The organism is Bradyrhizobium sp. CIR18 (assembly GCF_014198295.1).
In the GTDB taxonomy this organism is placed as follows: domain Bacteria; phylum Pseudomonadota; class Alphaproteobacteria; order Rhizobiales; family Xanthobacteraceae; genus Bradyrhizobium.
On record NZ_JACIHF010000010.1, the window covers coordinates 56,691 to 281,931 of the forward strand.

General features: G+C 64.7%; 218 protein-coding genes, 1 tRNA gene and 1 pseudogene. 90 read left to right on the forward strand and 130 right to left on the reverse strand.

All coding sequences use genetic code 11. From position 1 onward, the window contains the following. The first annotated feature begins 104 nt into the window (after window positions 1–104). Both GGD65_RS26940 and GGD65_RS26945 read left to right on the forward strand, forming a co-directional pair. A complete protein-coding gene (locus GGD65_RS26940) occupies window positions 105–338 on the forward strand; it encodes a hypothetical protein (RefSeq protein ID WP_092252911.1) in 234 nt (77 codons plus the stop codon). Between the two features lie 17 nt (window positions 339–355). Then, window positions 356–1,057 carry a Crp/Fnr family transcriptional regulator gene (locus GGD65_RS26945; protein WP_018317563.1) on the forward strand — a complete coding sequence of 234 codons (702 nt, stop codon included), beginning with the start codon at window positions 356–358 and terminating at the stop codon, window positions 1,055–1,057. Between the two features lie 51 nt (window positions 1,058–1,108). Here the strand turns inward: GGD65_RS26945 and GGD65_RS26950 are convergent, their stop codons facing one another. Together GGD65_RS26950 and GGD65_RS26955 are read right to left on the reverse strand one after the other, a co-directional pair. Next, window positions 1,109–1,723, reverse strand: coding sequence for a cupin domain-containing protein (locus GGD65_RS26950; RefSeq protein WP_183237165.1), 615 nt, complete (start codon window positions 1,721–1,723; stop codon window positions 1,109–1,111). A gap of 122 nt (window positions 1,724–1,845) precedes the next feature. Next, complete coding sequence (locus GGD65_RS26955) at window positions 1,846–3,468, reverse strand: hypothetical protein (RefSeq protein ID WP_246783413.1); 1,623 nt, start codon at window positions 3,466–3,468, stop codon at window positions 1,846–1,848. Between the two features lie 1,349 nt (window positions 3,469–4,817). Here GGD65_RS26955 and GGD65_RS26960 point away from each other — a divergent pair. Next, window positions 4,818–6,050: a hypothetical protein gene (locus GGD65_RS26960; protein ID WP_179730702.1), complete on the forward strand. Its 1,233-nt coding sequence runs from the start codon at window positions 4,818–4,820 to the stop codon at window positions 6,048–6,050. Here the strand turns inward: GGD65_RS26960 and gmk are convergent. From gmk to GGD65_RS27005, 9 genes are all read right to left on the reverse strand, one after another. Continuing rightward, the gene (gene gmk, locus GGD65_RS26965; RefSeq protein WP_183237166.1) at window positions 5,983–6,642 is read right to left on the reverse strand and encodes a guanylate kinase; all 660 of its coding nucleotides are present in this window, start codon (window positions 6,640–6,642) and stop codon (window positions 5,983–5,985) included. The genes GGD65_RS26960 and gmk overlap by 68 nt on opposite strands. Window positions 6,643–6,645: 3 nt before the next feature. Next, window positions 6,646–7,533 carry a YicC/YloC family endoribonuclease gene (locus tag GGD65_RS26970; RefSeq protein ID WP_018317568.1) on the reverse strand — a complete coding sequence of 296 codons (888 nt, stop codon included), beginning with the start codon at window positions 7,531–7,533 and terminating at the stop codon, window positions 6,646–6,648. 114 nt (window positions 7,534–7,647) lie between these two features. After that, complete coding sequence (gene mltG / locus GGD65_RS26975; RefSeq protein ID WP_018317569.1) at window positions 7,648–8,922, reverse strand: endolytic transglycosylase MltG; 1,275 nt, start codon at window positions 8,920–8,922, stop codon at window positions 7,648–7,650. Window positions 8,923–9,047: 125 nt separating this feature from the next. Further along, on the reverse strand, window positions 9,048–10,313 hold the full coding sequence (gene fabF / locus GGD65_RS26980) for a beta-ketoacyl-ACP synthase II (RefSeq protein WP_092252899.1): 1,266 nt from the start codon (window positions 10,311–10,313) through the stop codon (window positions 9,048–9,050). Between the two features lie 108 nt (window positions 10,314–10,421). Next, a complete protein-coding gene (locus tag GGD65_RS26985; RefSeq protein ID WP_008130699.1) occupies window positions 10,422–10,661 on the reverse strand; it encodes an acyl carrier protein in 240 nt (79 codons plus the stop codon). A gap of 313 nt (window positions 10,662–10,974) precedes the next feature. Beyond that, on the reverse strand, window positions 10,975–11,712 hold the full coding sequence (gene fabG / locus GGD65_RS26990) for a 3-oxoacyl-[acyl-carrier-protein] reductase (RefSeq protein WP_183237167.1): 738 nt from the start codon (window positions 11,710–11,712) through the stop codon (window positions 10,975–10,977). 100 nt (window positions 11,713–11,812) lie between these two features. Then, window positions 11,813–12,772 carry an ACP S-malonyltransferase gene (gene fabD, locus GGD65_RS26995; protein ID WP_183237168.1) on the reverse strand — a complete coding sequence of 320 codons (960 nt, stop codon included), beginning with the start codon at window positions 12,770–12,772 and terminating at the stop codon, window positions 11,813–11,815. A 173-nt stretch (window positions 12,773–12,945) separates the two neighbouring features. Beyond that, window positions 12,946–13,971: a fatty acid desaturase family protein gene (locus GGD65_RS27000; protein WP_183237169.1), complete on the reverse strand. Its 1,026-nt coding sequence runs from the start codon at window positions 13,969–13,971 to the stop codon at window positions 12,946–12,948. 3 nt (window positions 13,972–13,974) lie between these two features. Next, window positions 13,975–14,679, reverse strand: a complete 705-nt coding sequence (locus GGD65_RS27005) for a TetR/AcrR family transcriptional regulator C-terminal domain-containing protein (protein ID WP_092253091.1) — start codon at window positions 14,677–14,679, stop codon at window positions 13,975–13,977. Window positions 14,680–15,014: 335 nt separating this feature from the next. Here GGD65_RS27005 and rpsF point away from each other — a divergent pair, with 335 nt between their 5' ends. The 4 genes from rpsF to rplI all read left to right on the forward strand — a co-directional run bounded on the left by rpsF (window position 15,015) and on the right by rplI (window position 17,531). After that, window positions 15,015–15,518: a 30S ribosomal protein S6 gene (gene rpsF, locus GGD65_RS27010; RefSeq protein ID WP_026201876.1), complete on the forward strand. Its 504-nt coding sequence runs from the start codon at window positions 15,015–15,017 to the stop codon at window positions 15,516–15,518. Window positions 15,519–15,523: 5 nt separating this feature from the next. Next, window positions 15,524–15,763 (forward strand): 30S ribosomal protein S18, encoded by a 240-nt coding sequence (gene rpsR, locus GGD65_RS27015; protein WP_007592020.1) that lies wholly within the window; start codon window positions 15,524–15,526, stop codon window positions 15,761–15,763. A 131-nt stretch (window positions 15,764–15,894) separates the two neighbouring features. Continuing rightward, a complete protein-coding gene (locus GGD65_RS27020) occupies window positions 15,895–16,881 on the forward strand; it encodes a hypothetical protein (protein ID WP_092252820.1) in 987 nt (328 codons plus the stop codon). A gap of 50 nt (window positions 16,882–16,931) precedes the next feature. Beyond that, entirely contained in the window at window positions 16,932–17,531 is a 600-nt protein-coding gene (gene rplI, locus GGD65_RS27025; protein WP_018317577.1) for a 50S ribosomal protein L9, read from the forward strand. Between the two features lie 117 nt (window positions 17,532–17,648). Here rplI and GGD65_RS27030 read toward each other — a convergent pair whose 3' ends face one another. The 3 genes from GGD65_RS27030 to GGD65_RS27040 all read right to left on the reverse strand — a co-directional run bounded on the left by GGD65_RS27030 (window position 17,649) and on the right by GGD65_RS27040 (window position 19,803). After that, window positions 17,649–18,116, reverse strand: coding sequence for a PaaI family thioesterase (locus GGD65_RS27030; protein ID WP_018317578.1), 468 nt, complete (start codon window positions 18,114–18,116; stop codon window positions 17,649–17,651). A 10-nt stretch (window positions 18,117–18,126) separates the two neighbouring features. After that, on the reverse strand, window positions 18,127–18,723 hold the full coding sequence (locus GGD65_RS27035; RefSeq protein WP_183237170.1) for a TetR/AcrR family transcriptional regulator: 597 nt from the start codon (window positions 18,721–18,723) through the stop codon (window positions 18,127–18,129). Window positions 18,724–18,831: 108 nt separating this feature from the next. After that, the gene (locus tag GGD65_RS27040; RefSeq protein WP_183237171.1) at window positions 18,832–19,803 is read right to left on the reverse strand and encodes a hypothetical protein; all 972 of its coding nucleotides are present in this window, start codon (window positions 19,801–19,803) and stop codon (window positions 18,832–18,834) included. 279 nt (window positions 19,804–20,082) lie between these two features. Between GGD65_RS27040 and GGD65_RS27045 the strand changes: the two genes are divergently transcribed. From GGD65_RS27045 to alr, 3 genes are all read left to right on the forward strand, one after another. Continuing rightward, window positions 20,083–21,333, forward strand: a complete 1,251-nt coding sequence (locus tag GGD65_RS27045; protein WP_183237172.1) for a cyclopropane-fatty-acyl-phospholipid synthase family protein — start codon at window positions 20,083–20,085, stop codon at window positions 21,331–21,333. A 796-nt stretch (window positions 21,334–22,129) separates the two neighbouring features. Further along, window positions 22,130–23,638, forward strand: a complete 1,509-nt coding sequence (locus GGD65_RS27050; RefSeq protein WP_018317583.1) for a replicative DNA helicase — start codon at window positions 22,130–22,132, stop codon at window positions 23,636–23,638. Window positions 23,639–23,684: 46 nt separating this feature from the next. Further along, window positions 23,685–24,962 (forward strand): alanine racemase, encoded by a 1,278-nt coding sequence (alr, locus tag GGD65_RS27055; protein WP_183237292.1) that lies wholly within the window; start codon window positions 23,685–23,687, stop codon window positions 24,960–24,962. A gap of 145 nt (window positions 24,963–25,107) precedes the next feature. On the opposite strand, the gene GGD65_RS27060 is transcribed toward alr, so the two are convergent. Next, on the reverse strand, window positions 25,108–25,329 hold the full coding sequence (locus GGD65_RS27060) for a cysteine rich repeat-containing protein (protein ID WP_092252808.1): 222 nt from the start codon (window positions 25,327–25,329) through the stop codon (window positions 25,108–25,110). A gap of 40 nt (window positions 25,330–25,369) precedes the next feature. Here GGD65_RS27060 and GGD65_RS27065 point away from each other — a divergent pair, with 40 nt between their 5' ends. Next, window positions 25,370–26,140: an exodeoxyribonuclease III gene (locus GGD65_RS27065; protein ID WP_183237173.1), complete on the forward strand. Its 771-nt coding sequence runs from the start codon at window positions 25,370–25,372 to the stop codon at window positions 26,138–26,140. A 292-nt stretch (window positions 26,141–26,432) separates the two neighbouring features. Here GGD65_RS27065 and GGD65_RS27070 read toward each other — a convergent pair whose 3' ends face one another. Both GGD65_RS27070 and GGD65_RS27075 read right to left on the reverse strand, forming a co-directional pair. After that, window positions 26,433–26,801: a GFA family protein gene (locus GGD65_RS27070; protein ID WP_038946492.1), complete on the reverse strand. Its 369-nt coding sequence runs from the start codon at window positions 26,799–26,801 to the stop codon at window positions 26,433–26,435. 203 nt (window positions 26,802–27,004) lie between these two features. Next, a complete protein-coding gene (locus tag GGD65_RS27075; RefSeq protein ID WP_026201879.1) occupies window positions 27,005–27,781 on the reverse strand; it encodes a potassium channel family protein in 777 nt (258 codons plus the stop codon). A 464-nt stretch (window positions 27,782–28,245) separates the two neighbouring features. On the opposite strand from GGD65_RS27075, the gene GGD65_RS27080 reads away from it, so the two are divergent. From GGD65_RS27080 to GGD65_RS27150, 15 genes and pseudogenes are all read left to right on the forward strand, one after another. Next, complete coding sequence (locus GGD65_RS27080; protein ID WP_183237174.1) at window positions 28,246–28,986, forward strand: FadR/GntR family transcriptional regulator; 741 nt, start codon at window positions 28,246–28,248, stop codon at window positions 28,984–28,986. Window positions 28,987–29,037: 51 nt separating this feature from the next. After that, window positions 29,038–29,940: pseudogene (locus GGD65_RS27085) on the forward strand (NAD(P)-dependent oxidoreductase); the annotation flags it as partial. 10 nt (window positions 29,941–29,950) lie between these two features. Then, window positions 29,951–30,634, forward strand: coding sequence for an amino acid ABC transporter permease (locus GGD65_RS27090; protein ID WP_183237176.1), 684 nt, complete (start codon window positions 29,951–29,953; stop codon window positions 30,632–30,634). Window positions 30,635–30,641: 7 nt separating this feature from the next. Beyond that, window positions 30,642–31,310 (forward strand): amino acid ABC transporter permease, encoded by a 669-nt coding sequence (locus tag GGD65_RS27095; protein WP_026201880.1) that lies wholly within the window; start codon window positions 30,642–30,644, stop codon window positions 31,308–31,310. 1 nt (window position 31,311) lies between these two features. Then, window positions 31,312–32,067: an amino acid ABC transporter ATP-binding protein gene (locus tag GGD65_RS27100; RefSeq protein ID WP_183237177.1), complete on the forward strand. Its 756-nt coding sequence runs from the start codon at window positions 31,312–31,314 to the stop codon at window positions 32,065–32,067. 20 nt (window positions 32,068–32,087) lie between these two features. Continuing rightward, the gene (locus tag GGD65_RS27105) at window positions 32,088–32,882 is read left to right on the forward strand and encodes a transporter substrate-binding domain-containing protein (protein WP_092252796.1); all 795 of its coding nucleotides are present in this window, start codon (window positions 32,088–32,090) and stop codon (window positions 32,880–32,882) included. A gap of 67 nt (window positions 32,883–32,949) precedes the next feature. Next, window positions 32,950–33,396 (forward strand): ribose 5-phosphate isomerase B, encoded by a 447-nt coding sequence (gene rpiB / locus GGD65_RS27110; protein WP_018317596.1) that lies wholly within the window; start codon window positions 32,950–32,952, stop codon window positions 33,394–33,396. 13 nt (window positions 33,397–33,409) lie between these two features. Continuing rightward, the gene (locus tag GGD65_RS27115) at window positions 33,410–34,327 is read left to right on the forward strand and encodes a ribokinase (protein WP_179730710.1); all 918 of its coding nucleotides are present in this window, start codon (window positions 33,410–33,412) and stop codon (window positions 34,325–34,327) included. Window positions 34,328–34,384: 57 nt separating this feature from the next. After that, on the forward strand, window positions 34,385–35,113 hold the full coding sequence (locus tag GGD65_RS27120; RefSeq protein WP_183237178.1) for a sulfite exporter TauE/SafE family protein: 729 nt from the start codon (window positions 34,385–34,387) through the stop codon (window positions 35,111–35,113). A 16-nt stretch (window positions 35,114–35,129) separates the two neighbouring features. Continuing rightward, window positions 35,130–36,578 carry a DNA repair protein RadA gene (radA, locus tag GGD65_RS27125; RefSeq protein WP_092252790.1) on the forward strand — a complete coding sequence of 483 codons (1,449 nt, stop codon included), beginning with the start codon at window positions 35,130–35,132 and terminating at the stop codon, window positions 36,576–36,578. 167 nt (window positions 36,579–36,745) lie between these two features. Further along, on the forward strand, window positions 36,746–37,375 hold the full coding sequence (locus GGD65_RS27130; protein WP_018317599.1) for a CvpA family protein: 630 nt from the start codon (window positions 36,746–36,748) through the stop codon (window positions 37,373–37,375). Window positions 37,376–37,402: 27 nt separating this feature from the next. Continuing rightward, window positions 37,403–38,926, forward strand: a complete 1,524-nt coding sequence (purF, locus tag GGD65_RS27135) for an amidophosphoribosyltransferase (RefSeq protein ID WP_018317600.1) — start codon at window positions 37,403–37,405, stop codon at window positions 38,924–38,926. A 154-nt stretch (window positions 38,927–39,080) separates the two neighbouring features. Continuing rightward, window positions 39,081–39,821, forward strand: coding sequence for an SDR family NAD(P)-dependent oxidoreductase (locus GGD65_RS27140; protein WP_183237179.1), 741 nt, complete (start codon window positions 39,081–39,083; stop codon window positions 39,819–39,821). 78 nt (window positions 39,822–39,899) lie between these two features. Then, the gene (locus GGD65_RS27145) at window positions 39,900–41,042 is read left to right on the forward strand and encodes a hypothetical protein (protein WP_183237180.1); all 1,143 of its coding nucleotides are present in this window, start codon (window positions 39,900–39,902) and stop codon (window positions 41,040–41,042) included. A 169-nt stretch (window positions 41,043–41,211) separates the two neighbouring features. Beyond that, window positions 41,212–42,438 (forward strand): ABC transporter substrate-binding protein, encoded by a 1,227-nt coding sequence (locus GGD65_RS27150; RefSeq protein ID WP_018317603.1) that lies wholly within the window; start codon window positions 41,212–41,214, stop codon window positions 42,436–42,438. 155 nt (window positions 42,439–42,593) lie between these two features. Here the strand turns inward: GGD65_RS27150 and GGD65_RS27155 are convergent, their stop codons facing one another. The 8 genes from GGD65_RS27155 to GGD65_RS27190 form a co-directional block, all read right to left on the reverse strand. Next, window positions 42,594–43,850, reverse strand: coding sequence for a TCR/Tet family MFS transporter (locus GGD65_RS27155; RefSeq protein WP_183237181.1), 1,257 nt, complete (start codon window positions 43,848–43,850; stop codon window positions 42,594–42,596). Next, window positions 43,847–45,229: a ribosome biogenesis GTPase Der gene (gene der / locus GGD65_RS27160; protein WP_018317605.1), complete on the reverse strand. Its 1,383-nt coding sequence runs from the start codon at window positions 45,227–45,229 to the stop codon at window positions 43,847–43,849. The genes GGD65_RS27155 and der overlap by 4 nt, the downstream gene beginning before the upstream one ends. 49 nt (window positions 45,230–45,278) lie before the next feature. Continuing rightward, window positions 45,279–45,827, reverse strand: a complete 549-nt coding sequence (locus GGD65_RS27165) for a hypothetical protein (RefSeq protein WP_183237182.1) — start codon at window positions 45,825–45,827, stop codon at window positions 45,279–45,281. Between the two features lie 59 nt (window positions 45,828–45,886). After that, window positions 45,887–46,540: a tetratricopeptide repeat protein gene (locus GGD65_RS27170; RefSeq protein WP_179730716.1), complete on the reverse strand. Its 654-nt coding sequence runs from the start codon at window positions 46,538–46,540 to the stop codon at window positions 45,887–45,889. 166 nt (window positions 46,541–46,706) lie between these two features. Further along, window positions 46,707–48,299, reverse strand: a complete 1,593-nt coding sequence (locus GGD65_RS27175) for a class I adenylate-forming enzyme family protein (protein ID WP_183237183.1) — start codon at window positions 48,297–48,299, stop codon at window positions 46,707–46,709. Between the two features lie 73 nt (window positions 48,300–48,372). Then, window positions 48,373–48,957, reverse strand: a complete 585-nt coding sequence (locus tag GGD65_RS27180) for an NnrU family protein (protein WP_092252774.1) — start codon at window positions 48,955–48,957, stop codon at window positions 48,373–48,375. 70 nt (window positions 48,958–49,027) lie between these two features. Further along, window positions 49,028–49,606 carry a hypothetical protein gene (locus GGD65_RS27185; RefSeq protein WP_183237184.1) on the reverse strand — a complete coding sequence of 193 codons (579 nt, stop codon included), beginning with the start codon at window positions 49,604–49,606 and terminating at the stop codon, window positions 49,028–49,030. Window positions 49,607–49,835: 229 nt separating this feature from the next. Continuing rightward, a complete protein-coding gene (locus GGD65_RS27190) occupies window positions 49,836–51,458 on the reverse strand; it encodes a peptide chain release factor 3 (RefSeq protein WP_018317611.1) in 1,623 nt (540 codons plus the stop codon). A 166-nt stretch (window positions 51,459–51,624) separates the two neighbouring features. Here GGD65_RS27190 and sugE point away from each other — a divergent pair, with 166 nt between their 5' ends. Next, the gene (sugE, locus tag GGD65_RS27195; RefSeq protein WP_018317612.1) at window positions 51,625–51,939 is read left to right on the forward strand and encodes a quaternary ammonium compound efflux SMR transporter SugE; all 315 of its coding nucleotides are present in this window, start codon (window positions 51,625–51,627) and stop codon (window positions 51,937–51,939) included. On the opposite strand, the gene GGD65_RS27200 is transcribed toward sugE, so the two are convergent. The 7 genes from GGD65_RS27200 to GGD65_RS27230 all read right to left on the reverse strand — a co-directional run bounded on the left by GGD65_RS27200 (window position 51,932) and on the right by GGD65_RS27230 (window position 58,432). Beyond that, window positions 51,932–52,939, reverse strand: a complete 1,008-nt coding sequence (locus tag GGD65_RS27200; protein ID WP_092252770.1) for an inorganic phosphate transporter — start codon at window positions 52,937–52,939, stop codon at window positions 51,932–51,934. The two genes, sugE and GGD65_RS27200, sit on opposite strands and share 8 nt — an antisense overlap. Before the next feature lie 11 nt (window positions 52,940–52,950). Next, complete coding sequence (locus tag GGD65_RS27205; protein WP_018317614.1) at window positions 52,951–53,595, reverse strand: DUF47 domain-containing protein; 645 nt, start codon at window positions 53,593–53,595, stop codon at window positions 52,951–52,953. Window positions 53,596–53,751: 156 nt separating this feature from the next. Beyond that, a complete protein-coding gene (locus tag GGD65_RS27210; protein WP_092252768.1) occupies window positions 53,752–54,720 on the reverse strand; it encodes a branched-chain amino acid ABC transporter permease in 969 nt (322 codons plus the stop codon). 1 nt (window position 54,721) lies between these two features. Then, window positions 54,722–55,585: a branched-chain amino acid ABC transporter permease gene (locus GGD65_RS27215; protein WP_018317616.1), complete on the reverse strand. Its 864-nt coding sequence runs from the start codon at window positions 55,583–55,585 to the stop codon at window positions 54,722–54,724. Between the two features lie 76 nt (window positions 55,586–55,661). Beyond that, the gene (locus tag GGD65_RS27220; protein WP_179730720.1) at window positions 55,662–56,882 is read right to left on the reverse strand and encodes an ABC transporter substrate-binding protein; all 1,221 of its coding nucleotides are present in this window, start codon (window positions 56,880–56,882) and stop codon (window positions 55,662–55,664) included. Between the two features lie 55 nt (window positions 56,883–56,937). Further along, window positions 56,938–57,684, reverse strand: coding sequence for an ABC transporter ATP-binding protein (locus GGD65_RS27225; RefSeq protein ID WP_018317618.1), 747 nt, complete (start codon window positions 57,682–57,684; stop codon window positions 56,938–56,940). Continuing rightward, complete coding sequence (locus tag GGD65_RS27230) at window positions 57,677–58,432, reverse strand: ABC transporter ATP-binding protein (protein WP_018317619.1); 756 nt, start codon at window positions 58,430–58,432, stop codon at window positions 57,677–57,679. Before GGD65_RS27230 ends, GGD65_RS27225 begins: the two co-directional genes overlap by 8 nt. A gap of 355 nt (window positions 58,433–58,787) precedes the next feature. On the opposite strand from GGD65_RS27230, the gene GGD65_RS27235 reads away from it, so the two are divergent. Beyond that, window positions 58,788–59,435 carry a hypothetical protein gene (locus GGD65_RS27235; RefSeq protein ID WP_179730721.1) on the forward strand — a complete coding sequence of 216 codons (648 nt, stop codon included), beginning with the start codon at window positions 58,788–58,790 and terminating at the stop codon, window positions 59,433–59,435. Window positions 59,436–59,438: 3 nt separating this feature from the next. On the opposite strand, the gene GGD65_RS27240 is transcribed toward GGD65_RS27235, so the two are convergent. Then, window positions 59,439–59,798 carry an ArsC family reductase gene (locus GGD65_RS27240; protein WP_183237185.1) on the reverse strand — a complete coding sequence of 120 codons (360 nt, stop codon included), beginning with the start codon at window positions 59,796–59,798 and terminating at the stop codon, window positions 59,439–59,441. A 104-nt stretch (window positions 59,799–59,902) separates the two neighbouring features. Between GGD65_RS27240 and GGD65_RS27245 the strand changes: the two genes are divergently transcribed. From GGD65_RS27245 to GGD65_RS27255, 3 genes are all read left to right on the forward strand, one after another. Beyond that, window positions 59,903–60,274 carry a tRNA-binding protein gene (locus GGD65_RS27245; RefSeq protein WP_183237186.1) on the forward strand — a complete coding sequence of 124 codons (372 nt, stop codon included), beginning with the start codon at window positions 59,903–59,905 and terminating at the stop codon, window positions 60,272–60,274. A gap of 214 nt (window positions 60,275–60,488) precedes the next feature. Next, entirely contained in the window at window positions 60,489–61,121 is a 633-nt protein-coding gene (locus GGD65_RS27250) for a TetR/AcrR family transcriptional regulator (protein WP_179730724.1), read from the forward strand. A 3-nt stretch (window positions 61,122–61,124) separates the two neighbouring features. Beyond that, window positions 61,125–61,907, forward strand: a complete 783-nt coding sequence (locus GGD65_RS27255; protein WP_183237187.1) for a sulfite exporter TauE/SafE family protein — start codon at window positions 61,125–61,127, stop codon at window positions 61,905–61,907. A gap of 2 nt (window positions 61,908–61,909) precedes the next feature. Here the strand turns inward: GGD65_RS27255 and GGD65_RS27260 are convergent, their stop codons facing one another. The 3 genes from GGD65_RS27260 to GGD65_RS27270 form a co-directional block, all read right to left on the reverse strand. Then, window positions 61,910–62,614 carry a glutathione S-transferase family protein gene (locus tag GGD65_RS27260; RefSeq protein WP_183237188.1) on the reverse strand — a complete coding sequence of 235 codons (705 nt, stop codon included), beginning with the start codon at window positions 62,612–62,614 and terminating at the stop codon, window positions 61,910–61,912. A 125-nt stretch (window positions 62,615–62,739) separates the two neighbouring features. Continuing rightward, the gene (locus GGD65_RS27265; protein WP_018317626.1) at window positions 62,740–62,886 is read right to left on the reverse strand and encodes a hypothetical protein; all 147 of its coding nucleotides are present in this window, start codon (window positions 62,884–62,886) and stop codon (window positions 62,740–62,742) included. 369 nt (window positions 62,887–63,255) lie between these two features. Continuing rightward, window positions 63,256–63,921, reverse strand: coding sequence for a DUF429 domain-containing protein (locus GGD65_RS27270; protein WP_183237189.1), 666 nt, complete (start codon window positions 63,919–63,921; stop codon window positions 63,256–63,258). A 1,173-nt stretch (window positions 63,922–65,094) separates the two neighbouring features. Between GGD65_RS27270 and GGD65_RS27275 the strand changes: the two genes are divergently transcribed. Continuing rightward, on the forward strand, window positions 65,095–66,420 hold the full coding sequence (locus GGD65_RS27275; protein WP_183237190.1) for a TROVE domain-containing protein: 1,326 nt from the start codon (window positions 65,095–65,097) through the stop codon (window positions 66,418–66,420). Window positions 66,421–66,536: 116 nt separating this feature from the next. After that, complete coding sequence (locus GGD65_RS27280; RefSeq protein ID WP_183237191.1) at window positions 66,537–67,877, forward strand: RtcB family protein; 1,341 nt, start codon at window positions 66,537–66,539, stop codon at window positions 67,875–67,877. A gap of 74 nt (window positions 67,878–67,951) precedes the next feature. On the opposite strand, the gene GGD65_RS27285 is transcribed toward GGD65_RS27280, so the two are convergent. From GGD65_RS27285 to GGD65_RS27315, 7 genes are all read right to left on the reverse strand, one after another. After that, window positions 67,952–68,473 (reverse strand): RNA polymerase sigma factor, encoded by a 522-nt coding sequence (locus tag GGD65_RS27285; protein WP_092252748.1) that lies wholly within the window; start codon window positions 68,471–68,473, stop codon window positions 67,952–67,954. Next, window positions 68,470–68,679 (reverse strand): DUF2892 domain-containing protein, encoded by a 210-nt coding sequence (locus GGD65_RS27290; protein ID WP_092252746.1) that lies wholly within the window; start codon window positions 68,677–68,679, stop codon window positions 68,470–68,472. Before GGD65_RS27290 ends, GGD65_RS27285 begins: the two co-directional genes overlap by 4 nt. A 96-nt stretch (window positions 68,680–68,775) precedes the next feature. Further along, complete coding sequence (locus GGD65_RS27295; RefSeq protein WP_183237192.1) at window positions 68,776–69,960, reverse strand: serine hydrolase; 1,185 nt, start codon at window positions 69,958–69,960, stop codon at window positions 68,776–68,778. A 66-nt stretch (window positions 69,961–70,026) separates the two neighbouring features. Further along, window positions 70,027–70,719, reverse strand: coding sequence for a GNAT family N-acetyltransferase (locus tag GGD65_RS27300; protein WP_183237193.1), 693 nt, complete (start codon window positions 70,717–70,719; stop codon window positions 70,027–70,029). Between the two features lie 4 nt (window positions 70,720–70,723). Continuing rightward, entirely contained in the window at window positions 70,724–71,071 is a 348-nt protein-coding gene (locus tag GGD65_RS27305; protein WP_092253069.1) for a Lin0512 family protein, read from the reverse strand. 48 nt (window positions 71,072–71,119) lie between these two features. Then, window positions 71,120–72,922: a chloride channel protein gene (locus GGD65_RS27310; RefSeq protein ID WP_183237194.1), complete on the reverse strand. Its 1,803-nt coding sequence runs from the start codon at window positions 72,920–72,922 to the stop codon at window positions 71,120–71,122. A gap of 119 nt (window positions 72,923–73,041) precedes the next feature. After that, on the reverse strand, window positions 73,042–74,697 hold the full coding sequence (locus tag GGD65_RS27315; protein WP_183237195.1) for an acetolactate synthase large subunit: 1,656 nt from the start codon (window positions 74,695–74,697) through the stop codon (window positions 73,042–73,044). A gap of 204 nt (window positions 74,698–74,901) precedes the next feature. On the opposite strand from GGD65_RS27315, the gene GGD65_RS27320 reads away from it, so the two are divergent. The 7 genes from GGD65_RS27320 to GGD65_RS27350 all read left to right on the forward strand — a co-directional run bounded on the left by GGD65_RS27320 (window position 74,902) and on the right by GGD65_RS27350 (window position 83,609). Continuing rightward, window positions 74,902–75,267 carry an MmcQ/YjbR family DNA-binding protein gene (locus GGD65_RS27320; protein WP_018317635.1) on the forward strand — a complete coding sequence of 122 codons (366 nt, stop codon included), beginning with the start codon at window positions 74,902–74,904 and terminating at the stop codon, window positions 75,265–75,267. A gap of 101 nt (window positions 75,268–75,368) precedes the next feature. Beyond that, window positions 75,369–76,757 (forward strand): SWIM zinc finger family protein, encoded by a 1,389-nt coding sequence (locus tag GGD65_RS27325; RefSeq protein WP_183237196.1) that lies wholly within the window; start codon window positions 75,369–75,371, stop codon window positions 76,755–76,757. Window positions 76,758–76,788: 31 nt separating this feature from the next. Then, a complete protein-coding gene (locus GGD65_RS27330; protein ID WP_246783414.1) occupies window positions 76,789–78,180 on the forward strand; it encodes a DUF5691 domain-containing protein in 1,392 nt (463 codons plus the stop codon). Then, window positions 78,177–79,253: an AAA family ATPase gene (locus tag GGD65_RS27335; RefSeq protein WP_183237197.1), complete on the forward strand. Its 1,077-nt coding sequence runs from the start codon at window positions 78,177–78,179 to the stop codon at window positions 79,251–79,253. The genes GGD65_RS27330 and GGD65_RS27335 overlap by 4 nt, the downstream gene beginning before the upstream one ends. Window positions 79,254–79,267: 14 nt before the next feature. Beyond that, window positions 79,268–81,493, forward strand: a complete 2,226-nt coding sequence (locus tag GGD65_RS27340) for a DUF5682 family protein (protein WP_183237198.1) — start codon at window positions 79,268–79,270, stop codon at window positions 81,491–81,493. Then, window positions 81,490–82,671, forward strand: a complete 1,182-nt coding sequence (locus tag GGD65_RS27345) for a VWA domain-containing protein (RefSeq protein ID WP_183237199.1) — start codon at window positions 81,490–81,492, stop codon at window positions 82,669–82,671. The genes GGD65_RS27340 and GGD65_RS27345 overlap by 4 nt, the downstream gene beginning before the upstream one ends. A gap of 65 nt (window positions 82,672–82,736) precedes the next feature. After that, window positions 82,737–83,609 carry a bifunctional helix-turn-helix transcriptional regulator/GNAT family N-acetyltransferase gene (locus GGD65_RS27350; protein ID WP_183237200.1) on the forward strand — a complete coding sequence of 291 codons (873 nt, stop codon included), beginning with the start codon at window positions 82,737–82,739 and terminating at the stop codon, window positions 83,607–83,609. A gap of 15 nt (window positions 83,610–83,624) precedes the next feature. Here the strand turns inward: GGD65_RS27350 and GGD65_RS27355 are convergent, their stop codons facing one another. Beyond that, window positions 83,625–84,350, reverse strand: a complete 726-nt coding sequence (locus GGD65_RS27355) for an SDR family oxidoreductase (RefSeq protein ID WP_183237201.1) — start codon at window positions 84,348–84,350, stop codon at window positions 83,625–83,627. A gap of 104 nt (window positions 84,351–84,454) precedes the next feature. Here GGD65_RS27355 and GGD65_RS27360 point away from each other — a divergent pair, with 104 nt between their 5' ends. Beyond that, window positions 84,455–85,345, forward strand: a complete 891-nt coding sequence (locus GGD65_RS27360) for a LysR family transcriptional regulator (RefSeq protein WP_183237202.1) — start codon at window positions 84,455–84,457, stop codon at window positions 85,343–85,345. A 16-nt stretch (window positions 85,346–85,361) separates the two neighbouring features. Further along, window positions 85,362–85,748 carry an ester cyclase gene (locus GGD65_RS27365; RefSeq protein WP_183237203.1) on the forward strand — a complete coding sequence of 129 codons (387 nt, stop codon included), beginning with the start codon at window positions 85,362–85,364 and terminating at the stop codon, window positions 85,746–85,748. Between the two features lie 21 nt (window positions 85,749–85,769). Here GGD65_RS27365 and GGD65_RS27370 read toward each other — a convergent pair whose 3' ends face one another. Continuing rightward, window positions 85,770–86,990 (reverse strand): MFS transporter, encoded by a 1,221-nt coding sequence (locus GGD65_RS27370; RefSeq protein WP_183237204.1) that lies wholly within the window; start codon window positions 86,988–86,990, stop codon window positions 85,770–85,772. A 380-nt stretch (window positions 86,991–87,370) separates the two neighbouring features. On the opposite strand from GGD65_RS27370, the gene GGD65_RS27375 reads away from it, so the two are divergent. Next, window positions 87,371–87,829, forward strand: coding sequence for a cupin domain-containing protein (locus GGD65_RS27375; protein ID WP_183237205.1), 459 nt, complete (start codon window positions 87,371–87,373; stop codon window positions 87,827–87,829). 4 nt (window positions 87,830–87,833) lie between these two features. Here the strand turns inward: GGD65_RS27375 and GGD65_RS27380 are convergent, their stop codons facing one another. Continuing rightward, complete coding sequence (locus tag GGD65_RS27380) at window positions 87,834–88,412, reverse strand: DUF308 domain-containing protein (RefSeq protein ID WP_246783415.1); 579 nt, start codon at window positions 88,410–88,412, stop codon at window positions 87,834–87,836. A gap of 87 nt (window positions 88,413–88,499) precedes the next feature. Then, window positions 88,500–89,084: a TetR/AcrR family transcriptional regulator gene (locus tag GGD65_RS27385; protein ID WP_183237206.1), complete on the reverse strand. Its 585-nt coding sequence runs from the start codon at window positions 89,082–89,084 to the stop codon at window positions 88,500–88,502. Window positions 89,085–89,162: 78 nt separating this feature from the next. On the opposite strand from GGD65_RS27385, the gene GGD65_RS27390 reads away from it, so the two are divergent. Then, window positions 89,163–89,663, forward strand: a complete 501-nt coding sequence (locus GGD65_RS27390; RefSeq protein ID WP_183237207.1) for a peptide deformylase — start codon at window positions 89,163–89,165, stop codon at window positions 89,661–89,663. Window positions 89,664–90,001: 338 nt separating this feature from the next. Here the strand turns inward: GGD65_RS27390 and GGD65_RS27395 are convergent, their stop codons facing one another. After that, window positions 90,002–90,655 carry a hydrolase gene (locus tag GGD65_RS27395; protein WP_179730745.1) on the reverse strand — a complete coding sequence of 218 codons (654 nt, stop codon included), beginning with the start codon at window positions 90,653–90,655 and terminating at the stop codon, window positions 90,002–90,004. Window positions 90,656–90,805: 150 nt separating this feature from the next. Here GGD65_RS27395 and GGD65_RS27400 point away from each other — a divergent pair, with 150 nt between their 5' ends. After that, entirely contained in the window at window positions 90,806–91,687 is an 882-nt protein-coding gene (locus tag GGD65_RS27400) for a LysR family transcriptional regulator (RefSeq protein WP_183237208.1), read from the forward strand. 103 nt (window positions 91,688–91,790) lie between these two features. Here GGD65_RS27400 and GGD65_RS27405 read toward each other — a convergent pair whose 3' ends face one another. Both GGD65_RS27405 and GGD65_RS27410 read right to left on the reverse strand, forming a co-directional pair. Further along, window positions 91,791–92,669 carry a GyrI-like domain-containing protein gene (locus GGD65_RS27405; RefSeq protein WP_183237209.1) on the reverse strand — a complete coding sequence of 293 codons (879 nt, stop codon included), beginning with the start codon at window positions 92,667–92,669 and terminating at the stop codon, window positions 91,791–91,793. Between the two features lie 178 nt (window positions 92,670–92,847). Continuing rightward, window positions 92,848–94,104, reverse strand: coding sequence for a serine hydrolase (locus GGD65_RS27410; protein WP_183237210.1), 1,257 nt, complete (start codon window positions 94,102–94,104; stop codon window positions 92,848–92,850). Window positions 94,105–94,344: 240 nt separating this feature from the next. On the opposite strand from GGD65_RS27410, the gene GGD65_RS27415 reads away from it, so the two are divergent. Then, on the forward strand, window positions 94,345–94,695 hold the full coding sequence (locus GGD65_RS27415; protein WP_183237211.1) for an AraC family ligand binding domain-containing protein: 351 nt from the start codon (window positions 94,345–94,347) through the stop codon (window positions 94,693–94,695). A gap of 24 nt (window positions 94,696–94,719) precedes the next feature. Here the strand turns inward: GGD65_RS27415 and GGD65_RS27420 are convergent, their stop codons facing one another. From GGD65_RS27420 to GGD65_RS41010, 3 genes are read right to left on the reverse strand one after another with little or no spacing between them, the layout of a single operon-like run. Then, the gene (locus GGD65_RS27420; RefSeq protein ID WP_183237212.1) at window positions 94,720–95,082 is read right to left on the reverse strand and encodes a helix-turn-helix transcriptional regulator; all 363 of its coding nucleotides are present in this window, start codon (window positions 95,080–95,082) and stop codon (window positions 94,720–94,722) included. Further along, window positions 95,082–95,510: a hypothetical protein gene (locus GGD65_RS41005; protein WP_312017732.1), complete on the reverse strand. Its 429-nt coding sequence runs from the start codon at window positions 95,508–95,510 to the stop codon at window positions 95,082–95,084. Before GGD65_RS41005 ends, GGD65_RS27420 begins: the two co-directional genes overlap by 1 nt. Further along, window positions 95,402–95,743: a hypothetical protein gene (locus GGD65_RS41010; protein ID WP_312017734.1), complete on the reverse strand. Its 342-nt coding sequence runs from the start codon at window positions 95,741–95,743 to the stop codon at window positions 95,402–95,404. The genes GGD65_RS41005 and GGD65_RS41010 overlap by 109 nt, the downstream gene beginning before the upstream one ends. A gap of 301 nt (window positions 95,744–96,044) precedes the next feature. On the opposite strand from GGD65_RS41010, the gene GGD65_RS27430 reads away from it, so the two are divergent. Next, complete coding sequence (locus tag GGD65_RS27430; protein WP_183237213.1) at window positions 96,045–96,392, forward strand: hypothetical protein; 348 nt, start codon at window positions 96,045–96,047, stop codon at window positions 96,390–96,392. A 35-nt stretch (window positions 96,393–96,427) separates the two neighbouring features. Here the strand turns inward: GGD65_RS27430 and GGD65_RS27435 are convergent, their stop codons facing one another. Both GGD65_RS27435 and guaA read right to left on the reverse strand, forming a co-directional pair. Further along, window positions 96,428–97,327: an HNH endonuclease gene (locus GGD65_RS27435; protein WP_183237214.1), complete on the reverse strand. Its 900-nt coding sequence runs from the start codon at window positions 97,325–97,327 to the stop codon at window positions 96,428–96,430. A 51-nt stretch (window positions 97,328–97,378) separates the two neighbouring features. After that, window positions 97,379–98,977: a glutamine-hydrolyzing GMP synthase gene (gene guaA, locus GGD65_RS27440; protein WP_179730755.1), complete on the reverse strand. Its 1,599-nt coding sequence runs from the start codon at window positions 98,975–98,977 to the stop codon at window positions 97,379–97,381. Window positions 98,978–99,127: 150 nt separating this feature from the next. On the opposite strand from guaA, the gene GGD65_RS27445 reads away from it, so the two are divergent. The 3 genes from GGD65_RS27445 (at window position 99,128) to GGD65_RS27455 (ending at window position 100,487) form a co-directional block, all read left to right on the forward strand. After that, window positions 99,128–99,499 carry a nuclear transport factor 2 family protein gene (locus tag GGD65_RS27445; RefSeq protein WP_183237215.1) on the forward strand — a complete coding sequence of 124 codons (372 nt, stop codon included), beginning with the start codon at window positions 99,128–99,130 and terminating at the stop codon, window positions 99,497–99,499. A 179-nt stretch (window positions 99,500–99,678) separates the two neighbouring features. Further along, window positions 99,679–100,011: a DHCW motif cupin fold protein gene (locus GGD65_RS27450; RefSeq protein WP_183237216.1), complete on the forward strand. Its 333-nt coding sequence runs from the start codon at window positions 99,679–99,681 to the stop codon at window positions 100,009–100,011. Between the two features lie 266 nt (window positions 100,012–100,277). Beyond that, the gene (locus tag GGD65_RS27455; protein WP_008141931.1) at window positions 100,278–100,487 is read left to right on the forward strand and encodes a cold-shock protein; all 210 of its coding nucleotides are present in this window, start codon (window positions 100,278–100,280) and stop codon (window positions 100,485–100,487) included. Between the two features lie 204 nt (window positions 100,488–100,691). Here GGD65_RS27455 and GGD65_RS27460 read toward each other — a convergent pair whose 3' ends face one another. Together GGD65_RS27460 and GGD65_RS27465 are read right to left on the reverse strand one after the other, a co-directional pair. Next, window positions 100,692–101,993 (reverse strand): RsmB/NOP family class I SAM-dependent RNA methyltransferase, encoded by a 1,302-nt coding sequence (locus tag GGD65_RS27460; RefSeq protein WP_183237217.1) that lies wholly within the window; start codon window positions 101,991–101,993, stop codon window positions 100,692–100,694. A 32-nt stretch (window positions 101,994–102,025) separates the two neighbouring features. Beyond that, a complete protein-coding gene (locus GGD65_RS27465; RefSeq protein ID WP_183237218.1) occupies window positions 102,026–102,448 on the reverse strand; it encodes an MAPEG family protein in 423 nt (140 codons plus the stop codon). A gap of 171 nt (window positions 102,449–102,619) precedes the next feature. On the opposite strand from GGD65_RS27465, the gene GGD65_RS27470 reads away from it, so the two are divergent. Further along, window positions 102,620–103,234: an acriflavin resistance protein gene (locus tag GGD65_RS27470; protein WP_183237219.1), complete on the forward strand. Its 615-nt coding sequence runs from the start codon at window positions 102,620–102,622 to the stop codon at window positions 103,232–103,234. 69 nt (window positions 103,235–103,303) lie between these two features. Then, window positions 103,304–104,146: a metallophosphoesterase gene (locus GGD65_RS27475; RefSeq protein ID WP_183237220.1), complete on the forward strand. Its 843-nt coding sequence runs from the start codon at window positions 103,304–103,306 to the stop codon at window positions 104,144–104,146. A 10-nt stretch (window positions 104,147–104,156) separates the two neighbouring features. Here GGD65_RS27475 and GGD65_RS27480 read toward each other — a convergent pair whose 3' ends face one another. The 3 genes from GGD65_RS27480 to guaB all read right to left on the reverse strand — a co-directional run bounded on the left by GGD65_RS27480 (window position 104,157) and on the right by guaB (window position 107,387). Continuing rightward, a complete protein-coding gene (locus tag GGD65_RS27480) occupies window positions 104,157–104,456 on the reverse strand; it encodes a hypothetical protein (protein ID WP_092252700.1) in 300 nt (99 codons plus the stop codon). A 170-nt stretch (window positions 104,457–104,626) separates the two neighbouring features. Continuing rightward, entirely contained in the window at window positions 104,627–105,649 is a 1,023-nt protein-coding gene (locus GGD65_RS27485; RefSeq protein ID WP_179730763.1) for an NADP-dependent oxidoreductase, read from the reverse strand. Between the two features lie 244 nt (window positions 105,650–105,893). Then, the gene (gene guaB / locus GGD65_RS27490) at window positions 105,894–107,387 is read right to left on the reverse strand and encodes an IMP dehydrogenase (RefSeq protein ID WP_018317668.1); all 1,494 of its coding nucleotides are present in this window, start codon (window positions 107,385–107,387) and stop codon (window positions 105,894–105,896) included. A gap of 451 nt (window positions 107,388–107,838) precedes the next feature. Here guaB and GGD65_RS27495 point away from each other — a divergent pair, with 451 nt between their 5' ends. Next, a complete protein-coding gene (locus GGD65_RS27495) occupies window positions 107,839–109,329 on the forward strand; it encodes a DHA2 family efflux MFS transporter permease subunit (RefSeq protein WP_183237221.1) in 1,491 nt (496 codons plus the stop codon). Between the two features lie 495 nt (window positions 109,330–109,824). On the opposite strand, the gene GGD65_RS27500 is transcribed toward GGD65_RS27495, so the two are convergent. The 3 genes from GGD65_RS27500 to GGD65_RS27510 form a co-directional block, all read right to left on the reverse strand. Next, complete coding sequence (locus tag GGD65_RS27500) at window positions 109,825–110,913, reverse strand: hypothetical protein (protein ID WP_183237222.1); 1,089 nt, start codon at window positions 110,911–110,913, stop codon at window positions 109,825–109,827. 84 nt (window positions 110,914–110,997) lie between these two features. Beyond that, entirely contained in the window at window positions 110,998–111,678 is a 681-nt protein-coding gene (locus GGD65_RS27505; protein ID WP_183237223.1) for an RlmE family RNA methyltransferase, read from the reverse strand. 1 nt (window position 111,679) lies between these two features. Continuing rightward, the gene (locus GGD65_RS27510; RefSeq protein WP_183237224.1) at window positions 111,680–112,753 is read right to left on the reverse strand and encodes a Ppx/GppA phosphatase family protein; all 1,074 of its coding nucleotides are present in this window, start codon (window positions 112,751–112,753) and stop codon (window positions 111,680–111,682) included. Window positions 112,754–112,963: 210 nt separating this feature from the next. Here GGD65_RS27510 and GGD65_RS27515 point away from each other — a divergent pair, with 210 nt between their 5' ends. Continuing rightward, entirely contained in the window at window positions 112,964–115,336 is a 2,373-nt protein-coding gene (locus GGD65_RS27515; RefSeq protein WP_018317672.1) for a xanthine dehydrogenase family protein molybdopterin-binding subunit, read from the forward strand. Window positions 115,337–115,502: 166 nt separating this feature from the next. On the opposite strand, the gene GGD65_RS27520 is transcribed toward GGD65_RS27515, so the two are convergent. Then, a complete protein-coding gene (locus tag GGD65_RS27520; protein WP_183237225.1) occupies window positions 115,503–116,300 on the reverse strand; it encodes a hypothetical protein in 798 nt (265 codons plus the stop codon). A 104-nt stretch (window positions 116,301–116,404) separates the two neighbouring features. Between GGD65_RS27520 and GGD65_RS27525 the strand changes: the two genes are divergently transcribed. The 3 genes from GGD65_RS27525 to GGD65_RS27535 all read left to right on the forward strand — a co-directional run bounded on the left by GGD65_RS27525 (window position 116,405) and on the right by GGD65_RS27535 (window position 119,868). Then, complete coding sequence (locus GGD65_RS27525) at window positions 116,405–116,908, forward strand: YaiI/YqxD family protein (protein WP_183237226.1); 504 nt, start codon at window positions 116,405–116,407, stop codon at window positions 116,906–116,908. 1 nt (window position 116,909) lies between these two features. Next, window positions 116,910–118,721, forward strand: coding sequence for an ABC-F family ATP-binding cassette domain-containing protein (locus GGD65_RS27530; RefSeq protein WP_179730777.1), 1,812 nt, complete (start codon window positions 116,910–116,912; stop codon window positions 118,719–118,721). A gap of 67 nt (window positions 118,722–118,788) precedes the next feature. Continuing rightward, window positions 118,789–119,868 (forward strand): D-TA family PLP-dependent enzyme, encoded by a 1,080-nt coding sequence (locus tag GGD65_RS27535; protein ID WP_183237227.1) that lies wholly within the window; start codon window positions 118,789–118,791, stop codon window positions 119,866–119,868. A 97-nt stretch (window positions 119,869–119,965) separates the two neighbouring features. Here GGD65_RS27535 and GGD65_RS27540 read toward each other — a convergent pair whose 3' ends face one another. The 8 genes from GGD65_RS27540 to GGD65_RS27575 form a co-directional block, all read right to left on the reverse strand. Next, window positions 119,966–121,186, reverse strand: a complete 1,221-nt coding sequence (locus GGD65_RS27540; RefSeq protein WP_183237295.1) for a TIGR03862 family flavoprotein — start codon at window positions 121,184–121,186, stop codon at window positions 119,966–119,968. Then, window positions 121,183–122,100, reverse strand: coding sequence for an SDR family NAD(P)-dependent oxidoreductase (locus tag GGD65_RS27545; RefSeq protein ID WP_183237228.1), 918 nt, complete (start codon window positions 122,098–122,100; stop codon window positions 121,183–121,185). The genes GGD65_RS27540 and GGD65_RS27545 overlap by 4 nt, the downstream gene beginning before the upstream one ends. A 230-nt stretch (window positions 122,101–122,330) precedes the next feature. Beyond that, complete coding sequence (locus GGD65_RS27550; RefSeq protein WP_092252682.1) at window positions 122,331–122,810, reverse strand: MaoC family dehydratase; 480 nt, start codon at window positions 122,808–122,810, stop codon at window positions 122,331–122,333. Next, a complete protein-coding gene (locus GGD65_RS27555; RefSeq protein ID WP_183237229.1) occupies window positions 122,811–124,526 on the reverse strand; it encodes an AMP-binding protein in 1,716 nt (571 codons plus the stop codon). A gap of 128 nt (window positions 124,527–124,654) precedes the next feature. After that, window positions 124,655–125,563, reverse strand: a complete 909-nt coding sequence (mmsB, locus tag GGD65_RS27560) for a 3-hydroxyisobutyrate dehydrogenase (RefSeq protein ID WP_312017733.1) — start codon at window positions 125,561–125,563, stop codon at window positions 124,655–124,657. A 6-nt stretch (window positions 125,564–125,569) separates the two neighbouring features. Next, the gene (locus GGD65_RS27565; protein ID WP_183237231.1) at window positions 125,570–126,637 is read right to left on the reverse strand and encodes an enoyl-CoA hydratase/isomerase family protein; all 1,068 of its coding nucleotides are present in this window, start codon (window positions 126,635–126,637) and stop codon (window positions 125,570–125,572) included. Further along, on the reverse strand, window positions 126,634–127,779 hold the full coding sequence (locus GGD65_RS27570) for an isobutyryl-CoA dehydrogenase (protein ID WP_183237232.1): 1,146 nt from the start codon (window positions 127,777–127,779) through the stop codon (window positions 126,634–126,636). Before GGD65_RS27570 ends, GGD65_RS27565 begins: the two co-directional genes overlap by 4 nt. Before the next feature lie 22 nt (window positions 127,780–127,801). After that, complete coding sequence (locus tag GGD65_RS27575) at window positions 127,802–129,298, reverse strand: CoA-acylating methylmalonate-semialdehyde dehydrogenase (protein ID WP_018319880.1); 1,497 nt, start codon at window positions 129,296–129,298, stop codon at window positions 127,802–127,804. A gap of 102 nt (window positions 129,299–129,400) precedes the next feature. Between GGD65_RS27575 and GGD65_RS27580 the strand changes: the two genes are divergently transcribed. Next, the gene (locus GGD65_RS27580) at window positions 129,401–130,309 is read left to right on the forward strand and encodes a LysR family transcriptional regulator (protein WP_092252671.1); all 909 of its coding nucleotides are present in this window, start codon (window positions 129,401–129,403) and stop codon (window positions 130,307–130,309) included. A gap of 110 nt (window positions 130,310–130,419) precedes the next feature. Here the strand turns inward: GGD65_RS27580 and GGD65_RS27585 are convergent, their stop codons facing one another. Then, the gene (locus tag GGD65_RS27585) at window positions 130,420–131,037 is read right to left on the reverse strand and encodes a TetR/AcrR family transcriptional regulator (RefSeq protein ID WP_183237233.1); all 618 of its coding nucleotides are present in this window, start codon (window positions 131,035–131,037) and stop codon (window positions 130,420–130,422) included. A gap of 64 nt (window positions 131,038–131,101) precedes the next feature. Then, window positions 131,102–131,635 carry a PaaI family thioesterase gene (locus GGD65_RS27590; RefSeq protein WP_018319877.1) on the reverse strand — a complete coding sequence of 178 codons (534 nt, stop codon included), beginning with the start codon at window positions 131,633–131,635 and terminating at the stop codon, window positions 131,102–131,104. Between the two features lie 154 nt (window positions 131,636–131,789). On the opposite strand from GGD65_RS27590, the gene GGD65_RS27595 reads away from it, so the two are divergent. From GGD65_RS27595 to GGD65_RS27605, 3 genes are all read left to right on the forward strand, one after another. Beyond that, window positions 131,790–132,560 carry an enoyl-CoA hydratase gene (locus GGD65_RS27595; protein ID WP_183237234.1) on the forward strand — a complete coding sequence of 257 codons (771 nt, stop codon included), beginning with the start codon at window positions 131,790–131,792 and terminating at the stop codon, window positions 132,558–132,560. A gap of 320 nt (window positions 132,561–132,880) precedes the next feature. Continuing rightward, entirely contained in the window at window positions 132,881–134,077 is a 1,197-nt protein-coding gene (locus GGD65_RS27600; protein WP_018319875.1) for an acetyl-CoA C-acyltransferase, read from the forward strand. Window positions 134,078–134,190: 113 nt separating this feature from the next. Beyond that, a complete protein-coding gene (locus GGD65_RS27605) occupies window positions 134,191–135,486 on the forward strand; it encodes an MFS transporter (protein WP_092252663.1) in 1,296 nt (431 codons plus the stop codon). Here the strand turns inward: GGD65_RS27605 and GGD65_RS27610 are convergent. From GGD65_RS27610 to GGD65_RS27620, 3 genes are all read right to left on the reverse strand, one after another. Then, window positions 135,483–136,829 carry a carbohydrate porin gene (locus GGD65_RS27610; protein WP_183237296.1) on the reverse strand — a complete coding sequence of 449 codons (1,347 nt, stop codon included), beginning with the start codon at window positions 136,827–136,829 and terminating at the stop codon, window positions 135,483–135,485. The two genes, GGD65_RS27605 and GGD65_RS27610, sit on opposite strands and share 4 nt — an antisense overlap. A 54-nt stretch (window positions 136,830–136,883) precedes the next feature. After that, complete coding sequence (locus tag GGD65_RS27615) at window positions 136,884–137,900, reverse strand: transporter (protein ID WP_183237235.1); 1,017 nt, start codon at window positions 137,898–137,900, stop codon at window positions 136,884–136,886. Between the two features lie 109 nt (window positions 137,901–138,009). After that, on the reverse strand, window positions 138,010–138,789 hold the full coding sequence (locus GGD65_RS27620; protein WP_183237236.1) for an acetoacetate decarboxylase: 780 nt from the start codon (window positions 138,787–138,789) through the stop codon (window positions 138,010–138,012). Window positions 138,790–138,987: 198 nt separating this feature from the next. Between GGD65_RS27620 and GGD65_RS27625 the strand changes: the two genes are divergently transcribed. Beyond that, complete coding sequence (locus GGD65_RS27625; RefSeq protein ID WP_183237237.1) at window positions 138,988–140,163, forward strand: patatin-like phospholipase family protein; 1,176 nt, start codon at window positions 138,988–138,990, stop codon at window positions 140,161–140,163. 608 nt (window positions 140,164–140,771) lie between these two features. On the opposite strand, the gene GGD65_RS27630 is transcribed toward GGD65_RS27625, so the two are convergent. Next, entirely contained in the window at window positions 140,772–141,038 is a 267-nt protein-coding gene (locus GGD65_RS27630) for a hypothetical protein (protein ID WP_157644352.1), read from the reverse strand. Between the two features lie 184 nt (window positions 141,039–141,222). Between GGD65_RS27630 and GGD65_RS27635 the strand changes: the two genes are divergently transcribed. Both GGD65_RS27635 and GGD65_RS27640 read left to right on the forward strand, forming a co-directional pair. After that, a complete protein-coding gene (locus GGD65_RS27635; RefSeq protein WP_246783418.1) occupies window positions 141,223–141,648 on the forward strand; it encodes a DUF4440 domain-containing protein in 426 nt (141 codons plus the stop codon). Between the two features lie 156 nt (window positions 141,649–141,804). Further along, the gene (locus GGD65_RS27640) at window positions 141,805–142,080 is read left to right on the forward strand and encodes a DUF3303 domain-containing protein (RefSeq protein ID WP_018319867.1); all 276 of its coding nucleotides are present in this window, start codon (window positions 141,805–141,807) and stop codon (window positions 142,078–142,080) included. A gap of 294 nt (window positions 142,081–142,374) precedes the next feature. On the opposite strand, the gene GGD65_RS27645 is transcribed toward GGD65_RS27640, so the two are convergent. After that, window positions 142,375–143,169, reverse strand: coding sequence for an IclR family transcriptional regulator (locus GGD65_RS27645; protein WP_183237239.1), 795 nt, complete (start codon window positions 143,167–143,169; stop codon window positions 142,375–142,377). 239 nt (window positions 143,170–143,408) lie between these two features. On the opposite strand from GGD65_RS27645, the gene GGD65_RS27650 reads away from it, so the two are divergent. The 5 genes from GGD65_RS27650 (at window position 143,409) to GGD65_RS27670 (ending at window position 147,844) form a co-directional block, all read left to right on the forward strand. Next, on the forward strand, window positions 143,409–144,569 hold the full coding sequence (locus GGD65_RS27650) for an aminotransferase class V-fold PLP-dependent enzyme (protein ID WP_183237240.1): 1,161 nt from the start codon (window positions 143,409–143,411) through the stop codon (window positions 144,567–144,569). Between the two features lie 29 nt (window positions 144,570–144,598). Continuing rightward, the gene (locus GGD65_RS27655) at window positions 144,599–145,507 is read left to right on the forward strand and encodes an amino acid ABC transporter substrate-binding protein (protein WP_183237241.1); all 909 of its coding nucleotides are present in this window, start codon (window positions 144,599–144,601) and stop codon (window positions 145,505–145,507) included. A 62-nt stretch (window positions 145,508–145,569) separates the two neighbouring features. Beyond that, window positions 145,570–146,364: an amino acid ABC transporter permease gene (locus tag GGD65_RS27660; RefSeq protein ID WP_183237242.1), complete on the forward strand. Its 795-nt coding sequence runs from the start codon at window positions 145,570–145,572 to the stop codon at window positions 146,362–146,364. Then, window positions 146,361–147,053: an amino acid ABC transporter permease gene (locus GGD65_RS27665; protein ID WP_183237243.1), complete on the forward strand. Its 693-nt coding sequence runs from the start codon at window positions 146,361–146,363 to the stop codon at window positions 147,051–147,053. Before GGD65_RS27660 ends, GGD65_RS27665 begins: the two co-directional genes overlap by 4 nt. Window positions 147,054–147,076: 23 nt before the next feature. Continuing rightward, window positions 147,077–147,844: an amino acid ABC transporter ATP-binding protein gene (locus GGD65_RS27670; protein WP_210317291.1), complete on the forward strand. Its 768-nt coding sequence runs from the start codon at window positions 147,077–147,079 to the stop codon at window positions 147,842–147,844. Between the two features lie 52 nt (window positions 147,845–147,896). On the opposite strand, the gene GGD65_RS27675 is transcribed toward GGD65_RS27670, so the two are convergent. The 6 genes from GGD65_RS27675 to GGD65_RS27700 form a co-directional block, all read right to left on the reverse strand. After that, window positions 147,897–148,391 (reverse strand): hypothetical protein, encoded by a 495-nt coding sequence (locus GGD65_RS27675; protein WP_179730806.1) that lies wholly within the window; start codon window positions 148,389–148,391, stop codon window positions 147,897–147,899. A 356-nt stretch (window positions 148,392–148,747) separates the two neighbouring features. Next, entirely contained in the window at window positions 148,748–149,494 is a 747-nt protein-coding gene (locus tag GGD65_RS27680; protein ID WP_183237244.1) for a CoA-transferase, read from the reverse strand. Beyond that, entirely contained in the window at window positions 149,491–150,324 is an 834-nt protein-coding gene (locus GGD65_RS27685; protein WP_409362762.1) for a CoA transferase subunit A, read from the reverse strand. Before GGD65_RS27685 ends, GGD65_RS27680 begins: the two co-directional genes overlap by 4 nt. A 29-nt stretch (window positions 150,325–150,353) precedes the next feature. Next, window positions 150,354–151,568, reverse strand: a complete 1,215-nt coding sequence (acdA, locus tag GGD65_RS27690) for a 3-sulfinopropanoyl-CoA desulfinase (RefSeq protein ID WP_183237246.1) — start codon at window positions 151,566–151,568, stop codon at window positions 150,354–150,356. A gap of 56 nt (window positions 151,569–151,624) precedes the next feature. Then, the gene (locus GGD65_RS27695) at window positions 151,625–152,200 is read right to left on the reverse strand and encodes a peroxidase-related enzyme (RefSeq protein ID WP_183237247.1); all 576 of its coding nucleotides are present in this window, start codon (window positions 152,198–152,200) and stop codon (window positions 151,625–151,627) included. A 4-nt stretch (window positions 152,201–152,204) separates the two neighbouring features. Next, on the reverse strand, window positions 152,205–152,891 hold the full coding sequence (locus GGD65_RS27700) for a TetR/AcrR family transcriptional regulator (RefSeq protein ID WP_183237248.1): 687 nt from the start codon (window positions 152,889–152,891) through the stop codon (window positions 152,205–152,207). 192 nt (window positions 152,892–153,083) lie between these two features. On the opposite strand from GGD65_RS27700, the gene GGD65_RS27705 reads away from it, so the two are divergent. Further along, complete coding sequence (locus GGD65_RS27705) at window positions 153,084–154,559, forward strand: FAD-binding oxidoreductase (RefSeq protein WP_183237249.1); 1,476 nt, start codon at window positions 153,084–153,086, stop codon at window positions 154,557–154,559. 997 nt (window positions 154,560–155,556) lie between these two features. On the opposite strand, the gene GGD65_RS27710 is transcribed toward GGD65_RS27705, so the two are convergent. The 3 genes from GGD65_RS27710 to GGD65_RS27720 form a co-directional block, all read right to left on the reverse strand. Then, window positions 155,557–157,254, reverse strand: coding sequence for a GMC oxidoreductase (locus GGD65_RS27710; protein WP_183237250.1), 1,698 nt, complete (start codon window positions 157,252–157,254; stop codon window positions 155,557–155,559). A 107-nt stretch (window positions 157,255–157,361) separates the two neighbouring features. Beyond that, window positions 157,362–158,921 (reverse strand): acyl-CoA carboxylase subunit beta, encoded by a 1,560-nt coding sequence (locus tag GGD65_RS27715; RefSeq protein ID WP_183237251.1) that lies wholly within the window; start codon window positions 158,919–158,921, stop codon window positions 157,362–157,364. Continuing rightward, window positions 158,851–159,825 (reverse strand): IclR family transcriptional regulator, encoded by a 975-nt coding sequence (locus GGD65_RS27720; protein ID WP_183237252.1) that lies wholly within the window; start codon window positions 159,823–159,825, stop codon window positions 158,851–158,853. The genes GGD65_RS27715 and GGD65_RS27720 overlap by 71 nt, the downstream gene beginning before the upstream one ends. A gap of 94 nt (window positions 159,826–159,919) precedes the next feature. Here GGD65_RS27720 and GGD65_RS27725 point away from each other — a divergent pair, with 94 nt between their 5' ends. From GGD65_RS27725 to glsA, 4 genes are all read left to right on the forward strand, one after another. Then, window positions 159,920–160,141, forward strand: a complete 222-nt coding sequence (locus GGD65_RS27725; protein ID WP_091954359.1) for an acetyl-CoA carboxylase biotin carboxyl carrier protein subunit — start codon at window positions 159,920–159,922, stop codon at window positions 160,139–160,141. A 168-nt stretch (window positions 160,142–160,309) separates the two neighbouring features. After that, window positions 160,310–161,476: a TAXI family TRAP transporter solute-binding subunit gene (locus GGD65_RS27730; protein WP_183237253.1), complete on the forward strand. Its 1,167-nt coding sequence runs from the start codon at window positions 160,310–160,312 to the stop codon at window positions 161,474–161,476. Between the two features lie 240 nt (window positions 161,477–161,716). Further along, window positions 161,717–163,792, forward strand: coding sequence for a TRAP transporter permease (locus GGD65_RS27735; RefSeq protein ID WP_183237254.1), 2,076 nt, complete (start codon window positions 161,717–161,719; stop codon window positions 163,790–163,792). Between the two features lie 21 nt (window positions 163,793–163,813). Next, a complete protein-coding gene (glsA, locus tag GGD65_RS27740) occupies window positions 163,814–165,661 on the forward strand; it encodes a glutaminase A (RefSeq protein WP_183237255.1) in 1,848 nt (615 codons plus the stop codon). A gap of 6 nt (window positions 165,662–165,667) precedes the next feature. Here the strand turns inward: glsA and GGD65_RS27745 are convergent, their stop codons facing one another. From GGD65_RS27745 to GGD65_RS27810, 14 genes are all read right to left on the reverse strand, one after another. Beyond that, window positions 165,668–165,970, reverse strand: a complete 303-nt coding sequence (locus GGD65_RS27745; protein ID WP_179730823.1) for a nucleoside triphosphate pyrophosphohydrolase family protein — start codon at window positions 165,968–165,970, stop codon at window positions 165,668–165,670. A gap of 26 nt (window positions 165,971–165,996) precedes the next feature. Continuing rightward, window positions 165,997–166,524: a carboxymuconolactone decarboxylase family protein gene (locus GGD65_RS27750; RefSeq protein WP_018319845.1), complete on the reverse strand. Its 528-nt coding sequence runs from the start codon at window positions 166,522–166,524 to the stop codon at window positions 165,997–165,999. Between the two features lie 481 nt (window positions 166,525–167,005). After that, on the reverse strand, window positions 167,006–167,365 hold the full coding sequence (locus GGD65_RS27755; RefSeq protein WP_183237256.1) for a Zn-ribbon domain-containing OB-fold protein: 360 nt from the start codon (window positions 167,363–167,365) through the stop codon (window positions 167,006–167,008). Next, window positions 167,362–168,498 carry a thiolase family protein gene (locus GGD65_RS27760; RefSeq protein WP_183237257.1) on the reverse strand — a complete coding sequence of 379 codons (1,137 nt, stop codon included), beginning with the start codon at window positions 168,496–168,498 and terminating at the stop codon, window positions 167,362–167,364. Before GGD65_RS27760 ends, GGD65_RS27755 begins: the two co-directional genes overlap by 4 nt. Window positions 168,499–168,508: 10 nt before the next feature. Continuing rightward, a complete protein-coding gene (locus GGD65_RS27765; protein WP_183237258.1) occupies window positions 168,509–169,708 on the reverse strand; it encodes a CaiB/BaiF CoA-transferase family protein in 1,200 nt (399 codons plus the stop codon). A gap of 126 nt (window positions 169,709–169,834) precedes the next feature. Next, window positions 169,835–170,041: a hypothetical protein gene (locus GGD65_RS27770; protein ID WP_018319840.1), complete on the reverse strand. Its 207-nt coding sequence runs from the start codon at window positions 170,039–170,041 to the stop codon at window positions 169,835–169,837. A 123-nt stretch (window positions 170,042–170,164) separates the two neighbouring features. Then, window positions 170,165–171,334 carry an acetyl-CoA acetyltransferase gene (locus GGD65_RS27775; protein ID WP_026202261.1) on the reverse strand — a complete coding sequence of 390 codons (1,170 nt, stop codon included), beginning with the start codon at window positions 171,332–171,334 and terminating at the stop codon, window positions 170,165–170,167. A gap of 61 nt (window positions 171,335–171,395) precedes the next feature. Then, window positions 171,396–172,046: a bifunctional 4-hydroxy-2-oxoglutarate aldolase/2-dehydro-3-deoxy-phosphogluconate aldolase gene (gene eda, locus GGD65_RS27780; protein WP_018319838.1), complete on the reverse strand. Its 651-nt coding sequence runs from the start codon at window positions 172,044–172,046 to the stop codon at window positions 171,396–171,398. Window positions 172,047–172,072: 26 nt separating this feature from the next. Beyond that, window positions 172,073–173,047, reverse strand: a complete 975-nt coding sequence (locus GGD65_RS27785) for a sugar kinase (RefSeq protein WP_183237259.1) — start codon at window positions 173,045–173,047, stop codon at window positions 172,073–172,075. 24 nt (window positions 173,048–173,071) lie between these two features. Next, window positions 173,072–174,058 (reverse strand): D-erythronate dehydrogenase, encoded by a 987-nt coding sequence (gene denD, locus GGD65_RS27790; protein ID WP_018319836.1) that lies wholly within the window; start codon window positions 174,056–174,058, stop codon window positions 173,072–173,074. A gap of 67 nt (window positions 174,059–174,125) precedes the next feature. Then, on the reverse strand, window positions 174,126–175,061 hold the full coding sequence (locus GGD65_RS27795; RefSeq protein WP_018319835.1) for a carbohydrate ABC transporter permease: 936 nt from the start codon (window positions 175,059–175,061) through the stop codon (window positions 174,126–174,128). Further along, on the reverse strand, window positions 175,054–175,971 hold the full coding sequence (locus GGD65_RS27800) for an ABC transporter permease subunit (RefSeq protein ID WP_018319834.1): 918 nt from the start codon (window positions 175,969–175,971) through the stop codon (window positions 175,054–175,056). The genes GGD65_RS27795 and GGD65_RS27800 overlap by 8 nt, the downstream gene beginning before the upstream one ends. Window positions 175,972–176,071: 100 nt before the next feature. Beyond that, window positions 176,072–177,391, reverse strand: a complete 1,320-nt coding sequence (locus GGD65_RS27805) for an ABC transporter substrate-binding protein (RefSeq protein ID WP_018319833.1) — start codon at window positions 177,389–177,391, stop codon at window positions 176,072–176,074. A 46-nt stretch (window positions 177,392–177,437) separates the two neighbouring features. Further along, window positions 177,438–178,505, reverse strand: coding sequence for an ABC transporter ATP-binding protein (locus GGD65_RS27810; protein ID WP_091954325.1), 1,068 nt, complete (start codon window positions 178,503–178,505; stop codon window positions 177,438–177,440). Window positions 178,506–178,707: 202 nt separating this feature from the next. On the opposite strand from GGD65_RS27810, the gene GGD65_RS27815 reads away from it, so the two are divergent. The 5 genes from GGD65_RS27815 to GGD65_RS27835 all read left to right on the forward strand — a co-directional run bounded on the left by GGD65_RS27815 (window position 178,708) and on the right by GGD65_RS27835 (window position 183,790). Continuing rightward, a complete protein-coding gene (locus tag GGD65_RS27815) occupies window positions 178,708–179,808 on the forward strand; it encodes a LacI family DNA-binding transcriptional regulator (protein WP_183237260.1) in 1,101 nt (366 codons plus the stop codon). Between the two features lie 122 nt (window positions 179,809–179,930). After that, window positions 179,931–181,760, forward strand: a complete 1,830-nt coding sequence (locus GGD65_RS27820) for an IlvD/Edd family dehydratase (RefSeq protein ID WP_183237261.1) — start codon at window positions 179,931–179,933, stop codon at window positions 181,758–181,760. A gap of 135 nt (window positions 181,761–181,895) precedes the next feature. Continuing rightward, complete coding sequence (locus tag GGD65_RS27825; protein ID WP_183237262.1) at window positions 181,896–182,627, forward strand: SDR family oxidoreductase; 732 nt, start codon at window positions 181,896–181,898, stop codon at window positions 182,625–182,627. Window positions 182,628–182,643: 16 nt separating this feature from the next. Further along, entirely contained in the window at window positions 182,644–183,390 is a 747-nt protein-coding gene (locus GGD65_RS27830) for an SDR family NAD(P)-dependent oxidoreductase (protein ID WP_183237263.1), read from the forward strand. A 7-nt stretch (window positions 183,391–183,397) separates the two neighbouring features. After that, a complete protein-coding gene (locus GGD65_RS27835; protein ID WP_183237264.1) occupies window positions 183,398–183,790 on the forward strand; it encodes a GFA family protein in 393 nt (130 codons plus the stop codon). 2 nt (window positions 183,791–183,792) lie between these two features. Here GGD65_RS27835 and GGD65_RS27840 read toward each other — a convergent pair whose 3' ends face one another. Then, a complete protein-coding gene (locus tag GGD65_RS27840; RefSeq protein ID WP_183237265.1) occupies window positions 183,793–184,704 on the reverse strand; it encodes a DMT family transporter in 912 nt (303 codons plus the stop codon). 89 nt (window positions 184,705–184,793) lie between these two features. Here GGD65_RS27840 and GGD65_RS27845 point away from each other — a divergent pair, with 89 nt between their 5' ends. From GGD65_RS27845 to GGD65_RS27855, 3 genes are all read left to right on the forward strand, one after another. After that, window positions 184,794–185,657 carry a LysR family transcriptional regulator gene (locus tag GGD65_RS27845; protein ID WP_183237266.1) on the forward strand — a complete coding sequence of 288 codons (864 nt, stop codon included), beginning with the start codon at window positions 184,794–184,796 and terminating at the stop codon, window positions 185,655–185,657. A 75-nt stretch (window positions 185,658–185,732) separates the two neighbouring features. Beyond that, window positions 185,733–186,413, forward strand: coding sequence for a site-2 protease family protein (locus tag GGD65_RS27850; RefSeq protein ID WP_183237298.1), 681 nt, complete (start codon window positions 185,733–185,735; stop codon window positions 186,411–186,413). 64 nt (window positions 186,414–186,477) lie between these two features. Further along, complete coding sequence (locus tag GGD65_RS27855) at window positions 186,478–186,900, forward strand: hypothetical protein (protein ID WP_183237299.1); 423 nt, start codon at window positions 186,478–186,480, stop codon at window positions 186,898–186,900. On the opposite strand, the gene GGD65_RS27860 is transcribed toward GGD65_RS27855, so the two are convergent. The 6 genes from GGD65_RS27860 to GGD65_RS27885 form a co-directional block, all read right to left on the reverse strand. Then, window positions 186,888–187,700: an energy transducer TonB gene (locus tag GGD65_RS27860; RefSeq protein WP_018319822.1), complete on the reverse strand. Its 813-nt coding sequence runs from the start codon at window positions 187,698–187,700 to the stop codon at window positions 186,888–186,890. The two genes, GGD65_RS27855 and GGD65_RS27860, sit on opposite strands and share 13 nt — an antisense overlap. A gap of 9 nt (window positions 187,701–187,709) precedes the next feature. After that, window positions 187,710–188,168: a TonB system transport protein ExbD gene (exbD, locus tag GGD65_RS27865; RefSeq protein WP_018319821.1), complete on the reverse strand. Its 459-nt coding sequence runs from the start codon at window positions 188,166–188,168 to the stop codon at window positions 187,710–187,712. Window positions 188,169–188,171: 3 nt separating this feature from the next. Further along, the gene (gene exbB, locus GGD65_RS27870) at window positions 188,172–189,173 is read right to left on the reverse strand and encodes a tonB-system energizer ExbB (protein WP_183237267.1); all 1,002 of its coding nucleotides are present in this window, start codon (window positions 189,171–189,173) and stop codon (window positions 188,172–188,174) included. Continuing rightward, complete coding sequence (locus GGD65_RS27875) at window positions 189,170–189,859, reverse strand: Fe2+-dependent dioxygenase (RefSeq protein ID WP_018319819.1); 690 nt, start codon at window positions 189,857–189,859, stop codon at window positions 189,170–189,172. The genes exbB and GGD65_RS27875 overlap by 4 nt, the downstream gene beginning before the upstream one ends. A 2-nt stretch (window positions 189,860–189,861) precedes the next feature. Further along, complete coding sequence (locus GGD65_RS27880) at window positions 189,862–192,261, reverse strand: TonB-dependent siderophore receptor (RefSeq protein WP_018319818.1); 2,400 nt, start codon at window positions 192,259–192,261, stop codon at window positions 189,862–189,864. A gap of 226 nt (window positions 192,262–192,487) precedes the next feature. Beyond that, on the reverse strand, window positions 192,488–192,727 hold the full coding sequence (locus GGD65_RS27885; protein ID WP_018319817.1) for a hypothetical protein: 240 nt from the start codon (window positions 192,725–192,727) through the stop codon (window positions 192,488–192,490). Between the two features lie 375 nt (window positions 192,728–193,102). Here GGD65_RS27885 and GGD65_RS27890 point away from each other — a divergent pair, with 375 nt between their 5' ends. The 3 genes from GGD65_RS27890 (at window position 193,103) to GGD65_RS27900 (ending at window position 198,059) form a co-directional block, all read left to right on the forward strand. Beyond that, window positions 193,103–194,284 (forward strand): efflux RND transporter periplasmic adaptor subunit, encoded by a 1,182-nt coding sequence (locus GGD65_RS27890; RefSeq protein WP_179730845.1) that lies wholly within the window; start codon window positions 193,103–193,105, stop codon window positions 194,282–194,284. Beyond that, the gene (locus GGD65_RS27895; protein WP_092252580.1) at window positions 194,281–197,427 is read left to right on the forward strand and encodes a multidrug efflux RND transporter permease subunit; all 3,147 of its coding nucleotides are present in this window, start codon (window positions 194,281–194,283) and stop codon (window positions 197,425–197,427) included. The genes GGD65_RS27890 and GGD65_RS27895 overlap by 4 nt, the downstream gene beginning before the upstream one ends. A 65-nt stretch (window positions 197,428–197,492) precedes the next feature. Then, a complete protein-coding gene (locus tag GGD65_RS27900; protein ID WP_018319814.1) occupies window positions 197,493–198,059 on the forward strand; it encodes an invasion associated locus B family protein in 567 nt (188 codons plus the stop codon). Between the two features lie 210 nt (window positions 198,060–198,269). On the opposite strand, the gene GGD65_RS27905 is transcribed toward GGD65_RS27900, so the two are convergent. The 9 genes from GGD65_RS27905 to GGD65_RS27945 form a co-directional block, all read right to left on the reverse strand. Then, window positions 198,270–198,632: a DUF1428 domain-containing protein gene (locus tag GGD65_RS27905; protein ID WP_026202257.1), complete on the reverse strand. Its 363-nt coding sequence runs from the start codon at window positions 198,630–198,632 to the stop codon at window positions 198,270–198,272. A 168-nt stretch (window positions 198,633–198,800) separates the two neighbouring features. Beyond that, window positions 198,801–198,874 (reverse strand) — tRNA-Gln (locus GGD65_RS27910). Between the two features lie 176 nt (window positions 198,875–199,050). After that, window positions 199,051–200,184, reverse strand: coding sequence for an acyltransferase (locus tag GGD65_RS27915; protein WP_183237268.1), 1,134 nt, complete (start codon window positions 200,182–200,184; stop codon window positions 199,051–199,053). Between the two features lie 16 nt (window positions 200,185–200,200). Then, on the reverse strand, window positions 200,201–201,172 hold the full coding sequence (locus GGD65_RS27920; protein ID WP_049814951.1) for a tripartite tricarboxylate transporter substrate binding protein: 972 nt from the start codon (window positions 201,170–201,172) through the stop codon (window positions 200,201–200,203). A gap of 60 nt (window positions 201,173–201,232) precedes the next feature. Then, entirely contained in the window at window positions 201,233–202,420 is a 1,188-nt protein-coding gene (locus GGD65_RS27925; protein WP_183237269.1) for an iron-containing alcohol dehydrogenase, read from the reverse strand. Further along, window positions 202,377–203,414: a 4-hydroxythreonine-4-phosphate dehydrogenase PdxA gene (gene pdxA, locus GGD65_RS27930; RefSeq protein WP_092252572.1), complete on the reverse strand. Its 1,038-nt coding sequence runs from the start codon at window positions 203,412–203,414 to the stop codon at window positions 202,377–202,379. The genes GGD65_RS27925 and pdxA overlap by 44 nt, the downstream gene beginning before the upstream one ends. Next, window positions 203,411–204,517, reverse strand: a complete 1,107-nt coding sequence (locus GGD65_RS27935) for a four-carbon acid sugar kinase family protein (protein ID WP_183237270.1) — start codon at window positions 204,515–204,517, stop codon at window positions 203,411–203,413. The genes pdxA and GGD65_RS27935 overlap by 4 nt, the downstream gene beginning before the upstream one ends. Window positions 204,518–204,519: 2 nt before the next feature. Then, window positions 204,520–205,959 (reverse strand): FAD-binding oxidoreductase, encoded by a 1,440-nt coding sequence (locus tag GGD65_RS27940; protein ID WP_183237271.1) that lies wholly within the window; start codon window positions 205,957–205,959, stop codon window positions 204,520–204,522. A gap of 24 nt (window positions 205,960–205,983) precedes the next feature. Further along, on the reverse strand, window positions 205,984–206,904 hold the full coding sequence (locus tag GGD65_RS27945; RefSeq protein WP_183237272.1) for a dihydrodipicolinate synthase family protein: 921 nt from the start codon (window positions 206,902–206,904) through the stop codon (window positions 205,984–205,986). 103 nt (window positions 206,905–207,007) lie between these two features. Here GGD65_RS27945 and GGD65_RS27950 point away from each other — a divergent pair, with 103 nt between their 5' ends. Together GGD65_RS27950 and GGD65_RS27955 are read left to right on the forward strand one after the other, a co-directional pair. Continuing rightward, entirely contained in the window at window positions 207,008–207,859 is an 852-nt protein-coding gene (locus tag GGD65_RS27950; RefSeq protein WP_246783420.1) for an IclR family transcriptional regulator, read from the forward strand. Window positions 207,860–207,993: 134 nt separating this feature from the next. Continuing rightward, window positions 207,994–208,725, forward strand: coding sequence for a DUF3750 domain-containing protein (locus GGD65_RS27955; protein WP_183237273.1), 732 nt, complete (start codon window positions 207,994–207,996; stop codon window positions 208,723–208,725). A 41-nt stretch (window positions 208,726–208,766) separates the two neighbouring features. Here the strand turns inward: GGD65_RS27955 and rnz are convergent, their stop codons facing one another. Genes rnz through GGD65_RS27975 form a run of 4 tightly spaced genes read right to left on the reverse strand, consistent with a single transcriptional unit; the run spans window position 208,767 to window position 213,353 of the window. Next, window positions 208,767–209,672, reverse strand: coding sequence for a ribonuclease Z (gene rnz, locus GGD65_RS27960; RefSeq protein WP_183237274.1), 906 nt, complete (start codon window positions 209,670–209,672; stop codon window positions 208,767–208,769). A 53-nt stretch (window positions 209,673–209,725) separates the two neighbouring features. Further along, window positions 209,726–210,709 (reverse strand): antibiotic biosynthesis monooxygenase, encoded by a 984-nt coding sequence (locus GGD65_RS27965; protein ID WP_183237275.1) that lies wholly within the window; start codon window positions 210,707–210,709, stop codon window positions 209,726–209,728. Between the two features lie 14 nt (window positions 210,710–210,723). Beyond that, window positions 210,724–212,121: a guanine deaminase gene (gene guaD / locus GGD65_RS27970; protein WP_183237276.1), complete on the reverse strand. Its 1,398-nt coding sequence runs from the start codon at window positions 212,119–212,121 to the stop codon at window positions 210,724–210,726. Continuing rightward, a complete protein-coding gene (locus GGD65_RS27975; protein WP_183237277.1) occupies window positions 212,118–213,353 on the reverse strand; it encodes a multidrug effflux MFS transporter in 1,236 nt (411 codons plus the stop codon). The genes guaD and GGD65_RS27975 overlap by 4 nt, the downstream gene beginning before the upstream one ends. A 520-nt stretch (window positions 213,354–213,873) precedes the next feature. Here GGD65_RS27975 and GGD65_RS27980 point away from each other — a divergent pair. Continuing rightward, window positions 213,874–215,355 carry an amidase gene (locus GGD65_RS27980; protein ID WP_183237278.1) on the forward strand — a complete coding sequence of 494 codons (1,482 nt, stop codon included), beginning with the start codon at window positions 213,874–213,876 and terminating at the stop codon, window positions 215,353–215,355. Between the two features lie 33 nt (window positions 215,356–215,388). Here GGD65_RS27980 and GGD65_RS27985 read toward each other — a convergent pair whose 3' ends face one another. Beyond that, complete coding sequence (locus tag GGD65_RS27985; protein WP_028145193.1) at window positions 215,389–215,994, reverse strand: TetR/AcrR family transcriptional regulator; 606 nt, start codon at window positions 215,992–215,994, stop codon at window positions 215,389–215,391. Window positions 215,995–216,192: 198 nt separating this feature from the next. Between GGD65_RS27985 and GGD65_RS27990 the strand changes: the two genes are divergently transcribed. Beyond that, a complete protein-coding gene (locus GGD65_RS27990; protein ID WP_183237279.1) occupies window positions 216,193–217,437 on the forward strand; it encodes an efflux RND transporter periplasmic adaptor subunit in 1,245 nt (414 codons plus the stop codon). 165 nt (window positions 217,438–217,602) lie between these two features. Then, on the forward strand, window positions 217,603–220,803 hold the full coding sequence (locus GGD65_RS27995) for an efflux RND transporter permease subunit (RefSeq protein WP_183237280.1): 3,201 nt from the start codon (window positions 217,603–217,605) through the stop codon (window positions 220,801–220,803). Here GGD65_RS27995 and GGD65_RS28000 read toward each other — a convergent pair. The 7 genes from GGD65_RS28000 to GGD65_RS28030 form a co-directional block, all read right to left on the reverse strand. Further along, window positions 220,800–221,528, reverse strand: coding sequence for a sulfite exporter TauE/SafE family protein (locus tag GGD65_RS28000; RefSeq protein WP_018319795.1), 729 nt, complete (start codon window positions 221,526–221,528; stop codon window positions 220,800–220,802). The two genes, GGD65_RS27995 and GGD65_RS28000, sit on opposite strands and share 4 nt — an antisense overlap. A gap of 14 nt (window positions 221,529–221,542) precedes the next feature. Beyond that, window positions 221,543–221,761 (reverse strand): hypothetical protein, encoded by a 219-nt coding sequence (locus GGD65_RS28005; RefSeq protein ID WP_246783423.1) that lies wholly within the window; start codon window positions 221,759–221,761, stop codon window positions 221,543–221,545. Then, window positions 221,715–221,951, reverse strand: a complete 237-nt coding sequence (locus GGD65_RS28010; RefSeq protein ID WP_246783421.1) for a hypothetical protein — start codon at window positions 221,949–221,951, stop codon at window positions 221,715–221,717. The genes GGD65_RS28005 and GGD65_RS28010 overlap by 47 nt, the downstream gene beginning before the upstream one ends. A 253-nt stretch (window positions 221,952–222,204) precedes the next feature. Next, window positions 222,205–223,323, reverse strand: a complete 1,119-nt coding sequence (locus GGD65_RS28015; RefSeq protein ID WP_183237283.1) for a helix-turn-helix transcriptional regulator — start codon at window positions 223,321–223,323, stop codon at window positions 222,205–222,207. Window positions 223,324–223,427: 104 nt separating this feature from the next. Beyond that, window positions 223,428–224,546, reverse strand: coding sequence for a helix-turn-helix transcriptional regulator (locus GGD65_RS28020; RefSeq protein ID WP_183237284.1), 1,119 nt, complete (start codon window positions 224,544–224,546; stop codon window positions 223,428–223,430). Between the two features lie 145 nt (window positions 224,547–224,691). After that, window positions 224,692–224,883: a hypothetical protein gene (locus tag GGD65_RS28025; RefSeq protein ID WP_179730888.1), complete on the reverse strand. Its 192-nt coding sequence runs from the start codon at window positions 224,881–224,883 to the stop codon at window positions 224,692–224,694. Further along, window positions 224,880–225,128, reverse strand: coding sequence for a DUF6894 family protein (locus GGD65_RS28030; RefSeq protein WP_018319790.1), 249 nt, complete (start codon window positions 225,126–225,128; stop codon window positions 224,880–224,882). Before GGD65_RS28030 ends, GGD65_RS28025 begins: the two co-directional genes overlap by 4 nt. Between the last annotated feature and the right edge of the window lie 113 nt (window positions 225,129–225,241).

Sequence of the window (225,241 nt, forward strand, 5' to 3'; positions counted from 1 at the left end):
GCGGACTAGAACGCGAGACGGACGCACTGGTTGCTAATCCGTTTGCGATCATTCGGGTCGCACCCACACCATCACCTCGACCACCAACCGAGCCCGCCCTTCTCATGAGTCCTACGACGATCCTGGAGCGCATCCGCGGCCTGTTCGCATCCGATACCAGCGAACACCTCGACTGCATCAGCGATGCTTTCAAGAACGGCACGCTGCGCGAGCCGGCGCATCCGATGTCGGATCAGGAACTCGCCCACGCCATCCGCGAGTTCCGCAGCACTGAGGTCTCCGACTGGACCATCGCAAAGCTTTCGCGGCGCTTCATCGACGCGCCGCGAGAGGGCTGAAGCGCGCCACGAGACTCATGCCGCATCCGAAGTTCATCGCGCGTCTCCAGGCCATCGAAGGCCTGTCCGAGGACGAACGCCAGCAGATCGCGGGCCTGCCGTCCACGCTACGCCAGGTCGCGGACGGCGAGATCGTGCTGCGTCAAGGCGAGGCCGCCTCGCGCTGCGTCTTCGTCGTCAGCGGCTTTCTCTACCAGGCCCGCATCGTCGGCGACCGCAGCCAGATCCTCGCGTTCCACGTTCCCGGCGACATGCCCTGCCTGCACACGCTCCTGGTCACGCCGATGGATGCGGATCTCGTCGGCCTCGGCCCGACCATCGTCGGCTACGTCGCACACAGCCAGCTCCGCCAGCTGCTCGACGGCTCGATCCATCTGACCCGCGCGTTCTGGCGCGAGACGCTGATCGATGCGGCGATCTCGCGGCAATGGATCGCCCGCCTCGGCGCGCAGGCGGCCCTGCCGAAGGTCGCGCATCTGATCTGCGAGCTCGCGGCGCGGCTGGAGATCGTCGGCCTTCTCAAGGACGCCTGCTTCCAGATGCCGATGACGCAGCGGCACGTCGCCGATGCCTGTGGCCTGTCGATCGTGCACGTCAACCGCACCATTCAGGAACTACGGCATCGCGGGTTGATCGCATGGGAGGGCAGCGAGATCGAGCTGCTGCAGCCTGAAGAATTGCGCAGGCTTGCCGATTTCACGCCCGACTATCTGACCTGAGCGCGGAGGGCGAGCGCAGAGGAATGGGTGAGCGGACCGCTCTCCCTCGCGTCACGATCGCGGCCGCGCGGTCCGCCATGATGTGAGCAGCGGACCACCGCGGCCGAGGACGGGATCCTTTTTCGGCCTGCGGACCTTGGCGATGCGCTTGACGGCATCGGGACGCTCGCGCGTGTCGGTGCACTCGTCGTACGTTCCGTCGTGCGGATACGCTCCGACGACCCCAAAGTCCCGGCTGGACTCGATCATCCTGTGTCCGGTACCGGCGGGCAGCACCAGAACGTCGCCGGCTTTCACGCGGAGGACGCGTCCCTTGACGCCGCCGCACTCGAGCCTGGCCGTGCCGCGCGCCACGCCCATCACTTCGTGGACCTGCGAATGATAGTGGACGAAGTCATACACGGTGTCCCGCCACGACCGGCCCCAGCCGTTTGTATCGAACAGCGTGTCGATGATGACCTCAGGGGGATAGCGCCTGGACTTCAGATTGACCGCGCCGCGATAGAGCAACACCGGAAAACGCGGATTGTTCGGCACGATGCCATCGTCGCGAAAACGGATGGCTGCCGGCTTCCGGGCCCGCACCAGCGCCCGCAGCGTTGCCGCATCCGGATGGTCCTCCACGAGCTTCTTGGCGAGATTCTTGATCTGGTCCTTGATCGGCATGGCCTGTCCTCAGCCACGATTCAACGACGGCGGAGGTGAGAAGTTTCCAGGCGAACGGGCTTGATCGGCAGCAGGCCCCACTCTGATCTCTCTAGCGATGCCTTGCACCTCCTGAGATCGCGCTACGGCGTGATGATATCCAGCCTGTCCCGCGACGGGAGCGTTGCCTTGAAGGCCCGAAGCGCGGCGTCAACCGCCGCCGCATCGGCCAGCGGCGTGCGGTAGAAATCGACGTTCTGCCGCGACAAGGTTACGCTTCTTGTTTGGAGCACGGCGACCTTCGTCCAGCTCGATGGCACGCCTTTCTCGAACCAGCCCTCGTAAATCATGACGAGACCGACGTCGTGATCGTGGGCAAGGGCCGCCATCTCTGCCGGCCCATAATCTCCCGCCATTCTCGCCTTGCGCACCTGCTCCGAACCAAGGCCCCAGAGATCGAGCGTATAGTTGGTATTGCGATATGCAACCAAGCCGAGATCGTTGACCCCAACCGCATCTCTGTAAAACGATTGGGCGAAACGAGCCATCTGGTATTGCTGCTCGTAGATATCGCTTGCGCCTAGCGGCGAGACCACTGCCGCTGTCATGTAGGGAATCGCCGCGGTGCCGAGCCCGAAGACCACGCCGACCTTCACACGAGACCATTGCAGCGCAGAGAGCCGTGGCTTGAGTTGTGCGATGCCCCACAGCAACGCGGCTGCCGCGAGAGCCATGATGTATACCTCATACCGATTGAACCAACCGTATTGACCGCACACCAGATGGGCTCCGACGGCAACAAGAACAGCCAGAAGGACGATCAGTACCTTGCGATCGGCGCGTAGCAGACTGGCGCACCAGGCAACAGCGAGACCGAGTGCGATGAGCCGCAATCCATACGACGTCATCACGCTCCGCAGCATGTTTCTGACGATAGCGGGTAGCTCGCTCGCGGGCTGATCAAGAGTCGTCAGATAGCCCTTCAACAAGACGGAGCTCGGCAGCAACGGCAGGCCACGCGAGGCCATGAGAACGGCATAGCCCGATAGAGTGACGACAATGACTAGCGCTGCGCCGGCCGCGAAGCGGCGCTGGTCCAGCAGCGTGAACGCCGCGATTGCGGCACCGGCGAATGCGATCCCTTCGAAGCGGATGAGCGGAAGCAGCACCAGGGCGAGGAAATGGAGTGATGTTGGTGCGAACCCGCGCGCAGCCGCCACGAGACCAGCAAAGGTCACGATTGAGGCCCAGACGTGAATACTGTGCTCCATGCCGGTCATGGGCAGCGCGACGGCGCTGACACTGAAGATGAGGAGCAGCGCGATCACGCAAGCGAACGGAAGCTCGCCCACACCATCGAACAGGGCATTCGCCTCCAAGAGGCGTATGATAGCCAAGATTGTCGCACCTGCGGCTGCAACATTGATCAACAACGGACCAAACGCACCGAGATGAAGCGCTTCCGTCAGAGCCAGAAAATATGGCCAGATGATCGATGAGCTAGGCGATGAATATTCCCCGGCGTTGACCCCATATCCGCCGGACAGGATCTGGTCGGCGACCGCAAGGTGGATATACGCATCGTCGAGCGTGAAGAAGAGCCTGAAGTCGCACAGCGCCAGGACTGCGATGAGCTCCATCGCAAGCAATCCCAGCCAAACGAGTATGGCTGCAGTTGAGGGTTGAATCCAGGTATCGGCACCCAATTGTCCCGACGACGCCCTGCCTGTCTTGTCGGGGCAATCGCATTGATCGACGACAGCCATCACACTCCCCTGTCAGTCGCTCGATCACGATTGACGCCTTGCCGGGGTCCATTCCCACATCCTGCGGTTTATCTTAGCCTTCCTAACAGTCGGTGACTGCAAGGCTTGAAATTCAGGTTTCCCTTGGGCAGTCGCAGAGGTAAAGGTTTGGAACTAGGGAACGCTGGTCCGCTAGGCCGCTTGGGTCATTTGCGGTGATGGGGCGCGTTTCCGCGATGTACACGACAAACGGAGCTGACGGCGGTTCCTTGAGAGGCGTCGGGCAAAACACCCGGTCAAGCCCACCGCGCAAAAATATTCCACTTTCCCGAATTTCGGATTTGTGGCATAAGCGCCTCATCCCGGCCCTGCCAAAGGGGCGCTTCGCGATCGTCACGAGATGCGGGCCGGGTGGCGGTGGACGCGGTAGCGCCGGCGCGATCAGCCTGATGACAGGGCGGGCAACCGTGAGTCTTCAGGGGACGCGATACGACCCGGCGCGGTCACAGCGGTTTCGTCGATGCCTGGGGGCGAGCACACGCAAGCCTCCGGATATTCCGGCGGGATTGTCCGCGGACGGAGAAGTCGTGTGGTCCTGACGCCCGGGGTCTGTGCGTCAAGGCTTGCGGTGATGCGGCGGCCCGACCGGGCACGTGCATCGATCATTCCCGCAAGGCGACGGGGGCAATAGTGCATCGCTCCCCGAGGAGAGCACGAAGGACACCGTTAAAACCATCCGCGCAGGGAAGGCCGGGCGACCGGCATCACCTGTGGTCCACCCCGTGTGCATCTTCGTCGCGCACGGACTTGCGGGTGCCGCCGGCGCCCGGCCTTCCCTGCGCCCTTTGGTCTTCATGGGGCGCGACGACAGCAAGCCTCGGGCGAGATGCGCCGCGAGAACGGGAAGGCGTGTGTGCTGATGAGGAAGAGCCGTAAGATGGGTAGAGCACTTGCGAAACCCATCATGCATCGGCGCAAGCAAGAGCACGATGGGTTTCGCTTCGCTCTACCCATCCTACCGAAGTCGGCTCTCGTGCCCTCCACCGCCCGGTCTGCGCCGCCCCTCTCTCACGCACCTTTCGCCCCGTCACTGGAACCGTCAGCCGAGCGGGTTGCACGGTCGGTGAAGGCGACGATGTGACCTTCACCGGCTCGGCTGTCTCGGCGCCCGCAGCGGCTCCGGAACCTGGGGGCGCTCCGATGGTTGCGGCGGAACCTGGAGCTCGGCGAAGCAGTAACGCCCAGGAAAATGCCTGATCTCGCGCCGGAACGAACGCGCCGCAAGCCCAATTCAAGCCACATCCTCTCCGGATTTGCGGCTCATTGCCACCCAAGTCTTTGATGACAAAGGGCTGGTTGAGAGTTGCGTCATGCGTAACCGGGAGACCAGGATGGGCAACCGCACCGCAAAATTCGTATCCGCGCTAGTCGGCAGCATCATTGCCGGCGCGCCACTGGCCGCCGTGTCGCAGAATGCGCCGGCGCCATCGAGCACAGCCAACGCGGCCGCCGACTGCCTCGCCTCCCCGAAGGGTGCCGCGCCGCAGGGGCAACACTGGTACTATCGTCTCGACCGCACCACCAAGCGGCAATGCTGGTATCTGCGCGCCGCAGGCGGCAAATCCTCCCAGACCGCGCAGGCGACGACCGACGCACCCGAGGCGGATTCAGCCGCGCCGCAAGCAATGCAGAACGCGCGCGCCGAATACATCGCTCCGCAGACGAGTGCCGCACCAGGCATGCCTAACACGAGCGCGCCCGCGCCCGCCGCAACCAATGCGCAGCCGGTCGCCCAGCAACCACCAAGCGGCGCGCCCGAGACCAACGCGCAGCAGCCGGCCGTGACCGCGCGCTGGCCCGAGGCCTCCCCGGCGTCCGCCGCGCCCGCCCCGCGGCCAGCTCCCGTTGCGGCCACCGCGCCACCAAGCGCGAAGCCGGCAAAGCCTCCCGCGCCGATGGCGCTGGCCGGGGCAGACGGCACCGCCGACAAGCCGGCCGGCTCGGTGCAGATGCTGCTGCTCGTGATCGGCGGCGCGCTGGCGCTCGCCGGCATCCTCGCCAGCGTCATCTACCGCTTCGCCGGCGGACGCGTACGCGTTCAGGCCGCCGCCGACCGCCGCGGGCATTGGGACGATTGGGCGCCTCAGGACCAGGACGGAAGCCGCGCACCCTGGCTCGGTGCGGAGCCCGCCGTCACGCCGCGCGCACAGCAGGGCCCCGTCGACTTCGATGAAGTTCGGCCGCCGCAGACCGCGCAAATCGCAGCCTTCACCAGGGAGATCGGCAGGATCGCGGCGCAATCCGCGTCCATTCGCAACAAGGCCGCCGAACTCGACAAGGCCGACATTTTCAACGGAAAGTTCGAGATCGAGGCATCGCCCCCGCGGCTCGCAGCCAAGGACATCGGCGACGAAAAGGCCGTCGATCACCATGAAGATGCGCCGGTAGATGCGCAGGCCGGAGATGCCGTCGACGTCGACGTGATCACCGCGATGCTGGAACGGCTTGCGAAGCAAGGGCCGCGGCTGCCGCAGCCTAGCCCTGCAGCTGCCCTTGCAAACCTCGCACGAAGCCAACGAGGCCAATCCGCCGCTCGCGCTTGAGGCGCTCGGCTTTCAGGATCGACTGCACCTCGGCAAACGCCTCGTCGACGTCGTGGTTGATCACGATGTAGTCGTACTCGGCCCAGTGACTCATCTCGTGGCTGGCGCGGCTCATGCGCTTGCGGATCACCTCGTCGGAATCCTGCGCGCGCGAGTGCAGACGCTTTTCGAGATCCGCCGCCGAGGGCGGCAGGATGAAGACGCTGACGACGTCGGCGCGGGCTTTTTCGCGCAGCTGCTGCGTGCCCTGCCAGTCGATGTCGAACAGCACGTCCTGCCCGGACGATAGCGCGGCTTCAACGGGGCCACGCGGCGTGCCGTAGCTGTTGTCGAACACGGTGGCCCATTCCAAAAGCTCGTCACCCTTCACCATCGCCTCGAAGCGCGGCTTGTCGACGAACAGATAATCCTTGCCGTTGACCTCGCCCGGCCGCATCGGCCGCGTAGTCGCGGACACCGACATTTTCAGGCCGGACATACGGTCGATCAAAAGACGCGACAGCGTCGTCTTGCCCGCGCCCGAGGGCGAGGACAGCACGAACATCAATCCGCGCCGCTCGACACCGTCAGTTCCCTGACCGCCGCTCGTCATCGATCACTCCAGATTCTGGACCTGCTCGCGGAACTGCTCGACCACGTTCTTCATGGCGAGGCCCGTATTGGTCAGCTCGATGTCGTTCGACTTCGAGCAGCAGGTGTTGACCTCGCGGTGAAACTCCTGCGCCAGGAAGTCGAGCTTGCGGCCGATCGGGCCGCCCTTGCCGATCAGCTCGCGCGCCTGCGCGATGTGGGAAGCGATGCGGTCGAGCTCCTCGCGGATGTCGGCCCTGGTGGCGATCAGGATCGCCTCCTGCATCAGGCGGTCGGAATCGAAACGGTCGGAGGTGTCGAGCAGGCTCGCGATCTGCTCGGCGAGCCTCGCCTTGATCGCCTCCGGCTTGCGCCCCGGTGCGACTTCGGCTTTCTTCGCGAGTTGCTCGACCTCGTCGACCCGCTGGGTCAGGATCTGCCCGAGCGAAGTGCCCTCGCGCTTGCGCATCTCGACGAGATCGGCGAGCGCCTTGTCGAAGGCTTCGGCTGCGGCAGCGCGCGCGGCCTTGTCCTCCTCCTCGTCGCCCTCGGGCTCGGCGACCTCGACGACGCCCTTGATGGCGAGCAGGCCGTCGATGCTCGGCGCCACCGCGTCGACCTTGCCGGCGATGACCGCGGCGGCCTTGAGCACGGCGTTGAGCACGTCCTCGTTGACGCGAACGGTGGCCGCAGCGTTGGCGCGCTTGACGGTGAGATTGGCATAGACGGTGCCGCGCGACAGCAGCTCGCCGGCGCGTTTCTTGGCGTGGGCCTCGAGCTCGTCAAACCCCTGCGGCAGCCGCACCCTGAGGTCAAAGCCCTTGGCGTTGACCGATTTCAATTCCCATTCGAACGTATACGGCCCGCTTGCGCCGTGGCATCTCGCAAAGCCGGTCATGGACGACAGCGCCATCAGGTCAAATTCTCCAGAAACACGGGATTCGCGAGGCATCAAGCCACGCGAATCTTAAGACTATTTTGCAGGAAAGTGGAATCCGCAAAGCCGGCAAGCAGGTCTGCAACGCGCCTAGCGCTGGACCACCGGCGGCGAAGGCTGGACGGCGCCCTGCCGCGCCGGTGCTGGAGCAGCGGGGCGTGCCGCCGGCGGCTTCTTCTGCTGATTGGGCCGGGCCGGCGTGGTCGCCGTCGGCGTATCGGCGGCTCCGGGCGCGACGGCGGCGGGCGGCGGCGCATCCTCGGCCGGCTCCACCGTGTCGTTCTGGATCTGCTTTTCCATGGCGCGGAGCTTGGCGACGTTCTTCTGATGCGCGTCGTAAGTCTCGGTGAAGGCGTGCCCGCCGGTGCCGTCGGCGACGAAATAGAGGTCGCGGGTGCGGGCCGGATTGGCGGCGGCCTCCAGCGAGGCGCGGCCGGGATTGGAGATCGGGCCCGGCGGCAGGCCTTCGATCACATAGGTGTTGTAGGGCGATGGCTGCGTGATCTCGCTGCGCTTGATCGGCCGGCCCAGCGTGCCCTTGCCGCCGACGAGGCCGTAGATGATGGTCGGATCGGACTGCAGCTTGATCCGCTGCTTCAGGCGGTTGACGAACACGGCGGCGACGCGGCTGCGCTCGTCGGGCTTGCCGGTTTCTTTCTCGACAATGGAAGCGAGCGTCACCAGCTGCTCCGGCGACTTGACCGGAATGTCCTGATTGCGGCGTTCCCAGATCTCGGCGAGCACGCGCTTGTGCGCCTGCTGCATGCGCTGGACCACCTGCTCGCGCGGGGTGCCGCGCGGGAATTTGTAGGTCTCGGGCAGCAACGTGCCCTCGCGCGGCAGCTCGCGCACGCTGCCGGTGAAGATGTCGTTGTCGGACAGGCGCGCCACGATCTGCTCGGAGGTGAGCCCTTCCGGAATCGTGACGGCGTGCTGCACCACCTTGCCCTCGACGATGGTGGCGATGACGTCGCGGAGCGAGGCGTTCTTCTGGAACGAATATTCACCCGGCTTGAGGTCCGAGCTCGCCTTCAACGCGGCAACGCTGGCGATGAACACCCACGGGTTGATGTCGGTCACGCCTTCCCGGTTCAGCGTCTCGGCGATGTCGCGCTTGCCCGCACGCTGGGGGATGTTGACGATCTTGTCATCCTTGAGCGGCCCGGGCGCCTCGAGCACCTGCCGGCCGTAATAATAGACGCCGCCGGCGCCGAGCATGGCGATCAGCAGGAGGGTGATGATGGCGTTGCCGACGATCACGAAGGGATTGCGCGCACGGTCCGATCGCTTCGGCGGCGGCGGGACCTGCTCGGGCTCGAGCGCTGCCCGCGGACTCCGGGGCGAAATGGGCGGCCTTTCACTCATCGAAACAACCTGAATCCTGCCGGTTCAATCGCGGCCCGACAATCGCTTGCCCTGCCAAATGCACGCGCCCACTTCCATGACTATCGCCGAATACGGCAAAACGGTGGATTCGTCTCAAACTTAAACTAACTGGCGAGGCGCCGCACGATCACCGACGCATTGGTACCGCCAAAACCAAACGAGTTCGACAAGGCGACGTTGACCTCTCGCTTCTTCGCCGTATGCGGCACGAGATCGATCGCAGTCTCCACCGACGGATTGTCGAGGTTGATCGTCGGCGGCACGACATTATCGCGAATCGCGAGAATGGCGAAAATCGCCTCGATCGCACCCGCCGCACCCAGGAGATGGCCCGTCGACGATTTGGTCGAGGACATCGCAACCTTGGAGGCAGCATTGCCGAGCAGACGCTCGACGGCACCGAGCTCGATCTCGTCGCCGAGCGGCGTCGAGGTGCCGTGCGCGTTGATGTAGTCGAGATCGGAGGCGGTGAGGCCAGCGCGCTTGAGCGCGGCCGACATGCTGCGGAAGCCGCCATCGCCATCGGGCGACGGCGAGGTAATGTGATAGGCATCACCCGAAAGACCGTAACCGATCACCTCGGCGTAGATCCTGGCGCCACGGCGCCGGGCGTGCTCGAGCTCTTCCAGCACGAGGACGCCGGCGCCCTCGCCCATCACGAAACCGTCGCGGTCCTTGTCGTAGGGACGCGAGGCCTTTTCGGGTGTCTCGTTGAAACCGGTCGACAGCGCGCGCGCGGCGTTGAAGCCGGCAATGCCGATGCGGCTGATCGGCGATTCGGCGCCGCCTGCGACCATCACGTCGGCATCGCCCAGCGCGATCAGGCGGGCGGCATCGCCGACGGCGTGCGCACCGGTCGAGCAGGCCGTGACCACCGAATGGTTCGGTCCCTTCAGCCCGTGCGCGATCGAGACGTAGCCGGAAGCCAGGTTGATCAGGCGGCCCGGAATGAAGAACGGCGACACCCGGCGCGGTCCGCGCTCCTTGAGCAGGATCGCGGTCTCGGCAATGCCGTTGAGGCCGCCGATGCCCGATCCGATCATGGTGCCGGTCGCGCATTTGTCCTCTTCGGTCTCGGGATGCCAGTTGGCATCGTCGAGCGCCTGGCCGGCGGCGGCCATGCCGAAGATGATGAAGTCGTCGACCTTGCGCTGGTCCTTCGGCTCCATCCACTTGTCGGGATTGAAGGTGTCGTTGCTGCCGTCGCCGCGCACGACCGTGCAGGCGTATTTGGTCTGAAGATCGGAGACATCGAAGCTCTCGATCCTGCGCGCACCGCTCTCGCCGTTGAGGATGCGCTTCCAGGTTGGCTCGACGCCGCAGCCGAGTGGCGACACCATGCCGAGACCAGTGACGACAACCCGCCTCATATCCGAAAACTCCGCATCGAAAGATTCACGGCCAATAACAAGAAACCGGCTGACCGCTGGGAAGCGGCCCGTCCGGTTTCAATGTTGTCCCCGCGAAAATGAAGAGCCTTAGCTCTTCGCGTTCTTCTCGAGAAACTTCGTGGCGTCGCCGACGGTGAGAATCGTTTCCGCAGCGTCGTCCGGAATCTCGCAACCGAATTCTTCTTCGAACGCCATCACCAGCTCGACGGTGTCCAGACTGTCGGCGCCGAGGTCGTCGATGAAGCTCGCGGCGTCGACAACCTTCTCGGGTTCAACACCAAGGTGTTCGACCACGATCTTCTTAACCCGTTCGCCAATGTCACTCATTGCATAACCTCGTGTTGTTCCCTGTAGACCCGACCCCCCGGGACGATACGAGCCGTCGTGGTCGTGTTACTTGCCTTCGCTTACGAACTTTGATTTGGCCCCATCCTAACCGATACAGGGCCCGGCGAACGACGGCCAAGGCTCCGCATCGCCAATATACAGGGTTTCAAAAACCTGCAATGGCGTTCTTTGCCCATCCGTTGAGCGTCCGGTTATCATACTTCAACTGCCTTGACTATAAGCCTCATTTCTCTCCGGAAACGGCCGTTTGCCGCATCCGCACAGCCCATGTGGGCAGTGCGGAACGAGCGCTTCAGATCATGGCCATGCCGCCGTTGACGTGAATGGTCTGGCCGGTGACGTAGGCTGCTTCGTTCGAACTCAGGTAGACGGCAGCCGCCGCGATATCCTCGGGCGTCCCCAGGCGGGCGGCCGGAACCTTGGTCAGAATCGTTTCGCGCTGCTTGTCGTTGAGCGCATCGGTCATCGGCGTCTTGATGAAGCCCGGCGCGATGCAGTTGGCGGTGACGCCGCGCTTGGCGTATTCGGCACCAAGCGTCTTGATCATGCCGATCAGGCCCGCTTTCGACGCCGTGTAATTGCCCTGCCCGGGATTTCCGGTGACGCCGACCACCGAGGTGATGGCGATGATGCGGCCGAAGCGCTTGCGCATCATCAATTTGGTGGCGGCGCGAGCCAGGCGGAAGGTCGCGGTCAGATTGACGTTGATGACCTCCTCCCAATCCTCGTCACGGAGCTGCACGAAGAGATTGTCGCGGGTGATGCCGGCATTGGCGACGAGGATGTCGACCTGGCCCATTGCCGCTTCCGCAGCGGGCACCAGCGCCTCGACCTCGTCGGCCTTGGAGAGATTGCAGGGCAGCACATGGGTGCGCTCGCCGAGCTTGCCGGCAAGCTCGTCCAGCACCTCCTTGCGCGTTCCTGATATCGCAACGGTCGCGCCCTGCGCGTGCAGCGCCTGCGCGATCGCACCGCCGATACCGCCGGTCGCGCCGGTGACGAGCGCCTTTTTGCCAGTCAGATCGAACATCGAAAACTCCTCCAAAGCACGATCCGGAAAAGTGCGCAGCGGTTTTCCGAAGATCGTGCGTAAACTGAAAAACTCAAGCGCGACGAGAAATCATCGCGCTTCAGCCCTGCTTGGCAGCGGCCAATGCATCCTTGGCGGCGGCAATGTCGTTCGGGCCACCGACCGAAACGCCGACGGCGCCGTCCGCGATGCGCTTGACGAGACCGGATAGCACCTTGCCGGCGCCGATCTCGAAGAACCGGGTGACGCCTTGCCCCGCCATATAGGCAACCGACTCGCGCCAGCGCACGGTGCCGGTGACCTGCTCGACCAGGCGGCGACGGATCTCGTCGGGATCGGTGATGGCGCTCGCCAGCACGTTCGACACCAGCGGCGAAGCCGGGGCCTTGATCGTGACCTTCGACAGCGCTTCGGCCATGGCGTCGGCAGCGGGCTGCATCAGCTTGCAATGGAACGGGGCGGACACCGGCAGCAGCATCGCGCGCTTGGCGCCCTTGGTCTTGGCGATCTCGACGGCGCGATCGACCGCGGCCTTGTCGCCCGAGACGACAACCTGCCCGCCGCCATTGTCGTTGGCGGCCTGGCAGACCTGCCCCTGCGCCGCCTCCTTGGCGACCTCCATGGCGGCCTCGTAGTCGAGACCGAGCAGTGCGGCCATCGCGCCGGCGCCGACCGGGACGGCCTTTTGCATTGCGAGACCGCGGATGCGAAGCAGGCGGGCGGTATCCGAGACCGTCAGACTGCCGGCCGCGGCCAGCGCCGAATATTCACCGAGCGAGTGGCCGGCGACGAAGGCCGCATCTCGTCCCACGGAAAATCCAGCCTCAGCCTCCAGCACGCGCAGGGTGGCGACGGACACCGCCATCAGCGCCGGCTGGGCGTTTTCGGTGAGCTGGAGGGTTTCGGCCGGACCATCCCAGATGATCGCCGTCAGCTTCTCCCCGAGCGCGGCATCGACCTCGTCGAACACGGCGCGCGCCACCGGAAAGGCATCGGCCAGGGCCTTGCCCATGCCGACCGCCTGGGAACCCTGCCCAGGAAATGTGAATGCAGCCGTCATCGGCGCTCCCTGCTTGTCGGACACGATCCCCGCGAGAACCGGCAGCCGATTACGCACGGCGTTAGGCCATGGTTCCGGATCGTGCTCCAAAGGGGGCCGTAGACACTGTCCGGGGCCGGACTGTCAAGCCGAGATGGGAACTTCGAGCAGCACTCAACTGGGGATGCGCCCCCTCAAAACCCACCGGCGGTCTGGTTGGCGTCGACCTCCGCTCCGGCCTGCGCACGGCGCGCGCTGCTCGCCAACTGCCCCGGCCGATCCTCCCTGTCAGGCTTTGCCGTCGCCAGCCGCAGCACCGCCGCGTAGTTCGGCTGCACCTCCATGCGGCCGGCGTGCCGGCTCTCGCTCAGCAGGCGATGGACCTTGGGCAGATTGTAGCAGGGCACGTAGAACAGCAGATGATGCTCGAGGTGATAATTGACGTAGTACGGCGCGATGAACAGGCGCTCGAGAACATTGGCATGCGTGGTGCGGGTGTTGCGCAGGGGATCGCTGCTGTCGGGGACGACGGCATGCTCTGCAATGTTACGGATGCGGGTGATGACCATCATCCAGGTCAGAAGCGGCACCAGCCAGAGCAGCGGATAGGCCCACCATATGCCGGCCGCCGCGAGCGCGGCGAACATCGCGGCGTTGAGGAGGCATTGCGGGCCGAGCTTGTCCCAGAAATGCGCCAGACGCTGCCGCCACGGCCAGCCCTTCGGACCGAGCGCGTTCAGCAACTGCGCCTTGCGCTGCTGGTAGCCGGTCTGTCCGGTGATATCGCGAATGAACTTGCGGCGATAGCTCAGCTTCGTAATCGGAAACGGTGCCGACAGCACGAGATCGGGATCATCCTCCTGCTGCGTGCGCGCATGGTGCTGCAGGTGGTAACGCCGGTAGCTGCGCGTCTCCGCAAACAGCGGATAGGCACAGAGCCACTGGCTCAGGGCCAGATTGGTTTTCTCGTCGGCGGACAGGCAGCCATGTGCGCCATCATGCATCAGGATCGCGAGGCCCAGCTGGCGCGAGCCGATGATTGCGACGGCAAGGACATAGGTGACCGGATTGGGCCACCACGCGACCAGGGCGATCGCGCCAATGATCAGCGCCCAGGCGTGCACGATCAGCGCAACACCTTTCCAGGTCACACGCTCTCGCACGTCGGCAAGCTGGTCGTCGGTCAGGAAATCGCGGGCACGCATGCGAAGAGCGGTCATGGCCTAGCCTTCCTCGTTCGAATTGCTTGATGCCTCGCGGCCCTCGACAAGACGCAGGCGCGCTGCGTCATCAGATTTCGCTTGCTCGCCCAGCACGCGCAGCATCTCGGCACAGAGCGCCTCGGGCGAACGGCCCATGGCGTAGCCTTCGAGAATGACGCCGATAGCGACGGCCCAGAACCGCCGCGAGCTTTCGTCGGGCGCGCGCAGGGAGCGCCAGCCGTGCCGCGCCACCTGGCTCGCATAGGCGCGCGCGCCTTCGCCGTGCAGGCGCTCGATCGTGCGCTCGACCAGCGGTGCAAGATCCTGGCGGCGCCGCGTCAATGTCAGCGCCTCGGCGAAGAAAGCCACTGAATCGCTCGCCGTCACGGTCTCCGCCAGCGCATGCGTGTATTCCCGTGGCGTGCGCGCCTTCAGCGCCGCCTGCTCGGTCGCACGCGCCAGATACAAGAGGTCGCGGCAGGCGCATTCGACGAACAGCGCCTCCTTGGTGCGGAAGTAGTAGGTGATCTGGCTTGGGAAGGCGTCCGCGGCGGCCGCGATGTCGGTGATCGCCGTGCCCGACAGCCCGCGCTCCCGGAACAGCGGACTTGCTGCATCCAGCAGCAGCGAGCGCATCTTGCGGCCGGCCGACCGTGTGGCCCGCGCAGCGTGCTTCGGATCACCCGCCGACGCCTCAAGCGGAGCCTGGACCGATTCACCCGCCATCAGCACCTCCCGATCCATATTTGTATGACATACAAACAAATAGGTCAAGCTGGTGCGGGAGGGTGGTTTGGACGCGCCTATCAGCACCGTCTGGCCGAAAACGAGGCGCTCCAACCTTGCCAAGTCAGCCAAAATCCGTATAAGGCGCGCATCCGCAGACCCCGGCCGGGAGCTGAACGGACGGTCTCAGCAAGTCATTCGTGATTTTGGTGTGGCAGGGCCAGTCGGCCCGTCGTCCCGTGTTTCCGCCTTCTGAGCTTAATCCCAGAGTCCTTTCCGAAGGCCTCTTAAGGGCTTGACGCCGGGCGATGCGCCAACATGAGGAAAGGACCACCATGGCTCTTTATGAGCATGTCTTTCTCGCGCGTCAGGACGCGAGCACGCAGCAGGTCGAAGAGCTGACTGCGCAGATGACCGGTATCGTCGAGGGTCTCGGCGGCAAGGTCACCAAGACCGAGAATTGGGGCGTACGCTCCCTCACCTACCGCATGAACAAGAACCGCAAGGCGCACTTCGTGCTGCTCAACATCGACGCGCCGTCCGCGGCGATCGCCGAGATCGAGCGCCAGGAGCGCATCAGCGAAGACGTCATCCGCTATCTCAGCGTCCGCGTCGAGGAGCTCGAGGAAGGCCCGTCCGCGATGATGCGCAAGGCCGACCGCGACCGCGAGCGTGACGATCGTGGCGGCGGCTTCCGCGGCGAGCGTGAAGGCGGCTTCCGCGGTGACCGCGAGGGTGGTTTCCGTGGTGGCGATCGTGAAGGCGGTGGCTTCCGTGGTGACCGCGGCCCGCGTCGTCCGCGCGAAGAAGCTGAAACCACCACGACGGATGGGGAGTAAGAACAATGGCTGAAGCTGGTGCACGCCGCCCGTTTTTCCGTCGTCGCAAGAGCTGCCCGTTCACGGGCGCCAATGCTCCCAAGATCGACTACAAGGACTCCAAGCTCTTGATGCGTTACGTCTCCGAGCGCGGCAAGATCGTGCCGAGCCGCATCACCGCGGTGTCCGCGAAGAAGCAGCGTGAGCTCGCCCGCGCCATCAAGCGCGCGCGGTTCCTGGGCCTGTTGCCCTACGTCATTCGCTGATACGACCAATTCGACCGGCGGCGCCAAGCCGCCGGTCGCGACTTTTCTGAACTCATAAGGCTTCCGGATCGTCCGGTCGCCGATGGTTGGGGCGAGATGCCTCTAACCGCTCGAAGGGAGCGGGACAGCTGATGATGGCCTTTGTGCTGATAGCCTTGATCGCCGGGGCTGCGTCGGCCCTGATGTTCGCCTCGATCATTTCGGGCGCGCTGATCTCGCTCGTCCTGTTCTATCTCGCACCGCTGCCGCTGATGGTCGCCGCGATCGGCTGGGGACCGCTTTGCGCAAGCCTCGGCGGCATCGCTGCTGCAATCGGCCTCGGTGCCCTGTTCGGCCTGCCCTATTGCATCGCATTCGCCCTCACTGTCGCGCTGCCGGCGTGGTGGCTCGGCCATCTCGTGCTGCTCAGCCGTCCTGTGGGAAAGGTTGCCGTGGGACATGTCGCGCCTGACGCCACCGCGCCCGCCGAGCCCGAGCTCGAATGGTATCCGGTCGGCCGCATCCTGCTGTGGCTCGCGGGCTTCGCCACGCTGACCACGCTCGCCGCCCTGCTCACGCTCGGGACCGACGCCGAGACCATCATCGGCACGCTGCGACGCGGCCTGATGCGCCTGCTCCGGGCCACCGACCCGCAAAGCTCCGGCGAAGCCGGACAGTTCGTCGACGCGCTGGTGCGGATCGCACCAGCCGGAGCCACCATCATCGCGATGATGACGCTGACCCTCAACCTCTGGCTCAGCGCCAAGGTCACGGCGACGTCGGGCCGGTTGCGACGCCCGTGGCCGGATATGAGGACGGCCGAGCTGCCGCCGATGACGCTGGTGGCGCTGTGCATCGCGCTCGCCTTCTGCTTCACCGGCGGGCTGCTCGCGATCGTCGCCCAGATCACCGCGGCCGCGCTCATGATGGGCTATGCGGTAACCGGCTTTGCCGTGCTGCATACGCTCACGCTGGCACTGAAGAGCCGCACCTTCTGGCTCGGCTCGGCCTATGCCGCCGTGGTCGTGTTCGGATGGCCCGTGATCGCGATGGTGATCCTCGGCCTTGCGGATGCCGTGTTCGGCTTCCGCGAACGCTTCCTGCGCAGCCGGCAACCGCCGCCGCTGCCGACCCCTTGAGTTCAACCCGAAACCGAAACCTTACAGAGCACTTCAAAAGGAGAACGAATATGGAAGTCATTTTGCTGGAACGCGTCAACAAGCTCGGCCAGATGGGCGAAGTCGTGAAGGTTCGCGACGGCTATGCCCGCAATTTCCTGCTCAAGCGCGGCAAGGCGTTGCGCGCCACCGCCGACAACCGTGCCAAGTATGACGGCATGAAGGCCGAGCTCGAGGCCCGCAACCTCGCCTCGAAGGGCGAAGCTGCCAAGGTCGCCGAGAAGATCGAAGGCAAGAACATCATCGTGATCCGTCAGGCCTCGGAAGCCGGCCAGCTGTTCGGCTCGGTCAACGTGCGTGACATCGTCATCGCGTTCGAGGCCGATGGCGTTTCGCTCGCCCGCCCGCAGATCCAGCTCGACGCGCCGATCAAGACCATCGGCAAGCACGCGATCACCGTCGCCGTCCACCCCGAGGTCGAGGTCGAGATCACCGTGACGGTCGCGCGCAGCCAGGACGAGGCCGAGCGCATCAACCGCGGCGAGGACATCTCGACCCGCAACGAGGACCGCGACGCAGCCGCCGAGGCGATCGCCGCCGCCGGCGAGTTCTTCGATCCGGAAGCCGAGCACGACGACGTCGCGCCGGCGCCGGCCGCGGAAGAGAAGTAAGCGGCTCAACTCGTCATTCCGGGATGGTCCGAAGGACCAGACCCGGAATCTCGAGATTCCGGGTCTGGCGCTTGCGCCCCATCCCGGAATGACGGGCACGATTAAGGCCCGGTCGCCTCAGGCGGCCGGGCTTTTCGTTTTGGCGGCGACGTCCTCGCTCAACATCGCGATCGAGGCCAGCGCCGTTGCCGTGTGCTTCTCGACACCGCCGCTGACACAGAACACGTCGGCCGCAACCACCGACACCTGGCGGCCCGGCTTGATCACCCGGGCACGGCAGATCAGCTTCTCGCCGACCGCGGGCGACAGCAGGTTGAGCTTGTATTCCGCCGTCAGGGCCGGCTGGCCGCGCGAGGTCGCGGCTGCGATCGTCGTGGCGTTGTCGACCAGAAAGGCGGTGACGCCGCCGTGGAAGAAGCCGTGCTGCTGCAGCAGTTCCGGCCGGCGGTCCACGGCGATGGTGCAGGTGCCGCGCGACAATTCCGAGAGCTCGGCGCCGACCAGGTTCATGAAACCCTGCCGGCCGACATTGGCATGGATGTGCTCGGCGATCGGTGCAAATTCAGGATCTGCGTCGTTGCGCATGCGGCTCTCCTTATTGTTTGTTGATGCGATCGGGCGGGACCAGCGCGCGGACTGCGCAGGCGATCAGCGTATCGGCCTCGACGCGCGGATCGGCGCGGTCGCGTCCCGACAGGAACGCACGGCAGAAGATTTGCGCGGGACCGATGAGCTGGCTGACGAACATCACCGGCGTCATCGGCAAGAGCTCGCCATTTGCAACCAGCGGCGCGCGCCAGCGCTCGATGCCGTCGGCGAGCCGCGCATTCTGCGCGCGCTGGGCGTCGCGAACTTCCTCGCCCCACTCGCTCCGCGAAATCTCGAACAGGTAGCGCGCCTCGCGCCGGCTGGTCACGACCCACTCAAGATGTGCCCGGATCAGCCGGTCGATGCCCTGCTCCGCATCGGGCACGGGATCGAGCGCCGCCAGCACCGCGGCGTGATAGTGCCGCAAGACCTCAAGAAACAGCGCACCGGCAAGCTCCTTCTTCGAGCCGAAGGCGTGAAAGAAGCTGCCATTGGAGGCGCGCGCCCGGGTGCGGATCGCCGCCACCGTCGCGGCTTCGAAGCCGACGCGGTCGAACACGATCAGCCCGGCTGCCAACAGGTCGTCCCGCACGCTCGCTGTCATTGAGGCCCCCTAGAGTAGCACTCTAGAGCAATACTCTAGGAGCGGTCAATGCAATGCGGAGGCCGCGATGAACGCGGCCTCCGCATGTCGATCAAAAACGTCGCTGGCTTAGCGCGAGATAGGCGGCGTTGGCGGACCGGACTGCTCGGCCGGCGCAGCAGGTGGAGCTGCAGCGGTCGCGGGCGGTGCGGGCTGCGGCTTGGCCGCCGGTTCGGAGCTGGCCGCAGGCGCGGCCGGCTTGGGAGCAGCCTCTTCCGCCGGCTTGGGTGCGACTGGCTCGGCAGGCTTCGCGGCGGCCGGAGCAGCCGGCGTTACCGCCGGGACCGGATCGGGCCGCAGCGCCGGAGCTTCGCTGCCGCGGGGCTCGACCTTGGCGCTGTCGGGCCTGGTCTCAACGGGCTTCTCGGATGCCTTGCCGCTGTCGGGCTTGGCCTCGTCGCGACCGGGCTCGACCTTGGCCGTGTCGGGCTTGGACTCGGACTTGGATTCAAGCTTGGGCTCGCTCTTCTTCTCGTCAGTGGCTGGCGCGGCGGCATCGATCTTCGGCGCCTCCTCGGTGCCGGGCTTGGCGCGGCGCTTGCTCTTGCGTCCCTCGGGCGCAGCCTGTCCCTCGGGCTTCGTGCCCTCCTCGGCCGGGCGTGCGGCGCGCTTCTGGCGCGCACCCTCGGCTGCGGGAGCAGCAGCCTCGCCGTCCGGCTTGGCCGCGTCCTGGGCGCGCGGGCGGCGGCCCTGATGCTCGGGATTGGTGCTGGCGTCCTTCTCCCTGGCGCCGTCCTTCTTGCCGTCCTTGGCCTGGTAGCGGGTGTCGGTGGCACCGTTGGAGACGAGATAGGAGGCGAGGATGCCCGCCATGTCCGAGCTCGTGGTGTAGTGCTGGCGCAGGAAGCCCGGCAGCGAGCCCGGCGCGACGGACTTCAGAAGTCCGCGCGGGCTCTTGTGGCACGCATTGCAGGTCTGCGCGAAAAGCTGGGACGGGGTTTTGCCGGCCTCGAGGTTAGTCACCTGCGCAAAAGCGGTATCGGCCGCGCCGAAGCCGATCAGAAGCAATACCGTCGCGAGGCTGAGCGCTCGGCTCGACATTCCCATCATCTCCATTGAATTCCGAGAGGTGCAGCCGGCGTCCGGCGCGGCAGCGGTCACCTTTTATCCGATTGAGCCACGAATGGAAGCAGGCACCACGCGCAAGGATGTGATTAAGCGGTTTGCGAATATCGGCTGTGAACTCAGCGCATTAGCGTAGCCGATCCTGCCTCCCTAAATTTGGATGCAAGCGCATAGGAACCGCTGCGTCACCTGGGCGTCAGAAGTGAAGGCCGGGTTAGTCGCATCCCTTCGGGTTCGCTCGAGAGGAAGGTGTCGATGGACCTCTTGTTGCGTAGATTTCTATCTCAATTCATCCGCCGCGGCACGATGACGGTGACCGGCTCGCGCGGATCGAAGTTCACCGTCGGCGACGGCACTGGCGAGCCGGTCGCGGTGCGCTTCGTCACCGCGGAGGCGGAGCGGAAGATCCTCGTCAATCCCGAGCTCGGGCTTGGCGAGGCCTATATGGACGGCGAGTTCGTCGTCGAGCGCGGCACCATAGCTGATGCCCTCGCGATCCTGCTCGATCAACCCGACCTATTGCCGCAGTGGGCAAAACCCTGGTGGCGCCTGCGCTACCTGACGCGGCATCTGAAGCAATTCAATCCGCGCTCGCGCTCCCGCCACAACGTCGCGCATCACTATGATCTCGATGCCCGGCTCTATTCGCTCTTCCTGGACGCCGACAAGCAATATAGCTGCGCCTATTTCGAGACGCAGGACGCGACGCTCGACGACGCGCAGCTCGCCAAGAAACGGCACATCGCCGCAAAGCTGCTGGTCAGGCCCGGCCAGCGCGTCCTCGACATCGGCTCCGGCTGGGGCGGGCTCGGGCTCTACCTCGCCGAGATCGCCGGCGCCGACGTCACCGGCGTGACGCTGTCGAGCGAGCAGTTGCAGCTCGCCAACGCGCGCGCGGCCGAAAAGCGCCTGACCGGCTCGGCCAGATTCCTGCTCCAGGACTATCGCGACGTCGAAGGCCCGTTCGACCGCATCGTCTCGGTCGGCATGCTCGAGCATGTCGGCGCCCGCTTCTACGACACCTACTTCCAACGCTGCGCCGAGCTGTTGAGCGAAAACGGCATCATGCTGCTACACGCGATCGGCCGTTCGCAGGGCCCGGACTCGACCAATCCCTGGATCGCCAAATACATCTTCCCTGGCGGCTACATCCCGGCGCTGTCGGAGGTGCTGCCGGCGATCGAGCGCGCCGGCCTCCTGGTCTGCGATATCGAGATCCTGCGCCTGCATTACGCGGAGACGCTGAAGGCCTGGCGGGAACGTTTCATGGCGCGGCGCGAGGAGGCCGTGCAGCTCTACGACGAGCGCTTCGCGCTGATGTGGGAATTCTATCTGGCGGCCTGCGAGATGACGTTCCGCAAGCAAGCCATGATGAACTTCCAGATCCAGCTCACCCGGCGCCAGGGCGTGGTGCCGATGACCCGCGACTACATGCCGCGTGAAGAAGCCCGGCTGCGAGCTCGCGAACGCACGAGCAAGCCCAGGCTGAAATTGGCTGGTGAATAGGTCCTGGTCTGGTGAACAGGTCCTAGTGACGCAGGGTCGAAATTTGGGAGGAGCGGAAACTGGCTGTTAACGCCAGTTGCGCCTTCAGCTCAACCAGGATTTCCCGGGCGACAGGCTGGCGACGTATTTCCGGCCGTTCCGCGTGCTCCATGGCCGCAATCAGCCCTGAGAGCCAAAGCCGGCTACCTGCCTCGCTCCGCCAAATCTGGTGCTGCCGTTCTGGCCGCATCGCCTGCCTCGTTCCCTGTTGACGGATCGCGGGAGACAATTCCCTCCCCCGCCTGCCTGTTCCCGTCTTACCCCCGAAAGATTCCGGGGAGATGTGATCCAATTCACATAAGTCTGGTCGGGCCTGGCCTAGACCGTCGCCATGAGCAAAGAGACCCAAACCTCATTCGACGTGCAGGACGACCTCCGCACCGATTACGCCCTGATCGTTACCGGCGTCGGGGCGGCTCTGGTTGCGCTGGTCTACCTCCTGCTGGTCTGAAGGCGAGCCCAAGGCCGCCAGCGTGCGTCATTTCGCGCGCCTCTGGATTCGTCTGCGCGCCAATCCATCAGGTTCATGCCATAAGGTTCATGGTTCAGGATTTTTCCATGGCGCGGTCGCGGCCGCATCCTGGCCGGGACGAGTTCCGCAAAAATCCGTCAAGCGCGACGCGTGCTGCGAGCGCAAATCATCCACCATTTTAACTGAGCGGTTGATAGCGGTCAGCTTTCGCTTCCGCTTTGCACCGAGGCGGCGCTTTATCCCGGCCCCGCATCCGCCCAAGAAAATTGCTAAGCACGTCCGACCATGGCCCTGACTGATTCGAACGTCCTCAAACTCGCACCCGAGCCCGGAACTCCCGCCTATCGGAGCGCGCCGCATAATATCGAAGCGGAACAGAGCCTGCTGGGCGCAATCCTGGTCAACAACGATGCGTTCTACCGTGTCTCCGACTTCCTCGAGCCGAAGCATTATTTCGAGCCGCTGCACCAGACCATCTACGAGACTGCCGGCAGCCTGATCCGGATGGGCAAGATCGCCACGCCCGTGACGCTGAAGACGTTCCTGCCCGCCGACACCGATGTCGGCGGTATGACCATCGGGCAGTATCTGGCGCGCCTCGCGGCCGAAGCGACCACCATCATCAATGCCCAGGACTACGGCCGCACCATCTATGACCTGGCGCTGCGACGCGACCTCATCGGCATCGGCGAGGACATGGTCAATGTCGCCTATGACGCCCCTGTCGATTTCGCGCCGCGAGCGCAGATCGAGGACGCAGAGCGCCGTCTCTACGAACTCGCCGAATCCGGCCGCTATGACGGCGGATTCCAGAAATTCTCGCAGGCGCTGGCGGTCGCGGTCGATCTCGCTGCGAAGGCGTTTCAGCGCGACGGCAAGCTGTCCGGCATCTCGACGGGCATGCGCGACCTCGACACCAAGATGGGCGGCCTGCAGCACTCCGACCTCATCATCGTCGCGGGCCGTCCCGGCATGGGCAAGACTTCGCTGGCGACCAACATCGCCTACAATGTCGCGCAAGCCTATGTTCCGGAACTCCAGGCCGACGGCACCACGAAGGCCGCCAATGGCGGCGTGATCGGCTTCTTCTCCTGTGAAATGTCGGCCGACCAGCTCGCGACCCGTATCGTGGCCGAGCGCACCGGCGTTCCCTCCTCCCACATCCGCCGCGGCGGCATCTCGGAAGCCGATTTTGAGAAGATCCGGGAGGTCTCGATCGAGCTGCAATCGCTGCCGTTCTATGTCGACGCGACCGGCGGCCTTTCGATCGCGCAGCTGATGGCGCGCGCGCGCCGGCTGAAGCGGCAGAAGGGCCTCGACCTGCTCGTGATCGACTACATCCAGCTGCTGTCGGGCTCGGGCAAGCGGAGCGATAATCGCGTGCAGGAAATCACGGAGATCACGACCAGCCTGAAGGCGCTGGCGAAGGAACTCAACGTTCCCGTCATCGCGCTGTCGCAGCTTTCACGACAGGTCGAATCCCGCGACGACAAGCGGCCGCAGCTCTCGGACCTTCGTGAATCCGGCTCGATCGAGCAGGACGCCGACGTCGTGCTGTTCGTGTATCGTGAGGAATATTACCTCGCCATGAAGGAGCCGCGCCCGGGCACGCCTGAACACGAGAAGTGGCAGCTTGACATGAGTCTTGCGCACGGAAAGGCCGAGGTCATCATCGGCAAGCAGCGTCACGGCCCCACAGGCACCGTCGACCTGGCCTTCGAAGCCTCGGTCACGCGGTTTGGCGACCTCGCCCCTGACAGTCAGCTTCCGGTTCGCAGCGGCAACGACTACTGAGTTCCTTGAACAGGACCTGCCTCTTGCGTAAAACGGCGTCATGACAATGGCGTCCGACCCGAAAACCATCTCACAATCTGGCCTTCTCTCCGCGGAGGCCAACCAGGCTGCCGCGCTCGCTGCCTATGGCGGCGTACTGACCGTCGACCTCGACGCCATCATTGCCAATTGGCGCAAGCTCGAGAAGACCGCGGTGCCGGCCGAATGCTCGGCGGTGATCAAGGCCGATGCCTATGGCTGCGGCGCCGCCGAGGTCGCGCGCGCGCTGAGCAAGGCCGGCTGCAAGACCTTTTTCGTCGCCACCATCGAGGAAGCGCGCAAGGTGCGCGCAGCCGTGCCGGAACCCACGATCTACGTGCTCGGCGGCTATTTCCAGAACACCGGCGAGCACTACGCCAAGATCAATTGCCGTCCTGTCATCGGCGACCTCAACGAGCTCGCCGAATGGGACGTGTTCTGTCGCCGCACCGGTTGGACCGGGGGCACGGCGGTTCACATCGACACCGGCATGAACCGGCTCGGCCTGACGCTATCGGAAGCGCAGGCCATCATCCCCCGCATCAATGCCGGTGATCACGGCATCACGCTGGTGATGAGCCATCTGGTCTCGGCCGAGCAGCTCAACAGCCCGGTGAACGCCAAGCAGCTGGCGTCCTTCCGCGGCATCGCCAGCGAATTCTCCGGCGTGCCGGCGGCGCTCGCCAATTCCTCCGGCATCTTCCTCGGCGCACCCTTCCAGTTCGATATGGTGCGGCCGGGCGCTGCGCTCTACGGCGTCAACCCGACGCCGGAGGCCGACAATCCGATGCAGCCGGTGGTCGACCTCAAGGCGCGCATCGTGCAGATCCGCACCATCGAACGCGGCGAAACCGTCGGCTATGGCGGCACTTGGACCGCGCGGCGGCCGACGAAACTGGCGATCATCGCGGTCGGTTATGCCGACGGCTATTTCCGCGCCGCCAGCTCCAATGACGGCACCCGCGGCGCCGAGGTTATCGTCGCCGGCAAGCGCTGCCCGGTCGCCGGCCGCGTCTCCATGGATCTGATCGCGATCGACATCACCGATCTGCCGCCGAATGCAGCGCGGCGCGGCCACATGGTGACGCTGCTCGGCGAGGGCATCACCGTCGACGAGCTCGCGCATCATTTCGGCACCATCGGTTATGAGGTGCTGACCAGCCTCGGCCACCGCTACGCCCGCCTCTACAAGGGCGGCAATGTGGAGGAGCCGCTGGTGAAGCCGGCGGCCGCGCAGACCGCCGAGCAGCCGCCCTCCCCGCCGCCGCTCGAGCAGCCGGCGGCCCCGCCGCCGCTGCCGGGCTGAACTCTCTTGCTTCGGACGTGGCGCAGCGCGCCGCACTTCACGGCGTAATGCGCTGCAGAGCCGGGGCCCATCTCTCTACATCTGACCGTGTCGCCTTCCGTGTCCCGGCTCGCGCTGCGCGCGTCCGGGACACGGAAGGGATCGCTTACTTCTTCTTCCTGTTGTCCAGCGCCGCCTTGCAGGTCGCGCTGAGCTGGTCGTGCTTGTCGGTGAGGCAGGCGACGACGCGCCCTCCACCCGGCGCGATGCCGGCGCAGAATTTGTCATAGTCTGCCTTGCACGCGCCGCGCGGGTCGGACGATTGTGCCGACGCGGCCCCGGAGAACGCGAGGGCGACGATGATGGCGGCAAAGTTCAACTTGGACATTGTATCTCCGGGTACGGAAGGCAGGAGCCGGTAGCTCTACATGAAGATCGCGACATTCAACATCAACAACGTCAACCGCCGCCTGCCCAATCTGTTGGCATGGCTGCGCGCCGCAAAGCCCGATGTCGTCGCGCTTCAGGAATTGAAGGCAAGTGATGGCGAATTTCCGGCGGCCGCGATCGAAAAGGCCGGCTATGGCGCGGTGTGGCGCGGACAGAAGGCCTGGAATGGTGTCGCCATCCTCGCCCGCAATGCAGAGCCCATTCTCACCCACGACCGCCTGCCTGGAAAACCGAGCGATCTCGAAGCCCGCTACATCGAAGCCGCCGTGCGCGGGATCATCGTCACCAGCATCTATTTGCCGAACGGCAATCCGCAGCCGGGACCGAAATTCGACTACAAGCTGGACTGGTTCGCGCGCCTCAGGCGCCACGCCAAGAGCTTCATCAAGCAGGATCTGCCGGTCGTGCTCGCCGGCGACTACAACGTCGCGCCTACAGAGATCGACATCTATCCGACGCGCTCATGGGACAAGGATGCGCTGATCCAGCCAAAGAGCCGCGCAGCCTTTGCTTCGCTGGTCGAGCAAGGCTGGTGCGATGCGATCCGCGAGCTGCATCCGGAGCAACGCATCTACACGTTCTGGGACTACAAGCGGAACCGCTGGCCGCGCGATGCGGGGCTGCGGCTCGATCATCTCCTGCTCAGCCCTGCCCTCGCCCCGCGCCTGGCCAAGTCCGGCGTCGACAAGAAGGTCCGTGGCGAGGATGGCGCCAGCGATCACGCGCCGGCGTGGGTGGTGTTGAAATAGCCTCAACGTGAGGTGCCGTAGGGTGGGCAAAGCGACTTGTCCGCCGTAGCTCGACGAGCGAACGCGGAAGCGTGCCCGCGCAATCCCGGCTTACGGAGACAGATGGTGGGCACGGCGCAAGTGCGCCTTTGCCCACCCTACGAGATCACGCGAGTTCAGCGCCCGTAATAGTCCTGCACCGTCTCCCACGCCGCCTTTTGCAGAAGCTGCGCCGTCCCCGCATCCAGCCCCATGGTGTAGGAACTGTCGACAAGAGCACGAACGTGCTGCGGACATCGGCACGCATGCATGCTCACCACAAGTTCTTGCCGTCGATCATGTTGACCGGCACCGCCTCCAGATCGAAATCGTCGAACAGACGCGCGTTCACCGCGACCTTGGGATTGTCGAAATCCGGCTTGCCGGTCGACCAGTCCGGCGACTCCGAATAGGTGCCGCAGCCGCAGCTTGCACAGAAATGATGTTTGACGGTGCGGCTACCCCAAAGATAGGTCGCGACATTGTCCGGCGGTGACAGCAGACGAAACTGCGCCGGCGTGTAATAGGCCCACAGCGCGCCGCGCTTGGCACAGAGCGAGCAGGTGCAGCGCGTCACGCTCGAAGGCACCTCCGTCACCTCGAACACCGTCTCACCGCAATGACAACTTGCCTCGATCGGCATGACCCGCTCCCCGTTGTGTCAGAGCTGGGGCATAGCCAGCTCCTGCTGCCAACATGCTGTCAGCAGCAGGACGCCTCAACCAAAATATGAAAAACAACCCCATGCACAGTAGCCGACCGCTGTCGGATCAATGAGTTACTGATTCCGCAATTCGACCTGCCTGCCGTCGGGCAAAACACCGGCACGATGCCTCCGTCGGGGATTCAGGTGGCGCCTTCGTCGGGAATATTGAGAACAACGCCACAGGCCTTGCAATGCACGGCGTCGGCATCGTGCCTCTGGAGCCCGCAAGCCGGGCACGGAAATCGCACCTTGTGGGGACTGAGGAGAGCGCGTGCGAGATTGAAGAACAGCGTCACGCCGAAGATCATGATCACGACGGTGATGAGACGACCGAGCGTGCCCGGCAGGGTAATGTCGCCAAAGCCGGTCGTTGTCAGCGCCGTGACGGTGAAATACAGCGCATCGGCATAGTTCCGGATCTCATCGTTGCGAAACTTCTGAGTCTCGTAAACGATCCCGGTCATGACGAAGATGAAAACGGCCAGGTTCGTGACGGCGAAGATGACGTCTTCGTTGCGGCGGAAGAACGGAGAATCGATGCGCAATCTCACCAGCATCTGGTAGTCGCGAAGCAGGCCCAACGTTCGCAGGATCCGGAAAAAGCCGCCCGCCTCGCCGGCAAGCGGTGCCAGGAACGATACGATCGCAACCATGTCAGCCCAAGTCGCGAGTTGACTGAATTTTCGAAACGGATGCCGATCGACCAGAAGCCGCGCCGAGAAGTCGGCAAGTAACGTGACGCCGAACAGGACATCGAGCGTTTCAACGATCTCGCTGGGCGGCAGGAACGAGGTCGCGATGATGAACAGCACCGTCACGATGTCGAAGGCGAGCAGCGCGTAGCGGAAGCGCACGCCGCTCGGCGTTGCGCCCTCGTAGAGGCGACGGACATTGCTTCTGAGAGAATTGAGAGTCACGGCATCATGATCGCGGTTTGCACGGATGATGGCAACTCGGAGAGCGCGCCGCAACGTGACCAATGACCATTTCTTCAAGATGCGTTTTCCGAAACTCCGCCCCGCAATGGGTGTCAGTATCGCTGCGAGGATCGTCCGCTGAATTGAAGCCGACGCGATCGACATTGTTGCGGGTGTCAGATCGGTAACTCGTCGTTGTCGAGAATGAACGTCTTCGTCGAATAGGTGCTGCCAAGGTCGATGTGGAGATAGTCGAGCTTCGCCGTCCAGTTTGCCGCGAGCGCCGCCTCGATGCCGCCCCGACGACCCGATCACGGACTGGGCGATGTCGACATCGACGGCCAAAAAGCCGCTCCGCCGGTGGACCAAGGCCGGAACCGAGGCCGGCTTGAGAGCTGAACCTCTTGACCTCAGCCCATTGGTCAGCATACTGGTCTGACCAAGATCAGACCAGTGGGACGGGAATGGAGCTGAAGCGGGCCACCGAAGGCGAAAAAGGGTTCGAGAAGGTGTTCGCCTTCCTGCGCGAACGCCTGCTTGCGGGCTCGCTCAAGCCCGGCGACCGCCTCATCTCGGAACGCGAGCTGGCAACGCTCCTGGGCGTCAGCCGGCCGATCGTGCGCGAGGCGCTGCGCGCCCTCACGGTGCTCGGCATCGTCGAGATCCGCGACCGCATCGGCACAGTGGTGACCCGGCCCGATGTCTCGGTGCTGAACGACTTCTTCACCTTCGCGCTGGCCCAGCAGGCCGACATGCTCGACGACGTCATGCAGGCGCGCGTCGCGATCGAATGCCAGGCGATCCGCCTCGCCTGCGAGCGTGCCAACATTGCCGATTTCGAACGCCTGCAGCGTGCGCTCGCGAGGATCGGCGAGACGATCGACGAGGCCGATGCCGGCGGCATGGCCGACTTCGACTTCCACCGTGCCATCGTCGTCGCCTCGCATTCGGAGACGCTGACGGTCCTGCATGGTTCGTTGGCCGGCCTGTTGACCCATTCGCATCGCAGCCGCCGTGAGCTGGTGCAGGCCTTCCCGTCGATGAAGACCTATCTGATCGACGATCACCGCCGCATCTTCGAGGCCGTGATTGCGCGCGACCCGGAGCGGGCGGACGCGACCTTGCGCAAGCATTTTGCCATCGGCGACGAGTACCGGCGGCGCGCCATCGTCGGCGACATCGACAAGACCAGCGCCTCGGGATGATCGCGGCAGCGCGGTCAACCAAGAAGCCAATCAACCAAGAAACGGACTGATCACATGGGACGGAACGACAAGGGCAATGTCGGCTTCATCGGCATCGGCACGATGGGCCGAGAGATGGTGCGCAACTTGCTGAGGGCCGGCCACGCAGTTCGCGTGTTCGATCTCAATGAGGCGGCACTTGCCGACAGCGCCAGGGAAGGCGCGACTCGCGCCAACAGCCCTGCCGATGCCGCGCAAGGCGCCGACATCGTCATCACCATGCTGCCCGACACGCCCCATGTCGAGGCGACCATCTACGGCGAGCACGGCCTGCTGAAGTCGCCGCCATCAGGCAAGCTCATCATCGATATGAGCACGATTTCGCCGGTCGCGGTCCGCAAGATCCACGCCGACCTGCAAAAGGGCGGCGTCAGCTTCGTCGACGCGCCGGTCTCGGGCGGGCCGGTGGGCGCCAAGAATGCCGCGCTCTCGATCATGGCCGGCGGCGACGCCGACGCGTTCGCCAAGGCCGAGCCGTTCTTTCGTGCGATAGGCACCACCATCACGCATGTCGGCGCATCGGGCGCCGGCCAGACCGTCAAGCTCTGCAACCAGCTGATCTGCGGCATCAACATCCAGGCGATCTGCGAGGCGCTGGCGCTTGGCCGCGCCTCGGGCCTCGATCTCAATCTGCTGCGCCGGGTGCTGCTCGGTGGCTCCGCCGCCTCCTGGATGCTCGACAAGCTCGGCCCCCAGATGATCGCCGGCGACGTCTCCGCCGGCTTCCGGATCGATCTCCAGCTCAAGGACCTTCGTCTGGTCCAGGAGCATGCGCAGGCGCTCAGCGTGCCGCTCCCCGGCACCGCGCTCGTGACCAGCCAGTATGTCGATGCGCGCGCGCATGGCGAAGGAAGCAACGGCAACCAGGCGCTGTTCCGCGTCTACGACCGCATGACCAACCAGACAACCGGCTGAACGGGCGCCGATGAGCCTTCAACTCGACTTTCCCGCAGTGCTGGAGCGTTGGCCGAGCTTTCTCGCCGGCGCCGTCCTCACGCTGGAGCTTGCCGCCTTCGCGACGGTGCTCGGCGCCCTCCTCGGCACGCTCGCGGCGGTCGGGCGCGGAACGCACAACGCGCTGATATCAAGCGCCTGCAAGGTCTATGTCGAGACCATCCGCAACACGCCGCTCTTGGTGCAGATCTTCCTGGTCTATTTCGGTCTTGCCAGTCTGGGGCTGAAATTCTCCGCTTTCGCAGTGGCCGTGGCCGCGCTGACGATCAATGTCGGCGCCTACACCGCCGAGATCATGCGCGCCGGCTTCGAGGCGATCCCGCGCGGACAGATCGAGGCGGCCGAGGGCCTGGCGCTGTCGCGCCTCCAGATCTACTGGCACATCATCCTGCTGCCGGCGATCGAGAAGGTCTATCCGGCGCTGACCAGCCAGTTCGTGCTGCTGATGCTGGCCTCTTCGGTCTGCTCGCAAATCTCGGCCGAGGAGCTCACCGCCGTCGCCAACTACATCCAGTCGGATACCTATCGCGCGTTCGAGACCTACATCATCGTCGCCGTGCTCTACGTCATCCTGTCGCTGGTGATGCGCGCCGGCTTCTGGGGCCTCGGCCTCGTGCTGTTTCCGCGCCGTCGCCGGCTCGGCACGCCATTGTGAGATGATCATGGGCGGACATCTCAACATCAATCATCTGATGTTCCTCGGCCAGGGCGCGCTGTGGACCATTGGCCTGTCGGTGATCGCGCTGATCGGCGGCGGAATTGTCGGCTTCGTGATCGCGCTCGCGCGGATATCGCCGCTGAAATCGGTGCGGATTGCCAGCGCCGTCTATGTCCAGCTCATCCAGGGCACACCGCTGCTCGTCATCCTGTTCCTCGGCTATTTCGGCCTCGCCGCGATCGGCCTCAAGGTCTCGCCGCTCGCTGCTGCCGGCGCCTCGCTGACGCTGTACGTCGCCGCTTATCTCGGCGAGATCTGGCGCGGCTGCATTCAGTCGGTGCCGAAGCCGCAATGGGAGGCCGCCGAAGGCCTGGCGCTGAGCCGGACCCAGCGCATGATGAAAGTTATCCTGCCACAAGCCATTCGCATCGCGACGCCGCCCACCGTCGGCTTCATGGTGCAGATCGTCAAGAACACCTCGCTCGCCTCCGTCGTTGGCTTCGTCGAGCTGATGCGCTCCGGCCAGATCGTCAACAACTCGCTGTTCGAGCCGTTCGCCATCTACGCCATCATCGCCGTCATCTATTTCGCCATGTGCTATCCGCTGTCGCTGTTCAGCCAGAGGCTGGAACGGCGGATGGGGCGTGGTAGATCCAACCTCGCGCCAGCCTGACATGCAACAGAACCCCTCCTCTGATTCAATCGTGTCGCTCCGCGACGTGCAAAAGAGCTTTGGCTCGCTCCGGGTCCTCGATGGCGTCAGCTTCGCAGTCGAGCGCGGCGAAGTGCTGGCGCTGATCGGCCGCTCAGGCTCCGGCAAAAGCACAGCGCTGCGCTGCATCGACCGTTTCGAGAAGGTCGACGGCGGCGAGATCGTCGTTTGCGGGCATCGGGTCGACCGTCCCGACGTCGATCTGCGCGCGCTACGCCAGGACGTCGGCATCGTGTTCCAGAGCTATAACCTGTTTCCACACCTGACAATCGAGCAGAACATCACGCTGGCGCCCTGCGCCGTGAAGGGCCTGGCGAACTCGCAGGCCAAGGACCTCGCACGAAAGGTGCTGGCGCAGGTCGGGCTCGAAGAGAAGCTGCACGCCTATCCCGAGCAATTGTCGGGCGGCCAGCAGCAGCGCGCCGCGATCGCGCGCTCGCTCGCCATGCAGCCGAAGGTGATGCTGTTCGACGAGGTCACCTCTGCGCTCGACCCCGAGCTCACCGCCGAAGTGCTGAAGGTGATCGAGCAGCTGGCGGCGGACGGCATGACCATGGTGATGGTCACGCACGAGATGGGCTTTGCCAAAGGGATCGCCGACCGGATCGTGTTCATGCACCGCGGCAAGGTTCACGAAACCGGCCCCGCCTCGATCCTGATATCGCCGACGACGCCGGAACTCACGCAATTCGTGGGCACCGGAAATCTAAAATCATAACAGGGAGAGGAGAACTAGGGATGACCAACAAGACACTGCTTGGGACCGCCGCCGCGCTACTCGGCCTCGTCATTTTGTCCACCACGCCGGCATCGGCCGACCTGCTCGACGACGTGATGAAGGCCAAGAAGATTCGCATTTCAACCGACCTTGCGATTCCGCCCTCGGGCATGATGGATTCCAGCATGAAGCCGACCGGCTCCGACGTCGAGGTGGCCCAGCTGCTCGCCAAGGACTGGGGCCTCGAGCTCGAATTCATCCAGACCACCGGCGCGACCCGCATCCCGAACGTCCTGACCGGCAAGGCCGACATCATCATCTCGACCCTGTCGGTGACGCCCGAGCGCGCCAAGGTCATCGACTTCACCAAGCGCTATGCGACGCTGCAATCCGACGTCGGCTGCCTGAAGTCGATGAACGTCAAGGACTGGCCCGACCTGAAAGGCAAGACCATCGGCGTTTCGCGCGGGACCACGCAGGATACCACCCTGTCCAACATGAAGGACAAGGAGCTGACGATCGCCCGCTATGACGACGACGCCACGGAAGTCACTGCGGCCGTCTCCGGTCAGGTCGATTGCGTCGGCACATCGGCCACGATCATCAACCAGATCGGCGTCAAGAATCCCGCCCGCATCTTCGAGTCGAAGATTCCGCTCGCAACCTTCGACCTCGCCATCGGCCTGAAGAAGGGCGAGCAGCGCCTGATGGACAAGCTCAACGGCTGGATCACCGAGAACGTCAAGAACGGCAAGCTCAACGCGATCTACAAGAAATTCCACGGGGTCGAGCTGCCGCCCGACATGCGTAGCTGAACGAAGGGAAGCCGTGACAGCCGCTTTCCGGCTGTCACGGTCAATGCAAAATCAAGAAGGACACCACATGCGTCTCGTCATCGGATCCGACCACGCCGGCTGGCCGCTCAAGCAGACCGTCATCGACCACATCCGCAAGCTCGGCCACGACATCGTCGATGTCGGCTCCCATGACGACAAGCCGGTGGACTTCCCCGACATCGCGCGGGCCGTGGCGCAGAAGGTGACGTCGGGCGAAGCCGCGCGGGGCATCATGGTCTGCGGCACCGGGGTCGGAGCCTCGATCGCGGCCAACAAGATGAAGGGCATCCGCGCCGCGGTCTGCCACGACGTTCATTCCGCCCATCAGAGCGTCGAGCACGACGACGTCAACGTCATGTGCATCGGCGCGCAGATCGTCGGCGCCTGGCTCGCCGTGGATCTCGTCTCGTCCTACCTCTCCGCGGAATTCTCGACCGACGAGGATTTCCGCCGCCGGGTCGAGAAACTGCGCGTCATGGACGAGCAAGGCTGAAGGCCTCTCCGCCATGATCCTGGTGTTCGGATCGCTCAACATCGATCTCGTCGCGAAGGTCCCGATCATTCCCGGCCCCGGCCGGACGGTGCTCGCGCCGTCCTACCAGATTCATTTCGGCGGCAAGGGTGCCAACCAGGCCGTTGCCGCCGCGCGGATCGCGCGACCGGGACAAGTCCGGATGGCGGGCCGCGTCGGCCGGGACGGGTTTGGCGACAGCGCGATCGAGAACCTCCGGACAAACGGTGTCGACACCGGTCTCGTCGTCGCGGCCGACGAGCCGACCGGCTGCGCCTTCATCACGGTCGATCAGGCCGGCGAGAACGCGATCACGGTGGCGAGCGGCGCCAACATGGCCGCGAGTGCCGGAGATCTTGGTGCCGCACTCTTCACGCCCGACACGGTGCTGGTGCTTCAGATGGAAGTGCCCTTCGCGCAGGCGCTCGAGGCTGCGCGCAGGACGACATTGGCCGCCGGCACCGTCGTCTGGAATCTCGCGCCCGTCCCGGAGAGGATGACCCGCGAGATGGTGACAAAGCTTCTTGCCGTGACCGACCATCTCCTCGTCAACGAGCACGAGGCGCTGGACGCCGCCGCAGCCATCGACCTCGCTACGTCCAGCTACGAGGCCGCTGCCGCGGACCTCGCCAGGGCCGGCGACCTCACCTGCATCGTGACCGCCGGTGCGCAAGGCGCGCTGGCCGTAACGGCCGACGGCACCCGCCTGCGTGCGCCCGCCCCGCGCATCACGCCGGTGGACACGACCGGCGCCGGCGACACCTTTGTCGGCGCGTTTGCGGCCATGCTGAGCGAAGGCGTGTCGCTGCAGATTGCGCTCGATGTGAGCTGCGAAGCGGCCGCATTGAAATGCCTCAAAGCCGGCGCCCAGACCGGCATGCCGATGCGCAGCGCAATAGGTTCCCTCGCCTAGCACGAATCGCCCATATCGCTGCCCGCGGCTAAACTCTCCCGATTCGTGGAGAGCGTTTTGGCCTTCCTCTTCGTCCTCACCGTCGGCCTCGTCGCCGGCACCATCTCAGGCATCGTCGGCACCGGCTCGTCGATCATGCTGATGCCGGTGCTGGTTTACGCCTATGGGCCGAAGGAGGCGGTGCCGATCATGGCGGTGGCGTCCGTGATGGCGAACTTTTCGCGGATCCTGGCCTGGTGGCGCGAGGTCGACTGGCGGGCCTGTGCGGCCTACTCGGTCACGGGCATTCCGGCGGCCGTGCTCGGCGCACGGACGCTGCTGGCGCTGCCTTCGCATGCGGTGGACCTCGCCATCGGCATCTTTCTGATCGCGATGGTGCCGGTGCGGCACTGGCTGGCGCGGCACGACCTCAAGGCCAATCTCTGGCATCTCGCCGTCGGCGGCGCCGTGATCGGCTATCTCACCGGCATCGTGGTCTCGACCGGCCCGCTCAGCGTGCCGCTGTTCCTGTTCTACGGACTCAGCAAGGGCGCTTTCCTCGCCACCGAGGCGGCCTCCTCGCTCGGCCTCTACTTCGCGAAATCCGTGACCTTCGAGCGCTTCGGCGCGTTGACCGGCGATGTCTTCATCAAGGGGCTGATCGCGGGCGCCTCACTGATGTCGGGCGCCTTCATCGCAAAACGCTTCGTGCTGCACCTGAAGCCGGACATGTTCCGCCTGCTGATGGACGCGATCATGGTCGCGGCCGGGCTCTCCATGCTATGGAACGCGACGCAATCTCCGTGAGCACGATTGACGCCCCATGGCCAAGAACACCCTTTCCTTCGTCTGCCAGAACTGCGGCGCGGCCTATAACCGCTGGCAGGGCAAGTGCGAATCCTGCGGCGAGTGGAATACGCTCGCGGAAGAAGACACCAGCGGCAGCGTGCCGGTGTCGATCCGCTCCAAGCGCAAGGGACGAACGTTTGCGTTGGAGAGCCTGTCGGGGAAAACCCAGGATGCGCCTCGCCTGTCCTCCGGGATGACCGAGCTCGACCGTGTCACCGGCGGCGGCTTCGTCCGCGGCTCGGTGCTGCTGGTCGGCGGCGATCCCGGCATCGGCAAGTCGACATTGCTGACGCAGGCCACCAGCATGATGGCGCGCGCCGGCCACCGCATCGTCTACATCTCCGGCGAAGAGGCGGTCGCGCAGGTGCGGTTGCGCGCCGAACGGCTGGGGCTGTCGGATGCGCCGGTGCAGCTCGCCGCCGAAACCTCGGTCGAGGACATCGTCTCGACGCTGTCGGAGGGCGCGGTCCCGCGGCTGATCGTGATCGATTCGATCCAGACGATGTGGACCGACACGGTGGAATCCGCGCCCGGCACGGTGACCCAGGTGCGCGCCTCGGCACAGGCGCTGATACGTTTCGCCAAGAAGACGGGCGCTGCCATCATCCTGGTTGGCCATGTCACCAAGGACGGCCAGATCGCCGGCCCCCGCGTGGTCGAGCACATGGTCGATGCCGTGCTGTCGTTCGAGGGCGAAGGCTCGCAGCAATTCCGCATCCTGCGCGCCGTGAAGAACCGTTTCGGCCCGACCGACGAGATCGGCGTGTTCGAGATGACGGGCCTTGGCCTGCGCGAGGTCACCAATCCCTCCGAGCTGTTCCTGTCCGAGCGCGATCTCGGCACGCCCGGCACCGCAGTGTTCGCAGGAATCGAGGGCACGCGGCCCGTCCTGGTCGAATTGCAGGCACTGGTGGCGCCGACCTCGCTCGGCACGCCGCGACGGGCCGTGGTGGGCTGGGATCAGAGTCGGCTCTCGATGGTGCTGGCGGTGCTGGAGGCCCATTGCGGGGTCAAGCTGTCGGGCCACGACGTCTATCTGAACGTGGCGGGAGGTCTGCGCATCCACGAGCCCGCGGCCGACATGGCCGCCGCGGCCGCGCTGGTGTCCTCCCTGGTTAATGCGCAGTTACCCACCGATGCGGTCTATTTCGGCGAGATTTCACTTTCTGGCGTGATCCGGCCGGTGGCGCAGACCCCGGCCCGGCTCAAGGAGGCGGTCAAGCTGGGCTTCAAGCGCGCCGTGCTGCCCGAATCGGCCCGAGGCGGGGATGCCGGCGGTGACGCCGGACTGGCCCTGAACGCGGTCAACAGCCTGACGACATTGGTCGCAGAGATTGCCGCCAAGGGCTCCCGCCGGGGCGAATCGAACGCGCCGGCAGAGAAAAATGCCACACCGGCAAGATTCCGCCGTGGAGAGGGTTAGGTGGAGGTGACGTCGGAGGCCCCCGCCGCTATACAGCCGTCACAAAAGCAGCATGGGATTGCGTGGTTGCGGCCTTGCCGGGAACGCCGTCTGCCCCTCTTTTAGGGCAGCGGCCAAACACCGATTCGCTAGAGCACCTTCGACGTACGAGCGGACCAGACCAGCCGATGCCAGTAACACTCCTCGACCTGATCCTGCTCGGTGTGATGCTGATCTCGGGCCTGCTTGCCATGGTCCGCGGCTTCATGCGCGAAATCCTGTCGATCGCGGCCTGGGGCGCCGCGGCGATCGTGACGCTGTACTCGTTCTCGAAGCTGCTGCCGACCGCCAAGACCTATTTCAACAACGACACCGTCGCGAGCGTGGTCGTGGTCGCCGGCGTGTTCGTGGGCACCCTGGTCGTGGTTTCCGTGATCACGGTCCGGATCTCCGACATGATCCTGGATTCCAGGATCGGCGCGCTGGACCGCACCCTCGGCTTCCTGTTTGGCCTGGCTCGCGGGCTTTTGATCGTCGTGGTCGCCTTCCTGTTCTTCACCTGGCTGGTTCCGGACAAGCAGCGCCCGGACTGGGTGACGGGGGCCAAATCCCGCGTCGTGCTCCAGGGAACCGGGGATTGGCTGATGGCCCTCTTGCCTGACGACCCCGAGAACACCATCTTGAAGAGATTCAAGAAAAACAAACCAGATGATGATCAAGCTGAATCCGAGCAGCAGCCTTCGGGCAGTGGTGACGGATACAGTAAACCTGCTCGTGACAGTTTGAAGAAACTGATCGAGAAACCTGCGGCGCGTTGATTGCCCTTAAAGAGAGGCGCGGACGAGATGCGACACCCTGACCAGGACGCCCAACTTGATCTCGATCCAAACGCCGGTCCGGGCCCGGCCGCACTAGAGGTTCAGGACGACCTGGAAGGAGATACGCTGCGCGAGGAATGCGGCGTCTTCGGCATCTATGGCCACCCCGACGCCGCCGCCATCACCGCGCTCGGTCTCCACGCCCTTCAGCACCGCGGCCAGGAAGCCGCCGGCATCGTCTCCTACGACGGCAGCCGCTTCCACAGTGAACGCCGCCTCGGCCTCGTCGGCGACACCTTCTCCCGCCGCGAGGTGATCGACCGCCTCCCCGGCAATATGGCCGTCGGCCATGTCCGCTACTCCACCACCGGCGCCACCATCCTGCGCAACGTGCAGCCGCTGTTCGCCGAGCTCAATGCTGGCGGTCTCGCGGTCGCCCATAACGGCAATCTCACCAACGGCCTGACGCTGCGCCGCGAGCTCGTGAAGCACGGCGCGATGATGCAGTCGACCACCGACACCGAGGTGATCCTGCATCTGGTCGCGCGCTCCAGGCGCGCCCGCTTCATCGAGCGCTATATCGACGCGCTGCGCGAGATCGAGGGCGCCTATGCGCTGGTCTCGCTGACCAACAAGAAGCTGGTCGGCGCGCGCGATCCGCGCGGCATCCGTCCCCTGGTGCTCGGCGAGCTCGACGGCTGCCCGATCCTGACCTCGGAGACCTGCGCGCTCGACATCATCGGCGCGCGCTTCATCCGCGACATCGAGCCGGGCGAAGTCATCGTGTTCGACGAGAACGGCCAGGACATCCACAAGCCGTTCCCGCCGATGGCGCCGCGTCCCTGCATCTTCGAATACATCTATTTCGCCCGCCCGGATTCCATCGTCCACGGCCGTTCGGTCTACGAGGTGCGCAAGGCCTTCGGTGCGCAGCTCGCGCGCGAGAGCCACGTGCCGATCGACGTCGTCGTGCCGGTGCCGGATTCCGGCGTCCCCGCCGCGGTCGGCTACAGCCAGTATTCCGGTGTGCCGTTCGAGCTCGGCATCATCCGCAACCATTATGTCGGCCGCACCTTCATCCAGCCGACGCAGGCGATCCGCGAATCCGGCGTGCGCATGAAGCATTCGGCCAACCGTGCCGCGATCGAAGGCAAGCGCATCATCCTGATCGACGACTCGCTGGTGCGCGGCACCACCTCGAAGAAGATCGTGCGCATGATGCGCGATGCCGGCGCCAAGGAAGTGCACTTCCGTCTCGCCTCACCGCCGATCCTCTATCCCGATTATTACGGCATCGACCTGCCCGATCGCGGCGGTCTTCTCGCGGCGACGCATTCGCTGGAGGAGATGCGCGAGATCATCGGCGCCGACTCGCTCGCCTTCCTGTCGATCGACGGCATGTACCGCGCCATGGGCGAACCCGGCCGCGATCCTGCCAATCCAAAATTCTCGGATCACTGCTTTACCGGGGCCTATCCGACCCACCTCACCGACCAGACCCAGACCGAGCAGCAGCCCCGGCAGCTGTCTCTGCTGGCGGAGGCGAGCTGACCCTCGGCTGTCATTCCGGGGCGTGCGCAGCGCGATCCCGGAATCTCGACGTAGTCCTGTAAGCTCTGGATTCCGGGTTCGATGCTTCGCATCGCCCCGGAATGACGGCGTGATGGGGGCTTGTCCCGGCCATCCACCCCTGTAAAACCCCGCCATGACCAATCCTCTCGCTGACTGCATCGCTCTCGTCACCGGCGCCTCGCGCGGCATCGGCTATGCCACCGCCATCGCACTCGCCAAGGCCGGCGCGCATATCGTGGCGGTGGCGCGCACGCAGGGCGGGTTGGAAGAGCTCGACGACGAGATCCGGAAACTCGGCGGCAGCGCCACCTTGGTGCCGCTCAATCTCACCGATTCCGACGGCATCGCGCGGCTGGGCGCCGGCCTGCACGAACGCTACGGCAAACTCGACATCCTCGTCGGCAATGCCGGCGTGCTCGGCCCCTCCTCGCCGATCGGCCATATCGAGCTGAAGACCTTCACCGACGTGATGGCCCTCAACGTCTCCGCGAACTTCCAGCTGATCCGCTGCATGGAGCCGCTGCTCAGGCAATCCGATGCCGGCCGCGCCGTGTTCATCACCTCGGGCGCCGCCAACAAGGCGACCGCCTATGTCAGCCCCTACGCGGCGTCCAAGGCCGCGCTGGAAACACTGGCCCGCGCCTGGGCGCAGGAGACCGCGAACACGAAGCTGCGCGTCAATCTGTTCAACCCGGGACCGGTCCGCACCCGCATGCGCGCGACGCTGATGCCGGGCGAAGACCCGGCGACGCTCGACACACCCGAGCAGGTCGCCGAATTCATCGTGCCGATGTGCGCGCCTGACTGGACCGAGACCGGCAAGTTCTACGATTACAAGACCCGCAGCCTGATGAGCTTCCGCTCCCCAGCCTGATTGACTCGACTGCCTCCCCGCGATTGACTGCCCGCGCGCAAGCGGCAGCAAGCCGCACGCCAAAAAAGGGAGGTTGCCATGGCGCCATGGCATGATCGCGCCGGCCCTACGTCCGCGCTCGCACGTCACGCTCTCTCCATTCTGATCGCAGCCGTCGCCTTCGCTCTTCCGGTTGCGTCGAATGCCGGCGACGTCCCGACTTTTGCGGTCGATCCCTCCTGGCCAAAGCAGCTGCCGAACAACTGGATCCTCGGCCAGGTCGGCGGCATCACCGTCGACTGGCAGGGCCATATCTGGGTGATCCATCGCCCGCGCTCGCTTACCGACGACGAGAAAGGCGCAAGCCTCAATCCGCCGCGCTCGAAATGCTGCGTGTCGGCGCCGCCCGTGCTCGAATTCGACGTCGACGGCAATCTGCTGCGCTCATGGGGCGGTCCCGGGCAGGACTATGAATGGGTCGGCCGCGAGCACGGCATCGAAGTCGACGAGCGCGGCTTCGTCTGGGTCGGCGGCAATGCCGACAACGACAACGCCATCGTGAAGTTCACGCTCGACGGCAAATTCGTCGCCCAGATCGGCAAGTTCGCCCCGAGCCTCGGCAGCAACGATACGACGCAGCTCGGCAAACCCGCCGAGACCGCGCTCGACAAGGAGGCCAACGAAATCTACGTCGCCGACGGCTATGGCAACCGCCGCGTCATCGTGTTCGATGCGACGACGCTCGCCTACAAGCGGCACTGGGGGGCCTACGGCAACAAGCCCGACGACGCCAAGCAGGCGCCCTACGATCCCAAGACGCCGGCGTCGCAGCAATTCGGCAACCCCGTCCACTGCGTGAAGCTCGCCAATGACGGCCTCGTCTATGTCTGCGATCGCATCAACAACCGTATCCAGGTGTTCAAGAAGGACGGCAGCTTCGTGAAAGAGTTCTTCTTCGAGAAGAACACGCTCGGCAACGGCGCGGTTTGGGACATCGCGATCTGGCCCGATCCGAAGCAAACCTATCTGCTCAGCGCCGACGGCGAGAACAACGAGATCCGGGTCATCAAGCGCGAGGACGGCAGCGTGGTCGGCAGCTTCGGGCATAACGGCCGCAACGCCGGTCAATTCCACTGGGTGCACGCCATGGCGATCGACGCCGGGGGTAACGTCTATACCGCCGAGGTCGATACCGGAAAGCGCATCCAGAAATTCAAGCTGACATCGGACGCGCTCAAATAGCGTCTCAACGCATTTTTCCCAAAAAGTTAACCGACGGATGACGCTACGACGCAGCGTCATCCGGCTTTAGGCGCATTGCCGCCGGCCCTGGGACAGGCTAGAGCCAATCAGCCGGAACAAGGCTCCGCAAGAGAGCCGTCCGCATATTTGACAATGGAGGAAACCTTTTATGACGACGACGTTCGCGCGCCGCTCCGCCGCCCTTCTGGCCTGTGCCGCCTTCGGTTTTGCAACATCCGCCTACGCGCAGGACAAGACCGTCAAGATCGGCGTGCTCAACGACATGTCGAGCCTCTATGCCGACATCGGCGGCCCCAACTCCGTGGTTGCGATCAAGATGGCGGTCGAGGATTCCGGCTTACTCAAGAAGGGCTGGAAGATCGAGGTGCTGAGCGGCGATCACCAGAACAAGCCCGACGTCGGCGTCAACATCGCCCGGCAGTGGATCGACAACGACAAGGTCGATGCGATCGCGGACACGCCGAGCTCCGGCGTCGCGCTGGCGGTCAGCAACCTCGTCAAGGAAAAGAATGCGGTGCTGCTCAATTCGGGCGCTGCCACCGCGGATCTCACCGGCAAGGCCTGCACGCCCAACACGGTCTCCTACACCTATGACACCTACATGCTCGCCAACGGCACCGGCAAAGCGCTGACCAAGGCCGGCGGCGACAGCTGGTTCTTCCTCACCGCCGACTACGCGTTCGGTCATGCGCTGGAGCGCGATACCAGCGCCGTCGTCACCGCCAATGGCGGCAAGCTGCTCGGCGGCGTCAAGCACCCGCTCAACACCGCGGACTTCTCCTCCTTCCTGCTCCAGGCGCAATCGTCGAAGGCCAAGATCATCGGCCTCGCCAACGCCGGCGGCGACACCACCAATGCCATCAAGCAGGCGGCCGAGTTCGGCATCGTCCAGGGCGGCCAGAAGCTTGCGGCGCTGCTGCTGTTCATCAACGACGTGCACTCGCTGGGGCTCAAGACCGCGCAGGGCCTGACCTTCACCGAATCGTTCTACTGGGACCTGAACGACAAGACCCGCGAATGGTCCAAGCGCTTCTCGGCGCTGGCCAGCAAGAACGCGATGCCGTCGATGACGCAGGCCGGCAACTACGCGATGGTGCTGCACTATCTCAAGGCGATGGACGCGCTCGGCGGCAATCCGCATGACGGCGCCAAGGTCGTCGCCAAGATGAAGGAGCTGCCGACCGACGATCCGCTGTTCGGCAACGGCCCGCTGCGCCAGGACGGCCGCCGCCTCATCCCGGCCTACCTGTTCGAGGTGAAGAAGCCGGAAGAGTCGAAGGGACCGTGGGACTATTACAAGCAGATCGCCACGATCTCGGCGGAAGACGCCGCCAAGCCGCTCAAGGACAGCGATTGTCCGCTGGTGAAAAAGTGACCGCGTAGCGGTCATCCCGGGGCGATGCGAAGCATCGAACCCGGGATCTCGCGCGGCATTCTCCGCTGCCGTAGGGTGGGCAAAGCGAAGCGTGCCCACGACTTCTTGCTATCACGAACAGATGGTGGGCACGGCGCTGCGCGCCTTTGCCCACCCTACGATCCCGTCTTCGCCGCCCCCAACGTCCGCACCGCGATCGCTACGCAGACCACCATGAGCGCTGCCGCGAGCAGGAACGGTGCGCCGGGCAGATGCAGCGGCGCGCCGGCGCTGATGAAATAGGAAAAGGTCAGCGTGAACAGGAACGGGCCGACGAGCTGCGACACGCTCTGCACGCTCGCGGTTGCGCCCTGGAGCTGGCCCTGCTGCTCGGCCGCGACCAGCCGCGTCATCAATGCTTGCGAGGCGGCACCCGAGATGCCCCACAGCGCCAGAATGGGAATCCCGATCCAGGACAGCGGCCCGGTCGGCGCAGCGCCCAGGACGACGAAGCCGAGCGCGCCACAACACAGGCCCAGCAACAGCGCGTTCCGCTCGCCGAGCACGCGCACGATCGGGCCGATCGCAAGCCCCTGCACCACCATGGCGCAGATGCCGACCATCGCCAGCGTCAGTCCCACGGTCTTGGAATCCCAGCCGTAGCGATAGGTCGCATAGAGCACGAAGGTCGAGGGCAACACGACATGCGCGACCTGCGCGATGAAATTGACGACGGACAACGCAGCGAGCACCGCATTGGAGCGCAACAGGCGGAGCGCGCCGAGCGGACTGGCACTTCGCCAGCGGAACGGCGCGCGCTTGTCGGGCGCGAGCGATTCCGGCAGGACGAACAGACCGTAGAGGGCATTGGCGAAGCTGAGGGCCGCCGACGCCCAGAACGGCAGGCGCGGATCGATGTCGCCGAGCAGACCGCCGAGCGCTGGCCCCAGGATGAAGCCGGCGCCGAACGCCGCTCCAATCCGGCCGAAGACCGCCGCGCGCCGCTCCGGCGGCGTGATGTCGGCGATATAGGCAAACGCCGTCGAGATGCTGGCCGAAGTGATCCCCGAGATAACCCGGCCGACGAACAACCACACCAGGGACGGCGCCAGCGCCATCAGCACGTAGTCGGCCGCGAGCCCGAAATTCGACAGCAGGACCACCGGCCGCCGCCCGAAACGATCCGACAGCGCGCCGAGCAACGGCGAGAACACGAATTGCATCAGCGCCCAGGCGGTGCCGAACAGGCCGAAGATGCGGGCGGCGTGGGCGGTATCGTTGTCGACGAAGCTCTCGATCAGCTTCGGCAGGATCGGCATGATCACGCCGAGCGCGAGCATGTCCAGGAGGATGGTGACGAAGATGAAGGCGACCGCGCCGCGCCGGACCGGCACAGAGCCTTGCGCCGTTGCCTGGCCCGCGCCGTCACTCACGACGGCCGCTTGCGCTTGTGCGCGAAGGGATTGGCCTTCTCGCGCAAGGTGATGCGCACCGGCGTGCCCGGCAACTCGAAGGTCTCGCGCATGGAATTGATGAGGTAGCGCAAATAGGACTGCGGCACCGCGTCAGCGCGCGAGCAGAACAGCACGAAGCTCGGCGGGCGCGCCTTGGTCTGCGTGATGTAATTGAGCTTGAGCCGACGGCCGGACACGGCCGGCGGCGGATTGGCCTGAACCGCCTGCTCGAACCAGCGGTTCAATGCCGACGTCGACACGCGCCGGTTCCAAAGCGCGTAGGCGTCCTGGATCGCCTGCATCAGCCGATCGATGCCCTCGCCCATCAGGCCCGAGACCGCGACGATCGGCACGCCCTTGATCTGCGGCAGCCAATGGTCGGCATCGCGACGCAGACCCGAGATCGCACCGCCCCCCTTGCTCTCCATCAGGTCCCATTTGTTGACGGCGAGCACCACCGCGCGGCCCTCGCGCTCGATCAGATCGGCGATGCGCAAATCCTGCTCCTCGAAGCGGTTCTGCGAATCCATCATCATCACGACGACTTCGGCAAAACGGACCGCGCGCAGGGCGTCGGCGACCGAGAGCTTTTCCAGCTTCTCCTCGATGCGGGAGCGCCGGCGGAGACCTGCTGTGTCGAACACGCGAAACTCACGGCCCTTCCAGTTGATCTCGACCGCGATGGAATCGCGCGTGGTGCCGGCCTCCGGGCTCGTCAGCAGGCGTTCCTCGCCGAGCAGATGGTTGATCAGCGTCGACTTGCCGGCATTGGGCCGGCCGACGATGGCGACCCGGATCGGGCGCGTGGCGGCCTCTTCCTCGGTGAGCGGCTCGTCGTCCTCGGTCTCGTCGTCGTCGACGGGCTCCGGCATCAGCTTGGCGAGCTCATCGTAGAGCTCGCCCATGCCCTCGCCATGCTCGGCCGAGATCTGGATGGGATCGCCAAGGCCGAGCGCGAAGGATTCCATCGCGCCGGCATCGCCGTGCTTGCCCTCGCTCTTGTTGGCGACCAGCAGCACGGGCTTGTTGGCCTTGCGGGCGAAATCGGCGAAGGCGCGGTCGGTGGGCGTGAGGCCGACGCGGGCATCGATGACGAAGAACAGCGCGTCGGCCTGCGCGATCGCGGTCTCGGTCTGCTCCTGCATGCGCGCGGTCAGCGAGCCCTTGGCGCCCTCGTCGAGGCCTGCGGTATCGATGATGGTGAATTCGAGATCGCCGAGCCTCGCCTCACCCTCGCGGCGGTCGCGGGTGACGCCCGGCAGATCGTCGACGAGCGCGAGCTTCTGTCCGACCAGGCGGTTGAACAGCGTCGATTTGCCGACATTGGGCCGGCCGATGATGGCGATCGTGAAGGACATCGGTCATTCGTGCGCTGCCGGGGCTGCGCCTGTCAATCAAAGGAAAAAATTAGCGCGAGAAGCTGCCGCTCGGCAGCGGCGCCGGGAAGCCGCCCTGCGTCTGCTGCTGCGTGGTCTGGGTCGGTTGCGCCTGCTGAACCGGCTGATCCGGCGGCGGCGCAGTGGTGCGCTTGCGGACAATCTTGTGCTTGGGCGGCGGAGCGGCCGTGGCCGGCGCAGCCTCCGGCTGGGCCTCGCCGTCGACTTCGCCAGCGGGCGCTTCAGGCGGCGCTGCGGCTGCGGCGGCCGGCTGCCTCGTGTGCTTCGCCTTGGCACCCTTCGCCGGCTTGGCCTCGGGCGGCGGTTCGGCGGGCAGAGCCGCGACGGCGGGCGCGTTCGGATCGGGCTGCTGCTGCGCGCCCTTGTACAGGTCCTTCGGAACGCCCTGCTCGAGGCCCGGCACACCCTCCGGGAAGACCGGCTTGCGGTCGCCCGGCAGCTTCTTCTTGGTGTCGAGGAAGTCGAGCATGTCGCTTGGATCGAAGCTGGAGCAGCCGCCCAGGACGCCCGTGAAGGCGATCAGGACGGCGGCTGCGATCAAGCGTGGCGTGCGGCGCATATCGTGTCTCGTCTAGGTCAGGGAGCCGTCGTCAGCTCTTCTTGCTCAGCTCTTTTTGCTCAGCTCTTGGCGACGGGCGGCAGCAGGGCCTGGAGCGCCTCGGCGCGCGAGCGCAGGCCGGGCGGCGTTTCGCCGTCTTCACCAATCGCGTCGAGCCATTTGCGGGCCGCCGTCATGTCGTTGTTGCGCCAGGCCGACAGCGCCAGCATCTCGCGGGCGGTGTGGCGGAAGGTCGATTTGGGGGCGGCGGAAGGCTCCAGCCGCTGCTGCATGTCGGCATAGCTGGCGCTGTCGAGCAACAGGCCGGCGGCGCGGATCTTGGCCAGATCCTGCCATTCACCACCGACGCTGCGGTCGGCAGCGATGTCGTCGTACATCTTGGCAGCAGCCTTGGCGTCGCGGGGCGCCGCCTCGGCTGCGGCGCGCAGCCGCGCCAGGGTGCGATAACCCGAGGGCGCCTTGGCGGCGAGCTCGGTGAAGGCGGCCTCGGCTTCGGCATGCTTGTCCTGGTCGGACAGCTCCGCCGCCTTCTCGAAGGCGGCGCCGGCCTCGGCGGCCTTCTTGGCCTCCAGATATTGATAACCGCGCCAGCCGCCGACGCCGGCAACGACCAGCACCATCAGGGCGATGAAGTAAACCGAATATCTATCCCACAGCTTCTTAAGCTGTTCGCGACGTACTTCCTCGTCGACTTCGTCAAATAATTCAGACACTTATGCTAATCCCATGCCCGTCCGGGTACGCGCGCCGAAGCGTTCGCGTCAGGAATCCCGTCCCCCACGTGGCGGCGAGGTACCCTAACGATATGGCGGTGGCAAGGCAAAGCGAGCCCGATCAAGGCGTTAACCACCCGGGAGAGCCCGGATGGCCCTGCCCGGCTCAAGGGCCCAGGAGCTCACGGAGCTGCCGCTTCAGCACCTTGCCGTTGGCATTGCGCGGCAGCGGCTCAGATGTGATCGCCAGGGTCTCGGGAACCTTGTAGTCGGACAGACGCTCCGCGCACCAGGCGCGCAGGGCCTCGCCTGCGACCGGCGCGCGCGTCACCACCACGGCGTGGACGCGCTCGCCCAGCACCGGGCACGCCTTGGCGATGATCGCGCTCTCGATCACGGCGGGATGGCCGGCCAGCACGGATTCCACCTCGGCTGAATAGATCTTCAGGCCGCCGCGATTGATCATGTCCTTCTGCCGGTCGAACACGCGGACGAAGCCTTCCGCATCGACCGAGCCGAGATCGCCGGAGTGCCAGAACCCGCTGGTGAAGCTCTCGGCGGTGGCTTTGGGGTTATTCCAATAGCCCTTGATGACGGAGGCGCTCTGGATCCAGAGCTCGCCGATCTCCCCGTGCGGCAGCTCGCGCCCGCTCAGATCCATCGCGACGATGCGCGCGCCGGGACAGGGCAGGCCGACGCTGTCGATATGGCTCTCGGTCAGCTCGCCCGGCATGATCGTCGAGGGCGACGTCGTCTCGGTCGCGCCGTAGCAGTTCATCAGCTTCAGGCCGGGAATTGTCGCCTTGAGCTTCTCGATGGTCGCGACCGGCATCGGCGCCCCGCCAAAGCCGCCGATGCGCCAGCTCGACAGATCGTAGCTGTCGAAATCCGGCTGCAGCAGGCAGAGATTGTACATCGCCGGCACCATCACTGTGTAGGTGACGCGCTCGCGCGCGGCGAGCTTGAGGTATTCGGCGGCCTTGAACTCGGGCATGATGATCAGCGCCCCGCCGCAGCGGATCATCGTCGTGATGTTGGCGACGACACCCGTGACATGACCGAGCGGCACCGCCGCGATCGAGCGATCGGTTTGCGTCAATTGCAGGCAGGACACGAACACCATCGAGGAATGGACGATGTTGCAATGGGCCAGCATCGCGCCCTTCGGCCTGCCTGTCGTGCCCGAGGTGTAGAGGATCATCGCGGTGTCCTCTTCGCTCACCGCGATCGGCGCAGGCGCCGACAGGTTGTCGGCGAGCGCGGCGAAACGCGAGCGAGCCGGATCGTCGCCGACGGCGATGCGGTGGATCACATCGGGCACCTCCTCCGCATCGGGCAGCCGCTCTGCGAGGCCTGCTTCGTGGATCAGGATCTTGGCGCCGCAATCGGCGAGGACATAGGCGATCTCCGGCTTCTGCTGGCGCGTGCTGAGCAGCACCGTCACCAGCCCCTCATGCGCGGCGGCAAACAGCAGCAGCGGGAATTCGATGCGGTTGCCGAGCAGGATCGCGACGCGGTCGCCCCGTTGCAGGCCAAGCTTGCGGAAGCCCGCGGCGATCCGCGCAGCCTGCTCCACGGCCTGCCGCCAGCTCAGCCGGACATTGCCTGCGATCAGTGCCTCGCCTTCGGCATTGCGATCGCGCGCATCTGCGATCATCGCCCACACGCTCGCCGGCCGATCCGAAAATGCCGGCACCACCCGATCGCCGAAGCGCGCCTCGAACCGCATCGGCGGGATCTGAGATTGCGACCAGTCCATCGAAGGGCCCTCGGTTTGTTGCTCTTATCAGCTTCCGCGCATGGACATCGGGGTTTGGTCTTGTGCTGACCGGCTAGACCCCGATCACGGGAACACCGATCACGACCGGATGGAACGCGAAGGCCAGCGCGAGATAGGCGACGACGCCGACGACGACCGCAATCAGATCATTGCTGACGCCGCCCACCGGGATCGGGGGGCCGCCGGCGTCGGTGCGATGCTTGAGCGAAATGCGGTCATACACCGCCCAGCCCAGGAACGAGCCGAACAGAATGATGGAGCCGAGATCGCCGTTGGCCAAAAGATGCGCCGCCGCCCACAGCTTGATGCCGGCCAGCATCGGATGCTTCAGCGTCGCGTAGATGCGGCCGCGCAGATAAGAGGCGACCACCAGGATGACCGCGGGCAGCATCAGCGCGAGCGTGATGTGCTTCATCGCCTTCGGCGGATACCAGACGTCGATCCAGCCGGAGCTGCGGTAATGCGCAAAGCCCCAGATGATCAACGCGAGACCCGCGAGCGAGACCACGGTATAGAGGATCTTGTAGGTCCCCTCGCCCAGCCTTGCGATTGCCTGCGCACGCGCCTCACGTTTGGTGGTGAAAACATGGGTGGCGAAGAACAGCACCAGCCCCAGGATCATGACCAGCAGACCCACGACATCCTCCCCGCAATGCAGCCCCCGCCTCTGAGGTATCATCGATTGGCGGCTGCTCGCAACTCGTGCGCTACTGGCCGATCTGCCGATTGTCGACATATCGGATCGCGATCGGCCGCCCGGCCAGGGCACCGGCGAGTCCGCCAGTGAATTTCAGCGGCAGGCAGGCGTTCAGCGAGGCGTTGATCGCCTTCAGATAGGTCGCGCGGGTGTCGGCCGGAACGCCGGTGGTTGCGAATGTCAGGCGCGGCGGACCGATCAGGCCGCCCGCCTTGTTGAAACTGAAACGCACCGACATCTGCATGCCCGCGCGCGCACCGTTTGATGGCGGCGACCAGCAGGTGCGTAGCTCGGCGAAGAGATCGCCGATCGTGTCGAGATCGTGATCCGGCTTCCGATACTTGGCGCGATCGGCTTCGGAGGGCACGCTCTCGATCGTCAGCTGAAGATTTTGCCCATAGGGATAGTCGATCTCGGGAATGCAGGGGCCGGGCTCGAGGGGACTGCAATAGGACGGCGTGCAGGGCCGATAGTCGAGCACGCTGCACGGCTCGTGCGCAAACGGGATTGGATTGATCTGGCGTCGCTGCGCGTCGGCGGCGATCGTCGAGATCGTCAGCAGGAGAAAAACAAGGAAGCCGCGCCACATGGAGTAAGCTCGCAATGACACCGGAAAAGGTGGCATTGTCCATGAATGCGTCAAGTCCGCGCGCGTTCACATGCGCGCGTTCAACACCGGGGTCGTCGTCCGGCTTGACCGGGCGACCCAGTACTCCGTGACGGCGGTGATGGAATCGAGAGGCTGCGGCGTACTGGATTCCCCGCCTTCGCGGGGAATGACAGCGGAGGGCGCCTGCAAAGCTGGCGGAGCGCCCACCCTACCCCTTCTTCTTGACGTCCTTGACGTTGGTGAATTCGATGCCCTCGGCGCGTTCTTTGGTGTAGCCGAGATAGAATTCGTTCCGCGCCAGATACACGGGATCGCCGTCGACGTCGTCGGCGATGCTGGAGGTGTTGGCGGCGATGAAGGTGTCGAGCTTCTTGCGGTCCTCCGAGGAGACCCAGCGCGCGAGCTGGAATTCGCTGACCTCGAACTCGACCGGCAGTGAATATTCCGCCTCCAGCCGTGCCTTCAGCACGTCGAGCTGGAGCGCGCCGACGACACCCACCAGCGCCGGCGCTCCGTCGCGCGGGCGGAACACCTGCACCACGCCCTCTTCCGACATCTGCTGCAGCGCTTCCTTCAGCTTCTTGGCCTTCATTGCGTCGGTGAGACGGACGCGGCGGACGATTTCCGGCGCGAAACTCGGCACGCCGACGAAGTTGAAATCCTCGCCCTCGGTCAGCGTGTCGCCGATGCGCAGCGTGCCGTGATTGGGAATGCCGACGACGTCGCCGGCGAAGGCTTCATCCGCGACCGAACGGTCCTGGGCGAAGAAGAATTGCGGGCTCGACAGCGGCATGCTCTTGCCGGTGCGCACCAGCTTGGCCTTCATGCCGCGGCTGAGCTTGCCCGAGCAGAGACGCGCAAACGCGATGCGGTCGCGGTGGTTGGGATCCATGTTGGCCTGGATCTTGAACACGAAGGCGCTCATGCGCGGATCGGTGGCCTCGACCTTGCGCTGGTCGCTGTCCTGCGCGCGCGGCTCGGGCGCGAACTTGCCGAGGCCTTCCAGCAGGTCGCCGACGCCGAAATTGCGCAGCGCGCTGCCGAAATAGACCGGCGTCAGATGGCCCTCGCGGAACGCGTCGAGCTCGAACGGTTTTGACGCTTCGGTGACGAGCTCGAGCTCGTCCTTGACCGCGGAGACATCGAGATTGGCATTGAGCTTGGCGAGCTCGGCGATCTCGATCTGCTGCGCCGCGCCGGTCTTGGCACCGCCGCCTTCGAGCAGGCGCACGCCGCCATTGGCGACGTCGTAAGTGCCGAGGAAGTCGCGGCCGCGGCCGACCGGCCAGGTCATCGGCGTGGTGTCGAGCGCCAGCGTCTTCTCGATCTCGTCGAGCAGCTCGAACACGTCGCGGCTCTCGCGATCCATCTTGTTGATGAAGGTGATGATCGGGATATCACGAAGACGACACACCTCGAACAGCTTTCGGGTGCGCGCCTCGATGCCCTTGGCGGCGTCGATCACCATCACGGCGGAATCGACCGCGGTCAGCGTGCGATAGGTGTCTTCCGAAAAGTCCTCGTGGCCCGGCGTGTCCAGCAGGTTGAACACGAGCCCTTCGAACTCGAAGGTCATCACCGAGGTCACGACAGAGATACCGCGCTCGCGCTCGATCTTCATCCAGTCCGAGCGCGTGTTGCGCCGCTCGCCCTTGGCCTTGACCTGGCCGGCCAGGTTGATGGCGCCGCCGAACAGCAGCAGCTTTTCGGTCAGCGTGGTCTTGCCGGCGTCGGGATGGGAGATGATCGCAAACGTGCGCCGCCGCGCCACTTCAGCGGCAAGCGGGGAACGGGCCGGCGATTCGGCTGTGGTGGTGGCGATGTCGGACATGGCGGGAGCGTGTGGCAGGGAAAACGGGCCTGATCAAGCCTCATTTGGTGATTGCGGAGCCTTCCGGCCAGCCCCATATCGGCCTTGGCCATACTGGCCTTGGGGGGAGGACGGCCTCCCCGCCCATCAGCCGCGGGGACGACCCTGCCTTGAAGGGAGGGTCGTCATGGCCTGGAGCATCCTGTTCGTCGCGGGTCTTCTCGAGATCACCTGGGCGATCGGCCTGAAATACACCGAGGGTTTTAGCAGACTTGTTCCGTCCGTCGTCACGCTCGCGGCCATGGCGGGCAGCGTCATCCTGCTCGGCCTCGCCCTCAAATCGCTGCCCGTCGGAACCGCCTATGCGGTGTGGACCGGCATCGGCGCGGTCGGCACCGCAACGCTGGGCATTGTCCTGTTCGGGGAGCCGGCCACCGCCCTTCGTCTTGCCAGCATCGCCCTGATCGTCGCCGGGATCGTCGGGCTGAAGCTGGTTACTTGACAAAGATCTTGACCGCCCACCAGGTCAGCGCCGCCACGATGGCCGAGGCCGGGATCGTGATCACCCAGGCGTAGACGATCGAGCTGGCAACGTTCCAGCGCACCGCCGAGACGCGGCGGGCGGCGCCGACGCCGACGATGGCGCCGGTGATGGTGTGCGTGGTGGAGACCGGAACCCCGAGATAGGTCGCCATGAACAAAGTCGCGGCCCCGCCGGTCTCGGCGCAAAAGCCCTGCATGGGAGTCAATTTGGTGATGCGCAGGCCCATGGTGCGGACGATGCGCCAGCCGCCCATCAGCGTGCCCAGCGCCATCGCCGCCTGGCAGGACAGCACCACCCAGAACGGCACCGAGAAGTCGCTGCCGAGATGGCCCTGCGAATAGAGCAGCACCGCGATGATGCCCATGGTCTTCTGCGCGTCGTTGCCGCCATGGCCGAGCGAATAGAGCGAGGCGGAGGCGAATTGCAGGATGCGGAAGGCGCGATCGACCGCGAACGGCGTCGAGCGCACCGAGGCCCAGGACACGATCGCCACCAGCATCATCGCGAGCAGGAAGCCGATCAGCGGCGACAGCACGATCGCCAGCACCGTCTTGCTCAATCCGCTCCACACCGCAGCCGAGATCCCGGCTTTGGCCATGCCGCCGCCGACGAGCCCGCCGATCAGCGCATGCGACGACGAGGACGGGATGCCGAGCGCCCAGGTCACGAGGTTCCAGACGATGGCGCCGACCAGGGCCGCGAAGATCACCTGGGCATCGACGATCGAGGGATCGATGATACCGGTGCCGATGGTCTGGGCGACGTGCAGGCCGAACACCATGAAGGCGACGAAATTGAAGAACGCGGCCCAGAACACCGCGAATTGCGGCCGCAGCACGCGGGTCGAGACGATGGTCGCGATCGAATTGGCGGCGTCGTGCAGGCCGTTCAGGAAATCGAACAGCAGCGCGACGGCGATCAAGCCGACCAGGACGGGAAGACCCAACGCGGCATCCACAGCGGCCTGCCCTAAACTTGCTCGATGACGATGCTGTTGATCTCGTTCGCGACGTCGTCGAAGCGATCCGCCACCTTCTCGAGGTGGTCGTAGATCTCGACGCCGACGATGAAGTCCATCGCATTGCCGTCGCGATGCTTGAGGAACAGCTCCTTCAGGCCGATGTCGTGGAGATCGTCGACGCGGCCCTCGAGCTTGCCGAGCTCCTCCGTGATCGCGGTCAGCATGGCGACGTTCGGGCCGATCGACTGCATGAGCGGCAGCGCGCGGCCGACCAGATTGGCGCACTCGATCAGAAGCCCGCCGATCTCGCGCATGGGCGGCTCGAAGGTGCGGACCTCGAACAGCATCACCGCCTTGGCGGTCTGCTGCATCTGGTCGATGGCGTCGTCCATCGACGTGATCAGGTTCTTGATGTCGCCGCGGTCGAACGGGGTGATGAAGGTGCGGCGCACCGCCGTCAGCACCTCGCGGGTGATGTTGTCGGCATCATTCTCGAACTGGTTGACGCGCTGGCAATAGACCGGCGTCTCCTCGCCCCCGTTCAGCATGCCCTGGAGCGCGATGGAGCCCTGGATCACCGTCTGGGCATGCCGGTCGAACAGGTCAAAGAACCGTTCTTCCTTGGGCAGGAAAGCACGAAACCATCGCATCATGGGGGTAGGCTACCGGTTGGAAATGGCCCGGCCCTGTCAGGCCGTCATGAAACTGTCATAGACCATTTTCGATCCGCGCGCGTGTCATCTCACGCCCGCGGAGCCGGATCATCCACCGCTTTCAAGCGGCCGGCAAACCGATTTCAAATCAACCAGTTAGAGCGATCTCCGGAAGTAATGCGCGATTTCGCCGATGACGCCGCGGCGGAAGGTGAGCACGCAGACCACGAAGATCGAGCCCTGGATCACCGTCACCCATTGGCCGAAGCCGGCGAGATATTGCTGCATGGCGATGATCGCGAAGGCACCGACCACGGGGCCGAAGATGGTTCCGAGGCCGCCAACCAGCGTCATCAGCACGACCTCGCCCGACATCGACCAATGGACGTCGGTGAGCGAGGCGTTCTGCGCCACAAAGACCTTCAGCGCACCGGCAAAACCGGCCAGCGTTCCCGACAGCACGAAGGCCAGGAACTTGTACTGGTCGGTGCGGTAGCCCAGCGAAATCGCGCGCTGCTCGTTCTCCCGGATCGACTTCAGCACCTCGCCGAACGGCGAGTTGATGATGCGGTAGATCAACAGGAAGCCGGCAAGGAACCCGACCAGCACGACGTAATAGAGCACCGTCGGCTTGGAGAGATCGAAGACGCCGAACATGCGTCCCTGCGGGATGCCCTGGATGCCGTCCTCACCGTGGGTGAACGGGGCCTGGAGGTAGATGAAGTACAGGAGTTGTGACAGAGCCAGGGTGATCATCGAGAAATAGATGCCCTGGCGGCGGATCGAGATGTAGCCGGTGATGATCGAGAGCACGAAAGCCGCGGCGATGCCGACGAGGATGCCGAGCTCAGGCGGCAACGCCCACACTTTCAGCGCATGCGCGCAGCAATAGCCGGCGGTCCCCAGGAACATGGCGTGGCCGAACGACAGCAGGCCGCCATAGCCGACCAGCAGATTGAAGGCGCAGGCGAGCAGCGCAAAGCACAGCGCCTGCATCACGAAGAACGGGTAGACGCCCGTGAATGGTACCGACGCCAGCAGCAGCGCCATCACTACGAAAGCGATCATCTCGTCGCGCATCGCGCGAGGGGTCACCGGCAGCGTGTCGTCCGTCAGGGTTGTCATATCAGGCCGCCCTTCCCGTCAATCCCGTTGGCTTCACCAAGAGCACCAGCACCATCAGCACGAACACGACGGTGTTGGAGGCCTCGGGATAGAAATACTTGGTCAGACCCTCGATCACGCCGAGCGCGAAGCCGGTGATGATGGAGCCCATGATCGAACCCATGCCGCCGATCACGACCACCGCGAACACCACGATAATCAGGTCGGCGCCCATCAGCGGTCGCACCTGGTTGATCGGCGCCGACAGCACGCCCGCGAGCGCGGCAAGGCCGACGCCGAGGCCATAGGTCAGCGTGATCATGCGCGGCACGTTGATGCCGAAGGCGCGCACCAGCGTCGGATTTTCGGTGGCGGCGCGCAGGTAAGCGCCGAGCTGGGTCTTCTCGATCAGGAACCATGTCGCCAGACATACGACCAGCGAGAACACGACCACCCAGCCGCGATAGATCGGCAAGAACATGAAGCCCAGATTCATGCCGCCCTTGAGCTGGTCCGGAATGGCGTAAGGCAGACCGGAGGAGCCGAAATAGTTCTGGAACACGCCCTGCACGATCAGCGCGATGCCGAAGGTCAGGAGCAGGCCGTAGAGATGGTCGAGCCCGGTCAGCCATTGCAGCATGGTCCTTTCCAGGATCATGCCGAAGATGCCGACGATCACGGGTGCGATCAGCAGTGCCCACCAGTAGTTGATGCCACCGAGGCTCAACAGGAAATAGGCAACGAAGGCGCCCATCATGTAGAGCGCGCCATGGGCGAAATTGATGATGTTGAGCATGCCGAAAATCACGGCAAGCCCGAGACTGAGCAGCGCGTAGAACGAGCCGTTGATCAATCCCACCAGTAGCTGAGCGTATAGAGCCTGCATCGATCCCGCACCCGGTCCCTTCTCGTCGTTCCCCAAGAGCAAGCCGGCGCCGTTGCGCCGGCTCGCATCGTCACACTTACTTCTTCACGAGCGGACAGACGCTCTCGGACAGCGGCCGGAACGCCTGATCCGCGGCCGTCGTGCCGATCAGCTTGTAATAGTCCCAGGGCCCTTTGGATTCCTCGGGCTTCTTGACCTCGAACAGATAGGCGGGATGCAGCTTGCGACCGTCCCCGCGGATCGTCCCCTTGCCGAACAGCGGATCGTCCGTCGGCATCTCCTTCATCTTGGCGACCACCTTGGCCCCGTCATGCGGATTGCCGCCCATCGCCTCCAGCGCCTTGAAATAGTGCAGCAGACCCGAGTAGACGCCGGCCTGCACCATCGAGGGCATCGCCTTGTTCTTCATGCGCTCGGAGAAGCGCTTGGAGAACGCGCGCGTACCGTCGTTCATGTCCCAATAGAAGGTCTCGGTGAAGTTCAGGCCCTGCGCCACCTTCAGACCGAGCGAGTGCACGTCGGTGATGAAGAGCAGCAGGCCCGCAAGCTTCTGGCCGCCCGAGACGATGCCGAACTCCGCCGCCTGCTTGATGGTGTTGGTGGTGTCGCCGCCGGCATTCGCCATGCCGATGATCTTGGCTTTGGAGGCCTGCGCCTGAAGCAGGAACGACGAGAAGTCGGCAGTATTCAGGGGATGCTTGACATTGCCGATCACCTTGCCGCCCGACTTCACCACAACCGCGGCGGTGTCGCGTTCGAGGGCATGGCCAAAGGCGTAGTCCGCGGTGAGAAAATACCATGTGTCGCCGCCCGCCTTCACCAGCGCCTGCCCGGTACTGTTGGCCAGCATATAGGTATCATAGACCCAGTGGATCGTGTTCGGTGAGCATTGCGCGTTGGTGAGATCCGACGTCGCCGCACCCGTGTCGATCAGGATCGAATTCTTCTCCTTGACGACATTGTTGACCGCCAGCGCAACGCCGGAGTTCAGGACATCCATGAAGATGTCGACCTTCTCGACGTCGATCCATTGCCGAGCAATCGTGGAGCCGATGTCGGGCTTGTTCTGATGGTCGGCGGAGATCAGGTCGAGCTTCCAGCCCTTGGCAGCGAGCCCGGAATCCTCGATCGCCATCTGTGCGGCGACGGTCGAGCCAGAGCCACCGAGATCGGCATAGAGTCCCGAATTGTCGGTCAGCACGCCGATCTTGATGTTCTTGTCCTGCGCAACCGCGCCACCTGCCGCGCCGAGCGCCAGGGCCGTCCCGAGCAACATTGCCGAAATGCTGTGCTTCATAATCCGCCTCCCAATATTCCTTTGATAGTTACTCTTGCACGTCCGGTCTGCTCGGCTACACACCGAGATAGGTGTGGAGCTTGTCCATGTTGGCGGCAAGATCCGCATTGGAAAATCCGTCAATGATCTTGCCGTGCTCGACCACGTAGTAACGGTCGGCGACGGTGGATGCGAAGCGGAAATTCTGCTCGACCAGGAGGATCGTGAAACCCTCCTTCTTGAGCCGCGCAATGGTGTGGCCGATCTGCTGGATGATGACCGGCGCAAGGCCCTCGGTCGGCTCGTCCAGCATCAGGAAGCTCGCACCGGTGCGCAGGATGCGCGCGATCGCGAGCATTTGCTGCTCGCCACCGGACAGCTTGGTGCCCTGGCTGTTGAGCCGCTCCTTCAGGTTCGGAAACAGCTCGAAGATCTGATCGAGCGGCAGCCCGCCTTCGCGGACCACCGGCGGCAGCATCAAATTCTCCCGCACGTCGAGACTGGAGAATATGCCCCGCTCTTCCGGGCAGAATGCGATGCCCATGCGCGCGATCTTGTCGGAGGTCGCGCGGATGATCTCCTGGTTGTTGAACTTCACCGAGCCGGTACGCTTGCCGATGATGCCCATGATCGACTTCAGCGTGGTCGTCTTGCCGGCGCCGTTACGCCCGAGCAGGGTGACGACCTCGCCCGCGTTCACGTCGAAGTTGATCCCGTGCAGGATGTGAGACTCGCCGTACCAGGCTTCCAGGTTGCGGATTTGAAGGATGTTTCCGCCGGTCGCAGCCTTGGCCGGAGCCTCGGCGATCGCAGTGTCAGGCATGACCGGCTCCCAGATAGGCTTCCTTGACGCGCTCGTCCTTGGTGAGCTCCGAGTAATGGCCCTGCGCGAGCACCTGGCCGCGCGTCAGCACGGTGATGATGTCGGACAGGTTGGCCACGACGCTTAAATTATGCTCCACCATCAGGATGGTGTATTTCGCCGAGATGCGCTTGATCAGCGCCGCGATCTTGTCGATGTCCTCGTGGCCCATGCCGGCCATCGGCTCGTCCAGCAGCATCATCTCCGGGTCGAGCGCGAGCGTGGTTGCGATCTCCAGTGCACGCTTGCGCCCGTAGGGCATCTCGACCGCGGGCGTGTTGGCAAACTCGTTCAGGCCGACATCGTTCAACAATTCGCGCGCGCGATCGTTGAAACGGTTGAGCACCGACTTGGAGCGCCAGAAATCGAACGAAGAGCCGTGCTGGCGCTGAAGCGCGACACGGACGTTTTCCAGCGCCGTGAGATGCGGAAACACCGCCGAAATCTGGAACGAGCGAACCAGCCCCATGCGGGCCACGTCGGCCGGCGCCATCGCGGTGATGTCCTGCCCCTTGTAGAGGATTTTTCCGGCGGACGGTTTCAGGAACTTGGTCAGAAGATTGAAGCAGGTCGTCTTGCCGGCCCCGTTCGGGCCGATCAACGCATGAATGCTCCCACGGCGAACCTTGAGCGCAACGTCGCGGACGGCGAAGAAGCCCGCGAACTCCTTGGTCAAGCCTTCCGTTTCGAGAATAAACTCATCGGCCAAACAGATTTCCCCCTGCCCGCGCGAGCCGCGTGGCTATCCTTGTTGCTTCGGCTTTCCGGGGGCCTTGGAGCCTATCCTTGGAGCCCATCCGGAACGCCGCCTCCGGGCGCGGAATATGCCGGAGGTGACGGGGGTTAGGCAAGGCGGAAAGCTGAGCAGATCAGGTCTCCGGCTGGGATACAAATGCTCCCTTAGTCGGAGATGTTTTGATGTCGTGCCTGCCCGGCCTCCCGGTTCGCAAGGCACCGGTCATCAAGCCGTCGTTAACGGTCTTTCGTCCGGCACGCCAGCCTTCATAGAAAATTTTCCCGCACACGGCATCATGTGCGGGTTTTGACGTTCCGGGATTATCGTTTTGGATTTCGCCAGCGCCGCTCCGTCCGTCGTCAAGTCGATCAGGCAGCGTGATCTCCTGAACACGTGGCTGCGACTTTACGCGAGCCAGCAGATCGCGCCGGCGGTTTGGGAATATCAGCCTGCGCGGCTCGAGGAAGAGCTGTCCGATCTCATCTATTATACGGTGGACGCTTCGACGCCGGCGCCACGCCTCACCATCCAAAGCGAAGGCACGCGCATCTCCCGTGCTTATGGGCATACCGGCAAGGGTGTTCTGCTCGACGATTATCTCGGGCCGCGGCTCGCCCCCTTCGTGATGCCAGTTTACTATGAATGCGTGGCACGCGGGCTTCCCGTCTACAGCGTTGCCGATGTCGACGACATCTACGGACGCATCGTCGCGTATGAACGGCTGCTGCTGCCTTTCCAGACCGGCGGCCAAGTCTGCCACGTCATCGCCTCGGTCAAGACCTTCTGCGAGGACGGCGGCTTTGAGATCAAGAATCTGATGCGCGGAAATGACGCGCTGCCGCGCCCGAAACTGCGCGCCGTGATCGATCGCGATCTCTTCCATCGCGCGCCTGGCCGCATCGCGACGGCCGACGTGGTCGAATTCGCGGACCAGCCGGCTCCCGGCGTCACCAACGAGATCATCGAGCTGAACTAATCTCTAACGCGTCTTGGCGCCGACTTCCTTGGCATAGATGTCCGGCTTGAAGCCGACCAGCAGCTTGCCGCCGATTTCCAGCACCGGCCGCTTGATCATCGATGGTTGCGCTAGCATCAGCGCCAGCGCCTTCTTCTCGGTGACGCCTTCCTTGTCGGAATCGGGCAGTTTCTTGAATGTCGTGCCGGCGCGATTGAGCAGCGTCTCCCAGCCGACCTTGTCGCTCCACTGCTTGAGCTTGTCCTTCTCGACGCCCGCCGCCTTGTAGTCGTGGAATTCATACGCGACGCCATGGGTATCGAGCCAGGCGCGCGCCTTCTTCATGGTGTCGCAGTTCTTGATGCCGTAGATGGTGTTGGGCAAGATGTTCCTCGCGCATGGCGTATCGTGATGTTCGCAGCGTTGTACGAAACTCCGCTTCGCGCGACAATATTGCGAACGAAGCCAACTCTCCGAACGGACACTTTATGCACGTCACTCACGATCCCGCAGCCACCGCCACGCCGACCATCGACTTCAACAGCTTCCTCGCGGTCGATATCCGTGTCGGGACCATCGTCGAGGCAAAACCGTTTCCGGAAGCGCGCAAGCCGGCCTTTCGACTGTGGATCGACTTCGGCCCGGTGATCGGCGTGCGGAAGAGCTCGGCCCAGATCACCGAAAACCATCCGCTCGAGACTTTGGTGGGACAACAGGTCGCGGCCGTCGTCAATTTCCCGCCGCGCCAGATCGGACCCGTCATCTCGGAGGTGCTGACGCTCGGCTTCCCCGATGCCGACGGCAAGGTCGTGCTGGTGCAGCCGAGCAGGCCAGTGCCGAACGGCGGACGGCTGTTCTAGCCGGGCGCGATCGAGTGCAGCGTCGCCTCTGTCGACGCATTCGCAACGGACATCATCTCCTCCTTCCCGGCCCGAGACCGGCCAGACTTGACCAAAATCCTCTTCTACAATAAAAATGACTGACTGATCGTTTTTTATCGCGATCGGTTGGTTCTCGGCCCAATATGGATCGAGGATAAAACGATCGACCTGTCAGTTATTTAAGGACGGCGAGATGCCCAAGATCAGCGACAAGCAGCGCGAAAGCCGGCGGCAGCAAATTCTCGAAGCTGCCCTCGCCTGCTTCTCCGAAGACGGTTTTCACCAGACCGGCATGGCCGACATCGTGAAACGGTCCGGACTGAGCCACGGCGCGGTCTATCTCTACTTCCAGAGCAAGGACGATCTGATCGAGGCGCTCGCCGACGACCGGCATCGCCGCGAAGCCGTGCTCAATTCGGTCGCGCAAGGATCCGGCGATCCGATCGAAGGGCTTCACGCGCTGATCCGCGTTTACGCGCAATGGCTGACCGACCCCGCCGGCGAAGCGCGCCGCCGTGTCGGCATTCACGGCTGGGCCGAAGCCCTGCGCAACCGCCGCGTCCGCGCCAGCGTCGTCGAGGGCATCGACATGCCGCGCGCCTTGATCGTGGCGCTGATCGAGCGCGGCCAGCATGACGGCCTGATCAGACGCGACCTCGGTGCGGAAGCGATCGCACGCGTGCTGATCGCGATCTTCCAGGGTTTTGTGCTGCAAAAATGCTGGGGCGACGCATTCGACGTCGAGGCCTGCATGGCGGCCGTGGCCGGGGTGATCGACGGCTTTCGCACGACCAGGCCCGACATCAAGCGGCGAACCAGGACGTAAGCGATGTCAGGGATCCACGACCTGCTTGCTGGCGCCGGCGTCGGCCTGATCAGCGGCCTGGCATCGGGCTTCACGGGGACGAGCCCGGGGGGCGGGCTCGTGATCTTCAGCGTGCTGCTGCTCGGCGCGGAACAACACGTCGCACAAGGGACGTCACTGATCACACAGGTCCCGCCGACGGGCCTTGCCGGCGCGCGCCGCTATTGGCAGAGCGGCAATCGCAGCCCCTTGCCGTGGATTATCTGGATCGGCATCGGATTTCTCGTCGGCGGCGCTGGTGGCGGCTACGCCGCGGCGGCGGTTTCCGACCAGGTCTTGCAATGGACTTATGTCGTCTATCTCCTCGCGCTGATCGTCCTGCTGATCCTGCGTCGCGATCGCAAGGACGGCGGCCGTGAGCCCGGCGACCAGGACCAACTGCCCCGGTTACCGCTGCTGCTCATCGGCCTGCTTGCCGGATTTTCCTCCGGCTTCATGGGCATCGGCGGCGGCCTTGCAATCACCGTCGGCCTTGCTGCAGGCCTGCGCGTGCCGCAGCATCAGGCGCAGCTTGTCAGCCTCGTCTTCTCGATCCTCCCGACCAACCTTCCAGCGGCCTGGATCTACTGGAGCAAGGGCCTGCTGGTCGGATGGCCGGCCATCACAGGCATTCTGGCCGGCCTCTGGATCGGCACCGATCTCGGCGCACGCCTGGCCAATGGCGTCAGCAAATCGGTGCTGCGCCGGGTCATGATCGCCTTCGTCTCCCTGATGGCGCTCTACATGACCCACAAGGCGCTAACCTGATCTTACGGCCGCGGCGGAATGTTCAGCCCGCGCTGCACCGCCGGACGCGCGAGGCCGCGTTCGAGCCAGGTACCGACCGATTTGAACTGGGTGAATTCGACGAGATCGCCGGCACCGTAGAAGCCGATGAGATTGCGCACCCAGCCGAGCATCGAGATGTCGGCGATGGTGTAGTCGTCATCCATGAACCATTGCCGCCCCGAAAGATGCGTCTCCATCACGCCGAGCAGGCGCTTGGCCTCGGCGACGTAGCGCTCACGGGGCCGCTTGTCCTCAAAATCCTTGCCGGCGAATTTATGGAAGAAGCCGACCTGGCCGAACATCGGTCCGATGCCGCCCATCTGGAAGTGCACCCACTGGATGGTCTGGTAGCGGCGCGCGGCATCCTCGGGCAGCAGCTTGCCTGTCTTCTCGGCGAGGTATTGCAGGATCGCCCCGGACTCGAACAGCGGCAGCGGCCTGCCGCCCGGACCATTGGGATCGAGGATCGCCGGGATCTTGCCGTTCGGATTGAGCGAGAGGAATTCAGCCGTCTTCTGATCGTCCTTGCCGAAATCGACGAGATGGACCTCGTAGGGAAGTCCGATCTCCTCCAGCATGATCGAGACCTTGACGCCGTTCGGCGTCGGCAGCGAATAGAGCTGAAGCAGTTCGGGATGCTTGGCCGGCCAGCGTTTGGTGATGGGAAAGGCGGACAGATCAGACATCGGCACTCCGGCTGCGTTGGTGAGATGCCGCCTAATCTAGGCGAGCAAGCGAACGGCGCAAGGCCAGCCGATTATCTGGAAGATCAGGGGAAGGCGTGGATTAGCAATTGACGCCCTTGAAGGGACTAGAGCGGCAGCGTCGCGATCTTGACGACCGGCGTCATGGTTTCATGCTGCAGTCGATACTGGATGAACCATTGACCCGTGATCAGCAGCGCAGCCGTGAAGGCAATCGCGAGGGTCGCGGTCGCCCATTGGCAGACATCGTGCATGGTATTTGTCCCTCAACTCCTGTGGCTTAAACGCCCGCTGACATGCCGTGTTCCAACTCGGCAGGAAAATTTTGCCGGTTTTTCCCGTTTTCTCAGACGAGACGTTGCGTTGTTTCGAGGGACCATCGAGCAACTTGCGCGTTGTGACGGGATGAACATTGAGAAGCGCGCCCTGCTCGATCACGCTCAGCGCTGTCGCCGCGTCGCGGACGATCTCGCCCATCGCGAAGCCGCACGAAGGCTGCGAGCAATGGCCGATGTGTACGAAGCGCGAGCAGCAAGGCTGGGCGATGAGGGTGGCTCCTTGAAGCCGAGCCGTTGTGATCGTGGTCACCTTGCCGGTACAAGCGATCGGCAGAGTTGATCTGGTCAGTAGTTGATCTCCATCCGCAGTCCGCGCGGATCGATCTCTTCGCCCCCGACACGCTGCGTGCTGTCACGCGCCGCCACCGCGCAGGCACAGGCGTCGATGAGATCGTCGCGACCGATGCCGGTACCGTGGCGAAGCGTCAGCCATCTTTCGACCTTGGTAAAACCCCGAGCTCTCAGCAGCGCGACGCGCTGCTCGCGGCCTTGCGCCGACGTCTTCGGTTCAAGCCGCACTCGCCCTGCGAGATTCCAGAACACCAATTCCGGATGCGCTTCGCCGATCGTCGACTGCCGTGCCGGAGTCATGATCTCATCGACGTCCCTGATCTTCTCCCTGATATTCCAGAGCTGCGCCGACACGCCCCTGCCCTTGCCTTCATGCGTCCAGTAGTGACGATTGGCCGCCGCCATATCGGGAAATGTCCAGAGATCGCGGCGCGCACCGAGAAACACGGCGGGGCCAATCAGCTCGCGCGCATGCAGGTCGCACAGGCGATAGCCGGCCGGATTCAATCCGATCGGCATGTCGATCATCGCGCGCGCATGCGGCAACGCGAGCAAGCGTATCAGGCCCGGCGAATAATCGAAGCCATGATTGTCGCGCTCGTCGATCCAGGCCGCGACCCAGCCGAAACGAAATCCGTCGAGGCCGAGATAGTTTGGCACGTCATCCGTCCGTCATTTTCATTTTTCCACGCGCGCGTCGCTTGACATCCGCAAGTTGCGGGCGTATGTCCCGCGCCCTCGCAGAACACTTCCGTTTGCGACAAGCACACCATGAACCGAGCGATGTCACACCGCTACGAAAGAATTGTCCGCATGCCGAATAGCTCAAAGCTATTCGACGTCGCATGCCCGGCTCATGGGAGCGATCTTGCCTGACCGCAAGATCGACAGTCCGCTTCTCACGGACCCTCCCGAGCCTGCCGCTCCGGAGGGTTTTTTATTGCTCGCCGCGCGGCCCAACCGAACATCCCGGCAATCGCCGGAACGAGAGACCCGGATCTCGGGGCTCGCGCTGGAGAGGCGCGCGCCCAAGCGCGCGGGGCCTCCCGGAGGGAACGAGGCGATGAGCCGGACACCGATGGCAGAGCGAACCCTGATGGTTCGCAACATGCGGCGCGTCGACAGCGCCGCGATAGAATTTTTGTAGTTCGGTTTGCCGCTGTCGTCGCGGCTCAACCGACGCTGGTGGTGAAGATCTCGGATACTTCTCCACACGGCAAAGCGGGTATGCCTCCCGCCTTTGACACACGCACCGGGATGCGGCCTCGGAAAAGGTTCGCACGCGGCCCGGCGCAGGATCCGTTCGCAAGAAGGGTCCTGTGTTGTCGTCACTGAAAGCCGAGATCGCCCGTTCCCCAGCGTACCCATCAACGGCCGACGCGAGAGCGTCGGCCTGGCGGTGGTGAAGATGTCTGTTACTTCGGACCGCGCAGGTTCGACTCCTGCAAGAGCAAGGGGCGGATCGCCCGCAAGGGCAGCAACAGCATCGCTCGTTCCCCGCCAAACCATCACGGTCCGTGGTGAAGATTTCTGTTACTTCGCCTATCACGCGAGAGGTCGCGGGTTCGAATCCCGCCCGGTGTACGATGCACCGGTAGCTCAGTGGCCAGAGCGCTTTCCGGCGGGCTTTCGCTCGCCGGGTCACAGAATCGCCTGTTCCCGGATCGTGTCCCTTCGTCGCCACCGCCGGTGGTGAAGAGCGCTGTTACTTCGCGGTCGGAGGTTCGAGCCCTCCCGGACATCAGTCCGTAGCTCAGTTGGTAGAGCACGTTCAGCCTCGCTTGTTCCCCGGCACCCGCTTCCATTCCATCATCAACCCAAGAGGAGGCCGTCATGGTCAGGCTCAACAAGATCGTTCGCGCCTTCACGCGTCAGCGCGTCCGTGCCGTGCGCTTCACGCCCGAGATGGAGCTGAAGCGCGCGCTGATGAACTGCCTCCTGTGGGAGGACCAGTTCTACGAGGACGGCGTCGCGATCGCCGATCGTATCAGGGCCCTGGTGCCGAAGGTTGCTCCGGCGCGCGTGGCACAGCTTGCAATCGAGGCGCGCGAGGTGATGAAGCTGCGGCACGCGCCGCTGCTCGTCATCCGGGAGATGGCGCGGAGCGAGAAGCACCGCGCCCTCGTGGCCGACACACTTCACCGGGTGATCCAGCGTCCCGACGAGATGACGGAGCTGCTTGCGATCTACTGGGCGGATGCGCTCGGCCCTCAGCAGCAGCGCAAGCGTCAGCCGGTCTCGGCGCAGGTCAAGAAGGGCCTTGCCCGCGCGCTGACCAAGTTCGACGCGTACCAGCTCGCCAAGTGGGACCGCGACGGCGCGGTGCGGATCAGGGACGTGCTGTTCCTGGTGCACGCCAAGCCGAAGGACGCCGACCAGGCCAAGGTGTGGAAGCAGCTCGTCGATGGCGAGCTCGCCTCCCCCGACACCTGGGAGGTTTCGCTCTCGGCCGGCAAGAACAAGCGCGAGACCTTCGAGCGGTTGATCGCCGAGCGCAAGCTCGGCGGGCTGGCGCTCATGCGCAATCTGCGGCTGATGCAGAACGCGCAGGTCCCGCGCGAGACCATCGCAGGCGCGATCGACGCGATGCGGACGGATCGCATCCTTCCCTATCGCTTCATCACGGCGGCGCGCTATGCGCCGGACTTCGAGCCCGAGCTCGAGGCTGCGATGCTCAAGTCGGTCAAGGATCATGTGCGGCTCCCGGGCCGCACCCGGCTCCTGATCGACGTGTCGGGCTCGATGTTCGCGACGCTCTCCGCGCAGTCGGATATGACGCGCGCGGAGGCGGCGTGCGGCCTGGCCATCCTCGCCCGCGAGATCTGCGACGAGGTCGAGATCTTCACCTTCTCCGACAGGGTGGTGAAGGTCCCTCCCCGCCGCGGCTTCACGCTTCGAGATGCGATCATCAACTCGCAGCCGCATAGCGGAACCTGGCTCGGCAAGGCGGTGGCGGAGATCGACCGCAAGGGCGATCGCCTCATCGTCTTCACCGACGAGCAGAGCCACGACCAGGTGCCCGAGCCCAGGGCGCGCGGCACCATCGTGAACGTGGCCTCGTATCAGCACGGTGTCGGTCACGGCGCCTGGACCCGCGTCAACGGCTTCTCTGAGGCCGTGGTCGCGTGGATCGCGGCGTCGGAAACGGCGTTGAACTGATGCGCAACGACAACGGCCCCGGACGCAGGGTACTGCGCCCGGGGTTTTCAAAATCTCTGAAATGATCCGTCCGCCCGGCTATGGTGCGTGCGGAATGCAAAGCAGGACACACGACCATGCGACGATCCGATCCCTACATGGAACGCGCCCGCGAGCTTTGCCTCGCCGCCGGCATCGATCCCGACTCGCGCGTCGGCGAAGGACGCGGCCAGCCGGCCTGGTGCTTGTACAAGGACGCCGCTCGCAAGGAGCATCTTGCCCGCGAGGCCAATGCGACCGCGAACTCGATCGCCGAGTTCCGGATGCAGGACGCCCGCTTCCAGAATGCGCCGCTGAAGGTTTTCGGCCCGCACGAGGACGCGACGATCGCGCAGATGCGCAACTGCATGGCGGTCGGCAACGTCGTATCCGGCGTGATCTGCGCCGACGGCCATCTCGGCTACGCCCAGCCGGTCGGCGGTGTCATCGCCTATGAGAAGCAGATCAGCATCTCCGGCGTCGGCTTCGACATCGGCTGCGGCAACATGGCCGCCCGGCTCGACACGCGCTTCGACGACATTGCTGGCCTCGTCCCCACGATCATCCGCGACGTCGCCAAGGTGATCTCGTTCGGGGTCGGCCGCGCCAATGCCGAGCGGGCCGAGCACGACCTGTTCGACGACGCAGATGCCTGGCGCGAAAGCGGCATGGAGGCCTACCGTCAGAAGGCGGTGAGTCAGCTCGGCACGGTCGGATCGGGCAACCACTATGTCGACCTCATGCGCGACGAGGAAGGCTTTGTCTGGATCGGCGTCCACTTCGGAAGCCGCGGTCTCGGGCACACCTCCGCGACGCGCTACCTCAAGGCCGCCGGGGGCAAGGACGGTATGAACGTCCCGCCCGCGGTCGTCGACGAGGATTCCGAGCTCGGCCGCCGCTACATCGCGGCGATGCAGCTCGCCGGGCGTTATGCCTATGCGGGCCGCGAGTGGGTCGTCGAGCGCGTCCGCCAGATCATCGGCGGCAGCGTGACCGAGAGCGTGCACAACCACCACAACTATGCCTGGCGTGAGACCCACGACGGCAAGGATCTGTGGGTGGTGCGCAAGGGCGCGACGCCGGCGTTTCCCGGCCAGAAGGGATTCGTCGGTGGCTCCATGGGCGACGACGCCGTCATTCTCGAAGGCGTCGACAGTCCGGAAGCCAAGGCTTCGCTCTATTCGACCGTGCACGGCGCCGGCCGCCTGTTCGGACGCAAGGAGGCGAAGCGGCGCTTCTCGCGCGCGGAGATGGACCATTGGCTCAACGAGCGCGGCGTCACCTTGATCGGTGCCGACCTCGACGAGAGCCCGATGGCCTATCGCCGCCTGCCGGACGTGCTGGCGCAACACGCCGGCACCGTGCGCGTGCTGCACACTCTGCGGCCGTTCGCCGTCGCCATGGCCGGCGAAGGCGAGTTCGATCCGTGGAAGGACTGACGCAAGCAGCGGGCGGGAGGCACCACCTCCCGCCCCCATCATTCGATTCTCCTCCTCCGGTATTCACTCATGTCTCATCTCGTCAGATACTCGCGCATCAAGGCGCGGGCGCGGTGCAGTCGCGCCTTCACAGTCTGCCGGGACGCGCCGAGCGCGGTGGAGATTTCGTCGATGGTCATTTCCTTGACGTCGCGCATCAGGGCGACATCGCGGTAGTGCGGCGGCAGCGCCTCGAACGCCGCGGCCACATCGAGCCGCAGATCGGCTTCGGGGCGAGCCAGCAGCAGCGCCTCCGCCTCGCCGTCGTCGATGGCGGCGACGACACCGGCCCGACGCGCCAGCCGCAGGCATTCGCGGCGAACGACGCTGAACAGCCAGGCCGAAAACGCCAGCAGCGAGCGGATCGTGCCGACATGGCGGAACAGGATCCACAGCGCCTCCTGCGTCGCATCCTCGGCATCCGCCGAGCTGCGACAGGTGGCGCGCGCGTAGCGGCGGATATCCGGCTGCGCCGTCTCGAGCAGCGAGGCGATCGCGTGGGGATCGCCGAGCCGAGCGGCTTCGAACAGGTTTGGCGAGATCGCAGCCGCACTCACGAGACGCCCCCTCGCCCGATCCCCGCCATCGCGCACATCGGGCAATAGCCGACGAAGCCGGTCAGCGCGAAGCCGGCGCCGCCCAGCGCGACCAGCCACGCCGTCGTACCCGCCAGAGAGACGAATGCCGCGACCATCACCGCGACGCCCAAGGCGATCCGCACTGCCTGATGCAGGCCGCCGATGTTCTTCCTGTAAAACGCCATCTCATCCTCCGAGTTAGGCCGAGGCAAAATGCCTCGACCACTAAGAGGACGCCCCGGCCGAAAAGGATTCGCGGGCGCGTGCAATTTTTTCGCGGGTCAGCCTCCGACGGCCAGATAGGCCAGGCGCTTGAACTCGAAGAAGTATGGATTCCAGAAGCCCATGTAACGCTGGGCCATCAGGACTCCCGCGGTATTGGCCTCAGGGCAGATCCACCAATGGGTGCCGGCGAGCCCGCCCCACTGGAATTCCCCGGTGGAGTTCGGCGGATCGAACGGCGTCGGCGCGAAGGTGACGGCGCCGCCGAGGCCAAAGCCCTTGCCCGGGATCGGACCGAGATTGGCGAAGCGGATGGTCTGCCCTGCCGGGAGCTGGTTCGTCATCATCTGCCGCAGCGTCTCCGGCTTCAGCAGCGCATCCGAACCGGGCAGCAGCGCGCGGACCAGTGCGAGCATGTCTGGCAGGGTCGAGACCAGACCACCACCGCCCGAGAGCCGCGGGAACGGCCGCCGATAGGCTTGCGGAAACGGCAGATTGTCGGCCCGCGTGAGGCCGGGCTTCATCGGATCGAGCACATCAGCGCCATTGTAGAGCGCAACCAGCCTGCCCTGCTGCGCTTCCGGAACATGGAAGCCGGTATCGGTCATGCCGAGCGGATCGAAGATGCGCGCCTTCAGAAAAGCGTCGAGCGCCTGGCCGGAGACGACCTCCACGATACGGCCGAGCACGTCGGTGGCCACCGAATATTCCCAGGACGTCCCCGGGTGATAGGACAGCGGCAGGCTGGCGAGCTGGTCGATCATGTCGGCGAGCGGCGTCAGCGGATTGAGCACGCGCGCCTCATTGTAGGCTTTGAACAGCACCGTGCCGGGATCGAAGATGCCATAGCTGAGGCCGGAGGTGTGGGTCAGGAGCTGGCGGATCGTGATCGGGTTCTTCGCCGGCTCGACATCGGCAAGGCTCGAAGCGTCCGGCTTCAGCACCTTGCGACCAGCGAGCTGCGGCAGGAATTTCTCGATCGGCTCGTCGAGCCCGATGCGGCCCTCCTCGACCAGCAGCATGATCGCGCAAGTGACGAAGATCTTGGTGTTGGAGAACGCGCGGAAGATATGGTCGGGACGAAGCGCGGACTTGGCTTCGCGGTCGGCAAAGCCGACGCATTGCTGGTCGACCACCTCGCCCCCGCGCAGCACGGCCCAGGATGCGCCCGGAATGATCTCCTGATCGACGTAGCGCTGCATCGCCGTCCGTGCGGCGGAAAATTCCGTAACCTTGGCGTCCATGAGTCTCCCCCAATTGTGGTTCGGACGGATATAGCGCGCTTTCGCGGGAAATGAAGGCCGCAGCGCCTATTGCTGCTTCATGAACGCGGTGACGTGCAAGCAGCGCCGGATGCGCATGCCCTGCCGCTGGTACAGCGCGATCGCCGACACGTTGCTGGAAAACACGTGCAGGAACGGAATTTCCCCGCGCGCCTCGATCCCGCGGGCGACGGCCGCAAGCAGCGCCTGCGCATAGCCGCGGCCGCGATAGTCGGGATGCACGCACACGGCCGTCATTTCCACGAACTTACCCGGCTTCATGCGCTCGCCCGTCATCGCGACCAATTGGTCCCCGGCGCGGATGCCGAGGAACGTGCCGAGCTCATGGGTCCGCCGCGCGAACGGACCGGGCTTCGTCAGCTCCGTCAGCGCCATCATCGCGGGAACGTCGTTGGCACCCAGAGTGACGATCTCGGCATCGCGGAGCGGACTGTCGGCGGGCGAGCCAATCATCTGCTCGCAGGGCCCGGCGATCACGACCTTGAAACCGGCGGGTACGTCGACAGGATCCGGCGTGAATAATGCGGCGACCTGCGAGCCCGACAGCAGATCGCGGAGCGCGGCAAAGCTCGCCGCGGACATGTCGACCATGTCGGCGAACGGCGTCATGTCGACGGGATAGCGCAGCGCCCGCGGGCCGCCTTCGGCCAGATGCTTGTGGCTGGTCGTCAGCGCGCTCCAGATCGGACGATCCAGCAGCGCCTCATCGCTCTCTGACACCGGCCTAGTCCTTGTCGAAGCTGACGATGACAGCAGCATTGGCGATGAGGATGGGATCGTTGGCCACTTCGGTCGCCGATGGAATCTCCAACCCGCCCTTGACGGCGGTGACGGTCACGGTGCCGTAAGGAAGCTCCTTGGCCACAGCCTCCTTGTCGACGGCTTCCGGATTGGGCACCGCGATCGTGACATCGACGAACATGTCGTTCGCAGTCTTGCCGATCATCCGGAAGAAGCCGAGGCTCGAATGCCTGATGGCATCCGCCACCGCGCGCCTGGCCGCCTTGGTGGCGTCCCGGCCGTGGACATCGACGCCCATACCCATTTCGGTGACGCAGCGAACACGAGTCATGTTCATTCCCATCAGTGCTGGAGTTCTAGAGGCCCGACCTTCCGCGATCTACGCCTCCGGCACAAGCGCCTTTTCGCGCAGGAAATATGCGTTGCGGTCCTCCTCCTGCGCGTTCACGACCGCGCGAATTCGCAGCAAATCCTTGCGCGCAACCAGGCCCACCACGCGATGAGTGCTGCGTTCGACCACCGGCAGGCGCCCGAGATCGGAGGCGACCATGAGATCGGCGACACGCCCCAGCACGTCGTCGGGATGCGCCATCAAGGCCGATGAGTCCGAGACCACGTCGTCCAGCGTTGCGGCCTGATGATCGCCCTCGGTGCGCCAGCGCAGCACATCGGCGCGCGTGACCATGCCGGCCAGCCGTCCATCGGCGGTGACGACGGGATAGGATTTGTGACGGCGCTGGTCCGAGGTGAAGAAAGCGACCGCTTCGTCGATGGGCATGTCGACCGGCAGCGTGTCGACATCAGTGACCATGACATCGGCGGCGCGGAGCAGCTCGAACGGATCGATCGCGTATTCGCGCGTGATATGCTGGCCGCGGCGCGCGATCTTCTCGGTCAGGATCGAGCGCTTCAGCAGCAGCACAGTGACGGCATGCGCTGCGCCGGTCGCCGCCAGCAGCGGCAGCAACATGTCGATATTGCCGGTCAGCTCGATGGCGAACATCACGCCTGTCAGCGGCGAGCGCATCGTGCCGCCCATCATCGCGGCCATGCCGACCAGCGCCCAGAATGACGCGCCACCGGGCAGCGCCAGCCCCTCCATCCAGCCGGCCGTGCCGCCGAGGATCAGCAGCGGCGCCAGCACGCCGCCCGACGTGCCTGAGCCGAGCGCAATCACCCAGACCGCGGACTTCACCAGCAGCAGCCGGATCGCCTCATCGCGCGCCATGTGGCCGGACAAGAGATCGGCGATGACGTCGTAGCCGACGCCAAGCGCGCGCGGATCGACGAGGCCGCCGAGGCCGACAATCAGACCGCCAAGCATCGGCCACCACATCCAGTGCACCGGCAAGCGGTCGAACAGGTCTTCGATCGCGTAGAGCAGCCGCGTCATCAGCCCGGATTGCAGGCCGGCGACGATGCCGACGCCGATCGCTGCCGCCAGCCCCCACCACGGCAGGTCTGGCCGCTCGGCAAACGGAAACAAGGGTCCCGTCCCGAACAGCAGCGGCCGCCACGCCGCCGAGATCACCGCCCCGGTCACCACGGGCAGGAAGCTGCGCGGTTTCCATTCGAACAGCAGCAGTTCGATCGCGAGCAGGACGGCCGCGATCGGCGTGCCGAAGATCGCGGTCATGCCGGCGGCAGCCCCGGCAACCAGCAGGGTCTTGCGCTCGGCGGCGGTGAGATGAAAGCACTGGGCGAAGATCGACCCGATCGCGCCGCCGGTCATGATGATCGGCCCCTCGGCGCCGAACGGACCGCCGCTGCCGATCGACACCGCCGAGGACAGCGGCTTCAGGACCGCGACCTTCGGCTGTATGCGGCTGCCGCCGATCAGGATCGCCTCGATCGCCTCGGGGATACCGTGTCCCCGGATCTTCTCCGATCCGAAGCGCGCCATCAGCCCGATCACGAGACCACCGAGCGCCGGCGCCAGCACCATCCAGATCCCGGGACGGGCATTCGCCAGCGAAACGTTCTCGGTGCTGAAATGACCGAACCAGACCAGATTGGTGACGAGCACGATGAGCTTCAGCAGCACCCATGCGGCGCCCGCCCCGAGGCTGCCGACCAGCAGGGCCATGCCGATCAGGATCAATACGCGGCGGTCGGCGGTGAAGTCTCCGGGCTTGCCGCGAGGACGCGGGAGGCCGCCGGTGATGTCCAGGGTCTGGCGCATGGATAGCTCTTGTCGGGAGAATTTGACGGGAGGGTTCTTGGCGCCTGCCAATATATCGTGTCACGATATATATCAAGGAATGGCTGGTATGATCCTCCGGGCAAACGCCGGCCGGAGCGCTACCTCTCCCGCGCCCGCAGCTCGTCCACGAGCACCCGCACGTTCTCCGAATAGTCGATCGGGACCACGACCAGATGCACGCCGCCCTCTTTGAAAGCTGCATCCAGCGTCGGGACAAAGCTGTCGATGCTCTCGATCCGATGCCCCTTCGCCCCGTATGCCTTCGCGTAGAGGACGAAATCGGGATTGCCAAAGGTCATGCCGTAGTCGGCGAAATGGTCGACGGCCTGCTTCCAGCGGATCATGCCGTAGGCCTTGTCCTCCAGCACCAGCACGACGAGATTGAGCTTGAGGCGGACCGCAGTCTCCATTTCCTGGCTGTTCATCATGAAGCCGCCGTCGCCGGCGACCGCGAGCACGCGGCGGTCGGGATAGAGCATCGCGGCCATCATCGCAGACGGCAGCCCGGCGCCCATGGTCGCCAGCGCATTGTCGAGCAGCAGCGTGTTGGCGACGCGGGTGCGGTAGTTGCGCGCGAACCAGATCTTGTACATGCCGTTGTCCAGCGCGACGATGCCGTTCTCCGGTATCACCTGCCGGATGTCGTGTACGATCCGCTGCGGCGTCGGCGGCCAGCGCGCCTCGGTGGCGCGGTCGGCGATGTGGCCAAGAATCTGCTCACGCAACGGCAGCAGCGCCGCAGCCTGCGGCAGCTTGCCTTCGAGCCGGTCTGCGAGCAGCTCCAGGCTGGGGCCGACGTCGCCAATGACCTCCGCGTCGGGAAAATAGACCAGCTCGACGCTGGCCGATGTGTAGCTGACGTGAATGACCATCGGCCCTGACGGCCCCATGATGAAAGGCGGCTTCTCGACGGGGTCGTGACCGATCGCAATGATCAGGTCGGCGGCATCGATCGCGTCATGAACGTAGTCGCGTTCGGACAGCGCGGCGGTCCCCATGTAGAGATTGGTGCCACCGGGCACGGTGCCCTTGCCCATCTGCGTGGTGAAGAACGGAATGCCGGTCCGCCGCACGAAGCTCGCGATACCGTGGGTCGCGCGCGGCCGGCTGGTCGCAGCGCCCATCATGACCAGCGGATGTCTCGCCGACAGAATCATCTCGGCGGCACGGTCGAGCGCGGCGCGATGGGCGACCGGGATTTCGATCGGATGGACCGGGATCACGGGGACATCAGGCACTTCGTCACCCGCGATGTCCTCGGGCAATTCGAGATGCACCGGCCCCGGCCGCTCCTCCATCGCGACGCGAAAGGCATCGCGCACCACGGTCGGAATGCTGGAGGCGCTGACGATCTGCCGCGACAGTTTGGTCAGCGGCTTCATGGTCGCGACCACGTCCACAATCTGGAAGCGCGCCTGACGGCTGCTCATGATCGGCTTCTGGCCGGTGATCAGGATCATCGGCATCGCGCCGAGATGTGCATAGGCCGCGCCCGTTGACAGATTGAGCGCGCCGGGGCCGAGCGTCGAGAGGCAAACGCCGGGCTTGCCGGTCAACCGCCCATGCGTGGCCGCCATGAAGGCGGCGGCCTGCTCGTGACGGGTCAGGACCAGCTCGATCTTGGAGGTGCGGAGCGATTCCACGAGATCGAGATTCTCCTCGCCGGGAACGCCGAAGATGCGGTCGACGCCTTCGTTCTCAAGCGCCGCGACAAACAGATCCGATCCCTTCACCTTGCGCTCCTGTCCGCTCATGTCGCCTCCGCTTGTGCTCGCTCCCGTGTTCCACGGCAGTTGGCACATGGTAGCGGCCTGCGGCGCCGGCACAACTCACAAAGGGCGGCACACGGCATCAACTTCGCCATCACCGTGCGAACCGAGCGAAACAATCGAACGTCTCGCCGCGCGGCCGCCGGCACGCACGTTGCAAGCCGCGCGCAACCTGCTATCGCTCCGGCAATGACACCCAAATCCTTCGAAACCCGCTGCCTGCGCCTGCCCGCCGTCACCAAGGTGGTGCAGTGGGAGGGCACCTCCGTCTTCAAGGTCGGCGGCAAGATGTTCGCGCTCGGCGGCGGCTTTGCTGCGCGCTCCGGCGGCTACATGTTCAAGACCGCGAACATGGCCTACGCCATGCTGATCGAGCACGGCCTGGCCCGGCCTGCGCCGTATTTGGCGCGCGCCAAATGGGTGCAACTCGTCAGCAACAACGCCCTACCCGATGCTGAGCTCACTCTGTATCTGGCGCAGGCGCACGCGCTGATCGCGGCAAAGCTGACGCGGAAGGCACGCAAGGAACTCGGCCTCGCCTCACCAGGGCAATGATGACCATTCCCGCGTGCAGCACACGGATCGCTCGCGGCGACATTGAGCTTTCATTGTTCCCCGTTATACTGCCGGTTCTGGATTCGATTTAGGACATCGGCGTGGCGATTGATCTGAAGGCGGTCGAGCAACTCGCTACCGATCAATCCTCGCTCAAGGCCGCCGCCGGCCTTGCCAAGCCCGCCAAATGGTCCGGTGTCGGCACGAGCCGTGATGCCGCGCTGATCTGGGGCGAATGCGCGGGCTCCGGCGCCAATCCGTACCGCGTGATGGCCGATCTGCGCGACCTCGGCAACAAGTGCACCTGCCCCTCACGCAAATTCCCCTGCAAGCACGTGCTCGGCCTGTTGTGGCTGAATGCGGAAGCGGTCGTGCCGTTCACACCCGCCGACACGCCGGCCTGGGTCAGCGATTGGCTCGGCCGCCGGCGCGGCCCGTCCGCGGCAAAGCCTGCGACCAATGCGCCGCCCGGCGGCGACAAGGATCTGGGTGCCGCGCGCGCCGCCGAGCCTGAGGTCGCAGACGACCCGAAGGACGTGGCGCGGCGCGAAGCCCAGGCAGCCAAACGTAATGATGAGACCGAGCGCGCCATTCTCGATGCGCTGGATGCACTCGAGCAATGGATCGGCGACCAGCTTCGCATGGGATTGTCAGGCTTCATCGATGATGCCACGGCGCGATGCCGGCGGATCGCGGCGCGGCTTGTCGATGGCAAGGCCGCGGTGCTCGCCGGCCGGATCGACGAGCTGCCGTCCCGCCTCCTCGCGCTCTCCGCAGGCGACCGTCCGCGCGGCGCCGTGGTCGAGCTCGGCAAACTTGTTCTGCTCGCGCGCGCCTTCCGCGCCACCCCGCGCAATACAGAGATCCGGCGCGCGGTCGCCGCCTCGGAGACCCGCGAGACGGTGCTGGTCGATCCAGATGCGCTACGGGTCGATGCGGACTGGGAGGTTCTTGCCGAGCAGGTGCAGACGCGCCGCGACGGCTTGGTATCGCAGACCACATGGCTGCTCAACCTCGCCGCGGCCGGTCCACGCTTCGCAATGCTGCTGGATTTTTTCCCGGCCAGCGCGGGAAGGCGCGGTTCAGTCTTCACGCCCGGCGAGCGCTTTCACGGCGAGCTCGTCTTCTATCCGTCGGCGCAGCCGCTTCGCGCTTTGCTCGTCCGGCGCGACGCCGCGCACGAGATGCCGGCGCCGGCATGGCCCGCGCCGGATGACACACTCTCCGAGGCGTTGACGCGACCGTTGCTGGCAGAGCCCTGGATGATCGACATTCCGCTGCTGCTGCCGCAGGGGCGCATCGCGCGCGACGCTGCCGGACACACATGGTGGCGATCGGCCGATGGCCTTGCGACGCTGCCGGTCGCCTCCGAAGTCAACGGCATTCTGTGCGGCACCGATCTCACGCGCACCGCTGCAATCTGGTCGGGCAATCGGCTCGCGATCCTCGCCGCGCAGACCCCTTGGGGGCGGATCGGCGGCCATGACTGAGGCGACAGGGGCCGAAGCAATCTTTGATGCCATGAGCGCAGTCCTGACGCGCTGGACCATGGGATCGGCGGCCGCGCCCGCAGCCAATTTCTGGCGTACCGAACTCGGCAATGATCCCGCCGAAGCGGAATTGCGGCTGCTTGCGCTTTCAGGCCAGTTTCTCGGCACCTCGGTGACAATGGAGCCGGCCTCGGTGCTCCGCGTCCTGCCCGATATCCCGACGCTTGCATTGCCGACGGTGCCCGAACAGCTGCGTCCGCTCGTGCGCCGGATCCTCGCGGCGAAGAAGCAGGCGCAGGCCGGGACCGAACTCGTCCACTTCCTCGCGGCGCGCGGCTGGACAACGCATCCGGCCGACTGGATGCCCGGAGCCGATGATGACGACGCGCCGGACGTCTATGCCGTCTGGCGCGACTGGGCGGCGCTTGCAAACTCCGGCGGCGCCGGGCGGCAGCAAACCGGTGACGATCTCACCGCCGAGAACTGGGACGATTTCTGGCCCGCTGCGCGAAAGGCGGCACTGGCCGAACTTAGGCGGCGCGACCCGTCCGCTGCACGCGCGGTGCTCGAGGCCAAGCTCGCGAGCGAGACTGCCGACGCACGCTTGCGCCTCTTATTGCTGCTGTCGGAGCGGCTATCCGACGACGACGTCGCCTTTCTCGAACGCATCGCGACTGATGATCGCGCCCCCAAGGTCAAGGCGCTTGCGGCCTCGCTGCTCGCGCGTCTTGGCCGAGGCCCTGCGGCCGGCGAGGACGTCGCCGAACTTGCCCGCTTCTTTTCGGTCAAGACCAAGGGGATTCTGCGTCGCTCGCGCGTGATCCAGGCCGAACCACTCAAGACACCAGCGCAAGTGCAACGCCGCAAGGCGCTGTTCGACGGCGCCAACCTCGCCTCGTTTTCCGCAGCGCTGGGGCTTGCGCCGCAGGAGCTGATCGCCGCCTGGGACTGGAACGCGGACCATGCTGCCGACGTGTCACTGATCAACCTGATCGTCGCGACCGGGACGGATGCGCTGGTCACGCAAGCGGCGGATACCATCGGCGAACGCGATGCCGCCGGCCTCGTTACCGCGCTCGCGCCGCGCCTTGCGCCCGCCGCACGCACAGGGCATGCCGAGGCGGCGCTGCGCACCCACGGCATCAGCTTCGAACTGGCCCAACAACTAGCAGGCGCAGCGGCACGGCTGGACGATCCGCTCTCCGCGCCCGCCGGCAAGACCCTGCTCGCCGCGCTTCAGCGCGATGACGCGAGGCCCGGCGATCAGGTCTCGGAGCTTCACGCGCTGGGCCTCATCGCCTCGCGCGACGGCGCGCAACGATCACTGCAACGACTGACGGCTGCGGGCCTGCTGCAGGGTGACCCGCGCCTCGACATGCTGCGGCTCAACGCCGCGTTGGACGATAACGGAGCGAAACCATGAGCGAGAAACTGCGCTTGCCCGCCGAGGACAGCTATGCCGCCGAGTTGAAGGCGCTTGCCGCGGGCGACGGGCATCGTCCGCCGGGCTGGGCACTCTCGCCGCGGCAGGTCGCGACCTACCTCATGGGCGGCAAGGCAACCGACGGGACGGTGATCACGCCGAAATATGTCGGAGACAAGCGGCTGATCGAGACCGCGGTTGCGACCCTTGCGACCGATCGCGCATTATTGCTGCTGGGTGTGCCCGGCACCGCCAAATCGTGGGTGTCCGAGCATCTCGCCGCGGGCATCACCGGCGACTCCACACTCGTGATCCAGTGCACCGCGGGGACCGACGAGAACCAGATCCGCTACGGCTGGAACTATGCCCAATTGCTCGCACACGGGCCGAGCCGCGAGGCGCTGGTCCCCACCCCGCTGATGCGTGCCATGGAGAGCGGCAAGCTCTGCCGTTTCGAGGAACTGACGCGGATGGGCAGCGACGTGCAGGACACGCTGATCACCGTGCTGTCCGAAAAGATGATGCCGGTCCCGGAGCTCAACACTGCCGTCTATGCCCAGCGCGGCTTCAACATCATCGCCACCGCCAATAACCGCGACAAGGGCGTCAACGAATTGTCCTCCGCGCTCAAGCGCCGCTTCAACGTCGTCGTGCTGCCCCTGCCCGACAGCGCCGAGGAGGAAGTGGCGATCATCATCAAGCGGGTCGGCGAGATGGCGCAGAACCTCGATTTGCCGGCACCGAAGAACGTCGCCGACGAGGTCGCGCGCGTGGTCTCGATCTTCCGTGAGCTGCGTTCGGGTTCGACCGAGGACGGCAAGGTCGCGCTGAAGTCGCCCTCGGGCGGGCTGTCGACAGCCGAAGCGATCGCGGTGATGGTCGGCGGCATCAGCCAGGCGACCTTCTTCAACGACGGCAAGCTGACACCGGAAACGCTCGCCAGCAACATGATCGGCGCGGTCGTGAAGGATCCGGTGCAGGATACGGCCGTGCTCGGCGAATATCTCGAAACCGTGCTGAAGAAGCGGCGCGGTTTCGAAGGCTATTATGCTTCGCTGACCGACCTGATCTGACGGCACGGCGCCCGATGGCAGGCCAGGTCTCTCTGTTCGGCATCCGGCATCACGGCCCCGGATCTGCGCGGCGGCTGGTGGAAGCGCTCGACGCGCTGAAGCCCGCCGCAGTGCTGATCGAGGGCCCGGCGGATGCATCCGAGCTGCTGCCGATGCTCGCCGACCCTGACATGGTGACGCCGGTGGCCTTGCTCACCTACGCCGAGGACAATCCGGCCAACGCCAGCTTCTTTCCCTTTGCCGACTATTCACCGGAATACCAGGCCGCACGCTGGGCAGTGCGCCACGGCGCGACCCTGCGCTTCATCGACCTGCCGGCGTCGGACCGGCTGGGTGCCACCGACGGTGACATTGCGGAGGAAATTGCGGCAAGGGCCGAGGCCGATCCAATCAGCCACGACCCGATCGGGGCGCTCGCGACCGCCGCAGGCTATGATGACGGCGAGTCCTGGTGGTCCGACGTCATCGAGGAGAACCCCGCGACGGGGCCGGTGTTCGCAGCCGTCGCCGACGCGATGACGGCGCTGCGCGCGGACGAAAAATCGCTGTCGGCCCGCGAGGCCGCGCGCGAGGCGCATATGCGGATCGAGATCGCGAAGGCGGCAAAGGAATACGACGGCGCCATCGCGGTCGTCTGCGGCGCCTGGCACGTGCCGGCGCTCGCCGAACGTCGCAGCCTCGCCGCGGATCGCGAATTGCTCAAGGGCCGGCCCAAGACGAAGATCAAGGCGACCTGGGCGCCTTGGACCGCGCCGCGCCTGGCGCGCGCGAGCGGCTATGGCGCGGGCGTGGTGGCGCCGGGATGGTGCGCACATGTCTGGGACACGCGCGAGCGCGATCGTGCCGCGGAGTGGCTTGCCAAGGCGACGCGCGTGCTGCGCGATCGCGGTCACTTCGTCTCGACCGCTTCGGTGATCGAGGCGCAGCGGCTGGGCACGGCGCTTGCGGCGTTGCGCGGCCGCCCGGCAGCGGGTTTCGCGGAGCTGCGCGAGGCAGCGATCGCCTGCCTGTGCAACGGCGAACGCGCCATGTGGGACGACATTTCGGCCGAGCTGCTGATCGGCGCAGGTGTCGGCGCGATCCCGGCGGCGACACCGCTCGCGCCGCTGCTCGAAGATCTCCAGCGCCAGCAGAAGGCGACGCGGCTCAAGCCGGAGGCGCTCGATCGACCGCTGACGCTCGATCTGCGCAGCGAAAGCGGGCTGATGCGCTCCACGCTGCTGCACCGGCTGAACGCGCTCGACGTGCCCTGGGGACGGCTGTCCGATGCGGGCCGCAGCCGCGGTACGTTTCGCGAGAACTGGCAGCTGCGCTGGGAGCCGGAATTCGCAGTCAGGCTCGTGGAGAATCTGCTCTATGGATCGACCATCGCCGAGGCTGCCGGGGGACGCCTGATCGAAGCGATGGGCAAGGAGGCCGAGCTTGTTCCGCTCGCGACGCTGGTGCGCAACGCCATGATCGCCGATCTGTCCCGTGCCACCGCGTTCGGCATCGCGGCCCTGGAGACCAAGGCGGCGCTGACCAGCGACGGACAGTCTCTGCTCGGTGCGCTGCCGCCGATGGCCGACATCCTGCGCTATGGCGAGGCACGCGCCGGCACGGCGGAGCATCTGGCGGTGCTGATGCCGCGCATTGTGGTGCAGGCCGCGCTCGCTTTGCCCTATGCGGCGCGCAATCTGGACGGGCCCGCGGCGGCCAAGCTGCGCGGCGCGCTGCTCGCAGCCGACGCCGCGATCCAGCTTGCCCAGATCGAGCCCGAAATCGTAGCCAGCTGGCGCGACGCGCTGAGCGCGCTGCTGAACGACGATCAGGCGACCCGGTTGATCGCCGGCACCGCGGCACGGCTGCTCTACGAGGCCGAGCTCTTGACGGCCGATCGCGCGGCCGACCTGCTGACGCGGATGCTCTCGCCCGGCACGCCCGTCGCGGAAGCCGCCGGGTTCTTCGAGGGCTTTTTCGAGGGGGCCGGCCAGCGGCTGATCCACGATGCCACGCTGCGCGGCGCCGTCGACGCCTGGTTGATGGCGCTGGACGAGGAAGCCTTCGCCGCCAGCCTGCCGCTGTTCCGCCGCGTGTTCTCGGCGCTGGACCGGACCGAGCGCAGGCGATTGATGGACGCGCTGTTCGCGCGCCGCACTGATGCCGCCAAGGGATATCGGCTGCTCGCCGGCGCAGGCGATATCTGGCCCGCGCATCAGGCCCGCGTGCTCGAGCTTCTTATCCCGGGAGCTGCGCGATGAGTGAAGCCGATGAACGCAGCCGCCGCTGGACGCTCGCGCTCGGCGTTGACGCCGAAGGCGCCGAGGGCGGCCCTGCCCTGTCCGCCAGCGACCGCCGCATGTCCGAGGCGTTGACGGCGCTCTATGGCGACGGCGAGGAGGCACCGAAGAAGGGCCGCGGCGGGCTCGGAGGCTCGGCGCCGCGTGTCGCAAAATGGCTCGGCGACATCAGGGAGTTCTTCCCCGCGCCCGTGGTGCAGGTGATCCAGAAAGACGCCTTCGAGCGCAAGGGCCTGCGCCAGATGCTGCTCGAGCCCGAATTCCTCGCGACCGTCGAGGCGGATGTGGGCCTGATCGCCGATCTGGTCGCGCTGCGCGGCGTGATGCCGGAGAAGACCAAGGACACCGCCCGCATCGTGATCGCCAAGGTGGTGGCCGAGCTGATGGAACGGCTCGAGCGACGCACCGCGGACGCGGTCCGCGGCGCGTTGAATCGCTCGCTGCGCACCCATCGCCCGCGCTTTGCCGACATCGACTGGCCGCGCACCATCAAGGCCAATCTGCGCCATTATCAGGCGGAACATCGCACGGTCGTGCCCGAGCGACTGATCGGCTTCCTGCGCCAGCAGCGTCGCATCGTTGATCTCGACGAGGTCACCCTGTGCGTCGACCAGTCGGGCTCGATGGCAACCTCGGTCGTCTATGCCTCGATCTTCGCGGCGGTGATGGCCTCGCTGCCGGTGGTCGCGACCAAGCTCGTCTGTTTCGACACCGCGATCGTCGACCTCACCGAAGAGCTCGCCGATCCCGTCGAGGTGCTGTTCGGCGTCCAGCTCGGCGGTGGCACCGACATCAACCGCGCCGTCGCCTATTGCGAGGAGCGCATCGAACGGCCGGCGAAAGCGCATCTGATCCTGATCACCGACCTCTATGAGGGCGGCGATGCAGACGCGCTGGTCGACCGGCTGGCGCGGCTCGCAACGCGCGGCATCAACGTGATCGTGCTGCTGGCGCTGACCGACACCGGCCACCCCTCATACAATCCCGCGCTGTCTGCGAAGGTCGCAAGTCTCGGCATTCCCGTGTTCGCCTGCACGCCGGATCAGTTTCCGGATCTGATGGCAACCGCGCTGAAGCGCGAGGATGTTGCTGGTTGGGCCGCCGACCAGGACATCAAGCTGATCCGGCCGGAAACCTAGCATCCAGGCCCTATCAGCTCCCCGCCCGATTGACAGAGCATGATATCTGACTAAAGTCAGACATCATGCTCGACCCCGTTTCCCGCGTTCGCCGCTTCAACCGTGCCGTCACCTCCGCCGTCGGCGCGCTCGATACCTCGTTTCTTGGGCGCGGCCGCCCGCTCGGCGCGGCGCGTGTGCTCAATGCGATCGGGCACGGGCGTTCGGACGTGGCCGATATCCGCGACTATCTCGGCCTGGATTCCGGTCTGATGAGCCGGCTGCTCCGCAGCCTGGAAGAGGACGGTCTGGTCGAGACCGCCGCGCATGAGGACGATGCCCGCCGCCGGGTCGCGACATTGACGCGTGCGGGCCGGCGCGAGTTCGCGGCCTATGAGGCGCTGTCGAACACGCAGGCCGAGGGCTTGCTCGCACAGCATTCGCAGGCTGACGTCCTGCTGGCGGCGATGGACCTGATCGCGTCCGCATTGACGCGCGAGCGTGTTGCGCTGGAGGAGATGGATCCCCGAAGCGAACAAGCGCGCTACTGCCTCGGCGAGTATTATGCCGAGCTCGGCCGCCGCTTCAGCCAAGGCTTCGACGTCTCGCTGTCGCGCGACCCTGACGCCAAGGACATGCGCCGCCCGCGCGGCAGCTTCATCGTCGCGATGTCGGACACGCTGCCGATCGGCTGCGTGGGCCTGAAGGGAACCGATCACGGTTACGCCGAGATCAAGCGGCTGTGGGTGGCGCCCGCCGCGCGCGGGTTGCGGCTCGGCCGGCGCCTGATGGACGCGGCCGAGAACGCCGCGCGCGAGCTCGGCATCACGCTGCTGCGGCTCGACACCAACAGCGCGCTGCCCGAGGCCGGCCAGCTCTACCGCACCACGGGCTGGCGCGAGATCCGTCGCTACAATGACGATCCCTATCCGGACCTGTTTTTCGAGAAGCGCATCTGATGCGGACGGGTATCGTCACCTCGTCCGCGTCGGGCGCACTACGATCTCGTTGACGTCGACGTCATCGGGCTGCTCGATGGCGAATCGCACCGCGCGGGCAATGGCGTCTGGCTGAAGCGCAATCGCCCGATACGTCTTCATCGCCTCGGCGGCCACGGGATCGGTGATAGTGCCGGCAAGCTCGCTTTCGACCACGCCGGGATGGATGCAGGTGACGCGGATATTGTCGTGCTCCTGGCGCAGGCCATCCGAGATCGCCCGCACAGCATATTTGGTGGCGCAGTAGACCGCAGCCGTCGGCGACACGCTCAGCGCTCCGACCGAGGCGATGTTGATGATCTGGCCGGAGCCGCGCGCCACCATCTCCGGCAGCACGGCGGCGATGCCGTAGAGCACGCCCTTGATGTTGACGTCGACCATCCGGTCCCACTCCTCGACCTTGAGCGAGGCCATCAGCGACAGCGGCATCACGCCGGCATTGTTGACGATGACGTCGAAGCGGCCCCACAGGCCACGCGCGGCGTCCGCAAAGGCGGCAACGCTGGCGCGGTCGGTGACGTCGAGCGGATGCGCGAGCGCCGTTCCGCCCCGACCGTTCAACTCGGCCGCGAGCGCGTTCAAATGGTCGGTACGCCGCGCGCCGAGCAGAATCTTCGCGCCGGCCGCGGCCAGCTCGCGGGCAATGCCTGCGCCGATTCCGCTGGAGGCACCGGTGATGAGAATGACTTTGTCGATTGGCATGAGATTCTTCCCGTTGCTTTCGGCGTGATTGCGGAAAGATGGACCGGCGCCATCGCTGTGATAAGACGACGATACCTAACCACACTGACAAGCTACGCTAACCGATGGAACCAGACCTCAACGCCCTCGCGGTCTTCGCGCTGGTCGCCGAAGAGCGGAATTTCCGCGCCGCCGCCGACCGTCTCGGCGTGACACGCTCGGCGGTGAGCCAGACGATCCGGCGGCTGGAGGAAACGCTCGGCATCGCGCTGGTCCAGCGCACGACGCGCAGCGTCAGCCTGACCGAAGCCGGCGAGCGGCTGCATGCGGAGGTCGCGCCCGCGATCGCGGACATGCGCGCCGCGCTCGACGGCACCGAGGCGCTGCGCGGGCGGCCGCGCGGATTGCTGCGCCTCGCCGTCTCCTCGATCGCCGAGCATTTTCTCTCGGGGCGCTTTCTTGCGGCCTTCACCGACGCCAACCCGGAAGTGCAGCTCGACATCACCGTGACGGATGCGGAATTCGACATCGTCGCCGCCGGCTATGACGCCGGCGTCCGCCTTGGCGAGGTCATCGAGCAGGACATGATTGCGGTGCCGATCGCCGGCGAGGAACGCCAGCTCGCCGTCTGCGCGCCGGACTTCCGCGACCGCTTCGGCGTGCCCGCGCATCCGTCCGAGTTGGCGTCCTTTCGCTGTATCGGCTGGCGTCCGGCGCCAAACGCCCCGCCCTATCGCTGGGAGTTTGCCGACGGCGGCAAGGAGTTCAGCGTCGCGGTCGCGCCCGAGATCACGACCAACGACATGGCGCTGATGATCAAGCTGGCGGCGGCCGGCGCCGGCATCACCTTCGGCATGGAGGCGAGCTTTCGCCCCGCGATCGCGCGCGGCGAGCTGGTGCCGATCCTGGAGGACTATTGCCCCCGCTTCGCCGGATTCTATCTCTACTACCCGAGCCGCCGCAACGTCGCACCGAAGCTGCGTGCGCTGATCGAGCATCTGCGGCGGCGCGCGTGAACCGGAAGGAGCCCGCATGGAGAGAGAAGAGCTCGCCGGCATCTACCGTGCCTACATCGCCTGCCTGAACCGGCAGGATTGGCCGGCGCTCGGCCAGTTCGTGCATGATGAGGTCGCCCACAATGCGCGGCCGCTCGGGCTCTCCGGCTATCGCGCGATGCTGGAGCAGGATTTTCGGGAGATACCCGACCTGCAATTCCACATCGAGATGCTCATCATCGATCCACCCCGCATCGCGGCACGATTGAAGTTCGATTGCACGCCGGTCGGGACGTTCCTTGGGCTAGCCGTCAACGGAAGGCGCGTGTCGTTTTGCGAGAACGTGTTCTACGAATTCGACAACGACAAGATCCGGCAGGTCTGGTCGGTGATCGACAAGACCGCGATCGAGGCGCAGCTCTGACCTTGCGCCTCGATGCCGAACCTACGCTGCCGCCGGCGCCACCTCGCCTTGCGGCTTCGCAAACGGCCTGAAATTCATCGCCATCAGGAAGGCACCCAGGCCCATCGCCCAGGAAGCGATGTAGAGCCAGGCGTAGCTGGAGAAGGCGTCGTAGATCAGGCCGCCGGCGAGCGGGCCCGTCGCCATGCCGAGGCTGCCGGCCATCGCCGTGCCGCCGATCACCGTGCCCATCATCCGCAGCGGAAAGTTTTCGCGGATCAGCACGGCATAGAGCGGCATGGTGCCGGCATAGATGAAGCCGAACACGGCGCCGACGGCGTAGAAGGTCGCGAGCTGATGGGCGAAGACGTAGGCGAGCGCGCCGAACGACTGGAGCAGCAGCCCCGAGACCAGCACGCGCTTGGCCCCGAAGCGGTCGCCCATCAGGCCGAACGCGATGCGCCCGCCGAGACCGGCAAAACCCTCGATGCTGTAGATCGTCACCGCCGCGACCAGCGGGATGCCGCAGCTCACGGCATAGCTGACGGTGTGGATAATCGGACCGGAATGGGTGGCGCAGCAGAAGAAGTTGGTCGCGAGCAGGATCAGGAATTGCGGCGAGCGCAGCGCCTCGCCCATCGACATCTCGCTCTGCGCGGCGCCCTCGCCTGTCGGTGCGACCGCCGCATTGGTGAGCGCCGGCGGGCGGCGCACCAGGAACGAGACCGGAATCATGATGGCGCCGACGACGAGCGCGATGATCTGCATCGAGGTGCGCCAGTCTTGGTTCGAGACGAGCCAGGCGGCGAGCGGCGCCATCGTCATCGGCGCCACGCCCATGCCGGCCGACACCAACGAGACGGCAAGGCTGCGATGGGTATCGAACCAGCCGGTGACGGTCGCCATCATCGGCGCGAAGATCGCCGCACATGAGGCGCCGACCAGAAGGCCGAACACGAACTGGAACACGATCAGGGAGGTCGCATGGCTCGCCGCGAACAGGCTGAGCGCCAGCACCGTCGATCCCGTCAGCACCACCGGCAGCGGCCCGAACCTGTCGGACAGCGTGCCCCAGACCATGCTGGTGAAGGCCATTGCCAGAAAGCCGATCGTCATCGCGCTGGAGATGCCGGTCACCGACCAGCCGGTGTCCTTGGCGATCGGCTGCAGGAACACCGGCAGCGAGAACATGCCGCCGATCGCGACGCAGCCGAGCAGGCCGCCGGCGGCGACGATCACCCAGCGATAGTGGGAAGAAGTCATTTCGGTCTCCCGTCAGGTCTGTCTCACGTGGAAGACGAATGGGAACAGTGCCGGCCGACATCGAACGTCATTTTTGACGCACGCTTTTGTGAGCTGCCAACAGAAAGTCGAAAAACAACCCCATGCACAGTAGCTGGCGGCTGTCGAATCAATGACTTACGAGGCAGATGATGTGCGACAACCATGCCGCCATTTGACTCGTCGGGCAAAACACCGGCACCATGCCATCATCCCGCTCTTCCAGCTCCCGTGTACCCCTGCGATCGTGACGTCCGCGATCCCAGGCTCGCCGCGCGATAGCGGCGAGGTCTGCGGCCGTATTCCCTCTTCATCGCAGCGCGCACGCCCCATCCCATATCGCCAACTCCAGGGACGCATCCATGCCGAAGATCGACATCGCCGCCGTGCCAACGCGCAAAGGCTCCGGTTATCCGGCGCCCTTCAATGTGCCTTGCACTGATCGCATCCGCCAGCGGCTCGGCGATGCCGGGGGCCTGAGGGATTTCGGGATCAACCTGATGCGCCTGCCGCCGGGCAATTGGTCGAGCCAGCAACACTGGCATTCGCACGAGGACGAGTTCGTCTATGTGCTCGAAGGCGAACTGACGCTGATCGAGGACGGCGGCGAAACCGTGCTGCGTGCGGGCGACTGCGCCGCCTTCCCCAAGGCTAGCGGCAACGGCCATCACATGGTCAACCGGTCGGATGCAACGGCCGTCTATCTCGAAATCGGCTCGCGCTCACCCGACGACCTCATCACTTGCTCCGACGTCGACATGATGAGCCCGGCGTCCGACGGCCGCTTCCTGCACAAGGACGGCACGCCCTATCCGGCGTGACGTCTCACAGCGCCACGCCACGGCGCCACGTGCTGACGGTGAGCCAGACCGCCGAGACAAGGAAGTACAGTGCGCCGACCGCAGCGTAGCCCGCGACGTTCGCGATCGACGGGATTGCGGGCATCGTAGCCTGAAAGATGAAGAAGCCGCCCGCCAGCGCCGACTGGCCTCCGCTGAGCACCATGGCCCATTGCGCGCCGTAGCTCCTCCAGCGCCGGACCGCCGTGCCGAGCTGAAGCAATCCGGCAAGGATCGCCCACGCACCGAAGATCCCGAGCACCCAGTTCATGCTCACACGCAAGGCGAGGATGACCGCAAGGGTGGTCGCCAGGCTGACCAGCACGTTCAGGACTTGGGTACGGTTTTGATTCAATCCGCCGCTGCAGAACGCGTCGAGATAATTGGCCGCGGCGTCCCATGCCGGATAGGCGACGAGCAAAGTTGCCGCGATTGCCGCAGACGACGGCGCGACGGCAAAGGCGGCAATGACCCAGGCAACGGAAAACGCGGCGCGAAGGAAATAGTATTGCTTCAGCCATTGCGCACGCTCGGACGTATCCGAAGCCATCTCAAGATTTCTCATCTTCTCTTCCTTACCTACTAGTTGGTAGTTTGCTTGCGAAACGAGATCGCCTCTCCATTCGGGTTGATTGCAGCGGTGCCGGTTGCGTCAGTGCCTGGGGGAAAGCCGATCCAGCAGCGGCCGGGAGATGATCCCGAACATCTTCGGATCGCCATAGGCCCGCGTCGACAGCATCGCGCCGTGAACGGTCGCCATGAATCCTTCAGCCTCGACCCGAGCCGTACCGGAGAGCTGGAGCCGCCCCTGCCGCTTGCCGCGCTCCATCACCGATGTCAGCCACGACGCCAGCGAGCGGAAGTGAGCCCGGACCTCGAGCGCGACCTCCTCAGGCAGGATCGGAAGCTCGCTGGCGAGCAGCGCGCAAACGCAGAACGGAGCCGTCGCGTCCTTGATGCACGCTTCCCAATACGCGACATAGCTCTTGAGCTGCTCGCCGGGGTCCGGGACGTTGCGCTCCATGGCCGCCAGCCCCGCCTGGGCCTCCTCGCGATATCGCGACACGAGGGTGCGGACCAGATCGACCTTGCTGGCGAAATGGTGATGAATGCTCGGTTTGCGGATGCCGACGATCTCGGCCACATCGGCGTAACTGAAGCCGTTGTAGCCGCCTGCAATGATCAGCGTACGGGCGCAGTCCAGAATGTCGTCGGCGGTCGAGGAAATCTTGGTCATGGCAGGTTAACTACCTTCCAGTTGGTAGGTCGTCAAGAACGGCGTGCTTCAACCCTCCGTGAGTGGTAGGAGCCCTGCATGACCATCCGCCCCATCGTCCGCTACCCCGATCGCCGGCTCGCGATGCCGGCACGACCGGTTACCGCATTCGACGACGGTTTGCGTGAGCTCGCGCAGGACCTGCTCGACACCATGCGCGCCGCGCCCGGCATCGGCATCACCGCGCCGCATATCGGCGTGCCCTTGCGCGTCGTCGTGCTCGAGCTCGACGCCAAGGATGGCCCCCTCACCTACGTCAATCCGGTTATTGAATGGACGTCACCCGAGATGATCCTGCACCGCGAAGGCAGCGTCTCGATGCCCGGCGTCAATGACGAGGTACAGCGCCACGCCCGGGTGCGGATCAGCTACCACGATCTCGACGGCAATTCGCAGAGCGAGGAGTCGGACGGCCTGCGCGCCGTCTGCCACCAGCACGAGATCGACCAGCTCGACGGCATGTTCTGGATCCAGCGGCTGTCGCGGCTGAAGCGCGAGCGGCTGGTGAAGAAGTTCGAGAAGATGTCGCGCGGCTCGTAGAGGACTGGCGGAAGCGCAATCCACCCGCCCTACCGCCAGGGTAATCGCATATGGCGCTTTGAGCGAGCTGAGCGCACGCCTCGTCCTTCGAGACGACCGCTGAGCGGTCTCCTCAGGATGAGGCTAAGCAGCATCGGTGCTCGTTGAAGCGAGTGCCGAACGTCCGGTCCTCATCCTGAGGGCCCGCCAACGGCGGGCGTCTCGAAGGATGGCCACAGGCGAAATCGCGGTCATATGCAATTGTCCTGCCCCGGCGCGACGGGCAAGAGCTGCTGGATGACGCCAGCGGCCTTTGCTTTCGCGCAGCCGCTGGCGAGTCCTTCGCACCCTCGCTCAGATCATCCTGCGTTGCCGGGTACCGGCGTGTTGAGCAGCTGCTGCTCCCACAGGTACGCAATGCCGCTACCGCCGGCATGCTGCGTGATCACCTCCGTCAGCGCGGCAGCTTGATCGGTCCGAGCCCAGTCGCGCTGCCATTCGGCAGCCAGCGCCAACCAGGTCATCATATTCGCCCCCGCCGCAATCATCCGCTGGATTGCGACCTCGTGGGCCTCCACTGACACGGCGCCAGAGGCATCAGTGATCACCGTTACATCCCAACCTTCGCCGAGGGCCTGAATCGCCGGCATCGCAACGCAAATTTCGGTCCACAGGCCGGCGATGATGAGCTGCTTGCGGCCCGTGGCCTTGACCGCGTCCACCACCTTTCGGTCCTGCCAGGTGTTGATGAACGTCCGGTCGATCACGTCCTGGCCAGGAAAGACATCCGTGATCTGAGGGAACAGAAGACCACCCCGCTCAGCGATCACCGTGGTCAGGATCGTGGGGACACCGAAGGCCTTCGCGGCCTTGGCCAGACCCGTCGTATTGTTGATCACCATCTGCGGTTCGTGGCTGTTCACGTTCGCGAGCTGGTAAGGCTGGTGGTCAATCAGAACGAGTACCGAGTCTTCGGGACGAAGAAGCGAAGCAAGGCCGTTACGAAAGTTCATCGTTGCATCCTCTATTGCCGTTGTGAGCGGCACTGGTTTTTTAAAGACGTACGCCAGCAGCGACGTAGCCAACGCCGAGATTGGTGTTCCCGAATGCGATGCGGTAGTGTCGCATTGCGAACGCTGTGTCGCCGAATGAGGAACGCTGAATTGGATATCGAAGAGATACAGACGTTCGTCGAAGTCGCTGATGCCGGGGGAATTTCATCCGCCGCGCTTCGGCTGGGCGTCGCCAAATCGATCGTCAGTCGTCGGCTCCTCCGGCTTGAAGAGGAACTTGGCGTCCAGCTCCTTGCACGAACGACCCGTGGGGCTGCGCTCACGGAAGCTGGCGTTACCTTCCGCGATTATGCAGCCAGAGTCAGCGCCGAGATCGATGCAGCGAGGGAGGCGATCCTACCCGCTGGAGAGCTGCGCGGCCGCTTGCGGGTTGCAGTGCCGTTTTCCTTCGGCCCGACCCACTTCGCTCCCATCCTGGCGGAAATGGCTCGGCGCCATCCCCAGCTCCAGATCCACACCTGCTATAGTGATCGCTTCGTCGATCTCATCGCAGAAGGATATGATTGTGCGATACGAGTTGGTTATCTTCAGGACTCCAATTTGATCGCAAGACGCGTCGGCGCCGTCTATGGAAAGCTTGTCGCGAGCCCGGACTACATCAAGGCCCATGGGTCGCCCAAGTCGCCGGAGGAACTCCTCGCCCACGAGGCCCTCATGCAAAGTACCGAAGCGTGGCAGCTCATGGATGGCGACAAGATCATCACGGTTCGTCCGCAGGGGCGCTTCAAGGCCGACAACGGCACAGCTCTCCTCTTCGCAGCAACGGCAGGACTCGGGATCGCCTATCTTCCCGACAGTCTCACCCATGAATATGTCTCTTCCGGAGGGCTTGTGCCCGTAATGACACGATATCCCCCGCCTCCCGCGGGTGCATATGTGATCCGCCCGCCGGGCCAGCATCCCGCGCGGAAGATACGGGTGCTCACAGAATTGCTGATCGAGTATTGTGAGCCCGCTCGGCCCCCTGCGTGACCTCCTCCGCCGGCGCGGTCTTCTGATCTGGATCACGAAGGCGACGACTGACGGTCGTTGCTGGATCCAGCGGCTGTCGAGGCACGCTGGGGTCCTAGCAGCGCTATTTCAGCGGCAAAAACAAATCCGCGACCGTTTCATGCTCGGGCACTTCCGGGAAGAAGCTCAGCCGCTGGCAATAGATCGGGAAGTCGCGTGCCTCCTCGCCGCTGGCCGGAAGCCAGTCGCGATAGAGATAGAGCGCGGCGGGCTCCAGATTGTCGGTGTAGCCGACGATCCGCAGCACGGCGCAGCGTCCGCCGGGGATCTCGCCAGCCTTGATCTCTTCGCCATTCGCCTCAATCGGCTGATCGGTCCCGACACAAAGGTCCGTGCTATAGTCGGCCGACGACGCAGGACGCCGCTCGGATCGCCAGACGTTGAAGGTCGGGCTTGTCCTGGGGTGCAGGCCGGCGGCCCTGCGCCAAGCGATGAACCGCTGGATGGTGGCGCCGAGCGTCGCCGGGTCGCCCCGATGCTCCATGATCGCCACCCGCGTGGTGGGCACGTCGCGTATCGTCACATCGTCACTGCTAAAAGTCTTCATGAGCTTGTTCCTCGCGTTATCGAGAGGCCCGAAGGCCGCAAGCCACGGCTCCCAGTCGGGAGACTTCCGGAACGACGACGGCGATTGCCCGAACCGTTGCCGAAAGGCGCGGGCGAAGGCGTCTGGCGTGTCGTAACCGGCATCCATCGCAATATCAGTGACGCTTTGGGCTTTGCCGTAGGCCAGCTGATGCGAAGCGCGCTTCATGCGGGCCAACTGGACATAGCGATGCACTGACAACCCGAAGGTCGCGGTGAATTGCCGGTGGAAATGAAACTTCGAGAACGCGGCAACAGCGCTTAACGCGTCGAGGTCCAGATCATCGTCGAGATGCCGGTCGATATGATCCAGCACCCGTCGCATCCGGTCCTGATAGTTTTGCAGCGCCGCCTTCATCGTCCCTCCTCCGTGGCGGCTCCATCTAGTCGCAGACGGCGATAACGCGCTCGACCGATCTTGCGGTTTGAGAGGATATCGCGGCATTCGCCGGCCCCGTAGGGCGGATTACGAAGCGTAATCCGCGATCTGAACGAGAGCGGCGGATTACGCCTTGCGGCTAATCCGCCCTACGCACCTATCCCGCCATCAGCGCCTTCGCCAACGCCATATAAGCCGGCAACGTCACGGGATCGTTGGCGGCGTTGCCCGCGACGGGGTGCGATGCGTAGCGTGCGATCACCATCTCGGCCTTGGGATCGACATAGATGCTCTGGCCGTAAACGCCGCGCGCCATGTAGGCGCCGTGGGCGTTGTGGCTGACCCACCATTGGTTGCGGTAGGAGGCGCCGGGCAAGGTGATGTAGCCGGCGGGCTTGAATTTTTCGGGATCGCCGCCGCGCGCGATGTCCTCGACCACGGATGAAGGCACGATCTGCCGGCCGTTGAAGCGGCCATGGTTGCGCATGGTCTCGCCGAAGCGGGCAAGATCGCGCAGTGTCGTGGAAAGACCGCCGCCGCCGCTTTCGGTGCCGATGCGGTCGACGTGATAATATGCATCCTCCTCCGCACCCATCGGCTGCCAGATGCGCTCGGACAGAAAATCGGACAGCGTCATGCCGCTGGCGCGCCTGATGATCCAGGCCAGCACGTCGGTGTTGACGGTCTTGTACGCAAAGACCTTGCCGTGCTCGCCCTGCTTCTTCTGCGCCACGAGGAAATCGAAGATGGTGGTCGGGCCATCATAATCGGGCTCGATCGGCGCCATGCCGTTGGCACGCCGCAAGCCCCACACGGCGGAATTCTTGTCGGTGTAGACTTCGGTGTATGCGAGCCCCGTGGTCATATCCATGACCTCGTGCACGCGCGCATCTCCTAACGCGCTGGCCTTCAGCTCCGGCACGTACTCCGTGACAGGCGCCTGCGGATCGATCCTGCCATCGGCCACCAGGATGCCGGCAAGCACGCCGGTAAACGACTTCGTCACCGACATTCCGATGTGCGGCTTGTGCGGTTTCAACGCGCCAAAATAGCGCTCATAGATCAGCTTGCCCCGATGCAGCACCGCGATGCCGTCGGTGTAGGTCTCCTCCAGCATCTTTGCGAAGGTCATCGGGCGGCCATCCATCGTGGTGGATGCGACCGCGCCGATGTCGTGGTCCTCGCGCGGCAGCGGCGAGGCCGGCCCTACCCCGCGCCAGACGTTCACCGTCGGTACCAGCTGCCGGACATTGCTCCACGCCCAGCGCAGCTCGGGAAAGCTGCGGAACGAGCCGTTCTGGAAGGTGATGGTGCGGTCCGGCGCCGGCGGGAAACCCTTCATCCAGCCGAGGGTTTCGGGGTCGGTCTCGGCGGCGGTTGCGGGCTGTTGGCTGGGGGCGATCGCAGTGGACATGCAAGCTGGCTCCGGAGAGGACGATGCGGATGTCGTATCACGGCAGAACGTGACGGAGATCCGACGTTTGCGCCGGGTCCCTGCGCGCCGATCGGGCAATCGTTCATCGCCAGAGGTGCGGCAAAGATCTCCTGATGCATGGCGCTGCGTCAAACCGCCCCGCGGCGGTGTTGAACAAACACCGGCTTCAGGCGTCTACCGTCCCACCCTGTCAAGTCAGGCGCAGAACGGAAGGATCCCATGAAGGTTCGCAAGTTTGCCGTGGCGGATGCGTCGTTCGAACGCTCGCCCGGGCAGGACGGAGACATTTTCGCAGGCAATGTGATCGACCAACGCCACGGCGGCCCGATCACCATCGGATTCGGCCGCTATGCGCCGAACCAGAACCTCGATGAAAAGCTCGCTGTGGACGATGTCATGCTCGTGCTGGAGGGCGAGCTGTCGGTGTCGAGTGCAGCCGGCACCGTCACCGCCGGCCCCGGCGAGATCGTCTACATGCCCAAGGGCGAGAAGGTCACCATCCGCTCGCACGAGCAAGGCGCCGTCACGGCCTATGTCACCTATCCACATTGGCAGGAGGCGCATGAGTGAGACGTTTCGGGATCGGTACAGCTCTCAGGCCCTCTTGCCGCTCCGCTTTGTCAGCGGTGCATTGCGCCGCTCCCGCTTGCCGCGCGCGATCTCCGTCGCCAGCGCGTCCAGCTTCGGCTCCCAGAAAGTCCTGAACCGACCGACCCACACATCCACCGCCTGAAGTCCGGCCACGTCGACCGAGTAGAGGCGTCGTTGCGCGTCCGCCCGAACGGTCGCAAAGCCGCTCTCGCGCAGCACCTTCAGATGCTGCGACACGGCGGCTTGCGTGATGCCGAATTCGGCGCCGATCGCCTCCACGACCTCCCCGGAGGCCATCTCTCTCGGGGCGAGCAGTTCGAGGATGCGTCGGCGCACGGGATCGGCGAGGACTTCGAAGACGTGCATCAGCTTCCTGTGCCGGGGTGAGCGGTGTCAGGCGGCATCTCGCCGCGATAAAAGGCAATGGTGCGGTCCGAGCGCTCCTTCGCCGAGGCCGCATCGACCCCGCTGGCGACATGCGCAGCGCGCCACAACTCACCGCTCCCGGTCATGAATTCCTTGCCCTCGGCCGAGCCCATCCACGCCTCGGCCGTCTCGTGGTCGACCGATGCCCCCGTCGCAACGTATCGCTCGAGCCCGGCAATGGCGAGGTCCCAACCGATGCCGACCGCACCCGGACCGAACTGATTCCAATGATCCTCAATGATCGCGCTGTGCTCAAGCGTCAAGCGCGCCTGGCTCCGTTCTGCCGCCAGCGTGACGTCGATCCAGCTGACCGCGCCTGCAAACTCCCACGTCGCCGCGAAATGAGTTGGCGGCGCACAGGCCGTGATGGTGCCGCCCGCATTGCCCTTGAGCTGATATCTTCCGCCGAGCTGGAGATCTCCCCCACCGGCAGAAACCAGCGCGGGATGCGTTCCCTGCTCGTCACCGCATCCCAGAGGTCGTCGACGCTGGTGTCGTAGAGCCGCGTCAAGGTGACCGCACTGGCCGCCTTCCCGTCCTTCTCGAAATTGCGCACCGAACGCGTGACAAGTCCCAACACCCTGGCAACGTCGATCTCCATCCCGGACCTCCCGTTTGGTTTCGGGGAAGGAATATCGGCATATGCTTATATAAGTCAATACTTATATTAAGATCGCGTCTCGGTTAGCGCGCAGGGTTCCGCTGCGCAGTTTGAGCGCGAGCGCGCCGAACTTCGAGCGCTTCATCCTCGACCTCGTGGACTTCAACCGTGGTTGATGCGCCCCCGGCGGCAAAGCGCGCTTGCGCTGGCGTTACCTCAGTACCGATGCTACGAGGCTGCACGCACAGGATGAATCACGGATGACTTCTCATGGAAGTCCATTCTCGAACGGAATCCAGGAATGAATGTAACGGTGTCGATCGTCGTCCTCGCTGCCGAGCTTGTCGTCAGCGCGCTGAGTGCCTTCATCTCAATTGCCGCGCTTGGCTTTGCAGGAGAGGCCACCCGATCCAGGGACCTGACGGCCTTCGGCTGGATCCTCGGGGCTCTCTACATCATCGTCGCCCTGACGCCCCTCATCGCAACCGCATGGGTGGCTTACAGGCGGTTCGTTTCGGACAAGGCATTTCCGGCGCTCGAAGTCATCTCGTCGCCATACCTGGTCCCGGTGGTGCTGTTGGTCGGTGCAGCGATTTTCTGTGTCGGGCTGCTGGCGTTCCAGAACGGCGCGGGGTTGGCGCCAAGATAGGTGCCCATCCTACGCGTTGACCTCGCTCGCTTTCCCTATTGCTTGAAGCAATGTTCGCGATGCCATTTCAGGAAGTGCGGGTGTGGGCGATCTGATATTCGCCGCGGCGCAAGTGCGTGCCCCGTCTTATTGATGATTGATCGCGCGCCGTCCGGGTCGTTTGTCTGGCGCGAGATCAATATCTTCAAATCGTCCGCCAGGCTAATGAGGCCGCGATCGAACATCCAATGCGCGGTACCACAAACTGCGATGCCATTGCTGATGATGTCAGGTCCACGCGCCTCGACCGGTCGTATGTGAGCGGCTGCGACCTCGGCACGCCCCATTCCATTGATAAGCTTTAGCCCGGTGATGGCACAACGCTCATCGTAGGCGCGAAGCACGACGCGACGGAAGACTCGATCGCGCAAAATCCTAGATACCGTCACGTTGATGCGCTCGCGCTGCTGTTCGAACCTGAACGGCACCGCCTCCTCGTTAAGGTCGAGTGGACGGACATCGTCATCGCGTCGCGGCAACAGCAGCGCATTCTCCGCCAAACCAAGTTCACATATTCTGTTGAAGTCGCCGGGGGAGATTGGACGGACTGCAGACTGAGCGCGTCCTGAAATTCGTCCTTGCTCATTCAGGACGCCGCGCTCTACGGGACCAGTTGGCCCGTTGAAGGGGACCGGATTGGCGAAATCGAGGTAACTTCCGGGTTCGATCAGAGCCAAATACATTCCCGAAGTACCTGGGTCGGGAATAACCTGCTGAACCCGCGCAATCGCGAAGTAGCCCCGCGTCTCAGCGACCTTGCTCGGTTCGTAGTAGATTATCCAATCACCGACGCAGGCTTCAACGCGGCGAAGATACTGGCTAGGAAATTGATACTGTTCAGCGGGGCTGTCATCGTAGATCGAGTCCGATCGATGGATGAATACCCCAAATCCCATGATCTAAGCGACGCCGCCTCCCCGAAGCGCTTGAGATTGAAAGGGCACCCCCTACTCCCACTCAATCGTCCCAGGCGGCTTGCTCGTCACATCGTACACCACCCGGTTCACGCCCTTCACCTCGTTGATGATGCGCGTGGCGGTCTCCCCTAAGAACTTCATGTCGAACTGGTAGAAGTCCGCGGTCATGCCGTCGGTGGAGGTGACGGCGCGGAGGCCAACCACGTAATCATAGGTGCGGCCGTCGCCCATGACGCCCACCGTCTTGACCGGGAGCAGCACGGCAAAAGCCTGCCAGATCTCGTCGTAGAGGCCGTGCTTGCGGATCTGGTCGATGTAGACGGCATCGGCTTTGCGCAGGATGTCGAGCTTGTCCCTGGTGATGTCGCCGGGGCAGCGGATGGCGAGGCCCGGGCCCGGGAACGGGTGGCGGCCGACGAAGATTTCGGGCAGGCCGAGCTCGCGGCCGAGCTTGCGCACCTCGTCCTTGAAAAGCTCACGCAGCGGCTCGACGAGCTTCATGTTCATGCGCTCGGGCAGACCGCCGACATTGTGGTGCGACTTGATGGTGACTGAAGGTCCGCCGGTGAAGGACACGCTCTCGATCACGTCGGGATAGAGCGTGCCCTGCGCCAGGAAGTCGGCGCCGCCGATCTTCTTGGCTTCCTGCTCGAACACCTCGATGAAGAGGCGGCCGATGGTCTTGCGCTTGGTTTCGGGATCGGTGACGCCTTCGAGCTCGCCGAGGAATTGCTTCGAGGCGTCCACGTGCACGAGCGGGATGTTGTAGTGGTGGCGGAACAGGTCGACCACCGTCTTGGCTTCGTCGAGGCGCAGCAGGCCATGATCGACGAACACGCACGTCAGCTGGTCGCCGATCGCCTCATGGATCAGCACGGCCGCGACGGCGGAATCGACGCCGCCGGAGAGGCCGCAGATCACCTTGCCCTTGCCGACCTGCTGGCGGATCTTGGCAATCTCCTCCTCGCGGAAGGCGCGCATGGTCCAGTCGCCGGTGAGCCCGGCGATCTTGCGCACGAAGTTGCGGATGAGTTTTGCGCCGTCGGGCGTGTGCACCACTTCGGGGTGGAACATCAGGCCGTAATATTTGCGCTTCTCGTCCTGGATGATCGCGAACGGCGCGTTCGGCGAGGTGCCCGCGACCGAGAAGCCCGGCGGCATCTTGGTGATGCGGTCGCCGTGGCTCATCCAGACCTGGTTCTTGCCGCCCGATGACCAGACGTCCTCGAACAGCTTGCTCGGCGCCTTCACCTCGACATCGGCGCGGCCGAATTCGCGGTGATGGCCGCCCTCGACCTCACCCCCGAGCTGCGCCGCCATGGTCATCTGGCCGTAGCAGATGCCCATCACGGGCACGCCGGAATCGAAGATCGCTTGCGGGGCGCGAGGCGAGCCGGCCTCGTGGACCGACTCGGGGCCGCCCGAGAGGATCACCGCCTTCGGCTTCATCTCATTGAAGGCGGCTTCGGCCTTGTTGAAAGGGACGATCTCGCAATAGACGCCGTCCTCGCGCACGCGACGCGCGATCAGCTGCGTCACCTGGCTGCCGAAGTCGACGATGAGAATCTTGTCGTGCGCCGAGGCCACCGAGGGCGTCGACGCGGAGCGGTCGTTCTGTGCTGCTGTCATGGCCAGCAGATACGCGACGGGGGCTTTTCCCGCAACCACGCGGGCCGCGCGCCCACATTCTTCTTTGGGCATGGACAAGACGGATATAGGTAAGTATCATTGACCTAATTTGCCCCAATCCTCAAACGGGGCCCGATCAGGGAGAACGCCATGTCACAGCATCATCAGCCATCATCACTTGCCGCCCTCGGCCGGACCTGGGTCGAGGCCTGGAACGCGCGCGATCTCGAGCGCGTGCTCGCGCTCTATGACGAGGCCGCCGTGATGACCTCGGACCGCATTCCGGCGCTGGGGTTCGATGCCAGCGGCACCGTACGGGGCAAGAACGCTTTGCGCGCCTATTGGGGGAAGGCGCTCGGGCTGGTGCCGGAGCTGCATTTTTCGCTGATCGAATTGTTCGTCAGCCCTGATAGCGTCGTGGTGTTCTATGCGAACGAGCGCGGCAAGAAGATCTGCGAATATCTGCGGGTGAATGACGCGGGCCTGATCGTGCAGGGCTCGGCGAACCATTTGCCCCACTAGCCCATCCTCGTCATTGCGAGCGCAGCTCTCGTAGGGTGGGCAAAGGCGCGCTTGCGCCGTGCCCATGATCTCTTTCAAGATCCCGAGATATGGTGGGCACGCATCCGCTTCGCTCTTCGAGCGCACCGGAAGCTTTGCCCACCCTACGAGACTGCCGGCTCTGAAACAGGACCTCCCCCATGAAACTCCCCGCCTCCCCCTTTACCGTCACCGACTGGAGCAAGGTCGAGGCCACCACGCATCCCGGCGAGACCGGCCAAGCCAAGTGGCGCACGCTCAACATCGGCGATCTCCGGGTGCGGATGGTCGAGTATTCGCCGGGCTATTTGGCCGACCATTGGTGCGATCGCGGCCACGTGCTCTACGTGCTCAAGGGCGAGCTCGACAGCGAGCTGCGCGACGGGCGCAAATTCAAGCTCACGGCGGGGATGAGCTACCAGGTCTCGGACTACGGCGACGCCGCGCACCGGTCCTCGACCGCGACCGGGGCGACGCTTTTCATCGTGGACTGAGATCGGCCGGGCGGTTAATTTGCACCGCAAAATAGCAAAGTCGCGCGACGCGCCGGGTCACGGGTGGTGCCTTGAACTGGCCCCAAATTCTCGCTATATTGTGATCATCGATACTTGGCCGAACGACTGGGCCGCTTCGCTTCGTTGCTGACGGGCGCGCACGCTTCAGATGAATTCTCCAAACATCGACTCATCAGGGACTATGGGCGCAATGCTGCGTACCGGTCCGCGTGCGTACTCAATCTAACTAACTAAAGGAAATTCCCATGGCTATGGGCACCGTGAAGTGGTTCAACACCCAAAAGGGTTATGGTTTCATCCAGCCGGATGACGGCCAGAAGGACGTGTTCGTGCACATCAGCGCCGTCGAGCGCGCTGGCCTCTCTTCCCTCAACGAGGGTCAGAAGGTCTCGTTCGACATCGTCGCCGATCGTCGCAGCGGCAAGTCCTCGGCTGACAATCTCCGCGTCGGCTAACGCCCGCGCACCGTTCTGACCACGGACGTACCGGCAGAACGTCAAGTTAGAAAACCCCGCGACCGGGATCCGGTCTGCGGGGTTTTTGTTTTGGGGGGTGGAACCCCGTCGGCTAGCATGATTCCGTAGGGTGAGCGCACTTCGCGCGCCGTGCCCACGCCTTCCAACAACGGCAAATGGTGGGCACGCTTCGCTTTGCCCACCCTACGAGACCTTTTTCAGGATCGAGACGAAGAACCCATCCGTCCCGGTCCGCCGCGGCGTCATCAGCAAGCCCTCGGGCGATTGCAGCGCGGCCTCGCCAAACGCCTCCGCCTTGTCCCACAGCACGCTCGCGGTCTGCTCGGGTGGCACGGGCGCGAACTCGGGGTGGCGCGCGACGAACGCCCTCACCTGTTCGCCGTTTTCTTCCGACAGCACCGAGCAGGTGATGTAGGCGATGCGGCCGCCCGGCTTCACCAGCGGCACCGCGCGCTCCAGCACCTCGGCCTGGTCGCGCAGGCGAATCTCCAGCGCGCCCGGACGCATGCGCCATTTCGCGTCGGGGTTACGGCGCCAGGTTCCGGTTCCCGTGCAGGGCGCATCGATCACGACGAGGTCGGCGGTGCTGCGGATATCGGCCAGCGGATCGGCCTCGCCCTTGGGCGTGCGGACATCGGCATTGTGCACGCCCGCGCGCGACAGCCGTTCGTGGATCGGCGCGAGCTGGCGCTTGTCGCTGTCGGTCGCGATCAGCCGGCCCTTGCCCTGCATCAGGGCGGCGAGCGCCAGGGTCTTGCCGCCGGCGCCGGCGCAGAGGTCGATCACCTGCTCGCCGGGTTTTGCCGCGGTGAATTGGGCCGCCAGCTGCGATCCCTCATCCTGCACTTCAATCCCGCCCTTGATGAAATCCTCTTCGGCCTGGATCCCGGGGTTGCGCGCATCGGCCGAAAGCGCGATGCGCAGGCCGGTTGCCGACCAAGGCGTCGGTTTCGCATGAAGATGAGCAAGCGACTGCAGCGCCTTGTCGCGATTGGACTTTAGCGTGTTGACGCGCAGGTCGAGCGGCGCCCGGCTCGCCATTGCGGCGGCCTCCGCGGCGCGGTCCTCGCCGAACACTTTGGCCAGGTGCGGATCCAGCCATTCGGGATAGTCGCCGGCGATCGCGGCCGGCGCGTCCTTCAGGGACCGCTGGCTGAGCGCCGCCTGCTCAGCCTCGGTCAGCGGCGCCGGCGCAAAGCGGCTGCCGTCGAACAAGGCGCCCATGGTGGCCGTGTCCATGTCGCGTTCGAGCCGGAGCATGCCGATCAGCCTGGCACGCGCGGTATCGGAATCCATCAGGAACGCGCTCGAAGCGTAGCGGCGCAGCACGTCCCAGACGAGGCCGGCGATGGCGGCGCGGTCGCCCGAGCCGGCAAAGCGGTGCGCGGTACCCCACTCCTTCAGCGCCTTGGCCGCGGGCACGCGGTCTTTCTCGATGGTGTCGATCAGTTCGATGGCTGCGGAGAGCCGGGCAGCGGGAGTCATTTGAATCTTTCAGATGGCATTGGCGGATGCGCCTAGATCAGCAACAGCATTTTCAGCGCGAAGTAGATCCACATCGCCAGCAGCACCAGCGCGCCGGCGAGCCAGACCGTGGAGCGCCGGCCGAGATCGTTCGAGGAGACGAACACGCCGGCATGGACAAAGCGCGTCACCACGAACACCCAGGACATCAGCACGATGAAGAGATCGGCATGGCGCAGTGGCAGCGCCAGCGCGATCAGGACGTAGAGCAGGACCGGCAGCTCGAACTGGTTGCGGTAGCAATTGGCGATCTGCGTGGCGCCCTTCGGCCAGTTCGGCTCGCCGAGCGCAATGTCGCGGATCTTGGTCTCGCCGGAGACCAGCGTCTTGCGGCGCGCGAAAACCATGCCGATCAGCAGCGCGAAGGTGAGGCCGATCTGGACGAAGACCGGCAGCAAGACCATTTGAACGGACATCGGAACTTTCCCATCCGGCGGGCGGCGCCGGACCGTCCATTAGCTGCCGCTCCTCGTCCTGACAATCAACGAGTTGAACCGGCGTTCCCGCTCTCGCGACCAACCACCGATAGTTAAAGCGATTTCGGCCCGTTTTCGGGGCCTAAGGCGAGATCGAGGCGAGATGGCGCCATGACCACCCTGTCCAGCCTTTGGACCGAATCCGCCGACGGCCGGCTTGGTATCCTGATGTCGGCGCTGTCAGGTATCGCGATGGCGCTTGCGGTCGCGCTGGCGATGACGGTTTACTTTCGCCTGAGCTACCGAACCTGGCGCGATGTCGTCAGGCATGGTCTCGCCGCTCTGGCCGCGACGGCTTTGTTCGCCTTTGCCGCCTACGACATGCGCCACGCCGCGCTCGCCTATCTCGGCCTCAACCCGTCCAAGCCCGCCGTCGAGTTCGAAATCCGCATGCCCCGGGCGATGCTGACGGCGGTGACCGACAGCCAGATCGAGCTGCATACCGACCGCAACCAGACGCTGGCGCTGGTCGAGGGCGTGCGCGACCTCTCGGACGGCCGCGCGCTGCTGCGCGGCGCGGTCGCGCTCAACCACCGCACCGCGGACCGCGTGCTGGTCGTGAACCTGCCGGGCAAGGGCATTTTCGAGTTCCGTCTCCGTCTGCCCGTCGAGCCGCATCGCTCCGAGCAGTTTGGCCCCTGGCACCTCGCCGACCGCATCGCCTCGCCGCTCGCCGACACCGTCGCGCCGCAGGACGCCTACACGATCCGCTACCGCGTGCTTTAAACTTTGTTCGTTGCGATCCATGCCCGCGCCGTCATCGTTCCGACGCGCGAGCACGGGTACGATGATCGCATGTCCGAATTTCGCCTGACGCAGATTTCCGACACCCATCTCGGCCGACGCTTCCCCGGCCTGATCGCCAACTTCCAGGCGATCAGCGAGCATATCGCCGGCAACCGGCCCGATCTCGTGATCAACACCGGCGACGTCGCCTTCGACGGGCCGACCGGCCGCGACGATGTCGTCTTCGCAAAAGACCTGCACGACGCCCTGCCCGTCGCCTGCCGCTACCTCCCCGGCAATCACGACATCGGCGACAATCCGACCGCGGTCGGCCCCGCGCCGAAGCCGCCGGTCACGGAAGCGCACCGCCGGCAATTCTGCGACCTGATCGGCGAAGACCATTGGGCGTTCGAGGCCGGAGGCTGGCGCTTCATTGGCCTCAACTCGCTGGTGATGAACTCGGGGCTCGCCTTCGAGGCCGAGCAGTTCGACTGGCTGTCGCAGGAGATATCGCGCACGAACGACAGGCCGGTCGCGCTGTTCCTGCACAAGCCGCTATTTCTTAACCTGCCTGACGATCCCGAAACGCCGGAGACCGCGATCCGCTACGTGCCGCAGCCGGCCCGGGCCCGGCTGATCGAGATGCTCGGGACGATCGATCTGCGCCTCATCGCCAGTGGCCACGTGCACCAGCGGCGCGACTTCACCTATTGCCATACCCGCCATGTCTGGGCGCCGTCGGCCGGCTTCGTCATCAACGATCAGCGCCAGGACCGGATCGCGATCAAGGAGGTCGGGCTGTTGGAATACCGCTTCCGGCCCGACAGTTTTGAAGTCCGCCACGTCAGGGCCGCGGGCCAGGTCGATGTCGACATTGAGGAGTTGCTCGCCCAGATGGGCGGCGAGCATTAAGGCGCGCCGATCAGGCGACGCTCTTGAGGTCCTGCTGGATCGCGGCGAGCAAGGATTGCAGCGCCTCGCTGTTCACCGGCTTGGCCGCGAGATCATTGGCAGGCGGCTGCCTGACAGGCTGCGCGGCCTTGACCGGGCGCTTCGGGAACGGCGGGGGCGGCGCCGGCATCGAGGGGCGAGCAAGATCGCCCTCCTCGTCGACATGGACGAACTTGCCATGGATGACGTCGTCGTGGCGGCCCATGACGAACATGGCCAGCCAATAGCCGGCAGCAAGCAGGATAACGCAGAAAACACTGATCTCTAACATCGCAGCACCTAAAATATGCCCGATGATTCAATGCCTTCGCGATCCCGTCAATGAACAGCCGGTCACACCTGCGGCTTTTGCGGGCAGGTGTGACCATTTGGTGACTCTTTCTTAACTATCCCCACGAGGCCTGTGGCTCTGTAGCCACGTGAGTCCAAGACTCTGTCGCGCTAGGCCTTGTCCGGCCCGACGCGGACCAGCTGCTTGCCGAAATTGGCGCCCTTCAAGAGGCCCATGAAGGCGCCGGGCGCGCTGTCCAGGCCTTCGGTGACGAACTCCTTGTACTTGACCTTGCCGTCGCGGACCCATCCCGACATGTCGCGCAGGAAGTCGCCATGGCGGGAGGCGAAGTCGGAGACGATGAAGCCGCGGAAGGTCAGCCGCTTGGTCAGGGTCGCGCGCATCATGCTGGCCGCCCATTTCGGCGCCTTGGCTTCGGTGTCGTTGTAGTGCGCGATCAGGCCGCAGACCGGCACGCGCGCGAACGGATTGAGCAACGGGAACACCGCCTCGAACACGGCGCCGCCGACATTCTCGAAATACACGTCGATTCCCTTCGGGCAGGCGAATTTTAGCTTGGCCGGAAAATCAGTTTCGCGATGATCGAGACACTCGTCAAAGCCGAGCTCCTTCACCACGTAGGCGCACTTGTCCTTGCCTCCGGCGATGCCGACCGCGCGTGCGCCCTTGATCTTGGCGATCTGCCCCACCGCCGAGCCGACCGCACCGGAGGCGCCGGCAACGACGACGGTCTCGCCTGCTTGCGGCTTGCCGATGTCGAGGAGGCCCGTATACGCCGTCATGCCGGGCATGCCGAGCACGCCGATCGAGGTCGAGATCGGACCGAGCTTCGGATCGACCTTGATCAGGCCCTTGCCGTTCGAGATCGCGTGAGACTGCCAACCGGTTCGTGCACGGACGATGTCGCCCTTGGCGAAATCCGGATTGTTAGAGACCGCGACCTCGCTAACCGCCTCGCCTTCCATCACGCCGCCAACCGGCACCGGCGCGGCATAAGACGGACCATCACTCATGCGCCCGCGCATATAGGGATCGAGCGACAGCCAGATCGTGCGCAGCAGGACCTCGCCTGCCGCAGGCGTCGGGACCGCGAATTCCTCCAGGCGAAAATCAGATGCTTTGGGTTCGCCGACGGGACGCGCGGCGAGAACGATGCGCTTGGCTTGGGACATGGCTTCCTCCGATTGTTTTTCGACATGAACGGAAGCGGAGGGAGCGAGGCGCGTCAATACAAAAGCGGCGGAGCCACACACTCGCTGTCATCGCCCGACTTGATCGGGCGATCCAGTATTCTAGAGACGGTCGTAATTGAGCCGAGAAGCCGCGGCGTACTGGATGCCCCGGTCAAGCCGGGGCATGACACCGTCGTTGAGGCAAGCGCGTCGAAACTCACGCGCTCGCGAGATCGGAGCGGGACTAACCCCCGCCCGGATAGTTCGGGCTCTCGCGCGTAATGGTGACGTCGTGGACGTGGCTTTCGCGCAGGCCTGCACCGGTGATGCGGACGAACTGGGCCTTGTCGTGCAGTTCCTTCATGTCGCGTGCGCCGACATAGCCCATCGCGGCGCGCAAGCCGCCGGCGAGCTGGTGCATGACGTTGCCGACCGGGCCCTTGTAGGGCACCTGGCCCTCGATGCCCTCAGGCACGAGCTTGAGCGTGTCCTTGATGTCCTGCTGGAAGTAGCGATCGGCCGAGCCGCGCGCCATCGCGCCGACCGAGCCCATGCCGCGATAGGCCTTGTAGGAACGGCCCTGCCACAGGAACACTTCGCCTGGTGTCTCGTCGGTGCCGGCGAGCAGCGAGCCGACCATCGCGATGTCGGCGCCGGCGGCGAGCGCCTTGGCGAGGTCGCCGGAGAACTTGATGCCGCCGTCGGCGATGACGGGGATGTCGGCCTTCTTTGCAGCTTCCACCGCATCCATGATCGCGGTGAGCTGGGGCACGCCGACGCCGGCGACGATGCGCGTGGTGCAGATCGAGCCCGGACCGATGCCGACCTTGATGCAGTCAGCGCCCGCGTCGATCAGCGCCTGCGTGCCCTCGGTAGTGGCGACGTTGCCCGCGACGACCTGCACGGAGTTGGACAGTCGCTTGATGCGGTTGACGGCGTGCAGCACGTGACGGGAATGGCCGTGCGCGGTATCGACGACGACGAGATCGACGCCAGCATCGATCAGCCGCTCGGTGCGCTCGAAGCCGGTGTCGCCGACCGTGGTGGCGGCGGCAACGCGCAGGCGCCCCTGCGCATCCTTGCAGGCGAGCGGATGGGCGACCGCCTTCTCCATGTCCTTGACGGTGATGAGGCCGACGCAGCGATATTGCTCGTCGACCACGAGCAGCTTCTCGATGCGATGCTGATGCAGCATCCGCCGCGCCTCGTCCTGGCTGACATTCTCGCGCACCGTGACGAGGCCTTCATGCGTCATCAGCTCGGAGACTTTTTGCCGGCGGTCGGTGGCAAAGCGCACGTCGCGGTTGGTGAGGATGCCGACCAGCTTGCCCGGCGTATTCTTGCCGGCGCCGGTGACGACGGGAATGCCGGAGATGCCGTGATCGCTCATCAGCTTGAGCGCGTCGTCGAGCGTGGCCTCGGGGCTGATGGTGAGCGGGTTCACCACCATGCCCGACTCGTAGCGCTTGACCTGCCGCACCTGGGCGGCCTGCCCTTCGGGGTCGAAATTACGGTGGATGACGCCGAGGCCGCCGGCCTGCGCCATGGCGATCGCCATGCGGGCCTCGGTGACGGTGTCCATGGCGGAGGCCATGATCGGGATGTTGAGCGGAATGGCGCGGGTGACGCGCGAGCGGATGTCGACCTCGCCCGGCATGACGTCCGACAGGCCCGGCTTCAGCAACACGTCGTCGAACGTAAAGGCTTCGCGGATGCCCTGAAGTTGCACCGTGGCCATTTGCCAACTCCTTCCTGCGGCCTTGCCGCAAATGCTAATGGATGAGCGCCGCCCTCGGCGTACCTTGCGGCATCGCCTTGAGAATCGGAGCCCATCGGTGGGGTTGACGCGGGTCGATAGCACGGCCGCGTGACGAATCAAAGTAATTCGGACCGCTGGCCAGCCATGCACAGGCTTTTTTGGCCGATTCAGCCGAGCGGTGGCCCACCCTCCCACTGTCATTCCGGGGCGCGACAAAGTCGCGAACCCGGAATCCATCACGCAGCCGGCCCTGCGGCCCAATGGATCTCGGGTTCGCGCCAAGGGGCGCGCCGCGGAATGACGGTGGCGGAGGGTCACACCGTTGTTACGCGGGACTTAGGTGCTATGCGTCGATCCGCAATGGTCGGGGACCAGTGGCGGTGATAAGCCGCAACTCCACCCCACTTCCGATTTTCATTACCAATCCGTCATGGTCGACAAGCAACGCATCATTCCGCTGATCGTGGCCACTGCTCTCTTCATGGAGAACATGGACTCGACGGTGATCGCCACCTCGCTGCCGGCGATCGCGGCCGACATCGGCACCAGCCCGCTGACGCTGAAGCTCGCGATCACGTCCTACCTGCTGTCGCTCGCGGTGTTCATCCCGGCGAGCGGCTGGACCGCCGACCGGTTCGGCGCGCGAATGGTGTTTGCGATCGCGGTCGGCGTGTTCATGGTGGGATCGGTCGGCTGCGCGCTCTCTTCCTCCGTCACCGATTTCGTGTTCGCGCGTATCCTGCAAGGCATGGGCGGCGCGATGATGACACCGGTCGGGCGCCTCGTGCTGCTGCGGTCAGTGGACAAGAGCGCTCTGGTCAACGCCATGGCGTGGGTAACGGTCCCTGCCCTCATAGGTCCTGTGATCGGACCACCGCTCGGCGGCTTCATCACCACCTACGTGTCGTGGCACTGGATCTTCCTGATCAACATTCCGATCGGGCTGCTCGGCATCTTCATGGCGCTGAAGTTCATCGACCCGATCAAGAGCGAGGAACGCGAGCCGTTCGACCTCTACGGCATGGTGCTGGCGGGCATTGGCCTTGCCGGCATCGCCTTCGGCCTGTCGGTTGCCGGTCTCAACCTGCTGCCGTGGAGCACCGTCGCCGCACTGATCGCGGGCGGCGCGATCTCGATGACGCTCTACGTCATTCACGCCCGGCGCACGGGCTCGCCGGTGCTCGATTTCTCGCTCCTGAAGCTGCCGACGCTGCGCGCGGCCGTGTTCGGCGGCTTCCTGTTCCGGCTCGGCATCGGCGCGCTGCCGTTCCTGCTGCCGCTCCTGATGCAGATCGGCTTCGGCCTGTCGCCGTTCCATTCCGGCCTCGTCACCTTCGCCTCCTCGCTCGGCGCCATGGGCATGAAGACGCTTGCCGCGCGCATCATCCGCACCTTCGGCTTTCGCAACCTGATGACGGTGAACGCGATCGTCAGCGCGTTCTTCCTCGCCGTCTGCGCGCTGTTCACGGTGACGACGCCGCTGCTCATCATCATGGTCATCCTGGTCGTCGGCGGCTTCTTCCGCTCGCTCGAATTCACCGCGATCAACACCGTCGCCTATGCCGACGTCGAGACCGCGCAGATGAGCCGCGCCACCACCCTCGTCAGCGTCAACCAGCAGCTCGCCGTCTCCGCCGGCGTCGCCGTCGGCGCGGCTTGCGTGGAAACGACGATGTGGTTCAACCATGTCAGCGAGATCGACGCCACCGTGTTCGCCCCCGCCTTCCTCGTGGTCGCGCTGACCTCGGCGGCGTCGAGCTGGTTCTTCTGGCAGATGCCCGTTGACGCCGGCCACGAGATCTCCGGCCGCAAGGCGGTTGAGATCGCAAGCCGCAAGGGCGCCGGCAAGGGTGCGGAGAAGGCGGCGGTCAAGGCGGCGAGCGAGGATACGCAGGACGTGCGGGATCAGCGGCTTGGATAATCAGAGGCTCGCGATGTCATGCACAGCATCGTGACTTCAAACTGCGCCCGCGCGTCAGCATTCGCCGCGGCGGCGAGAACAGCGCGGACGCCAGGTTCAGAAGCCGGAGAACAAACCTCTACCGGACATTCCCGATATACTTCATTCCCACATAAGGACCGGACAAGGCAAAGTCCGGTTGCGACGGAGGAGTGTTGAAACGGTTTGCGGCAGGATTGGCGTAGCTTCCGGTCTGCAATCCCTGAGGCTGAACCCTTGGCGTATTGGGGTTGGGCAATGTGCGGGACGTCACGCCGGTCCCGACGTTGGGCCTCTGTACATTCTGGGCATTTGCCAAGGCGGGCATCAGGACGGTGCCGAGTACAAGCGTCGCAGCTACGCCGGAAAGCGTTCCGATATGCATTGTGGCTATCCTCAAAATATTCGACCTAAAGTGGAGCACACCCCTCGAGGCCGATCAAGGGCTTGGGGCCGTGCTCCAGACGCGATGGCTGCTCAATTCCACGTGTAGCGGAGGCCGGCTTGAACTCCCGTGGTCTGGGTCGGGCTGTATCCTGCGAGCGGCTTGCTGGGACCGCCGGCCGGTCCGATCGCGTGCACCTCGATATAGGAGGTGAAACTCGGGCTCCAGACAACGGCAATCTTGCCGGACCCGCGATAGCCGATTGCACTTGTGGGAATGATTGGCCCGACAACTCCGAGCGCGCTCGAGTCGGTGATCTGATAGGCGAACAAGGAGACGGATGGCTGAACCGTGTAATCCATCCATCTCATTTGGGTACCGAACCGGGCCCCGCCGTGCACCTCCGTCGTATCGGAAATTTTGGTCCCGAAGTTCTCCGAGTAGCCTTCGGAGTAGGTCATTCCGATCCCGGGCTCGATGAACACCGAAAAGGGAAAATCAAACCGGTATTGCACGTTTCCGGTGAAGCCGAGCGAGTTGCCCTCAATGACCGCTGGGGCGAATCCGGAGCCTGACAGCGTGCTTCTAGTCCAGCCGACGAAGCTGGTCAGATCGGCGGAAAGGCCTCCCCTCAGATATGCGACCGTGACCGAGGTCGAAGGTGCGGTGGTGTCGACCGTCAACAGACCGCCCTGGTGGGACCAGGAGCCACCCCCCGTCCCGATGAACGTAAGCGCGTCGTCACCGGCGAAAATCCCGATCTTCGTCACATCGAATGCTCCGGTGACTGACGAGGTGTCGGTCACGATGCCAGCGGTCATGGAGCGGTCTACGCCGCCGATCAAATTGCCGCTGTAGAGCCAGCCTGAAGCGACAGCAGGGATCGCGCCCGGCGCTTTCGCGTAAGCAAGAGCCCGGAAGGGATCGTCGACACCACGGGCAGCGAACGGATCACGGTTGTCGAAATCCGATCCGCCTACACCGAACGCGAGTCTGCCGGAGGACGGCAGAACAATGTCTCGCCGGCGCAACTGGTCACGAACGTTCTGCAGAATGTTCTGCACTACGTTGTTGTTGATTTCCTGATAGATGCTGATGCCGCCGGACTGCGCTGCGGCCGGCTGCGCCACCATCAGTGTGAAAGCTGCTGCCGCAACGCTCGAAAATGCTCGAAACTTCATTTTGGCCTCACCCCGGGAATCCCGCGATGAAACTAGCCGAACAATGCGTTGCAGCACTAGTGCAAAACGGGACGTTGCAACCCGCTACAACCCGCCCCGAAATCCCGTCGCCAGCACGTAGCGTTCCGAGGAATCCTGCCGGCTCGCCGCCGGTTTGACGTGACGCACCATCGCGAAATCGCGCTTGAGCTGGGCGAGCAGATCGGCGTCGGCGCCGCTCTGGAACGTTTTTGCGAGAAACGCACCGCCGGGCTTGAGCACGTCGCAGGCAAACGCGGCCGCCGTCTCGACCAGGCCGACGATACGGAGCTGGTCAGTCTTGCGGTGGCCGGTGGTGTTGGCGGCCATGTCGGACATCACGAAATCGGCGCCGCCGCCCAGCATCGCGGTCAGCTTGTCCGGCGCATCGTTGGCCATGAAGTCGAGCTGCGCGAAATCCACGCCGGGAATCTCGGGCATTTCCAACAGATCGATGGCGACGACCTTGCCCTTGCCCTCTACCGATCCGACGCGCTTGGCCGCGATCTGGCTCCAGCCGCCGGGCGCCGCGCCAAGGTCGACCACGGCCATGCCGGGTTTCAAGAGCCGGAATTTGTCGTCGATCTCCAGAAGCTTGAACGCGGCGCGCGAGCGATAGCCCGCCGCCTTGGCCTTCACGACATAGGGATCGTTGAGCTGACGCTCCAGCCACAGCTTCGACGACAATTTGCGCTTGCCGCCGGTCTTGACCTGGACGTGCAAGCGGCCGGTGGTGTCCTTGGCCATCTCACCAGCTCCTGAGCGCGCCGTCCTCGCGCATCATCTCGACCAGCATGCCCTCGCGCAGGCCACGGTCGGCAACGCGCAGGCGCGGCAGCGGAAAGGCGCGCCTGATAGCATCGAGGATGGCGCAGCCGGCGAGCACGAGATCGGCGCGCTCGACGCTGATGCAGCTGTTGCCGGCGCGCTCCTCATAGCTCATGCCGAGCAGCTTGTTGATCGTCGCGGTGATGTCGGAATCGTTCATCCAGATGCTGTCGATGCGGCGGCGGTCATAGCGCGCGAGGTTGAGATGGATGCCGGCGAGCGTCGTCACCGTGCCTGAGGTGCCGAGCAGGTGCATGTCGGCGAGATCACCGCCGTGGACCTCGGCGAACGGCGCGACGTGGTTCGCGACCTCCTGCTCCATGGCGGCGTAGATCTCCGGCGTCACGTCGCGGCCGCCGAACTGCTCGGCGAGCGTGACCACACCGTACGGGATCGACATCCAGGCCTTGATCCGCGGCTCCGGATTGTCCGCGTCGCGCTCGATCCGCACCAGCTCGGTCGAGCCGCCGCCGATGTCGAACAGGATCGCGCCGCGTCCCCGCGGATCGACCAGCGGCGAGCAGCCGAGCACGGCGAGCGCGGCCTCGGTCTCGCGGTCGATCACTTCGAGCTCGATGCCAGTTTCGGCCGCGACGCGGCTGCGGAACCCCTCCGCATTCGACGCGGCTCGGCAGGCTTCGGTCGCGATCAGCCGCAACCGGCGCGCTTTGCGCAAATTGATCTTGTCACGGCAGATGCTGAGCGCGGCGATGGCACGCTCGATCGCGGCCTCGCTGATACAGCCGGTCGCCGAGACCCCCTCCCCGAGCCGGATGATGCGCGAGAAGGAATCGACGACGCGAAAGCCGTCCTGGGTCGGACAGGCGATCAGCAGCCTGCAATTGTTGGTGCCGAGGTCCAGCGCCGCATAGACGCCGGTTCCCGACGCCTGCGCGCCGACAGCCGGATCAGTGGCCAATGCCACCGCCGCCATCGACCCCTCCAGCTCACCGTGCGGCACATGGCCGTCGCGGAGCCGCGTGTGGTCATTCATACAAACTGTCTTTCCGCGGCCGGTCGGGCCGGTCTGGAATTGATTTTTCGCCTGAAACATTAGCAGCGCAGCCGGCCTGCGCAACAACGCATCACATGGGACCATGCCCATTCGTGCGTTGTCGTGAACGGGGTGGTGGGTTATCTCAATGGGGTCCGGTGCCCCGCTGCCGCGAAAATGCGCAAATGCCGGCTTTTCAGGTCATTTCCCATGCAAGAACACACCAAATCGTCCACGCTCGAAAACGCTATTGCACTGCAAAAATATGGCGTCGGGCAGCCCGTCCGCCGCAAGGAGGACGACACGCTGGTGCGCGGCAAGGGCCGCTATACCGACGATTTCAACCTGCCCGGCCAGGCCTATGCCGTGGTCATCCGTTCCACCCACGCCCATGGCACCATCCGCGGCATCGGCATTGATGCCGCCAAGGCGATGCCGGGCGTGCTCGGCGTGTGGACCGGCAGGGATCTCGATGCCGCCGGCTATGGCCCCTTCACCTGCGGCCTGCCGCTGAAGAGCCGCGACGGCTCGCCTTTGCTCCAGACCAACCGCCAGCCGCTGGCGACCGACAAGGTCCGCTTCGTCGGCGATCCCGTCGCCTTCGTCGTGGCCGAGACGCTGGCGCAGGCGCGCGACGCGGCCGAGGCGGTCGAGCTCGATATCGAGCCGCTGCCGGCTGTGACCGACCCTGAAGAAGCTGCCAAGCCCGGCGCGCCGCAGCTCTATGAGCACATTCCCCACAACATCGCGCTCGACTACCATTACGGCGACATGGACAAGGTCAACGCGGCCTTTGCCAGCGCCGCCCATGTCACCAGGATGGACATCGAGAACACCCGCGTCGCCGTGGTCTCGATGGAGCCGCGCGTCGGCCTTGCCTCCTACGACAAGACAACCGAGCGCTACACGCTTCAGGTGCCGACGCAGGGCGTCGCCGGCAACCGCGCCAACCTCGCCAAGAACCTGAAAGTGCCGAACGAGAAGGTGCGCATCCTCACCGCCAATGTCGGCGGCTCCTTCGGCATGAAGAACATCAACTATCCCGAGTACATGTGCATCCTGTACGCGGCGAAAGTGCTGGGCCGCCCGGTGAAATGGCTCGACGAGCGCTCGACCGCCTTCCTCTCCGACAGCCACGGCCGCGCCCAGAAGATCCATGCCGAGCTCGCGCTCGACGCCGAGGGGCATTTCCTCGCGGCCAAGCTGTCCGGCTACGGCAATCTCGGCGCCTACATCACCGGCGTCGCGCCGGGACCGCTCTCGCTCAACACCGGCAAGAATTTCTCCAGCGTCTACCGCACGCCGCTGATGGCCGTCGACATCAAGGTGGTGCTGACCAACACCACGCTGATGGGCGCCTATCGCGGCGCCGGCCGGCCGGAGGCGAACTATTACATGGAGCGGTTGATCGATCGCGCCGCCGACGAGATGGGCGTCAACCGGCTGACCTTGCGCAAGCGCAACTTCATCAAGCCGAACCAGATCCCGTTCGCGGCCTCCTCCGGCGTCACCTATGACAGCGGCGACTTCCAGGCCGTGTTCAACAAGGCGCTCGAGATCTCCGACCACGAGAATTTCGCCAAGCGCAAGAAGGAGAGCAAGAAGACCGGCAAGCTGCGCGGCATCGCGGTCGGCTCCTATCTCGAGGTCACCGCGCCGCCGAGCCCCGAGCTCGGCAAGATCGTGTTCGACGCTGACGGCTCCGTGCAGCTCATCACCGGCACGCTCGATTACGGCCAGGGCCATGCCACGCCGTTCGCGCAGGTGCTGAGCGAGCAGCTTGGGGTTCCCTTCGAGAGCATCAAGCTGGTGCAGGGCGACAGCGATATCGTCCATACCGGCAACGGCACCGGCGGCTCGCGCTCGATCACGGCAACCGGCCAAGCCATCGTGGGGGCTGCCAAGCTCGTCATCGAGAAAGGCAAGCGCGCAGCGGCGCATATGCTGGAGGCGTCCGAAGCCGACATCGAATTCGAAGGCGGCAGCTTCACCATCGCCGGCACCGACCGCAGCATCGACATCATGGAGCTCGCCAAGAAGCTGCACGACGGCAAGACGCCGGAAGGCGTGCCCGATAGCCTCGACGTCGATCACACCAGCGAACCGGTCGCCTCGGCGTTTCCGAACGGCTGTCACGTCGCCGAGGTCGAGATCGATCCTGAGACTGGCGTGGTGCAGATCGTGCGCTACAGCGCGGTCAACGATTTCGGCACGGTGATCAACCCGCTGCTGGTCGCAGGCCAGCTCCATGGCGGCGTCGTCCAGGGCATCGGGCAAGCCCTGATGGAGCACATCCGCTACGACGAGAGCGGCCAGCCGATCACGGGCTCGCTGATGGACTACGCCCTGCCCCGCGCCGAGGACGTTCCCAACATGACGGTCGGCGATCACCCGGTGCCGGCCACGACCAATCCGCTCGGCAGCAAGGGCTGCGGCGAAGCGGGATGCGCCGGCAGCCTGTCGACGGTGGTGAACGCGGTGCTCGACGCGCTCTCGGATTACGGCGTCAAGCACATCGACATGCCGCTGACCCCGGAGCGTGTGTGGCGGGCAATCCAGGATGGTAAGGCGAAGGCGGCGTAGTCGTCGTTCACCTCTCCCCGCTTGCGGGGAGAGGTCGAAGCCGGAGCGCAGCAAGGCTTCGGGTGAGGCGGACTCTCCGCGAGTCCAACTTTCATCGTCCTTGCGGAGACTCCCCCTCACCCGCCGCGCGTCGGCCTCTCCCCGCAAGCGGGGCGAGGCGAAGACCCTACGCCGCCTGCTCGCGCGGCTGGTAGATCGCAATGTGCTGGCAGTGGGCGAGCGGCGTGGTGCCGTTGGCGACGACGAGCGCGTCAAGCTCGACGAAGCGGTGGCCCTTCTTCTCGTAATTGGCCGTGACCTTCGCCCGCGCGGTGATCTCGTCGCCGGTGCGTACCGCCGACAGCAATTGCATGCGGCTGCCGACATGGATCCACGGGCCGAGAATGGTGTTGTCGACCAGCACGCGGTTCATGACGCGCTGGATCAGGCCGGGATGGCCGAGTCCTTCGCGCGCAAAGATCGGATCGGTTTCCCTGATGTCGGCGAGATAGTCAGCCGCATCCTGCCCTGCCCAGCGCCGGGGCGTCGTGCCCAGCCATTTGCCGGTCTCGAACGTCGCGGGACTGACCGGCTTGCGCTCGGCCACCACGGGCATCGCGACATAGTCGCTCGGCGACACCACAGGCGCGGCCGCCGGCAGCGAGGCCGTGCCTGTCGCGCAGAGCTCGGTACGGCTGAACACCTCGATCGTCAGCAAGCCGTTGTGCTCGGTCGCATCGACATCGGCGGTCTCGCCATCATAGACCGGCTTGATGAAGCGGGCCTCGACCAGCCCGCGGGACAGGAAATCGCGGCCCCAGCGCGCCACCGGCACGTGCATCATGTAGGCGAAGACATCGACGCCCGGGACCAGCCCGCCGGAAAAGCCGAAGCGGCGCGCCACCGTGTCGTCATGCATCTTGTTTTCGGATTGCTTGGCGGTGTTGTAGGCCTCGACGCGCCAGGTTTCGAGCCGGTTCGGCATGGGGTCATCTTCCCTGTTCTTGTTGTTTCGGACGGATCGTAGGCCCCAGGGAACACCGGTCAATCCCCTCGCCTTTGCGGCCCGAATGGGGTACCACGCGGCGAATGACTGAAACCCCCACCCGCATCTATGTCGACGCCGACGCCTGCCCGGTAAAGGACGAGATCTATCGCGTCGCGCTCCGGCACGGCGTGCCCGTGAGCGTGGTCGCCGGCAATTTCATCCGCGTGCCGCACGATCCGCTGATCGAGCGCATCGCCGCAGGCGCCGGCATGGACGCCGCCGACGACTGGATCGTCGAACGCGTCAAGCCCGGCGACGTCGTCGTGACCTCCGACATTCCGCTGGCGAGCCGCTGCGTCAAGGCCGGCGCCGACGTGATCGCGCCGAACGGCAAGCCGTTCACGGAGGAGTCGATCGGGATGACGCTGGCGGTGCGCAATCTGATGACGGATCTGCGCTCGGCCGGCGAAGTCACCGGCGGCCCGCGATCATTCGCGCCGCGCGACCGCTCCGCCTTCCTCTCGGCGCTCGACCAGACGCTGCGCCGGATCCAGCGCCGCCGCGCCGATCAGGCCGCAACGAGCCAGAATTTGAGTCAGGGCTGACATGGCGCCGCCGCTGATCCAACTGAAAGACATCAGGCTGACCTTTGGCGGCACGCCACTGCTCTCGGGCGTCGAGCTCAATGTCGCGCCATCCGAGCGCGTCTGCCTGATCGGCCGCAACGGCTCGGGCAAGTCGACGCTGCTGAAGATCGCGGCCGGCCTGGTGGAGCCCGACGGCGGCACGCGCTTCGTGCAGCCCGGCGCCACCGTGCGTTACCTGCCGCAGGAGCCCGACTTCGGCGAGCACAAGACCACGCTGGCCTATGTCGAGTCCGGTCTCGCGCCCGGCGACGATCAGCACCAGGCGCGCTACCTGCTGGAGCAACTCGGACTGACCGGTGACGACAACCCGCATAATCTCTCCGGCGGCGAGGCCCGCCGCGCGGCGCTGGCGTATGTGCTGGCGCCCTCGCCGGACATTTTGCTGCTGGACGAGCCGACCAACCATCTCGATCTCGCCACCATCGAATGGCTGGAGCAGGAGCTCGACTCCAGGCGCGGCGCACTGGTGATCATCAGCCACGACCGCCGCTTCCTCACCAATCTCTCGCGCGCCACCGCGTGGCTCGACCGCGGCAAGATCAAGCAGATCGACCGCGGCTTTGCCTCGTTCGAGAGCTGGCGCGACGAGGTGCTGGCGGAAGAAGAGCGCGACCAGCACAAGCTCGACCGCAAGATCGTCGACGAAGAGCACTGGCTGCGCCACGGCGTCTCGGGCCGCCGCAAGCGCAACGTCAAGCGCCTCGCCAATCTGCACACGCTGCGCGACCAGCGCCGCAACTACCGCGGCACGGCCGGCACCGCCAGCCTCGCGGCGGCCGAAGCGGAGCAGTCGGGCAAGCTGGTGATCGAGGCCAAGGGCGTCACCAAGGCCTATGGCGAGCGCAAGATCGTCGAGAATTTCTCGACCCGCATCCAGCGCGGCGACCGGCTCGGCATCATCGGCCCCAATGGCGCCGGCAAGACCACGCTGGTCAATCTGCTCACCGGCGGCGCAGAGCCGGATTCCGGAACGGTGCGCCTCGGGGCCAATTTGGAGATAGCGACGCTCGATCAGCACCGCGAAAGCCTCGATCCCAAATCGACGCTGGCCGAAGCACTGACCGGCGGTCGTGGCGACCAGATCATGGTCGGCGGCAAGCCGAAGCACGTCGTCGGCTACATGAAGGACTTTCTGTTCGCGCAGGAGCAGCGCGGCACGCCGGTGGAAGTGCTCTCGGGCGGTGAGCGCGGTCGGCTGATGCTGGCGCGCGCGCTGGCAAAACCCTCGAACCTGCTGGTGCTGGACGAGCCGACCAACGACCTCGATCTCGAAACGCTCGACGTCCTCGAAGACATGCTCGGCGACTACGAGGGCACCGTCATCCTGATCAGCCATGACCGCGACTTCCTCGACCGCGTCGTCACCTCCGTGATCGCACCTGAGGGCAACGGCAAGTGGACCGAATATGCCGGTGGCTACAGCGACATGCTGACCCAGCGCGGTGCGGACCTGAAGCGCGAGACGGCGAAGGCCCAGCCGGTTGCGGAGAAGAGAGAGGAGCGCGCCGCTGCTCCCGCCTCCGCACCGAAGCGCAAGCTGAGCTTCAACGAGAAGCATGCGCTGGAAACGCTGCCGAAGAAAATGGAGACGCTGCAGGCCGACATTGCAAAACTGCAGCGCGTGCTCGACGATCCAAATCTCTATGCGAAAGATCGCAAGAAATTCGACGACACCTCCGCCGCTATCGCCAAGGCGCATGATGAACTGTCTGCCGCTGAAGAGCGCTGGCTCGAACTTGAAATGCTTCGGGAAGAAATTGAGCAGGCCTAGCGCGCATTCCGCAAAAGTGGGCACCAGTTTTGCGACCAGAATGCGCGCCAACTAAGAGACGACTCCCATGACAACTCCCCTCGCTGCAAAAATCGCCCGCGAATACGGCACGCCCTGCGCCGTCATCGACATGGACAGGGTCGAGCGCAACATCGCGCGGATCCAGAAAGCCTGCGACGAGGCCGGTGTCGCCAACCGTCCGCACATCAAGACCCACAAGAACCCGACCATCGCCAAGATGCAGGTTGCGGCCGGCGCCAAAGGCATCACCTGCCAGAAGCTCGGCGAAGCCGAGATCATGGCCAACGCCGGCATCGACGACATCCTGATCAGCTACAACCTCCTCGGCGAAGAGAAGTTGGCGCGGCTCGGCGCGCTGCAGGCGAAGGCCAACATGACGGTGGCCGCCGACAATTCGACCGTCGTCGCCGGCCTGCCCAAGGCTGCTGCGGCGTCGGGCCGTCCGCTCTCGGTCGTGGTCGAATGCGATACGGGGCGCAAGCGCGCCGGCGTCGAGACCCCGGCGGAGGCGATCGCGCTGGCGCGCGAGATCGCCGCATCCAAGGGGCTGCAGTTCGCCGGCTTCATGCTGTATCCGACCGAGACCGGCTGGGCGGACGCGCAGAAATTCTACGACGAGGCGCTGGTCGGCGTGCGCGCGCACGGGCTGGACGCAAAAATCGTCTCGACCGGCGGCACGCCGAACCTGAAGAATATCGGCAAGCTCAAGGGCGGCACCGAGCATCGCTTCGGCACCTACATCTACAACGACCGCATGCAGGTCGCGGCGGGCTCCGCCACCTGGGACGACTGCGCGCTGCACATCTATTCGACCGTGGTGAGCCGCGCCGCGCCCGAGCGCGGCATCCTCGATGCCGGCTCGAAGACGCTCACCACTGATACCGGCGGTCTCGACGGACACGGCCTGATCCTGGAGCATCCCGAAGCCAAGATCGCAAAATTCGCCGAGGAGCACGGCTTCCTCGATCTCTCCCGCAGCAACACGCGGCCCAATGTCGGCGACGTCGTCCGCATCGTGCCGAACCACGTTTGCGTCGTCGTCAACATGATGGACGAGGTGGTGATGGTCCGCGGCGAGGAGATCATCGGCACGCTGCCGGTGGCGGCACGGGGCAAGCTGCGGTAGACGAGCTGCCGTAAGGTGGGCAAAGCGAAGCGTGCCCACGACTTCTCGTCGTAACTGCGAAAGATCGTGGGCACGGCTCTTCGCGCCTTTGCCCACCCTACGATTTCTTGAGCCAGCTCAGCACGCCCCTGCCCGCCGCAGCGCCGGTGGCAAACGACGCCTGCAGCAGATATCCGCCCGTGGGCGCCTCCCAATCCAGCATCTCGCCCGCGGCAAACACGCCCGGCAGCTTGCGCAGCATGAAGTGGTTGTCGATCTCGTCGAAGGTGATTCCGCCCGCAGTCGAGATCGCGCGATCGATCGGGGCAACGCCGCTTAGCTGCACCGGGATTGCGTTGATCAGATGCGCAAGCTCGGCCGGCGAGAACGAGGCCAGTGGCCGGCCGGACACGATGGCGGCCTCCTGCATCAGGCCGATTCCGACCGGCGACAATTGCGCCGCCTTGCGCAGGAAGTTCGCGAGCGATTGCTTGCCGCGTGTCCCTGACAGCCGCGTGGTCAGAGCGGCGGCGTCGAGGTCGGGCCGCAATGCGATCGAAAGCGTCGCCTGCCCGAGACTGAGCACCTCCTCCCGTAACTCCGCCGACAGCGCGTAGATCGCGCCGCCTTCGATGCCGATACGGGTGATCATGGCTTCGCCGCGCACCGTATGCGCGCCGATCGTCAGCGCCACGCCCTTGAGCGGCTGGCCCTCGAAACGATCGCGGAACACATCAGACCAGGCGACCGTGAAGCCGGAATTGGCTGGCCGCAGCTTTGAGATGGCAACGCCCTTCGCGGCAAGGATGTCGGCCCAGCTGCCATCCGACCCCAGCCGCGGCCAGCTGGCGCCGCCAAGCGCGAGCACGGTGGCGCTGGCAGTGACGGCCGCTGCGCCATCGGGCGCTCGAAACACCAGCCGCCCCTCACCGTCCCAGCCGGTCCAGCGATGACGAAACGCAAACCGCACGCCGCTGGCATCGAGCCGCCGGAGCCAGGCGCGCAGCAAGGGCGAGGCCTTGAACGCCTTCGGAAAGACGCGCCCGCTGCTGCCGACGAAGGTCGGCTCGCCCAGCGCTTCGCTCCACGCGCGCAACGCCTCAGGCGAAAACGCCTCGACCGCCGCCTGCAGCTTCGGTGCGGCCTCGCGATAGCGCGCCATGAAATCCAGCAGCGGCTCGCTGTGGGTGAGGTTGAGCCCGCCGCGGCCGGCCATCAGGAATTTTCGGCCCGCGGACGGCATCGCGTCGTACACGGTGACGCGCGCGCCGCCCCGCGCCAGCATCTCCGCCGCCATCAGCCCGGCGGGACCGGCCCCGATGACGGCGATGTCAGTCAGAGCTTGATCCCCGCCCGTGCCGCCGCCTGCGCCACGTATTTCTGAGTCTGCTCGAACGCCCCGGTCAGCGCCTTGGCTTTCGACATGTCGCTGATCTCGGCGAAATGCGCGGCGACGGCGTCCGGCGTCCATTCGGATTCCGGCAGGTTGATGCCCTCGCTCTCCACGATCTTGATCACGGCGAACGATCCTGCACCGGCGCCCATGATGGTGCGGGTCGGCGCGTCCTCGCTGAGCATGTACTCGACCGCGGGCGTGATCGCGTTCGGCTTCATCAGTTGCAGCGCCTGCGGCGGCAACAGCTCTTCCGTCATGCGGGTAGCGGCCGTCGGCGAGATGATGTTGACGCGGATGTCGGTCTTGCGGCCTTCTTCGGCGAGCACGTTCATCAGGCCGACCATGCCGGACTTGGCCGCGCCGTAATTGGCCTGGCCGAAATTACCGTAAAGGCCGGAGGACGACGTCGTCAGCACGATGCGGCCATAGTTGCGGTCGCGCATGCCGGCCCAGGCCGCCTTGCAGCAATAGAAGGTGCCGACGAGATGCACGTCGAGCACCTTTTGGAAGTCGGCCGCTTCCATCTTGCCGAACGACTTGTCGCGCAAAATGCCCGCATTGGCGCACAAGAGGTCGACGCTGCCCCACTCCTTGGTGGCGCGCTCGACCATGGCGGTGACCTGCTCGAAATTGGAGACGTCGGCTCCATCCGCCATCGCGGTGCCGCCGGCCTTGCGGATTTCCTCGACCACGGTCTCGGCCGGCGACAGCGAGCCACCGGTGCCGTCACGCGCGCCGCCGAAATCGTTGACGACCACTTTCGCGCCGCGGCTGGCCAGCCCCAGCGCATGCGCGCGCCCCAGACCATTGCCCGCGCCGGTGACGATGGCGACGCGTCCGTCGAACCTGATTGCCATGAGTGAAGGTCTCTATTTCTTCTTCCCTTCTCCCCTTGTGGGAGAAGGTGGCGCGCAGCGCCGGATGAGGGGTCTCTCTCGACATATGCGCTCGCGGAGAGAGACCCCTCACCCGCCTCGCGTTCCGCGAGGCACCCTCTCCCACAAGGGGAGAGGGTAAAACCCCGCTCTGGGTTGCCTTTTTGAGCAGCGATGGCTGGCCGGGTCAAGCCCGGCAACGACGGCGGAGTCTACGCGAAATAGATCAGACCCAGCCACTCCGCGACCAGCGCCGGCTTGTCCTCGCCCTCGATCTCCACGGTGACATTGGTGCGGGACTGCAATTCATTGGCCTTACGGAGCTTGGCTTCGGCCAGCACGAAACGGCCGCGAACGCGCTTGCCCGAGCGGACCGGCGAGATGAAGCGCAGCTTGTCGAAGCCATAATTGACGCCCATCGTGGTCCCCGCGATCACGGGCATCACCTCATAGGACATGATCGACAGCAGCGACATCGTCAGGAAGCCGTGCGCGATGGTGGTGCCGAACGCGGTCTCCTTCTTGGCACGTTCAGGGTCGACGTGGATGAACTGGTGATCCTCGATCACATCGGCATAGGTGTCGATGCGCGGCTGATCGATCAGGTGCCACGACGACACGCCGATCTCCTTGCCGACCATGGCCTGATAGGCTTCCAAGGAAATCGGCGGCTTCTTCCAGACTTCGTTCACTTAGGTCTCACTCCGTGTTTTCGGCAGTTCCGGAAAATCCTCCTCACGGAATTCCCGGCCGCGCAGCGGATCGTTGCGATCATCGTCCCGCTCCAGCCTGCGTAGCTGCACCCGGCGGATTTTGCCAGAGATCGTCTTCGGCAGCTCGGTGACGATTTCGAGGCGACGGATTCGCTTGAACGGGGCGAGCCGCGTGTGCAGGTGCTGGAAGATCGACAGCGCGGTCTCCGGCGTCCGCTCCGCGCCCGAGGTCAGCAGGACGAACGCCTTGGGGACCGCGAGCCGGATCGGGTCCGGGCTCGGCACCACCGCGGCTTCGGCCACCAGCTCGTGCTCGAGCAGAACGCTCTCCAGCTCGAACGGGCTGATTCGGTAGTCCGACGACTTGAACACGTCGTCGGAGCGACCGACAAAGGTAAGATAGCCCTCGTCGTCTTCGAACACGACATCGCCGCTGCGATAGAGCTCGCCTTCGGCACCGGCTAGCTTGCCGTCGTCGCTCTGATAACCCTGCATCAGGCCGGCGGGCCGCTCGGCGCCGAGCACCAGCGTGACCTCGCCTTCCTTCGCCTTGTTGCCGTCGGCATCGCTGATCTGCACGCGATAGCCAGGCAGCGGCCGGCCCATCGAGCCGATCTTGATGTTCTGGCCCGGCGAGTTGCCGGCGAGCGCCGTGGTTTCGGTCTGGCCGTATCCGTCACGGATGGTGAGACCCCAGGCCGCCCGCACCTGGTCGATCACTTCAGGATTGAGCGGCTCGCCGGCGCCGCAGACCTCGCGCAAGCTCACCTTGAAGGACGCCAGGTCCTCCTGGATGAACAGGCGCCACACCGTCGGCGGCGCGCACAGCGTGGTGACGCCGCAGCGGCCGATGGTGGCAAGCAGGCTCTTGGCGTCGAAGCGCGGCTGGTTGACCACGAACACGGTGGCGCCCGCGTTCCACGGCGCGAAGAAACAGCTCCAGGCATGCTTGGCCCAGCCGGGCGAGGAGATGTTGAGATGGACGTCACCGGGCTGCAGCCCGATCCAGTACATGGTCGACAGATGCCCGACCGGATAGCTGCGCTGGCTGTGCCGGACAAGTTTTGGTTTTGCAGTGGTCCCCGAGGTGAAATAGAGCAGCATCGGGTCGTCGGCATTAGTCGGCCCATCGGCGCTAAAACTCTCCGGGGCCTTTGCGGCCTCATCATAGGAGAGCCATCCGTCGTGAGCCGTGCCGACCACGATGCGAACGATGTTCTCGGCACCAAGACTTGCGAACTTCGCGACTTGGTCCTCGGCGGCCACCACCGCCCTCGCCTTGCCGCGATCGAGGCGATCGCGCAGCTCATCCGCGGTGAGCAGTGTGGTCGCGGGGATTACGACGACGCCGAGCTTCATCGCCGCCAGCATCGTCTCCCACAGCGGAACCACATTGCCGAGCAGCAACAGGAGATGATCGCCGCGCTTCAGACCCTGCGCGCGGAGAAAGTTCGCGACCTGATTGGAGCGCTTGGAGAGCGCCGCAAAGGACAGCTTTGTCTGCCGGTCCTGCGCGGCATCGACGATCCAGAGCGCGGGCCGGTCCTTGGCTTCGGCGTCCTTCGCCAGCTCGTCGAACCAGTCGAGCGCCCAGTTGAAGGGAACCGGATCCGGCCAACGGAAGCCTTTGACCGCGGCCTCGTAATCCGTGCGGTGCTTGAGCAGAAACGCGCGCGCGTCCTGAAATGTCGTCATGTTCCGGGCCCGTCGAATTGATCTTCGAACGTAGCCCGGATGGAGCGAAGCGCAATCCGGGGCCGGCTACGCCATTGGAGGCAGCTGTCCCGGATTTCGCTTCGCTCCATCCGGGCTACGAAGCCTCGCTATTTTCCAGCGAGGCTGCGAACGTGCTTGATAATTCCGGAAAAATCCACCCCGCCTTGCCCGGCTGCGTCGAAAGACTGATAGATCTCCTGCGCATGCTTGCCGAGCGGCGTCGCCGCGCCGGCCGCCTTCGCGGCGTCCTGCGCCAGCGTCAGATCCTTCACCATCAGCGCCGAGGCGAATCCCGGCTTGTAGTCGTTGTTGGCCGGCGAGGTCGGCACCGGACCCGGCACCGGGCAATAGGTCGTCAGCGACCAGCACTGGCCCGACGAGGTCGAGGCGACGTCGAACAGCGCCTGGTGCGAGAGGCCGAGCTTCTCGCCGAGCGCGAAGGCCTCGCTCACCGCGATCATGGAAATGCCGAGGATCATGTTGTTGCAGATCTTGGCCGCCTGCCCTGCGCCGGCGCCGCCGCAATGCACGATCTTCTTGCCCATGTTCTCCAGCACGGGCTTTGCCGCCGCGAATGCGCTCTCCTCGCCGCCGCACATGAAGGTGAGCGTCGCGCCCTTGGCGCCGCCGGTGCCGCCGGAGACCGGCGCATCCACCGAGAGCACGCCGTGCTTGCCGGCGAGCGCATGCGCCTGCCGCGCACTCTCGACGTCGATGGTGGAGCTGTCGATGACCAGCGCGCCCTTGGTCATCGCGGGAAGGACTTCGTTCCAGACGCCGAGCACATGCTTGCCGGCCGGCAGCATGGTGACGACGACATCGGCGCCCTTCACCGCGCCCGCGGCGCTGTCGGCGATGCCGGCGCCGTCGGCCTTGGCCTGATTGCGCGAGGCTTCGACGAGATCGAACGCGACGACCTTGTGGCCGGCCTTGACGAGGTTGGCCGCCATCGGGCCGCCCATGTTGCCGAGACCGATGAATGCGATCGTGGCCATTGTCGTTTCCTCCGCTTCAATCGTTGATTAGTTGAACTTCAGCTCGTCGGCGCCGATCTCGGCGAGATACGGTGCAAGCATTTGCGGCGTCACATCCTCAATTCGTGGCGGCGACCAGATCGGGTTGCGGTCTTTGTCGATCACGGCCGCGCGCACGCCCTCGCGAAAATCATCGCTGCGAAACACCTCCAGCGCGGCACGGTATTCCCGCACCAGGCATTCCTCCAGGCTCGACGCGGTGCGCGCCAGTCTCAACAGTTTCAGCGTCACCACCATGCCGCGCGGCGATTTCTCGTTGAGCGTCTTCAACGTCGCCAGCGCGAATTCGGAGCCGTCCCGTTTCAGGGCAGCAAAGATATCTTCCATCCGGTCGAAGCCGAACAATGCGTCGATAGCAGGCTCTTTTGCAGCGACCGGGCCCGCACTCCCACCGGTCGCAAAACTGTTGATGATCACGGTCACCTCAGCCGCGGTCACGCCCTGACGGAGCATGGTCAGCGTCTCGCGCAGCGCCGGCCATTTGGCCGCCGGCACCACGGCGTCGGCGAATTTCGCGTGGATCGCGTCGGGCCCGTTCATGGTCTGGCCGGTCAGGCCGAAGTAAGTGCCGACCTCGCCCGGCGAGCGCGACAACAGATAGGTGCCGCCAACGTCGGGGAAGAAGCCGAGCCCGACTTCGGGCATCGCCAGCTTCGTGCGATCGGTGACGATGCGATGGCTGGCATGGGCGGAGAGTCCGACGCCGCCCCCCATCACGATGCCGTCCATGAAAGCGATATACGGCTTTGGGAATTTCTTGATCCGGGCGTTGAGGATGTATTCCTCGCGCCAGAGGATCTTGCCGAGGTCGCCGTTGACCTTCGAGCTCTCCCAGAGCGTGCGGATGTCGCCGCCGGCACAGAGGCCGCGCTCACCGGAGCCTTCCAGCACGATCACGGCAACGGCGGGATCAGCCTCGAAGCGGTCGAGCGCCTTGTCGATGTCGCGAAACATCTCCAGCGTGACGGCGTTGATGGCCTTGGGACGATTGAGCCTGATGATTCCGGCCGCGCCCTCGACGCGGGCAACGAGATCGCCCTCTTCCACTGAACTCATCGCGCGCCCTCGATCAGTTTGCGCGCCACGATGAGCCGCATGATTTCATTGGTGCCTTCGAGGATCTGATGCACACGCAAATCGCGCACGATCTTCTCAATGCCGTATTCGCTGAGGTACCCGTAGCCACCGTGAAGCTGCAGCGCATGGTTGGCGACCTCGAAGCCGACGTCGGTGCCGAAGCGTTTTGCCATCGCACACAGCATGGTGGCATCAGGGTCCTTGCGGTCCAGCGCCGCAGCGGCGCGCCACAGGAAGGTACGCGCGGCTTCCAGCTCGATCGCCATGTCGGCAAGGCGAAACTGCAGCGCCTGGAATTCGTCGAGACGCTTTCCGAACGCCTTGCGCTCCTTCATGTAGGCCCGCGCCTTGTCGAGCGCGGTCTGCGCACCACCCAGCGAGCACGCGGTGATGTTGAGGCGGCCGCCATCGAGGCCCGCCATCGCGATCTTGAAGCCGATGCCCTCCTCGCCGAGGCGATTGGTAACAGGCACGCGCGCGTTCTCGAACATCACGGCGCGGGTCGGCTGCGCGTTCCACCCCATCTTGCGCTCATTGGCGCCGAAGGAGACGCCCGGCGTCTTGCCGTCGATGACGAGGGTCGAGATGCCGCCCGGGCCATCGCCGCCGGTGCGCACCATCGCGACCAGGAGATCGGTGCCGCCGGCGCCGGAGATGAACTGCTTCTGGCCGTTGAGAACGTAATGATCGCCATCGCGCACGGCGCGCGTACGCAGCGCCGCGGCATCCGAGCCCGCGCCCGGCTCGGTCAGGCAGTAGCTGGCGATCAGCTCCATGGTGCAGAGTTTTGGCAGCCATGTGTGGCGCTGGGTGTCGCTGCCGAAGGCATCGATCATCCAGCTCGCCATGTTGTGGATCGAGATGAAGGCGGAGGTGGTCGGACAGCCCGTCGCCAGCGCCTCGAAGATCAGCGCCGCGTCGAACCGTGTCATCGCGGATCCCCCGACATCCTCGCGGATGTAGATGCCGCCCATGCCCAGCGTCGCGGCCTCGCGCATCACGTCGACGGGGAAATGCTTCTCCTCGTCCCAGCGCAGCGCGTGCGGCGCGATCTTCTCCGCCGCAAACGCCAACGCCATGTCGCGAACCGCGATCTGATCCTCGTTCAGAGCGAACTGCATATGAGCCTCGCTCTCAAGGGGATCACTTCATCAGCGGGATCGAGAACTCCGCGCCTTCCTTGACGCCGGACGGCCAGCGCGAGGTCACCGTCTTGGTCTTGGTGTAGAAGCGGACCGAGTCCGGACCGTGCTGGTTGAGATCGCCAAAACCCGACTTCTTCCAGCCACCAAAGGTGTAATAGGCGATCGGCACCGGGATCGGCACGTTGATGCCGACCATGCCGACATTGACCTTGGCCGCGAAGTCGCGGGCGGCGTCGCCGTCGCGGGTGAAGATCGCAACGCCGTTGCCGTAGTCGTGATCCGAAGGCAGCGCCAGCGCCTCCTTGTAGTCGTGCGCACGCACGACCGAGAGCACGGGGCCGAAGATCTCTTCCTTGTAGATCCGCATGTCCTTGGTGACGTTGTCGAACAGCGAGCCGCCGAGATAAAAGCCGTTCTCGTAGCCCTGCATCTTGAAGCCGCGGCCATCGACTGCGAGCGTCGCGCCTTCCTTGATGCCGATGTCGATGTAGCCCTTGACCTTCTCGACCGCCTCACGCGTGACCAGCGGGCCGTAATCGGCGGACGGATCGATCGAGGTGCCGATCTTGAGGCTCTCGACCCGCGGGATCAGCTTTTCCATGAGACGGTCGGCGGTGGACTTGCCGACGGGGACCGCGACCGAGACGGCCATGCAGCGCTCGCCCGCCGAGCCATAGCCCGCACCGATCAGGGCGTCGACCGCCTGGTCCATGTCGGCATCCGGCATGATGATGGCGTGGTTCTTGGCGCCGCCAAAGCACTGGCAGCGCTTGCCGGTTTGGGCGGCACGCTCGTAGATGTACTGCGCGATCGGCGTGGAGCCGACGAAGCCGACGGCTTTGATATCGGGATCGTCCAGGATGGCGTCGACTGCCTCCTTGTCGCCGTTGACGACGTTGAGGATGCCGGCCGGCAGGCCTGCCTCGATCATGAGCTCGGCGAGCAGCATCGGCACGCCGGGATCGCGCTCGGAGGGCTTGAGGATGAAGGCGTTGCCGCAGGCGATCGCGGGCGCGAACTTCCACATCGGGATCATTGCCGGGAAGTTGAACGGCGTGATGCCGGCGACGACACCGAGTGCCTGGCGCATCGAATAGATGTCGATGCCGGGGCCGGCGCCTTCGGTGTATTCGCCCTTCATCAGATGCGGGATGCCGCACGCGAACTCGGCGACCTCGAGGCCGCGCTGGATATCGCCTTTCGCATCGGGAACGGTCTTGCCGTGCTCGCGGGCCAGCAGCTCGGCCAGCTTGTCGTAGTCGCGCTGCACCAGCTCGACGAATCTCATCATGACGCGGGCGCGGCGCTGCGGGTTGGTCGCAGCCCATTCGGGCTGTGCCGCGCGGGCGTTCTCGACGGCGGCGCGGACCTCCGCCTTGGACGCCAGCGCCACCTTGGCCTGGACGTCACCGGTCATCGGCTCGAAAACGTCGGCGGTGCGGCCAGAGGTGCCCTTTACTTCCTTGCCACCGATGAAATGTCCGACTGAACGCATGGAATGATCTCCTTGAGGCCGAGCTTGAACGCTTTGACAAATCCTATCGACCTGCATTTTATAGGATTCAAGTCTGAGATAATGCACCATAGATGTGCGAAAATGCTGGATCAAGGCGCTATCGATTGGGACGACTTTCGCTTCGTGCTGGCCATCGTGCGGGGCGGCTCGGTCTCGGCTGCGGCAAAACAGCTCGGAGTGGACCATGCCACGGTGATCCGCCGCGTCGACCGGCTGGAAAAGCACCTGTCGGCCAAGCTGTTCGACCGGCGCAAGACCGGCTACCTCCTCACCGAGGCCGGCCAGCGCGTCGCCGACAGCGCGGAAGCGATGGAATCGACCATCGTCGCCAACCAGGAGCAGGTCGGCGGCTCCGTGGCGCGTCTGACGGGGACGGTGCGGATCGGCGCGCCCGACGGGTTCGGCACGGCCTTCCTGGCACCGCGGCTGGCCCCCTTCGCCGACCGGTATCCCGATCTCGATCTGCAACTTGTGGCCACCGCGCGGCTGTTCAGTCTCTCCAAGCGCGAGGCCGACATCGCCATCAGCCTGACGATGCCGAAGGAAGGCCGCATCGTCGGCCGCAAGCTGCTCGACTACCGCCTCGGCCTCTACGCCGCACCTGGCTATCTCGACCGCTTCCCCGCGATCACCTCGCGGCAGGATCTGCCGCAGCACCGCTTCGTCGGCTACATCGAAGAGCTCTTGTTCACGCCGGAACTCGATTATCTGCCGCAGGTGTCGCCACGGATCTCCGCGCGCTTCCGCAGCGCCAATCTGATCGCGCAGCTCAACGCCACGCTCTCTGGCTTCGGCATCGCAGTGCTGCCGCACTTCATGGCGAGCGATTATCCGCAACTCGTGCCGGTGCTGCCCGAGGAGATCTCGATCACGCGGACGTTCTGGATGCTGATGCACGCCGACAGCAAGGATCTGGCGCGGATCAGAGCGGTGGCGGACTACATCGGCGAGATCGTCGAGCGCGAACGGGCGCTGTTTGCGGGGCGGTAGCGACGGTCCCGTAGGGTGGGCAAAGGCGCAAAGCGCCGTGCCCACCATCTCTCTTCGATAGCGACGAAGTCGTGGGGACGCTTCGCTTTGCCCACCCTACGGCACCTCGCCTAGGTCTTCGCCTTCTTCACCGCCGCCGCCTTCGGCTCGCGCTTCGTGCCCTCCAGCGCACTGTCCCGGCCTACCTTCAACACCTCGTCGGACAGCTCGCTCGACCCGGCAATGCGGGCCAGCAGCATGGTGCCGGCCATCGTCGCCAGCGTCGCGACCGCCTGCTTGCGCGCGGCCTTGCGCGGCATGTTCGGAATGTTGTCCGCCAGCTGATCGATCATCTCGTCGAGCTTGCCGGCAAATGCCTTTCGCGCCTTCGGGCTCTCGCGGGCGATCTCGGCACCGAGAGCGGGAATCGAGCAGCCATGGCCGGGATTGTCGCGATGCAGCGCCGACAGGTAGGCCTCCGCGATTATCGCCAGCCGCTTGTCCGGCGAAACCTCGTCGGTGATCTTGCGCCAGTGCTCCATCGAGCGGTCCATCGCATAACCGAACGCCTCGATCACCAGCGCCTCGCGGGAATCGAAATGCGCGTAGAAGCCGCCATGGGTCAGGCCCGCCTCCTTCATGAGGTCGGCGACGCCGATGCCATGGGCGCCCTTTTCGCGCAGCCGCACGGAGGCCTTCCTCACGATGCGGTCGTGGGTTTCCTGCTTGTGTTCCCGGGAGTAGCGCATGCGGTTCTCATTGAATGTCGAGGGTCATCTCATAACACGCAAATGACGAAAAGGGTGCATTAATTCATGTTAAGTTGCTTCCGATCATGGAAAACGTTGCAGTTGCGTGCACCGCAAGGGCGCCCTTGCCGTCCCGGACGAAGCCTTCGGTGTAGCTCGTCTGCCGCCCCAGCTTGATCACCCTGCCTTCGGCCGAGATCAGGCCCGAGCGAACCGAGAGCGGACGCAGGAAGGTCATTTTCAGGTCGAGCGTCACGGAACTCTGCCCGGCTTCCAACCGGGTCGAGATCGCGCATCCCATCGCGGTATCGAGCAGCGCAGCTGCGGTCGCGCCGTGGATCAGTCCGATGGTGTTTTCGAGATCCTCGCGCGGCTCCAGTTCCATGACGATCCGACCCGGCTCGACCACCCCCACATTGAAGCCGATCAGTTTTGCAAAAGGCGGCGGCGGCAGCCGGCCGTCGCGAATGCCCAGCATGGCGTCCATGCCCGACAGGCCCATCGCGACTTTCGCGACCGGCGCCGGCACCTGCCAGTCCACCACGCGCTCGCGCCGCTGCGCGGGCGAAAACAGTTCGAGTTGGTCGGCTTCAGTCATGGGATCCCTTTTGTATGATATATGTCATACTATGCGACGGACTTCGCACTTGCAACTCGCCCCCACCCCCGCTTGACAACAAGGACGTTTCGGCCCGGAAGTGGCACCGACCCGCGCGCCTCGCGCCGGTCCACGAAACCTTCGAGATGCCACGATGGAAATGCTCAACCACCACTGCGGCGTGACGCGCGATACGCGCGGGGTCGTTCATGTCGCGATCTGCAACGCCGGCCCGCTCAATATTCTCGGCTCGCCGGTGACCGACGCCCTGCGCGAAGGCCTGCAGCGGCTTGCATCCGACCGCAGCATCCGCGTCGTGGTGCTGCGCGGCCAGAGCGAGAAGAGCATGATCGGCGGCGCCGACATCAAGGAGATGGCCAAGCTCGAGCAGAAATCGGCGGAGGCTTTCATCAGCCGCCTGCGCGATCTCTGCGAAGCGGTGCGCCAATTCCCGGCACCGGTGATCGCCCGCATGCCCGGCTGGTGCCTCGGCGGCGGCCTCGAAGTGGCGGCCGCCTGCGATTTCCGAATTGCCGCGCATGATGCGCATTTCGGCATGCCGGAGGTACGCGTCGGCATCCCCTCGGTGATCCACGCAGCGCTCTTGCCGCGCCTGATCGGCTGGGCCCGGGCGCGCTGGCTGGTGATGACGGCGGAGAACATCGACGCGCCGACGGCGCTCGCCTGGGGGCTGGTCGACAAGGTGGCACTTGAGGGCGGACTGGATGCCGAGATCGAGCATCTCGTGAACGCACTGCTCGCATGCGGCCCCGAGGCACTGCGGTCGCAGAAGGCGCTGCTTCGGCAATGGGAGGAGCTGCCGCTAACGGAGTCGGTGAATTTGAGCGTGAAGGTGTTCGGCGAGTCGTTCCTCACGGACGAGCCGACGCGGCTGATGCAGGCGTTCGTCAACAGGAAGCGGTAGGCGCGCTGTGATGGGTTAGACTCTCTCCATTTTAAAGGCGTCATGCCCCGGCTTTGACCGGGGCATCCAGTACGCCGCAGCCTCTCGGCTCAATCATAGCCGCCTCTGGAATACTGGATCGCCCGGTCAAGCCGGGCGATGACAGCGGTGTGTGTGGAACGACCAAGCTTCATCCCCACCCGGCCCAGCCTCCCTGCCCGTCTCACACGACCAAATCTCATGCGAACCGCAAGATTTTCTCATCCCTGTCGCGGTTGCATTTTTTGCGGCGCATCATATGATGATCATAATCCTACACATCATCGCCAGGGAGTCCCATCATGGCCGAAGCCGCCGATCCCGTCGTCATCGTCTCCGCCGCCCGCACCCCGCTCGGCCGCTTCATGGGCGAGCTCTCGCCTCTTCCCGCGCACAAGCTCGGGTCACACGTGATCGGCGCGGCGCTGGAGCGCGCAAGACTCGCGCCCGAGAAAGTCGACGAGGTCTTCATGGGCTGCGTGCTGCCGGCCGGACAGGGCCAGGCACCCGCGCGGCAGGCGGCGCGCGCGGCCGGGCTGCCCGACGCCACCGGCGCGACCACGGTCAACAAGGTCTGCGGTTCCGGCATGAAGGCAACCATGCTGGCGCACGACATCATTCGCGCCGGCTCGGCCGACATCGTCGTCTCCGGCGGCATGGAGAGCATGAGCAACGCGCCCTATCTCCTCGCCAAGGCGCGCGGCGGCTACCGCGTCGGCCACGACCGCATCATCGACCACATGATGATGGATGGCCTTGAGGACGCCTACGAAACCGGCCGTTCCATGGGCGATTTCGGCGAGGCCACCGCGGAGACGTACCAGTTCACCCGCAAGGACCAGGACGCCTATGCGATGGAGACGCTGAGCCGCGCCCGCAAGGCGGTCGAGGGCGGCGCGTTCAAGGCTGAGATTGCGCCGATCACGCTCGCGGAAAAGGCCGGTCCCCGCATCGTCGCCAATGATGAGCATCCGCTGAAGGTCGATCCGGCCAAGATCCCGGGCCTGAAGCCGGCGTTCCGCGCCAACGGCACCATCACGCCGGCCGCCTCCTCCGCCAATGCTGACGGCGCCGCGGCGCTGGTGCTGGCGAAGCGCTCGCTCGCCGATCGGGGCGGCCTTCCCGTTCTCGCGGAGATCAAGGGCCACGCCACCCACAGCCAGGAGCCGCAATGGTTCACCACGGCGCCGATCCCCGCGATCCGCAAGCTGCTCGACAAGGTCGGCTGGGCTGCCTCCGACGTCGATCTGTTCGAGATCAACGAGGCCTTTGCCGTGGTGGCGATGGCGGCGCAGCGTGACCTCGGCATTCCCCGCGACAAGCTGAACATCAATGGCGGCGCCTGCGCGCTCGGGCATCCCATTGGCGCCACCGGCGCGCGGCTGATCGTGACCCTGCTGCATGCGCTCGAGGCGAACAACCTCAAGCGCGGTATCGCTGCGCTCTGCATCGGTGGAGGCGAAGCCACGGCGATCGCGGTGGAGCGGCTGGCGCGCTGACGCGCGGGTGTCCGAAATAGAGGGAAGTCTGTCATTTCAGACTTCCCTTCCCCGTGCCAGACTGGAACCATGACGCGAGTCCCACCGGGCTCGCCAAACCACATTGAGGCCCAATGATCTCGAACTGGCTCGCGGCAGCATTGTCCCGCCGCAACATTCATTACGGCTGGGTGATGGTAGGCGTAACCTTCCTCGCTGCGCTGATCAGCGCCGGCACGGTCGGCGCGCCCGGGGTGTTCATCGTTCCGCTTCAAAAGGAGTTCGGCTGGAGCACGGCGCAGATCTCCTCCGCACTGTCGATCCGTTTCATCCTGTTCGGACTGATGGCGCCATTCGCGGCCGCCCTGCTCAACCGCTACGGCCTGCGCAACGTCACGCTGGCGGCACAGCTCATCGTTGTCTCGGCGCTCGTGCTCTCGCTCGGCATGACCGAGGTCTGGCAGCTCGTCGCGCTGTGGGGCGTGGTGATCGGCATCGGCACCGGCATGACCGCGCTGGTGCTCGGAGCAACCATTGCCACGCGCTGGTTCGCGGCACGGCGCGGCCTCGTCGTCGGCATCATGACCGCGAGCGTCGCCACCGGCCAGCTCGTGTTCCTGCCGCTGCTCGCAAGCCTCACCGAACGCTATGGCTGGCGGCTCGCGCTCGGCTTCGTCTGCATCATGCTCGCCGTCTCCGCGCTGGCCGTCCTGCTCGCGATGCGCGACCGGCCGAGCGATGTCGGTCTGCGTCCGTTCGGCGATGAGGGCACCGAGCCCCTGCCCGCCCCGCCCGTGAGCCACGGCTCGATCACGGGCGTGGCGCTCGGCACGCTGCGCGACGCCTCGAAGTCGACTGCATTCTGGATCCTGTTTGCGACCTTCTTCGTCTGCGGCGCCTCGACCAATGGCCTCGTCCAGGTGCACTTGATCCCGATGTGCCTCGATTTCGGCATCCCGCAAGTGCAGGCCGCGAGCCTGCTTGCGGCCATGGGCATCTTCGACTTCTTCGGCACCATCATGTCGGGCTGGCTGTCGGACCGCTATGACAATCGCTATCTCCTGTTCTGGTATTACGGCCTGCGCGGGCTCTCGCTGATCTTCCTGCCCTTCAGCGATTTCTCGTTCTACGGCCTGTCGATCTTCGCGATGTTCTACGGTCTCGACTGGATCGCGACCGTGCCGCCGACGGTGCGCCTCACCGCGCAAAAGTTCGGCCCCGAGCGCGCCAATCTGGTGTTCGGCTGGATCTTTGCAGGCCACCAGCTCGGCGCCGGGACCGCCGCCTTCGGCGCTGGTCTCTCGCGGACGGTCTATGAGAGCTACCTCCCCGCGTTCTTCATCGCCGGCGCGCTCTGCGTGTTCGCCTCGCTGATCGTGCTGGCGCTGTCGCGGCAGCCGAAACTACAGCCGGCGGCGGCCTCGGCCTAGTACCGGAGCGTGGAGGTGACGCCGAACACCGCGGCGTCACCGATCCGCGAAACGCCGCTGGGATCGTTCGGGTTCTGAATTCCGCCCGAGGGGCGGAACACATATTGGAAATATGGCGCGATCAGCCAGCCCGGCTTGACGTGCGCCTCGTAGATCATCTCGATCAGCGTCTCGTTGCTGCGCACCGGACTGCGGATGCCGGTGACGGCCTGCGTATCGACGTCGAGATTGCGCGCGGTGTTCGAGATCCGCATGTAGGCCATCGCCACGCCGAAGCGGTCGAGCGGACGGGCCGGCGTGAAGCCGACGAAGCCGATACCGCCGTCCATATAGAGATCGATCAGATTGCGATCCGGCGGGCTGTAGGCGATGCGGCCGAACGCGGTGATGCCGGGGAGCGAGGCCGACATGCTGGTCTCGGTGACCTCGGGCGGGCGATAGAGCACCTGTTCGATCACGGCGAAGATGCCGTAATTGCCTTTGAGCCTTGCAGGAATACCGCTGCCGCCGGCATCGGCGATCGACATCCCCTCCGCCGTCAAGCGCTGGCTGTCGAACGAGCCGTAATGCTTCCACGCGCCCGGCGTGAAATTGCCGGCGAGCGGGCGGCCGCCGATATCGATGGCGTAGTTGAAGCGGACCTGCCCGATCACCCACGGCGGATCGTTGATGCGAAATGCCAGGCCATGATGGTCGCGCAGTTGCGGATCGACATCGCCGGGCCCTGACGGATCGCCGTTGAACACCGCACCATAAGCGGTGATCTTGTCGGTCAGCGCGGCCTTGATGCGAATGCCGGGCACCGCGATCGGCGGCGCCGGGCCGCCGGCCGGAAGGTTGCTGGCCTTGATCGCCGGCCAGCCGAAGGTGCCGTTGACGAAGAGGTCGTCGGTCTGGCTGTCGAAGAACTCGACATCGGCGGCCTGCTGGCCGGCCCGGATGTTCAGGCGGTCATTGAAAAAGCTCTGCTCGAAATAGGCATTGTAGAGCCGCTGGTCCGGCAGCGCCTCGATCTCGCTGATGGTGGCGAGGTTCATCACGTAGTTGCGGGAAAGGCCCTGGCCGTAGATGATGAAGGCATTGGCGTAAAAGCGGCCACCGGTCCAGCCGACCAGCTTGTCGAGGTCGGCATCGACCGACAGATCGAGCCGGCCGAAATGGATGGCGCCGCGCTTCACGCCGCCGGCGGCATTGGCGATATTGTCTGCGATATAGGTGGCGCCGAAATTCAGGCCCTTGCCGGCAAGGCCGTCATGCCACGCGTTGAACCATTTGGGAAACAGCCATGCGGCCGCGCTCTCGTCCTTGGCGCCGGCGCGCGCGCTCGTCGCCGTGCAGGCCATCGCAATCGCGGCCGCTACGGATATTTGGGTCGCCCAACTCACGATCGACACACGCTACTTGAAGATACCAGTGCGCCTCATGAAGAGATAGGCCGCAGCAACCGAGGAGGCCATCAGCACCGCTGCCCAGATGAATCCGCTCTCGACGTCGGTCAACGGCAGGCCCTTGGTGTTCATGCCGAAGATGCCGGTGATCAGCGTCGGCGGCAGCAACAGCGAGGTCACGATCGAGAGGGTATGGAGATGGCGGTTGCTCTCCTCCTCGTTCTTGAACCGCAGCTCCTCCTCGAGCAGGCGGCTGCGTTCGCGGAGCTCCACGATGTCGTGGTCGAGGCCATCGAGCCGCTGCGCGAGCTTGCCGGCCTGGATCCGCAACGCCGGCGACAAATGATCGGTGTTCTTCTGATCGAGACGGTGAAACAGCGTGCGCAATCCCGTGAGCTGCCGATGCAGCCGCACGCAGGTGCGGCGGAGCCGGCCGAGGTTGCGGCGCATCTCGGGCTTGGCGTCATCGGCGAGGATGCGCTCCTCTATATCGTCGATCTCCTGGCCGAGCTTGTCGGCCATCCTGTCCAGCGTGTCCGCGACCTCGTCGACGATCTTTTCGAGCAGATGGGCGACGTTGTCGACGCGGTAGCCGCCTTCGAGCACCCGCCGCGTGGCGTCCGCCGAGCACAGCGCCTGGTGGCGGCCGGAGACCAGCAGCCGCTCGGTCATGGCAAAGCGGAGGAACGCGGTCTCCTCCGTCGCGCTGTCGATCTCGCGCACGAGATCGGAGAATACGCCGTAGACGCAGTGGTCGATGACGTGAAGCTGCTGGAAGGTGTCGCTCGACAGCAGCAGCTCGCGCGCCAGCGGCGGCAGCTGCGACGCTCCGATCCAGGGCCGTGCCCGCGCGTCAGTCAGGTTGAAATGCAGCCAGAGCCGGCCGTCATGGCTGAACTCGATCGGCTGGTCGATCGGCAGTGCCTCGGCACTGCCGTCGCTGTGCAGGCGGAAGGCCCATACCAGGCCGGGAATGGCGGGATCAGTGCTCGATAAGGCGCTGACAAGCTTTGCCGGCTCAGCCATGGCCAACCCCAACCATCAGCAACTGCCCCATTCCGGACGATGGCTGACGGCATCTTCCGGACCCAGGCGGTACTCAATTACGCCAGTGTTACAGTTTGATGATGCCGCCCTATTCCGCCGCCAGCCCAGTCGCGGCCGCCTCGGCTTGCCTGATGTAGTCGTGCACGACGCGGCCGAACGGCAGCGTCAGATCGGCGATGTAGTGATGCGCGCCGAGGCAGCGGCGCACCGGGAAATCCGCGACCGGCGCGTTGACATGCGGCACCAGATGCAGCCGGCCCGGCCCCATCCAGGAGCCCTTCGGCACGATGTCGACGAGGTTGATCGCGACCAGCTGGCAGACCTCGAGACGGCCGTCGACGCCCGGGATCATCTTCAGATTGATCTGCGTCTTCGACAGCGTGGCGCGCGTGAGATCGCCGTTGCCGGCCATGCTCTCGTGCTTGTAGCCCATGGTGCCCATGGCGACGAGCTGGCCGGCATATTCCAGCGTGCCCGTCAGCGTGTCCTTGACGATCTCGAGCTTGGGATGGGCGTACTTCTTGGGAAAGCCCCAGATCTCACGGCCGGCGGCGATCGGCGGATCGTCGTCCAGATACATCTGCGAGACGAAATTGACCTCCTCGCCATTGAGGCGCGCGGGGATGACGAGGCCGGATTCGGTGTAGCTGCCGAAGCCGGAGGAGTCAGGCATTTTGATCCATTCGTAATGCACGATCGGCTGGTCGATCGGCTGCAGCGGCTCGGGCAGGCCGGCGCGGATCAGCTCCGGATCGGTCTCGTAGGTGATGACAAGGAATTCGCGGTTGACGAACCGATACGGCCCGGCCGGATAGCTCGGCCCCGCCGCAGGCATTGACGGAAGTCTCAGCACGTCTTCGCTACGCATCGCAGGTCTCCTGTGATCCTGATCGGCGGCAATTGCTAGCGATCCTCATTGACTGCGATGTGAAGCTTTTCCGTCATCCGCACGACCCCTGCCGTTGCAGCGTGGTCGGTCTGCGTTGCCGGCGCTGCATCGGTGCCGCCTTGTCATCACGCCGTCACCACGGGACGCAATCGTCTGGCGCAAGCAGGAGGCATCGCCATGGACGCCCGCACGTCGCAACCGACATATCAGACACATCAGGCGCCCTCGCGGGGCTGGCGGCCCGAGCGCTGCGATCGCGTCGCGCTGGTGCTGCAGGGCGGCGGCGCGCTCGGCGCCTACCAGGCCGGCGTCTATCAGGCGCTGCACGAGGCGGGCATCGAGCCCGACTGGGTCTGCGGCGTCTCGATCGGCGCGATCAACTCCGCCATCATCGCCGGCAACAAGCCGGAGAAGCGGCTCGAGGCGCTGCGCATCTTCTGGGAGCGCATCACCAACCGCAAGATCTGGCACTACACCCCTGACGGCGACGTCTTCCGCCAGTGGCGCAATCTCACGAGCGCCTGGATGACCTCGGCGATGGGCCAGCCCGGCTTCTTCACCCCGCACCAGGTCAATCCCTGGTTCAGTCCGGTCGGCGCGCGCACCGCGACCAGCTATTACGACACGATGCCGCTGAAGGAGAGCTTGCTCGAGCTGATCGACTTCGATCTCATCAACGAGAAAAGGGTTCGCTTCGCGGTCGGCGCAGTCAACGTGCTCTCGGGCAATTTCATCTATTTCGACAATTCCCATGACGAGATCGAGCCGGAGCACATCATGGCCTCCGGCGCCCTGCCCCCGGCGCTGCCGATGGTGCGGATCGGCACCGATCATTTCTGGGACGGCGGCATCGTCTCCAACACACCGCTGCAGCATCTGCTCGACCAGGAGGATGCGCTCAACTCGCTGGTGTTCCAGGTCGACCTGTTCAGCGCGCGCGGCGTGCTGCCGCGCTCGATCCAGGACGTGATGGCCCGCCACAAGGACATCATGTATTCCTCGCGCACGCGCCACAACACGGACGTCTATCGCCGCACCCACAATCTCAAGGTCCTGCTCCACAAGGCGCTGGCGAAGCTGCCGGACGAGCAGCTGTCCGACGAGGAGCGCAAGCTGAAGGCGAGCCTGTGCCACATGCCGGAGATCGCGATCCTGCATCTGATCTACCAGCAGAAGGCCTATGAGGGCGACGCCAAGGACCACGAATTCTCGGGCACCTCGATGCGAGAGCACTGGACCAGCGGCTATGAGGACACCAAGCGCACCCTGAAGCGCCGCGACTGGATCAAGATGCCGGAGGAAGGCATGGGCCTCGTGGTGCACGACGTGCACCGGGAGACGGAGAGCGCGTAGGAGCGCTCGTGTCCCGGACGCGCTGCAATGCGTAGCATTGCTGCGCAGAGCCGGGACCCAGACACTGCGCGGTCCGTCGCAACATAGGCCTCGGCTCTGCAGCCGCATCGTCCTTCTGGACGATGCTTTGCATCGCCAGGGGGACGCCGCGCTACGTCCGGGGCACGAGACTGCCCATGAAACATGATCCATTCAGAAGACACACCGTCGCATTCTCGCGGCTCATTTCGCCCGAGCTTTGACTCTCTTTGTTGCCCTTCTTGTTCAGAAAGGGCGCAGGGAAGGCCGGGCGCCGGCTGGCACCCGCGGTCCCGTGTGCAAGCAAGACGCGCACGGGGTGGACTACAGGTGTAGCCGGGCCACCGGCCTTCCCTGCGCGAATGGCTTTACGGCTTATGTCGCGCTCTCCCCGGGGAGCGATGCACTATTGCCCCCGTCGCCTTGCGGATGACTGATGTACGAACCCGGTTGGGCCGCAACATCACCGCAACACTTGACGCACAGACCCCGGGCGTCAGGACCACACGATTTTGCCGTCCGCGCACATCCCCGTTCCTGTCCCCGATGGCTTGCGTGCGCTCACCATCGAGGCCGAACCGAGGACGCCGTCAGCGCCGTGTCGTATCGCGCGTGCTGCTGCTCACGGGATTCCCGCCCTGCAGCCAGCCCAGCGCGCCGACGCCGTCGCGGCCACCGCCTCCCGGCCCGCGTCTCGTGACGATCGCGAAACGCCCCTTGTGGCGGGCGGGATGGGCCATTGATACGACATATCCGAAATTCGGTAAATAGGAATGTTTTTGCGTCGAGGGATTGACAGGGTGTTTTGCCCGACGGGCGGCGGGCGCGCGCCTGGTCAAGCGTTCGAGCCGCGACATGGAGTGCTCGTCAGGTCAATTGCCCGTCAATTTCCACTGCGCAGCTTCGTCAATGGGGCTGACGGTAATTCTCCGGAATTGCCGTTGCGCCTTCCCCGGTCTGGGATGGGCCATTCAATGCATCCACTTCGAGACAACACGACTGCCCCTGTATCTGTATCGTACATTGAGTCTGGAGATGATCATGCGCAACATTGCATCGGCGATTGCAATCGTGATCGCGTTGAGCGCGCCGGCTTTGGCTCAGAAGGCCGAGATCGAAGCAAACAACGCGAAATGGATAGAGATGTTCAACAAGGGAGATTTTTCCGGGATTGCGTCCCTCTACAGTGCCGATGCGACCGCGCTCCCGCCCGGCTCCGCGATGGTGCAGGGCCGACCAGCCATCGAGGTCATGTGGAAAAGCATGGCTGAACAAGTGACCGATCCGAAGCTCACAACGGTGGATGTCAAGCCACTCGGTTCTTCCGCGGCCCGCGAGATCGGCACGTTCGTCCTGAGGACCAAGGGATCGACACCGCAGGAAGTGACCGGAAAGTATGTCGTTGTCTGGGAGAAGGTCGGAAACGACTGGAAGCTCGCTACCGACATCTGGAACGACGGCAAGTAGCCGTCTTACCTCCAAACCAGCGCTTGGGCAGGAAGCAGGAGCAATCAAACCGACGCGCGTGTTCATTCGGCGTTGTCATTCGATACGCAGGCGCTATCGTGCGCATGCGGCGCAGCCGCGACATTCATCCGATAATTCTAGTCATGGGAGAATCGCATGAAATTCATAACCACCTGGAGCGTACCTCAAGGCACCTTCAATGCAGCCGTCGCCCGCTTTCTCGAGACCGGTGGCGCACCACCCGAGGGCGTCAAGATGCTGGGTCGCTGGCATGGCATGAATGGACAGGGATTTGCGATCTCTGAATCGAGTGATCCAAAAGCCATGTATCGTTGGCTCGCGCAATGGTCTGACCTGCTCCCGTTGACCGTCACGCCCTGCCTCGAGGACGGAGACGCGGGCGAGGTGATGGCGTCGCTCCCCAAGCGTTGATCATCAATACTACGTCGCTGCCGCCGCTGAAACCGGCGGTGGTGACGTGCTCGACCGTGGTGATGTCGCCGCTAAAGCGCGATGCGATTAGGATGAATCGTCATCGCGCTTTGGGTTGTTGTTTGAGCATGATCTTTTCGGAAAACCGCTGCGCACTTTTCCGGCTCATGCTTTAGCGCTCAGACAGGGGCCGAATTTCCCGTTGCTCGAGGCGGTCGATTGGCGCGCGGCCGTTCGTGCTGGCCCAGCCAGATCATGAGGAGAACCAGCGCGCCAGCGAGACCGCTGATACCATCATTGGGCACTTGCGCCATCATCGTCCTCAACCTGCAGAATGGTCTCCGACAGCAGGGCGGCTGCCTTTTGAAGCGGCGCGATGAACCGGTCCAGTTCGACGAAGCTCACGCGCGCCACCGGCACTGAGACGCCCAGGCAAGCGATCAATTCTCGATCGGGTGACAGAATGGGGACGGCGCACCCCACAACGCCCTTGACGTATTCTTCGTTTGTCTTGGCCCAGCCCTTCTGCCGCGTGTCCTCGAGGGTCTTCATCAGTCCGTGGACATCGACGATCGTCGTGTCCGTGTATCTGGTCAGAGGGAGCGCGCGGCACAAATTCGCCCTCGTCCGCTCAGGCAGTCTGCTCATGTAGATCTTTCCGGTCGACGTGCAGTGTAGCGGCGCCGCTTCTCCCGGATTGAACTGAAGGCCTTGCGGCTCCGAAACGCGAACGCTGTCGACATAGGCAACGACATTGTCGCGGACGACGCCAATCTCGCACTGTTCGCCGATCTCTCCCGCAACCGCCCGAAGCACCGCGTGCCGTCGCGCGGTGCGGAAGGCCGCTCCGATGACGGTCGCGGACAGTGTGACGAGCTGGTTTCCGACAACGTAACGCTTGGTCCCCAACGCCTTCTGAAGCAGTCCGCGGTCCTCGAGATTTCCGATCAACCTGTGCGCCGTCGGCAGCGGCAGCGAGAGAGCCTTTGCGATCTCTGCCGCCGAGACGGCTTTGCGTTGGTCGGCAACGTGCCGAACGATCGCGAAGGCACGATCCAATGGCCCGTCCTTCTGAATGCGCTTCGTCATTCTCCCCTCCCGGCCAAATTCGCTTGCGAGATCAAGATCAACGCCATATATTATCATTTTTCGGAATAAAACATATTGAAAAACGACAAATATGTTTATCGAAACTCCGAAAGCTCATATTCTCGGCGCGGCCGGTGACTGACCAGAAATTGTGCAACGCAGTCTCGCCGTTCCCAGAATCTCGCTCCGCCGCTTGGTCGAGAGCCAAGTCGCTGGCGGGGCGCCAACAGGAGATGTGCATGTCTCGTCACTACGACGTGGACGCCGTGAGGAAGGAATTCCCCGCTGTCGAGCGGATGGTCTATCTGGACTCCGGGTTTCAAACCCCGCTTGCACGCCCGGTGAAGGCCGCGATCGAGCTCTTCCTTCGCGAGGGCTTCGAGACGGCCGGACCGAAGAGCGTCTGGCTCGACCGGGTGGAGCAGACCCGCGCCAAGGTCGCTCGCTTCCTCGGCGTGACGGCGGATGAAATCGCCTTCACGAAAAACACGTCGGAAAGCATGAACGTCGCGGCAAACGCACTGCCGCTCCGGGCCGGTGACAATGTCCTGATGATCCACGGCGATCATCCGAACAACGCCTACGCATTCCTCCATCTGCAACGGAAGGGCGTCGAGGTCCGCTTCATCCCGATGACTGACGTCGTCGATGCCGACAGCTTTGCGTCTTTCATCGACGAGAACACGCGTGCGATCTCGATGTCGCACGTGACCTTCCACGCCGGTCACCGCTTTGACATCGAGAGCGTCGGCGCGATGTGCACCAGGAAGAAGCTCTACTTCGTGGTGGACGTGATGCAGGCAATCGGCGTGGTGCCGGTCAACGCGACGGCGATTGGCGCCAGCTTCATCGGCTCCGGCAGCCATAAGGGATTGCTGGTTCCGCAAGGACTCGGGCTTCTCTATTGGGACAAGACGCTCAAAGAGCTGGAGCCGGCCTATCTGGCGGCCGCGAGCCTCGCCGAGGTCCCTGATGATCTCATCGCGCGTGCCGACAGAATGGCGCCCTCGCCCGCCGCCAAGCGCTTTGAGCTCGGCAACTTCAATCTGCCCGCGGTCCATGCGCTGAGTGCTTCGCTCGACATGATCGAGCAGATCGGGGTCCAGAACATCCAGAACCACTGCTTCGACCTCGGCGATCACCTGATCACGCGCCTGGACGAGCTGGGCGTCCGTCTCGTTGGCCCGCGCGAGCGCAAGCATCGCGCTCCGCACATCTACGTCATCGCCCTGCCGGCATCGGACTGGCTTGGCCATTTCGAGGAGAACGGTGTGCGCGTGTCGCCCGAACGGGATGGCATTCGCGTCTCACTCGGCATGTTCAACACCGCAACCGACATCGATCGCCTGATCGACGTCATCCGCCGGCGAGGGCTCGGACGCCCGTCCGCCGCAGCTTGACCTCGAGAACCGATGGGAAGGGAAAAACCATGAAGACGCTTGTTCAGATGCTCGGACGCCTCTCAGGACTCCTGGCCGTACTCCTGGCCGCCAGCCCAAGTCCCTCCGCGGCAGCCGACAGCCCGACGCTCGATAAGATCAAATCCAACGGCGCAATCGCAGTCGGCCACCGCGAGGCTTCCATACCGTTCTCGTACCTCGGGCCCGATCAGAAGCCCATCGGCTTCTCGCTCGATCTCTGCGCGGCGATCGTCGATCGCATCAAGGAGGAGCTGAAGTTGCCCAACCTCAAAGTCAACTACACGCCAGTGAACTCCTCGAACCGGATTCCGCTGATCCAGAGCGGGACCGTCGACATCGAGTGCGGCGGCACCGCGAACGACAAGAAGCGGCAGGAACAAGTCTCGTTTTCGGTCGCGACGTTCGTCAGTCAACCGCGATGGCTCGTCAAGGCCACCAGCGGCGTGAAGACCGCCGGCGACCTGAAAGGCAAGACGATTGTCGTCACCCAAGGCTCCAACGCAGTCGGTTTCGCGCAGAGCGTCAACGCTAGGGAGCAACTCGGCCTCAACATCGTCCAGGCCAAGGACCATGCGGAATCCTTCCTGATGTTGAACACCGGCCGTGCGGCCGCCTTCATGGAGGACGATATCCTCCTCGCCGGGCTCAAGGCTGCCGCGCCAAATCCGGACGCGCTCCTGTTCCTTCCCGAGGGCTACGCGAAGATCTACTATGGATTGATGTTCACGAAGGGTGATGCCGGCTTCAAGGGCCTCGTCGACGACGTCCTCTCCAAGCAAATGGCATCCGGCCAGTTCGAGAAGACCTACGCGAAATGGTTCACCAAGCCGATTCCGCCCAAGGGTGAGAACCTCGCATTCCCGCTCACGGACGAGTTGATGGCGCGGATCGCGCATCCCAGCGATGCTGTCGACTGATTGACGGAGCTGACCGTCCCGCACGGAAATCCTCGTTCGCACCTGCAACCTGAGGGCTCGCGATGTTCGGAGTGCTTTTTGAACAGACGGCGGACGGCCAGCGCTATATCGACTGGCTTCTGTCGGGTCTCGGTTGGACGTTGGCCCTGGCCTTCTTCGGTTGGTGGATCGCCTTCGGCATCGGTGTGGTCGTCGGCGTAGGCCGCACGGTCCAGAATCGCTTCTTCTCCGTCCCGGCCCGGCTCTATGTCGAGATATTCCGGAACATCCCTGTCCTGGTGCAGATGTTCCTCTGGTACTTCGTCTTCCCGGAGGTCGTGCCCAGCGCGCTGGGCGATGCCATCAAGCAGATCCCGCCACCCTGGGCGTCGTTTTTCCCGGCGCTCCTCTGCCTGGGACTCTACACCGCGTCCCGAATAGCCGAGCAGGTCCGGGCGGGCATCGAAGCGCTCCCAAGGGGACAGATCGAAGCGGCCAACGCTCTCGGCCTCAATGGCTATCTCACTTATCGATACGTCATCGTGCCGCAGGCCTTGCGCCTCATCGTGCCGAGCCTCACCAGCGAGGTGATGGGCATCTACAAGAACACCTCCGTCGCCCTCACGATCGGCTTGATGGAGCTGACCGCCCAGGCGCGCCAGATCAGCGAGGCCACGTTCCAGACATTTACGGCATTTGGCGCAGCGACGATCATCTACCTTTGTCTGGCGCTGGTCGCCTATCAGGCCATGACCCTCATCGACAAAGCCGTCCGCCTTCCGGGCAGCGCTCCCGTCAAGCCCGGGACTGACGAGGATCTGGCCACTGAGATGCGGCAAGGCGTCGCCCTGCCCAACGCGATGGAGGTCGTGAAATGAACACCCTCGATTTCTCGATCGTAACGCAATCGTGGCCCTATCTCTGGTCGGGCCTGCTCTTCTCGCTTGCGCTCACGGCCGCCGCATTCGTCATCGGCATGGTTCTCGGAACCTGCCTGGCGCTCGTTCAGCATTTCGAGATTCCAGTGTTCGCCCAGATCATCCGCGGCTACGTTGCGGTCATCCGATCGATTCCGCTGATCCTCGTCCTGTTCTGGTTCTTCTTCCTGGTGCCGATCGTGCTTGGGCATCTCAGCGGCAACGGCCGCCCGATTCCGATCGGCGCCACCTATACGGCCTTCATCACCTTCGGCCTGTTCGAGGCCGCCTACTACTCCGAGATCATCCGTGTCGGGCTGCGAGCGGTGAACAAGGGCCAGTTCGAGGCCTGCCAGGCGCTCGCGCTGTCCACCTACGACATCTACCGCCATATCGTTCTCCCGCAGGTCCTGCGCGTGGCCAGTCCGATCATCCTCAGCCAGACGATCATCCTCTTTCAGGACACCTCACTCGTTTACGTCCTTTCCCTGACGGATCTTCTGGGCGCCGCTTCCAAGCTTGCACAGCTCAACGGCCGCCTCGTCGAAATGTACCTCGTCGTCGCAGTGGCCTATCTCGCCATCAGCTCGGCAGCTTCCCAGTGTGTCGCTGTCCTTCGCAAACGATACGCGCTCGCCACATCGCGATAACGCCTCGAATCCGGGAGACGAACATGCATCGAGAGACCTCCAGCAATGCCGCACAGCCCGGTGCGATCGTCGTCGTCGAGAGCTTGGTGAAGCGGTTCGGCGCATTCACCGCGCTGAACGACGTCAATCTCAGGGTCGGCAAAGGCGAGAAGATCGTGCTGTGCGGACCTTCGGGCTCCGGCAAGTCGACGCTGATCCGCTGCATCAACCATATCGAGAAGCACGACGGAGGCCGGATCATCGTGGACGGCACCGAACTGAGCAACCGCCTCGCCGACATCAACAGCGTGCGCTGCGAAACCGGGATGGTGTTTCAGAGTTTCAACCTGTTTCCGCACCTCACGGTCGCCGAGAACTGCATGCTGGCCCCGATAAAGGTTCGCGGCGTTTCGCAAGCAGAAGCCCGCGATCGCGCACTGGGCTTGCTGCGGAAGGTTCGCATTCAGGATCAGGCGGACAAATATCCTGCACAATTGTCAGGCGGCCAGCAGCAACGCGTTGCCATCGCCCGAGCGCTGTGCATGCAGCCCAAGATCATGCTGTTCGACGAACCGACATCCGCGCTCGATCCCGAGATGGTCAAGGAAGTGCTGGACACCATGGTCGAGTTGGCGCGGGACGGAATGACCATGGTCTGCGTGACACACGAGATGGGCTTCGCCCGCGAGGTTGCCGACCGTGTGGTCTTCATGGATCGCGGAAGCATCGTCGAGGAGGCAGATCCGGAAACCTTCTTTCGGGCCCCTCGCACGGAACGAGCGAAGGGCTTTCTGAACCAGATCATCCACTAAAGGCGCGATGAGATCAGGATGAATCGTCATCGCGCTTTGATTTAGTGTTTGGCTACTTCACATCCTTGTTCAATTCGATCGCGACTTCCGCCATCCAGGAGCCCGGTGCCTCCATCAGGAAGGACTGATGGTTGCTCCTGGTCTGGATCGTCACCAGCGCGGCCACCGTATTTCCCTCTATTCGCGCCTCGATGAGGCCGTCCTTGTTGGTGCCGTAGACCTTGCCGCCCTGCCGGTACTCGCTCTCGAACCAGTTGCCGGAAAGCTCCGTCCCGCTCTGCTCGATGTTCGCGGACAGGACCATCTTGTACGCATCGCTCGCGCAGCGCAGGTCGAGTGTCAACGACCGCCCCGGCCTGGTCACGTTGTACGCCACCTTGCAGCGAACCTTCTCACGCGGACCGTCCGACGGCTTCATGGTGCCGATGCCCGACCAGGCACCGGCCAAGCTGTCGAACACCGGCTCTGCGCACAATGGGCTGACGCCGCCAAGCACGAGGCAGACCGCGCCGATGCCCATGCGCGCCGCCGAAATCTTCAATGACATTCCATCAATCCCGATCTGAAAAGTCCGAGCGCGTTCTACGCCCGAACAGTCGCGGGAAGTTGTCGAAGATGTTTAGAAACGTTGCAGAGATTGTCCGAACGTTGCCGCAATCGCATTTTGGTACTTGGCGACTTGAGCGCGCGCCTCTCCCTTCGAGACGACCGCTTTCAGCGGTCTCCTCAGGATGAGGCTAAGCGGCATCGGAGCTCGTTGAGAGTGCTGCCGCACACTCCGTCCTCATCCTGAGGGCCCGCCAACGGCGGGCGTCTCGAAGGATGGCCACAGAGAAGTCGCCAAAGGCGCTTGCCCTGCCTGCAAGCGGGAGAGAGTCGCGGCAGATCGGAACGAAACCCGCCTCACCCCGGACCGGGCATATTGCCCGCGAACTGCGGATAGCACTCGCGCAGCTCCTCGCGAATTCGGCCCCGGATCAAGGACAACGTTGCCTCGTCCGGCAAGGGCGTCGTGACCTCGCATTGCTCGTTGTCATACGAGAAGCCCGTCGTGCCTCGAATGTCGCGCCAACCATATCCCGGATGCGTGCTCTCGAGGCGAAAACGTCCCGCCTCCCGGTCAAAGGAAAACAACGCCGCATTGGTCAGCAGCGCATGAGGGCCGCCTCGCCGATAGACCGTCTCGTCGGTAACTCCAGGTGCGGAGACGAAGTCCACGCGCTCCACCAGGGATCGCAGGCTGTGCTCTTCACGGAACAGAATGACCCGCGGCACCAGGAAATACAGATAGGCGGAACCGAACGAGCCGGGCCATCTGACCGGATTGTTCGGATAGTCGCCGGTGCCAACGAGATTGACGTTGCCCTGGCCGTCGATCTGGCCACCGCCGAGAAAGAAGGCGTCGAGGCGTCCCTGCGCGGCGCAATCGAACAGCTCCTCGGCACCGCCGGTGAAGGAATTGTGCTTGACCGACCCGAGGATCGAGACCTGCACGCGCTCCAGCCCGTCACGCTGGTTGAGCGCACGCAACAGCATCGCTCCCGCCGCCGGCATCGGCGAGGATTGACCGACCGCAACATGCCGCACGCCTTTCAGCAGCCGCGAGATCGTGTAGATCATCAACTCACGGCTGGTGCACGCCTCGCTCATGCCGCGCTCCCCAGGCCCCGAACGTAGGCCTGGAAGCCTTCCGGCGAGCGCGCTGCGCGCGCGTATTTCTCGATTTCCTGCCCGTCCCTGGGATATTCGGCGTAAAGCCCCGTCGGCCAACCACCCTTCTCGAGCTGGGCCACCGCGCTCACGTAGATTGCGGGCAGCACGCCCGCGGCCATGTTCTCGTCGTCGAGCAGCGATACCTCGGAGATGCGCTCGACGGTCACGAAGGCCTTCTTCGACGCGTGGGCCAGCAGCATTGTTTCGCGCCGGCGCCCAAGCCTGACGTTGCCGAACCGGTCCGCTTCAGGCGCGTGAAACAAGGCGATGTCGGGCTGGATCGCCGAGACCACGACGATCTTCTCAGCGTCATCGAACGGATTGGACGTCACCTTCCAGTCGTCGCGCTTCTCCAGGACGTCGCTGCCGATAATGCCGCGGATCGGCATGAACGGCACCCCCTTCTCCGCGGCCGTTAACCCTGCGAACACCGCCGGACAAGTGGCATCACGCAGGCGAATGGATCCGTCGCGCACAGCCCGGCTGAAACAAGGCGCGCCGCCCGCTTCGCCGAGACTGACGGCGCTCGTCTCCAGCGTCGCCACGGCGCCGGCGCCGATGAGCATATCGACCTGCATGCCGCCGATCGGTGCGCAGACCACATGGAGATCGCGAATGCCGCGATCGATCAGCATCCGAACCAATCCGGGGGCCGCGGCGTAATCGTCCGGCGCCAGGCCGAGCTTGCACCCGGAGGGTATCATCTCCGCCATCTCTCGCGGCGTTACGAAGTCTGTCATGTATTCACCTCTTCCTCGGGTTCCCATCAACACGCCGCGTCGCGCACGATAGCGCCCTAGTCCTTTGCCGCAAGGTCCCTTGATACGACGTAGCCATCGCGCGTCTGCGGCAGCTTCCAGCCCAGGACCTTGCTGGCAACCAATGTGCGCAGCACCTGGGCCGTGCCGCCGCCGATCGTGAACATGCGGACATCGCGCGCCATCCGTTCGAGCGGAAAGTCGCGCGAATAGCCGCGGGCTCCGAACACCTGCAGGGCGTCGTTGACGATCTTGATGGCGGCTTCCGAGGCGAAGATCTTCGCCTGAGCGGCAAGCATGGGATCGGGGAATGCGCTGCCGCCCGGCCCCCGTGAAGCCGCCGCCGCGTGCAGCATCAGGCGCGATGCGGTCAGTTGCGTCTGCATATCGGCGAGCATCCAGTGCAGCCCCTGAAATTCGCCGATCGGCCGGCCGAACTGCTCGCGCGTCTTGGCCCATGCGATGGCGTGCTCCAGTGCGCCGGCCGCAATCCCCATGGCAACCGTGCCGGCGCCGACGCGCTGGCTGTTGTAGGCATTGATGAGGTCGGCGAAGCCGCGCTTGAAGCCTGAGGGCGGCAGCAGCACCATGTCCGGCGTGATCTCGAGGTCCTCGAACACGAGCTCGCCCTCGGGCATGCCGCACAGCCCCATCGTCGTCTCGCGCTTGCTGACGCGGAGCCCTCCCGCCTCGCCGCGCACCGCCAGGAAGCCGCCGACGCCCAGCTCCTCGCCGCTCTCGTCGAACACGCGCGCAAAGATCAAATGGAGACGAGACACTCCGGCGCCGGTGATCCAGTGCTTCTTGCCGTTGAGCACATAGCGGTTGCCGCGCTTGTCGGCTCGCGTCGTCATTCCGCTCGCGTCGCTCCCCGCGTCGGGCTCGGTGATGCAGATGGCCGGCTTGTCGCCATCCAGGACGAGATCGGCCGCGCGCTTTTTCTGCGCGTCGGTGCCGTAGGCCATCACGGTCGAGATGGCGCCCATGTTGGCCTCGACCACGATGCGCGCAGACACGGTGCAGGACCGGGCGATCTCCTCGATGACCAGCACCGTGTCGAGGAAGCTCCGACCCTGGCCGCCATATTCGACCGGAATGGTCATTCCCATGAAGCGCTCGGCCTTCAGCGCCTCGACGACGTCCCATGGATATTCACGCGACCGGTCGATGTCGGCGGCACGTTTGCGGATCGTCTCGTTGGAGAGCGCAGCAGCCCTCTCCTTCAGCGCCAGCTGCTGGGATGAGAGCTCCATGTCCGTTCTCCATGTCCGCGGACGAGCGTGCTTGCCGAACAGGTCAGTCAGCCCGATCAGCCGCGTCCCATGTTATAGAATTCCGGGTTCGGACGCATGCTGGTGACGTTGGCAAGCCGGTTGGAGAGGCCGAAGAAGGCCGAGATCGCGGCGATGTCCCAGATGTCGTCTTCCGTGAACCCGTGCGATTTCAGCGTGGCGAAATCGGATTCGGAAACCTTGTAGGCCTCGGTCGAGACGCGCACGGCGAAGTCGAGCATCGCCTTCTGCCGATCCGTGATATCAGCCTTGCGGTAATTGACCGCGACCTGATCGGCAATCAGCGGATCCTTGGCGCGGATGCGCAGGATCGCGCCATGCGCGATGACGCAATACTGGCATTGATTGAGGTTGCTGGTCGCAACCACGATCATTTCCCGCTCGGCCTTGCTGAGGTTGCCGGGCTTGTCCATCAGCGCGTCGTGATAGGCAAAGAACGCGCGAAACTCGTCCGGCCGGTGCGCCAGCACGAGAAAGACGTTCGGAATGAAGCCGGACTTCTCCTGGACGGCGACGATGCGGGCGCGGATGTCGTTTGGCATGTCGGCCAGATCAGGGACAGGGAAGCGGCTGACTGCAAGTGCCTGGGTCATGGCGTTATCCTCGGTACTCGTCGATGGAAGTTGGTACGATCACGCGTTCCTTGGCCTGGATCATCGCGAGAAATCCTCGCGCGAAGACGTCGAGTGCGTCGGGGCGTCTTTCCAGCTTCGCCCGCAGCACCGCGCCCTCCCAGCCGATCCAGAAGAAATGCGCGAGGCTGTCGCAATCGGCGTCTTCCGGAATGTGGCCTGCCTGCTGCGCCGCTTGGAGGCAGCGGGCGGTCCGGGCTTCCCAATCCCTGAGAACGGCAGCGAGGCGCTTTCGGAACGGCTCCGGCAGCGCCCCCATCTCCTGCCCGAGATTGCCGACGAGACAGCCACGCCGATAGCCGTAGCGAGCCATGCCCGACCGCGCGTCCGCGATGAAATCGCGCAGGCGGTCCAGCGGAGCCCGCGCTGCATCGTCGAACCATCGATCCAGCTTGCGGGCGAAATAGGCGGCGTAGGCATCGATCAGCTCGAGGCCGAAAGCCTCCTTGCTGCCGAAGTAGTGATAGAACGATCCCTTCGGCACGTCGGCGGAGTCCAGGATCTCCTCGACGCCGACGGCGCTGAATCCCTTCTCGGTCAGAATCGCAACGCCCGTGCGCAACAGACGCGCGCGCGGCGCGTTCGGCTGCGACTGGTCCCTGGGAGGACGGCCCCGTCGGCGCGGCTCTGATACCGAGGCTGCTCTGTTCATGAAGGTTTATTAGACCGATCGTCTTGTCAAATCAACCCCTCTTCCTCGCAAGGCTCAGATCTCCCGCGGACCGCCTTCGTCACCGGCTGCAGTTCGAGACATCTTGCCGTTAGACTCCCTGCGCCAAACGTGGACAATACCCGGGCACGTCACGTGCGCAGTGCACACCAAGATGCGCCAGGGGAAACGAAAATGCCGGCTGCCTTCCCGTCGTCCGAACCCGCTATTCCAACCGCTCCCTTGACTGCCGAGATGCGCGATGCGTTGCGCGCGATCGTGGGTGACAAGGGCCTCATCGAAGATGAGCACGGCAAGCAACCGTTCGTCACGGATTGGCGGGGATTGCTGGTTGGCGGTGCCGGCGCCGTCGTCCGTCCTGGCAGCACCGCGGAAGTTTCGAAAGTGGTCCGGCTTTGCCATGAGCACGGCGTCGCCATCGTGCCGCAGGGCGGCAACACCGGCCTGATGGGTGGGGCGACGCCCTGGCCTGCGCACACCGGCATCGTGTTGTCGCTCGGCCGCATGAACCGCGTGCTGGACGTCGATCCCGTCGGCTACGCGATGACGGTCGAGGCCGGCTGCGTGCTGCAGACGCTTCAGGAGACGGCAAGCCGGCACGACAGGTTCTTGCCGCTCAGCCTCGGCGCCCAGGGCTCGTGCATGATCGGCGGCAATCTGTCGACCAACGCCGGCGGCGTGCAGGTGCTGCGCTATGGCAATGCCCGCAATCTCGTGTTGGGGCTTGAAGTCGTCCTGGCAAACGGCGAGGTCTGGGACGGATTGCGCGCGCTCAAGAAGGACAACACCGGCTATGACCTCAAGCACCTTTTCATGGGCGCCGAAGGCACGCTGGGCATCATCACCAAGGCCGTGCTCAAGCTGTGGCCGGCGCCGAAGGACGTCTCTACATCATGGCTGGCGATCCGCGATCCACGCGCGGCCCTGGAGATCCTGTCGGAAGCGCACGCGGCATCCGGAGACAATGTCGGCTCTTGCGAATTGATGAGCCGCGCCGCCATCGACATGGTGCTGCGCCATATTCCCGGCACCCAGGATCCTCTCAAGGCCGACACGCCGTGGTACCTGCTGCTGGAATGGTCGTCCTCGCGGGCGCGCCAGGACGGCACTGAGGGCATGTCCGGGAAAATGGAGCAGTTTCTCGCCGATCAACTCGAGGCCGGCCGCGTGCTCGATGCGGTGATCGCCCACACGGTCAGTCAATCGCGCAACATGTGGCGCATCCGCGAAAGTGTCGCCGAGGCCTCCCGGGCCGAAGGTCCGGGGCTCAGCTTCGATGTGTCGGTGGCGATCTCAGGGATTCCGGAGTTCATCGCCAAGGGCACCACGGCGGTGCTCGACATTCTCCCGACCATCCGGCCCTATCCTTTGGGGCACATCGGCGATGGCAATCTGCATTTTTCGTTCATGGGGCCGACCGGCATGGATCAGCAGACGCTGACCCAATACAAGGGCGCCATCACTCGGGCCGTGAACGATCTCGTCACCTCGATGGGCGGCTCGATCTCGGCGGAACACGGCATCGGCATCGACAAGCTCGACGAGCTCAGCCATTACCGCTCGAAGACCGAACTCGACATCATGCGAACCATCAAGCGCGCGCTCGATCCGCAGAACATCATGAATCCCGGCAAGGTGCTGCGGCTGTGACCGAGGCTGCGCCCCGCGTCAACGATCGATCGAGCGTGGGCAGGTCGCAACGAAGTTGCGACCTGTCCGCGGTCTTGTCGAGAGTGGTGTCCGCGACCCTCAAGCCGCCGAACCGCCGCGCGGATTCACGATCGCGTACCCTCGCAATGAACGTGCGTGGATTCGCGTAGCGTGTCCGCCCGAGTTGGCGTCATAGGCCATCCAGACATCGCCTCCGAGGTGCTGCTCCAGAACGAAAACGTGTCCTCGGCGCGCAGCAACCATTCCCGGCGCGGGTGATGTCCGCGGAAAGCGCAGCCAATTGGCCGCAAGATTCAATTCCGGCACGATACGACCGAACACGCGCAGAGCCGCGCCGCAGCCGCAGAAGGACGAAGGGCAGCCTGCCGGACGACCGCCGACAACGCGAGCCCCGGAAACACCGGAGACGGTCGCCGGCGTGGCGGCGCCCCCTGCGTCAGTCACCGTCAGCTGCGTCGAGCGGTACGCTTGCAGTGACGGCGTGGAATTCAGTGAGGATCTGGAAGCTAGTGAGTATCTGGAAGTTAGTGAGGACCTGGAAGTCCGCTCGCGCTGCATCTGCGAATACGAGAAGTCGCAGGGCATGGTGACATTGCATTCGGAAGCATGATGAATGCGATAAGGTCGCGCTTCCGAAGGGATAGAGCTCAAGGCAACGAAGAGGTACGCAGAAATTACTAGCCTGTACATTGCAGGACTCCAAAATAGAGTGGTCCTGCCCCAGGCAACGAGAAACCAATAACAGTTTGGCTGAAATGGGCCTAAAGAGCGGCTGAAAATGGCTGCATCTGCGCGAACTGTCTGCAATCATCATAGCCTACAAATAGCGCCCGAAATGATTAACTCGCAGAGAACGAATGAACGCTCGGCGGGTCCAACGCACCGCATGCAATCAAGTCCGGTTCGTATTCGTCGTGGATTTTGCGGCAAGCTCTCCTCGTCACTGCGCTGCCCCTGATCGGCGCGACGCCGCTATTCACTGCATCATCGCTGCTGCGATCTTCTCCGCCGACATCAACACGGGAAAGTTGGTGTTGGCGCATGGCACCACCGGAAAGATCGAGGCGTCGACGACGCGCAGGCCCTGGATGCCCTTGACGCGGCCCTGATTGTCGACCACCGCCATCGGATCGTCGGCGCGGCCCATGCGGCATGAGCAGGAGGCGTGCCACACGCCGATCGTCGCCTTACGCACGAAAGCCTCCAGCGCCTCGTCGTCGTTCATCACTTGATCGAAGGTGAAACCTTCGACCACGAAATTGTCGATCATGTAGTGGCGCAGCGCCGCCGGCCCATCCATCAGCGTCGCGGCGATCTTGGTCAATATCCTGTTCTTGGTGTTGACCACGCCGATCTTGCGGACCTTGTCCGTATAGGCGGCCGGGAACGGCTTGTCCGTCACCGCCTTGACCACGTCGCTCATCTGCACCGCCGCCATCTTGCGGAAGCCGCTCATCAGGCGATCGAGATCGCGCCGGTCGGACAACAGGTTGAACTCGACGATCGGCTCTGCCGACGGATCGCGCGAGGCGAGCTTGACCTGTCCGGTCTCGGAATAGGTCTTGTTGACGAAGGTCAGCAGCGAGCCGATCTGCTCGCCGACCGCATGCCAGGCCGACTTGGAGAGCAGGACGACGAACATGTCGCCCTTCGGCACGCCTGCGAGATCGGAGGAATAGCGCAGGCCCAGCTGCATGTGGCGCCTGGTGTGCTCGTTCATGCGCGCGCCGCGGCGGACAAAGGACGACAGCGAGATCGAGGGATGATCCATCAGGCGCTGGCCGACGCCCGGCAGTCCCATCAGCACAGGAATGCCGAGATCCTTGAGGTGGCCGACCGGCCCGATCCCGGCGCGCAACAGATGCGCCGGCGAATGGATGGCGCCGCTGGACAGAATGATCTCGCGTCCGCGGAATTCCTGCTCGCGTCCGTCAACCATCGCTTTGACGCCGACGCAGCGCGTGCCCTCGAACAGCAGCTCGCGCACTTGCATGTTGGTGGAGATGGTGAGATTGGCGCGCTGGCGGGTGTCGCGATCGAGATAGCCCATCGCGGCGGAGACGCGTTGTTCGGCCTGGTTCGAATGCGTCACCGGGAAGAAGCCGTCGACGAACTCGCCGTTCTGGTCCGGCAGGAATCGGTGGCCGGCCTGCTGGAAAGCATCGGCGAAGGCCTGCGAATGCCGCGTCCAGTGCTCCCTGGGGATGCGGCGGACCGGGATCCGGCCATCCTTGCCATGGTACGGTCCGTCGAAATCAAGGTCGCGCTCGACTTTCTTGAAGAAGGGCAGCACGTCGTTCCAGGTCCACCCTTCGGCGCCGCGCGCGTCCCATTCGTCGTAATCGGTGGGGGCGCCGCGGTTGGCCATCTGGCCGTTGATCGACGAGCCGCCACCGAGCACGCGCGCCTGCTCGTATTTGCGCAAGGGAGGCCGGCCCACGTGTGGGTTGTTGTGGCTGACGACCTGCGTCGTGACCTTGAGCTCGGTCCAGTGGAAGCGCGGATCGAAATAGGCCGTGCCCGGATAGCTGTCCCTGATCTCGGCCGGCTCGTTACCGGGCGGCGTGTCCTGGCCGGCTTCGCACAGCAGGACCTTGTTGGCACTCTTCGCGGAGAGCCGGTGGGCCAGCACGGACCCCGCCGAGCCGCCGCCCACGATAATGAAGTCATACACGATTGGCGCGTCCTCTTGTTCTTGTTCGGGGAACGTAGCGCGTAATTGTTTTGAGGTCACGCCATCGCAGCCGCGACAAGATTGTCGCGCGGCAGCGATGGCCAATATCAAGGCCTGATCGAAAAGTTCTCCGGCGGCCCCGGCTTTCGCAGCGGCTCGGCGAGGCGCGCGAACTCGCACAGCAGCGACCTCGTCTTCCGGGGATCGATGATCTCCTCGACCCAGAACTTTTCGGCCGAGCGGAACGGAGAGCGCAGCTTGTTGAGGCGCGCCTCGATCTCCTTCAGCTTCTCCGCCTTGTCCTCGGCCGCGTCGATGTCGGCGCGATAGGCGGCCTCGATGCCGCCTTCGAGCGGCAGCGAGCCCCAATAGGCCGACGGCCAAGCGTAGCGGATCGAGAAGCGGTCGGCCGGCTGATGCACGACACCCGCAACACCAAACGCGTTGCGCAGGATCACGGTACACCAGGGCACGGTGGTCTGGTTCACCGCAGCCATGGCGCGAACGCCATGGCGGATCGTGGCCGCCTTCTCGGCATCGAGACCGATCATGAAGCCCGGGCAATCCATGAGATAGACGACCGGCAGATGGAAGGTCTCGGCGAAGTCGACCCAGCGCACCACCTTCTGGCAGGCATCCGCCGTCCAGGAGCCGCCATAGTGAAAGCTGTCGCTGGCAAGCAGCAGCACCGCCCTGCCCTCCAGCCGCGCAAGGCCGACGATGACAGGCTTGCCGAAATTCTTGCCGATCTCAAAGAACGAGCCCTTGTCCACGACGGACTCGATAATGGGGCGCATCTTGTAGACCTGCTTGCGGTTGCGCGGCACCGCATTCATCAGCGCCTCTTCGCTCCGCTCCGGATTGTCGGTGCAGGGCAAGGTCGGCGGCAGCTCGTAGACCGACGACGGCAGATAAGACAGGAAACGCCGCGCGCAGGCAAAGGCCTCTTCTTCCGTGTCGACGGCATGATCGACCGCGCCGGCGCGGGTCTGGATGTCGGCGCCGCCGAGCTCGTCCTTCGAGAGGTCCTGCCCGAGCGCCTTCACCACCGGCGGCCCCGCGACGAACATCGCGGACTTCCGGGTCATGATGGAATAGTGGCTGGCGGCAAGCCGCGCGGCGCCAAGGCCTGCGACCGAGCCGAGGCCGAGTGCGACCACCGGCACGCGCGACAAATTCTCCGTCGTGAACCGATACCAGCGCGTGCCGCCGATGCCTCCAGGCAGATTCGCCGCGCCCTTGGTCTCGATGGTCTTGACCGAGCCGCCGCCGCCGGAGCCCTCGATGATGCGGACGATGGGCAGACGGAAATCGTGCGCCATCTCCTCCGCCATCAACGGCTTTGCCGAGATCGACGCATCAGCCGAACCGCCGCGCACCGTGAAATCATCGCCGACCACGACCACGGTGCGGCCGTCGACGCGCGCACGGCCGAACACGCAATTCGCCGGCGTGAGCTTTTTCAAATCGCCGCTGGAATCGTACTCGCCGATGCCGGAGACGGCACCGATCTCGTGAAAGCTGCCTTTGTCGATCAGCTTGTCGATACGCTCCCGAACAGTCAGCCGGCCCTGGTCATGCTGTCGCTTGACCTTGTCAACGCCGCCCATCTCCCGCGCGAAGGCTTCGCGCCGGGCGAGCTCGTCGAGTTCCGGCTTCCAGTTCATTCACTCCCTCCGAATGGATCGGCTTGTTATTGTTATGCACGGCCATTGCGACCGGTTTACGTGAGATACGGTTGGCGAAGGCATCGCCCTCGGAGCCTTCCATCAGGCTGCCGAGCGAGCGACCGAGCGTAAGCATCAGCGGCGCGACTTCGTCATGCAGACGCTGCTCGTCATACATCGCCGAGAGCAGGCCGATCGTGATGACCACGAAGGTCTGGTACTGCGGCGACCAGATCGGCACCGCGAGGCCGTTGATGTGCGGGCTCCACAAGCCGCAGGCCACGACATAGCCGCGCTCTCGCAACATCTGCCGGTTGGCCTCGATGCGGGGCTTCAGGATCTTCGCGGCCTCGGGCGCCTCCCGTTCGAAGTCCGCGATGAAGGCATCGCCGATCTCCGGCGCGAGCGCTGCGGTGTAGGCCGCGCCCGCGGCGGTCGAGGCCATCGAGATGCGACTGCCGGTGCCCTCATGCAGGCCCAGCGCAGAGGGTGAGCGTGCGAACTGGAGATAGACCAGATGAAAGCGGTCGGGCACGACGAACCCCACCGTGCCCGGCAGCTGCTCGGCGACTTCCTGGAGCCGCTGGCGGATCATGCTGCGCAGCTGCGCGCCCTTCATCATCGAAGCGCTCATCGCAACCGCGCTCGGGCCGATGCGATATTTCTGATCGCGCGGCAGATAGACGAGCTGGCCCATCCGCGTCAGCGTATGCGTGAGCCGCGACACCGTCGAGCGCGGCAGGCCGCAGCGATTTGAAATCTCGAGATTGCCGAGCCTTGCCTCGTGGCCCTCGAAGCATCGCAACACGTCGAACGCGCGCGAGACCACCTGGATGACATCACCCTCACCGGCATCGCCAGCGAGCACGCCTTGCCTACTCAACCGCTCCGATCGTCGTCCCATGTGTTCCCTACCGTTGTTCCGCTCTGCGGAATTAAATTCCACTTGCAGACGACGCTACCTCAGGCATTTTGCGACGACAACAAAAAGGGATGGCATGCCAGAAATTAAGATCGTCACGGAGGTCGCCGGGCGCGTCTGCGCAACTCCCGTGCAAGTTGGAGGAACCATTGCGGATGGCGATGAAATTGTAATCGTCGAAGCCATGAAGATGGAAATACCGGTGCTCTCGCCTGCAAGCGGCACGATCACATCGCTTCTCGTCAAGCTCGACGACGTCGTTGCGGAGGGACAGGCGGTCGCGATTGTCGCGTGCTGACGGCGTTATCCGTCGCTTCCGCGGCAATCTGTCAGTCTCGTTCCCGCATGCGCGGTACGGCGTTGCCATCGCCTGACGCGGGTGACATGATCCGTCGCAAACAAAACTCTGTTTCAAACAAAGAACGAAAATCTTCGCGGCAAACGCGAAAGATCATTGGAGGGAAACATGCTTCGTGGGCTGCTCGTGCTCGCGCCTGCCTTGGTGGCGGGCATCTCTTTTGCGTCTACACGCTATTCGTTCGCCGAAGACATCAAGCTGCCGGCGACGTTGACGTTCACCGCCTATGACACCGGAACCGCCGGCTTCAACATCGCGGTCGGCGTCGGCAAGATGATGAAGGACAAATACGGCACCGACGTGCGCGTGCTGCCCGCAGGCAACGACGTTGCCCGTCTCGCGCCGCTGCGCGCCAAGCGCGCGGCATCCTCGGCGATGGGATCCGGCACCTACTTCGCGCAGGAAGGCATGTTCGAGTTCGGCGCGAAGGAATGGGGTCCGCAGCCGCTTCAGATCCTGCTTTCGAGCGTCGACTGCAATTGCGGATCGCTCGGCGTCGCCGCCGACACCGGCGTGAAGGAGCTGAAGGACCTCAAGGGCAAGCGTGTCGGCTTCGTGGTCGGCTCACCCGCGCTGAACCAGAACTCGCTCGCCGTGCTCGCTTTCGCCGGGCTGACGCAAAAAGACATCAAGGCCGTCGAATTCGCAAGCTACGGCGCGATGTGGAAAGGGCTGATCAACAACGACGTCGATGCCGCATTCGGCACCACCATCACCGGCCCCGCCAAGGAAGCCGAGACCTCGCCGCGCGGCCTGATCTGGCCGCCGCTGCCTGCCAAGGACAAGGAAGGCTGGGCGCGAATGCAGAAGGTCGGATCGTTCTTCTTCCCACAAGTGGCGACCTGCGGGGCCGGCATCTCGCCGGACAAGCCGGTCGAGCTCGGCAACTACCCCTACCCGATCTTCGTCGCCTATGCCTCGCAGCCGGCCGACCAGGTCTATGCGATCACCAAGGCGATGATCACGAACTACGACGCTTACAAGGATTCGGCGCCCGGTGCCGGCGGCCTCGCGGCCGACCGCCAGACCAAGAACTGGGTGGTGCCGGTGCATCCCGGCTCGGTGAAGGCACTGAAGGAAGCCGGACAGTGGAGCGACGCGCAGGAGGCGCACAACAACAAGCTGATCAAGCGGCAGGAGGTGCTGGCAGTCGCGTGGGCCGATTACGGCAAGTCCAACCCGCCGTCGGACGACAAGGCGTTCCTCGATGGCTGGATGAAGGCGCGCGCAACAGCGCTTGCGAAAGCCGACATGCCGAACGGGTTCGAGGATTAGAGCACGATGTTGTTGGGCTTGATGGCCGCCGCGCGAGAAGTGCGCTCCCTCTCCCGCTTGCGGGAGAGGGTTGGGGAGAGGGTATCTCCGCAGTGGGATTCCCCCAGAGGAGACAGCCCTCACCCGGCGCTGCGCGCCGACCTCTCCCGCAAGCGGGAGAGGTTGAGGAGCCCGCGGCTTGATCGATTCAACCAACGGCCATTCGCTTAGTTAGTTACCAGCCCACGCGCGGGGTCGACGATGTCTTCTTTTTTTACCTCCACTGCCCCGCAAGACGAGACCAAGCGGATCGTGTTCGACGACCCCCATGGCGCGGCCGGCAACATGCAGGAGGCCGAAGTCACGCGCGTGCGCACCTTGCGCGGCGCCTGGCGCTGGACGCTGGTCGCAGCGACCGCGGCAACGATCCTGCTCTGCATCAACCAGCAGTTCTCGCTGCGCTTCTTCATCGGCTACACCCAGCTCAACACGGAGTATTTCTATCTCCTGATCGCGTTGATGCTGCCCTTCACCTTCCTGATCTTTCCCGGCACCGAGCGCGCGCCGCTCGACCGGATCCCCTGGTACGACCTCGTCTTGTTCGTCGCGACTTTCGCCGCAGCGCTGCTGCTGATGTCGAACGTGCGCAAGGCGGCGGAGGCCGGCTGGGAGTTCGGCGGCGCGCCGAACAACGTGATCGCGGCGGGGCTCGTGATGTGGGCGATGCTGATGGAGGCGTTGCGGCGCACCGGCGGCTGGAGCCTGCTGTTGAGCGTGCTCCCCTTCACGGTCTATCCGCTATTTGCCGAATCCAGCTGGCTCGGCCCGTTCCGCGGCACGCAATCGACGCTGGAGCAGGCGACCGCCTATCACGTGCTGTCGGGCGAGAGCCTGCTCGGCATTCCGATCCAGGCCTTCGCCGACACCGTGATCGGCTTCCTCGTGTTCGGCACCGCGCTGATGATGACCGGCGCCGGAAAATTCTTCATCAACCTTGCCTTCGCGCTGTGCGGCACCTTCCGCGGCGGCGCGGCCAAGGTCTGCATCTTCGCCAGCGGCCTGCTCGGCATGATGTCGGGCTCGATTATCTCCAACGTGCTGACCGCCGGCACCATGACCATTCCCGTGATGAAGAAGAGCGGCTTTCGCGCCTCCTATGCCGGCGCGATCGAGGCCTGCGCCTCGACCGGTGCGGTGCTGGCGCCGCCGGTGATGGGCGCGACCGCCTTCGTGATCGCGCAGTTCCTCAATGTCAGCTACGCCGAGGTCGCGGTCGCCGCCATCATCCCGGCCGCGCTCTATTATGTCGGCCTGTTCATGCAGGTCGACTCCTACGCCGCGCGCCACGGGCTGAAGGGGATTCCGCGCGCCGAGCTACCGCGGATCATGGATACGATCAAGGACGGCTGGTACTACGTCTTCGTCATCGCCCTGCTGATCGTGATGCTGCTCTACTTCAAGCGCGAAAGCCATGCGCCGTTCTACGCGACCGCGCTGCTGCTGGTGCTCAACCAGTTCTTCTCCAAGGACACGCGCTGGACCTTTGCGACGATCGGCAAATTCCTGGAGGTCAACGGCCGCACCTTCGTCGAGCTGGTCGGCATCCTCGCCGGCTGCGGTCTCCTGATCGGCGCGTTCTCGATGACAGGCGTGGTGTCGAGCCTCGCCAACGACCTCCTGCATATTGCCGGCGACAATCCCTTCCTGCTGCTCGGCATGTGTGCGCTCACCAGCCTCATCCTCGGCCTCGGGCTGACGACGACGGCCTGCTACATCTTCCTCGCCATCCTGGTCGCGCCAGCGCTGGAGAAGCTCGGGCTGAACAAGATGGCCGTGCACATGTTCATCTTCTATTGGGGCATGCTGTCCTCGATCACCCCGCCGGTCGCGATCGCGTCCTTCGCAGCCGCAGGCATTGCCGGCTCGCCGGCGATGAAGACGGGCTGGGAATCGATGTGGGTCGGCAGCATCATCTATTTCATCCCGTTCTTCTTCGTGCTCAATCCGGCGCTGGTGCTGCAAGGGCCGAGCCCGTATCTCGCCGGTCTCGGCCTGATGGGACTTGCGGCGTTCGGCACGCTGTTCATCTGCGGCGGCATCCAGGGCTATCAGCCCTTTGTCGGTGACCTCCGCCGCGCCGGCGCGCTGGAATGGCCGATCCGCGTGCTTCTGGTGATCGGCGGCTTCGTGGTGGCGACACCGGGCGGCGGGATCATGCCGCTGTCGCAGATGCAGGTGACGCTGCTGGGCCTTGCCATCCTTGTGCCCACGGCTTTGCTCGCCCTGCTGCTGGTCCGGCGGCAGACCGTGGTTCCGAACGGGTTGCGCGTGCCCTGATTGCGTTGCACAAGAGAGGCGATGACCCCGCTCTCGCCTCTCGCCGCCGCCTGGACCCGCTCGAAGCCGCCCTTGCTGCGGTTTCTGGACAATTGCCTCAACGAATTCTCCGCCGAAACCTCGGGCAGCGTCGCCGACTACATTCCCGAGCTGAGCAAGGCTGATCCTGCCTATTTTGGCATCAGCCTCGCGACACTGGATGGCCACGTCTACGAGGTCGGCGACTCCAGGGTGCCCTTCACCATCCAGTCGATGTCAAAACCGTTCGTGTTCGCGCTGGCGCTGGACCTTCTGGGCGCAGGCCGGGTCGAGAGCGCGATCGGCGTCGAACCGTCGGGCGATCCCTTCAACTCGATCCGGCTTAATTCCGAGAACCACCCGTTCAACCCGATGGTCAATGCCGGCGCGATCGCCTGCACCGGGCTGATTTACGACAGCAAGGGCGCAGATGCCTTCGAGCAGATTCGGCTCGCGCTGAGCCGCTTCGCGGGCCGCGATCTCGCCGTCGACGAGGCCGTCTACGGCTCGGAGAGCCAGACCGGCGACCGCAACCGCGCGATCGGTTATCTGCTCAAGACCAACGCGGTGATCTCCGACAACGTTGCAGCCGTGCTCGACGTCTATTTCCGGCAATGCGCGGTGCTGGTCACCGCGCGCGACATCGCGGTGATGGCGGCGACCCTTGCCAATCGCGGCGTCAATCCGGTCACGGGCGAGCAGGTGCTGACGCCTTACGCCATCTCCCGCACGCTGTCGGTGATGACGTCCTCGGGCATGTACGACTATGCCGGCGAATGGATCTACCGGATCGGCATTCCCGCCAAGAGCGGCGTCGGAGGCGGCATCCTCGCCGCCCTCCCCGCCCGCCTCGGGCTCGGCAGCTATTCGCCGAAGCTCGACAAGCATGGCAACAGCGTGCGCGGCATCAAGGTCTGCGAGGCGCTGTCTTCGCATTACGATCTGCACATGCTCAACCGCAGCGACGATGCGCGCAACGCCGTCATCGCCGACTACGATATCGGCAAGAGCCCGTCGCGCCGCGTGCGCCGGCCGCAGGAGCGCGAGATTCTCGCCGCGCATGAGCAGGAAGTGCGGATCATCGAGCTGGTCGGCACGCTGTCGCTGTCCGCGGTCGACTACGTCTCCCGGCGGCTCGCTGCCCGGCCCCGCCCCCAATTCGTGATCTTCGATCTGCACCGCGTCACCTCCACCACGCGCGCCGGCGCGCGGCTTGTCGCCGAAGCGTTCGCGGAGCTCGCCGCACTGAATGTCACGGTGGTGCTGTCGGGCGTCAGGCGCGCATCCAGGGAGTGGGACACGTTGCGGGAATGGACGGCCGAGCTGAAGAACGTCCGCGACTTCTACCTGCTCGACACCGCGATCGAATGGGCCGAAGACCAGATCGTCTACCGCTACGGCGGCTCGATCGACTTTCATGAGACCACCGAGCTTGCCGAGCAGCCGCTGCTCGAGGGCCTCGGCGAGGACGAGCTGGCGGATCTCGCCTCGATCTGCACCATCCGCACCTATCAGTCCGGCGCCAAGATTCTCACCACCGGCGATCGCGCCGATTCCCTGTTCTTCCTGCGCAGCGGCGCCGTGCACGTCACGCTGCCCGACGGCGTGCGGCTCGCGACGCTGACCGCGGGCATGGCGTTCGGCGAGATGGCGCTGCTGGAGTCCACGCGCTCGGCCGACGTCTTCGCCGACATGGCGGCGACCGCCTATGAGGCTCCGCTGCAGGAATTCGAACGCTTCCGCCAGCAGCACCCGCACGCCAGCGAGCGCATCATGCGCAATCTCGCCCAGCTCCTCGCCGATCGCCTGATCGTGGCGAACGCGAAGGTGGATATTTTGACGTCGACGTGAGCGAGCCTACCGGCTCGCCGCCTCGCTCAGCCGCCGCTTGATCTTCGCTGCACTCTTGTCGAGCAGCTCGGACGGTTTCTGGCCGGTCGTCGCGCAGAGGCAGGCCCAGTAGTAGATGACGTCGCCGAGCTCATCGACGAGGCCCGCCTTGTCGAGCCAGTCATCGCGCAGCAGCTTCTTGATGTGCTCGGCCACCTCGCCGGCCTCGCCCGCGAGGCCGAGACCGAGATAGGACAGCCGCTCGTTGGACGGATGTTCATCGACTTTCGCAACGCTCGCAGCCCAGGCCGCATATTCATCGATCGTCATTGGCATCCCTCGCCGCGGTGCTTCGATCAGCCCACCACTTCGGTGACGGGCTGGAGATCGATCTCGAACGTCTCCAGGAATTTCGAAGTCATGATGTAGAAGCCGACCGAGAGCTGGAGCTCGACCAGCGCGGCCGGCGTCAGCTTCGCTGCGATCGCCTTGAAGGTCGCATCCGTCGGCTTCCTGAGCTTCACGATCTCGTCGGTGAAGGCGAGCGCGGCGCGCTGCACCTCGTTGAAGCACGTCGCCGCCTGCCAGTTTTCGAGCGCCTCGTTCTGCGCGTCGGTGACGCCGACATTCTTGCCGATCCGCTTGTGCGCGACGATCTCGTACGGCGCCTCGCACAAGATTCCGGTGCGGGTGATCGCAAGCTCGCGCACGACCGGATCGAGCTCGCCCTTGTGACGGATGGCGCCCCCCAAGCGGCAGTACTGCTCGAAATAGCTGGGCGAGTGCGCCATCATGCGGAAGATGTTGGCGTTGCGGTTCTTGTCGAGAATTTCGCGGGTGCGGTCGGATGCCTTGGACGGGTCGCTGTAGCTGATGCGGGCCATGATTTTCCTGAAGTTTTCCCTGATTTTTTGATGCTTTTTGTCGTCGTCCGCGCAAGTTCCCAAAGACTCTATTCGCGCGAGGACGCAGGAGCAACATTATCGAGTCAAATTGCCGCCGCATTGCTGATTGACCCTGACACAGTCGATATTCGCCGCGTGGGGACAAATCGCGGTGAGTACTCGCAAATGGGGTGTTCCGAGTAAAACAATTGGCCATCGGGTGCGCTAGCCGCACAACGATGAGTCACGCCCAAGTCTAGGGAGAAAAAGGCATGAAGGAAGCCACCAAGGGGGCGGCCTCGGGAGCGCTCGCGCATATGCTGGCGGTGACGGCGATGCTCGTCATCGCCAGCATCTTGTTCTACGGGCGTTAGTTGGAGTTCTAGAGTTTTCGTCATTCCGGGGTGGCCCCTCGCACAGGCCAGGCCCAGAATACCCGTTCCAGGCTCGGTCCATGACCGCCCCCGAATGACGAATCCCGTTACGTTTCCTTCGTGAAGAACGGCACGAGCTCCCCGGCGAACGGTTTGAAGCTCCCGACGACCGAATCGCCGATCGCGAGTCCGTTGTCGCCATGCGCCATCATGCGAAAGCCCTCGGCGCAATCGACCAGCAAGATGTTGTAGGGCACGTGCGCGCGCGTCTCGGGCGTCGCGGCGCGGCAGACCAGCGAGGTGGCGTAGACCCTGCCCTTGCCGCTGGCGCGCTGCTCGTGCGGATCCGATTCGCCACAAGCCGCGCAGAAGGCGCGGTGGAAATACTGCACATGCCCGCATGAGTTGCAGGTCTGGTAGGTGATGGCCGCTTCGCCCTTGGTCCAGTCTGCCAGACGCCCACTCATCGCACTCGCTCCAGGAACATGCTCACATGCGATGACAGCACGCCGCCGTCGCCATGCAGCAACGCAATCGAGGCGTCGCGCACCTGGCGGCTCGCCGCCCGCCCCGTCATCTGCAAATGCGCCTCGACCAGATGCGCCATGGCGCCGCCGACGCCGCAATGGCCGTAACTGAGCAGGCCGCCATGTGTGTTCAGCGGCATCGCGCCGTCGCGGCTGAAATGGCCTGATCGCACGCGGGCTGCGGCCTCACCGCGGCCGGCAAGACCGAGGTCTTCCAGCAGCATCGCGAGTGTGATGGTAAAACTGTCGTAGATCGCGGCGTAGCGCACGTCGGAGATCGCAAGGCTCGTGGCCTTCTTGGCGCGGGCGATGGAGATCTCGGCGCCGAGTTCACTGAGCGCGGGCGCGGCCGTGACATGCTGATGGGTATGCGCCTGCGCGCAGCCGCGGATGCGCACGCCCGCCTCGCCGGTCCGCTCGCGGCTGATCACGAAGGCAGCGCCGCCGTCGGAGACCGGACAGCAGTCGAGCAGCTTGAGCGGCATCGCCACCGGCTTCGAGGCCATGACGTCGGCGACGGTAATGGGGTCGTGGAATTGCGCACCGGGATGGGTGCAGGCGTGGGCGCGCATCAGCACCGCGAATTCGGCGAGATCCTCTTCGGTCACGCCATATTCGTGCATGTACCTGCTGGCGACGAGGCCGTAATAGGCGGGAATGGTCGGCCCCAGCGGCACCTCGTAGTCGGGATGGCCGACCTGCGCCAGCGCCTGGATCGAGGCATCACGGCTCTGCCCGGTGAGCCGGTTCTCGCCGGCGACGACGAGCACGTTGCGCGCGACGCCCGAGGTGACGAGGTGATGCGCCAGCATCGTCATCGCCAGCCCCGTGGCGCCGCCGACCTGCACGGCGTGGGCGTAAGCGGGGCGGATGCCAAAGTGCTCGGCGAACACGGTCGCCAGCATGATGTGCGGCGAGACGGTGGAATAGCCGCAGAGGATGCCGTCGATGTCCGCACGCGTCAGCCCGGCATCGTCGAGCGCGGCTTGTGCCGCCTGGCTCATCAGGTCGAGCGAGGATGAACCTTCATGTTTGCCGAAGGATGTGAGGCCGACGCCGGTGATGAAGCTCATGGTGCCTCCCCTACTCCGGCGGCGAGCGCGTGATGCCGTCGCGGACCATGGCGGCGATCTCGTCGGCGGAGTATCCGATCTCGCGAAGAATCTCCGCGCCGTGCTCGTTGAGCCGCGGGGCCAGCCGCACCGGCTCGGCCTCCGTCTCCGACCAGGTCGCCGTCACCTTCATGCTGCGGATCGGGCCCTCGGTCGGATGGGTCACGACGGGGAAGAAATTCGTCGCCGCCAGATGCTCGTCGTGCAGGATCGAGGCGAGGTCGTGCATCGGCATCACGGGGACATCGGCCTTGGTCAGCAGCTCGATCCATTCGGCGGTCGTGCGCGTCTCGAAGATGCGCGCGAGCTCGGCATAGACCACATCGATATTGGCGGCACGGCCGGCGAAGGTCGCAAATCTGGGATCGGCGCGGAGGTCGTCGCGCGCGGTCGCCTTGAAGAAATTGTCCCACTGCTTGTCGTTGTAGACGATGACGCTGAGATAGCCGTCCGAGGTCTTGTAGGGCCTGCGGTCGCGCGAGAGGTGGCGGGCATAGCCGCCCTTGTCGAGCGGCGGCTCATAGGTGAGACCGCCCATGTGATCGCCCATGACGAAGCCGGCCATGGTCTCGAACATCGGGATATCGACCCGCTGGCCGCGTCCGGTGCGGTCGCGATGCACGAGACTGGCGCAGATCGCGCCGACGGCGGTAAGGCCGACGATACGGTCGACCAGCGCGTTCGGCACATAGCGCGGCACGCCGTCCCCGGTCTGCGCCATCAGCGCCGGCAGCGCGGTGGCGCCCTGGATCAGATCGTCATAGGCGGGCTTTGCGGCATACGGGCCATCCTGGCCAAAGCCGAACACGCCGGCATAGACGAGGCGCGGGTTGATTTTCGAGACGACGTCGTAGCCGAGCTGAAGCCGCGCCATCGCCTGCGGGCGGACGTTGTAGACGAGAACGTCGGCGTCCTTCAGCAGTCGCAACACGGCCTCGCGGCCCGCCGGCTTTTTCAGATCGAGGCAGATCGAGCGCTTGCTGCGGTTGGTGTTGAGGAACACCGGGCCCATGCCGGCGTGGCGCATCGGGCCGATCAGGCGGGTGACGTCGCCATCGAGCGATTCCACCTTGATGACGTCGGCGCCGTAATCGCCGAGCATCTGGGTCGCATAAGGCCCCATCAGCACGGTGGTCATGTCGATGACCTTGATGCCCTTCAGCGGCCCCATCATTCGCTCCCGATTGCGCGGGGGCCAGGCGCGGCCCCGCGATTTCGGTCCAGCTAAAGGCAGCAAAGCCGCGCGCACAAGGGCGGCCGGCGTATGGCCGCATGCGCCGCGCGGTGATATCGGCGGCTATTTCTTCTGGCGGGATTCGCGGATCTTGAGGAGCCGGTCGAGCTCTTCGTTCTGCTGGTTGATCCGGTCGGCGATGCGCGACTCGTTCTGCTCGCCTGAAGCGGCCGCGGCCTGCTCGATGAGCTGCCTTATATTGTCCTCGAGGATCGCAATTCGACCGTTGAGTGCGTCCATCGACAGCGAGTCTTCGTAGTCAGTGCTCATGATGCTCTTCCGCCAATCAATCAGGAGCCATAGGGTGGGCCAGGCGAAGCGGGCCCACCATGATCTAACGCAAGGAAGATGATGGGCACGGCGCCTTCGCGCCTTTGCCCACCCTACGAGAGCCTACTTCAGCGGCTCCAGCACCGAGACGTAGTTGGCGACAGCGGCGCCGCCCATGTTGAAGATGCCGCCGAGCTTGGCGTTCTTGAGCTGCATGCCCTCGGGCGCCTGGCCTGCGAGCTGCATCGCGGTCATCACGTGCATGGAGACGCCGGTGGCGCCGATCGGATGGCCCTTGGCCTTGAGGCCGCCGGACGGATTGACCGGCAGCTTGCCGTCCTTCAGCGTCCAGCCTTCCTTGATGGCGCGGGCGCCCTGCCCCCGCGGCGTCAGGCCCATCGCTTCGTATTCGATCAGCTCGGCCACGGTGAAGCAGTCATGGGTCTCGACGAAGGAGAGATCGGACAGCGTGACCCCCGCCTTTTCCAGCGCGCGCTGCCAGGCGACGGTGCAGCCCTCGAACTGGAGGATGTCGCGCTTGCTCATGGGCAGGAAGTCCTGGGCGTGCGCGGTGGCGCGGAAGCCGATCGACTTGGCCATGCCCTTGGCGGTCTCGGCGTCGGCCAGCACCAGCGCGGCGGCGCCGTCGGAGACCAGCGAGCAGTCGGTGCGCTTCAGGGGGCCGGCGACGTAGGGATTCTTCTCGCTCTCGGCGCGGCAGAAGTCGAAGCCGAAATCCTTGCGCATCTGGGCGAAGGGATTGGCGACGCCGTTCTTGTGGTTCTTGGCCGCGATCAGCGCCAGCGCGTCGGACTGGTCGCCGTATTTCTGGAAGTAGGAGCTGGCGATCTTGCCGAACACGCCGGCAAAGCCGCCGACGGTGTCACCGTCCTCGGGCAGGTAGGATGCCTTCAGCAGGTTCTTGCCGATCTCGGGCCCCGGGGTGCGCGTCATCTGCTCGACGCCGACGACCAGGACAATCTTGGCGGCGCCTGCGGCAATCGCGCGCAGGCCCTGGTGCACGGCGGCAGAACCGGTGGCGCAGGCGTTCTCGACCCGGGTCGCCGGCTTGAAGCGCAGCTTCGGGTCGGCCTGGAGCACCAACGAGGCGGTAAAATCCTGCGGCGAGAAGCCCGCGTTGAAATGGCCGAGCACGATCTCGTCGACATCGCCGGCCGAAATGCCGGCATCGGCCATCGCCTCATTGGCGACGCGGGTGACGAGGCTTTCGACGGTTTCGGTGTCGAACTTGCCGAACGGCGTATGCGCCCATCCGACGATGCTGGCGGTCATGGTCATGTCTCCCTGGGGTCTCTCTTCCTGAGCTAAGTCTTAGCGCAGGGATGGCAAGACTTCACGCGGGTTTCAGGGCCTTGAGCGTGCGCTGGCAGATGGCAGTTATGCCGGCCCAGTTCCCGGCCTTGATCTCGGCCGTCGGGCACAGCCAGGAACCGCCGACTGCGACCACGTTGGGCTCGGCGAGCCAGCTCGCCGCATTGGCCTCACCGATGCCGCCCGTCGGGCAGAACCGCACGTTCGGGAACGGGCCGGCGAGCGAACGCAGGCCCTTGATGCCGCCGGCTTGCTCGGCCGGGAAGAATTTTGCAACGTCGAGGCCGTGCGAAAGCGCCAGCATCAGTTCGGACGCCGTGGCGATGCCCGGCGCGAACGGCAGCGAGCTGTGGGCTGCGGCCTTCAGGAGATCGGGGGTCAGGCCCGGGCTGATGCCGAAGGCGACGCCGAGCTTCTCGACACGGGTGAAGTCGGTGGGATTGAGGATCGTGCCGATGCCGACGACCGCCTCCGGCACTTCGGCCATCATCGCCCGCGCCGCCTCGATCGCAACCGGGGTGCGCATGGTCACCTCCAGCGTGCGGACGCCGCCGGCGACCAGCGCGCGCGCCAACGGCACGGCATCCTGGATGCGCTCGATGGTGAGCACGGGAATGACGGTCGCTGCCTTGAACAGCGCGGCGAGATGGTTCTGTTGGGCAGTCGTGGTCATAGGTCTCGATCTTTACTTGGTCGCTTCTACTTGGTCGCCTGGCGGGAGGTCGCCGGCCGGTGTCGTTTCTTCGGCGGCATGGCATAGCCCGGAATAATGGCGCCGGAATAGCAGATCACGAGGCTGGCGAGGCGATGCCCGGCCTGGGCGGCCTCGACCGGATCGGAACCGGCGAGCCGGGCCGCGATATAGGCCGCGGCAAAGCTGTCTCCGGCCGCCGTGGTGTCGACGACGGGGCTGGTCATGGGTTCGGCACGGACCTCGCTCGTTCCGCCGGGGAAGCGCAGCAGGCTCACGGGCTCGGCGAGACGGAACACCAGCTCGGGCGTCGGGATACGTGCCATCAGCTGATCGTTGCTCTCGCCGGGATAGAGCGCGAGCAGATCTTCGGTGGAGGTCAGCACGATGTCGGCGGCGGTGAAAGCAGCCGCAAATACCTCGCGCGCGACGTCGCGGTCCGGCCACCCCCGCGCGCGAAAATTGGTGTCGAACACGAAGCGGGTGCCGAGCAGGCGTGCGCGCTTGATTGCCGCGAACAGGCGCTCGCGGCCGGGCGCATCGTAGATCGAGAGCGTGATCGCGGAGAGATAGACGATGTCGTAGCTCATCAGCGAGTTGAGGAGCTCATCGGTCTCTGGCAGGCTCATCAGCTGCCGCGCCGCCGCGCTGTCGCGCCAGTGAAAGAACTGGCGCTCGCCCTTCGCATCCAGCTGGATCATGTAGAGGCCGGGCAGCTTGCCGGCCAGCCGCGCGACGCGCCTTGTGCCGACATTCTCCGCGTTCCAGGCCGCGATCATCTCGTCGCTGAGGCCGTCATCGCCGAGCGCGGTGAAATAATCGACCTTGACCTCGAGCCGCGCCAGATAGACGGCGGTGTTGAGGGTGTCACCGCCGAAGCCGCGCGAATACAGCCCGCCGCCCTGCCCTTGCCCGGCAGACGCGCCGCCTTGCGCCTGCCTGAGCTCGACCATGCATTCGCCGATGCAAGCAACGCTCGCCATCACCAGGGCCCGCTCAGTCGGAGATCATGCGACGAAGTTGCCGCCGAGCTCGTCTTCGATGTGAATGCGGATGATGTCGTCGAAGGTCTTCTCGGCAGTGGTGAAGCCGAGCTCGAGCGACCGCTTCGCATTGAAATTGCGCGGCCAGCCGCCGACGATGCCGACGATGAAGGGATCGGGCTCGCGCTTGATGCGCGCGGCGACCTTCTCGCCCGCAACCCGCTTCAGGGCAGCGATCTGCTCGCCGACCGTCGCCGACAGGCCCGGCATGGTCAAATTGCGGCGCGGGCCCACCGCGGCGAGATCCATGGTGCCGGCGTGCAGCAGGAATCCGACCGCCGAGCGCGGCGTGGCGTGCCAGTGGCGGACATCCTCGGAAACCGGGAGCACCGCTTCCTTGCCGGCCAGCGGCTCGCGCAGGATATTGGAGAAGAAGCCGGATGCCGCCTTGTTGGGCAGGCCGGGCCGGATGCAGATGGTCGGCAGCCGGATGCCGATGCCGTCGAGGAAGCCGCGGCGCGAATAGTCGGCCAGCAGCAATTCGCCGATCGCCTTCTGAGCGCCGTAGCTGAGCAGCGGGGTGTGGAAGAACTCGTCGCCGATCGCATCCGGGAACGGCGCGCCGAACACCGCGATCGAGGACGTGAACACCACGCGCGGCTTGTAGCCGCCACCGACCAACCGAATGGCATCGAGCAGCATTCGCGTGCCATCGAGATTGATGCGGTAACCCTTGTCGAAATCGAGCTCGGCCTCGCCCGAGACGATCGCGGCGAGATGGAAGATCACGTCCGGGCGGCCGGCGATCAGCTTTTCGGCAGCGCCCGGCACGGCGAAATCGCCCGACACCGTCTCGACGGGGAAACCAGCCTTCTCGGGCTTCTTCGGCTCGACCACGTCATGCATGGTGAGCTTGGTGATGTCGCTCTTGCCGAGCCGGCCGTCACGCAACAGCCGTTCACACAATTTGCGGCCGACCATGCCGGCGGCGCCCAGAACCAGAACGTGCAAGAGCTTAACTCCTTGGTTATTGGCCGGAGCGCGCAGCCTCCGGCGCGCTCCGTGGCAGACCCCGCGATTATTCCTTCACGGCGCCGGTCATCGCGGACACATAATGCTCCACGAAGAAGGCGTAAAGGATGACGAGCGGCAGCGAGCCGGCCAAGGCTCCGGCCATCAGCGAACCCCAGCGGTAGATGTCACCGTCCACGAACTCGTTGACGATCGCGACCGGCACCGTCTTGTTGCTGGTCGACTGCAGGAAGGTCAACGCGTAGATGAACTCGTTCCAGCACAGCGTGAAGCAGAAGATGAAGGCCGAGATCAGGCCGGGGATTGCGAGCGGCAGAACGATCTTGACCAGGATCTGCCAGCGGCTCGCACCGTCGATCAGCGCGCATTCCTCGAGCTCGAACGGGATGGTCTTGAAATAGCCCATCAGCAGCCAGGTCGAGAACGGGATCAGGATGGTCGGATAGGTCAGGATCAACGCCAGCGGCGAGTCGAACAGCCCGTACTGGAACACGACGGTGGCGAGCGGGATGAACAGGATCGACGGCGGCACCAGATAAGCGAGGAAGATCAGCCCGCCGACGAGATTGGCGCCCTTGTAGCGCAAGCGCACGATGGCGTAGGCAGCCAGCACCGACGCGATGATCGAGAGCACCGTCGCGCAGACGGCCACGTACATCGTGTTCCAGAGCCAGTACGGGTAGTAGCTCTCGAACAGCAGCTTGTGGAAATGCTTGAAGGTCGGATTCCAGGTCCAGAACGGGTTGTACCTGTCGAGATCGAGCAATTGCTCGTCCGGCTTCACCGAGGTCAGCGCCATCCAGTAGAACGGGAACAGCAGAACGATGACGATGATCGCGAGCGGCAGGTACAGCGTCACCATCCGGCGCGGCACCGACTGCAGATAGCTCATGCCCTCGCTGTGATCGTCCTTCGCCACCGTCGGAGAGGATCCCGATAGCACGGCCTTGAGATCAACGGACCTGGTGGGCAGATCAGTCATTGTTCTCTCCCTGCTGCCATTTCCTGCGCTGGAGGCCGAACCACGAGACCATGATTGCGGCGAGCAGGAACGGGATCATGGCGCTCGAGATCGCGGCGCCCTCGCCCAGCTGCCCGGCGATGATCGCGCGCTGGTAGGACAGCGTCGCCATCAGATGGGTGGCGTTAACCGGTCCGCCGCGCGTCATCGCCCAGATCAGCTGGAAGTCGGTGAAGGTGAACAGCACCGAGAAGGTCATCACGACGGCGATGATCGGCGTCAGCAGCGGATAGGTGATGAAGCGGAAATTCTGCCAGCGCGTGGCGCCGTCGAGCGTTGCGGCTTCATAGAGCGAGGGCGACACCGTCTGCAGGCCGGCCAGCAGCGTGATCGCGACGAACGGCACGCCGCGCCAGATATTGGCGAATATCACGCAAATGCGTGCCCAGGTCGTGTCGCCGAGGAAGTTGATGTTCTGGTCGATCAGGCCGAGATGCCTCAGCGACCAGGAGATGATGGAGAATTGCGAATCGAAGATCCACCAGAACGCCAGCGCCGAGAGCACCGTCGGCACGATGAAGGGGATCAGGACCATCGCGCGCAGCATCGCCTTGAACGGCATGTTCTCGTTCAGCAGCAACGCGAGATAAAGCCCGATCGCGAATTTGAGGGCGCTGGCGACGAAGGTGTAGAGCAGCGTGTTGAACACCGACAGCCAAAAGATGGAATCGTCCCACAGCCACTCATAGTTCTCGGTGGCGACGAAATGCCCGACCCTGCCGATGCGGGTGTCGGTGAAGGACAACCAGATGCCTAGGCCCAGCGGATAAGCCAGGAAAAAGATCAGGAAGGCCATGGCCGGCACCATGAACCAGAAGCCGAGCCAGTTGCGATTGTGTTTGAGCTGGGTCCAGGCGCTGTCCTCGCTCATCTGAGGCTTGGCCCGGGGAATTGCGACATCAGCCATGCCCGATATCCCTGATCGAAATGTTGACGAGCGGGCGGCCGAATGGCCGCCCGCCCCGTGACGCTCAGCGGTAGATGCGCTTCAGCTGGCGCTCGGCTTCCGCCATCGCGCCCTTCGCATCCTTGGTGCCGGTGCAGTAGTTGGCGAACATGTCGACGACGATGAAGTCGGCGATGGCCGTCGCCGCCTTTTCGCCGACCGAACCGATACCGGCCGCCGGCAAAGTGCGCTTGGACGCCTGCGAGAACACGGCATTCTTGGGATCCGCCGTCCAGATCGGCGCCGACTCATAAGCGTTCAAGGTCTGCGTGAGATAGCCCTGCGCGCCGTCCAGCCACTTCTCGTAATTCTCCTTCTCCAGCATGAAGGCGACGAAGGCCTTCGCCGCATTCGGATATTTGGTGAAATTGAAGGCGAGGATCGGCAGCGCAAGCTGCAGCTCGGTCGGCTTGCCGACCGGTCCGACCGGCCAGAGCGCGTGATAGGTGTCCTCGGCGAGCTCCTTCTTGCTCGCATCGGTCTTGGCGGCGACGTAGATCGAGATGCCGTTCGCCGTGCAATAGAGCTCGCCGGCGAGGAACGCCTTGTTGTTGGAGGAATCGTTCCAGGACGCGGTGCCCGGGATGAAGGCATCGTACAGCGACTTGCAATATTCAAGCGCCTTTGCCGTCTCCGGCGAATTGATGATGATCTTGTCGTTCTGGTCGACCGTGTAGGCGCCGTGGCCCCACAGCACCCAGTGCAGCCACGAATTGCCGTCGCCCGAGGCGTGCCCGAGAGCGAAGCCGGCCGGCGTGTTGTTCGCCTTCAGCGCCTTGCACATCTCGAGGAAGCTGGGGAAGTCCTTCGGGAATTCCTTGAACCCCGCCTTGTCGAGCGCCGACTTGCGGTACGTCATGTAACCGCCGTTGGTGGCGACGGGAATACCGAGCCAGTCGTTGCCCTGCTTGCAGGTCTTGGCGGCCGCATCGGTCCAGCCGCCGTATTTCTTGCCGAGATAATCGGCGACGTCGTTCATCTTCAGCACTTTGGTGGGGAACAGCTGCGGCAGCGTGTGCAGGCCCCAGGCGAGATCGAGCCCGGAGCCGGTATTGGCCGCAACCGAAGCCTTCGGCTGCACGTCCTCGAAGGATTCGCTGAACACGTTCATCTCGGTGCCGGTGGCAGCCTTGAACGCCGCGACCATCGCGTTGAACGCATCGTCCTCAGCCGGCACGAAGCGCTTCCACCGCATCACGGTCAGCTTGGCGCCAGGCTCCGCCTTCCAGGGCGCGCTCTGCGCCCAGGCCTTGGCGAAATCGAACAGTGCCGGCCCGGTCAGCATGCCGGTCGCAGCCAGTGCCGTTCCGCCTTGAAGCAGAGTCCGGCGGGTAAAGTCTTGCATGTCGTCCTCCCTGTGATGCTTTTTATTGTCTTGACTTAAACTTACGCTACGCGTTCAGGCGCTTTCCCGTCGCCTCGTCGAACAGATGCACCAGTGACGGGTCCGGCTTCAGCCGGACCTTGTCGCCCGGGTTGAACTGGTGGCGTTCGCGGAAGACCGCGACGACCTGCTCGCCGCCGATCTTGGCGAACACCTGCGTCTCCGAGCCGGTCGGCTCGACCACGATGATCTCGGCTTCGGCGCCGTCGTCGGCAATGGTGAAATGTTCGGGCCGCACGCCGTAGACCGCGGGACGGCCGTCGGACGCCGCGGGCGCGGTCTTGAGCGGCAGCTTGACGCCGTTCGGTCCCTCGAAGGTCGCAACGCCGTTGACGCGCACATGCCCCTTCAGGAAGTTCATCGCGGGCGAGCCGATGAAGCCGGCAACGAACTGGTTGTCGGGCTTGTCATAGAGCTCGAGCGGCGTGCCCATCTGCTCGACGATGCCGTCATGCATGACGACGATCTTGTCGGCCATGGTCATGGCTTCGATCTGGTCGTGGGTGACGTAGACGGTCGTCGTCTTCAGCCGCTGGTGCAGCTCCTTGATCTCGGTGCGCATGGCGACGCGCAGCTTGGCGTCGAGGTTGGACAAGGGCTCGTCGAACAGGAAGACCTGCGGGTCGCGCACGATGGCGCGGCCCATCGCGACGCGCTGGCGCTGGCCGCCGGAGAGCTGGCGCGGATAGCGATCGAGCAGCGGCGACAGCGCGAGGATCTCGGCGGCGCGCTTGACGCGCTTGTTGATCTCGTCGGCGCCCGCATTCCGCAGCTTCAGCGAGAAGCCCATGTTGTCGGCGACCGTCATGTGCGGATAGAGCGCGTAGTTCTGGAACACCATCGCAATGTCCCGCTCCTTGGGCTGGACATTGTTGACGACGCGGTCGCCGATCGAGATCGTGCCGGAGGTGATGTTCTCGAGACCGGCGAGCATGCGCAGAAGCGTCGACTTGCCGCAGCCGGAGGGGCCGACCAGAACGACGAACTGGCCGTCCTCAATCGGTACAGTCACGCCGTGCAGGACTTCAAAATTGCCGAACGATTTCCGCACGTCGCGGATTTGCACAGACGACATCTAGCTCCCTCCTCGAAAGTCCACGGCGCCTCTAGCGCCGCGACCGTCTTGTTTTTTCAGACTTCACCGAACTCGGCCCGATCTTAGCGGGCAACATTGTCGGCAGTTTGTGCGGTTTTGGCAATTTGTCTTTGGTTAGTCGTTGCTGGTAGCGCTGTCAACGTTCCTTTGTTTGCGGGACTGACTGTGTTAAGAGCAGCAAATGGGTCGAAAACGCACCAAGTCAGGCAAGATCCGGCTGGCGGAAGTCGCCGAGCTTGCCGGCGTCAGCCCGATTACGGCGTCCCGCTTCTTCCGTAATCCGGAGGCCCTCTCGGTTGCCAAGCGGACACGGGTCGAGAGCGCCGCCAAGGAGCTCGGCTATGTGCCGAACCTTGCGGCCCGCGCGCTGGCCTCGCAACGCACCGAGGTGATCGGTGTCTTGATCCCCTCCCTCACCAACAACGTGTTCTCGGACGTGCTGCGCGGCATCTACGACGCGTCCGAAGGCAGCCGTTACTCGATCCAGCTGTCCAACACGCGCTACAGCATCCTCCAGGAAGAGAAGCTGCTGCGACTGTTTCTGGCGCAGAAGCCGGCCGGGCTGATCGTCACCGGCATCGACCAGACCACGGAATCGCGCGCCATGCTGGAGGCCGCCGATTGCCCGATCGTGCAGATCATGGAGATCGGCCCCGACCCGGTCGACATGATGATCGGCTTTTCGCACTATGATGCAGCCCGCGCAGCGGTTGCGCACCTGTTCGAGCAGGGCCGCCGCAAGATCGGCTTCGTCGGCGCGCGCATGGACCCGCGGGTGCAGCGGCGGCTGGACGGATATGTCTCGGCGATGAAGGATGCCGCACTGTTCGAGCAGCGCCTCATCGTCACCACGGCGACACCGACCTCGGTGACGCTGGGCGGCGCCCTGTTCACCGATCTCCTGGCGCGCGAGCCGAATCTCGATGCGGTGTTCTGTGCCAATGACGACCTTGCGCTCGGCGTGCTGTTCGAATGCCGGCGCCGGGAGATCGCCGTCCCCGAGCAGATCGCGATCGTCGGCTTCAACGACCTCGAATTCATGGCCTCCGCCGTCCCCACCCTTACCAGCGTGCGCACCAACCGCTACGAGATGGGCAAAACGGCCGCCACCATGCTGATCGAGGCGATCGACGGACGGCGCCCGGAGCAGCCGGTGCTCGATCTCGGCTTCCGGGTGATCGAGCGGCAAAGCTCGTCGCCGCGCCATTCAGACAGCCGGCCGACCGTCTCGGGCGTGGGCGCGGCGAACAAAATGGTAGCGTTACCAAGTAGCCATGACTAGTATCGCATTTGTGAGGAAACGACCCGCCAGCGGGCCAGCGATCCGTCATTCGCGCCGTTGGGCATCGCACAAGCCGACACCCTAGGACGGACGCCAGTGCGTTTGCATTGCAGGAGAAACCAATGACAAAAAAACCGACCAATGGGCATGCGCCCGCCGGCAACGGCTCCCGACGCCACCTTCGCTCCCAGGAATGGTTCAACAACCCGCATAATCCGGGCATGACGGCGCTCTACATGGAGCGATACCTCAATTACGGCCTCACCCGTGCCGAGTTGCAGTCCGGCAAGCCGATCATCGGCATCGCCCAGACCGGCAACGACCTCTCTCCCTGCAACCGCCACCATATCGAGCTTGCCCATCGCGTCCGCGAGGGCATCCGTGAGGCCGGCGGCATTGCGATGGAATTCCCGACCCATCCGATCCAGGAGACCGGCAAGCGCCCGACCGCCGCGCTCGACCGCAACCTCGCCTATCTCGGCCTGGTAGAGATCCTCTACGGCTATCCGCTCGACGGCGTCGTGCTCACCACCGGCTGCGACAAGACCACGCCGGCCTGCATGATGGCGGCGGCGACCGTCAACCTGCCCGCGATCGTGCTGTCGGGCGGCCCGATGCTCAACGGCTGGCATGCCGGCGAACGCACCGGCTCGGGCACCATCGTCTGGAAGTCGCGCGAGCGGCTCGCCGCGGGCGAGATCGACTATGAAGAGTTCATGGAGATCGTGGCCTCGTCGGCACCCTCGGTCGGCCATTGCAACACCATGGGCACCGCCTCGACCATGAACGGTCTTGCCGAAGCGCTCGGCTTCTCGCTGCCGGGCTGCGCGGCGATCCCCGCGCCCTATCGCGAGCGCGGCCAGATCGCCTACGAGACCGGCAAGCGCGCCGTCGAGATGGTCTGGGAAGACCTCAAGCCCTCGGACATCCTGACCCGCAAGGCGTTCGAGAACTGCATCGTGATCAATTCGGCGATCGGCGGCTCGACCAACGCGCCGATCCACATCAACGCGCTGGCCCGCCACATCGGCGTCGAGCTCACCATCGAGGACTGGCAGAAGGTCGGCCATGACGTGCCGCTCCTGGTCAACATGCAGCCGGCCGGCTTCTATCTCGGCGAGGAATTCCACCGTGCCGGCGGCGTACCTGCGGTGGTGCGCGAGTTGATGAAGCACAAGCGCATCCATGAGGACGCCGTCACCGTCAACGGCCGCGGCATCGGCGAGAACTGCAAGGACGCGCCGGTCCCCGACAACGACGTGATCTGGGCTTACGACAAGCCGCTGGTGAAGGACGCCGGCTTCCTGGTGCTGAAGGGCAATCTGTTCGATTCCGCGATCATGAAGACCTCAGTGATCTCCAAGGAATTCCGCGACCGCTATCTCAGCAATCCGAAAGACCCCAACGCATTCGAGGGCCGCGCCATCGTGTTCGAGGGTCCGGAGGACTATCACGAGCGGATCGACGACGCCTCGCTCGATATCGACGAGCGCTGCGTGCTGTTCATCCGCGGCACCGGGCCGATCGGCTACCCTGGCGGAGCCGAGGTCGTGAACATGCAGCCGCCGGCAGCGCTGATCAAACGCGGCATCCTGTCCCTGCCCTGCATCGGCGACGGCCGCCAGTCCGGCACCTCGGGCTCGCCCTCGATCCTGAACGCCTCGCCGGAAGCTGCCGCCAATGGCGGGCTTGCGATCCTCAAGACCGGCGACAAGGTCCGCGTCGACCTCAACAAGGGCAGCGCCAACATCCTGATCTCGGACGAGGAGCTGAAGAAGCGTCACGCCGAGCTCAAGGCCAATGGCGGCTTCAAGCATCCGCAGAACCAGACGCCGTGGCAGGAGATCTATCGCAACACCGTCGGCCAGCAATCGACCGGCGCCTGCATGGAGCTCGCCACGCGCTACCAGAACGTCGCCGGCACGTTTGGCGTGGCGCGGGATAATCACTGAACTGGGCACCCGTAGCCCGGATGGAGCGTAGCGAAATCCGGGTTCACCATCCGCGAACGCAGGATCCCGGATTACGCTGGCGCTCCATCCGGGCTACGGCGTCACGGCAATGAGGAAATCGAGGAGAACAAGAAAATGGCAGACCGCCTCAAGGGCAAACGCGCCGTCGTCACGGCTGCAGCCGCCGGCATCGGGCGCGCATGCGCCCTCGCATTCGCGCGTGAAGGCGCAACCGTCATCGCCACCGACATCAATGAAGCCGGCATCGCCGGCCTGACCAAGGAAGGCATCGCCGAGGTCGCAAAGCTCGACGTCCGCAACACCGCCGACGTCAACGCCTTCGCCAAGCGTATCGGCAACATCGACATCCTGCTCAACGCGGCCGGCTTCGTGCACCACGGCACCATCCTGGAATGCTCGGAAGAGGATTTCGATTTCTCGTTCGACCTCAACGTCAAGTCGATGCACCGGACCATCAGGGCCTTCCTGCCCGACATGATCGCGGGCGGCGGCGGCAGCATCGTCAACATCTCCTCCTGCGCGGCCTTGAGGCCGCCGGCGAACCGCTACGTCTACAGCTCGTCGAAGGCGGCAGTGTCGCTGCTATCGCGTGCGGTCGCGCTCGATTTCATCACCAAGGGCATCCGCTGCAACTCGATCTGCCCCGGCACCGTCGAGACGCCCTCGATGCTCGACCGCGCCGCCGCGCAGGGACCGCAAGGCAAGGAGATGTTCATCTCCCGCCAGAAGATGGGCCGGCTCGGCACCGCCGAGGAGATCGCATCGATGGCGGTCTATCTCGGCAGCGACGAGAGCGCCTTCACCACCGGCGTCGACCTCGTCGTCGACGGCGGCTACATGCTCTGATCCAAGGGGCACCGGCATGAACAAGATCGACCTCAACGGCCGCGTCGCCATCGTCACCGGCGGCGCGCAGGGTTTTGGCCGCGCCATCACCGAGCGCCTCACCGCCTCCGGCGCCAAGGTCGCGATCTGGGATTTTGACTCCGCGCTGGCCGAGAAGACGGCGAAAGAGATCGGCGGCGAGACCAAGGTCTTCAAGGTCGACGTCACCGACACCGCGGCCGTCGAGCAGGCGCGCGATGCGACGCTCGCCGCGTTCGGCAAGATCGACATCCTCGTCAACAATGCCGGCATCGCCGGCGTCAACAAGCCGGTCTGGGAAACCGACCTCGATGAATGGCGCAAGGTGCTGCGCATCAACCTCGACGGTCCCTTCATCGTCTGCAAGGCCATCGTGCCCGCGATGCTCAAGCAGAAATACGGGCGCATCGTGAACATCGCCTCGATCGCCGGCAAGGAAGGCAACCCGAACGCCTCGCACTATTCGGCGTCCAAGGCCGGCCTGATCGCGCTGACAAAGTCGCTCGGCAAGGAGCTCGCCGCGCATGACATCCTCGTCAATGCTGTGACGCCGGCCGCGGCCAAGACCGCGATCTTCGACCAGATGACGCAGCAGCATATCGACTTCATGCTGTCGAAAATTCCAAAGGGACGCTTCGTGCTGGTCGAAGAGCTCGCCGCGATGGTGGCCTGGCTCGCGTCCGAGGACTGCGCCTTCTCGACCGGCGCGGTGTTCGACATCTCGGGCGGACGCGCAACCTATTGAGGGCAGCATGATCCGGGAAGGCGGATGCCTGTGCGGCGCGGTCCGGTTCAAGGCGGAGGGCGAGCCGCTCAACGTTCGCGTCTGCCATTGCCGCAACTGTCAGAAGGCGATGGGCTCGCCCTTCTTCGCCCGCGCGCAGTTCGACCAGCGCGCGCTGAGCGTCGAAGGCGAGACCGAGCGCTATGCATCGTCCGAGGCGATCGACCGCGTGTTCTGCAAACGCTGCGGCACGCGCCTGTTCGCCTGGCGGCGCAACGGCACGCTCGCGGGCGTGTCCCTCTCCGTGTTCGACGATCGCAATGCCTTCGCGCCGACCGAGCACATCTGGGTCTCGGAAAAGCCCGCCTGGCTCAAGCTCGACGACGGCCTGGTGCAATATCCGGGAACGATCCCGGCGTGATGTCAGGCTTGGCCTGACGCAGACGCGCTTGCCGCCGGCGCCCGCCGGCCCGTTGTCGTCGCGATCCAGATCCCGCCAAACACCGCGACGATGCCGGCCGCCAGATTCCAGCGCAACGGCTCGTTCAGCAGCCAAGCGCCGACCAGGGACGCCGTGATCGGGTTGACCGTCACCGAGATCGCGACACGCGTCGGCGTCGTCCGCTCCAGCGCGAAAGCCCAGAGATAGAAGGTCAGCGCCGCGCCGAATGCACCGAGATAGAGAGCCGCCAGCCATTGCGGCGCGCCGAAGCCCGCGACCGGCGCAAAGCTGCCGCGGATCCAGGAGAGCAGGATGAGGCAGGCAGCGCCCGCCGCCATGCTCATGGTGGTGAAGGCGATCGGGCTGGAGCGCCGGATCAGTGGCTTCGACCAGATACCATACAGTGCCATGCACAGTGCGGCCGCCATCATCAGGAGGTCACCGCGCCAGGCGCCCGGCGGTGCCGAGGTCAGGTCGGAGAGAAGCGCTACAGCAACACCCAATGTCGCAATCACCACGCCGATCGATTTGCGCCAGGTCAGCGCTTCGGCACCGAGCGCGGCGCCGATCACGAGGGATAACAGCGGCAGCGTGGATAAGGCGAGCGCCCCGCGCGCGGCAGTGGTGAAGATCAACGATGCATTGAACAGGATCGGAAACAAAGCGAAGAACAGCATGCCGAGCCCGGTCGCGGCGGCCCAGTCCGCTCGCGGTGGCCAGCGATCGCCGCGCAACAGCGTCAGGGGCAGCAGCAGGAGGAAGCCGATGCCGAAGCGGAACGAACCGATCGCCAGCGGATCGAGGTTGCTCACGAGATAGCGCGTGGCGCCGATCGAGGTGCCGCCAAGACCGCTCGACAGCACGGCCGCCAGAACGCCGGAGATTTCGCCCACGCTTCCTCCCGTCGATACTTCGAAGGCAGCATACGAGGCACGCCGAAACAAGGAATGGAATTTCCGTGATGCTGGGATAAGTTTTCGTCATGAGCGCCCCCGATCTCGATCCCGACCTGCTGAAGGCGTTTCTCGCGGTCGACGAGCATCGTTCGTTCACGCGCGCGGCCGATGTGCTCAATCGCACGCAATCGGCGGTGAGCGTCCAGATCAGGCGGCTGGAGGAGCGGCTTGGCACCAAGCTGTTTCAGCGCACCAGGGCTGGCGTCGTGCCGACCGCGACGGGTGAAGCGTTGCGCGCTTATGCGCGGCGCATTCTCGCACTCAACGCGGAGGCCGTCGGGGCGCTCCGCGCACGCAAGGCCGACGCCGTCGTTCGTCTCGGCGTGATGGACGATTACGGCACCATCGTCATTCCGCCGCTGCTGGCGAGCTTTGCCAGGCACCATCCTCTGGTCCGGGTCGAGATCGAGACGGGACTGACCGCGACGATGCCGGCGCGGCTCGGCGATGCCTACGACCTCGTCATCGCCATGCATCCGCAAGGATGCGGCGATGGCGAGTTATTGAGGCGCGAACAGGCGGTCTGGGCCGCCGCCCCATCCTATCGGACCGCGGCGCAGTGTCCCCTTCCCATGGCGCTCTACCCGCCGGGCTGTCTGTTTCGCCAGTGGGCTGCGGAAGCGCTCGACGCCGCGGACCTGCCCTGGCGTCTCGCCTATGTCAGCCGGACGCTCGCTGCGGTCGAGACGATCGCGGCTCAAGGGCTCGCAGTGACGGTGGTAAAGGCCGGGACCTTGCCGCCGAGCCTTCGTGCGCTGTCCGATCGTGACGGCATGCCGCCGTTGCCGGCGGCGGAGATCCGCCTCCACCGCGCGAACGACCTGTCGACCGCAGGCGCCCACCTGGCGGATCATTTGCAACGGGCAATTTCGGAATTGGGCGCCATATAACGCTAGATCGTGATGGATTGTGGCCCTATACGGCCTGCTTTGCGAAGCGCGCAGGCAAACCAGGACGGACGAGCCGTGAACATTTCTTTTTATGACCTTTCCGTCTGGGTGCTGCCGCTGGTGCTCGCCATCACCTTCCACGAGGCCGCGCACGCCTTCGTCGCCGACCGGCTTGGCGACAACACAGCCGCACAGCTCGGCCGCGTCAGCTTCAACCCCATCAGGCATATTGACCCGTTCGGCACCCTGATCCTACCGGCGATGCTGCTGTTCGCGCACTCGCCGTTCCTGTTCGGCTACGCCAAGCCGGTGCCGGTCAACTTCCGCAAGCTGAACAACCCCAAGCTGGACATGGTCTGGGTGGCATTGGCGGGGCCTGTCACCAACATCCTGCTGGCGCTTGCAGTGGCCCTCGCCTTCCACGCCCTGCCCCTTGCCCCCGCAAGCTCGGCGAAATGGGTCGCCGACAACCTCAAGAATGCGCTCATCATCAACGCCATCCTCGCGGTATTCAACATGATGCCGATCCCGCCGCTCGATGGCGGGCGCGTTGCGGTCGGGCTGTTGCCGCGCCCGCTCGCCATGCCGCTGGCCCGGCTCGAGCCGTTCGGGATGCTGATCCTGATCGGCCTGTTGATCCTGCTGCCCCTTGCAGGTTCCCAGTTCGGTCTAAATCTTGATGTTATTTCAGTAATACTGCGAACGTTGACCGGTTATGTGATTCAGGCTGTTCTCTTCCTGACCGGCAATGCGTAGTTGAGCAACCGCACCCGAACTTTAAGCCGAAGGGCCAGAGGCCGACTTGGTCAAAGCTGCCGATATGCTGATCGCGCGACGCGCGGACACCCGCGCCCGCGCCGATTTTGCCACCTGGAAGATGATGGCCAAGCTCAATGGGGCGTCCGCGCTCCCACCGGAGGCCCAGGAGTTTCTGGCGAGCTACCAGAACCTGCTGGCGCAGATGAGCGAGGGCGAGGCCACCGAGGCGACCATCGGTGCGATCTACAAGGCCTATTATGCCGAGATGGGCGGCGCGGGAACGGCACCCGACGTCCGCCCTCGCCCGCCTGAAGCAGCGGCGGACAATGTTACCGCTTTCCGCCGCCCGGCGCCGAAGCCAAAGACGACCAGCTTTTTCGGGGCTGGCGCGGCAGCTGGAACCCAGAAACGGCCGCTCCCGGTGGCGCTGATCTTCGCCTGCCTCGTCGTCGTCTATATCGGGATCCGGCTCTACTGGCGCTGAGCCGTCTTCTTCTTTTTCGCGTCGGCCGGCGTGAAGATGATATCGACGGTCCGCTCGAACCGATCCTCGGTCAGCCCGGCAGGCGGCTGCGGGATCGGATCGGACTTGCGGACAATCGAGACCGCGGCCGCGTCGTAGGCTGAATCCCCGGATGACTCCACGACATCCACCGACAGCACGTTGCCCTTCCGGTTGATCGCGAAGCTCACCTTGACCTTCTGGTTATTGGGCTGCTTGCCTTCCGGATTGATCTTGTGCAGCGACAAATGCGCGCTGATCTTGCGGTTCCAGTCGGCGGTCAGCCTCAGGATGTCCTTGCCGATGCCGATGACGGGCGCCAGCGCCTTCTCGGCCTCGCGCGCGTCCTCCTCGAGCGTCTGCCGTGCCGTCGCAACCGATTTCGGCGAGGCCTCGGCGGCCGGCGTTTCGACCGCCTGAATCTTCGGATCGTCTTCCGTCGGCTTCTTCGCGTTGTTCTCGGTCACGACGCGATCGGGATCCTCGACCTGCTGCGACTGGTCCTTTGGAAGCTCCGTCTCCTTGGTCTCGGCCTTTTGCTCGGGAAGCGCCTGCTGCTCCTGCATCGCTTCGCTGTCGGGCCCGGGCGGCAGATCGGTTTCGGGCGCCTTGGGCGATGCCATCTCCACGGCGAATTCCGCACCGTTCGCACCTAGGCCGTCGCCGTCCTCGTCAGCACGCAAATGAGCCAGCGCGAGCGCAGCACCGCCCAGATGGAGCACGAGCGCGGCCACCGCCGCCAGGATCCAGAGCTTCCGGGATGGTCTGTGTTCGTCCGACATAGCGGGCCTCTAAGGCTGAGCGGCGCCTGCCGCAGGCGCTCCCGGTGCGCCTTCCAGCGCCACCAGTTTCACCCGCGTATAGCCGCCTGAGCGCAGGAGCTCCATGACGCCCATCAACTCCCCGTACGGCACCGAACGATCGGCGCGCAGGAAGACGTACTTGTCCTTGCTCATGTCGGACAGTCCGTCGAGCGTCCCGATCAGCTCGGCCCGGTGAACGGGGTTCTCCCCGAGGGCAAGCGTCAGATCGGGCTTGATGCTGAGATAGGTCGGCTTGTCCGGCTTCTTCTGCGGCGTCGCGCTCGACGTCGGCAAATCGATCGGCAGGTCGACCGTGGAGAGCGGCGCTGCGACCATGAAGATGATCAGCAGCACCAGGATGACGTCGATGAACGGCGTGACGTTGATGTCATGCGTTTCCGAGAAATCGTCGTCGTCGCCGTCGTTGTCTGCGAGCGAAACGCCCATGGCTCACTCCGCTGCGCGCGAATGCACGCTGCCGTGGCTGCGGTCGAGATCGCGCGAGAGCAGCCGCGCCGCTGCACCCGAGGCGCGGCTGACGAGCTCGAGATAGCCCTTCGTCACGCGCGAGAAGTGATTGTAGATGATGACGGCGGGAATGGCGGCGACGAGGCCGATCGCGGTGGCGAGCAGCGCTTCGGCGATGCCGGGCGCGACGACGGCGAGGTTCGTGGTCTGCGACTTCGAGATGCCGATGAAGCTGTTCATGATGCCCCAGACCGTGCCGAACAGGCCGACGAAGGGCGAGGTCGAGCCGATGGTCGCGAGCACGCCCATGCCGATGCGGATGCGCCGCGCCTCGGCGCGCACGATCTCGGAAAAGCTGGAGGCTGCGCGCTCCTTGATACCGGCGTCGCTGGACAGGCCGGCCGACATCCGCGCCTCACGCAGGGCCGCCGTCAGGAACGACGGCAGGATACCCTCCTTGGCTCCGAGCGCCATCTGCGCTTCGGCGAGGGAGCGCGTCTCCGCAACCTTCTTCAGCGCCGAACCAAGCTTGGAGGATGCGACCGACAGCTCGATCGACTTGGCGATGAAGACGGTCCAGGTCATCAGCGATGCGAAGGCGAGCCCGATCATCACCGCCTTCACGATGACGTCCGCCGACATGAACATCACCCAGGGCGACAATTCCTTCATCGCCGGCGCGATGCCAGCCGCGGCATCGGACCTGGCATCGGACTTGGCATCAGGCTTGGCGGTGGTCGAAACGGCGGCCGCGGAGGGCGCCGTCGGAGCGACCGGGGTGGCTGCCGTCGAAGCCGAAGGCGCCGGGACCGCAGGCGTGGTCGCCGCGGGCACCGCCGGAGCCGGAGCGACCGGGGCCGGCTGAGCCGTCGACTGCGCCGGTGCCGAGGGGGGTTGTGTCTGGGCGGAAACGGGGGATGCGAGCCAGGCGGCCGCCAGCATCAAGGCTGCGGCAAGGCTTGCTTGGAAGGTCATGGTCTTCATACTTCGGCCCAGTAGCGAATGAGATTGTGATAGATACCCGTCAATTTGACCGTTTCGGGATCGTCACGCCCGAGCCGGTCCACCAGCGCCTGAATCGCGGTGTCGAGGTCGAAGATCATGCTCCGGGCTTGATCGTCCCGTATCATGCTCTGAAGCCAGAAGAAAGACGCAACCCGTGTTCCCCTGGTCACGGGCGTGACGAGGTGGAGGCTGGTCGAGGGGTAGAGCACGCAGTCGCCGGCTGGCAACTTGACTTCGTGCGAGCCGTAAGTGTCCTCGATCACAAGTTCGCCACCGTCGTACTCTTCCGGCTCGGCGAGGAACAGCGTCACCGAGAGGTCCGTGCGGATGCGAAGGCCGGTCAGACGGTCGCCGCGGATCGCATTGTCGACATGCAGGCCGAAATGGTGGCCGCTATCCGCCGCATAGCGGTTGAACAGCGGCGGGAAGATCTGGAGCGGTATAGCCGCCGCGATGAAGCGCGGGTTCGATGTCAGCGCCGAGATGATGCGGTTGCCGAGCTTGCGCGCGACTTCGCTATCGGGCGGCAATTGCTCGTTGCGCTTGACCATCGCCGACTGCGCGCCGGCGGTGGACCGGCCATCCTCCCATTCGCTGGCGTCCATGATGCGGCGGAAATCCGCCACATCATCCTTGCTGAGAACGCCTGGCAGGCACGTCAACATGATCAGAACTTCGCTGTCGTCACGACATAGAACGCGCGCCCGGGCGCGACCGCCACGAACGGTACGTTGCTGCGATAGAACGAGTCGTAATAGAGCTTGTTGGTCAGGTTCTGCGCGTAGAACTTCATAGTCCAGTTCTTGTCGATCTTCTTCTCGACGAAGGCATCGAAGCGCCAATAGCTCGGCAGCTCGTTGGTGTTGGCCGCGAACGTGCCGCCGTAAACCTTCGAGCGGTACACCGCCTGCCCGCCGAGCTCCCAGCCGTCATCGAACTTGTACTTGGTCAGCATGCTGAACGACTGGTGGGCAATGTTGGCGAGCTGCAGGCCGAGATTGGAGGCAACCCCGCTCTGGGTGACCTTGGACTGCATCAGGACCAGGCCGCCGAAGATGCTCCAGCGATCGGTGATCTTGCCCTCGGCTTCGATGTCGATGCCCTGGATCCTGTAGGCAGCGCCCGAGGTCAGCAGGCCGTTGACGGTCTCGCGCGCGTTGTCCTTGGTGGTCTGGAACAGCGCGCCGGTCACCAGCAGGTGGCGGTCGGCGAGTTCCCATTTGGTGCCGACCTCGATCGCCTTGTTGCGCTCGGGCCCGAGCAACAGGGTCGAGTTGGGCGGAACGCCGCCGTAATCGGTGCCGGTCGCGTCAAGCTCCGAGCCGAACGGATTGGCCGAGGTCGCATAGGCTGCATAGATGCTGCCGATCGACATCGGCTTGTAGACCAGGCCGACGTTGTAGTTCACGAGATCCGCGTTCTGCTTCACGAAGCTCGAATTGTTCGACGCGCTCTGGCTGTAGCCGTCGTAGCGCACGCCGCCATTGACGATGATCGTGTCCTGCCAGTTCGCGGTGTCCATGACATAGACGCTGCTGGTGTTGACGCCGTAGCGCGTCGGGTTTCCGAGGAGTGACGGAATGCCGAAGGGAATGTTGGTGTATTGCGGGGAGTAGAGATTGACCCCTGTCACGGCACCGTTGCTCGTGAAGGGCGAGCCGGACAGCTCCGACGCGAGGCCGGCGTAGCGGTCGATCGAGATGTTCTCGTTCGAATATTCGACGCCGAACACCGCGGTGTGCTTGACCCCGCCGGTGTCGAGCTTGAACGTGGCCTCGTTCTGGTTGGCCCACACGTCCACGGTCTGGTAGCGGCTCTGCGCGCTCGCCGTCGTGGTCCAGAGCAGCGGATTGGGGCTGGTCGTATTCGGATTCTGCGGCAGCGTGCCGATATAGTTGAGCACCGAGTGCTCGCCGCGCACCTTGCTGGTCAGCGTGATGGCCTCGTTGACCTTGTACTCGATCGTGCCGGTACCGAAATCCTGCCGCGCCGTCTGGAAGTCGCGATTAAGGAAGCCGTACCAATTGCCGCGCGGAATGCCGGCCGAGGTCACCGGCACATTGCCCTGCTTGTAATAGGGCACGCCGAAATCCGGTAGGCCGCTGAGGTCGGTGTGGACGTAGTTCGTGGTGATCTTGATGTCGTTGGTCGGGGTGTACTTGGTCGAGATGAAGGTGCCCCAGCGATTGTCGGTCACGTAGTCGCGGCCGGCGACGTTGGCATCCTGGAACAGGCCGCCGGTGCGCACCGAGAAGGTCGGGTCGATGACCTGGTTGACGTCGAGCGTGACGCGCTTGGTCTGATCGGTGCCGAACTCGGAGTCCATGCGCTTGAAGTTGACGTCGCCAGCCTGCTTGGTGACGATGTTGATGGCACCGCCGGCAGTGCCGCGGCCGGCGTAGGAGGATGCCGGCCCGCGCAGGATCTCGATCTGCTCGGTGAAGAAGTTCTCGCGGATGGAAACCGCGGGATCACGGATGCCGTCGATGAACACGTCGTTGCGCGCATCGAAGCCGCGGATGAAGAAACGGTCGCCGAACGCGTTGCCGCCCTCGCCCGAGCCGAGCGTCACGCCCGCGGTCGAGCGCCCGATCTCCTTCAGCGTCGTCGCGTTCTTGTCTTCGAGCACTTCCTTGCTGAGCACCGTGATCGACTTGGGCGTGTTCAGCATCTTCTCGGGAAACTTGCCGCTGGCCTGGACGTGGTCGACCTTGTAGGGCGCGGCCGGATCGGCATAGGGATTGCCGTCGGGAGCGCCTGACGGCGTGGTCGGCGCCGTCTGCTGTGCCGCCTGCTCGCGCTGCGCGGCGCGACGAATCGCATTGCGGGCGCGGACCTGCTCCGGCGAAGGCTTCGACGACGTTGGACGCGGACGTTCGACGGGAGCATCGACCGTTACCGGCGGCAGGTTGGACTGCTGCGCCTGCGCGCCACTCGACACCGACGCCACCGCGATCAAGCTCGCAACTGCCGAGACCTTCTTGCCGGAAACACCTGCGAACTTTTCATCCACCAGACCGAATGCTGCGACCGAACGCAACGACTTCGGTGCGACCACCTGCCCCATTACCAAACGCCCCATCTTCCTGTTCGCTCACTCACTTTGACGAACGATGAGTTGTTGGTATCGGCCGCAAAATAGCGGGTCAATGCGAGCGCCTCGCAAGAACCCTTGAATCAGTCCAGTTCAAAACAATTCTAAACTACAGTTTGAAATCGTTCTAAACAGATATTGGACTCGTTCTAAAAGACAGCGCGCCGAATGCCGGGCAATCGATGGCTCGCTCACAGCATCAATCGCTGCTCGGCGGCTTCATCAGCGAAAACAATTCGTCGACGGTTTTCAGCGCAACAGCGCGCACGCGATCGGTTGAGTCCATGCCGGCGATGTTGACGCCGTTCACGACGGCTTTGATCTCGTCCCGGAAGTCGGTGAGGAAGCGCAAGGGATCACGCTGCTCATTGGCGACACGCGCGATCAATCCCGTGATCAGAATCTGACACGCGATCAGCTTGCCGTTCAGCTCGTCCATCCTGCGCTCCCGTTGTGGCGGCGCCGATATGGACGATGCTGAAATCCCTGACAACCGAAACGGCTTCCGCCCGACTTAGAACCATTCTTGTTACCGATACCGACCGGCGGCTCGACCCGGCGCCATTCGGCCCGAGCACCGTCCGGGAGTGCTGCTTGAGGTGCGTTCGCCGATCGCGCCTGCCGGGAAAATGCAGCACTGCACACCGCCGCGCCAGACCACTGCCCAGACGGTGCAAAGCTTTCCAATTGTTTAGGATTCTCAACTGATAGTGCTGTTTACACTGGAACTTGGCGTGTATTATACAAACGCTCTGGAACCCTACGATTGCCCCATAATTCGTAGCTGAGGGCACAAGAGCCGACACGAGACGATATGAAAAAGTCCCGGCCGATCCTCTGGATTCTGATCATCGCGGCCGTGGCCTCCGCGGGTTACTATGGTTGGCAGAAATTCGACGCCTCCCAGGCTGGAAAAACCCAGACCGCCCAGAAGGGTCCACCCCGCCCGCCTGCCGTCCCCGTCAGCGTTGCCCCGGTTCAGAAGGTCGATTTCCCGGTCTATCTGACCGGTCTCGGCACGGTTCAGGGGTTCAACACCGTGCAAGTCCGCACCCGCGTGGATGGCCAGATCGACAAGCTCGCCTTCCGCGAAGGCCAGATCGTCCAGCAGGGCGAGCTTCTGGTCTCGATTGATCCCCGTCCCTATCAAGCCACGCTCGACCAGGCCAAGGCCAAGAAGGCGCAGGACGAGGCTAGTCTGGCCAACGCCAATCTCGAACTTCAGCGCGCCATGAAGCTCGGCGAATTCGCGACCGCCCAGCGGGTCGACACCCAGCGCACGACCGTCGCCCAGCTCACCGCCCAGATCGCCGCCGACGAAGCCGCGATCGCCAACGCCCAGACCCAGCTCGACTACACCCAGGTCAAGGCGCCGATCACCGGCGTCGCCGGCCTGCGCCAGGTCGACATCGGCAACATCGTCAACGCCTCGACGCAAACGGGCATCGTCACGATCTCGCAGGTCGAACCGATCTCCGTGATCTTCACCGCGCCGGAAGACCAGCTGCCCTATATCACCGAAGGCCAGAAGAGCGGCGCGCTCAAGGTGATCGCCTTCACCACCGACGGCAAGAAGACGCTGGCCGAGGGCAAGCTTGCGGTCATCAACAACCAGGTCGACACCAGCAGCGGAACGATCCGGCTCAAGGCGGTGTTCGACAACAAGGACCACACGCTGTGGCCGGGCCAGTCGGTTTCGACGCGGCTTCTGGTGCGGACGCTGAAGGATGCGACCGTGGTTCCGGATGACGCGGTTCAGCATTCGACCAACGGTCTCTACGCTTATACCGTCAATCAGGACAACAAGGCCGAGGTGCACAAGGTCAAGGTCACCTACGCTATCGATGGACATTCGGTCATCGAAGAAGGGCTGAGCCCCGGTCAGCAGGTGATCACCGGCGGCCAGTTCAAGGTGCAGCCCGGAAGCCTCGTCTCGACGGCGGTGGCGAGTTCGAACCCGGCCCAGAACGCCCAGAACAAGGTACGACAGGAATGACCGAGGGCGGGATTTCGGCACCTTTCATCCGTTATCCCATCGGCACCTCGCTGCTGATGGCCGGCATCCTCTTCGTCGGTCTCGTCGCCTATCCCCTGCTCCCGGTCGCACCGCTGCCGCAGGTCGACTTCCCGACCATCCAGATCACCGCCAATTTGCCGGGCGGCAGTCCCGAGACGATGGCTTCGTCGGTGGCGCAGCCGTTGGAGCGGCAGTTCGCCCAGATTCCCGGCATCGCGCAGATGACCTCGACGAGCTATCTGGGCACCGCGTCGATCACCATCCAGTTCGATCTCAACCGCAGCATCGACGGTGCTGCCAATGACGTGCAGGGTGCCATCAACGCCGCCAGCGGCCAGTTGCCGAAGAATCTTCCCTCGCCGCCGACCTACCGCAAGGTCAACCCGGCCGATGCGCCGATCCTGCTGCTGTCGGCGACATCGGAGACGTTGCCTCTGACCAGCGTCAGCGACGCGGTCGACGCCCAGCTCGCCCAGCAGATCAGCCAGCTCTCCGGCGTCGCCCAGGTCTTCATCGGCGGCCAGCAGAAACCCTCCATCCGCGTCCAGGTCGATCCCGCGAAGCTGGTCGCCAAGGGCCTGTCGATGGAGGACGTACGCAGCCAGATCGCGATCACCACGGTCGACAGTCCGAAGGGCAATATCGACGGCGAGAAGCGCGCCTACACGATCTACGCCAACGACCAGCTCACGCACGCGAAGGACTGGAACGACGTCATCATCGCCTATCGCAACGGCGCTCCGTTGCGAATCCGCGACATCGGCCAGGCGGTCAGCGCCGCTGAAGACGCCAAGCAGGCGGCCTGGGCCAACGGCAAGCGCGGCGTGTTCCTGGTGATCTTCAAGCAGCCGGGCGCCAACGTCATCGAGACCGTCGATCGGATCAAGGCGACCTTGCCCCGCCTCGTGGCGGCGATCCCGCCCGCCATCAAGATCGAGCTCATCAGCGACCGTACCACGACCATCCGCGCCGCGGTCGAGGACGTCCAGTTCACGTTGCTGCTGACCATCGCGCTCGTGGTCATGGTCATCTTCATCTTCCTGCGCAGCTTCTGGGCCACCGTCATTCCCGCCATCACGGTTCCACTGGCGCTGCTCGGCGCCTGCGCGCTGATGTGGGTCGTCGGCTATTCACTCGACAATCTATCGCTGATGGCGCTCACCATCGCGGTCGGATTCGTCGTCGACGATGCCATCGTGATGCTCGAGAACATCACGCGATACATCGAGGAAGGCGAATCGCCGATGGCGGCCGCCTTCCGCGGCTCGAAGGAAATCGGCTTCACCATCGTGTCGATCAGCATCTCGCTGGTCGCGGTGCTGATTCCGCTGCTCTTGATGGGCGGCATCATCGGGCGCCTGTTCCGCGAATTCGCCGTCGTGCTGGCGATGACCATCTTCGTCTCGATGTTCGTGTCGCTGACCCTGACGCCGATGATGGCCTCGCGCTTCCTGCGCGCCCATGGCGAGGTGCGCCACGGTCGCTTCTATCAATGGAGCGAGCGCGCCTTCGATGCGATGCTGCGCGGCTACGAATACGTTCTCGATCACGCCCTGGCCTGGCGGCGCACCACGCTGGCGATCTTCTTCGCCACGCTCGGACTGTCGATCTATTTGTTCGTCCTGATCCCGAAGGGATTCTTCCCGCAGCAGGATGTCGGCCTGATCACGGCGACTTCGGAAGCCTCGCAGGACATTTCGTTCAAGGAGATGACCCGGCGTCAGGAACAGCTCGGCAAGATCATCCTCGCCGATCCCGACGTCGCCAGCGTCGCCATGTCGATCGGCGGCAGCGGCCGCGCCGGCAACAACGGCAACATATTCATCACGCTGAAGGCTCGCGACAAGCGCGATGCCTCGGCTCAGCAGATCATCGCGCGACTGCGTCCGCAGTTCGACAAGGTCGAGGGCGCCCGCGTCTACATGCAGGCGGCCCAGGACGTCCGGCTCGGCGGCCGGCCGACGCGCACCCAATTCGAGTTCACCTTGCAGGACGCCGACCTCGCCGAGCTCAACGAGTGGGCGCCGAAAATCCTCGCCAAGATGCAGACGCTGCCGGAGCTGCGCGACGTCGCGACCGACCAGCAGACCCAGGGCACCACGGTCCAGCTCAAGATCAACCGCGACACCGCCGCGCGCTACGGCATCCAGCCGCAGCTGATCGACGACACGCTGTATGATGCCTTCGGACAACGACAGGTCACGCAGTATTTCACCCAGCTCAACACCTACAAGGTGATCCTGGAGATCCTGCCGGAGATGCAGGGCAATCTCGACAGCCTGAACAAGCTCTATCTGAAGTCGCCGCTGACCGGCGACCAGGTGCCGCTGTCGACCTTCGCGACCTGGACCACTGATCCGGTCCGTCCGCTTTCGATCAGCCACCAGGGCCAATTCCCGGCGATCACCATCAGCTTCAACCTCGGCCAGGGCGTCGCGCTCGGCCAGGCGACGGAAGCCGTGCAGAAGGCGATGGCCGAGCTCGGCGCGCCGCCGACGCTGAACTCGAGCTTCCAGGGCACGGCGCAGGCGTTCCAGCAATCGCTCGGCACCGTGCCGCTGCTGATCCTTGCGGCGCTGGTCGTGGTCTACCTGATCCTCGGCATCCTCTACGAGAGCTATATCCATCCGATCACGATTCTGTCGACGCTGCCCTCGGCCGGCGTCGGCGCGCTCGCGATCCTGATGGCGGCCGGGTTCGACTTCAGCCTCATTGCCTTGATCGGAATCATTCTCCTGATCGGCATCGTGAAGAAGAACGGCATCATGATGGTCGACTTCGCCATCGCCGCCGAGCGCGACGAGCACAAGACGCCGGCGGAATCGATCCGCCAGGCCGCCCTGCTCCGCTTCCGCCCGATCATGATGACGACGATGGCCGCGCTGCTCGGCGGCGTGCCGCTGATGCTCGGTCACGGCACCGGCGCCGAGATCCGCCAGCCGCTCGGCTACGCCATGGTCGGCGGCCTGATCGTCAGCCAGGCGCTGACGCTGTTCACCACGCCGGTGGTCTATCTCTATCTCGACGAGCTCAACAACTGGTTCTCGGGCTGGGGCCGTTCGGGTGACGGCGAAGGCGGCGAGGCGGTGGAGCACGGCACCGTTAAGGAAGCTGCCGAGTAGCGGCTTGCACGGCGCTTCCGGCGACGCTACAGCGAGGCCCCGGTTCACGCCAACGCGGTTTCGCCATGCTCATGCAATCCAGACTTGTCGCCCTCGCCGCAGCTGTCCTGTTGCCCTTGGGCGCCGCGTATGCCCAACAAGCCGCCAAGAAGAACGCCCCCGCTCCGGCGGCGCAGCCGGCACCGGCTCCGACGCAGCCACAGGCTGACGGCGCGCCGGCGCAACAGCCCGGCTGGATCGTGCGCTGCACCAGCGCCAGCCGTGACGCGCCGCTCGAATGTGCGATGGAGCAGAACGCGGTGCTGACCAAGACCGGCCAGACCATCGTGCTGATCAACATCCGCATCGCGCCCGACACCCGCACGCCGGTGGCGCTGCTGCAATTGCCGCTCGGCCTCAACCTTCCCATCGGCGCCAAGCTCCAGGTCGACGAGGGCAAGACGGTCGATCTCCAGATCCAGACCTGCGAGAACCGCGGCTGCTACGCCTCGGCGCCGATCGCGCCGGATCTGCTCGCCGCGTTGCGGTCGGGCAAGCAGCTCAAGGTCTCCTTCCAGAACATGGCCAAGGAGACGATCGCGATTCCGATGCCGCTGGGCGATTTCGCTTCCGCCTACGACAAGATCAAGTAACGCAAGTCCCCGTTACTGCCGCGCCATCTGCGCGTTGCCGACGGCATCGCCGTCGAGCCGCTGGTCATTGTGATGGTGACGGCGTGCAGCAGCCCCGTCGATCAGCAGCGTGTATTCGGTGATGGAGGCGCGGCTCGCCGGCTGCCTGTTGCTGCTGCTGCAGGCCGAAGTCGACCGCGCGCCTCCGAGATAGCCTTTCTCCCCCGCCTGTCAGCTGACGACGTCGCTCGCCCGGAGCAAGGTCGTGAACCCGCCATAGATCATGCGCTTGCCGTCGAACGGCATGCCCTCCATCTTCAGCCGCGGGTCCTCCATCACCTTCTTGTTGACGGCATCGCGGGTCTCCCGGTCGCGGTAGACGATCCAGGCGAACACCACGACCTCGTCCTCCTTCGCCATCACCGCGCGCGGAAACGAGGTGAGCTCGCCATAGGGGACATCGTCAGCGACGCATTCGACATAATCGAGCGCGCCGTGCTCCATCCAGAGCGCGCAGGCGGTCGTCGACAGCGTCTTGTAGGCCTCGATCTTGTCCTTCGGCACGGCCAGAACGAAACCATCGACATAGGGCATCAGGAATCTCCTTGAGTTGTGTGACCCAAGGACGATGCAGAGCACGGCGATCCGACCGGGGAAATGCGATTTCAGATGAGGCAAACGGTCGCGACCAGCGGCGCGGCCCATGGACCGTTCACTGGCACCGAAGGACCTGAAGATCTGGACTTTGGGCGTGCCCGGAACTGGCTGGGGAACCTGGATTCGAACCAAGACAAACAGAGTCAGAGTCTGTTGTGCTACCGTTACACCATTCCCCACCGAAGCGCTTGAAATCGCTAAGCTTTCTTCGGAAGTTCTGCGAGGGCGGGCTGACAGCTTTGCAAATCAGCGGCTCGCAGGCCGCTCATATAGCCGCGCTGACCTTCGCGGTCCAGCCCTTCTGTGAACATCTCGGCTTGTTCTGGCTGCGTTCGCACCGACAGGACGGACTATCTCAAGCCTTCCCGAAGGAATCCTGCGGCCCTTTGCGGTTGTAGAACAGCGATCGGCGCGCCCGATCGATCCATCGCTGCACCGTGAACTCGAAGGCGAGCGCGACGACCGTGGATGCGAGCAGGATGCCCAAGGTCTGAAACAGAATTCGCCAATGGCTCACAATGTGCGGATTGGTCAGCGTGATCGGATCAAAGACCTGCAGATTGATCGCGATCTGGATGAAGAGAAAATGCGAGAGATAGACGCCATAGGAGGCGTCGCCCAACGTGGTCGACAGCGGTCCGTTGATCCTTGAGAAGAGCGTCGGAATAACGATGCAGGTTGCGATAACCAGCGGCACGCCCTGAACGATGCCCCCGTGATAGTCGACGTCGGCATAGACGTCGGCGAGGAGATAGAGGCAGTAGAGGGCCGCGAGCCAGTAGCCCGCACGCGTCGACCATGTCAGGCGATCTCGCAACGAGAAGAGCACAACGCCGGTGCCGAAATAGCCGATCTGGCTGTAAAACGGGAAGTAAGCCCATTTCCATTCGTAGACGTGCAGAATGGTCATCTTGATCGCGAAGGCGGCGACCACCAACCCGGCGAGCCATTTTCTGTTCAGGAGAAGCAAGGCAGGCAGCAACGCGTAGAAGACGATCTCCGCGCTGATCGACCACGCCTGCGGAACCAGGAGATACGTGGTGCTGTGCATGGCCGAATAGAGATCGAGACCCAGCAGCGACAGGTTGATCACATAGGGCCGCTCTTCCGTTCGGAGGGAATTGAAGATGCCGCTCTCGTTCGCCGAGTTCCACAGGTGTAGCGCGAACGTAGCTACCAGGACAGCTAGGTAGAACGGATAAAGCCTCGCGAAGCGGCTGGCGAAGAATGCAGCAGGCCGTCCCGGATAGTGCCGCTCATAGGCGGCGGCCATGTAGAAGCCACTGATGATGTAGAAGACTTCTACAGCGGCCAAACCTCCGATCGTCTGGTGAATGACGCCAAATTGGCAATGAAATCCAACGACGATCGCCGCCAGCAGAAAACGAACAGTCCCCATCAGCCCCGCACCCGTTGGCTGATGCGAACTTAGACCGACGACCGGCGCTGAACAAGCGGCCGCCCCATCTGCATGCGGCGGCCGGCTCATCTCTTCGCGTGCCGCCCTACTCCAGCTTGATATTGGCGGCCTCGATCACCTTCTTCCAGCGCGCCGTCTCGGCGTTGATGTAGGCCGCGAACGGTTCGGAATCCACGGCGACAGCGGTGGCACCGAGTTCGGCCATCTTCTGCACCGTCTCCGGCTGCGCCATGAAGGCGCGAATCTCGGCCGAGAGCTTTTCGACGATCGGCTTGGGCGTGCCCGCGGGCACAATGAAACCGTGCCAGGCCACCGCCTCGAAGCCGGGCAGGAATTCGGCCACGGCCGGAGCTTCGGGATCGAAGGCGGCGCGCTTCGGCGTTGCGGTCGCGAGCAGCGCGAGCTGGCCGGTCTTCACCTGCGGCAGCAGCAGCGGGACGTTGTCGAAGGCGAGATCAATCTGTCCGCTCAGCAGATCCGTCAGCATCTGGCTGGAGCCCTTGTAGGGCACGTGCACCATCTTGGTGCCCGTCATCTGCTGGAATAGCTCGCTGGCAAGGTGCTGCGAGGTGCCGACGCCGGCCGAGCCGAACGAGACCTTGTCCGGATTCGCCTTCAGATAGGCAATCAACTCCGGCACGGTACGCGCCTTGATCTTGTTGGGATTGACGACGAGAACATTGGGCACGACGCTGATCTGGGCGACCGGCACCAGATCCTTGTCCGGCTGGTAGCTGAGCTTCGGCCCGTAGAGCGACGGGTTGATCGCAAGCGCGGACGTGCTGGCAAGGCCGAGCGTGATGCCATCCGGCGCCGATTTCGCCACCCGCGTCACGCCGAGGATCGAGCCGGCACCGCCGACATTCTCGACCACGAAGGGCTTGCCGAACTTCGCCTGCAAATGGTTGGAGACCATGCGCGCGAAGATGTCCGCGGTGCCGCCGGCGGCGAAGGGAACTACCACCGTCACCTGCTTGGACGGATAGCCGTCCTGCGCCTTTGCGGGTGAGGCCGCCAGCACCAAGGCTGAGGCAAGGACAAGCCACATCGATCTCATAGAAGTTTCCTCTGTTTTCCGTGTTGTTGATTGGCTGCCGCGCGCGAGCCGCGGAGACGGTTAGAACGCGACCTCGTACATGTTCAGGATCGCATCCCGGCCGAGGTCGCGCGGATTGTTGTCGAGCAGGCGGCGAATGGCGTGCGCCTCGTCGGCCATCACGCCGAAATCGTCCCGAGGCACGCCGAGCGGGGACAGCCGCATCTCGATGCCGAGATCGCTGCAGAACTTGTAGCTTGCCTCGAACGCGAGCTTTGGATCGCCCTGCTCCGGCAGGCCGAGCGCCTGGAGCACCGCGATCGTCTTCGCTTCCACCGCCGGCATGTTGAATGCCAGCGTATGCGGGAAGATCACCGCGCAGGCGAGGCCATGTGCCACGTGGTGCCGCGTGCCGAGCGGATACGCCACCGCGTGGCCGGCTGTCGTGTTCACCGGTCCCAGGCAATAGCCGCCATAGAGCGAGGCCAGCGCGAGGCCCGCGCGCGCCTCGCGATCGCCGCCATCGGCCACCGCGCGCTTGAGATAGCGGCCGACGAGCCGCGCGCCTTCGAGCGCGTAGAGGTCGATCGCCGGATGCGCCTTGCGGCTGGTATAGGCCTCGACGCAATGCGCCAGCGCATCGACCCCGGTCGCCGCGGTGACCTCCTTCGGCACGGTCATCGTCAGATCCGGATCGACGATGGCGATGTCGGCCAGCATGAAGCGGCTCTGCACCGCCTGCTTGTTCTGGCTGACGGGATCGGTCACGAGCGCGCGGGTGCCGGCCTCGCTGCCGGTGCCCGACGTGGTCGGAATCTGCATCAGCGCGACGCTGCGGCCGGCCACCTTCTCCGGCCCGACGATGTCGGCAAAGGGCACGTCGCTCGTGCACATCACCGCGACCAGCTTGGCGAGATCCATCGCGCTGCCGCCGCCGAAGCCGACGACGAGATCGGGCTTGACGTCCTTCGCCATCGCCACCGCCTTCTCGAGATTAGGCAGGTCCGGCTCGGGCTTGACGTCGCCGAACACCTTCACCGCACCCGGCAGCGCCAGCATGTCGACGCGGCGTGCGTTGAACGGATCCGAGATCACCAGCGGCCGCCTGGCGCCGATCCGCTCGGCGTAGCGCGCTGCCGCGCCGATCGTGCCGTTGCCGAACTCGAGGACGGTGGGACGCTGGATTTCGATGGGCGTGAAGGCGTTGGTCATCGTGCGTTCGAACTCATGATTTGGATACGGAGGCGCCAGCGGCGAGCCGCTCGGCATAGTCGATGGCCTCGATCAGGCTGTGCTCGTTGGCGATGCCCTTGCCGGCGATGTCGAAGGCGGTGCCGTGATCGACGGAGGTGCGGATGATCGGCAGGCCCAGCGTGATGTTGACGCCGGACAGCTCCTGCCAGCGGCCGGTCGCGGGATCGACCTGGAAGCCGAGCAGCTTGACCGGAATGTGCCCCTGGTCGTGATACATCGCGACCGCGGCATCGTACTGGCCGGCGCGCAGCTTGACGAAGATGGTATCGCCGGGCACGGGCCCGACGACGTCGAGGCCGTCGGCAACGGCTTTCGCAATCGTCGGTGCCGAGACGTCGATGTCCTGCCGGCCGAACAGGCCGCCCTCGCCGGCATGCGGATTGAGCGCCGCGATCGCGATCTTCGGTTTGGCGATTCCGAGCCGCAGCAGGGCATCGTTGGTGAGGTCGATCACCATGCGCAGACGCTCCGGCGTCAGGCGCTTCGGCACGTCCTCCAGCGCCACATGGGTCGAGACATGGCTGACGCGCATGTTGCCATGGGCGAGCAGCATCACCGAGCCGCGCACGCCGGTGAGATGCGCCAGCATCTCGGTATGACCAGGGAAATGATAGCCGGCCTTGTTGAGCGCTTCCTTGTTGAGCGGCGCCGTGACGATCGCCGCGGTCCGGCCCGCCTGCGTCAGACGCACGCCCTGCTCGATCGCCTTGTAGGCAAAGCGGCCGCCATCGGCGCTGAGCACTCCGGGCTTGATCGGGTCGCCCTCGATGTCGGCCTGGAGGAAGCAGAGGTTCGGCCAGTCGCGATCCTCGGCGCGCACTTCGGGAATCGCAATGCCGGCACCGAGCGCGGCTTTCGCGCCATCGAGCGCCGCGCCGTTGCCGATGATCAGGATCCGCAGATCGCCTTTCGCGATCCGGTCCTTCAGCCCGACGCAGGCCTTGACGATGATCTCCGGCCCGATCCCGGCGGGATCGCCCATGGTGATGGCAAGATGACGAGAGGTCATGTCGGACTCCCCTTGCTGAGCAAATGATTATCCCGAAGCAGGTCGCGCCACAGCTCGCTGGGACCGAACGCGCCGGACTTCGAGATGACATCGACGCCGGCCCAGCGGCCGCCCTGCAAGGTCGAGCGCGGCAATCCCGGTACGATACGTCCTGTCACCTCGAGCGCATGCGCGCCAAGGGCAAGGCATGCGGCCTTCAGTGTTTCTCCACCGGCAACAACCAGCGTGCCCGGTGGTTCGAGTGCTGTGATCAGCCGGGTCATCTCGTGCGCGATCCGCCGCGCCGCCTCGGCTCGCGTCAAGCCGTCAGCGAGGGCGAATTTGACCAGCGCCACGCCCTCGTCGGCCAGCTTGCGTCGAACGCCCGCGCCGCCCTCCCCCTCGGCCAGCGCGATGGTGGCGTGACCACATGCCGCCAGCTGGGATGCGGTGGCGGCCTGGTCGGAGCCGAACAGCCCCAGCACCGGCCGCTTCAGTTGCGAGGACGCAGAGGAGCCTTGACCCCGGGCAAGCGCACCGGCGAGGCCGCCGCTGCCACACCACAACACGGGCCCCGGCATGCGCTGCGCCATTTCGACGACGCGATCGAGGTCGAGGTCGCTCTCGGCATCGAACACCTGAACGCCGCCTTGCGAGAGCGTTTCGGCCGTGCCCTGTCGTGCTTCGATGCCGTCTTGCCGCAACTGATCCAGCAAATTGTCGCCGACCCTGTGCCAATCGCCATGCACGGTGCGGGCGAATTGCTGGCCACCGACAGTGCGACGTCCCTGATAATCGAACGCCGGCGCGACCACGCAAGAGGCCCAATGGCCGCTGCGCAGGCAGGCGTCGAGCTCGGCCGCCCACGCGCCTCGAAGGAGGCTATCGACCTTCTTGTAGGCGATCGTCCCGTCCTGAAGCTGCGGCGCCAGTCGCCCCACGATCTCGACGCTCTCGGCCTTCGACCGCTCGCGGGTGCCGCTATCGATCGCCAGGCTCCCGGACTCCAGCGGCGCAAGCGCGCCCGACCAGACGACATCGAACGGACCGCACAGGCCGACGAACTCCGCCGCGGTGTCGAGCGCACCGGTGAGATCGTCGGCAAGCAGGCAGACGCTCGTCATGGTTATGCCGCTCCCGCACCAAAAATCTTGCCGGGATTCATCAAGCCCTTCGGATCGAGCAATTTCTTGATATCGCGCATCAGCTCGATGTCGAGAGGATCGGCCACACGGGCAAGCCGGCCGCGATTGGTGATGCCGATGCCGTGCTCGGCACTGATCGCACCGCCCTGCGCTGCGGTCTCGTCGTCAACGATCTCGTTGATTTCAGCCACGAGCGCAGCGGTCGCCGCCGGGTCCTGGCAACGCGCGCGGTCGATCAGGGCGATGACGTGGATGTTGCCGTCGCCGATATGGCCATGCATCACGACCCGCGCGTGCGGTACCGCGGCGTTGATCCGGGCCTCGACATTGGTGACGAAGGCGGCCTGGCGCTCCAGCGGAACGACACTGTCGTGCGAGACGACATAGCCGCTACGCTTGTTGCCTTCGGACACGCTGTGCCTGACAGCCCAGATCGCCTTCGCCTGCGCGAGGTTGGAGGCCAGGATCACGTCCTCGGCAAGGTGGGCTTCCATCGCATCCGCCAGCACCGTGGCGAGCGGCTCATCAAGGTCGACGCCGGCGAGCGTGTCGGTCAGTTCGACGATCAGATACCACGGCGTCGTCAGCTCGAAGGGGATCGTGACATGCGGCACGGACTCTGCGATCGCCTCGATCTGCGCGCGCGACATGATCTCGAGGCTGCCGAGCCGGTCGCCGACCGCGCCGCGCAGGCGCTGCATGATCTCAAGCGCCTGCTCCACGCCCTGCAATTTCAGCAGCGCCAGCGCCGAGCTGCGCGGCGGCGCGAACAGCTTCAACACCGCCGCGGTGATGATGCCGAGCGTGCCCTCTGCCCCGATGAAGAGCTGCTTCAGCCCATAACCCGTGTTGTCCTTACGCAATGCGCGCAGGCCGTTGAAGATTCGCCCGTCGGGCAGCACGACCTCCAGCCCGAGCACGAGATCGCGCGTCGGACCGTAACGCAGCACCGCCGTGCCGCCGGCATTCGTCGAGATATTGCCGCCGATCTGGCAGGAGCCTTCGGCGCCCAGGCTCAAGGGAAAGTAGCGATCGACCTCGCGCGCCGCATTCTGCACCTCCGCGAGGATGCAGCCGGCCTCGACTATGATCGTGTTCGCGAGCGGGCTGACATCGCGCACGGCGCGCATCCGGTCGAGCCGGATCACCACATTGCCGGCCCGATCGTCCGGCGTTGCCGCCCCGCACATGCCGGTGTTGCCGCCCTGCGGCACGATCGCGAGTTGCCGTGCCGCACAGAATTTGACGACGGCGGCGACCTCGGCGGTGGAGCCGGGCTTCACCACCGCAACCGCGCGGCCGTGATAACGCCCGCGCCAGTCCACCACATAAGGCTCCTGGTCGGGTCCGGACGCGATGATTTGCTTGTCGCCGACGATCGCGGCAAGCCCGGAAAGCGCGTCCTGGAAGGAGTCCGACATCGGATCGCCTCGTCGTCGCGCCGGCTACAAAGCGGCTGCGAATGCCGCAGCATTCGCGAGCAGCTCTTTCACCTGCTCGGGCGGCAACGACTCCAGCGGCGGTCGCAGGCGCTGCCATCCGGCGTGGCCAGTGCGCTCTGCCACCAATGTCTTCAGCGAGGCCATCTGCGGGAAGCGCGAGACCAGCTCGCGCGCTTTCACGATGCGCGCCTGCGCCGTCTTGAGCGCCGCGTCGTCGTCGCTATCGCGAAAATGCTTGTAGACATAGGCAAGGTCCCGCGCGACCAGATTGGAGGTCGCCGTGATGCAGCCGGCGCCGCCCTTGCGCAGCAGCGGCAGCAGCAACGGATCGGCTCCGACCAGAACCGAAAAGCCGGGGAAGCGCTCGACCATCGCGGTCATGTTCGCGAAGTCGCCGGAGGAATCCTTGATACCCACGAACGTTGCCGGATAAGCCGTTCGCAGCCGCTCGATCAGCGCATGCGAGATCGGCTGCGCCGACATCTGCGGGATGTGATAGAGCACGACCTTGAGCCTGGCATCGCCAATGCGCTGCACGATTTCGCTATAGGACGCGTAAACGCCGTCGTCCGTGACACCCTTGTAATAGAACGGCGGCAGCATCACCACGGTGTCGACGCCGACCGAGAGTGCGTGGCGCGTCAGGGCGATGGTCTCGCTGAGCGCGGCCACGCCGGTGCCCGGCAGAAGACGTTGCGGCGCGATGCCGGCAGCCACCACCGCCTCGAGCAGCGCCATGCGCTCCGCCGCGGAGAAGGAGTTCGCCTCGCCCGTCGTGCCGAGCAGCGCGATACCGTCGCAGCCCTCATCGAGGAGATAGCGGCAATGCGCGATGAAGCGCGCATGATCGGGAGCGAGCTGGGCGTCGAGCGGGGTCAGCGCGGCGGAAAACACGCCATGAGGGTGCAGCGATGGTGTCGACAAACTTCCTCCGATCGTCAAATCAGTTGTTCGGAATGCGAACATTTGTTATTGGCTTGACCAGTCGTAAAATCAGCTTGCCGCCGCGTCAAGGGCGGTGGCTGTCATGGCAAGGCATTCGGGCATGGCCAAGGTCGAAAAGAAGGCCACAAAGCGCAAATCGGAATCGCCCCCGAAAAACCCCAAGAATCATGTGGCGTCCGTCGGCAAGGCCTTTGCCGTGCTCAAGAGCTTCAGCAGCGAGGCCTTCGAGCTCACCCTGAGTGAGATTGCCGCACGGGCCGATCTCGATCGCGGAACGGCGTTCCGGTTGATTCAGACCCTGACCGAGATCGGCTATCTCCAGACCGTGCCGCAGAGCCGCCGGTTCCGCCTCGGTGTTGCCTGCCTCGACCTCGGTTACACCGTGCTATCGCATGGATCGTTGCGCCCAATGGTCGAGCCGTTGCTGCGCGATCTCGTGCCCGATGTCGGCGATGCGGCTTCGCTCGGCATCCTCGACGGCGGCGACGTGGTCTATCTCGCGCGCGTCGGCGCGGGCCTCGACCGCCACAAGATGGATCGCCGGCCGGGCACGCGCATTCCCGCCTACAGCGCCGCGCTCGGTCACGTCATGCTGGCGCATCTGGCGCGGGACGAGCAGATCGAGCGACTGGAATCGCGCCCTCGCGTCAAACTGTCGGAGCGGACGCTGACCGATCTCGATGCCTTGCTCGCCCGGCTCGATCTGGTGAAGAGAAAAGGCCATGCCGTCTCCGACGGCGAGAACGCCTACGGCCTGCGCACGCTGGCAACGCCGATCTTCGACGCCCAGGGCTCGGTGATCGGGGGATTGAGCATCACGGTCGATGCCATGCGCATGGACATGGCGGCCTTCCGCGACCAGGCACTGCCGCGGCTGATGGAGCTGACCAGCCAGGTACAGGATCTCGCGATCAAGTCGGGATTGACGAGCTGAGCGATCTCTTCGCGGACGTGTCCCGTGCGACGTCACAGCTGACGATCTGCATTCGAAGATCATTGTGAAAACGCTTTCGCGACCTATATCGTCAAGGCTTCCTTCCGAAACCCGATTTCCCCTTGCGAAGAGCCGTGCTCGTTTTCTTCCTGCTCCTGTTCGTGCCGATCGGCCTATCGGCCGCGCGGTACTATTGGCTTGGAGATGGCCGCGGCAATTGGCAGACGGCTGACCGTTCCAGCGCAGGCCTGCTGCCGCCGGCTTCTTCCCATCCCGATGCCCTGATCCGGGTTTATGCGGCCCGAACGGTCCGGTGGCGAAGCATCTTCGCCGTCCACACGTGGATCGTCGTCAAGGAAAAGGATGCGACCAGCTACAGCCGATACGACTACACCGCGTGGGGCGAACCGATCCGGAGCAACGGCTTCGCTCCCGATGGAAGGTGGTTCGGCGCCCTGCCGGAAACCGTCGTCGCCGTAGATGGGTCACGGGCCGAGCTCCTCATTCCCAGGATTAGGACTGTGATCGAGACTTACAAGTTTCGAACCTACGGCGACTACAGCGCCTGGCCGGGACCGAATTCAAACACCTTCGTTCAAGCCGCTCTTGATGCCGTGCCGGAACTTCGCGCGGTTCTGCCACCGACCGCGATCGGCAAGGATTATCCCTATTCCGGGGAATGGATTGGGCTGACCGCCTCGCGCACCGGCTTCTATGCCTCGCTCTTCGGCTATCTCGGCCTGACCCTTGGCTGGGTCGAAGGCCTCGAGATCAACTTCTTCGGCGCCGTGCTCGGCCTCGACATCCGCCGGCCCGCCGTCAAGCTGCCGGGCATCGGCCGCCTCGGTGTTGCCGCCGGTCTGTAGAGCCGGACGAGACCGCGACTGGCGATGTTTCGTCGCGACGGCTAGACCACGATGTGATCGAAGTCGGCGGCGATCCGGGTGTTCGGAAAGATCCTCGCCGCCTCGGCGAGAATCTCTTCGTCCTCATAGCGTCCCGACATATGGGTCAGCACGAGCTGCTTCACATTGCTCGCTGCCGCAAACGACGCCGCTTCTGCCGCGGTGAGATGGCCGTAATCCCGCGCGGTCGAGGCGTCACGATCGAGGAACGTTGCCTCGATCACCAACATGTCGGCATCAACGACGTGTTGCGCCAGCCCCTCGGTGGTTTCGGTGTCGCCGATCACGACAAGTTTCCTGCCGCCGCTCGGCGGTCCCAGGACATCTTCCGGATCGATCGTTCGATCGCCGTCGATCACGACCGCCCGGCCTGCGGCCAACTCGCCGCGCAAGGGACCGTCGGGAACGCCCAGCGCCGCCAGCAGATTTGGCTGAAGGTGGCGGCGAGCGGGGCTTTGGAAGACGAATCCAAAACTGTCGGTGTCGCGATGGCGGACCGGAAAACAGTCGATGGTGAAGTCGCCGGCGTCGACGAACCGTCCTGCGGCCAAGGGAGCGAATTCCACCGGAAGCGGCGCCCTGCCCGCACCCCACAACCCGGCCAGCATCTGGATGACCGTCTCGAGCGTCGCTGGACCGCCATGAACCATCATCACCTCGGCGCTCTGCCGCAAGCGCAGCGTCGAGAACAGGCCGGGGATGCCGAGCACATGATCGAGATGCGCATGCGTCAGCAGAATGCGGTCGAGCCGTCGAAAACCTGCGCCACTGCGCAGCAACTGGCGCTGCGTGCCCTCGCCGCAATCGACCAGCATGCGCTGTCCGGCGGCCTCGATCAGCAGGGCCGGATGGTTGCGCTCCGCGGAAGGAACGCTCGCCGAGGTGCCGAGGAATGTCAGGGCAAACATGGTCGTCGATGTCCAGCGACCGCCCCCTCTCCGCGACGGTACGGTGAACGGTCTCACCGTCCCCAATGCCACGCGAGCAACAGCGCGTACAGCCCCATCGACGCGGCGTAGAGCGCGGCAAGAAGTGCGTAGCCCGCGATCTGGCGACTGATCGCGGCCTTCGGCGTGACCCACCAGTCGAGTGCCTTGAAGGCGGCGGGCACGAGCCACCAGCCGAGCAACTGGGTGCTGACGAGATTGCCGACGAACAGCGACAGCCAGATCGGCACGCCATGACTGTCGATCAGCGGCCGGCTGACGAAAGTGCCCCAGAGATAGACCACGGGATAGAGCACCAGGAGGACGATGAGGTTGCTCTTCCAGATCAGGGCCGGGCCCTGCTCAGGAGCCCCGGTCTTGCCGGCCGGGAACCAGAAATTGAAGCCGTAGCTCGCGCGCTTCACGTTCATGCCGGCGTTGAAGCGCTCGCCCTCCTTCAGCAGGGTCTGCCGGACGGGCGAGCCCAGCCATGCATTGAGGTTGGCATCGCTGTCGAACGACAGGATGACGATCCATTCGTCGCGCAAGCCCGGAATCGGCCGCTCGATCTTGTGGCGCAAGAACCCCTTGAACTCGGCCTCGGCAGCCTGGATGCGCTGCTGCCATTTCAGAAACGCGTCCTCGAGTCCATCCGGCACCTTGAAGGAGATGACGGCCGACACCGCGCTGTCACGCTGAACGCCGGTGTCGGGCAGGATATGAACATCCTCCGAACCGACGAAGAAGCGCTGCACCTCCCCAATCAGCCGCGCCCGCACCTCGCTCTGGAGCCAGGCGCGCGCCGCGGCCGGGCTGGCGAAACGCAAAATCGTCACCCAGTCGACATGCGCCGGCGGCTGCGGCGGCACCACCTCCTGCCCCAGGAAACCGGGCCAGGCCTTGAGCGCCTCGCCCACCTCGCCGTTCCATCGCGCGAACGCGGCAAAGCCCTCGTCAGCGATGCGGCGCTGGATGACGAGGGCGACCGGCTTGCCGGCTGTATCCGGAGACGTGCTCATCGTCGCGGTCCGCTTCAGCTCTTCTTGTAGAGCCGCTTGCCCATCACCCAGGTCTCGTCGACGCAGCGATCGTCGCCGACCATCATCACCGCGAACAGCATGCTCGCGGCCTCGTCCATCGTGCGCGGGCCGGCGCCCTCGGCGATCAGCGATTGGTGCCACGCTTGGGCGATCTGCCCGCCGTTCGGATCAAGCGCGACGAAATCAGCTTCCTTGCCGGGCTCGAAATTGCCGAGCTTGTCGTCGATGTAGAGGCCCTCGGCGCCGCCGAGCGTGATCGACCAGAAGCCGCGATAGGGCGAGAGCTTGTTGCGCTCGGCCTCCGCGAGGTCCTTCCGCGTGGGATCGATGCTGCCGTCGAGCAGCGTGTTGTTGCACATGCCGACCTTGTAGGCGTCGTCGAGCACGGAGATCATCGAGAAGCGGTTGCCGCCGCCGACATCGGTGCCGAACGACATCTTCACGCGATGCTCCGGATCGGTGGCGCGGCCGAGGCGGAACAGGCCACTGCCGAGGAACAGGTTGGAGCACGGGCAGAACACCACTGCCGCGCCCTTCTTCGACATGCGCCGGAATTCGTTGTTCGAGAGATAGACGCCGTGACCGCCTGAGAACTTCGGCCCGACCAGGTCGAACTTCTCGTAGACGCCAAGATAGTCCTGGCAGTCCGGGTGCTCGACCAGCACGCCACTGCATTCAGCCGGGTTCTCGGAGATGTGGGTGTTGACCCAGCAATCCGGGTGCTCGTGCTTGAGGCGCTGGCACGCCTTGAGCAATTCCGGTGAGGCGCCGAAGGCGAAGCGCGGCGTGATGGCGTAGAGGTTACGGCCCTTGTTGTGATACTCTGCGATCAGCCGCTTGCTGTCGCGATAGAAATTCTCCGGGGTATCGATGAAGTCCGCCGGCGCGTTGCGATCGATGCCGGTGAGGCCCGCGATGACGCGCATGTTGCGGCGGGCCGCTTCCTCGAACAGTTCCTCGGTTGAAACAGGCGATGAGCTCGTGAAGGCCTGGCAGGTGGTGGTGCCGGAGGCCAGCAGCGCGTCGAGGAAACGCTTGACGCCCTCGCGCGCGTAGTTGCGATCCCGGTATTTGAGCTCTTCCGGATAGACCCATTTCTGCAGCCACGGCAACAGCTGCTCGCCATAGGCCCCGAGCACGCGGGTCTGCGGCAGATGGATGTGGCCGTCGATGAAGCCGGGGACGATGATGCGGTCCTTGATACGGGTGATCTCAACGCCCGGATGGCGGGCGGCGATCGTCTCGTAAGGACCGAACGCCTTGATGACGCCGTCCGTGACGATCATGAGGCCGTCCTGATGAAAGCGCGCGGCGGCCTGCTCGTCGCCGACATGCTTCCAGGGATCGTCGACGAAGTCGAAGAACGTGCCGCGAATACCGACCGTGGTCATGATTGGGTCCCTTCCTTAAGACTGTTTGGCTGGCGCACTGACGGCAAGGAGATCGCGAGCAGCGTGCCCGCGATGGCGCAGAGGCCGAGATAGAGCCATCCGATCGGCGCCTGCGTTGCTTCAGGCAACACCGCCGCGATCGCCATGGCGCCGCTCACGGCGAGATAGCAGAGCGCGCTGATGAGGCCGCCGATCAGGCCGTGGTCGCGTTCGAACAGGCCGAGCGCCATGCCGTACATCATCGGACACAGCACGCCGCAGCCGCCGAGCACCAGCGCGCCGCCGATCGTGATCGACGCGAAATCGAGACCGACGACCATGCCTGTCACGGTCAGCACCGCGGAGCCTGCGAGAAACAGCGCGAAGGCGCCGAAGCCCAGCATGCGGGCCGGCATGACGCGCGCAAAATGCGCGCAGCCGAGCTCGCCGGCGAGGTTGACCCCGCCGAGGCCGAGCGCGACGAGGCCGTAGATCGCCGCCGAGTAACCGAGGCCGGTCTGGTAGAAGAACGGTGCGACGACGCCGAATGCCAGCTGCGCGCTCGCGGCCGCAGCGAACACCAGCACGAAAGCCAGGAAGCCCGGGCGGACCACCGCCTCGCGCAAGATGCCGGCGGTGCGGCGCGGATCGAACGGCGCGCGCCGCTCGGCCGGCAATGTCTCGGGCAGAAGAAACACGACGATCGCAGCGACGATGGCCGCGGCGATCGCAATGATGACGAAGACACCACGCCATGACGTCAGCTCGACGATGAAGCCGCCGGCCGCGGGCGCAAGCACCGGCGCGAGTCCCCAGGCAGCGCCCAGCAGGCCGGAGATCGCCGTGAGCTCACGGCCGCGATAGCAATCGGCCGCAACCGCATAGGCGACGACGAGGCAGGTGCAGCCGCCGATCCCTTGCAGGAAACGCAAGCCGAGCAGCAGCGAGGCGCTGGTGGCGAGCGCGCAGGCGATGCTCATCGCGATCAGCACCGAAAGGCCCGCGAGGAGGACGTTGCGGCGGCCCAGCGTGTCGGAGGCGATGCCGACCGGCACCAGCGCCAGACTCATGCCGAGCATGTAGGCGGTGACGGTGTTCTGCATCGCCGCGGGATCGGCGGCCAGATCCACCACCATCTGCGGCAGGCCGGGCGTATAGGCATCGAGCGGGATCTGGCTGAACGGCACGACGCACAGCAGGATCGGCACGATCCCCCGCTTCGCGCAACCGGCGTCCGAAGCAAATGCGGTCATGAGCAACGCCCCTTTGATTTCCGCGGGCCCCATCTTTTCGTGCGCGCAATGAGACGCGACGATGCAGGTTGCGGAACTTGACGCGCGGGAGCGTGCCAGAACTGTGTGTAAGAATTCTTAGGAGCGCCCGTATCGATACGGCCTTTGACGGCTGATGCCCTGGCCCGGGGGACGCCCAAACAAAAAACGCGAAAACAACCCCATGCAAAGTACAAATCATTGAAGAATTTCGCGCCGCACGCCGCCAAGGCCTGCCGCCGCGGACGTTTGACACGTCGGGCAAAGAAGGCGCTGACTCGCCTGATGGCCGATTGCGAATCCCGCCAGCGCGCCGGTCCGTTAACGGGTCGGAAGGCATAGCTGCTTCGAAGCCCAGCCTCCGCATCGGTGCCCCCGGCAAGCAGATCTGATGTCCGTTGCGCCGCCTCCTCATCCCCCTTTCAAAATCGCATGTTCGGTGCCCCGAGCGATCTGCAGCGGGGTAGCGTCGACACCGCGATGAGATACATTGGAGTTCGTGATGACCGCAGATGCTGCTGACTTGAACTACGGCTCGATCAGAGCACTGGCGAGCGCCCTGCACGCCCGCAAGATATCTGCGTCGGAATTGCTCGAGCACACCATCGCGCGCATCGAGGAACTGGACGGGCGGATCAACGCGGTCATCGTGCGCGATTTCGACCGCGCGAGAGCGGCGGCGCGCGCCGCCGATGCCGCGCTTGGCGGCGGCGAGCAACGGCCATTGCTCGGCATCCCCGTGACCTTGAAAGAGCCCTTCAACGTCGCGGGCCTGCCGACGAATTGGGGCTTTCCGCATTTCAGGGATTTCCAGCCGGCAGAGGATGCCCTCGTCGTCTCGCGGTTGAAGGCGGCCGGCGCCATCGTCATCGGCAAGACCAACATTCCGATCGGCCTCAGGGATTTCCAGAGCTACAACGAGATCTACGGGACGACTAACAACCCGTGGGACCTCGGCCGGTCGCCCGGCGGCTCCTCCGGCGGATGCGGCGCGGCGCTGGCCGCAGGCTTCGGTCCACTCTCGATCGGGTCGGATATCGGCGGCTCGATCCGGGTCCCCTCGCATTTCTGCGGCGTGTTCGGCCACAAGCCGAGCCTCGGCCTGGTCCCGCTCCGCGGATACGGCCTGCCGCCGGCACCGCCCGTCCCCAGCCAGGGCGACCTCGCGGTCGTTGGGCCAATGGCGCGTACAGCTTCGGACCTTGCACTGGCGCTCGACGTGATCGCCGGCCCGGACGAGACGCGCGACGGGATCGGCTATCGGCTTGCGCTGCCCGCCCCGCGCCATGATCATCTTGGGGATTTCAGGATCCTCGTGGTCGACACGCACCCGTTGATGCCGACGGGCGAGGCCGTGCGTTCAGCCATTGGACGATTGGCCGAGCGGTTCGGCAGATCGGGCGCACAGGTGGCGCGCTCGAGCACGCTGCTGCCCGATCTCGCCGAGTCTGCGCGGCTCTACATGAAGCTGCTCAACGCCGCGCGAAGCCCGCGCCTGACACCGGCCGCCCTCGCCGAGGCGCAAGAAGCTGCCGCCGCACTCTCCCCCGACGACCGCAGCCTGCAGGCCGAGCGCGCCCGCGGCTGGGGCATGATCCATCGCGAATGGCTTGCGACCGATGCGGCGCGCTTGCAGCTGCAACGACGGTGGCAGCAGCTATTCCGTGAGTTCGACGCCGTGATCTACCCGGCCGCCGCCGTGCCGGCCTTTCCGCATGACCATTCCGAACCGTTCGACGCACGGCAGCTCGACATCGATGGCAAGCTCTATAATTACTCCGATGCGTGCTTCATCTGGGCCGACCCCGCGTCCACCTGCGGGTTACCTGCGACCGCCGTTCCGATCGAGCGTACGTCGTCGGGCCTGCCGGTCGGCGTCCAGATCATCGGGCCCTATCTGGAGGATCGTACGACGATCGCGCTGGCCGACCTGATCGAACGCGAGTTCGGCGGCTTCGTGCCGCCGCCGGCGCTGTCTGCATAAGCTGCGGGATGACGCGGGCGGCGCTTACGGCCATCACGTTCGGTCGGCCGACTGCGCCTCGACCGCCTGCACGGCGACGCTCGCCACCTGCCGCAGCGCTTCGCGATCTGCGCCCGAGGATGCCATCACGCCCATGCCGACCGCGACGGCCGAGACGTAGCGCGCGAGCGCGGCGGGATCGGCGCTCTCCTTGAGATCGCCATCGGCCTTGGCACGGACAAAGCGGTCGCGGAGCTGGTCCTCGTTCTGGGCGCGGCGGGCGGCGAGCTCGAAGGGGACGTTTTCGGAGCCAGTGCCGCAGGCGATGCCGCCCTGCACGAGCAGGCAGCCGGGCGGATTGGCGGGATCGGTCTGCTTCTCGGCGATGCCCATCAGCATCCGTTCGGCGACGTCGCGGGCGGTGGATGCGGCCACCACCTCGTCCATCCAGACGCCGCGCAGCTTGGTGTAGCGGTCGAGCGCAGCCTTCAGCAGACCTTCCTTGTTGCCGAAACAGGCGTAGAGGCTCGGCGGATTGATGCCCATGGCCTCGGTCAGCTGCGCGATCGTGGCGCCCTCATAGCCATGGCGCCAAAACACTTCCATCGCCTGGTCCAACGCCGTTTCGGCGTTGAATTCGCGGGGGCGTCCCATGCGCATGTGCCTGTCTCCTCGGAATCGGCGGCCTGTGTCAGCTTAACGCCGGTCCTATCTATTTGTTCTGGCTTTCTTTTTCTTGTGTCTTCCAATCGTCGCGGTATTGACGTACATTTTTCTTAGTGAATGGTACATAAGTATCTTGCACCGCGACATCCAGCTCCACATCTGTAGTGAACACTACATATCTGGAGCGCGCAAATGCCCCCCTCCCAAAATACCTCCCGCGCCGGCCGCCTTGGCCGCCTTCTTGGCGGCGTCGCCATCGTGGGCGCCCTCGCCGTAGCCGGTACGATCGCGACCGGCCACTATCTTCGTTCCGCCCAGGCAACCGCAACCGCCGCCGCGGCTGAACAGGCGGTGCCCGTCACCGTCGCCATGATCGAGCCGCGGCAGACGGCGCTGTGGGACGACTTCTCCGGCCGGTTGGAAGCCATCAACCGTGTCGAGCTTCGCCCGCGCGTTGCCGGTGCGATCCTTTCCACCAACTTCACCGAAGGCGCGCTGGTTAAGGCTGGCGACGTGCTGTTCAAGATCGATCCGGCGCCTTACGCCGCCGAGGTCGACAAGGCCAACGCCCAACTCGAGGCCGCAAAGGCGCGCGTGGTGTTCACCACCAGCGAGGTCGAACGCGGCGCGCAGCTGGTCGGCAACGCCGTCGTGACACGCCGCGATTTCGACCAGCGCGAGAACGCCAACCGCGAAGCGATCGCCAGCGTGAAGGCGGCCGAGGCAACGCTCCAGACCGCAAAGCTCAATCTCGACTACACCGAGGTGCGCGCGCCCGTGGACGGCCGCGTCGGCAAGATCGAGATCACCGTCGGCAATCTCGTCGCTGCCGGCACCGCCTCCCCGGTGCTGACCTCGCTGGTCTCGGTCAATCCGATCTATGCGTCGTTCGATGCGGACGAAGAGGTCGTGCTGCGTGCGCTGAACTCGATCGCGGACGCCAAGGGCGGACGCGGCAAGCTCGACCAGATCCCCGTGGAGATGGCGACCTCCGGCGGCCTCTCGGCGAAAGGCCACATCCAGCTCATCGACAACCAGGTCAACGGCCAGAGCGGCACCATCCGGGTGCGCGCGGTGTTCCGGAACGAGGACGGGCGTCTGATCCCCGGCCAGTTCGCCCGCGTGCGCATGGGCCAGCCGAAGCAGCAGACGCTGGTCATGATCGATGAGCGCGCGATCGGCACCGATCAGGACAAGAAGTTCGTGATGGCGGTCGGCGCCGACAGCCGCGCGGTCTACCGTCCGATCACGCTCGGCAGCGCCGTCGACGGGCTTCGCATCGTCACCTCGGGCCTGAAGTCCGGCGATCGTATCGTCGTCAACGGCCTGCAGCGCGTGCGTCCCGGCGCCCTCCTCAAGACGGAGGTCGCAGCGATGGGCGCGCGTGGACCGCAACAGGCATCGAACCACAGCAACCAAGACGTGGTGCAACGCTAATGTTTTCCGTCATCCCGCGGCGCGCGTAGCGCGAACCCGGAATCCAGCAGTTTGGAAACTCCGATCCATCTCACCTCCGAATTCCGGGTTCGCGCGCTGAGTGCGCGCCCCGGAATGACGGGATGAGTTGGCGGAGACACGCAGGATATTGCCCAGGGCAAAGCCATGAATCTCTCAAAGTTCTTCATCGATCGTCCGATTTTTGCCGGCGTGCTGTCGGTCCTGATTTTCCTTGCCGGCCTGATCTCGCTGTTCGCAATGCCGATCTCGGAATATCCGGACGTGGTGCCGCCATCGGTCCTGGTGCGCGCCACCTATCCCGGCGCCAATCCCAAGGTGATCGCGGAGACGGTCGCGACCCCGATCGAGGAGCAGATCAACGGCGTCGAGAACATGCTCTACATGTCGAGCCAGGCGACCACCGACGGCGCGATGACGCTGACGGTGACGTTCCGGCTCGGCACCGACCCCGACAAGGCGACACAGCTGGTGCAGAACCGCGTGCAGCAGGCCGAGCCGCGCCTCCCGGCCGTGGTGCGCCAGCTCGGCATCGTCACCAAGAAGTCCTCGCCCGACCTCACCATGGTCGTGCATCTGTTGTCACCAAACGGCCGCTACGACATGACGTACTTGCGCAACTACGCGGTGCTCAACGTCAAGGACCGGCTGGCGCGGATCGACGGCGTCGGCGACGTCCAGCTCTACGGCGCCGGCGACTATTCGATGCGGGTCTGGGTCGATCCGCAGAAGGCGGCCGAGCACGGCCTGACTGCGAGCGACATCGTCAAATCGATCCAGGCGCAGAACGTCGAGGCCGCCGCCGGAGTCGTCGGCTCCTCCCCGAACGTGCAGGGCATCGACCTGCAACTGTCCGTCAATGCGGAAGGCCGGCTGTCCAGCGAAGAGCAGTTCGGCGACATCGTGGTCAAGACCGGCACGCGCGGCGAGGTCGTTCGGCTGCGCGACGTCGCGCGGATCGAGCTCGGAGCCTCGCAATATGGCCTGCGCTCGCTGCTCGACAACAAGCAGGCGGTCGCGATTCCGATCTTCCAGGCGCCGGGCTCCAATGCGCTGCAGATTTCCGACAACGTCCGCGCCACCATGGCCGAGATCAAGAAGAACATGCCGGAAGGCGTGTCCTACCAGATCGTCTACGACCCCACCCAGTTCGTACGCTCCTCGATCGAGGCCGTCATCCACACGCTGCTCGAAGCGATCGCGCTGGTGGTGCTGGTGGTGATCCTGTTCCTCCAGACCTGGCGGGCCTCGATTATCCCGCTGCTGGCCGTGCCGGTGTCGATCGTCGGCACGTTCGCGGTGATGCACGTGTTCGGCTTCTCCATCAACGCGCTTAGCCTGTTCGGTCTCGTGCTCGCGATCGGCATCGTCGTCGACGACGCCATCGTCGTGGTCGAGAATGTCGAGCGCAACATCGAAGCCGGGCTGTCGCCGCGCGACGCCACCTATCAGGCGATGCGCGAGGTGTCGGGCCCGATCATCGCCATCGCCATGGTGCTGATCGCGGTGTTCGTGCCGCTGGCGTTCATCTCCGGCCTCACCGGGCAGTTCTACAAGCAGTTCGCACTGACAATCGCGATCTCGACCGTGATCTCGGCGGTCAACTCGCTGACACTGTCGCCGGCGCTGTCGGCGCTGCTGCTCAAGGGCCACAACGAGCCGAAGGACCGGCTGACGCTTATCATGGAAAAGAGCCTTGGCTGGTTCTTCCGCGGCTTCAACAAGGCCTTCACGCGCTCCTCGGACAATTACAGCGGCACCGTCACCAAGGTGATCTCGGGCAAGGCCGCGGTGATGGGGCTCTACGTGGTCCTGGTCGGCCTCACCGCCCTCTTGTTCCAGCAGGTGCCGAGCGGCTTCGTGCCGGGCCAGGACAAGCAATATCTGGTCGGCTTTGCGCGCCTGCCCGATGGCGCAACGCTCGACCGCACCGAAGAGGTCATCCGCAAGATGAGCGACGTCGCGCTGACCCAGCCTGGCGTCGAGAGCTCCGTGGCCTTCCCCGGCCTGTCGATCTCCGGATTCACCAACTCGTCCAATGCCGGCATCGTGTTCTCGACGCTGAAGCCATTCGACGAGCGCAAGGGCCCGGCCCTGAGCGGGAATGCCATCGCGACCGACCTGAACAAGAAATACGCGGGCATCCAGGAGGCCTTCATCGCCATGTTCCCGCCGCCGCCGGTCAACGGCCTAGGCACCATCGGCGGCTTCAAGCTCCAGATCGAGGACCGTGCCGGCCTCGGCTATGAGGCGCTGAACGAAGCGACGAAAGCGTTCATGGCGGCGATGCAGAAGGCGCCGGAGATCGCGGGCGTGTTCTCGAGCTTCCAGGTCAACGTGCCCCAGCTTTTCGCCGACATCGACCGCACCAAGGCGCTGCAGCTTGGCGTGCCCGTCACAGAAGTCTTCAACACGCTCCAGATCTATCTCGGATCCTACTACGTCAACGACTTCAACAAGTTCGGCCGCACCTATTCGGTCTATGTCCAGGCCGACGCGCCGTTCCGTGCACGCGCCGACGACATCAGGCAGTTGAAGGTGCGTTCGTCCTCGGGCGACATGGTGCCATTGTCGGCGCTGCTCAATATCCGCCAGAGCGCGGGACCGGAGCGCGCGATCCGCTACAACGGTTTTCTGTCGTCCGACATCAACGCCGCCGCCGCGCCCGGCTTCTCGTCGGGCCAGGCGCAGGAGGCGGCAACCCGGATCGCGGCGGAGACGTTGCCACCCGGCTTTGCCTTCGAGTGGACCGACCTGACCTATCAGGAGTTCATCGCGGGCAATTCCGGTCTCTGGGTGTTTCCGCTGGCGATCCTGCTGGTGTTTCTGGTGCTGGCCGCGCTCTACGAGAGCCTGACCCTGCCGCTTTCGATCATCATGATCGTGCCGATGGGCCTGCTCGCCGCCATGTTCGGCGTCTGGATCTCCAAGGGCGACAACAACGTCTTCACCCAGATCGGCCTGATCGTTCTCGTGGGACTCTCGGCCAAGAACGCGATCCTGATCGTCGAGTTCGCGCGTGAGCTCGAATTCGCCGGGCGCACGCCGATCCGCGCCGCGATCGAGGCGAGCCGCTTAAGGCTTCGCCCGATCCTGATGACGTCGATGGCCTTCATCATGGGCGTGCTGCCGCTGGTGCTGTCGACCGGCGCGGGCTCGGAGATGCGGCGAGCCATGGGCGTTGCCGTGTTCTCCGGCATGATCGGCGTCACCGTTTTCGGCCTGTTCCTGACGCCGGTGTTCTATGTGCTGCTGCGGACCGTGACCGGTAACAAGCCGCTGGTGCATCACGGCAGCGACATCAGCGCGGCGCCGGTCCAGGGACTTCACGAAGTCCAAGGACACTAGATCAGGGATATCCCCGACACGAGCAACAGAACGAGCACGGTCTTGCGAAAGACCGTCTCGTTGACCCGGTGGAAGGCGATCACGCCGAGCGCCGAGCCGGCGAACAACGCCGGCAGGCTGACGGCAAGGTCGACGAAGACCTTTGACGACAGGTCCTGATGCCCGACCAGCAGCGCGATGGCAAACAGCTGCATTGCCGCGATGAAGGGCTGCACCAGGCCGCGCTGCTCGCTCTTGGGCATGCCGCGCATGTCGCACCAGATCGTCGGGATCGCGCCCGGCATCGCGGTGAGCCCGCCGACGAGCCCTCCTCCGAATCCGATCAGCGCCACCCAGTGCCGGCCGACCGCCTCGCCTGCCGTCACCAGCGTCGGCCGCAGCAGCATATAGGCCGCATAGAGCGCGACGATGATACCGAAGCCGCGCCTGAGCAGATGCGTATCCGCGCTCTGCAACAGCGACACCGCGATGGGCACACCGATCAATCCGCCGACGATCAGCAGCAGACTGCCTTCCCAGCGGATGCTGCGCCGGAGCGCCCACAGATTGGTCGCCTGCACGCCGATGCTGCACGCCATCATCAGCGGCACGGCTTCGAGCGGCTGAAACACCCGCAGCAGGATCGCGCCCGCGACGGCCGAAAACGCGAAACCCGAGAGTCCTGATACGAAGGCGCCGGCGAAGACGGCAACGCTAAGCAGAATCAGAGTCGTGACGTCAGGCACGGACCGTCCTCCCGTCAATCATAGGGGATCTGCGGAACGACAGCATCCGGGCGCTCGGTGCAGGCGGCCGCCTCGCGCGGAAACGACATTTGCATCGCATGGGCGTGGGATCGTTCCAGAACCGCCAGCCCGACCAGTTGAAGAGTGACGAGCGCCCCGGTCAGCGCGATCGCGACGATGTTGAAATTACGCGCGCTCGTAGGCGGGCTCGCTGGCGGCGCGCTCGCGCGCATCAAATCCGTGGGCATTTCCTGAAACATCCTCTTGCTTGCTGACCGGAATGATATCGTTCAAAGGCAATGCTTCGCCGGGCTGGGACAGCAAGTGGTGATAGCGTTGCAATGCGCGTTGCGCGTCGATCTTGCGCTGCTCGCGAAACACGGCGCCGACGCGAGCGACGATATCGCGGAACCTATCGGCCATCGCAAGTGACGTCCTTCGCATAACGACCTCCTCTCAACCTGTGCGCGAGAATGGTGAGATTCACTCCAGCCTGCTGTGAGTTGCTTCACAAAGAAGCCTGATACGTCGAACAAGAAATCGTGTGACGCGTCTGTAGAAGGAAACGCAAAAAAACGCGTCATTCGATCGAATGACGCGCGATAACTTTCTAATGATGTCTCTGTTTGAACCTATCCCCGTGCTGCCGCGAAGAGCGACGCGAGGCGCGTGCGCGTCAGTGCAGAAGCGGATTGGAAAATCCCGCCGCAAGCTTGACCAGATCGGCCTGACGGGACACACCGGTCTTGGCAAAGACACGATGCAGATGCGTCTTCACCGTGGTCTCGGCGATCCCGAGGGCGGCCGCCGCCTCCGGCACACCGCCGACCTCGACGATCGATTGCAGAACCCTCAGTTCCGCGGGCGTCAGTTCGAACGTGCGGTCGATCAGGCCGGCACATGAGCGGCTGTCGAGTTCCGCCTTCCAGACCAGCAAGGCTCCAACGGCCGAGGTGCGCTCGGTCGCGCCATCACGCAGCAGCGAGGGCAGCGCAATCACGTGCGCGACGTAGTGCGAACCGTCGTGCGACGTCAGAGGGATCTTTCGACCTTCGGCCGCAGCCAGAGCCACCTCTCCCGGATCGCGGAAGATATTGCGGAGGGCCAGATTGGCCTCGGAGGATCTCGTCACCAGCCGGCCCGAGATGGAGCGCAGGACATCGTCTGCGGCCAGGATCGTCTCGGCCGCCGGATTGCTGTGGACGATCCGACAGGCTGCATCGAGCAGGATGACGCCGGCATTCAGGCGATCCACGACGTCGGCCAGTGCGGTCGCGCGTTGCTGCTTCCGCTCGATCGCGCGGTTGATCATCAGCGCCCGGCTCGCATGCGGGACCAGGAACTGCATTCGCGCGCGCTGCTCGGCATCGAGCATCTCCCTGCCCGGGATGACGGTCAGCAACATCGGGCACGGCGACTTCGATTGCTCCAGCACCACGTTGGCGACGTCGACGCAGCCCTGGGGCTGCAGCCATTCCTGGTAGAATCGCCCGCGGCGGTACTGGTCGAAATTCACGAGGTCCGGGATGTTGCGCACCTCGCCATACCCAGGAAGCCGGGCGAGTGGATCGTACCGGGAGTAGGTTTCTGAATAGAGCTGGATGTAGTGCGGATCGACCCCGCAATAATAATGGGTCGCCCCGGACTTGCTGACCGTATCCTTCGAAATCAGGCCGCAGGCCTGGCTGCCGATGAAGGCATTGAGCATGACGACGACCTCGGTCCACAACTCAGGGTGGAGCCCGGCATCATAGATGCTCTCGATCAGCTCGGAATGTCTTGGAAGTCGGGGCATCGGAAGAGCCAATGGTCAAATTCGAAGATTTGCGGATTTCTTCGTGCCCGGCGGCTCCTGTGAGTCTGTCGCGGGAGAAAAAGGTTCAACGCCGACGGCGAGCTTCAGTGGACGAGCGGATTGGCAAAACCCGCGGCGAGCTTGACGAGATCGGCCTGCCGGGACACGCCGGTCTTGGCAAAGACGCGATGCAGATGCGTTTTCGCAGTCGTCTCTGCGATACCGAGCGCTGCCGCCGTCTCGGGGATGCCGCCGACCTCGACGATCGACAGGAACACGCGGAGCTCCGCCGGCGTCAGCTCGAAAGTCCGCGCGATCAATTCGCCACAGGACTGTCCGCCGAGCGAGACCTTGCGCACAAGCAGCGCACCGGCGGCGTCGGCCACGCGCTCGCTGCCGTTGCGCAGCAGGGACGACAACGGCAGCATGTGAGCGACATAACGCTCGCCGGTGGCGGACGACAGCGGAATCGCATGACCGCTCGCCGCAAGCATTGCACCGTCGCGATGGTCCGCAAACGCCTTGCGCAGGGTCTGATTGGCTTCAGCGCTGCCGGTCACGAGTTGCCCGGCAACGGACCGGACCACGTCATCGGCCGCGAGCAGGACCTGACCGGCCGAATTCGCATGCACCAGACGGCAGAAGCCATCGAGCAGGAAGATCCCGACCGTCAAACTGTCGAGGACATCAGCCAGTGCCGTCGCCAGCGTCAGTTGCGCGGTCATGGCGCGGTTGATCAGCAGCGCGCGGCTGGCGTGCGGCACCAGCAGCGAGAGGCGCTGCTTCATGCCCCGATCGACCATGCGGCGGCCCGATAGCACGGTCATCATCACCGGGCAGCTCGCATTCGATATCTCGAGCACGACATTGGCCGCATCGCTGCACCCCTGCGGCTGCATCCATTCCTGGTAGAAGCGCCCGCGCCGGTATTCTTCGAAATTGACGAGATCCGGAATGCTCACAATCTTGCCGTGTGGCGGCAGCACCGTCAACGGATCGAACTTCGAATGGGTCTCGGCATAGAGCTGGATGTAGTGCGGGTCCGCTCCGCAATAGTAATGCGTGACACCGGATTTGCTGATCGAATCCTTCGAGAACAGCCCGCAGGCCTGGCCGCCGACGAAATCCCGGATGCCGGCCACCGCGTTATTCCACAGCGAGGGATCGAGCCCGGCATCGTAGATGGACTCGACGAGATCTGGCAGCTTTTGCGATCCGTGCATGGCTCAAAATGGCACTGAATGATCAATGCCGGCGAGCCTAACACAACCGTAGCATGCGACATCCTCCGATCGGAGGAGGCGCCGGCCGGGCGGATGGAGCCCGGCCGGCGGGCATCGCGTTCGAGCCGCCAGGGCTGATGCCGGCTCAGAACGCGACGCGAACGCCACCCTTGGCCGTGCCGGTGCGGCTCTGGTCGGACATCATCATGCCCTCGACCGCGCCGAACACGGACAAATTGGCCCCGGTGCGGTAGTCGAAGCCGAGGCCGGCCACCGCGCCGATGAATGCGCCCCGCGTCGAACTGGTGCAGAGTTGCTGCACCGAAGCGGCGCTCACGCCTGGTCCCAGCCCTGCTTCTCCGCGCATTCCGACCAGACCGGGGCGCGATAGATTTCGCGGCCGCTGTTGTCCCTGACGCGGATCCAGGCGTCGCGGTCACGCAGATCATCACGCCAGACGAAGAGATGGCTTGCCATCTCGTTGGCCACCACGAATGTCGCTTCCGCACATTCGAACACCATGCCGCCCGGGTCGATCTTCACGATGTTGCCGACCAGGAGGTCGAAAAAGAAACGGCGCATTCAATACTCCGGCTGCGGATGCCGCACGCAACGCTTGGGTCATGGCTTCGCAATCAAGGATCACGGACCCCTGTCTGCTGGCTGAAATCGGCAGTTGGCTGCAATTCAGTCGC

Excerpts from the sequence above, each read along its gene's own strand:
- GGD65_RS26940 (WP_092252911.1), top strand. The coding sequence starts at position 105 with ATGAGTCCTACGACGATCCTGGAGCGCATCCGCGGCCTGTTCGCATCC.
- GGD65_RS26945 (WP_018317563.1), top strand. The coding sequence starts at position 356 with ATGCCGCATCCGAAGTTCATCGCGCGTCTCCAGGCCATCGAAGGCCTG.
- GGD65_RS26950 (WP_183237165.1), bottom strand. The coding sequence starts at position 1,723 with ATGCCGATCAAGGACCAGATCAAGAATCTCGCCAAGAAGCTCGTGGAG.
- GGD65_RS26955 (WP_246783413.1), bottom strand. The coding sequence starts at position 3,468 with ATGGCTGTCGTCGATCAATGCGATTGCCCCGACAAGACAGGCAGGGCG.
- GGD65_RS26960 (WP_179730702.1), top strand. The coding sequence starts at position 4,818 with ATGCGTAACCGGGAGACCAGGATGGGCAACCGCACCGCAAAATTCGTA.
- gmk (WP_183237166.1), bottom strand. The coding sequence starts at position 6,642 with ATGACGAGCGGCGGTCAGGGAACTGACGGTGTCGAGCGGCGCGGATTG.
- GGD65_RS26970 (WP_018317568.1), bottom strand. The coding sequence starts at position 7,533 with ATGGCGCTGTCGTCCATGACCGGCTTTGCGAGATGCCACGGCGCAAGC.
- mltG (WP_018317569.1), bottom strand. The coding sequence starts at position 8,922 with ATGAGTGAAAGGCCGCCCATTTCGCCCCGGAGTCCGCGGGCAGCGCTC.
- fabF (WP_092252899.1), bottom strand. The coding sequence starts at position 10,313 with ATGAGGCGGGTTGTCGTCACTGGTCTCGGCATGGTGTCGCCACTCGGC.
- GGD65_RS26985 (WP_008130699.1), bottom strand. The coding sequence starts at position 10,661 with ATGAGTGACATTGGCGAACGGGTTAAGAAGATCGTGGTCGAACACCTT.
- fabG (WP_183237167.1), bottom strand. The coding sequence starts at position 11,712 with ATGTTCGATCTGACTGGCAAAAAGGCGCTCGTCACCGGCGCGACCGGC.
- fabD (WP_183237168.1), bottom strand. The coding sequence starts at position 12,772 with ATGACGGCTGCATTCACATTTCCTGGGCAGGGTTCCCAGGCGGTCGGC.
- GGD65_RS27000 (WP_183237169.1), bottom strand. The coding sequence starts at position 13,971 with ATGACCGCTCTTCGCATGCGTGCCCGCGATTTCCTGACCGACGACCAG.
- GGD65_RS27005 (WP_092253091.1), bottom strand. The coding sequence starts at position 14,679 with ATGGCGGGTGAATCGGTCCAGGCTCCGCTTGAGGCGTCGGCGGGTGAT.
- rpsF (WP_026201876.1), top strand. The coding sequence starts at position 15,015 with ATGGCTCTTTATGAGCATGTCTTTCTCGCGCGTCAGGACGCGAGCACG.
- rpsR (WP_007592020.1), top strand. The coding sequence starts at position 15,524 with ATGGCTGAAGCTGGTGCACGCCGCCCGTTTTTCCGTCGTCGCAAGAGC.
- GGD65_RS27020 (WP_092252820.1), top strand. The coding sequence starts at position 15,895 with ATGATGGCCTTTGTGCTGATAGCCTTGATCGCCGGGGCTGCGTCGGCC.
- rplI (WP_018317577.1), top strand. The coding sequence starts at position 16,932 with ATGGAAGTCATTTTGCTGGAACGCGTCAACAAGCTCGGCCAGATGGGC.
- GGD65_RS27030 (WP_018317578.1), bottom strand. The coding sequence starts at position 18,116 with ATGCGCAACGACGCAGATCCTGAATTTGCACCGATCGCCGAGCACATC.
- GGD65_RS27035 (WP_183237170.1), bottom strand. The coding sequence starts at position 18,723 with ATGACAGCGAGCGTGCGGGACGACCTGTTGGCAGCCGGGCTGATCGTG.
- GGD65_RS27040 (WP_183237171.1), bottom strand. The coding sequence starts at position 19,803 with ATGTCGAGCCGAGCGCTCAGCCTCGCGACGGTATTGCTTCTGATCGGC.
- GGD65_RS27045 (WP_183237172.1), top strand. The coding sequence starts at position 20,083 with ATGGACCTCTTGTTGCGTAGATTTCTATCTCAATTCATCCGCCGCGGC.
- GGD65_RS27050 (WP_018317583.1), top strand. The coding sequence starts at position 22,130 with ATGGCCCTGACTGATTCGAACGTCCTCAAACTCGCACCCGAGCCCGGA.
- alr (WP_183237292.1), top strand. The coding sequence starts at position 23,685 with ATGGCGTCCGACCCGAAAACCATCTCACAATCTGGCCTTCTCTCCGCG.
- GGD65_RS27060 (WP_092252808.1), bottom strand. The coding sequence starts at position 25,329 with ATGTCCAAGTTGAACTTTGCCGCCATCATCGTCGCCCTCGCGTTCTCC.
- GGD65_RS27065 (WP_183237173.1), top strand. The coding sequence starts at position 25,370 with ATGAAGATCGCGACATTCAACATCAACAACGTCAACCGCCGCCTGCCC.
- GGD65_RS27070 (WP_038946492.1), bottom strand. The coding sequence starts at position 26,801 with ATGCCGATCGAGGCAAGTTGTCATTGCGGTGAGACGGTGTTCGAGGTG.
- GGD65_RS27080 (WP_183237174.1), top strand. The coding sequence starts at position 28,246 with ATGGAGCTGAAGCGGGCCACCGAAGGCGAAAAAGGGTTCGAGAAGGTG.
- GGD65_RS27090 (WP_183237176.1), top strand. The coding sequence starts at position 29,951 with ATGAGCCTTCAACTCGACTTTCCCGCAGTGCTGGAGCGTTGGCCGAGC.
- GGD65_RS27095 (WP_026201880.1), top strand. The coding sequence starts at position 30,642 with ATGGGCGGACATCTCAACATCAATCATCTGATGTTCCTCGGCCAGGGC.
- GGD65_RS27100 (WP_183237177.1), top strand. The coding sequence starts at position 31,312 with ATGCAACAGAACCCCTCCTCTGATTCAATCGTGTCGCTCCGCGACGTG.
- GGD65_RS27105 (WP_092252796.1), top strand. The coding sequence starts at position 32,088 with ATGACCAACAAGACACTGCTTGGGACCGCCGCCGCGCTACTCGGCCTC.
- rpiB (WP_018317596.1), top strand. The coding sequence starts at position 32,950 with ATGCGTCTCGTCATCGGATCCGACCACGCCGGCTGGCCGCTCAAGCAG.
- GGD65_RS27115 (WP_179730710.1), top strand. The coding sequence starts at position 33,410 with ATGATCCTGGTGTTCGGATCGCTCAACATCGATCTCGTCGCGAAGGTC.
- radA (WP_092252790.1), top strand. The coding sequence starts at position 35,130 with ATGGCCAAGAACACCCTTTCCTTCGTCTGCCAGAACTGCGGCGCGGCC.
- GGD65_RS27130 (WP_018317599.1), top strand. The coding sequence starts at position 36,746 with ATGCCAGTAACACTCCTCGACCTGATCCTGCTCGGTGTGATGCTGATC.
- purF (WP_018317600.1), top strand. The coding sequence starts at position 37,403 with ATGCGACACCCTGACCAGGACGCCCAACTTGATCTCGATCCAAACGCC.
- GGD65_RS27140 (WP_183237179.1), top strand. The coding sequence starts at position 39,081 with ATGACCAATCCTCTCGCTGACTGCATCGCTCTCGTCACCGGCGCCTCG.
- GGD65_RS27145 (WP_183237180.1), top strand. The coding sequence starts at position 39,900 with ATGGCGCCATGGCATGATCGCGCCGGCCCTACGTCCGCGCTCGCACGT.
- GGD65_RS27150 (WP_018317603.1), top strand. The coding sequence starts at position 41,212 with ATGACGACGACGTTCGCGCGCCGCTCCGCCGCCCTTCTGGCCTGTGCC.
- der (WP_018317605.1), bottom strand. The coding sequence starts at position 45,229 with ATGTCCTTCACGATCGCCATCATCGGCCGGCCCAATGTCGGCAAATCG.
- GGD65_RS27165 (WP_183237182.1), bottom strand. The coding sequence starts at position 45,827 with ATGCGCCGCACGCCACGCTTGATCGCAGCCGCCGTCCTGATCGCCTTC.
- GGD65_RS27175 (WP_183237183.1), bottom strand. The coding sequence starts at position 48,299 with ATGGACTGGTCGCAATCTCAGATCCCGCCGATGCGGTTCGAGGCGCGC.
- GGD65_RS27185 (WP_183237184.1), bottom strand. The coding sequence starts at position 49,606 with ATGTGGCGCGGCTTCCTTGTTTTTCTCCTGCTGACGATCTCGACGATC.
- GGD65_RS27190 (WP_018317611.1), bottom strand. The coding sequence starts at position 51,458 with ATGTCCGACATCGCCACCACCACAGCCGAATCGCCGGCCCGTTCCCCG.
- sugE (WP_018317612.1), top strand. The coding sequence starts at position 51,625 with ATGGCCTGGAGCATCCTGTTCGTCGCGGGTCTTCTCGAGATCACCTGG.
- GGD65_RS27205 (WP_018317614.1), bottom strand. The coding sequence starts at position 53,595 with ATGATGCGATGGTTTCGTGCTTTCCTGCCCAAGGAAGAACGGTTCTTT.
- GGD65_RS27210 (WP_092252768.1), bottom strand. The coding sequence starts at position 54,720 with ATGACAACCCTGACGGACGACACGCTGCCGGTGACCCCTCGCGCGATG.
- GGD65_RS27215 (WP_018317616.1), bottom strand. The coding sequence starts at position 55,585 with ATGCAGGCTCTATACGCTCAGCTACTGGTGGGATTGATCAACGGCTCG.
- GGD65_RS27220 (WP_179730720.1), bottom strand. The coding sequence starts at position 56,882 with ATGAAGCACAGCATTTCGGCAATGTTGCTCGGGACGGCCCTGGCGCTC.
- GGD65_RS27225 (WP_018317618.1), bottom strand. The coding sequence starts at position 57,684 with ATGCCTGACACTGCGATCGCCGAGGCTCCGGCCAAGGCTGCGACCGGC.
- GGD65_RS27245 (WP_183237186.1), top strand. The coding sequence starts at position 59,903 with ATGCACGTCACTCACGATCCCGCAGCCACCGCCACGCCGACCATCGAC.
- GGD65_RS27250 (WP_179730724.1), top strand. The coding sequence starts at position 60,489 with ATGCCCAAGATCAGCGACAAGCAGCGCGAAAGCCGGCGGCAGCAAATT.
- GGD65_RS27255 (WP_183237187.1), top strand. The coding sequence starts at position 61,125 with ATGTCAGGGATCCACGACCTGCTTGCTGGCGCCGGCGTCGGCCTGATC.
- GGD65_RS27260 (WP_183237188.1), bottom strand. The coding sequence starts at position 62,614 with ATGTCTGATCTGTCCGCCTTTCCCATCACCAAACGCTGGCCGGCCAAG.
- GGD65_RS27265 (WP_018317626.1), bottom strand. The coding sequence starts at position 62,886 with ATGCACGATGTCTGCCAATGGGCGACCGCGACCCTCGCGATTGCCTTC.
- GGD65_RS27275 (WP_183237190.1), top strand. The coding sequence starts at position 65,095 with ATGGTCAGGCTCAACAAGATCGTTCGCGCCTTCACGCGTCAGCGCGTC.
- GGD65_RS27280 (WP_183237191.1), top strand. The coding sequence starts at position 66,537 with ATGCGACGATCCGATCCCTACATGGAACGCGCCCGCGAGCTTTGCCTC.
- GGD65_RS27290 (WP_092252746.1), bottom strand. The coding sequence starts at position 68,679 with ATGGCGTTTTACAGGAAGAACATCGGCGGCCTGCATCAGGCAGTGCGG.
- GGD65_RS27295 (WP_183237192.1), bottom strand. The coding sequence starts at position 69,960 with ATGGACGCCAAGGTTACGGAATTTTCCGCCGCACGGACGGCGATGCAG.
- GGD65_RS27305 (WP_092253069.1), bottom strand. The coding sequence starts at position 71,071 with ATGACTCGTGTTCGCTGCGTCACCGAAATGGGTATGGGCGTCGATGTC.
- GGD65_RS27310 (WP_183237194.1), bottom strand. The coding sequence starts at position 72,922 with ATGCGCCAGACCCTGGACATCACCGGCGGCCTCCCGCGTCCTCGCGGC.
- GGD65_RS27315 (WP_183237195.1), bottom strand. The coding sequence starts at position 74,697 with ATGAGCGGACAGGAGCGCAAGGTGAAGGGATCGGATCTGTTTGTCGCG.
- GGD65_RS27320 (WP_018317635.1), top strand. The coding sequence starts at position 74,902 with ATGACACCCAAATCCTTCGAAACCCGCTGCCTGCGCCTGCCCGCCGTC.
- GGD65_RS27330 (WP_246783414.1), top strand. The coding sequence starts at position 76,789 with ATGAGCGCAGTCCTGACGCGCTGGACCATGGGATCGGCGGCCGCGCCC.
- GGD65_RS27335 (WP_183237197.1), top strand. The coding sequence starts at position 78,177 with ATGAGCGAGAAACTGCGCTTGCCCGCCGAGGACAGCTATGCCGCCGAG.
- GGD65_RS27340 (WP_183237198.1), top strand. The coding sequence starts at position 79,268 with ATGGCAGGCCAGGTCTCTCTGTTCGGCATCCGGCATCACGGCCCCGGA.
- GGD65_RS27345 (WP_183237199.1), top strand. The coding sequence starts at position 81,490 with ATGAGTGAAGCCGATGAACGCAGCCGCCGCTGGACGCTCGCGCTCGGC.
- GGD65_RS27350 (WP_183237200.1), top strand. The coding sequence starts at position 82,737 with ATGCTCGACCCCGTTTCCCGCGTTCGCCGCTTCAACCGTGCCGTCACC.
- GGD65_RS27355 (WP_183237201.1), bottom strand. The coding sequence starts at position 84,350 with ATGCCAATCGACAAAGTCATTCTCATCACCGGTGCCTCCAGCGGAATC.
- GGD65_RS27360 (WP_183237202.1), top strand. The coding sequence starts at position 84,455 with ATGGAACCAGACCTCAACGCCCTCGCGGTCTTCGCGCTGGTCGCCGAA.
- GGD65_RS27365 (WP_183237203.1), top strand. The coding sequence starts at position 85,362 with ATGGAGAGAGAAGAGCTCGCCGGCATCTACCGTGCCTACATCGCCTGC.
- GGD65_RS27370 (WP_183237204.1), bottom strand. The coding sequence starts at position 86,990 with ATGACTTCTTCCCACTATCGCTGGGTGATCGTCGCCGCCGGCGGCCTG.
- GGD65_RS27375 (WP_183237205.1), top strand. The coding sequence starts at position 87,371 with ATGCCGAAGATCGACATCGCCGCCGTGCCAACGCGCAAAGGCTCCGGT.
- GGD65_RS27380 (WP_246783415.1), bottom strand. The coding sequence starts at position 88,412 with ATGAGAAATCTTGAGATGGCTTCGGATACGTCCGAGCGTGCGCAATGG.
- GGD65_RS27385 (WP_183237206.1), bottom strand. The coding sequence starts at position 89,084 with ATGACCAAGATTTCCTCGACCGCCGACGACATTCTGGACTGCGCCCGT.
- GGD65_RS27390 (WP_183237207.1), top strand. The coding sequence starts at position 89,163 with ATGACCATCCGCCCCATCGTCCGCTACCCCGATCGCCGGCTCGCGATG.
- GGD65_RS27395 (WP_179730745.1), bottom strand. The coding sequence starts at position 90,655 with ATGAACTTTCGTAACGGCCTTGCTTCGCTTCTTCGTCCCGAAGACTCG.
- GGD65_RS27405 (WP_183237209.1), bottom strand. The coding sequence starts at position 92,669 with ATGAAGGCGGCGCTGCAAAACTATCAGGACCGGATGCGACGGGTGCTG.
- GGD65_RS27410 (WP_183237210.1), bottom strand. The coding sequence starts at position 94,104 with ATGTCCACTGCGATCGCCCCCAGCCAACAGCCCGCAACCGCCGCCGAG.
- GGD65_RS27415 (WP_183237211.1), top strand. The coding sequence starts at position 94,345 with ATGAAGGTTCGCAAGTTTGCCGTGGCGGATGCGTCGTTCGAACGCTCG.
- GGD65_RS27420 (WP_183237212.1), bottom strand. The coding sequence starts at position 95,082 with ATGCACGTCTTCGAAGTCCTCGCCGATCCCGTGCGCCGACGCATCCTC.
- GGD65_RS41010 (WP_312017734.1), bottom strand. The coding sequence starts at position 95,743 with ATGGAGATCGACGTTGCCAGGGTGTTGGGACTTGTCACGCGTTCGGTG.
- GGD65_RS27430 (WP_183237213.1), top strand. The coding sequence starts at position 96,045 with ATGAATGTAACGGTGTCGATCGTCGTCCTCGCTGCCGAGCTTGTCGTC.
- GGD65_RS27435 (WP_183237214.1), bottom strand. The coding sequence starts at position 97,327 with ATGGGATTTGGGGTATTCATCCATCGATCGGACTCGATCTACGATGAC.
- guaA (WP_179730755.1), bottom strand. The coding sequence starts at position 98,977 with ATGACAGCAGCACAGAACGACCGCTCCGCGTCGACGCCCTCGGTGGCC.
- GGD65_RS27445 (WP_183237215.1), top strand. The coding sequence starts at position 99,128 with ATGTCACAGCATCATCAGCCATCATCACTTGCCGCCCTCGGCCGGACC.
- GGD65_RS27450 (WP_183237216.1), top strand. The coding sequence starts at position 99,679 with ATGAAACTCCCCGCCTCCCCCTTTACCGTCACCGACTGGAGCAAGGTC.
- GGD65_RS27455 (WP_008141931.1), top strand. The coding sequence starts at position 100,278 with ATGGCTATGGGCACCGTGAAGTGGTTCAACACCCAAAAGGGTTATGGT.
- GGD65_RS27460 (WP_183237217.1), bottom strand. The coding sequence starts at position 101,993 with ATGACTCCCGCTGCCCGGCTCTCCGCAGCCATCGAACTGATCGACACC.
- GGD65_RS27465 (WP_183237218.1), bottom strand. The coding sequence starts at position 102,448 with ATGTCCGTTCAAATGGTCTTGCTGCCGGTCTTCGTCCAGATCGGCCTC.
- GGD65_RS27470 (WP_183237219.1), top strand. The coding sequence starts at position 102,620 with ATGACCACCCTGTCCAGCCTTTGGACCGAATCCGCCGACGGCCGGCTT.
- GGD65_RS27475 (WP_183237220.1), top strand. The coding sequence starts at position 103,304 with ATGTCCGAATTTCGCCTGACGCAGATTTCCGACACCCATCTCGGCCGA.
- GGD65_RS27480 (WP_092252700.1), bottom strand. The coding sequence starts at position 104,456 with ATGTTAGAGATCAGTGTTTTCTGCGTTATCCTGCTTGCTGCCGGCTAT.
- GGD65_RS27485 (WP_179730763.1), bottom strand. The coding sequence starts at position 105,649 with ATGTCCCAAGCCAAGCGCATCGTTCTCGCCGCGCGTCCCGTCGGCGAA.
- guaB (WP_018317668.1), bottom strand. The coding sequence starts at position 107,387 with ATGGCCACGGTGCAACTTCAGGGCATCCGCGAAGCCTTTACGTTCGAC.
- GGD65_RS27495 (WP_183237221.1), top strand. The coding sequence starts at position 107,839 with ATGGTCGACAAGCAACGCATCATTCCGCTGATCGTGGCCACTGCTCTC.
- GGD65_RS27500 (WP_183237222.1), bottom strand. The coding sequence starts at position 110,913 with ATGAAGTTTCGAGCATTTTCGAGCGTTGCGGCAGCAGCTTTCACACTG.
- GGD65_RS27505 (WP_183237223.1), bottom strand. The coding sequence starts at position 111,678 with ATGGCCAAGGACACCACCGGCCGCTTGCACGTCCAGGTCAAGACCGGC.
- GGD65_RS27510 (WP_183237224.1), bottom strand. The coding sequence starts at position 112,753 with ATGAATGACCACACGCGGCTCCGCGACGGCCATGTGCCGCACGGTGAG.
- GGD65_RS27515 (WP_018317672.1), top strand. The coding sequence starts at position 112,964 with ATGCAAGAACACACCAAATCGTCCACGCTCGAAAACGCTATTGCACTG.
- GGD65_RS27520 (WP_183237225.1), bottom strand. The coding sequence starts at position 116,300 with ATGCCGAACCGGCTCGAAACCTGGCGCGTCGAGGCCTACAACACCGCC.
- GGD65_RS27525 (WP_183237226.1), top strand. The coding sequence starts at position 116,405 with ATGACTGAAACCCCCACCCGCATCTATGTCGACGCCGACGCCTGCCCG.
- GGD65_RS27530 (WP_179730777.1), top strand. The coding sequence starts at position 116,910 with ATGGCGCCGCCGCTGATCCAACTGAAAGACATCAGGCTGACCTTTGGC.
- GGD65_RS27535 (WP_183237227.1), top strand. The coding sequence starts at position 118,789 with ATGACAACTCCCCTCGCTGCAAAAATCGCCCGCGAATACGGCACGCCC.
- GGD65_RS27545 (WP_183237228.1), bottom strand. The coding sequence starts at position 122,100 with ATGGCAATCAGGTTCGACGGACGCGTCGCCATCGTCACCGGCGCGGGC.
- GGD65_RS27555 (WP_183237229.1), bottom strand. The coding sequence starts at position 124,526 with ATGACGACATTTCAGGACGCGCGCGCGTTTCTGCTCAAGCACCGCACG.
- GGD65_RS27565 (WP_183237231.1), bottom strand. The coding sequence starts at position 126,637 with ATGAGTTCAGTGGAAGAGGGCGATCTCGTTGCCCGCGTCGAGGGCGCG.
- GGD65_RS27570 (WP_183237232.1), bottom strand. The coding sequence starts at position 127,779 with ATGCAGTTCGCTCTGAACGAGGATCAGATCGCGGTTCGCGACATGGCG.
- GGD65_RS27575 (WP_018319880.1), bottom strand. The coding sequence starts at position 129,298 with ATGCGTTCAGTCGGACATTTCATCGGTGGCAAGGAAGTAAAGGGCACC.
- GGD65_RS27580 (WP_092252671.1), top strand. The coding sequence starts at position 129,401 with ATGCTGGATCAAGGCGCTATCGATTGGGACGACTTTCGCTTCGTGCTG.
- GGD65_RS27585 (WP_183237233.1), bottom strand. The coding sequence starts at position 131,037 with ATGCGCTACTCCCGGGAACACAAGCAGGAAACCCACGACCGCATCGTG.
- GGD65_RS27590 (WP_018319877.1), bottom strand. The coding sequence starts at position 131,635 with ATGACTGAAGCCGACCAACTCGAACTGTTTTCGCCCGCGCAGCGGCGC.
- GGD65_RS27595 (WP_183237234.1), top strand. The coding sequence starts at position 131,790 with ATGGAAATGCTCAACCACCACTGCGGCGTGACGCGCGATACGCGCGGG.
- GGD65_RS27600 (WP_018319875.1), top strand. The coding sequence starts at position 132,881 with ATGGCCGAAGCCGCCGATCCCGTCGTCATCGTCTCCGCCGCCCGCACC.
- GGD65_RS27605 (WP_092252663.1), top strand. The coding sequence starts at position 134,191 with ATGATCTCGAACTGGCTCGCGGCAGCATTGTCCCGCCGCAACATTCAT.
- GGD65_RS27610 (WP_183237296.1), bottom strand. The coding sequence starts at position 136,829 with ATGGCCTGCACGGCGACGAGCGCGCGCGCCGGCGCCAAGGACGAGAGC.
- GGD65_RS27615 (WP_183237235.1), bottom strand. The coding sequence starts at position 137,900 with ATGGCTGAGCCGGCAAAGCTTGTCAGCGCCTTATCGAGCACTGATCCC.
- GGD65_RS27620 (WP_183237236.1), bottom strand. The coding sequence starts at position 138,789 with ATGCGTAGCGAAGACGTGCTGAGACTTCCGTCAATGCCTGCGGCGGGG.
- GGD65_RS27625 (WP_183237237.1), top strand. The coding sequence starts at position 138,988 with ATGGACGCCCGCACGTCGCAACCGACATATCAGACACATCAGGCGCCC.
- GGD65_RS27630 (WP_157644352.1), bottom strand. The coding sequence starts at position 141,038 with ATGTCGCGGCTCGAACGCTTGACCAGGCGCGCGCCCGCCGCCCGTCGG.
- GGD65_RS27635 (WP_246783418.1), top strand. The coding sequence starts at position 141,223 with ATGCGCAACATTGCATCGGCGATTGCAATCGTGATCGCGTTGAGCGCG.
- GGD65_RS27640 (WP_018319867.1), top strand. The coding sequence starts at position 141,805 with ATGAAATTCATAACCACCTGGAGCGTACCTCAAGGCACCTTCAATGCA.
- GGD65_RS27645 (WP_183237239.1), bottom strand. The coding sequence starts at position 143,169 with ATGACGAAGCGCATTCAGAAGGACGGGCCATTGGATCGTGCCTTCGCG.
- GGD65_RS27650 (WP_183237240.1), top strand. The coding sequence starts at position 143,409 with ATGTCTCGTCACTACGACGTGGACGCCGTGAGGAAGGAATTCCCCGCT.
- GGD65_RS27655 (WP_183237241.1), top strand. The coding sequence starts at position 144,599 with ATGAAGACGCTTGTTCAGATGCTCGGACGCCTCTCAGGACTCCTGGCC.
- GGD65_RS27660 (WP_183237242.1), top strand. The coding sequence starts at position 145,570 with ATGTTCGGAGTGCTTTTTGAACAGACGGCGGACGGCCAGCGCTATATC.
- GGD65_RS27665 (WP_183237243.1), top strand. The coding sequence starts at position 146,361 with ATGAACACCCTCGATTTCTCGATCGTAACGCAATCGTGGCCCTATCTC.
- GGD65_RS27670 (WP_210317291.1), top strand. The coding sequence starts at position 147,077 with ATGCATCGAGAGACCTCCAGCAATGCCGCACAGCCCGGTGCGATCGTC.
- GGD65_RS27675 (WP_179730806.1), bottom strand. The coding sequence starts at position 148,391 with ATGTCATTGAAGATTTCGGCGGCGCGCATGGGCATCGGCGCGGTCTGC.
- GGD65_RS27680 (WP_183237244.1), bottom strand. The coding sequence starts at position 149,494 with ATGAGCGAGGCGTGCACCAGCCGTGAGTTGATGATCTACACGATCTCG.
- GGD65_RS27685 (WP_409362762.1), bottom strand. The coding sequence starts at position 150,324 with ATGGGAACCCGAGGAAGAGGTGAATACATGACAGACTTCGTAACGCCG.
- acdA (WP_183237246.1), bottom strand. The coding sequence starts at position 151,568 with ATGGAGCTCTCATCCCAGCAGCTGGCGCTGAAGGAGAGGGCTGCTGCG.
- GGD65_RS27695 (WP_183237247.1), bottom strand. The coding sequence starts at position 152,200 with ATGACCCAGGCACTTGCAGTCAGCCGCTTCCCTGTCCCTGATCTGGCC.
- GGD65_RS27700 (WP_183237248.1), bottom strand. The coding sequence starts at position 152,891 with ATGAACAGAGCAGCCTCGGTATCAGAGCCGCGCCGACGGGGCCGTCCT.
- GGD65_RS27705 (WP_183237249.1), top strand. The coding sequence starts at position 153,084 with ATGCCGGCTGCCTTCCCGTCGTCCGAACCCGCTATTCCAACCGCTCCC.
- GGD65_RS27715 (WP_183237251.1), bottom strand. The coding sequence starts at position 158,921 with ATGAACTGGAAGCCGGAACTCGACGAGCTCGCCCGGCGCGAAGCCTTC.
- GGD65_RS27720 (WP_183237252.1), bottom strand. The coding sequence starts at position 159,825 with ATGGGACGACGATCGGAGCGGTTGAGTAGGCAAGGCGTGCTCGCTGGC.
- GGD65_RS27725 (WP_091954359.1), top strand. The coding sequence starts at position 159,920 with ATGCCAGAAATTAAGATCGTCACGGAGGTCGCCGGGCGCGTCTGCGCA.
- GGD65_RS27730 (WP_183237253.1), top strand. The coding sequence starts at position 160,310 with ATGCTTCGTGGGCTGCTCGTGCTCGCGCCTGCCTTGGTGGCGGGCATC.
- GGD65_RS27735 (WP_183237254.1), top strand. The coding sequence starts at position 161,717 with ATGTCTTCTTTTTTTACCTCCACTGCCCCGCAAGACGAGACCAAGCGG.
- glsA (WP_183237255.1), top strand. The coding sequence starts at position 163,814 with ATGACCCCGCTCTCGCCTCTCGCCGCCGCCTGGACCCGCTCGAAGCCG.
- GGD65_RS27745 (WP_179730823.1), bottom strand. The coding sequence starts at position 165,970 with ATGACGATCGATGAATATGCGGCCTGGGCTGCGAGCGTTGCGAAAGTC.
- GGD65_RS27750 (WP_018319845.1), bottom strand. The coding sequence starts at position 166,524 with ATGGCCCGCATCAGCTACAGCGACCCGTCCAAGGCATCCGACCGCACC.
- GGD65_RS27755 (WP_183237256.1), bottom strand. The coding sequence starts at position 167,365 with ATGAGTGGGCGTCTGGCAGACTGGACCAAGGGCGAAGCGGCCATCACC.
- GGD65_RS27760 (WP_183237257.1), bottom strand. The coding sequence starts at position 168,498 with ATGAGCTTCATCACCGGCGTCGGCCTCACATCCTTCGGCAAACATGAA.
- GGD65_RS27765 (WP_183237258.1), bottom strand. The coding sequence starts at position 169,708 with ATGGGGCCGCTGAAGGGCATCAAGGTCATCGACATGACCACCGTGCTG.
- GGD65_RS27770 (WP_018319840.1), bottom strand. The coding sequence starts at position 170,041 with ATGAGCACTGACTACGAAGACTCGCTGTCGATGGACGCACTCAACGGT.
- GGD65_RS27775 (WP_026202261.1), bottom strand. The coding sequence starts at position 171,334 with ATGACCGCCAGCATCGTCGGATGGGCGCATACGCCGTTCGGCAAGTTC.
- eda (WP_018319838.1), bottom strand. The coding sequence starts at position 172,046 with ATGACCACGACTGCCCAACAGAACCATCTCGCCGCGCTGTTCAAGGCA.
- GGD65_RS27785 (WP_183237259.1), bottom strand. The coding sequence starts at position 173,047 with ATGGCGAGCGTTGCTTGCATCGGCGAATGCATGGTCGAGCTCAGGCAG.
- GGD65_RS27795 (WP_018319835.1), bottom strand. The coding sequence starts at position 175,061 with ATGACTGATCTGCCCACCAGGTCCGTTGATCTCAAGGCCGTGCTATCG.
- GGD65_RS27800 (WP_018319834.1), bottom strand. The coding sequence starts at position 175,971 with ATGAGCGAGGACAGCGCCTGGACCCAGCTCAAACACAATCGCAACTGG.
- GGD65_RS27805 (WP_018319833.1), bottom strand. The coding sequence starts at position 177,391 with ATGCAAGACTTTACCCGCCGGACTCTGCTTCAAGGCGGAACGGCACTG.
- GGD65_RS27810 (WP_091954325.1), bottom strand. The coding sequence starts at position 178,505 with ATGTCGTCTGTGCAAATCCGCGACGTGCGGAAATCGTTCGGCAATTTT.
- GGD65_RS27815 (WP_183237260.1), top strand. The coding sequence starts at position 178,708 with ATGGGTCGAAAACGCACCAAGTCAGGCAAGATCCGGCTGGCGGAAGTC.
- GGD65_RS27820 (WP_183237261.1), top strand. The coding sequence starts at position 179,931 with ATGACAAAAAAACCGACCAATGGGCATGCGCCCGCCGGCAACGGCTCC.
- GGD65_RS27825 (WP_183237262.1), top strand. The coding sequence starts at position 181,896 with ATGGCAGACCGCCTCAAGGGCAAACGCGCCGTCGTCACGGCTGCAGCC.
- GGD65_RS27830 (WP_183237263.1), top strand. The coding sequence starts at position 182,644 with ATGAACAAGATCGACCTCAACGGCCGCGTCGCCATCGTCACCGGCGGC.
- GGD65_RS27835 (WP_183237264.1), top strand. The coding sequence starts at position 183,398 with ATGATCCGGGAAGGCGGATGCCTGTGCGGCGCGGTCCGGTTCAAGGCG.
- GGD65_RS27845 (WP_183237266.1), top strand. The coding sequence starts at position 184,794 with ATGAGCGCCCCCGATCTCGATCCCGACCTGCTGAAGGCGTTTCTCGCG.
- GGD65_RS27855 (WP_183237299.1), top strand. The coding sequence starts at position 186,478 with ATGCTGATCGCGCGACGCGCGGACACCCGCGCCCGCGCCGATTTTGCC.
- GGD65_RS27860 (WP_018319822.1), bottom strand. The coding sequence starts at position 187,700 with ATGTCGGACGAACACAGACCATCCCGGAAGCTCTGGATCCTGGCGGCG.
- exbD (WP_018319821.1), bottom strand. The coding sequence starts at position 188,168 with ATGGGCGTTTCGCTCGCAGACAACGACGGCGACGACGACGATTTCTCG.
- exbB (WP_183237267.1), bottom strand. The coding sequence starts at position 189,173 with ATGAAGACCATGACCTTCCAAGCAAGCCTTGCCGCAGCCTTGATGCTG.
- GGD65_RS27875 (WP_018319819.1), bottom strand. The coding sequence starts at position 189,859 with ATGTTGACGTGCCTGCCAGGCGTTCTCAGCAAGGATGATGTGGCGGAT.
- GGD65_RS27880 (WP_018319818.1), bottom strand. The coding sequence starts at position 192,261 with ATGGGGCAGGTGGTCGCACCGAAGTCGTTGCGTTCGGTCGCAGCATTC.
- GGD65_RS27885 (WP_018319817.1), bottom strand. The coding sequence starts at position 192,727 with ATGGACGAGCTGAACGGCAAGCTGATCGCGTGTCAGATTCTGATCACG.
- GGD65_RS27890 (WP_179730845.1), top strand. The coding sequence starts at position 193,103 with ATGAAAAAGTCCCGGCCGATCCTCTGGATTCTGATCATCGCGGCCGTG.
- GGD65_RS27895 (WP_092252580.1), top strand. The coding sequence starts at position 194,281 with ATGACCGAGGGCGGGATTTCGGCACCTTTCATCCGTTATCCCATCGGC.
- GGD65_RS27900 (WP_018319814.1), top strand. The coding sequence starts at position 197,493 with ATGCTCATGCAATCCAGACTTGTCGCCCTCGCCGCAGCTGTCCTGTTG.
- GGD65_RS27905 (WP_026202257.1), bottom strand. The coding sequence starts at position 198,632 with ATGCCCTATGTCGATGGTTTCGTTCTGGCCGTGCCGAAGGACAAGATC.
- GGD65_RS27915 (WP_183237268.1), bottom strand. The coding sequence starts at position 200,184 with ATGAGCCGGCCGCCGCATGCAGATGGGGCGGCCGCTTGTTCAGCGCCG.
- GGD65_RS27920 (WP_049814951.1), bottom strand. The coding sequence starts at position 201,172 with ATGAGATCGATGTGGCTTGTCCTTGCCTCAGCCTTGGTGCTGGCGGCC.
- GGD65_RS27925 (WP_183237269.1), bottom strand. The coding sequence starts at position 202,420 with ATGCCGAGCGGCTCGCCGCTGGCGCCTCCGTATCCAAATCATGAGTTC.
- pdxA (WP_092252572.1), bottom strand. The coding sequence starts at position 203,414 with ATGACCTCTCGTCATCTTGCCATCACCATGGGCGATCCCGCCGGGATC.
- GGD65_RS27935 (WP_183237270.1), bottom strand. The coding sequence starts at position 204,517 with ATGACGAGCGTCTGCCTGCTTGCCGACGATCTCACCGGTGCGCTCGAC.
- GGD65_RS27940 (WP_183237271.1), bottom strand. The coding sequence starts at position 205,959 with ATGTCGGACTCCTTCCAGGACGCGCTTTCCGGGCTTGCCGCGATCGTC.
- GGD65_RS27950 (WP_246783420.1), top strand. The coding sequence starts at position 207,008 with ATGGCAAGGCATTCGGGCATGGCCAAGGTCGAAAAGAAGGCCACAAAG.
- rnz (WP_183237274.1), bottom strand. The coding sequence starts at position 209,672 with ATGTTTGCCCTGACATTCCTCGGCACCTCGGCGAGCGTTCCTTCCGCG.
- GGD65_RS27965 (WP_183237275.1), bottom strand. The coding sequence starts at position 210,709 with ATGAGCACGTCTCCGGATACAGCCGGCAAGCCGGTCGCCCTCGTCATC.
- guaD (WP_183237276.1), bottom strand. The coding sequence starts at position 212,121 with ATGACCACGGTCGGTATTCGCGGCACGTTCTTCGACTTCGTCGACGAT.
- GGD65_RS27975 (WP_183237277.1), bottom strand. The coding sequence starts at position 213,353 with ATGACCGCATTTGCTTCGGACGCCGGTTGCGCGAAGCGGGGGATCGTG.
- GGD65_RS27980 (WP_183237278.1), top strand. The coding sequence starts at position 213,874 with ATGACCGCAGATGCTGCTGACTTGAACTACGGCTCGATCAGAGCACTG.
- GGD65_RS27985 (WP_028145193.1), bottom strand. The coding sequence starts at position 215,994 with ATGCGCATGGGACGCCCCCGCGAATTCAACGCCGAAACGGCGTTGGAC.
- GGD65_RS27990 (WP_183237279.1), top strand. The coding sequence starts at position 216,193 with ATGCCCCCCTCCCAAAATACCTCCCGCGCCGGCCGCCTTGGCCGCCTT.
- GGD65_RS27995 (WP_183237280.1), top strand. The coding sequence starts at position 217,603 with ATGAATCTCTCAAAGTTCTTCATCGATCGTCCGATTTTTGCCGGCGTG.
- GGD65_RS28005 (WP_246783423.1), bottom strand. The coding sequence starts at position 221,761 with ATGCGCGCGAGCGCGCCGCCAGCGAGCCCGCCTACGAGCGCGCGTAAT.
- GGD65_RS28010 (WP_246783421.1), bottom strand. The coding sequence starts at position 221,951 with ATGGCCGATAGGTTCCGCGATATCGTCGCTCGCGTCGGCGCCGTGTTT.
- GGD65_RS28015 (WP_183237283.1), bottom strand. The coding sequence starts at position 223,323 with ATGCCCCGACTTCCAAGACATTCCGAGCTGATCGAGAGCATCTATGAT.
- GGD65_RS28020 (WP_183237284.1), bottom strand. The coding sequence starts at position 224,546 with ATGCACGGATCGCAAAAGCTGCCAGATCTCGTCGAGTCCATCTACGAT.
- GGD65_RS28030 (WP_018319790.1), bottom strand. The coding sequence starts at position 225,128 with ATGCGCCGTTTCTTTTTCGACCTCCTGGTCGGCAACATCGTGAAGATC.